192 protein-coding genes, 1 tRNA gene and 3 pseudogenes are annotated in these 164,350 nt (G+C 60.0%); 134 read left to right on the forward strand and 62 right to left on the reverse strand.

Annotation, left to right across the window (positions count from 1 at the left end):
- Nucleotides 1-437 precede the first annotated feature (437 nt).
- From CKW13_RS24500 to CKW13_RS19505, 8 genes are all read right to left on the reverse strand, one after another.
- A complete protein-coding gene (locus CKW13_RS24500) occupies nt 438-575 on the reverse strand; it encodes a hypothetical protein (protein ID WP_176465147.1) in 138 nt (45 codons plus the stop codon).
- On the reverse strand, nt 572-763 hold the full coding sequence (locus tag CKW13_RS19480) for a hypothetical protein (RefSeq protein WP_095110380.1): 192 nt from the start codon (nt 761-763) through the stop codon (nt 572-574). Before CKW13_RS19480 ends, CKW13_RS24500 begins: the two co-directional genes overlap by 4 nt.
- On the reverse strand, nt 760-1,179 hold the full coding sequence (locus CKW13_RS19485) for a hypothetical protein (RefSeq protein ID WP_095110382.1): 420 nt from the start codon (nt 1,177-1,179) through the stop codon (nt 760-762). The genes CKW13_RS19480 and CKW13_RS19485 overlap by 4 nt, the downstream gene beginning before the upstream one ends.
- A complete protein-coding gene (locus CKW13_RS24275) occupies nt 1,176-1,454 on the reverse strand; it encodes a hypothetical protein (RefSeq protein WP_141233999.1) in 279 nt (92 codons plus the stop codon). The genes CKW13_RS19485 and CKW13_RS24275 overlap by 4 nt, the downstream gene beginning before the upstream one ends.
- Before the next feature lie 21 nt (nt 1,455-1,475).
- Nucleotides 1,476-1,811, reverse strand: coding sequence for a hypothetical protein (locus CKW13_RS19490; protein WP_256576630.1), 336 nt, complete (start codon nt 1,809-1,811; stop codon nt 1,476-1,478).
- Nucleotides 1,812-2,008: 197 nt separating this feature from the next.
- Nucleotides 2,009-2,668 carry a DUF1566 domain-containing protein gene (locus CKW13_RS19495; protein WP_256576631.1) on the reverse strand — a complete coding sequence of 220 codons (660 nt, stop codon included), beginning with the start codon at nt 2,666-2,668 and terminating at the stop codon, nt 2,009-2,011.
- Nucleotides 2,669-2,683: 15 nt separating this feature from the next.
- A complete protein-coding gene (locus CKW13_RS19500) occupies nt 2,684-2,938 on the reverse strand; it encodes a hypothetical protein (RefSeq protein ID WP_095110385.1) in 255 nt (84 codons plus the stop codon).
- A 443-nt stretch (nt 2,939-3,381) separates the two neighbouring features.
- On the reverse strand, nt 3,382-4,038 hold the full coding sequence (locus tag CKW13_RS19505) for a LexA family transcriptional regulator (RefSeq protein WP_095110387.1): 657 nt from the start codon (nt 4,036-4,038) through the stop codon (nt 3,382-3,384).
- 98 nt (nt 4,039-4,136) lie between these two features.
- Between CKW13_RS19505 and CKW13_RS19510 the strand changes: the two genes are divergently transcribed.
- The 43 genes from CKW13_RS19510 to CKW13_RS19720 all read left to right on the forward strand — a co-directional run bounded on the left by CKW13_RS19510 (nt 4,137) and on the right by CKW13_RS19720 (nt 43,010).
- Nucleotides 4,137-4,340 carry a helix-turn-helix domain-containing protein gene (locus tag CKW13_RS19510; protein WP_095110389.1) on the forward strand — a complete coding sequence of 68 codons (204 nt, stop codon included), beginning with the start codon at nt 4,137-4,139 and terminating at the stop codon, nt 4,338-4,340.
- Between the two features lie 29 nt (nt 4,341-4,369).
- Entirely contained in the window at nt 4,370-4,564 is a 195-nt protein-coding gene (locus CKW13_RS19515; RefSeq protein ID WP_095110390.1) for a hypothetical protein, read from the forward strand.
- 38 nt (nt 4,565-4,602) lie between these two features.
- Entirely contained in the window at nt 4,603-4,800 is a 198-nt protein-coding gene (locus tag CKW13_RS19520) for a hypothetical protein (protein ID WP_095110392.1), read from the forward strand.
- A gap of 73 nt (nt 4,801-4,873) precedes the next feature.
- Entirely contained in the window at nt 4,874-5,731 is an 858-nt protein-coding gene (locus CKW13_RS19525; RefSeq protein WP_095110394.1) for a replication protein, read from the forward strand.
- Nucleotides 5,721-6,527 (forward strand): ATP-binding protein, encoded by an 807-nt coding sequence (locus CKW13_RS19530; RefSeq protein WP_095110396.1) that lies wholly within the window; start codon nt 5,721-5,723, stop codon nt 6,525-6,527. Before CKW13_RS19525 ends, CKW13_RS19530 begins: the two co-directional genes overlap by 11 nt.
- 1 nt (nt 6,528) lies before the next feature.
- The gene (locus CKW13_RS19535; RefSeq protein WP_095110398.1) at nt 6,529-6,801 is read left to right on the forward strand and encodes a hypothetical protein; all 273 of its coding nucleotides are present in this window, start codon (nt 6,529-6,531) and stop codon (nt 6,799-6,801) included.
- Complete coding sequence (locus CKW13_RS19540; protein ID WP_095110401.1) at nt 6,798-7,220, forward strand: phage protein NinX family protein; 423 nt, start codon at nt 6,798-6,800, stop codon at nt 7,218-7,220. Before CKW13_RS19535 ends, CKW13_RS19540 begins: the two co-directional genes overlap by 4 nt.
- Nucleotides 7,217-7,837, forward strand: coding sequence for a hypothetical protein (locus CKW13_RS19545; protein WP_095110403.1), 621 nt, complete (start codon nt 7,217-7,219; stop codon nt 7,835-7,837). Before CKW13_RS19540 ends, CKW13_RS19545 begins: the two co-directional genes overlap by 4 nt.
- Nucleotides 7,834-8,055, forward strand: coding sequence for a hypothetical protein (locus CKW13_RS19550; protein ID WP_095110405.1), 222 nt, complete (start codon nt 7,834-7,836; stop codon nt 8,053-8,055). The genes CKW13_RS19545 and CKW13_RS19550 overlap by 4 nt, the downstream gene beginning before the upstream one ends.
- A complete protein-coding gene (locus CKW13_RS19555) occupies nt 8,052-8,468 on the forward strand; it encodes a recombination protein NinB (protein ID WP_095110409.1) in 417 nt (138 codons plus the stop codon). The genes CKW13_RS19550 and CKW13_RS19555 overlap by 4 nt, the downstream gene beginning before the upstream one ends.
- Nucleotides 8,468-8,746 carry a hypothetical protein gene (locus tag CKW13_RS19560; protein WP_095110413.1) on the forward strand — a complete coding sequence of 93 codons (279 nt, stop codon included), beginning with the start codon at nt 8,468-8,470 and terminating at the stop codon, nt 8,744-8,746. Before CKW13_RS19555 ends, CKW13_RS19560 begins: the two co-directional genes overlap by 1 nt.
- Nucleotides 8,737-9,339 (forward strand): recombination protein NinG, encoded by a 603-nt coding sequence (locus tag CKW13_RS19565; RefSeq protein ID WP_095110417.1) that lies wholly within the window; start codon nt 8,737-8,739, stop codon nt 9,337-9,339. Before CKW13_RS19560 ends, CKW13_RS19565 begins: the two co-directional genes overlap by 10 nt.
- 58 nt (nt 9,340-9,397) lie before the next feature.
- Complete coding sequence (locus tag CKW13_RS19570; RefSeq protein ID WP_095110421.1) at nt 9,398-9,760, forward strand: antiterminator Q family protein; 363 nt, start codon at nt 9,398-9,400, stop codon at nt 9,758-9,760.
- Between the two features lie 181 nt (nt 9,761-9,941).
- The gene (locus CKW13_RS19575) at nt 9,942-10,214 is read left to right on the forward strand and encodes a holin (protein WP_095110423.1); all 273 of its coding nucleotides are present in this window, start codon (nt 9,942-9,944) and stop codon (nt 10,212-10,214) included.
- On the forward strand, nt 10,211-10,726 hold the full coding sequence (locus tag CKW13_RS19580; RefSeq protein ID WP_095110425.1) for a glycoside hydrolase family protein: 516 nt from the start codon (nt 10,211-10,213) through the stop codon (nt 10,724-10,726). Before CKW13_RS19575 ends, CKW13_RS19580 begins: the two co-directional genes overlap by 4 nt.
- A 26-nt stretch (nt 10,727-10,752) precedes the next feature.
- A complete protein-coding gene (locus tag CKW13_RS19585; RefSeq protein ID WP_095110426.1) occupies nt 10,753-11,154 on the forward strand; it encodes a Gp49 family protein in 402 nt (133 codons plus the stop codon).
- Nucleotides 11,151-11,507: a hypothetical protein gene (locus CKW13_RS19590; protein WP_095110427.1), complete on the forward strand. Its 357-nt coding sequence runs from the start codon at nt 11,151-11,153 to the stop codon at nt 11,505-11,507. Before CKW13_RS19585 ends, CKW13_RS19590 begins: the two co-directional genes overlap by 4 nt.
- Before the next feature lie 11 nt (nt 11,508-11,518).
- Nucleotides 11,519-11,986: a lysis system i-spanin subunit Rz gene (locus tag CKW13_RS19595; protein WP_095110428.1), complete on the forward strand. Its 468-nt coding sequence runs from the start codon at nt 11,519-11,521 to the stop codon at nt 11,984-11,986.
- A 3-nt stretch (nt 11,987-11,989) separates the two neighbouring features.
- Nucleotides 11,990-12,529 carry a terminase small subunit gene (locus tag CKW13_RS19600; RefSeq protein WP_095110429.1) on the forward strand — a complete coding sequence of 180 codons (540 nt, stop codon included), beginning with the start codon at nt 11,990-11,992 and terminating at the stop codon, nt 12,527-12,529.
- Nucleotides 12,501-14,012: a terminase gene (locus tag CKW13_RS19605; RefSeq protein ID WP_095110430.1), complete on the forward strand. Its 1,512-nt coding sequence runs from the start codon at nt 12,501-12,503 to the stop codon at nt 14,010-14,012. Before CKW13_RS19600 ends, CKW13_RS19605 begins: the two co-directional genes overlap by 29 nt.
- A gap of 1 nt (nt 14,013) precedes the next feature.
- Entirely contained in the window at nt 14,014-14,283 is a 270-nt protein-coding gene (locus CKW13_RS19610) for a hypothetical protein (protein WP_095110431.1), read from the forward strand.
- Nucleotide 14,284: 1 nt separating this feature from the next.
- Nucleotides 14,285-15,979, forward strand: a complete 1,695-nt coding sequence (locus tag CKW13_RS19615; RefSeq protein WP_176465148.1) for a portal protein — start codon at nt 14,285-14,287, stop codon at nt 15,977-15,979.
- Entirely contained in the window at nt 15,979-16,275 is a 297-nt protein-coding gene (locus CKW13_RS19620; RefSeq protein WP_095110433.1) for a hypothetical protein, read from the forward strand. Before CKW13_RS19615 ends, CKW13_RS19620 begins: the two co-directional genes overlap by 1 nt.
- The gene (locus CKW13_RS19625) at nt 16,272-16,988 is read left to right on the forward strand and encodes a peptidase (protein WP_095110434.1); all 717 of its coding nucleotides are present in this window, start codon (nt 16,272-16,274) and stop codon (nt 16,986-16,988) included. Before CKW13_RS19620 ends, CKW13_RS19625 begins: the two co-directional genes overlap by 4 nt.
- 21 nt (nt 16,989-17,009) lie before the next feature.
- Nucleotides 17,010-18,002, forward strand: a complete 993-nt coding sequence (locus CKW13_RS19630) for a major capsid protein (protein ID WP_095110435.1) — start codon at nt 17,010-17,012, stop codon at nt 18,000-18,002.
- A gap of 35 nt (nt 18,003-18,037) precedes the next feature.
- On the forward strand, nt 18,038-18,478 hold the full coding sequence (locus CKW13_RS19635; RefSeq protein ID WP_095110436.1) for a Bbp16 family capsid cement protein: 441 nt from the start codon (nt 18,038-18,040) through the stop codon (nt 18,476-18,478).
- Between the two features lie 10 nt (nt 18,479-18,488).
- The gene (locus tag CKW13_RS19640) at nt 18,489-18,866 is read left to right on the forward strand and encodes a hypothetical protein (protein ID WP_095110437.1); all 378 of its coding nucleotides are present in this window, start codon (nt 18,489-18,491) and stop codon (nt 18,864-18,866) included.
- Nucleotides 18,867-18,924: 58 nt separating this feature from the next.
- Nucleotides 18,925-19,524: a hypothetical protein gene (locus tag CKW13_RS19645; protein WP_095110438.1), complete on the forward strand. Its 600-nt coding sequence runs from the start codon at nt 18,925-18,927 to the stop codon at nt 19,522-19,524.
- The gene (locus CKW13_RS19650; protein WP_095110439.1) at nt 19,521-21,863 is read left to right on the forward strand and encodes a hypothetical protein; all 2,343 of its coding nucleotides are present in this window, start codon (nt 19,521-19,523) and stop codon (nt 21,861-21,863) included. The genes CKW13_RS19645 and CKW13_RS19650 overlap by 4 nt, the downstream gene beginning before the upstream one ends.
- Nucleotides 21,853-22,317 carry a phage protein Gp13 family protein gene (locus CKW13_RS19655; RefSeq protein ID WP_095110440.1) on the forward strand — a complete coding sequence of 155 codons (465 nt, stop codon included), beginning with the start codon at nt 21,853-21,855 and terminating at the stop codon, nt 22,315-22,317. Before CKW13_RS19650 ends, CKW13_RS19655 begins: the two co-directional genes overlap by 11 nt.
- Nucleotides 22,318-22,319: 2 nt before the next feature.
- A complete protein-coding gene (locus CKW13_RS19660) occupies nt 22,320-22,880 on the forward strand; it encodes a hypothetical protein (protein ID WP_176465149.1) in 561 nt (186 codons plus the stop codon).
- A 10-nt stretch (nt 22,881-22,890) separates the two neighbouring features.
- Nucleotides 22,891-24,984, forward strand: coding sequence for a hypothetical protein (locus CKW13_RS19665; protein ID WP_256576632.1), 2,094 nt, complete (start codon nt 22,891-22,893; stop codon nt 24,982-24,984).
- Nucleotides 24,981-26,744 (forward strand): hypothetical protein, encoded by a 1,764-nt coding sequence (locus CKW13_RS24505; protein WP_256576633.1) that lies wholly within the window; start codon nt 24,981-24,983, stop codon nt 26,742-26,744. The genes CKW13_RS19665 and CKW13_RS24505 overlap by 4 nt, the downstream gene beginning before the upstream one ends.
- Entirely contained in the window at nt 26,741-29,290 is a 2,550-nt protein-coding gene (locus CKW13_RS19675) for a hypothetical protein (RefSeq protein WP_095110441.1), read from the forward strand. Before CKW13_RS24505 ends, CKW13_RS19675 begins: the two co-directional genes overlap by 4 nt.
- Before the next feature lie 69 nt (nt 29,291-29,359).
- Entirely contained in the window at nt 29,360-31,381 is a 2,022-nt protein-coding gene (locus CKW13_RS19680) for a GDSL-type esterase/lipase family protein (protein ID WP_095110442.1), read from the forward strand.
- 103 nt (nt 31,382-31,484) lie between these two features.
- Nucleotides 31,485-32,699, forward strand: a complete 1,215-nt coding sequence (locus tag CKW13_RS19685; protein ID WP_095110443.1) for a GDSL-type esterase/lipase family protein — start codon at nt 31,485-31,487, stop codon at nt 32,697-32,699.
- Nucleotides 32,700-33,300: 601 nt separating this feature from the next.
- On the forward strand, nt 33,301-34,611 hold the full coding sequence (gene tig, locus CKW13_RS19690) for a trigger factor (protein ID WP_095110444.1): 1,311 nt from the start codon (nt 33,301-33,303) through the stop codon (nt 34,609-34,611).
- Nucleotides 34,612-34,702: 91 nt separating this feature from the next.
- Nucleotides 34,703-35,344, forward strand: coding sequence for an ATP-dependent Clp endopeptidase proteolytic subunit ClpP (gene clpP / locus CKW13_RS19695; protein WP_095110445.1), 642 nt, complete (start codon nt 34,703-34,705; stop codon nt 35,342-35,344).
- A gap of 106 nt (nt 35,345-35,450) precedes the next feature.
- Nucleotides 35,451-36,734, forward strand: a complete 1,284-nt coding sequence (clpX, locus tag CKW13_RS19700; protein WP_095110446.1) for an ATP-dependent Clp protease ATP-binding subunit ClpX — start codon at nt 35,451-35,453, stop codon at nt 36,732-36,734.
- A 161-nt stretch (nt 36,735-36,895) separates the two neighbouring features.
- The gene (gene lon, locus CKW13_RS19705; protein WP_095110447.1) at nt 36,896-39,292 is read left to right on the forward strand and encodes an endopeptidase La; all 2,397 of its coding nucleotides are present in this window, start codon (nt 36,896-36,898) and stop codon (nt 39,290-39,292) included.
- Between the two features lie 148 nt (nt 39,293-39,440).
- A complete protein-coding gene (locus CKW13_RS19710; RefSeq protein WP_095110448.1) occupies nt 39,441-39,713 on the forward strand; it encodes an HU family DNA-binding protein in 273 nt (90 codons plus the stop codon).
- A 229-nt stretch (nt 39,714-39,942) separates the two neighbouring features.
- Nucleotides 39,943-41,802, forward strand: coding sequence for a SurA N-terminal domain-containing protein (locus tag CKW13_RS19715; protein WP_095110449.1), 1,860 nt, complete (start codon nt 39,943-39,945; stop codon nt 41,800-41,802).
- A gap of 314 nt (nt 41,803-42,116) precedes the next feature.
- Nucleotides 42,117-43,010 (forward strand): DUF2242 domain-containing protein, encoded by an 894-nt coding sequence (locus CKW13_RS19720; protein WP_095110450.1) that lies wholly within the window; start codon nt 42,117-42,119, stop codon nt 43,008-43,010.
- 286 nt (nt 43,011-43,296) lie between these two features.
- Here CKW13_RS19720 and CKW13_RS19725 read toward each other — a convergent pair whose 3' ends face one another.
- Both CKW13_RS19725 and CKW13_RS19730 read right to left on the reverse strand, forming a co-directional pair.
- A complete protein-coding gene (locus CKW13_RS19725; RefSeq protein WP_095110451.1) occupies nt 43,297-44,352 on the reverse strand; it encodes an AraC family transcriptional regulator in 1,056 nt (351 codons plus the stop codon).
- Between the two features lie 3 nt (nt 44,353-44,355).
- The gene (locus CKW13_RS19730; RefSeq protein WP_095110452.1) at nt 44,356-45,384 is read right to left on the reverse strand and encodes a carbon-nitrogen hydrolase family protein; all 1,029 of its coding nucleotides are present in this window, start codon (nt 45,382-45,384) and stop codon (nt 44,356-44,358) included.
- Nucleotides 45,385-45,592: 208 nt separating this feature from the next.
- On the opposite strand from CKW13_RS19730, the gene CKW13_RS19735 reads away from it, so the two are divergent.
- Complete coding sequence (locus CKW13_RS19735; RefSeq protein ID WP_095110453.1) at nt 45,593-47,632, forward strand: NADPH-dependent 2,4-dienoyl-CoA reductase; 2,040 nt, start codon at nt 45,593-45,595, stop codon at nt 47,630-47,632.
- Nucleotides 47,633-47,715: 83 nt separating this feature from the next.
- A complete protein-coding gene (locus CKW13_RS19740; RefSeq protein ID WP_095110577.1) occupies nt 47,716-48,648 on the forward strand; it encodes a 1-aminocyclopropane-1-carboxylate deaminase/D-cysteine desulfhydrase in 933 nt (310 codons plus the stop codon).
- Between the two features lie 301 nt (nt 48,649-48,949).
- Here CKW13_RS19740 and CKW13_RS19745 read toward each other — a convergent pair whose 3' ends face one another.
- A complete protein-coding gene (locus tag CKW13_RS19745; protein WP_095110454.1) occupies nt 48,950-49,498 on the reverse strand; it encodes a cytochrome b in 549 nt (182 codons plus the stop codon).
- A 322-nt stretch (nt 49,499-49,820) separates the two neighbouring features.
- Here CKW13_RS19745 and CKW13_RS19750 point away from each other — a divergent pair, with 322 nt between their 5' ends.
- On the forward strand, nt 49,821-50,261 hold the full coding sequence (locus CKW13_RS19750; RefSeq protein WP_095110455.1) for a hypothetical protein: 441 nt from the start codon (nt 49,821-49,823) through the stop codon (nt 50,259-50,261).
- A 75-nt stretch (nt 50,262-50,336) separates the two neighbouring features.
- Here CKW13_RS19750 and phnX read toward each other — a convergent pair whose 3' ends face one another.
- Both phnX and CKW13_RS19760 read right to left on the reverse strand, forming a co-directional pair.
- Entirely contained in the window at nt 50,337-51,164 is an 828-nt protein-coding gene (gene phnX / locus CKW13_RS19755; RefSeq protein ID WP_095110456.1) for a phosphonoacetaldehyde hydrolase, read from the reverse strand.
- Between the two features lie 80 nt (nt 51,165-51,244).
- The gene (locus tag CKW13_RS19760) at nt 51,245-52,354 is read right to left on the reverse strand and encodes a 2-aminoethylphosphonate--pyruvate transaminase (RefSeq protein WP_095110457.1); all 1,110 of its coding nucleotides are present in this window, start codon (nt 52,352-52,354) and stop codon (nt 51,245-51,247) included.
- A 111-nt stretch (nt 52,355-52,465) separates the two neighbouring features.
- Here CKW13_RS19760 and CKW13_RS19765 point away from each other — a divergent pair, with 111 nt between their 5' ends.
- Complete coding sequence (locus CKW13_RS19765) at nt 52,466-53,323, forward strand: LysR substrate-binding domain-containing protein (protein WP_095110458.1); 858 nt, start codon at nt 52,466-52,468, stop codon at nt 53,321-53,323.
- A 31-nt stretch (nt 53,324-53,354) separates the two neighbouring features.
- On the opposite strand, the gene CKW13_RS19770 is transcribed toward CKW13_RS19765, so the two are convergent.
- A complete protein-coding gene (locus CKW13_RS19770; RefSeq protein ID WP_095110459.1) occupies nt 53,355-54,230 on the reverse strand; it encodes a LysR substrate-binding domain-containing protein in 876 nt (291 codons plus the stop codon).
- Between the two features lie 287 nt (nt 54,231-54,517).
- Between CKW13_RS19770 and CKW13_RS19775 the strand changes: the two genes are divergently transcribed.
- Together CKW13_RS19775 and CKW13_RS19780 are read left to right on the forward strand one after the other, a co-directional pair.
- Entirely contained in the window at nt 54,518-55,843 is a 1,326-nt protein-coding gene (locus tag CKW13_RS19775) for an MFS transporter (protein WP_095110460.1), read from the forward strand.
- 44 nt (nt 55,844-55,887) lie between these two features.
- Complete coding sequence (locus tag CKW13_RS19780) at nt 55,888-57,279, forward strand: FAD-dependent oxidoreductase (RefSeq protein ID WP_095110461.1); 1,392 nt, start codon at nt 55,888-55,890, stop codon at nt 57,277-57,279.
- Between the two features lie 7 nt (nt 57,280-57,286).
- Here CKW13_RS19780 and tssI read toward each other — a convergent pair whose 3' ends face one another.
- Nucleotides 57,287-59,260: a type VI secretion system tip protein TssI/VgrG gene (tssI, locus tag CKW13_RS19785; RefSeq protein WP_095110462.1), complete on the reverse strand. Its 1,974-nt coding sequence runs from the start codon at nt 59,258-59,260 to the stop codon at nt 57,287-57,289.
- 220 nt (nt 59,261-59,480) lie between these two features.
- On the opposite strand from tssI, the gene CKW13_RS19790 reads away from it, so the two are divergent.
- A complete protein-coding gene (locus CKW13_RS19790; RefSeq protein WP_095110463.1) occupies nt 59,481-60,185 on the forward strand; it encodes a YebC/PmpR family DNA-binding transcriptional regulator in 705 nt (234 codons plus the stop codon).
- Here CKW13_RS19790 and CKW13_RS19795 read toward each other — a convergent pair.
- From CKW13_RS19795 to CKW13_RS19815, 5 genes are all read right to left on the reverse strand, one after another.
- Nucleotides 60,182-61,513, reverse strand: coding sequence for a leucine-rich repeat-containing protein kinase family protein (locus CKW13_RS19795; RefSeq protein ID WP_095110464.1), 1,332 nt, complete (start codon nt 61,511-61,513; stop codon nt 60,182-60,184). The genes CKW13_RS19790 and CKW13_RS19795 overlap by 4 nt on opposite strands.
- A gap of 72 nt (nt 61,514-61,585) precedes the next feature.
- Nucleotides 61,586-62,995 (reverse strand): ATP-binding protein, encoded by a 1,410-nt coding sequence (locus CKW13_RS19800; protein WP_095110465.1) that lies wholly within the window; start codon nt 62,993-62,995, stop codon nt 61,586-61,588.
- Nucleotides 62,992-64,800: a DAHL domain-containing protein gene (locus tag CKW13_RS19805; RefSeq protein ID WP_095110466.1), complete on the reverse strand. Its 1,809-nt coding sequence runs from the start codon at nt 64,798-64,800 to the stop codon at nt 62,992-62,994. Before CKW13_RS19805 ends, CKW13_RS19800 begins: the two co-directional genes overlap by 4 nt.
- Nucleotides 64,797-65,750 (reverse strand): cytochrome-c peroxidase, encoded by a 954-nt coding sequence (locus CKW13_RS19810; RefSeq protein ID WP_095110467.1) that lies wholly within the window; start codon nt 65,748-65,750, stop codon nt 64,797-64,799. Before CKW13_RS19810 ends, CKW13_RS19805 begins: the two co-directional genes overlap by 4 nt.
- Before the next feature lie 26 nt (nt 65,751-65,776).
- Complete coding sequence (locus CKW13_RS19815) at nt 65,777-67,654, reverse strand: bifunctional diguanylate cyclase/phosphodiesterase (protein ID WP_095110468.1); 1,878 nt, start codon at nt 67,652-67,654, stop codon at nt 65,777-65,779.
- Nucleotides 67,655-67,867: 213 nt separating this feature from the next.
- Between CKW13_RS19815 and CKW13_RS19820 the strand changes: the two genes are divergently transcribed.
- On the forward strand, nt 67,868-69,232 hold the full coding sequence (locus CKW13_RS19820) for an HD domain-containing phosphohydrolase (RefSeq protein ID WP_095110469.1): 1,365 nt from the start codon (nt 67,868-67,870) through the stop codon (nt 69,230-69,232).
- Here CKW13_RS19820 and CKW13_RS19825 read toward each other — a convergent pair.
- Nucleotides 69,224-69,841, reverse strand: coding sequence for a LysE family translocator (locus CKW13_RS19825; protein ID WP_095110470.1), 618 nt, complete (start codon nt 69,839-69,841; stop codon nt 69,224-69,226). The genes CKW13_RS19820 and CKW13_RS19825 overlap by 9 nt on opposite strands.
- A gap of 175 nt (nt 69,842-70,016) precedes the next feature.
- Between CKW13_RS19825 and CKW13_RS19830 the strand changes: the two genes are divergently transcribed.
- Nucleotides 70,017-70,469, forward strand: a complete 453-nt coding sequence (locus CKW13_RS19830; protein ID WP_095110471.1) for an Lrp/AsnC family transcriptional regulator — start codon at nt 70,017-70,019, stop codon at nt 70,467-70,469.
- A gap of 629 nt (nt 70,470-71,098) precedes the next feature.
- Here CKW13_RS19830 and CKW13_RS19835 read toward each other — a convergent pair.
- Nucleotides 71,099-72,688 carry a RimK family protein gene (locus tag CKW13_RS19835; RefSeq protein ID WP_095110472.1) on the reverse strand — a complete coding sequence of 530 codons (1,590 nt, stop codon included), beginning with the start codon at nt 72,686-72,688 and terminating at the stop codon, nt 71,099-71,101.
- A 91-nt stretch (nt 72,689-72,779) separates the two neighbouring features.
- Here CKW13_RS19835 and CKW13_RS19840 point away from each other — a divergent pair.
- From CKW13_RS19840 to CKW13_RS25040, 12 genes and pseudogenes are all read left to right on the forward strand, one after another.
- Nucleotides 72,780-73,226: pseudogene (locus CKW13_RS19840) on the forward strand (GNAT family N-acetyltransferase); the annotation flags it as partial.
- Between the two features lie 142 nt (nt 73,227-73,368).
- Nucleotides 73,369-73,467 carry a K(+)-transporting ATPase subunit F gene (kdpF, locus tag CKW13_RS19845; protein WP_095110474.1) on the forward strand — a complete coding sequence of 33 codons (99 nt, stop codon included), beginning with the start codon at nt 73,369-73,371 and terminating at the stop codon, nt 73,465-73,467.
- 158 nt (nt 73,468-73,625) lie between these two features.
- Nucleotides 73,626-75,329 (forward strand): potassium-transporting ATPase subunit KdpA, encoded by a 1,704-nt coding sequence (kdpA, locus tag CKW13_RS19850; protein ID WP_095110475.1) that lies wholly within the window; start codon nt 73,626-73,628, stop codon nt 75,327-75,329.
- Nucleotides 75,330-75,343: 14 nt separating this feature from the next.
- Entirely contained in the window at nt 75,344-75,988 is a 645-nt protein-coding gene (kdpC, locus tag CKW13_RS19855) for a potassium-transporting ATPase subunit KdpC (RefSeq protein WP_095110476.1), read from the forward strand.
- A gap of 11 nt (nt 75,989-75,999) precedes the next feature.
- Complete coding sequence (kdpB, locus tag CKW13_RS19860) at nt 76,000-78,066, forward strand: potassium-transporting ATPase subunit KdpB (RefSeq protein WP_095110477.1); 2,067 nt, start codon at nt 76,000-76,002, stop codon at nt 78,064-78,066.
- Nucleotides 78,067-78,121: 55 nt separating this feature from the next.
- Nucleotides 78,122-80,812, forward strand: a complete 2,691-nt coding sequence (locus tag CKW13_RS19865; RefSeq protein WP_095110478.1) for a sensor histidine kinase KdpD — start codon at nt 78,122-78,124, stop codon at nt 80,810-80,812.
- Nucleotides 80,809-81,501, forward strand: a complete 693-nt coding sequence (locus CKW13_RS19870; protein ID WP_095110479.1) for a response regulator — start codon at nt 80,809-80,811, stop codon at nt 81,499-81,501. Before CKW13_RS19865 ends, CKW13_RS19870 begins: the two co-directional genes overlap by 4 nt.
- A 137-nt stretch (nt 81,502-81,638) precedes the next feature.
- Complete coding sequence (locus CKW13_RS24510) at nt 81,639-81,791, forward strand: hypothetical protein (protein WP_176465145.1); 153 nt, start codon at nt 81,639-81,641, stop codon at nt 81,789-81,791.
- A gap of 67 nt (nt 81,792-81,858) precedes the next feature.
- Nucleotides 81,859-82,152: a hypothetical protein gene (locus CKW13_RS19880; protein WP_095110481.1), complete on the forward strand. Its 294-nt coding sequence runs from the start codon at nt 81,859-81,861 to the stop codon at nt 82,150-82,152.
- A gap of 73 nt (nt 82,153-82,225) precedes the next feature.
- On the forward strand, nt 82,226-82,921 hold the full coding sequence (locus tag CKW13_RS19885) for a tRNA (adenine(22)-N(1))-methyltransferase TrmK (RefSeq protein ID WP_256576637.1): 696 nt from the start codon (nt 82,226-82,228) through the stop codon (nt 82,919-82,921).
- 173 nt (nt 82,922-83,094) lie between these two features.
- A pseudogene (locus tag CKW13_RS25035) lies at nt 83,095-83,850 on the forward strand (MCP four helix bundle domain-containing protein); the annotation flags it as partial.
- 132 nt (nt 83,851-83,982) lie between these two features.
- Entirely contained in the window at nt 83,983-84,708 is a 726-nt protein-coding gene (locus CKW13_RS25040) for a methyl-accepting chemotaxis protein (RefSeq protein WP_371856248.1), read from the forward strand.
- On the opposite strand, the gene CKW13_RS19895 is transcribed toward CKW13_RS25040, so the two are convergent.
- The gene (locus CKW13_RS19895) at nt 84,709-85,179 is read right to left on the reverse strand and encodes a helix-turn-helix domain-containing protein (RefSeq protein ID WP_095110483.1); all 471 of its coding nucleotides are present in this window, start codon (nt 85,177-85,179) and stop codon (nt 84,709-84,711) included.
- Nucleotides 85,180-85,312: 133 nt separating this feature from the next.
- On the opposite strand from CKW13_RS19895, the gene CKW13_RS19900 reads away from it, so the two are divergent.
- Nucleotides 85,313-86,551: an MFS transporter gene (locus CKW13_RS19900; protein WP_095110484.1), complete on the forward strand. Its 1,239-nt coding sequence runs from the start codon at nt 85,313-85,315 to the stop codon at nt 86,549-86,551.
- Here CKW13_RS19900 and CKW13_RS19905 read toward each other — a convergent pair.
- Complete coding sequence (locus CKW13_RS19905; protein WP_095110485.1) at nt 86,518-86,763, reverse strand: hypothetical protein; 246 nt, start codon at nt 86,761-86,763, stop codon at nt 86,518-86,520. The two genes, CKW13_RS19900 and CKW13_RS19905, sit on opposite strands and share 34 nt — an antisense overlap.
- 57 nt (nt 86,764-86,820) lie before the next feature.
- Here CKW13_RS19905 and CKW13_RS19910 point away from each other — a divergent pair, with 57 nt between their 5' ends.
- The 3 genes from CKW13_RS19910 (at nt 86,821) to CKW13_RS19920 (ending at nt 88,281) form a co-directional block, all read left to right on the forward strand.
- A complete protein-coding gene (locus tag CKW13_RS19910) occupies nt 86,821-87,300 on the forward strand; it encodes a VOC family protein (protein WP_095110486.1) in 480 nt (159 codons plus the stop codon).
- A 78-nt stretch (nt 87,301-87,378) separates the two neighbouring features.
- The gene (locus CKW13_RS19915) at nt 87,379-87,540 is read left to right on the forward strand and encodes a DUF2986 domain-containing protein (protein ID WP_095110579.1); all 162 of its coding nucleotides are present in this window, start codon (nt 87,379-87,381) and stop codon (nt 87,538-87,540) included.
- Nucleotides 87,541-87,762: 222 nt separating this feature from the next.
- A complete protein-coding gene (locus CKW13_RS19920) occupies nt 87,763-88,281 on the forward strand; it encodes a cysteine hydrolase family protein (RefSeq protein ID WP_095110487.1) in 519 nt (172 codons plus the stop codon).
- A 131-nt stretch (nt 88,282-88,412) separates the two neighbouring features.
- On the opposite strand, the gene CKW13_RS19925 is transcribed toward CKW13_RS19920, so the two are convergent.
- From CKW13_RS19925 to CKW13_RS19935, 3 genes and pseudogenes are all read right to left on the reverse strand, one after another.
- On the reverse strand, nt 88,413-88,997 hold the full coding sequence (locus CKW13_RS19925; RefSeq protein WP_095110488.1) for a hypothetical protein: 585 nt from the start codon (nt 88,995-88,997) through the stop codon (nt 88,413-88,415).
- Between the two features lie 207 nt (nt 88,998-89,204).
- Nucleotides 89,205-89,385, reverse strand: a pseudogene (locus CKW13_RS24820) (cytochrome c); the annotation flags it as partial.
- 40 nt (nt 89,386-89,425) lie between these two features.
- Entirely contained in the window at nt 89,426-90,193 is a 768-nt protein-coding gene (locus tag CKW13_RS19935) for a TSUP family transporter (protein ID WP_095110489.1), read from the reverse strand.
- 286 nt (nt 90,194-90,479) lie between these two features.
- Between CKW13_RS19935 and CKW13_RS19940 the strand changes: the two genes are divergently transcribed.
- From CKW13_RS19940 to CKW13_RS19975, 8 genes are all read left to right on the forward strand, one after another.
- Nucleotides 90,480-91,349 carry a LysR family transcriptional regulator gene (locus CKW13_RS19940; RefSeq protein ID WP_095110490.1) on the forward strand — a complete coding sequence of 290 codons (870 nt, stop codon included), beginning with the start codon at nt 90,480-90,482 and terminating at the stop codon, nt 91,347-91,349.
- A gap of 224 nt (nt 91,350-91,573) precedes the next feature.
- Nucleotides 91,574-92,116, forward strand: coding sequence for a sigma-70 family RNA polymerase sigma factor (locus CKW13_RS19945; protein ID WP_095110491.1), 543 nt, complete (start codon nt 91,574-91,576; stop codon nt 92,114-92,116).
- Entirely contained in the window at nt 92,109-93,077 is a 969-nt protein-coding gene (locus tag CKW13_RS19950; protein WP_095110492.1) for a FecR domain-containing protein, read from the forward strand. Before CKW13_RS19945 ends, CKW13_RS19950 begins: the two co-directional genes overlap by 8 nt.
- A 79-nt stretch (nt 93,078-93,156) precedes the next feature.
- Nucleotides 93,157-95,586: a TonB-dependent receptor gene (locus CKW13_RS19955; protein WP_256576638.1), complete on the forward strand. Its 2,430-nt coding sequence runs from the start codon at nt 93,157-93,159 to the stop codon at nt 95,584-95,586.
- 55 nt (nt 95,587-95,641) lie between these two features.
- Nucleotides 95,642-96,052 (forward strand): SgcJ/EcaC family oxidoreductase, encoded by a 411-nt coding sequence (locus tag CKW13_RS19960; RefSeq protein ID WP_095110494.1) that lies wholly within the window; start codon nt 95,642-95,644, stop codon nt 96,050-96,052.
- A gap of 656 nt (nt 96,053-96,708) precedes the next feature.
- Nucleotides 96,709-98,913 (forward strand): OsmC domain/YcaO domain-containing protein, encoded by a 2,205-nt coding sequence (locus tag CKW13_RS19965; RefSeq protein ID WP_095110495.1) that lies wholly within the window; start codon nt 96,709-96,711, stop codon nt 98,911-98,913.
- Nucleotides 98,914-99,092: 179 nt separating this feature from the next.
- Complete coding sequence (locus CKW13_RS19970) at nt 99,093-100,106, forward strand: GlxA family transcriptional regulator (RefSeq protein ID WP_176465150.1); 1,014 nt, start codon at nt 99,093-99,095, stop codon at nt 100,104-100,106.
- Between the two features lie 65 nt (nt 100,107-100,171).
- Complete coding sequence (locus CKW13_RS19975; RefSeq protein ID WP_095110497.1) at nt 100,172-100,651, forward strand: DnaT-like ssDNA-binding protein; 480 nt, start codon at nt 100,172-100,174, stop codon at nt 100,649-100,651.
- On the opposite strand, the gene CKW13_RS19980 is transcribed toward CKW13_RS19975, so the two are convergent.
- Both CKW13_RS19980 and csrA read right to left on the reverse strand, forming a co-directional pair.
- Nucleotides 100,620-101,297 (reverse strand): lipopolysaccharide kinase InaA family protein, encoded by a 678-nt coding sequence (locus tag CKW13_RS19980; protein WP_218192065.1) that lies wholly within the window; start codon nt 101,295-101,297, stop codon nt 100,620-100,622. The two genes, CKW13_RS19975 and CKW13_RS19980, sit on opposite strands and share 32 nt — an antisense overlap.
- Before the next feature lie 518 nt (nt 101,298-101,815).
- Nucleotides 101,816-102,010 carry a carbon storage regulator CsrA gene (csrA, locus tag CKW13_RS19985; protein WP_007920550.1) on the reverse strand — a complete coding sequence of 65 codons (195 nt, stop codon included), beginning with the start codon at nt 102,008-102,010 and terminating at the stop codon, nt 101,816-101,818.
- 250 nt (nt 102,011-102,260) lie between these two features.
- Between csrA and CKW13_RS19990 the strand changes: the two genes are divergently transcribed.
- Nucleotides 102,261-102,620 (forward strand): SPOR domain-containing protein, encoded by a 360-nt coding sequence (locus CKW13_RS19990; protein ID WP_095110499.1) that lies wholly within the window; start codon nt 102,261-102,263, stop codon nt 102,618-102,620.
- A gap of 6 nt (nt 102,621-102,626) precedes the next feature.
- Here CKW13_RS19990 and CKW13_RS19995 read toward each other — a convergent pair whose 3' ends face one another.
- The 3 genes from CKW13_RS19995 to CKW13_RS20005 all read right to left on the reverse strand — a co-directional run bounded on the left by CKW13_RS19995 (nt 102,627) and on the right by CKW13_RS20005 (nt 104,863).
- Nucleotides 102,627-103,316 (reverse strand): endonuclease, encoded by a 690-nt coding sequence (locus tag CKW13_RS19995; RefSeq protein ID WP_095110500.1) that lies wholly within the window; start codon nt 103,314-103,316, stop codon nt 102,627-102,629.
- Between the two features lie 4 nt (nt 103,317-103,320).
- Nucleotides 103,321-103,596 carry a DUF1654 domain-containing protein gene (locus CKW13_RS20000; RefSeq protein WP_095110501.1) on the reverse strand — a complete coding sequence of 92 codons (276 nt, stop codon included), beginning with the start codon at nt 103,594-103,596 and terminating at the stop codon, nt 103,321-103,323.
- A gap of 178 nt (nt 103,597-103,774) precedes the next feature.
- Nucleotides 103,775-104,863, reverse strand: a complete 1,089-nt coding sequence (locus CKW13_RS20005; protein WP_095110502.1) for an asparaginase — start codon at nt 104,861-104,863, stop codon at nt 103,775-103,777.
- Nucleotides 104,864-105,196: 333 nt separating this feature from the next.
- On the opposite strand from CKW13_RS20005, the gene CKW13_RS20010 reads away from it, so the two are divergent.
- On the forward strand, nt 105,197-105,502 hold the full coding sequence (locus tag CKW13_RS20010) for a hypothetical protein (protein WP_095110503.1): 306 nt from the start codon (nt 105,197-105,199) through the stop codon (nt 105,500-105,502).
- Between the two features lie 162 nt (nt 105,503-105,664).
- Nucleotides 105,665-105,976 (forward strand): I78 family peptidase inhibitor, encoded by a 312-nt coding sequence (locus CKW13_RS20015; RefSeq protein WP_095110504.1) that lies wholly within the window; start codon nt 105,665-105,667, stop codon nt 105,974-105,976.
- Between the two features lie 70 nt (nt 105,977-106,046).
- Here CKW13_RS20015 and CKW13_RS20020 read toward each other — a convergent pair whose 3' ends face one another.
- Together CKW13_RS20020 and CKW13_RS20025 are read right to left on the reverse strand one after the other, a co-directional pair.
- Complete coding sequence (locus CKW13_RS20020) at nt 106,047-106,259, reverse strand: cold-shock protein (protein ID WP_003179963.1); 213 nt, start codon at nt 106,257-106,259, stop codon at nt 106,047-106,049.
- 291 nt (nt 106,260-106,550) lie between these two features.
- Entirely contained in the window at nt 106,551-106,853 is a 303-nt protein-coding gene (locus CKW13_RS20025; RefSeq protein ID WP_095110505.1) for a hypothetical protein, read from the reverse strand.
- A gap of 387 nt (nt 106,854-107,240) precedes the next feature.
- Here CKW13_RS20025 and thrS point away from each other — a divergent pair, with 387 nt between their 5' ends.
- The 9 genes from thrS (at nt 107,241) to CKW13_RS20070 (ending at nt 114,696) form a co-directional block, all read left to right on the forward strand.
- Nucleotides 107,241-109,163 (forward strand): threonine--tRNA ligase, encoded by a 1,923-nt coding sequence (gene thrS / locus CKW13_RS20030; RefSeq protein ID WP_095110506.1) that lies wholly within the window; start codon nt 107,241-107,243, stop codon nt 109,161-109,163.
- Complete coding sequence (infC, locus tag CKW13_RS20035) at nt 109,163-109,714, forward strand: translation initiation factor IF-3 (protein ID WP_176465155.1); 552 nt, start codon at nt 109,163-109,165, stop codon at nt 109,712-109,714. Before thrS ends, infC begins: the two co-directional genes overlap by 1 nt.
- Nucleotides 109,715-109,774: 60 nt before the next feature.
- Nucleotides 109,775-109,969 (forward strand): 50S ribosomal protein L35, encoded by a 195-nt coding sequence (gene rpmI / locus CKW13_RS20040; RefSeq protein ID WP_002553160.1) that lies wholly within the window; start codon nt 109,775-109,777, stop codon nt 109,967-109,969.
- A gap of 30 nt (nt 109,970-109,999) precedes the next feature.
- Nucleotides 110,000-110,356 (forward strand): 50S ribosomal protein L20, encoded by a 357-nt coding sequence (gene rplT / locus CKW13_RS20045; RefSeq protein ID WP_002553161.1) that lies wholly within the window; start codon nt 110,000-110,002, stop codon nt 110,354-110,356.
- Between the two features lie 108 nt (nt 110,357-110,464).
- The gene (gene pheS / locus CKW13_RS20050; protein WP_095110508.1) at nt 110,465-111,481 is read left to right on the forward strand and encodes a phenylalanine--tRNA ligase subunit alpha; all 1,017 of its coding nucleotides are present in this window, start codon (nt 110,465-110,467) and stop codon (nt 111,479-111,481) included.
- 26 nt (nt 111,482-111,507) lie between these two features.
- Complete coding sequence (gene pheT / locus CKW13_RS20055; protein WP_095110509.1) at nt 111,508-113,886, forward strand: phenylalanine--tRNA ligase subunit beta; 2,379 nt, start codon at nt 111,508-111,510, stop codon at nt 113,884-113,886.
- A gap of 3 nt (nt 113,887-113,889) precedes the next feature.
- Complete coding sequence (ihfA, locus tag CKW13_RS20060; protein ID WP_002553164.1) at nt 113,890-114,192, forward strand: integration host factor subunit alpha; 303 nt, start codon at nt 113,890-113,892, stop codon at nt 114,190-114,192.
- A complete protein-coding gene (locus tag CKW13_RS20065; RefSeq protein WP_095110510.1) occupies nt 114,173-114,529 on the forward strand; it encodes a MerR family transcriptional regulator in 357 nt (118 codons plus the stop codon). Before ihfA ends, CKW13_RS20065 begins: the two co-directional genes overlap by 20 nt.
- A 90-nt stretch (nt 114,530-114,619) precedes the next feature.
- A tRNA-Pro gene (locus CKW13_RS20070) sits at nt 114,620-114,696 on the forward strand.
- 82 nt (nt 114,697-114,778) lie between these two features.
- On the opposite strand, the gene CKW13_RS20075 is transcribed toward CKW13_RS20070, so the two are convergent.
- Complete coding sequence (locus CKW13_RS20075; protein ID WP_095110511.1) at nt 114,779-115,963, reverse strand: tyrosine-type recombinase/integrase; 1,185 nt, start codon at nt 115,961-115,963, stop codon at nt 114,779-114,781.
- Between the two features lie 363 nt (nt 115,964-116,326).
- The gene (locus tag CKW13_RS20080) at nt 116,327-116,821 is read right to left on the reverse strand and encodes a hypothetical protein (protein ID WP_095110512.1); all 495 of its coding nucleotides are present in this window, start codon (nt 116,819-116,821) and stop codon (nt 116,327-116,329) included.
- Between the two features lie 130 nt (nt 116,822-116,951).
- Between CKW13_RS20080 and CKW13_RS20085 the strand changes: the two genes are divergently transcribed.
- A complete protein-coding gene (locus CKW13_RS20085) occupies nt 116,952-117,194 on the forward strand; it encodes a hypothetical protein (protein WP_095110513.1) in 243 nt (80 codons plus the stop codon).
- A 35-nt stretch (nt 117,195-117,229) separates the two neighbouring features.
- Here CKW13_RS20085 and CKW13_RS20090 read toward each other — a convergent pair whose 3' ends face one another.
- From CKW13_RS20090 to CKW13_RS20100, 3 genes are all read right to left on the reverse strand, one after another.
- Nucleotides 117,230-117,553, reverse strand: a complete 324-nt coding sequence (locus CKW13_RS20090; protein WP_095110514.1) for a hypothetical protein — start codon at nt 117,551-117,553, stop codon at nt 117,230-117,232.
- Entirely contained in the window at nt 117,546-117,743 is a 198-nt protein-coding gene (locus CKW13_RS20095) for a hypothetical protein (RefSeq protein ID WP_095110515.1), read from the reverse strand. The genes CKW13_RS20090 and CKW13_RS20095 overlap by 8 nt, the downstream gene beginning before the upstream one ends.
- A gap of 297 nt (nt 117,744-118,040) precedes the next feature.
- Nucleotides 118,041-118,355: a hypothetical protein gene (locus CKW13_RS20100; RefSeq protein WP_095110516.1), complete on the reverse strand. Its 315-nt coding sequence runs from the start codon at nt 118,353-118,355 to the stop codon at nt 118,041-118,043.
- Nucleotides 118,356-118,639: 284 nt separating this feature from the next.
- Here CKW13_RS20100 and CKW13_RS20105 point away from each other — a divergent pair, with 284 nt between their 5' ends.
- A complete protein-coding gene (locus CKW13_RS20105; protein WP_095110517.1) occupies nt 118,640-119,293 on the forward strand; it encodes a hypothetical protein in 654 nt (217 codons plus the stop codon).
- A 39-nt stretch (nt 119,294-119,332) separates the two neighbouring features.
- Here the strand turns inward: CKW13_RS20105 and CKW13_RS20110 are convergent, their stop codons facing one another.
- Nucleotides 119,333-119,722, reverse strand: coding sequence for a hypothetical protein (locus CKW13_RS20110; protein WP_095110518.1), 390 nt, complete (start codon nt 119,720-119,722; stop codon nt 119,333-119,335).
- A 96-nt stretch (nt 119,723-119,818) separates the two neighbouring features.
- Between CKW13_RS20110 and CKW13_RS20115 the strand changes: the two genes are divergently transcribed.
- Together CKW13_RS20115 and CKW13_RS20120 are read left to right on the forward strand one after the other, a co-directional pair.
- Nucleotides 119,819-120,040, forward strand: coding sequence for a hypothetical protein (locus CKW13_RS20115; RefSeq protein ID WP_095110519.1), 222 nt, complete (start codon nt 119,819-119,821; stop codon nt 120,038-120,040).
- Nucleotides 120,041-120,121: 81 nt separating this feature from the next.
- Nucleotides 120,122-120,412, forward strand: coding sequence for a hypothetical protein (locus tag CKW13_RS20120; RefSeq protein WP_095110520.1), 291 nt, complete (start codon nt 120,122-120,124; stop codon nt 120,410-120,412).
- A gap of 52 nt (nt 120,413-120,464) precedes the next feature.
- Here the strand turns inward: CKW13_RS20120 and yejK are convergent, their stop codons facing one another.
- Entirely contained in the window at nt 120,465-121,472 is a 1,008-nt protein-coding gene (gene yejK, locus CKW13_RS20125; RefSeq protein ID WP_095110521.1) for a nucleoid-associated protein YejK, read from the reverse strand.
- 108 nt (nt 121,473-121,580) lie between these two features.
- On the opposite strand from yejK, the gene CKW13_RS20130 reads away from it, so the two are divergent.
- Entirely contained in the window at nt 121,581-121,775 is a 195-nt protein-coding gene (locus CKW13_RS20130) for a hypothetical protein (RefSeq protein WP_095110522.1), read from the forward strand.
- Here CKW13_RS20130 and CKW13_RS20135 read toward each other — a convergent pair.
- The 13 genes from CKW13_RS20135 to CKW13_RS20190 form a co-directional block, all read right to left on the reverse strand.
- Nucleotides 121,772-122,356, reverse strand: coding sequence for a hypothetical protein (locus CKW13_RS20135; protein ID WP_095110523.1), 585 nt, complete (start codon nt 122,354-122,356; stop codon nt 121,772-121,774). The genes CKW13_RS20130 and CKW13_RS20135 overlap by 4 nt on opposite strands.
- Nucleotides 122,357-122,413: 57 nt before the next feature.
- Nucleotides 122,414-122,725 (reverse strand): hypothetical protein, encoded by a 312-nt coding sequence (locus tag CKW13_RS20140; RefSeq protein ID WP_095110524.1) that lies wholly within the window; start codon nt 122,723-122,725, stop codon nt 122,414-122,416.
- 69 nt (nt 122,726-122,794) lie between these two features.
- Nucleotides 122,795-123,265 (reverse strand): hypothetical protein, encoded by a 471-nt coding sequence (locus CKW13_RS20145; RefSeq protein WP_012724016.1) that lies wholly within the window; start codon nt 123,263-123,265, stop codon nt 122,795-122,797.
- On the reverse strand, nt 123,262-123,504 hold the full coding sequence (locus tag CKW13_RS20150; RefSeq protein ID WP_095110525.1) for a hypothetical protein: 243 nt from the start codon (nt 123,502-123,504) through the stop codon (nt 123,262-123,264). Before CKW13_RS20150 ends, CKW13_RS20145 begins: the two co-directional genes overlap by 4 nt.
- Entirely contained in the window at nt 123,501-125,129 is a 1,629-nt protein-coding gene (locus CKW13_RS20155) for a YqaJ viral recombinase family protein (RefSeq protein WP_095110526.1), read from the reverse strand. The genes CKW13_RS20150 and CKW13_RS20155 overlap by 4 nt, the downstream gene beginning before the upstream one ends.
- Nucleotides 125,126-125,932 carry a phage recombination protein Bet gene (bet, locus tag CKW13_RS20160; protein WP_095110527.1) on the reverse strand — a complete coding sequence of 269 codons (807 nt, stop codon included), beginning with the start codon at nt 125,930-125,932 and terminating at the stop codon, nt 125,126-125,128. Before bet ends, CKW13_RS20155 begins: the two co-directional genes overlap by 4 nt.
- Nucleotides 125,933-126,100: 168 nt before the next feature.
- The gene (locus CKW13_RS24515) at nt 126,101-126,271 is read right to left on the reverse strand and encodes a hypothetical protein (protein ID WP_176465151.1); all 171 of its coding nucleotides are present in this window, start codon (nt 126,269-126,271) and stop codon (nt 126,101-126,103) included.
- Nucleotides 126,268-126,459 carry a hypothetical protein gene (locus CKW13_RS20165; protein ID WP_095110528.1) on the reverse strand — a complete coding sequence of 64 codons (192 nt, stop codon included), beginning with the start codon at nt 126,457-126,459 and terminating at the stop codon, nt 126,268-126,270. The genes CKW13_RS24515 and CKW13_RS20165 overlap by 4 nt, the downstream gene beginning before the upstream one ends.
- Nucleotides 126,456-126,875: a hypothetical protein gene (locus tag CKW13_RS20170; protein ID WP_095110529.1), complete on the reverse strand. Its 420-nt coding sequence runs from the start codon at nt 126,873-126,875 to the stop codon at nt 126,456-126,458. The genes CKW13_RS20165 and CKW13_RS20170 overlap by 4 nt, the downstream gene beginning before the upstream one ends.
- Nucleotides 126,876-126,896: 21 nt before the next feature.
- Nucleotides 126,897-127,151: a hypothetical protein gene (locus CKW13_RS20175; protein ID WP_095110530.1), complete on the reverse strand. Its 255-nt coding sequence runs from the start codon at nt 127,149-127,151 to the stop codon at nt 126,897-126,899.
- A gap of 21 nt (nt 127,152-127,172) precedes the next feature.
- Nucleotides 127,173-127,418, reverse strand: a complete 246-nt coding sequence (locus CKW13_RS20180) for a hypothetical protein (protein ID WP_095110531.1) — start codon at nt 127,416-127,418, stop codon at nt 127,173-127,175.
- A gap of 21 nt (nt 127,419-127,439) precedes the next feature.
- Complete coding sequence (locus CKW13_RS20185) at nt 127,440-127,709, reverse strand: hypothetical protein (RefSeq protein WP_141234000.1); 270 nt, start codon at nt 127,707-127,709, stop codon at nt 127,440-127,442.
- Between the two features lie 201 nt (nt 127,710-127,910).
- Nucleotides 127,911-128,570: a DUF1566 domain-containing protein gene (locus tag CKW13_RS20190; RefSeq protein ID WP_256576640.1), complete on the reverse strand. Its 660-nt coding sequence runs from the start codon at nt 128,568-128,570 to the stop codon at nt 127,911-127,913.
- A 247-nt stretch (nt 128,571-128,817) separates the two neighbouring features.
- Between CKW13_RS20190 and CKW13_RS20195 the strand changes: the two genes are divergently transcribed.
- A complete protein-coding gene (locus CKW13_RS20195; protein ID WP_095110534.1) occupies nt 128,818-129,117 on the forward strand; it encodes a hypothetical protein in 300 nt (99 codons plus the stop codon).
- A gap of 344 nt (nt 129,118-129,461) precedes the next feature.
- Here CKW13_RS20195 and CKW13_RS20200 read toward each other — a convergent pair whose 3' ends face one another.
- The 5 genes from CKW13_RS20200 to CKW13_RS20220 all read right to left on the reverse strand — a co-directional run bounded on the left by CKW13_RS20200 (nt 129,462) and on the right by CKW13_RS20220 (nt 132,437).
- On the reverse strand, nt 129,462-129,713 hold the full coding sequence (locus CKW13_RS20200) for a DUF1654 domain-containing protein (protein ID WP_095110535.1): 252 nt from the start codon (nt 129,711-129,713) through the stop codon (nt 129,462-129,464).
- A 164-nt stretch (nt 129,714-129,877) separates the two neighbouring features.
- Nucleotides 129,878-130,459: a hypothetical protein gene (locus tag CKW13_RS24830; protein WP_256576641.1), complete on the reverse strand. Its 582-nt coding sequence runs from the start codon at nt 130,457-130,459 to the stop codon at nt 129,878-129,880.
- Between the two features lie 124 nt (nt 130,460-130,583).
- On the reverse strand, nt 130,584-131,480 hold the full coding sequence (locus tag CKW13_RS20210; protein WP_095110536.1) for a hypothetical protein: 897 nt from the start codon (nt 131,478-131,480) through the stop codon (nt 130,584-130,586).
- A gap of 52 nt (nt 131,481-131,532) precedes the next feature.
- Nucleotides 131,533-131,754: a hypothetical protein gene (locus CKW13_RS20215; RefSeq protein WP_095110537.1), complete on the reverse strand. Its 222-nt coding sequence runs from the start codon at nt 131,752-131,754 to the stop codon at nt 131,533-131,535.
- Between the two features lie 17 nt (nt 131,755-131,771).
- Entirely contained in the window at nt 131,772-132,437 is a 666-nt protein-coding gene (locus CKW13_RS20220; RefSeq protein WP_095110538.1) for a LexA family transcriptional regulator, read from the reverse strand.
- Between the two features lie 82 nt (nt 132,438-132,519).
- On the opposite strand from CKW13_RS20220, the gene CKW13_RS20225 reads away from it, so the two are divergent.
- Both CKW13_RS20225 and CKW13_RS20230 read left to right on the forward strand, forming a co-directional pair.
- The gene (locus CKW13_RS20225; protein WP_095110539.1) at nt 132,520-132,732 is read left to right on the forward strand and encodes a Cro/CI family transcriptional regulator; all 213 of its coding nucleotides are present in this window, start codon (nt 132,520-132,522) and stop codon (nt 132,730-132,732) included.
- Between the two features lie 64 nt (nt 132,733-132,796).
- A complete protein-coding gene (locus tag CKW13_RS20230; RefSeq protein WP_095110540.1) occupies nt 132,797-133,264 on the forward strand; it encodes a YmfL family putative regulatory protein in 468 nt (155 codons plus the stop codon).
- A 186-nt stretch (nt 133,265-133,450) separates the two neighbouring features.
- Here the strand turns inward: CKW13_RS20230 and CKW13_RS20235 are convergent, their stop codons facing one another.
- Nucleotides 133,451-133,957, reverse strand: a complete 507-nt coding sequence (locus CKW13_RS20235) for a hypothetical protein (RefSeq protein WP_095110541.1) — start codon at nt 133,955-133,957, stop codon at nt 133,451-133,453.
- Nucleotides 133,958-134,121: 164 nt separating this feature from the next.
- On the opposite strand from CKW13_RS20235, the gene CKW13_RS20240 reads away from it, so the two are divergent.
- From CKW13_RS20240 to CKW13_RS20395, 33 genes are all read left to right on the forward strand, one after another.
- Nucleotides 134,122-134,973, forward strand: a complete 852-nt coding sequence (locus tag CKW13_RS20240) for a BRO family protein (RefSeq protein ID WP_095110580.1) — start codon at nt 134,122-134,124, stop codon at nt 134,971-134,973.
- Nucleotide 134,974: 1 nt separating this feature from the next.
- Nucleotides 134,975-135,955, forward strand: coding sequence for a phage replication protein (locus CKW13_RS20245; protein ID WP_095110542.1), 981 nt, complete (start codon nt 134,975-134,977; stop codon nt 135,953-135,955).
- Complete coding sequence (locus CKW13_RS20250) at nt 135,930-136,715, forward strand: hypothetical protein (protein ID WP_095110543.1); 786 nt, start codon at nt 135,930-135,932, stop codon at nt 136,713-136,715. The genes CKW13_RS20245 and CKW13_RS20250 overlap by 26 nt, the downstream gene beginning before the upstream one ends.
- The gene (locus CKW13_RS20255; protein ID WP_095110544.1) at nt 136,712-137,404 is read left to right on the forward strand and encodes a hypothetical protein; all 693 of its coding nucleotides are present in this window, start codon (nt 136,712-136,714) and stop codon (nt 137,402-137,404) included. The genes CKW13_RS20250 and CKW13_RS20255 overlap by 4 nt, the downstream gene beginning before the upstream one ends.
- Nucleotides 137,401-137,565 (forward strand): hypothetical protein, encoded by a 165-nt coding sequence (locus CKW13_RS24520; RefSeq protein WP_176465152.1) that lies wholly within the window; start codon nt 137,401-137,403, stop codon nt 137,563-137,565. Before CKW13_RS20255 ends, CKW13_RS24520 begins: the two co-directional genes overlap by 4 nt.
- Entirely contained in the window at nt 137,562-138,029 is a 468-nt protein-coding gene (locus CKW13_RS20260) for a recombination protein NinB (RefSeq protein WP_095110545.1), read from the forward strand. The genes CKW13_RS24520 and CKW13_RS20260 overlap by 4 nt, the downstream gene beginning before the upstream one ends.
- Nucleotides 138,026-138,304 carry a hypothetical protein gene (locus CKW13_RS20265; protein ID WP_095110413.1) on the forward strand — a complete coding sequence of 93 codons (279 nt, stop codon included), beginning with the start codon at nt 138,026-138,028 and terminating at the stop codon, nt 138,302-138,304. The genes CKW13_RS20260 and CKW13_RS20265 overlap by 4 nt, the downstream gene beginning before the upstream one ends.
- On the forward strand, nt 138,295-138,882 hold the full coding sequence (locus tag CKW13_RS20270) for a recombination protein NinG (protein ID WP_095110546.1): 588 nt from the start codon (nt 138,295-138,297) through the stop codon (nt 138,880-138,882). The genes CKW13_RS20265 and CKW13_RS20270 overlap by 10 nt, the downstream gene beginning before the upstream one ends.
- Nucleotides 138,879-139,424, forward strand: a complete 546-nt coding sequence (locus tag CKW13_RS20275; protein ID WP_095110547.1) for a hypothetical protein — start codon at nt 138,879-138,881, stop codon at nt 139,422-139,424. The genes CKW13_RS20270 and CKW13_RS20275 overlap by 4 nt, the downstream gene beginning before the upstream one ends.
- A 205-nt stretch (nt 139,425-139,629) precedes the next feature.
- Nucleotides 139,630-139,827 (forward strand): hypothetical protein, encoded by a 198-nt coding sequence (locus CKW13_RS20280; protein WP_095110548.1) that lies wholly within the window; start codon nt 139,630-139,632, stop codon nt 139,825-139,827.
- 364 nt (nt 139,828-140,191) lie between these two features.
- Nucleotides 140,192-140,524 (forward strand): phage holin, lambda family, encoded by a 333-nt coding sequence (locus CKW13_RS20285; protein ID WP_095110549.1) that lies wholly within the window; start codon nt 140,192-140,194, stop codon nt 140,522-140,524.
- 49 nt (nt 140,525-140,573) lie between these two features.
- Nucleotides 140,574-140,765, forward strand: a complete 192-nt coding sequence (locus tag CKW13_RS20290) for a hypothetical protein (protein ID WP_095110550.1) — start codon at nt 140,574-140,576, stop codon at nt 140,763-140,765.
- Complete coding sequence (locus CKW13_RS20295) at nt 140,762-141,067, forward strand: hypothetical protein (RefSeq protein WP_095110551.1); 306 nt, start codon at nt 140,762-140,764, stop codon at nt 141,065-141,067. The genes CKW13_RS20290 and CKW13_RS20295 overlap by 4 nt, the downstream gene beginning before the upstream one ends.
- 13 nt (nt 141,068-141,080) lie before the next feature.
- Entirely contained in the window at nt 141,081-141,689 is a 609-nt protein-coding gene (locus CKW13_RS20300; RefSeq protein WP_095110552.1) for a hypothetical protein, read from the forward strand.
- A 2-nt stretch (nt 141,690-141,691) separates the two neighbouring features.
- A complete protein-coding gene (locus CKW13_RS20305; protein ID WP_095110553.1) occupies nt 141,692-143,179 on the forward strand; it encodes a terminase in 1,488 nt (495 codons plus the stop codon).
- Nucleotides 143,179-144,639: a DUF4055 domain-containing protein gene (locus tag CKW13_RS20310; protein ID WP_095110554.1), complete on the forward strand. Its 1,461-nt coding sequence runs from the start codon at nt 143,179-143,181 to the stop codon at nt 144,637-144,639. The genes CKW13_RS20305 and CKW13_RS20310 overlap by 1 nt, the downstream gene beginning before the upstream one ends.
- The gene (locus tag CKW13_RS20315) at nt 144,614-145,702 is read left to right on the forward strand and encodes a minor capsid protein (protein ID WP_095110555.1); all 1,089 of its coding nucleotides are present in this window, start codon (nt 144,614-144,616) and stop codon (nt 145,700-145,702) included. Before CKW13_RS20310 ends, CKW13_RS20315 begins: the two co-directional genes overlap by 26 nt.
- Before the next feature lie 13 nt (nt 145,703-145,715).
- Nucleotides 145,716-146,147 (forward strand): hypothetical protein, encoded by a 432-nt coding sequence (locus CKW13_RS20320; RefSeq protein WP_095110556.1) that lies wholly within the window; start codon nt 145,716-145,718, stop codon nt 146,145-146,147.
- Between the two features lie 87 nt (nt 146,148-146,234).
- Nucleotides 146,235-146,945 (forward strand): hypothetical protein, encoded by a 711-nt coding sequence (locus tag CKW13_RS20325; RefSeq protein ID WP_095110581.1) that lies wholly within the window; start codon nt 146,235-146,237, stop codon nt 146,943-146,945.
- An 11-nt stretch (nt 146,946-146,956) separates the two neighbouring features.
- On the forward strand, nt 146,957-147,925 hold the full coding sequence (locus CKW13_RS20330) for a major capsid protein (RefSeq protein WP_095110557.1): 969 nt from the start codon (nt 146,957-146,959) through the stop codon (nt 147,923-147,925).
- Between the two features lie 49 nt (nt 147,926-147,974).
- Nucleotides 147,975-148,550, forward strand: coding sequence for a hypothetical protein (locus tag CKW13_RS20335; RefSeq protein ID WP_095110558.1), 576 nt, complete (start codon nt 147,975-147,977; stop codon nt 148,548-148,550).
- Between the two features lie 58 nt (nt 148,551-148,608).
- Nucleotides 148,609-149,112, forward strand: coding sequence for a DnaT-like ssDNA-binding protein (locus tag CKW13_RS20340; protein WP_095110559.1), 504 nt, complete (start codon nt 148,609-148,611; stop codon nt 149,110-149,112).
- 17 nt (nt 149,113-149,129) lie between these two features.
- Complete coding sequence (locus tag CKW13_RS20345; RefSeq protein WP_095110560.1) at nt 149,130-149,501, forward strand: hypothetical protein; 372 nt, start codon at nt 149,130-149,132, stop codon at nt 149,499-149,501.
- Entirely contained in the window at nt 149,498-150,154 is a 657-nt protein-coding gene (locus CKW13_RS20350; RefSeq protein ID WP_095110561.1) for a hypothetical protein, read from the forward strand. The genes CKW13_RS20345 and CKW13_RS20350 overlap by 4 nt, the downstream gene beginning before the upstream one ends.
- A complete protein-coding gene (locus CKW13_RS20355) occupies nt 150,151-150,345 on the forward strand; it encodes a hypothetical protein (protein ID WP_095110562.1) in 195 nt (64 codons plus the stop codon). The genes CKW13_RS20350 and CKW13_RS20355 overlap by 4 nt, the downstream gene beginning before the upstream one ends.
- Entirely contained in the window at nt 150,345-150,761 is a 417-nt protein-coding gene (locus CKW13_RS20360) for a phage tail terminator-like protein (protein WP_095110563.1), read from the forward strand. The genes CKW13_RS20355 and CKW13_RS20360 overlap by 1 nt, the downstream gene beginning before the upstream one ends.
- 73 nt (nt 150,762-150,834) lie before the next feature.
- Nucleotides 150,835-151,491, forward strand: coding sequence for a phage tail protein (locus CKW13_RS20365; RefSeq protein WP_095110564.1), 657 nt, complete (start codon nt 150,835-150,837; stop codon nt 151,489-151,491).
- Between the two features lie 3 nt (nt 151,492-151,494).
- Complete coding sequence (locus CKW13_RS20370) at nt 151,495-151,875, forward strand: phage tail assembly chaperone (RefSeq protein ID WP_042572017.1); 381 nt, start codon at nt 151,495-151,497, stop codon at nt 151,873-151,875.
- A gap of 17 nt (nt 151,876-151,892) precedes the next feature.
- Nucleotides 151,893-152,195 carry a DUF1799 domain-containing protein gene (locus tag CKW13_RS20375; RefSeq protein ID WP_095110565.1) on the forward strand — a complete coding sequence of 101 codons (303 nt, stop codon included), beginning with the start codon at nt 151,893-151,895 and terminating at the stop codon, nt 152,193-152,195.
- A gap of 27 nt (nt 152,196-152,222) precedes the next feature.
- Nucleotides 152,223-155,258, forward strand: coding sequence for a phage tail tape measure protein (locus tag CKW13_RS20380; RefSeq protein ID WP_095110566.1), 3,036 nt, complete (start codon nt 152,223-152,225; stop codon nt 155,256-155,258).
- A 3-nt stretch (nt 155,259-155,261) separates the two neighbouring features.
- Nucleotides 155,262-155,600 (forward strand): phage tail protein, encoded by a 339-nt coding sequence (locus CKW13_RS20385; RefSeq protein ID WP_095110567.1) that lies wholly within the window; start codon nt 155,262-155,264, stop codon nt 155,598-155,600.
- A gap of 13 nt (nt 155,601-155,613) precedes the next feature.
- Complete coding sequence (locus tag CKW13_RS20390) at nt 155,614-156,366, forward strand: phage minor tail protein L (RefSeq protein ID WP_095110568.1); 753 nt, start codon at nt 155,614-155,616, stop codon at nt 156,364-156,366.
- A gap of 763 nt (nt 156,367-157,129) precedes the next feature.
- Nucleotides 157,130-157,903, forward strand: coding sequence for a C40 family peptidase (locus CKW13_RS20395; RefSeq protein WP_095110569.1), 774 nt, complete (start codon nt 157,130-157,132; stop codon nt 157,901-157,903).
- On the opposite strand, the gene CKW13_RS20400 is transcribed toward CKW13_RS20395, so the two are convergent.
- Complete coding sequence (locus CKW13_RS20400; RefSeq protein ID WP_095110570.1) at nt 157,879-158,478, reverse strand: hypothetical protein; 600 nt, start codon at nt 158,476-158,478, stop codon at nt 157,879-157,881. The genes CKW13_RS20395 and CKW13_RS20400 overlap by 25 nt on opposite strands.
- Nucleotides 158,479-158,630: 152 nt before the next feature.
- Between CKW13_RS20400 and CKW13_RS20405 the strand changes: the two genes are divergently transcribed.
- The 4 genes from CKW13_RS20405 (at nt 158,631) to CKW13_RS20415 (ending at nt 160,357) form a co-directional block, all read left to right on the forward strand.
- Complete coding sequence (locus tag CKW13_RS20405) at nt 158,631-158,876, forward strand: hypothetical protein (protein WP_176465146.1); 246 nt, start codon at nt 158,631-158,633, stop codon at nt 158,874-158,876.
- A 94-nt stretch (nt 158,877-158,970) separates the two neighbouring features.
- Nucleotides 158,971-159,303 (forward strand): hypothetical protein, encoded by a 333-nt coding sequence (locus CKW13_RS24280; protein ID WP_141234001.1) that lies wholly within the window; start codon nt 158,971-158,973, stop codon nt 159,301-159,303.
- A complete protein-coding gene (locus tag CKW13_RS20410; protein ID WP_218192066.1) occupies nt 159,300-159,680 on the forward strand; it encodes a hypothetical protein in 381 nt (126 codons plus the stop codon). The genes CKW13_RS24280 and CKW13_RS20410 overlap by 4 nt, the downstream gene beginning before the upstream one ends.
- Before the next feature lie 47 nt (nt 159,681-159,727).
- Nucleotides 159,728-160,357, forward strand: a complete 630-nt coding sequence (locus CKW13_RS20415; protein ID WP_095110571.1) for a tail assembly protein — start codon at nt 159,728-159,730, stop codon at nt 160,355-160,357.
- Nucleotides 160,358-160,468: 111 nt separating this feature from the next.
- Here CKW13_RS20415 and CKW13_RS20420 read toward each other — a convergent pair whose 3' ends face one another.
- Nucleotides 160,469-161,113 (reverse strand): hypothetical protein, encoded by a 645-nt coding sequence (locus tag CKW13_RS20420; protein ID WP_095110572.1) that lies wholly within the window; start codon nt 161,111-161,113, stop codon nt 160,469-160,471.
- A 153-nt stretch (nt 161,114-161,266) separates the two neighbouring features.
- On the opposite strand from CKW13_RS20420, the gene CKW13_RS20425 reads away from it, so the two are divergent.
- Nucleotides 161,267-164,350: host specificity protein J (locus CKW13_RS20425; RefSeq protein ID WP_095110573.1), on the forward strand; the 3,084-nt coding region annotated here is incomplete at its 3' end.

Raw genomic sequence — 164,350 nt, forward strand, 5'->3', positions numbered from 1 at the left:
TCGGTCGTGCTGACCTTGTCCCAGATCTGCATGTTCGCGGACATGGCTGCTCTCCGCGCCACCGGAAAGGGGCGCTGTAAATTAGTTATTGGGTAACGTGACCGGCGTAGGCGCTTGCGAGCATCCATGCGGTACACAGGAGTAGGACGATGGCAGAGCCTCGCCAGATGTAGAGGCGCTTGGCTCGTTGGTAGGAGGTCATCCGATAACCTCGCTATAGAATGACTTGCCTGGTGGCAGCTCATCGTTATCCATGACTGCGCACTCATGATCGCGAAGCCCGTCAAATTCAGGCATTCTCCAGGCAAGAACACCTATCCATTCGCCCATATCGCCTGGGTAGTTGTTGATGCCTACCTGCTTCGCGCGGCTTCTGGTCTCCGCAAACACCATTTGACATCCATATGCAGGCTCTCCGTCATGAACCATCCAGCACTTCATATGCTCACCTTGCAAGTCCAGCGGCCCGCACACTTGCAAGGCTGCTCGATCCATTTCACGTCAACCAGAAACAAGAAACCCTGAATTCTCAGGGCCTCGGTAATTCCTTTAAAAGATCCGGCGATGATGGTCATGCATCCTCCTTGCGCTTCTGGCTGATCTTCAGCAGCTTGGCGCTGTAGTAGTGGAACTCTTCGGCGTTGATGTTGCTGGCGGTGAAGTGGCGGACGATCAGGCCTTCAGCGAGTGTTTCGTTGAGAGGCGGCGAGTCAGGATGCTCTAGGGCTTCCAGGGCCTGGCCGATGGCTATGTGAGGGCTCACAGTTCGTTGTCCTCTGCTTGAGCGATCATGGCGTCAGCGACCAAGGGTCGAAGTAGGCCCTCTGCGATTTCGCCACGCTTGCCCAGGGGGTGATCGCTGGGGCCGAGCAGCTCTGCGACGGCATTCTGGTCCGGCTTGCCCTGTGACAGCAGAAGCCAGCCCAGCGCGGGCGATTGCACCTGACAGCCAGCCAGCCGGCCGTTCACATGCTCATCCACGGCCAGGGCCAAGTCGGCTACGGTCACGCCTTGCGGCTTGCGCATCCGGCGCTGGAACGTTACGTCGCAGCCAAATCGGATCAATTGCTCGGCAGAGTTGAACAGCCATTCCGCCCGGGCGAGTTCCTGCGGGCTTTCGCTGACTGGAGGCGGCAGACGGTTATCGAATTCACTTTGTGCAAGCGCTGTTGCGTTCATGCTGCCTCCGGCCAATGGCGTTCGATGCTCTCTTTTGCGTAGATGGAAAGCCGCTCGTAGCCGTTCACACCACCGCAGCCTGGCATCGTTCCTTCCAGCTCGACGCACGCGCGGATGTCGCAGCGCCGCGAGCAGACCCAGCCGCCGTAGTGGCATTGGTAGACTTCACCTTTCGGCTCAGGGTGATAGGCGAGGCCGCCTTTCCAAGATGGCGAGCCCCGCAGCTTCAGCCCGCAACCACGGCAGACTGCTTGGGTATCGGTACAGTGGTGCATGGCGACCTCCAGTGTTTGGGGTTAGGCGGAACGGGCGGCTAGCATGGCGTCGGCAATTTTGTAAGCGGCCTTCGCGGTGTCGTGTTCGCCCCCTTCAAGTCCGAACAAGCAGGGAGCGCCTGCTGTTGAGATCATTCCCTGCAGGGCCTTGACCGCGAAATAGTCTCGAACCGTCATCCCGAAACAGGTGTCGTGACCGCCGTATTCATTGGCGCCAACGGGGAAGGCAGGCTCTTTTCCGGCATCCACGGCATGGCACTCAAAGCAGATCCCGCCGGATTGCTCCGACTCTTCAATCAGGCTGCTGCATTTCAGGCATGACCCGAAGCGCTCTGGATCTGGGGGCTGAAAGTTCATGTCTCTCTCCATTTTTTGGTTCACCTGCATTCGTCAGCACTCATTCCTCCCGCTGGTTGCCGATGGGCGCAGGGTGAGTGCTGACGAATAAAGACGGGAGAAGGGTGCAGGCGCCGAGCGCTACCTCGGGTGCTTCTGGTCTGGCCACAGATACCCGTAGCCCCAGGAATCGCCTGCGAAGAAAAGCAATAAATGAATTAGCGAATGAATCTGCGGACGGGGCGGACGTGGAGCTCGTTGCTCTTGACGTTGATGAGCTGAATGCCATCATCGAAGTACATGCTGAATGCGTAGTGGGCGGAGCGCTGCGTGCTGCTCAGGTGCCACTCCTTCTGAAACAGCTCCGGCACGTTCGCCATACACAGGGCCAGCTCGTTGATGGCTGGCAGGTAGAAGTCGCTGTGACCTTCGATGGCAAGCCCGTCACACCAAGCTGCTGCCGGGTGAGTTTGGGCAGAGCCTTCAACCAGGTGCAGGGTGTTGGCCAGGCCATCGAAGCGGCTTGCGGCTTCTGGCTCATCGACCTCGTAGCCGCCGTATGCCAGCTTCTTGCCCTTGACCGACTCATGGGTTGGGACAATCAGCCAGTAGTCAGGCCGGCCTTTCTCGCCGCGCATCAGGCCGGCATTTACGCCGCCTTGGCCGGGCCAGAATTCGCCGATGGCTGGAACATCGCTTGTGGCTGCAACAGGCTTCACGCCAATCGCCAGGGTTGCGAGCCTCAGCACAACAGCTTCGTCAGGGCTGCTGATCGTCACGCTGGGGCTGGTGTAGGTGGTCAGTTGATTTACTTGCATGGTGTGTTCCTTGTCGGGGATGTTCGGTTGTTTTCCCAATGCACCCGTCACCAGGTGCATCAGTGAAAAGGTCCGTCATGCTGCGAACAGCTCTTGCTGATGCGGCTGAGGCGTACAGCGCTGGATTCCGGCCCGTATGGCTGACTCCAGCAGTTCGGCGTCTTGCTCAAGCCCAGGGAAGGCTCCGGCGAATTCGCTCACCGCACCGCGAAGTGCTGTCGCTTCACGCTGCAGCTTTGGGAGCACGATGCTGCGCATGTTGCCGACGGTGCGCAGGTCAAGGCTGCATTCCCGGCAAAGCCTGATGTAGTCGAGCATGTACTTCGGCATTTCACTTCCTCCGCTGGATTTCCAATGCCGCCTCATAGAAGCGGCATCGAGGAAATCTGTGAGCCGTGAGCAGCTACTGGCTGCACTCACTTGCTTGAATCCGATGTTTCACTGACCGCGATGTAGTCCATGCAATGGCATCCCATCCGTCAGCTCTCTTTGATCTAGGGCCATCTACGCTGCTGGCCACGGGGTGAGGCATCCCCTGTACCGAACTTAAGGTGTTCGGCTCGCTACCTTGAAGCTGAGGCCGGTGGTGATCCGGCAAGTGGTGAAACCAAAGAGCGGCGGGCGGAGGCCCTTCGCAGTCCCTGGTAAGTCGCTGCGATGGGTGAACTATACGAATCCTCATAATTCCAGTCAATACGTTTATGCATAATATTTTTCGTGGGCGTGAAAAAGCCCGACAGGTGCCGGGCTTCTTGAGTGCTTCTATTACTCAGCTATAGAACGGATCGAGGCCACTTGGCATCAACTACGCGCCCTACAATCGACCAGGTGTCATCCATCTCCACCGTAGGGAAAGAGTAATTCAACGGCTTGAGGTAGGCGCGACCTGAGTCCCAGATGAATTGCTTGAACGTCGCCTCGTTGGTGTCGATCAGCTTGGCGACCACGTACTGACCACTCTCTACGTCGCTGCCAGGCGCCACCAGGATTATCATTCCCTCGCTAAAGCTCATGCCATTTGACGAGGTCATTGATGGGCCGCGCACCTTTAACCAAAAACCATTTGGGCCAGCCCAGGCGTCGGAAGGGTGCACATCCTCGAAGTCGCCGACGTTGAACAAGTCCATTGCTTCACACGCCACCCCTGCTTGCACCCAACTGATCTCCGGATATTCGTAGTAGCGGGTAGGCCCGATAGTAGCCTCGACATTAGAGTCAAATGCGTCGTCTCCATTCCCGTACATAAGCCATTCTGGTGAAACCCTGAGGGCCTTGGCCAGCTTGGCAATAGTTGGCATTCGAGGGCTCGCACTCTCTCCAGACAGAATCCGGTTAATAGTTGGCTGAGGAACTCCTGACTTCTTACCGAGCTGGGTTTCATTCAGGTTGGCATCGGCCATTTTTGCGCGTAGGCGCCCAGCGATATCCATTACTCACCAAATATACGAAAGCGGATATGAGAATTCTATTGCACCGAGCCATGCGAATTCGTATGATTTGTCATGCAGAACCTCATAGGATTCCCGTCATGACAGTTCAAGAGATGTTGAACCGCCTTTTCCAGCTCGGGCTGTCGCAGACAGAAGTAGCTGAACGCTGCGGCACCACGCAGGCAACTATCTCCCGCGCAGCCAGCGGGACCATGGTCGGCTACAGCACCGGAAAGGCCATCGAATGCCTGCTGAGTGCTCGCGAAGAAGCCGCCAGTAAAGCCGAAATTCAAGCCGCTTAACCCTCTCGACCAACCAAGGAGCCTCACCAATGGCAGACGAACCCCGCTTAAACCACAAGCATGTGAACCAGACCAAGGTTCTTCTCGATGACGAATACGAGCAGTGGCTTCAATGCGCCGCCCGAATCCATCGAACTCCCAAGGCCGTTTTGGCTAGAGAGATTTTGAAGTCCTGGCTCATTGAATCTGTTGATGATTTTAAGCGCGACAGCCACGTGGCCTGAAGCGATTCCGTAGGGACCGCGTAGGGACTGGAGGGCGTATGCCAGATGAAAGAAACGGCATGAACCTGGAGTCGCTGCTGGATTGTGATGAGCTGGAGCAGTTGAAAGAGGAGGCGTCCCGCAGAGGGATAACCCCTGAGCAACTGGCCAAGCAGGCAATACAGCACCAGATCACACAGCGAACCAGGCCAAGAGCCATGAGCGGAACGATTCAAGCGTTTCGCAGGAAAGACTGAGCCACCAAATTCCAGGCACAAAAAAGCCACCGGACAGGGTGGCTGATTCGTTGAAGCTGTTAGCGAGGCAACTATGACAAACATCGTTCACATTGACAAGTCCAGGGGGTTCACCCGGATGGACAACGCCCTAATGGAGTCCTTGGCTACGGTTGATCTGCCTGCGCGCGACCTGCGCGTTCTCATGGCCATTGCGCGCCAGACGATTGGCTACCAACTGGACACTAAGCGCCTCACAGCCGACGAGATCGGCAAGCTTACAAACATGCGCCGCGACGTCACCTCCAAATCGATCAGCCACTTGCTTGAACGTCGAATAATCTATCGGGTTGGTGGAAGTCGTGGAGATATCGGCATTTCACCTATCTCTGAGTGGCTTTTTTACGAAGAAAATCTATCACGTCTCACTGAGACCAAAACGTCTCACTCAGCACAAATCGTCTCACTGAGATCCGATGCGAGTGAGACCAAATCGGCAACTTCCCTTCTTTATACAAAGAAAGAACCCCTATTAACTCTTTCTTCGAAAGAGATTAATCCGCCCCAACCAAAAATCGAAAAACCGAAGCCTGATCGTAAGGCTTCGTTCGGCATGGCCCAGTTGCTGGCCGACAATCCGCACAACGTCCCCGCGCAACTTCTTGCCGACTGGCTGACTCAGCGCAAGGCGAAGCGCGCCGCCGTGACCGCCACCGTCTGGTCGACCGTGAACGCTGAGCTGGTCAAGTGCGCGGACGCCGGAATCACGGCATCCGACGCAATCACCGAGGCTCTCACCTCCGGCTGGCAGGGTTTCAAGGCGTCTTGGATTATCAAGCGTTTGGCTGAAGCCGCTCCTGCACCAGCGCCACAATCGCGTCACAGCGGCTTTGCTGACCGTGACTACACCGATGGCCTGATCGTGCGTGAGGATGGGTCCTATGGGTTCTGACAAGATCGTTTCGATGCCCACGGCAACCCCGGCGCCGCAGCAGACAACCGGCGTGTGCGACGACCACGGCCAGTTCCCGCAGCAGGTGAACCTGATCTTCGGTCGGGAGTTCAAGACTGGTTGCCCGGAGTGCAGCCGAATCCGCCGCGAGGAAGAAGCCGCCCGCGCCGAAGCCCAGGAAGCCCTGGCCCTGCGCATGCGGATGGCTGAGAAGCTTGGCGCGGCGCTGATCCCCAAGCGTTTCGCGGGCAAGACCTTCGCCGAATACATCGCCGACACCGCCGAGCAGCAGAAGGCGCTGAAGACCTGCGTGCGGTACGCCGCCGAGTTCAAGAAGATCGCCGCTGCTGGCCGCTGCCTGCTGCTGCTGGGCAAGCCCGGCACCGGCAAGACGCATCTGTCCGTTGCGATTGCCAACGAGATCATGGCCAAGTCCAGCGCGACCGCTGTGTACCGCACGATTGGTTCTGTGCTCCAGGCCATCCGCGCCACCTACGACCACACCAGCGACCAGAGCGAAAGCCAGATCTTGTCGAGCCTTATCAGCCCCTCACTGCTGATCCTCGACGAAATCGGCGTGAGCAAGGAGAAGCCTAGCGACTTCGAGCTGACGACCCTGTTCGCCATCATCAACGGCCGCTACGAAGAGCTGCGACCCACCGTCATCGTTTCCAACCTCGACGCGAAGGCCCTGGCTACTGCAATCGGGGAGCGTTGCGCAGACAGGCTTCGGGAGGGCGGGGTGATCGTCATTCCGTTCGAGTGGGAATCGCAGCGCGGCAAGGAGGGGTTTTGACATGGCAGTTACCAGCATTCGATACAGCACCGCACAGGCCAAGCCAAAACCGCAGGCCGGGGACGAGCGCTTCCTGAAGGGGCGTAGCGTCACTCAAATCCGCCAGCAGCAGTACAGCAAGATGTACCGCGCCTACATGGTCTGCAACGGCCGGCCGGTCTGGGAATGGGTCGACAAGGGCAGCGAGCGAGATCGCACGTCTGAGGCCTGGAGTGAGGCGCGCAAGTTGGAGCGCATGGCAGTGATCGCAGAAGCAGGGGAGAAGCGGGCATGACCGAATTTATAGAAGTTAAGACGCAAGACCTGTCTGGCGCCGCACTGAATTGGGCGACTTTCTGTGCTGTGTACCCAGGCATGCGGCCGGCGATCAAGGTTACCGAGAGCGAAACGCGCTTGCTGTTCAAGGGTGCAGCAAAGCCGGTGACGCTTCCTCGCACGATCCGCCTGACCTACTCCGGGGCGTATGGATTTGAGTTCGATTGGTATCCGTCCAGCGATTGGGATTGCGGCGGCGCGCTGCTGGATAAATTTGAAATTGAAATCCTTCGTGCTGGGAGTGTCGTTCACGCAAAGCGTTACGGCATGACGAATGCTGCTGGTGACGGGGAAACAATCCTCATCGCCGCCTGTCGCGCCATCGTCGCCTCGGTCCTTGGCGAAATCGCAAGCGTGCCAAAGGAGCTGCTGTCATGACCAACAACACCGAACTGAAACGGCTGGCCGAGGCTTGCGGCAATTTGAACTGGCGCGCCATCCAAGAGAATTGGTGCGAGTGGGCGATCCGCGACGACCACGCCTACATCGCCACGATGCGTACTAAGAGCGCCAAGCATCCAGGGCCGTGCAGCGAGCGAGAAGCCAAGGCTAAGTTTCTCTGCGCGATGACGCCCGCCACGGTTCTGGCCCTGATCGCCGAGAACGAGCGGCTGAACGCAGAAAACAAGCAGTTGATCCTGCTGGAGTGCTACGGAGGTACGGCCCAAGCAGCGATAAATCTTCTCGCCGGGCGCGACGAGCTCAAAGCCGAGAACGAGCGCCAGGCGGCGCAATACAAGGAATGGCAGGCAAGCCACCACGCCAACTACTGCAAGGTCGCCGAAGAGCGCGACGAACTCCGCGCTGAAAACGCCGGCCTCAAGACCGACTACGAAGCCTACGAGCGGGTGAATGCTGAGCTGAAGGCTGAGGTGGAGGGGCTGCGCAAGGCATTGGCTGACATTCTGGACCTCTATGACACCGACGAAGGCTGCCGGAACCTGCCGCAGTACATCGTGGGTCGCGCTGCCCTGGGCCAGGGAGAGCAGTCATGAATGAGATTGCTCAATTGATCGGCTACGGCGTGATGGTTTGCTCGGCCGTTGGCGTCCTGGCCCTGACTCTGTTCGTCCTGTCCTATGTCTGCGTAACGATCGTGAACAAGTGGATCAAGACAATGATGCGAGCCTACGACCTGGGCACCTTGCGCAAGACCATGCGTCAGCTTGAGGCGGAAGGGAAGGTAAGCAAGAAGACGGGGGTTAAGCCATGACCAGCCTCCAGATCCGCAACGAATCCGACCGCAACAAGGCGATGGGTTATATCGCTGGCCTGGACCTGGCCAAGCCCAAGAAGCTGGCCATCACCGAAGTTGACCGCAGTGGGGAGCAGAACAAGGCCCTGCACGCGGCGCTGGCCGATATCGCGGCCCAGGTCGAGCACGCCGGGAAGAAGTGGGATGTCCTCATCTGGAAGCGCCTGCTGACCGCCGCCTGGCTGCGTGAGTCTGGCGACCAGCCGCAGATGATCCCAGCGGTAGACGGCAACGGCTTCGACGTCATCTACGAGCGCACCAGCAAGCTCACAGTGAAGCAGTGCGGCGAGTTGATCGAGTGGGTGCATGCGTTTGGTGCTGAACACCAGGTGCGCTGGACGCAGAAAGATCATTGGGGAGGGCGCTACTGATGAGCCATAACTTCAAGCCGGGCGACCTGGCGCTGGTTATCAATCACACCTTCCCACCAGTGATCGGCACATGCGTCGAACTGATAAGTCGTCATCTGGTGAGTCCGGTGGATCGCAAGGATCCAATGGACCCAGGCGTTTATGAGCAGGATGGCGGCGACCCGGTATGGGTAGTGAGCGAAGACAAGGCCATCGTTTGGGAAAAGTGGCTCATGCCCCTTCGTGGCGACTTCACCCCAGAGCAGCAGAAAGCCAAGGAGGCAGAGCCATGCGCGTAGCCATCGAGAAGAAGGCGCCAAAGCCCAAGACCTGCCGCAACCCAGCATGCAGGGGCTCATTCGTCCCGCAGCGGCTGGGGCAGGCGGTGTGCAGCCCTAAGTGTGCGCTGGCCACCGTAGAGGTGCAGAAGGCCAGGGAGAAAAAAACGCTGGCCCAGGCCGGGCGCCGGGATATCAAGGCGCGCAAAGAGGCCCTCAAAAGTCGCAGCGACCACATGCGCGAAGCCCAGCAGGCGTTCAACGAGTACATCCGCACCCGGGACCAGGCCGCCGGCCACCTATGCATATCCAGCGGCAAGCCATTGGACTGGAGCGGTAACGCGGTAGATGCAGGTCATTACCGCAGCGTCGGTTCCGCGCCGCACCTGCGCTTCGATGAGCGTAACTGCCATGCCCAGAGCAAGCATGACAACCGGTTCCTATCTGGCAACGCCGTGGACTACCGGATCGGCCTCATCGCGCGCATCGGCCAGGAGGCTGTCGACGCCCTGGAATCCGACCAGAGCGTTCGCAAGTACACCGTGGATGAGATCAAGGCCATCAAGGCCAGCTATCGGGAAAAGACCAGAGAACTGAAGAGGACTGCTGCATGAGCCGCATAACGCCGGGCCTGGCTGTCTGCGCGAAACTACGCAGCAAGAGGGTTTCTTGATGAATTACGACGCTGAAGAGCTCTTAACGCAGTGGGGCCGCTGGGTGTGGCAGGGCACTGGGATTCCCGGGTATGGCATTTCGCCCCTCTATGCCATCATGCGCGACAACGTTGAGCAACCTACGAGCAATCTCCCTGCGGCGATAACCGATGATGAGGCGCTGATGGTGGATCGGGCTATTGCGTCTCTGTGGCAGCGTTATCCAAGGACGGCAGACTGCTTGCGCGTTTACTACTGCACTGGAATGACAATGCAGGGCGTAGGGAATCTTTTTGACCTTCCAAGGCTCAAGGTTCGCGAGCTGCTGATAGCGGGTAGAACTTACATCGAGGCGTGCCTGGATATGAGGATGGCTGCTTAATTCATTGACGTGTTAACACACTAGTGGCACATTAGCGCCATATTGCGGTTTTACCGCTTCAGATAAGCCCGGCCATTGAGTCGGGCTTTTTTGTACCTGAAATTCAACCCTGAGCCTCGCCACTGTGCGGGGCTTTTTACATCTGGAGGCCCCTATGGCAGCCCCAGGCAGGAGTAGGAACATGGCCAACCCGACGCCCGAGAGCATCGTAGAGGTGGTTGGTGCGTCAGTGGCCAATAAGGGCATGGCGGTCGGCGCCGTAACTGGCGCTGTTGGCTGGCTGTCCCAGGTCAATTGGATCGGTATTGCTGGCGTGGTTGTGGCGGTGGTTGGCTTGCTTGTCAGCACCTACTTCCAGATCCGCCGCGACCGCCGGGAGGCGGCCGAGAGTGCCGCACGCACTGCCGAGAGCGCAGCCCGTGTCAAGGCCTTGCTGGAAAAGTGCGAGATATGAGCGCCCAGTTACGCCAGCGCATCGCGGTCAGCCTGCTGAGCCTGAGCGCCGCCGGCTTCGCCACCTGGCAGGCGAGCGAGGGTTACACGCCTGCCGCTGTCATCCCCACCAAGGGCGACGTGCCAACCATTGGCCACGGCTCAACCCGCTACGAAGACGGCTCGCCAGTCCGTATGGGCGACACCATCACCCCGGCCCGGGCCGAAGTTCTGGCCCGCAACCTCAACAGCCAGACTGAAAAGCAGTTCGCCGCGTCGCTGCCTGGGGTTGGCCTGCACCAGGCCGAGTTCGATATCTACATGGATTTCGTCGGCCAGTACGGCATGGGCACCTGGCGCAAGGGGTCGCCCCGCAAGAGCCTGTTGGCCGGCAACTACGCCCAGGCCTGCCACGACCTACTCAAGTACCGCTATGCCGCCGGCTTCGACTGCTCGACACCGGGCAACACGCGGTGCTGGGGCGTCTGGACGCGGCAGCTTGAGCGCCACGCCAAGTGCATGGCCGCGCAATGAATCACCCACCCCGAGAGGTTTTCGCCGTGAACGACCAAGCAATCGAACAGGAAATCCAGGCCAAAGGCCTGACCGCACCGCGCATCAGTCTTGGTGAGTTGCGCGCCAACGTCGCCGCCGAATGGTATTTCACCGCCCGCGAAGGTGTGGAGGGCGCGATTGTTCGCAGCACGCTTTCCGATGTTGGCGGTGAATCGATGACTTCCACGTTCGGCAAGGACCACCTGAACACGCTGACCTTCTGCGTCCTGGTACTGCGCAACGGCTTCACCGTCACCGGCGAGTCGGCCTGTGCCAGCCCTGAGAACTTCGACGCGGAGATTGGTCGCAAGATCGCCCGCGAGAACGCAGAGCAGAAGGTCTGGCCGCTGATGGGCTACGCACTCAAACAGCAACTGCACGAAGCCACGCAGGAGCATCAGCAATGACACGGCACTACGTCGGCACCAAGATCGTTATGGCTTGGGCCCAGGCTCACGCTGATGGCAGCGAAGGCTACACGGTGAAGTACAGCGACGGCTACACCAGCTGGTGCCCGAAAGCTCAGTTCGAAGAAGCCAACGTCGCTATCGGCCACGTCGGTCACCTGCCGCTGCACCAGCAGCGCGTGATTGCCGAGCGTGAGCAACTGGCCGACCGCATCCAGAAGCTGGAAGCGTTCCTGCACACCGATCTGTACGCCGGCCTGCCTGAGGACGAGCAACAACTGCTCAAGATGCAGGCCGATGCGATGGTGCTGTACCTCGGCATCATCAACACCCGAACTTCTAAGTTCGCCTGAGGAATCCCGCCATGGTCCGTTACCTAATTGCCGCACTCGCTGCATGCCTGGTGCTGATCTATGGCGGCTGGAGCTACATCCAAGGACAGGCCAAGGACATGGCCATTGCGACGGATCGCATTAACACCCTTGAGCGTGCGGCCGAATCGCGGCGCAACACCCAGCGCCTGCTGGCTCAGCTCGACACCCAACACACCCAGGATCTGATCGATGCGCAAGCAGTTAACAAGCAGCTTCGTGCTGATGTCGCTTCTGGCGCTCGCCGGCTGTCAGTCGCAGCCCGCTGCCCCGTTGTGCGAGCCGCCACCAGCGCCGCCGGCCTGGATGATGCACAAGCGCGAGCCGAACTTGACCCAGCGACTGCTGGACGAATTCTCGCCATCCCCAGCGACGGTGACGAAGCCATCCGCGCCTTGAGCGGCTTACAGGATTACGTCACACGCATTTGCCTGGGTGGCGCCATCAAACAGGGGCAATGACTTATGGCCCTGACAGCCAAGCAACAGCGGTTTGTCGTCGAGTACCTGATTGATCTGAATGCAACTCAGGCCTCTATCAGGGCCGGGTATAGCAAGAGGACGGCCGGGCAGATCGGTGATGAGAACCTGAAAAAACCTCAAATAGCCCAGGCCATCAAGGAAGCGATGGATTCTCGCAATCAGCGGACGCAGATCAATGCTGACTACGTGCTGAATCGACTGGTTGAGATTGACCAGCTCGACGTGCTGGACATTCTCCGCGACGACATGAGTTTCAAGCCTCTATCAGAGTGGCCCAAGGGCTGGCGCCAGTACCTCGTTGGCTTCGATATCGCCGAGATGTTCGAGGGCTCTGGCGAAGATCGGTCAATGGTCGGCCTGATGAAAAAGATCAAATGGCCGGACAAGGTCAAGAACCTTGAGTTGCTTGGCAAGCACGTCAACGTGAACGCCTTCCGTGACCAGGTGGTGGTCGACGTCACCCACACACTTTCCCAGCGGATGGCAAAAGCCAGTGAGCGAGCCAGTAAGAATCGACCTTGAGCAGCAACTGGTCGAGGACATTCTGTCGTTTGCGCACGACCCGTTGGGCTACGTCTGGTACGCCTTCCCGTGGGGCGAGCCGGGCACTGAGCTGGCGAACAAGACCGGGCCCCGCGATTGGCAGATCGAAGTCCTCGACTCGATAGGCAAGAAGCTCCGAGGCGGCGCCAAAGACCTGGGCGAGGTCATCCACGAAGCGGTGGCCAGCGGCCACGGCATCGGCAAGTCGGCACTAGTGTCCTGGATCATCAAGTGGTCAGTGGACACCGGCATTGATACCCGCGGCGTGGTAACCGCGAACACCGAAACACAGCTACGAACCAAAACCTGGCCCGAGGTTGCGAAATGGAACCGGCTTTCCATCACCGCCCACTGGTTCAGGCTGACCGCCACCGCGCTTATCAGCACCGACCCCGACCACGAAAAGAACTGGCGTATAGACGCCGTGCCTTGGTCGGAGAGCAACACCGAGGCATTCGCCGGCCTGCACAACGAAGGGCGGCGCCTGCTGCTGATCTTCGACGAGGCGTCAGCCATTGCCGACCTGGTGTGGGAAGTGGCCGAAGGAGCGCTCACCGACGAGAACACTGAAATCATATGGGCAGCCTTCGGCAACCCGACCAAGACCACCGGCCGGTTCCGCGAGTGCTTCACCCGCTACAAGCACCGCTGGAGCCATCGGCAGGTTGATAGCCGCACCGTCGAAGGCACCAACAAGACGCAGATCGCCAAGTGGCAGGCGGACTACGGCGAAGACAGCGACTTTTTCCGCATCCGTGTTCGCGGCATGTTCCCGAGGGCTTCTGAATTGCAACTGATCCCCACTGACTGGGTGGCCGAGGCCATGCGGCGCGAAGCCGTTTACGGCATGGACGACGCCCTGGTATGCGGCATCGACATTGCACGGGGCGGTATCGACAACAACGTCATTCGCTTCCGTCGCGGCCTGGATGCGCGGTCGATCCCGCCTATCCGCATCCCAGGCAGTGAAACCCGCGACACCACCCTGTTCATCGCCCGGGTTTGCACCGCCGTGGCAGACCACCGGCCGGATGCCGTTTTTGTTGACTCGACCGGCGTCGGCGGCCCTGTTGCCGACCAACTGCGCAGGCTGATGCCTGGGGTGGTGATTATCGACGTCAACTTCGCCAGCGCAGCACCAGACCGGCACTACGCCAACATGCGCACCTACATGTGGTGGCAGATGCGCGAAGCCATTCGGGCCGGACTGGCCATCGAGAAGAGCGCCGAGCTTGAGGCTGAGCTGACCTCGCCCGAGTACACCCACAACAGCAGCGACCAAATCGCCCTGGAGAAAAAGGACGCGATCAAAAAGCGCCTGGGCATTTCTCCGGACGACGGCGATTCGCTGGCGCTCACCTTCACCATGCCGGTGATGAAAAGCCAGTACAGCAACTACGCCGGCAGCGCTGGCGAATTCAATGGCCTCCAATCCGACTACGACCCATACGGGGGGAACTGAAATGTGCGGCAAATCAATCAAGAAGATCGCGAACGTGGCGACCCTCGGCCTGTCCGGTGCTCTGCTGGGCAACGACAGCGCAGTGGCGCCCACCGCCGCCGCGGCCGTAGCGGCCGCTCCCACCACCAGCAGCGACTCGGTGCAGGCCTCGGTAGATGCCGAGCGTAAGCGTCGTCTTGCCGCTGCTGGCCAAGGCGGCACCATTTTGACCGGCGCGTCGGGCTTGCTGGGCGGTGCCAACACCAGCCAGAAAACCCTGCTGGGGGTGTGACTTGGCCGACTCTCTGCGCGAACGCCTGGAAAAGCGCCGCACCCGCCTGAAAGGCGAGCGCGACAGCAACTGGCTCCCTGAGTGGCAAGAGTTGGGCGACTTCATCAGCCCACGCTCGGGCCGCTGGAACAACACCGACACCAACAGCGGAAAGCGCCGGGACAAGAAAATCATAAACCCGCGGGCCTCGTTTGCAGCTCGCACTCTGGGCGCGGGCATGCACACTGGCATGACCAACCCCGCCGCGCCCTGGGTCAAGTTCGGCACGCCTGACCCGGCCATGATGGATTACGCGCCGGTCAAGGCCTGGCTGTTTTCGGTCGAAAAGGCCATGCGCGAGGTAATGGCGCGGTCGAACCTCTACAGCGTGCTGCCCAACCGCTACACCGAAGAAGGCGTGTTTGGCACGGCCCCCATGGTGGTGCTGCCGGACGATGACGATCTGCTGCGTTGTTACCCTCTGGCCGTGGGCAGCTACATGCTGGCCAACAACAGCCGCAACCAGGTAGACACGCTGTTCCGCGACTTCAAGATGACAGCGCGGCAGATGGAGCAGCAATTCGGCAAGGAGGCCATGAGCCCCACGGCGCAAACCCTTCTCACGAACAACCCTGAGGCCTGGGTCGATATCTGCCACGCCATCGAGCCGAACGAGGGGCGCGACACCAGCAAGGCCGACAACGAGAACATGCCGTTCCACTCCGTGTACTGGGAAATGAGCGGCGACAAGGACAAGATCCTGCGCAGGTCTGGGTTCAAGACTTTTCCCGTCATGGCGCCGCGCTGGGACGTCCTGGCCGAAGACGTCTATGGCACTGGCCCTGGCTCTATGTGTATTGGCTCCACCAAGGCGGTGCAGCTCATGGAGCGCCGCAAGGCCGAAATGATAGAGAAGGGCGTGCGTCCACCAATGGGCGCCCCGGCCAGCCTCAAGAATCAGCGTGCATCAATCCTGCCGGGCAGCATCACCTACCTGAACGACATGCAGCTTGGGGCCAAGTTTGAACCCCTCTACAACGTCAACCCTGCGTGGATCGGCCAGTTGCGCGGCGAAATCCAGGCCGACAGCGACATCATAGACACCGCGTTCTTCGTTGACCTGTTCCTGATGGTCAGCCAGATGGACAGCGTGCGCACGGCCTACGAAATCGCCACTCGCAAGGAGGAAAAGCTGCTCATGCTGGGGCCGGTGCTGGAGCGCCAGACCGATGATTTGCTTGATCCTCTGGTCGATATGCACTTCAACCAGATGCTGGAACAGTCGATCCCGCGCTGGACTGGCCTGTTGCCGGGCGCGCCGCTGATCCCGCCGCCGCCGAAGGAGCTGGTCGGCCTGGATCTGCGCATCGAGTTCACCAGCATCCTGGCCCAGGCCCAGAAGGCCATTGGCGTTTCCAGCATCGAGCGCGCCATCGGCTTCGCCGGCCAGGTGGCCACCACCACGCAGAACCCGGCTGCCCTGGACATGCTCGATTCCGATGAATGCATGCGCCAATACTTCGAGCTGATCGGCACCCCGCCAACCATGGTTCGGGCAGACGACGCCGTTGCCGAGATCCGTGAGCAGCGCGCCAAGGCTGAACAGCAGGCGCAGATGCAGCAGCAACTGGGCAGTGTCATCGAGGGCGTCAAGACCCTCAGTCAGGCCGACACCGGCGGCGATAACGCCCTCACTCAGCTTGCCGGGGCAGTGTAATGACCGATCAGCAGAAACCCACCGAGCAGGAATTGCAGGACATCGCTGACTTCAAGTGGCTGATGGGGGATCACCGTGGGCGCCGCTTCATGTGGCGAACCATGGGAAGGCTCAGGCTGTTTGAGCCATCGATAGGGCTCACGGATTCCATCACCAACTTCAACGAAGGCCAGCGCAATGCTGGCCTTCTTCTTTTAAGCCAGGTCAATGACCTGACTCCAGCGATGTACGCGGTCATGGCGGCGGAGAACGCGCCACAGCCGATTGATGAGCAACCCCAGGAGACTGATGAATGAGCGCTTTGATGATGAAACTGCTTGGCCGCGTGCTGATGAATGAGGCGGGCGATGGTGGCGAAGGCTCGGCGCCAGCCCCCGCCGCTGCGCCAACCCCGGCAGCGGCTCCAGATGCAACCGTGCTGACCCCGGCTGCTGCCGCACCAACACCGGCCGCCGCCGAAACCAAAACCCCTGAACAGATCCAGCAGGAAGCGGACGCAGCGAAATCCAAGACCGACGCCGAAGCCAAGAGCGCTGGCGCGCCCGAGGCCTACACCGACTTCACCCTGGCGGATGGCGTGGAGATGGATGCCGGCACCTTGGACTCGTTCAAGGGCCTGGCTAAGGAGTTGAACATCTCCCAGGAATCAGCCCAGAAGCTGATCGACCTGCAAAGCGCTCTGGCCACCAAGCAGGTCGAGGACATGCAGGCCGCCGTGGTCAAGCAGTCCCAGGACTGGGCAGCCGAGGTCAAGAGCGACCCCGAGCTCGGCGGCGCGAACTACGACAAGAGCGTAGCCAGCGCCGTCAAGGTCATCCAGGCCTTCGGCGACCCGCAGCTTTCCGAGCTGCTAAATGCGTCCGGCCTGGGCAATCACCCGGCGCTGTTCAAGTTCTGCCACCGCATCAGCGGGGCTATCTCGGAGGACAAGTTCGTCCTGCCGGGTAGCCAGACCGGAGCCGAGCGCAAATCGAACGAAGAAGTGTTCTACGGCAATAGCAAGTCTTAACCCCCTACGGAGTAACAACGCATGGCTACCATTGCAAATACCGCCGTCACTTTGGCGGACTGGGCGAAGCGTCAAGATCCAGACAGCAAGCAGGCTCGCATCGTCGAAATGCTGGATCAGACGAATGAAATCCTCACCGACATGCTCTGGCTGGAAGGCAACTTGCCTACTGGTCACCGCACTACGGCGCGCACCGGCCTACCAACGGGCACCTGGCGCGCGCTCAACGGTGGTATCGCCACTGGCAAGTCCACCACGGCACAGATCGACGAAACCTGCGCAATGTTGGAAAACCTCGGCGTGGTCGACGTGGCTCTGGCTGAGCTGAACGGCAACACTGCAGCTTTCCGTCTTTCGGAAAACTCGGCGTTCATTGAAGGCATGAACCAAGACATGGCCGCCGGCCTGTTCTACAACAACGATGCGCTTGCGCCAGCTCAGTTCCTGGGTATGGCTCCGCGCTACAGCGACAGCACCGCCAAGAACGGCAAGAACATCATCAAGATGGGCGGTTCCGGCGCTGATAACACCTCGATCTGGCTCATAGTCTGGGGCGATCAGTGCGTTCACGGTATCTATCCGAAGGGCTCCAAGGCCGGCATCGAGCACAACGATATGGGCATTGAACTTGTGGATGATGGCACCGGAAAGAAATTCCGCGCTTATCGCGATCACTACAAATGGGTTCCTGGTATCTCCCTGCGCGACTGGCGCTACGCGGTTCGCATTTGCAACATCGATGTTTCCGACTTGATCGCGGACACCGATGGCACCAGCGTGAAAATCATCGAAGCGATGATTCGTGCAGTGCACCGCATCCCGAACCTGAAAATGGGTCGAGCCGCGTTCTACATGAACCGCACCATTGCCGAGTGCCTCGACATTCAGGCGATGAACAAGAAAAACGTCCAGCTCAAGATCCAGGAGTATGACGGCGAGTTCATCACCAGCCTGCGCGGCGTTCCTTTTCGCACCGTCGACGCCCTGCTCAACACCGAAGCGCCAGTGGTTTAAGGCTGCTGACCCTCTCGCTCATTGGAGATCGAAACATGATTACCGACAGACTGAACACGTTCAGCAACGCCCAGGTTGTCACCGCCACCGCGGCGTCGACGGACGTCCTTGATCTTGGGCCACTGACCCACGGCAATACCCGTCGCGATATCGGCGCTGGCGAGCCGATCTACCTTGTGGTGGCTGCTCTCACTGCTGCCGCCGCTGCTGGCGCTGCAACCACCAACATCCAGTTGCAGACCAGCGACAACAACAGCACCTGGGTGACGTTGTTTGATTCCGGTCCCCTGGCCCTGGCCGACCTTCCTGCCGGCGCTCGCCCGGTACAAGTGGCTGTTCCTCGCGGTGTGCGTCGCTACCTGCGCGTGAACTACCTCATTGGTACGGGCCCGCTGACTGCCGGCAGCTTCTGGGCTGGCTTGGTCAAAGATGTACAGGACAACACCAAGTACGCCAGCGGATTCACGCTCGGTTAAGGGGTAGAGCATGCAAGTTACAGCGAAAGATCGCGGTTTTTACGACAATGGCATCAAGGATGTTGGGGACACGTTCATTCTCAGCGAGAAAGAACACTTCAGCGAAAACTGGATGGTGTCTGGCGCCATTGCCCCAGCCAAGGACGTTCAGACCTTCACTGGCTACGTTGCGGTTCGCGGCGCCGCCGGCAAGTTCGTCGTCAAGGACGCGGCAGGGCAGATGGTCGGCACCTTCACTGGTAACAAGGCCGAGGCAGAAGCGGAAGCTGTTCGCCTGAATGCTGGCGGCGCAATCACGCCAACCCAGGGCACCACTCAGCAGGACGCTGACAGCACCGGCGGCACGGTCAATGACTCAGGCAACAACAACGGACTGCCAGACGCCTGACCAACAGCAACTCCCTCAAGGGCCCTTCGGGGCCCTTTCTCATTTCTGAGGTCCCCGAATGTCGAGCGATATCGAAATCTGCAACATCGCGCTTTCGCGGGTTGCCCACACCAGCCCGATTGTCTCGTTCAGCGAGCGCAGTAAGGAGGCCGAGCTATGCAAGGTTCTCTACGCGCCCATGCGTGAGCTGGTGCTGAAAGGCTTCCCGTGGCCGTTTGCTGAATCGACCGTCACCCTTGCCGACATTGGGAGCCCCGCGCCGGGCTGGGCGTTCCGCTACCGCTATCCGGCTGAATGCCTGGCGGTGCGCGAGATCATCCTGCCGGGCTGGCGCCGAGCGCCCACCGCCGACATGCAGATCCCTTTCAAGGTCGGCTATGACGCCGGCGGCCGGGTGATTCACACGGATCAGCCAGAGGCTGCTGTGCGCTTCACGTTCCGCGTCGAGGACTCGACGTTCTTCGATGCGCTGTTTGCTGATGCCCTGGCGTGGCGCCTGGGCCAGGAGCTGGCCTTGCCGCTATCGTCCAAGCCAGACCTACAGCAGTTCTGCAAGCAGGGCTACGCCGAGGCACTGACCGTGGCCCAGGGCGCAGCCTTTGAGGAGTCGCGGGACGATCCAGAGCCCGAATCAGAATTCGTGACGGTGCGCTCATGAGCGGCGTGCTGCAACCGACCTTCGCCGCTGGCGAACTGTCGCCCTCCGCCAGTGCCCGTACCGACATCGCCCGCTATTACACGGGACTGAAGACGTGCCGCAACTTCATGGTCATGCCCTACGGCGGCGTACGTAACCGCCCCGGCACCAAGTTTGTGTGCGAGGTGGAGAACTCCAACAAGCTGACGCGCCTGATCCCGTTCCAGTTCAATGACCAGCAAACCTACATCTTGCAGTTTGGCGACCTGCAAACCCGGTTCATCAAGGATGGCGGACAGATCCTGTTCAGCGCCCCGCCCTACGAGGGGCTGCCGGTTCAGGTGGCCTTGCCGTACACCCAGTACGACCTGAAACAGATCAACTACACCCAGTCGGCGGACGTGATGACGCTGGCGCACCCGGGGTACAAGCCCCGCGAGCTGGGGCGGTTTGCCCACGACAACTGGGTTACTGCCGAAATCAGCCTGGCCCCGCGCATCCCGCCGCCAGCATCGGCCACCGCCACCCCCGTGACTGGTACCGGGGCCAAGCAGGTCTGGCGTTACCAGATCACGGCGGTAATGGATGACGGCAACAGCCTGGACGAGTCCTTGCCTGTCACGTCGAATACCGTGGAGGTCTTTGCAGACACCGCGGCGGCGACGATCACGTGGCCAGCGGTGGTTGGCGCCACTTACTACATCGTCTACAAGGACAACGCCGGGGCCGGGATCTACGGCTTTATCGGGCGCGCCACCGAACTGAGCTTCACCGACCGAAACATTGTCGCCACCAAGACCGACACGCCGCCAAACGGAAATGACCCGTTCGTGGGCGTGGGCAACTACCCGGGCTGCGTGGGCTATTACCAGCAGCGCCTGGTGTTCGCTGGTAGCGATCTGAACCCCCAAACGGTCTGGATGAGCAAGACCGGCCTGTTTAAAAACTTCGGGTTTTCGGTGCCGAACAAGGACGACGACTCGATCACCTTCACCATCGCCAGCCGCGAAGTGAACCGGATGCGTCACTTGCTGGGCCTGCGCAAGCTGCTGGGCCTTACCAATGGCGGGGAATGGACATTCACAGGCTCCGATACCGGGCTTACCGCCAAAACCATTCAGGCCAGCCAGGAGGGCTATGACGGTTCCGCGCTGATTCCGCCCGTGGTGGTGGGCAACAGCGCCGTATACGTCCAGGCCCGGGGCAGTCGGGTGTCGTCGTTTGGCTACTCGCTTGAATCTGACGGCTTTGCGGCGGATGACCTGACAATTTTCAGCGCACACCTGTTCCGTGGGCATGAGCTGACCAGCGTGGCATATCAGAAAATCCCTGACTCGATTGTCTGGTATGTGCGCGATGACGGCGTATTGCTTGGTATGACCTATCTGCCAGAGCAGCAGCTTGTGGGCTGGCACCGCCACGACACGGACGGGTTCGTTGAATCCATTGCCTGCATCCCAGAGGGCCAGGAGGACGCGCTCTATATGGTGGTGCGCCGCTACATCAACGGCGTGCAAAAGCGCTACGTCGAACGCATGGCCACGCGCCAAGTGCGGGCTATTGAGGATGCTTTCTTTGTGGATTGCGGCCTGAGCTATGACGGGAGAAACGCCGACCCAAGTAAAACCCTGCGCCTGACCGGCGGGACAAACTGGCTGTTCCCAGAGGTTGTGACCATCACTGCCGAGGGGCATGCGCCGTTTGTGCCCGAGAGCGTGGGCGCCGAGTATTCGATAACCCGTACTATCACCGACGCGAACGGCGACACCGCCACGGATATTGTCCGGCTCCAGGTGGTTCAGTATTTCAATGCAGGCTCCGTGACAGCCAAGCTGCTGGTCGTGTGTCCGGCAACATTGCGCAACACGCCTGTTTCTACCTGGGCCCGCCAGGCCAGAACAATCAGCGGCCTGGGCCACCTGGAAGGGAAAACGGTTTCCATCCTTGCCGATGGCAGCGTGCATCCGCAACTGGTCGTCCAGGGCGGCACCATCGTGTTGCAGGAAGCCGCGGGCGTTGCGCACGTTGGCCTGCCGTACAACTCCGACATGGAGACCCTCGATCTGGAGTTGAAAAACGCCAACGAAACCGTGCTCGACAAGAAGATTGCCGTCACATCGCTGACTGTCATGGTCGAGGAGTCGCGCGGGGTCATGGCCGGGAAGGACAAGAATAGCCTCTATAAGGAGAAAACCTCCCGCAACGCCTACGAGCCACCACTTGAGTCGATAACCGGCCAGGTCGAAATCTCCATATCGAACAACTGGCAGGGCAAGGGTCGAGTGTTCATTCGCCAGTCCGACCCTCTGCCGCTGACCGTGCTGGCCGTCATCCCAGAGGTGACCATCGGTGGCCGCTGAAGTGTTGCCGGTATCGGTTGAGGATGTGCCGGCCATCCTGCTGATCGTGCGTCAGGCCGATGTCGACGAAATCACCGAGGCCCTTGGCATCCCCATGGAGCGGGCGCTGATTGATGCGGTCACCGGCAGCCTGAACGCCCGCAAGATCGTGGTCGACGGCGAGGTCGTGGCCGTCTTCGGTGACGCTATTCACAGCATCTTGGGATCGGTCGGCGTGCCCTGGCTTATCTCCACAATTCATGTGGAAAAACACGCAAGGGCCTTCCTTAAGGTCTGCAAGCCGGAGGTGCAGGGCATGTTGACCCGTCACCGCCACCTCATGAACTACGTCGATGCGCGCAACACCTCCGCCATTCGCTGGCTCAAGTGGCTTGGCTTCGACTTCGGCGAGGCCGCCCCTTATGGCGCTCGCCGCTTCCTTTTTTATCAATTCACCCTGAATCGTGGGAACTGACTATGTGCGGAGCTTTTGCACTACCGGCGGCCATTGCGCTGTCCGTGGGCAGCGGGCTGATGGGGGCGTCCAGCGCCATCGACGGGGGCAATTACCAGTCCGGCCTGCTGAAACAGAACGCGGCGTTCAAGAACCAGGCCGCTGACGAAGCGATCTTGGCCGGCAACACCGATGCCGACTGGCAGCGCGTGCGCGCCGGGCAGGCCGTGGGCGAGCAGCGCACCTCGCTGGCTGCCAACGGCATCGACGTGAACAGCGGCAGCGCGGGCCAGTTGCAGGATGACACCGCCATGATCGGCGAGCTGGACGCCCTGACCATCCAGAACAACGCCGCGCGCGAGGCCTACGGCTACCGCACCCAGGCGAATCAGGACATTGCCAACGCCAAGCAGGTCAAGAAGAACGCCAAGAGCCAGGCCATCGGCTCGATTCTGGGTGGCGCGGGCAGCGCGTTCGGCATGGCGGCCGCCGGCGGGATGTTCGGCAGTGGCGGCGGCGCAGGCACAAAGGCGGCAATGAGTGGCGGAACGACTCGCCTCAACTACAACCAGGCTATGACCTAAGGGGTATGTGATGCCACGGGTTCCAGTATTTGAAGGGCCGCAGGTTCGCCAGCAGCCGCGCGGACCGGTTCAGCTCGGCGGCGTAGCGCCAGACTCATCGCCTATTGCGCAGGGTTTGCAGGGCTTCACGCGCGGCGCCGAGGTCTTGGCCAGCCAGGAGCGGGAGCGCGCCGACACCGCGCTGCTCATGGAAGCCGACACCCAGCTGACCAAATGGCAACAGAAGACGATGTACGACGAGGGCGGCGTCTACACGCGCAAAGGCAAGAACGCGCTCGACGTCACCAACCAGACCCTGGAGCAGTTCGAGAAGGCCCAGGAGGAAATCGCCAGCACGCTGACCAACGACCAGCAGCGCGCCCGCTACGCCCAGATCGTCGCCAGCCGGCGCAACTCAATCTCCGGCGACCTGAACCGCTACGAGTACGGCGAGCGCCAGAACTACTATGGCCAAGTGGAAAAGGGCCAGCTCGAAACGTCTATGCAGGGCGCGGCCCTGGACTACCAAGACCCAGCCAAAGTCCAGCAGCACCGGGCGAAGATTGACGCTGTGCTGGCAAGTCGCGCCCAGCGCTTGGGGTTGTCGCCCGAGGCGGCGCAGGCTGAACGGCTGGAAACCAACAGCGGCATGTCCTCGGCCGTAATCCAGCGAATGCTGGTCGATTCGCCCCAGAAGGCCAAAGGATATTTCGAGTCCTACAAGGACACGATGACGGCGGAAGATCAGATCCGGGCGAGCAGCGGAATTGACCAGGGGTTTCGCCGTATTGAGGCGGAGGCCCGCCAGCGCCAAGCCGAGGCCCGTCAGATGCAGGCCATTCAGCGCATGGAGCTGGGTAGTCGGGTGCAGGACGCCAGCGCGGCTTACTCGCAGGGCTTGGAATTCGAGAATCCGCCATCGCGGGCTGACTTTGCCGCAGCCTACGGCCCGGAACAGGGCGCCAAACAGTACGACTCCTTCGCCAAGATTCAGGCCGTGGCCCCAGCCATACGCGAGTTTGCTACTGCTGACCCGCAGGAGCGCCAGCAGATACTAAGCAAATTCCAGCCCGCGCAGGATGGCGTGGCAGGTGAGGGCTTCAAGCAGGACTCCCAGCTTTACCAGCACTTGACCAGCGTTGGCGCGGGCCTGCTCAAGCAGCAGCAGACCGACCCAGCCGCCTACGTGGCCAAGTACAGCCCAGCCGTGCAGCGCGCCTTTGCAACCGCGCAGGAGCAGGGCACGCCGGAGGCATATCAGGCCTACGCGATTGCCACGGCTGCCGAACAGCAGCGCCTGGGCGTTCCGCAAGTCAAGCTGTTGCCGGACGCGGCAGCCGATCAGATGGCCGCCAACTTCAACCAACAGATCAATGGCGGCGAGAGCGCTGCCGCGATGATTGAGCAGCAACAGGCGCTGTGGGGGAAGGACTTCCCAGCCGTGCTGCAACAGGTTGGCAAGAAGCTTCCCGCCGAGGCCCAGGTGATCGCCACTGGCCTGCCCAAGGATATTGCCGAGCGCATGGCGTCAGTGGCTCCGCTCAAGGATGGCGACCTGAATCTGGCGCTGCAAAAGGGCCAGAAGGACGAAATCAGCCAGTCGGTTCAGCAGGCCATGCAGCCGTTTGCGGAGTCGTTGCAGGGTCAGGCTGGCGGCATAAACACCTATAACACCATGTACAGGGCGGCCTTGCGCACTGCGACCTCCTACGTCATCCAGGGCGACGGGGTTGGCGATGCCGTGGAGCGCGTAGTAAACGGCATGGTCAATGACAAGTACGATTTCTTCGGAACCTACCGCGTGCCGAAAACCCTCGATACGGGCGCGGTCAGCCGCGGCGCGGATCTGGCCATGCGGTCGATCACCCCCGCAGAACTGATGGTGCTACCAGGGCTGGCGGGCGTAGCCGAAGAGCAGAGCGGCGCGCAGTTGCAGGAAGCCCTGCGCAGTGCTGGCCAGTGGGTTCCGACCAACGACGAAAGCGGCCTATCGCTGACCCTCAACGGCTACCAGGTTCGTGGAAAGGATGGGAGACCCATCGTTCGCACCTGGGAGCAGCTCCAGCAGCAGGGGCTGCGCGAGCCTGACAAGTACCGTGTAGCGCCGACGATGGTGTTCCCATGACTATTTTTGCAGGTGATGCGCCGGTTCTTGATCGGCGCACGATGCTGGATATTCCGGCCGGGTCTGGAGAAGTGTTTGATGCGGCTTTCGATAGCGCGTTCTCCACCAACCCCACCACCTCCCTTGTGCGTACCGAGGCGCTAGCAGAGCAGGAGCAGGGTCGCGCGGTGGTGATGGGGCCGGAATCCTATATGGCGCCGAACGCTGGCCGCCTTGAGCCTGAAACCCCGGTGCTTGACGCCCAGTCCGCACGGGATCGTGTTGCGGGCATGGGGCTGGAGATCAAAATTCCTGACCAGGGCATTCGCGAGGGCGCACTGGAAATTCTGATCCAGCGGCACCGCGAGCAGGCCGCCCGCCAGCAGGTAATGGCCCGCGCCGGAGGCGGTGGTATGGGAACGCAGCTTGCTGCCGGCCTTGCCGCTTCACTGTTGGACCCACTCAACATCGCTTCGGCGTTTGTGCCGGTGGTGGGCGAGGCTCGCTACGCCGCCATGCTAGGGCGTGCGTCGTCTCCGCTGGGGCGTGCCGCTGTGCGTGCAGGTGTTGGCGCTACTGAGGGTGCCGTGGGCGCAGCCATCATTGAGCCGCTGCCGCTGCTGGCTGCGAGGCAGGACCAGACCGAATACGGCCTATCCGACTCCCTGTCCAACATTGCTCTTGGCGGGATTCTCGGTGGCGGCCTGCACACCGTGGGTGGCGCGGTGTCTGATGCGCTTCGCCGGCGGATGGCTGCCGAAACTCCGCAGCCCATCGACACTGTGCTCAATGCCGCAGATCGCCCAGGTCCGCAGGCCGTGCGGGCCGCCGACTTTGAGCGGGCTTTTGAGCAAGACCCGGACATAGCCCTGCGCGCATCCTTAGCCCGCCAGCTCGAGGCTGACGGCGAAACGCTCTACCGCAACGCTCAGCGCCAGGCTATCGACGAGATACGCCCAACGCTGACCGGTGAGCGCGTGGGCAATGTGGCCGATCTGCACGCCGAGCGCTTGTCGCTGACCCAGCAGGCCATGAATCTGGACGTAAAATTTAAGGATCTGGCCAGGCAGTACCAGATCCAGCGCATGAGTCGCAAGCAGGCCGAGCGTGCTGCCCGCGAAACGATTGCGGCCCAGAAAGAGCAAATCGGCACTCGCCAGGCAGAAATAAACACTGCGCTGGAGCGCAACCGGGCGGGCGAATTCGACCGCCGCGACTTGGGGTTGATTGAGCGCGGCGAGGTGCCAGAGCGTTTGCGCCCGCAGATAGAGGCTCGCGCCAAGCAAATCATGCAGGGTGATCAGCAACGGCCGCTGGGCTCCGCCATCCGTACCGCGCGTGAAACTGCTCAAGATGCCGACTGGACCGTGCGCGACAGCGCCTTACGCACCGCCGTAGCCCAGGCCGTCAGCGGCCGGGATGTTGACGTGCAGGCATTGTTCGATCTGGAGGCACCAGGCAAGGCCGCTGGCGCCTTGGAATACGTCAAGCGCCCACTGGCGCGGCGGGTTGATCCAGAGGGTCAGGCCGAGAGCCTGCGCGCGGACAGCATGCCCAAGGCTCAGCCACAAGATGACTTCGAAGCCACCCGCCAGCAATTCGAAGAGGACGAAGCCCTGGTCAAGGAAATGCTGGATCAGCTTCCTGAGAAGGACAGGGCCGATGTTCTGGCCGCCAGCCGTGACGAAGCCGGCGCCGCCCAAGCCCAGGCCGACCGCGCCGAACAATACTCGAAGGCATACCGCGCCGCCGCCGTATGCGACATAAGGAACGGACAATGACGCCTTGCATTGATGCTGTACGGGCTGCCGCTGGCAATCTGGAAGACAGAGAAATTGCCGAGATCTTTGAACTGTTGCGGGGGAGAGCTAAGGAGCTGATGGCCAGGGAGGGCGCCTTGGGCATGGAGCAGGCCACGTTACGTGCGGCTGATGAACTGGGCAAGCAAGCCCAGCACGCGGCACTGATCGAGAAGCGAAACGCCTTGCTCAACCTGCGCCGGCGGGGAGAGATTGTTTCCTTTGTGCGCGGCAGCTTTGCCGATCGGCCAGACCTGGGCATTGAATCGCTGCTGGTGGGTACCAACCTGGCGCGCCAGGGCTCGCGCATGTCGGTCGCCGCCGAGCAGAAGGCGCTGGGCGATGCCTATATCAGTGGGTTCATCCATGACTTGGAGCGCCAGGACCTGGTGGCAATCCTGGCAAAAGGTGATTCAGATGTCGATATCGCCGATGCGCTCTGGAAGATCGGGACCAAGCAGGACACCTCAAAGCTCAACGACCAGGTGGTGAGCATCGCCCGCACCATCCAGAAGTACCAAGAAGCGGCGCGCATCGATGCGAACCGCGCCGGTGCCAACATCGGCAACCTACCTGGGTACATTGCCCGCCAAAGCCACGACGGCGAGAAGATCGGTTCTGCAGGCCTTGATAAGTGGCTTGAGGAAATTCAACCTCGGCTTGACCCGCGCACCTTCGACGATGTGACCAACCCAGCCCAGTTCCTACGTGGTGTGTACGACGGACTGGTTTCTGGCGATCACCTCAAGGCGCCGGGTGATAAACCTTCAAACGGCTTTAAGGGCCCGGCCAACATCGCCAAGAAGGTCAGCCAGGAAAGGGTTTTGCACTTCAAGGACGGCGTGGCCTGGCACGAGTACAACACGATGTTCGGCACCGGCAACTTGCGGGAGTCGGTGTTGCGTGGACTGGACATGGCCGGGCAGAACACCGCGATCATGCGGCGCCTGGGCACCAACCCTGAGGCCAACCTCAGCATGGCCATGGACATTCTGGCCGAGGACGTGCGCAAGTCTGGCGACCCAAAAGCCCTGACCAACTTCAATACCGCGCGCGGCACTATGATTGCCAACCGCTTCGCCGAGGTCAGCGGTGCAACACGCATACCTGGCAGCGCCTGGGGAGCAAGGGTTTCCGCCAACGTGCGGGCCTGGCAGTCACTGTCAAAGCTGGGCGGAGCCTTGCTGTCGAGCTTTACGGACCTTCCTGTTGCCGCCAGTGAAATGCGGTACCAGGGCAAGAGCTTCCTGGGGGCTTTGGGGGAAATGACCGCCGGCCTGGCCAAGGGGCGCGGAAGCCTGGAGCAACGTGAAATCCTGTCGAGCTTCGGGGTGTATGGGGATGCGATGCGAGGAGAAATCATGCGGCGCTTTTCGGCCGATGACTCTGTGGGCGGGAAGATGTCGCGTGGAATGTCGCTGTTCTTCAAGCTGAACGGCCTGTCCTGGTGGACTGACGCCAACAAGGCAAGCGCAGGGCTGATGATGGCCCACAACCTGGCGCAGAACAAAGGCAGAGCCTGGGGCGCGATGGATGAGGGCCTGCGCCGCACGCTGGGCCTGTACGACCTCGACGCGGGCAAGTGGGATCTGTTGCGCGGGATGGATACCCGCATGGCTGACGGCCGGGACTACATGACCACCGATGGTATCCCAGGCATTCCTGATGAGCGCATCAGCACTTACCTCACTGAGCAGGGTCGCAAAGTGTCGGGTTCGGCCATCCGCGAAACCCGCGAAGGCCTGAGCCGCAGTCTGCGCGCTTACGTGAACGACCGGGTCAGCTATGCAGTGCTTGAACCTGATGCCCGTACTCGATCGATCATGAACCGAGGCACCAGGCCGGGCACGATCATGGGCGAGCTCAACCGCTTCATGACTCAATTCAAGAGCTTCCCCGCCGCCTACATGCAGAAGACGCTGGGCCGGGAGTTGTACGGCCGGGGGTACGCACCCACGCCGCTGGGCGAGGGGTATCGGGGTAGCAAAGATTTGATCGCCGCATTGCGCAATGGCAACGGCGAGCGCCTGGCCATGGCCCAGTTGCTGCTGTGGACCACCGCTTTCGGGTATCTGTCCATGACGGCAAAGGATGCGGTCAAGGGCCGACAGCCACGGCCGGCAGATGACCCCAAGACTTGGATTGCAGCCATGACCCAAGGCGGCGGGTTCGGGATCATGGGCGACTTCATGTTCGGTGAGGTCAGTCGCTTCGGCAATAAACCGCTGGAAACCCTTGCAGGCCCAACGCTGGGCACAGCCGCCAACGCGCTGGACCTGTGGGCCAAGATCCGTTCGGGCGACGACGCCGCGTCCTCCGCGCTGCGCCTGGCCCAGAACAACACACCGTTCCTCAACCTGTTCTACACGCGCATTGCTATGGACCACCTGTTCCTATGGTCGGTGCAAGAGGCCATGAACCCCGGATCACTGCGCCGCACGGAACAGCGCATTCAAAAAGAGAACGGCCAGCAGTTCCTAGTCAGGCCATCGCAAACCTATCTCGACCCACTGGGCATCGCCCGATAACCCAGCCCCAGCCCACTTGAGCCCGCCTTGCGCGGGCTTTTTTTCGTCCATAGAAAAGGAGTCACAACAGTGACCGTCAACACAGTAAATAGCACTGCGGAGTTTGTGACGAACGGGGTCAGCACTGTTTTTCCGTTCTTCTTCAAGTTCTTGGAAGATAGTGATTTGGTTGTCACCTATGTTGACCCACTTGGCGCAGTGACGACTCTTTCCCTAGGCACCAACTTCTCGGTTTCAGGCGCGGGCAGCGAGACTGGAGGCAGCATCACTACCACTGCCGCGCTCGCCGGCCCAGGGCAATTAATCGTTTCTCGGGAAATGGACCCGTTCCAGCTCGCGTCTCTGAGAAACCAGGGCAAGTTCCTCGCCGAAACCCATGAAAACGTCTTCGACAAGCTGACCATGCTGATTCAGCAGGCGCTTTCGGTCACGCGCCGCGCACTGATGCGCCCATTTGGACGAAACTACTACGACGCTGAAAACCGCCTAATTAAGAACTTGGCCGCGCCCGTCGACTTTCAAGACGCGGCAACCAAGCGATTCGTTCAGGAGTTGATCGCAGGGGTTATTTCGTCTGGCCAGGGCGCAATTAACAACGCAGTAAACGTGTTGTATGCAGCAACTGGCGGGCTGTCTGTTAGAAGCGTGAAAGATAGACTTGACGATATTCCTGTCCCGCTAAGTTATGGCGCTGCGGGTAACGGCGTGACGAATGACACTGACGCTTTTGGAGTATTTGAGGGGCTATTTACTGGGCGCACTGTTGATCTGGGTGGGCGCACTTACGTTGTAACCTCTCGCCCCACCAAAAACGCCTACATCAACGGCAAGTTCAAGGTTCTCAACGCAACTTTTTCTTCGGATCTTTACAACGGTTTTCTTACTGGGGTTCCGAAGTTCACGCCATACGGCAACCAGCTTCGCAACCTCAAGGAAGCCCTTGGCAACCCATTGGTGCAGGTGGTGGGCATTGTTGCCGTGGGCGACTCCATCACCTGGGGTCGCACGTTACCTGACAACTCGTCCGTGTCCCCGCAAACCCAGCTCCTGACGACAGCCCGCGACAACGCTAGCAGTCCGAGTTTCTGGAATAACTTCCGGCGCTACATCGGCGAACGCTACATGAGCGGAGTGACGCCAAACATTTACAACTGGGCCGCAAGTCCGTCCGGGCAGAGTGTTGTGGAATACACGCGGCCAATAACAATTTATCCAAAGGACGGTCAGTTTTCCCTTGCCGTCACCGGGACGAGTCAGTCCGTGATTTCGGCAGCGCGCCCAACCAGCCCTACGGGCTTTATGTATACCTTGGCAGACGGTAACCCTGGCGGCTCCAGCTATCAGTCGATAAACTTCAACTACACAGGCGATCAGTTCACCATTATTCTTCGCGCCACAAATACCGGAGATTTCAATAATTACGACCTCATTGTCGACGGTGTCAATAGAGGAACTTTCACCACGCAAGACGGCGTAGATGGAATTGTTTCGGGGGACAACAATCGTCGCCTTCATACGTTCCCATACGTCAGAAACAAAGTGGTGACAATCCGTACCAACTCCACCGGCCTGACCGGCATTCGCCGCCTATACATTGAGGGGCTAGAAATTCCAAAGTTCGTGCAGATGATTAACCAGGGCGTTATCGGGCAGACCGCTCGCACCTACGATCTCTACAACCTTTCGGGCAGCTACTCGAACCCAACCGCAGTTCCTGCTGGTGCGCAGTTCATTTTCTGCCAGTTCGGCACCAACGATCGGGGAGACACAAGCGTGCCGCCTGGAGCTGGTGAGTTCGAGCGCTCCATGCAGGCCATCGTCAACCGGCTTACGCCGCTGGGCGATGTGATCCTGATGTGTGCCGGGCCGCTTTCGCCGTCCATTGAGCCGCCAACCCCTGTATCAATGACCATGCAGGACGTGCGCGGCGTTATCAATCGGGTGGCCAGGGTCAATAACCTGGCCTTTATCGATAACCTGGCGGCCTTCGATGCTGTTGATCCTGCTGTAGTTCTGGATGGTACGACGCATCCGAACGCGCTAGGGCACGCCATCATGTCACGCAACATCATCAATTCATTTGAGTCGTAACCTGAAAATTCTGTAGGGAGTGACTCGCCAGGGATGGGCGAGCCTTCGCGGCGCTCCTTGGTTATAATGGCGCTTTGTTGCCAAGCCACGGATGGACTGAACAATGTCGATGGGCGCGCCAAGGTTCACAGCTTATGGCGGACAACTTCAAAGCCTTAGGGCTGCGCTAAACAACCCCCTGGTTCAATTTGTTGGAATCGTTGGTATTGGTGATTCCATCATGTGGGGGCGAACCCTCCCAGGAAACGCATCGGCGCAACCCCGATCCAAGCTTTTGGATACGGCGCGCGATAACGCCTCCACGCCAAGCCTCTGGAATCTCCTTCGCAGCCATGTCGGCGCCAAATACATGGGCGGCGGGGCATTGAGGCTCAGCAACTGGGAAGCATCGCCCTCTGGCGAGTCCATCGCTACCTACATAAAGCCGGCAATCATCTTCCCTGAGGGGGAGGGCTTCACTCTGTCAGCCTCAGGCGCTCACCAGACTGTGAAATCTGTTGATCGACCAGCAAGCCCTACCGGGCGCGCTCACATTCTGTCGGATGGCGGTCAGGATGAGTCGTCACATCAGTCCATAAGCTTCAGGTTTACCGGAAGCGAATTCACCTTGCTATTCAGGTCGCATGGCGCTGGGGACTTCAACAACTATGATCTCATCGTAGACGGAACGAGCGTTGGTACGTTCACTACGCGACCCGGTACCGATGGTTTCTTTATCGGCAGCAACCGAAGGCGGCATACCTTCGGCCATGTTCGGGACAAGGTTGTCGAAATTCGCACGAATTCCACTGGGCTGCCTGGCACGCGGCGCCTGCATGTTGAGGGTATTGAGGTGCCCAAGACCGTGCGTTTCACCAACCAGGGCGTTATCGGGCAGATGGCCCACACCTACAACTCCTACAACCTGTCGGGGAAGTTCTCCAAGCCGGCGGCTATTGAACAGCAGGATCAGTTCTTTTTTGTTCAGTTCGGGACAAATGACCGCAACGACAAGTCCGCGACTCATGCCGGAACCAAGTTCGAGCAGTCTCTACAGGCCATCGTCGACCATCTGCAACCGATGGGGGATGTGGTGTTGATGTGTGCCGGGCCGGTGCGTGACAGGGCGGAGCCAGAACCATCGCCAGCCATGACCATGCAGGACGTGCGCAGCGTAATAGACGGGGTGGCAAAGGCGAACAGCCTCGACTTCATCGACAACCTGTCGCCCTTCGAGTCGGTAGAAACGGATTTGGTGATTGACGGGCACGCCCACCCAAACGAGGAAGGGCACAGAATCATGTCCCGCAACATCATTGGGGCGCTTGAGGCGTCGTAGCTCCAGACAAACAAAAAGCAAGCATTCTCAACATCTTGGCGTTAGAATTGCCGCCGGTTTTGACTGAGTCGAACTGGTCCAGCGACAACGGATTAGTACAGCTATTAGTACATTGAATTGGCGCCCTTGATTTTCGGGCCAAGCAGAGTAGGGGTTTCGAGCTTTAATTCGACTCCCTTCATCCGCACCAAACAAGTAGCTATTGGCTAACAAAAAGCGGCGCAGCACCTGAAAAGGGCTGCGCCGTTTTCGTTTCAGGGCATGGTAGTTCTGGAGTGCGTGTTTTGGTGAAAAAGGGTTCTTGGCGTTCATCATTGTGTTTCTTGATGCTGCACGGGTGTTCGTCGGTCTCCTTGTTGGGTCGATAGTCGGGTTCTGGCGTGTGTTCTTCTATATATAGAAGGGTTGCTTCAGGGATTTGGCGCGATTTGCTGTATTTGCTCTCGGGATAGGTCTACTGGCTTATGTCTATCCATAAATGGTCTGCTGTTTTTTACCCTTTTTCAGTAGGGTGACTTCTTGAGTTCGACCCTCTAGAATGCATGCCCTTGATTCTGGGGTCGGAAACGGCCGGCTAACGTCTGTGCAACGAGGAATATCCATGCAAGTTTCTGTTGAAAATACTTCTGCTCTTGAGCGCCGCATGAGCATCACCGTGCCAGCTGAGCGCATTGAGACCCAGGTCAACAAGCGTCTGCAGCAGACCGCCCAAAAGGCCAAGATTGCAGGTTTCCGCCCTGGCAAGGTGCCAATGAGCGTGATTCGTCAGCGTTATGAAGCTGATGCTCGCCAGGAAGCGGTCGGTGACGTGATCCAAGCTTCCTTTTATGAAGCCGTGGTTGAGCAAAAGCTGAACCCGGCTGGCGCGCCTTCCGTAGAGCCAAAGGTTCTGGAGAAGGGCAAGGATCTGGAATACGTTGCTACTTTTGAAGTGTTCCCAGAGTTCACTGTTGCCGGTTTCGATTCGATTGCTGTTGAGCGCCTGAGTGCTGACGTGACCGATGCGGACTTGGACAAGATGCTGGAAATCCTGCGCAAGCAAAATGTGCGCTTTGAGCTGGCTGATCGTGCTGCGCAGAACGAAGATCAATTGAACATCGATTTCGTCGGTAAGGTTGACGGCGAAGTGTTCGCTGGCGGTTCCGCTAAGGGCACTCAACTGGTATTGGGTTCCGGTCGCATGATCCCTGGCTTTGAAGATGGTTTGGTTGGCGCCAAGGCCGGTGAAGAGCGTGTATTGAGCCTCACTTTCCCGGCCGACTATCAGAACCTTGACCTGGCTGGTAAAACTGCTGAGTTCACCGTTACCGTGAACACCGTGTCTGAGCCGAAATTACCTGAGTTGACCGAGGAATTCTTCGCCCAGTTCGGTATCAAGGAAGCAGGTATCGACGGTTTCCGCACCGAAGTTCGTAAGAATATGGAGCGTGAATTGCGTCAGGCGATCAAGTCCAAGGTCAAGAATCAGGTAATGGATGGTCTGCTGGCCACCAACCCGATCGAAGTGCCGAAGGCATTGCTCGACAACGAAGTCAATCGCCTGCGCGTACAGGCCGTTCAGCAGTTCGGTGGCAACATCAAGCCCGACCAATTGCCGGCTGAGCTGTTTGAAGAGCAAGCCAAGCGCCGCGTCGTGCTGGGCCTGATCGTGGCTGAAGTGGTCAAGCAATTCGACCTCAAACCGGACGAAGATCGCGTTCGCGAGCTGATCCAGGAAATGGCTTCTGCTTATCAGGAGCCAGAGCAAGTCGTGTCTTGGTACTACAAGAACGATCAGCAAATGAACGAAGTCCGTTCGGTTGTGCTGGAAGAACAAGTTGTGGATACTGTTCTGCAGAAGGCTAGCGTGACCGACAAATCGGTCTCTTACGAAGAAGCGGTCAAGCCGGCAGAAGCAGCACAAGCCGACTGATATCTGATTCGTTTGAAAATACACACATAAGCCAGCCTCGCGCTGGCTTATGTGTATTCAAGACATGACTATTTGGGAGTGACTGCAGGACATGTCCCGCAATTCTTATTATCAGCAGAGTTCTGACATCCAGGCCGCAGGCGGCCTGGTCCCGATGGTAGTCGAGCAGTCCGCCCGTGGCGAACGCGCCTATGACATCTATTCGCGCCTCCTCAAGGAGCGCGTGATCTTCCTGATTGGCCCCGTAGAAGACTACATGGCCAATCTGGTTGTGGCGCAACTGCTGTTCCTTGAAGCGGAAAACCCGGACAAGGACATCCATCTCTACATCAACTCGCCAGGTGGTTCCGTAACGGCAGGGATGTCGATCTACGACACCATGCAGTTCATCAAGCCTGACGTTTCCACCATGTGTATTGGCCAGGCCTGTAGCATGGGTGCATTCCTGCTCGCTGGTGGCGCAGCGGGCAAACGCCACTGCCTGCCTAACTCGCGGATGATGATTCACCAGCCGCTGGGTGGTTTCCAGGGGCAGGCGTCGGACATCGACATCCATGCCAAGGAAATCCTGTCCATTCGTCACCGTCTCAATACTTTGCTGGCTCATCACACCGGTCAAAGCCTCGAAACCATCGAGCGCGACACCGAGCGTGACAACTTCATGAGTGCAGAGCGAGCGGCTGAATATGGCCTGATCGACTCGGTGCATGCAAAGCGCAATATGCCCGCCTAAGTAGCCTGGATGCGGGTGGTTGGTTTAACTGACCACCTGCGGACTTGAAAAAGCCCGCAATAGCCTTCATCTTGTGTTGCAAGCCTATCGGATTTGGATCGATCGAATGACTGACACCCGCAACGGCGAGGACAACGGCAAACTGCTTTATTGCTCCTTCTGTGGCAAAAGCCAGCATGAAGTGCGCAAATTGATTGCCGGCCCCTCGGTCTTTATCTGCGACGAGTGCGTCGACCTGTGCAACGACATCATCCGTGAGGAGGTGCAGGAAGCACAGGCCGAAAGCAGCGCGCATAAATTGCCTTCGCCTAAAGAAATTAGCGGCATCCTTGACCAGTATGTGATTGGTCAAGAGCGTGCAAAAAAGGTTCTGGCCGTAGCGGTGTACAACCACTACAAGCGTTTGAACCAGCGTGACAAGAAAAATGACGACGTCGAACTCGGCAAAAGCAATATCTTGCTGATCGGCCCGACAGGTTCAGGCAAGACCCTGCTGGCCGAAACATTGGCCCGCCTGCTGAATGTGCCGTTCACCATCGCTGACGCAACCACGCTCACCGAAGCCGGTTACGTGGGGGAGGATGTCGAAAACATCATTCAGAAGCTGCTGCAGAAGTGTGATTACGACGTAGAGAAAGCCCAGATGGGTATTGTCTATATCGATGAAATCGACAAGATTTCCCGCAAATCTGACAATCCGTCCATCACCCGGGATGTTTCCGGTGAAGGCGTGCAGCAGGCACTGTTGAAACTGATCGAAGGTACTGTCGCCTCCGTTCCGCCTCAAGGTGGTCGTAAGCATCCTCAACAGGAATTTCTGCAGGTCGACACGCGCAACATCCTGTTTATCTGTGGCGGTGCATTCTCGGGGCTGGAAAAGGTTATTCAGAACCGTTCCACTCGCGGCGGCATCGGCTTCGGCGCAGAGGTTCGCAGCAAGGAAGAGGGCAAAAAAGTCGGCGAATCCCTGCGTGAAGTTGAGCCTGACGATTTGGTCAAGTTCGGCTTGATTCCGGAGTTCGTAGGTCGGTTGCCGGTTCTGGCAACCCTGGACGAACTGGACGAGGCTGCGTTGATGCAGATCCTCACCGAGCCCAAGAATGCCTTGACCAAGCAGTATGCCAAGCTGTTTGAGATGGAAGGCGTTGATCTTGAGTTCCGTGCCGATGCCCTCAAGTCGGTCGCCAAACGCGCCCTTGAGCGTAAGACTGGTGCTCGCGGCCTGCGCTCCATCCTTGAAGGTGTACTGCTCGACACTATGTATGAAATCCCCTCGCAGTCTGAGGTGAGCAAAGTAGTGATCGACGAAAGCGTCATAGAAGGCAAGTCCAAGCCACTGTATATCTACGAAAACAGTGAGCCGACCGCCAAGGCAGCGCCAGACGCCTAAGCGTCACCCTGCTGGAATAAAGAAGGGGCCTTCGGGCCCCTTTGCTTTTACTGTCTTTAAGTGACGCCTTGGAGCTTGTTTTTTTTCAGGGCTGCCCCCATCTTGGCTTCAAGCTTACATCCATCTGTTTACGGCCTTATGGCCGCCGTAGAGGCGAAATCATGAAGACAACCATCGAATTGCCTCTCCTGCCATTGCGTGATGTTGTGGTCTATCCGCACATGGTTATCCCGCTGTTCGTGGGGCGTGAGAAATCTATCGAAGCCCTCGAGGCCGCGATGACGGGCGACAAGCAGATTCTCCTGCTCGCCCAGCGAAATCCCGCTGATGATGATCCTGATGAAGACGCTCTCTATCGTGTAGGCACCGTTGCAACGGTCCTGCAGTTGCTCAAACTGCCCGATGGCACCGTGAAGGTGTTGGTAGAAGGAGAGCAGCGTGGCACCGTGGAGCGCTTCAGTGAAGTTGATGGGCATTGCCGTGCTCAAGTCGCGCTGATTGAAGAGGCGGACGCTCCCGAGCGTGAGTCGGAAGTCTTCGTGCGCAGCCTGCTGTCGCAATTTGAGCAGTACGTACAGTTGGGTAAGAAAGTGCCTGCCGAGGTACTGTCTTCGCTCAACAGCATCGATGAGCCCGGTCGCCTGGTGGATACCATGGCGGCGCATATGGCGCTCAAGATCGAACAGAAGCAGGAAATACTCGAGATTATCGACCTGTCTGCTCGGGTCGAGCATGTATTGGCGTTGTTGGACGCCGAAATTGATCTGCTACAGGTTGAAAAGCGCATTCGTGGGCGCGTGAAGAAGCAGATGGAGCGCAGTCAGCGCGAGTACTACCTGAATGAGCAAATGAAGGCCATTCAGAAAGAATTGGGTGACGGTGACGAAGGTCACAATGAAATTGAAGAGCTGAAAAAGCGTATCGATGCTGCCGGGTTGCCGAAAGATGCAATGACCAAGGCTATGGCTGAGCTGAACAAGCTCAAACAAATGTCGCCGATGTCGGCTGAGGCAACAGTCGTACGTACCTATATCGACTGGTTGGTTCAAGTTCCTTGGAAGGCCCAGAGCAAGGTGCGCCTGGACTTGGCACGTGCCGAAGACATTCTCGACGCTGACCACTATGGCCTTGAAGAGGTCAAGGAACGGATTCTTGAGTACCTCGCCGTACAAAAACGAGTGAAGAAGATCCGCGGCCCTGTGCTGTGCTTGGTCGGCCCTCCTGGTGTAGGTAAAACCTCTTTGGCTGAGTCGATTGCCCACGCAACAAACCGTAAATTCGTACGCATGGCCCTTGGCGGTGTGCGAGACGAGGCAGAAATTCGTGGTCATCGACGGACATACATCGGTTCGATGCCGGGAAGATTGATTCAAAAAATGACGAAAGTGGCAGTGCGCAACCCGCTGTTCTTGCTCGACGAAATCGACAAGATGGGCAACGACATGCGTGGCGATCCGGCCTCGGCATTGCTCGAGGTGCTTGATCCTGAGCAGAACCACAATTTCAACGACCACTACCTTGAAGTCGATTACGACCTCTCCGATGTGATGTTCCTGTGCACGGCGAACTCCATGAACATTCCGGCAGCCTTGCTTGACCGGATGGAAGTCATCCGTCTGCCGGGTTACACGGAGGATGAGAAGATCAACATCGCAGTCAAATACCTCTCACCCAAGCAGATTCAGGCCAATGGCTTGAAAAAGGGCGAGCTGGAATTTGACGCGGAGGCGATTCGCGACATTATCCGCTACTACACACGCGAGGCCGGTGTGCGTGGGTTGGAGCGCCAGATTGCCAAGGTGTGTCGTAAGGCGGTCAAGGAACATGCGTTGGAAAAGCGCTTCTCGGTGAAAGTCACTGCTGACTTGCTTGAGCATTTCCTCGGTGTGCGCAAATTCCGTTATGGCCTTGCTGAGCAGCAGGACCAGATCGGCCAGGTGACAGGCCTTGCCTGGACTCAGGTGGGCGGCGAACTGTTGACTATCGAAGCGGCCGTAGTGCCTGGTAAAGGTCAGCTCATCAAGACCGGTTCGCTGGGCGATGTGATGGTCGAGTCGATCACCGCAGCCCTGACGGTCGTACGCAGTCGTGCGAAAAGTCTGGGTATTCCCCTGGACTTCCACGAGAAGCGTGATACTCACATCCACATGCCGGAAGGGGCCACCCCCAAGGATGGGCCGAGCGCCGGTGTGGGTATGTGCACGGCCTTGGTGTCGGCGCTGACCGGGATTCCTGTACGTGCGGATGTAGCCATGACCGGTGAAATCACTTTGCGTGGCCAGGTGCTCGCTATTGGAGGTCTGAAAGAAAAACTGTTGGCGGCTCATCGCGGTGGAATCAAAACCGTGATAATCCCGGAAGAGAACGTTCGTGATCTGAAGGAAATTCCTGACAACATCAAGCAAGATCTTCAGATTAAACCGGTTAAATGGATTGACGAAGTCCTGCAAATTGCGCTGCAATACGCGCCGGAGCCCTTGCCGGATGTGGCTCCCGAGATAGTTGCAAAGGATGAAAAGCGCGAGTCTGACTCTAAGGAAAGAATTAGCACGCATTAGTACGTATTAGCCTGGGGGGCTTCCTTGACAGCTTTTTAGAGCCCTTGTTATAAAGCGGCTCTTAGGTGCCTGTAGGCCACTCAGCACTCGTTTTTGCTTTTACCAAAAAACTTAGAATCATACTCAATAGATATAAGGGGACTTACGAGTGAACAAGTCGGAATTGATCGAAAAAATCTCTGAAAAAGCTCAAATCTCGAAAGCTACTGCTGGCGTTGTGCTGGACGCAGTGATCGAATCCGTTACTGGCGCACTCACGGCCGGCGACTCTGTTGTACTGGTTGGTTTCGGTACTTTCTCCGTGACTGATCGTCCAGCTCGCATTGGTCGTAACCCACAGACCGGTAAGACACTGGAAATCGCAGCCGCTAAAAAGCCAGGCTTCAAAGCCGGTAAAGCGCTGAAAGAAGCTGTCAACTAAGCCTCCTTCAGGTTTTTTACCTATCCGGGTCGGGGTCATTCCTGACTTGGCAGCGGAGCGGCAGTCCAGTGAGTCAAACGACTTGCTGTGACGCCGGGAGCGCGGATTCGGCTCCCTCTGCTCCGCCAGTTACGAGAAGGCGCATCCTCGGATGCGCCTTTCTTCTATCCGGATTCTACCCACGCTCCACGGTTGTCTAATTTGAAGTACAACCGTTTCTGGGGGACGCATGCTGCAGAATATCAGGGACAATTCACAAGGCTGGATTGCCAAAACCATTATCGGGATCATCGTTGTATTGATGGCATTCACCGGTATCGAGGCCATTTTCCAGGCAACGACCAACAGCCAGGACGCCGCCAAGGTCAATGGTGACGAAATCAGTCAGAACGAGCTGAGCCAGGCGGTCGACATGCAACGTCGGCAACTGATGCAGCAACTGGGCAAGGATTTCGATGCGTCCTTGCTCGACGAACAGATGCTGCGTGAAAGCGCGCTCAAAGGGCTGATCGACCGCAAGCTGTTGCTGCAAGGCGCAGACAAGTCGAAGTTCGCCATCTCCGAGCCGGCGCTGGATCAGGTGATCCTGACCATGCCGGAGTTCCAGGTCGATGGTGCATTCAACGCCGAGCGTTTTGACCAGGTGATTCGTCAGTTGGGCTATAGCCGCCTGCAATTCCGCCAGATGTTGGCCCAGGAAGTGCTGATCGGTCAGGTTCGTGCTGGCTTGGCCGGCAGTGCCTTCGTCACCGACGCCCAGGTACTGGCGTTTGCCCGTCTGGAAAAACAGACCCGTGACTTCGCTTCGTTGAACGTCAAGGCGGACCCGGATGCGGTCAAGTTGACCGACGAAGAGGTCAAGGCCTACTACGACGAGCACGCCAAGGAGTTCATGACGCCGGACCAGGTGGTCATCGATTACCTGGAGTTGAAGAAAGCTTCGTTCTTCGACCAGGTCACTGTCAGCGACGAACAGTTGCAAGCCCAATATCAGAAAGAAACCGCAAACCTGGCTGAACAACGCCGTGCCGCGCACATTCTGATTGAGGTCAACGACAAGCTGAACGAAGCGCAGGCCAAGGCCAAGCTTGAAGAAGTTCAGCAGCGCCTGGCCAAGGGTGAAAGCTTCGAGGCCCTGGCCAAGGAGTTCTCCCAGGACCCAGGTTCTGCCACCAACGGTGGTGACCTCGGTTACGCCGCTCCAGGCGTCTATGACCCCGCGTTTGAGACGGCGCTGTATGCCCTGGGCAAAGATCAGGTTTCAGCCCCGGTGCGCACCGATTTTGGCTGGCATCTCATCAAACTGCTGGGTGTAGAAGCGCCTGAAGTGCCGAGCTTCGCCAGCCTGAAAGACAAGCTGACCCGTGAACTCAAAGCCCAACAGGTCGAGCAGCGTTTCGTCGAGGCGACCAAGCAATTGGAAGACTCCTCCTTTGAAGCGTCTGACCTAGCCCAGCCTGCGCAAGAGCTCAAGCTGACCGTGCACACCTCCGCGCCGTTTGGTCGCGAAGGGGGCGATGGGGTGGCTGCCAGCCGTACCGTGGTGCAGGCGGCGTTCAGTCCGGAAGTGTTGGATGAAGGTGCTAACAGTACCGCCATCGAACTGGACCCGGAAACGGTCGTAGTCGTGCGGGTCAAGGAGCACCGCAAGCCTGAGCAATTGCCGCTCGACGCCGTGTCCGCGAGCATCCGCGCACAGTTGGCCAAAGAGCACGCCAGCGCTGCGGCCAAGACTAAGGCTGAGGAGTTGATCGCCAGCCTGCGTGATGGCAAGACGCCGTTGAACGGTCAGGACTGGAAAGTCGTGCAAGCGGCGACCCGCAGCCAGGAAGGGATCGACCCTACTGTGTTGCAGGCGCTGTTCCGCATGCCTAAGCCTGTATCCAAGGACAAGCCGAACTTCAGCAGCGTCACGCTGGCGGACGGCAGCCTGGTGATCGTGCGCCTGGACGGCGTGAACGAAGCGGCCGCCCCGAGCGAGGACGAGAAGGCACAGATTCGTCGCTTCCTGGCTTCGCGGATTGGTCAGCAGGACTTCACGGCTTACCGCAAGCAATTGGAAAATGAAGCAGACATCAAGAAGTTCTGATGCCTGACTGAGTGTTCGCGCTGTAAAAAAGACCCCGGCCGCAATGCCGGGGTCTTTTTTTGTGCCGTACTCAGCGAACGCTTGGGAAGCCGTGGGCCCGGGCGTCCACGGCGCTTTTCGCGAGCACGGCGTGCCGCAGCGCCCCGATGACCTGGCGGACCACGCCTGCGTTGCGGGTATTTATCGATCATCTGTGTGCGCGACTTTTTCCGGCCATCCTCGGGGCGTAAGCTGGGCGTCGCGCTTAAAGGAAGCGCCCCTGTGTATCGATCTGTTGCACAATACGCCCCGAACCGTTTTGCTCAGGATGCTCAATGTTTAATTCATTCCACAGGCGTGCCTTGCTCCTGGCGCTGGTGATGGCAGGCGTAGCCGGTTGCTCGTCGAAGAAAACCGCCATTTACGAACATGAAAACTTCGCCCAGTCCGGCACCTTTTCGCGCAACTACCCGGTCAGCGACACCGCCAGTTGCGAGGCCGCGCGCCGTGCGCTGCTCAGCCAGGGTTACATCATCACCAGCAGCGACCCCAAACTCATCAGCGGGCACAAAAGCTTTCAACAGACCGGCGACACTCACATGGAGATCAGCTTCAGCGTGGTCTGCGCCGAAGACGGCAGCGCCGGGCACCATGCCACGATGTTCGCCAATGCCCTGCAGGACCGTTATGCGCTGAAGAAGATCAACAACTCCGCCAGCCTGGGCGTTGGGGTGTTGGGTTCGGTGTCGATGCCGATCGGCTCCACCGATGATTCGATGGTCAAGGTCGCCAGCGAGACGGTGTCCTCGCCCAAGTTCTACGAGCGCTTCTTCGCTTTGGTGGAAGTCTTCCTACCCGCTCAGGTGAAGGAAGCTGCCCATATCCCGGAAAAACCCCAGGCCGACCTCGGTATGCCAGAAGCCGCGACTGCAGAGCCTGCACCGCTTGAACCGCCGACGCCCGCGCCGGCCGTGGAGCCTGCGCCCGTGGCCCCGGTGGAGCCCGCCCCGGTAGAGCCTGCATCGCTACCGCAGGAAGCCGCGCCGGCGGCCTCGCAACCGCTGGCGCCACCGGTCGAAGCGGCGCCGATTGCTCCGGCCGCGGCCCCTGAACCGGCCCCTGAGCCAACCCCGCAATCGGCGCCAGACAGCATCACCCCCCCGGTGCAGGACAGCAGCCTGCCGCCGCCCACAGAACCGATCCCGGCATTGCCGGGCAGCGGGCAGTAACCTCGGGTCGCCACGGGCTTGGGCGGGGTCGGATCGACTTAGCAGCGGCTGATGGCCGGCCCCGGTAAATCGCCAACAGCCTGTTGCGTTTAAGAGCTACAGGCGCGATTCATTTTTCCTTCACATCCTCGCCCTATGCTCAAACCCAGACTCAGCGAACCCAGAGGTTTGGACAATGGACGACTATCAGGAAGAACTGCTCGAATTCCAGGCGTTTGAACACGACCCGAGCGAGGACGCTACGGAGCTTTGAGCCGCAAGCGGCAAGCAGGTGCGGCACTTGCAGCTAGCCGCTTGCAGCTCCCCCTCCTATCCGTTGCGCCCGGCGAAATTCCCCCGGCGTCTGGCTGTTCCACCGTTTGAACGCGCGTTGGAAGGCTTCGGCCGAGGCGAAGCCGAGCAGGTAGGCGATTTCGCCGAACGCCAGTTCGGTGTCGCGGATGTAGGTCATGGCCAGGTCGCGGCGGGTGTCGTTGAGGATGGCGCGAAATTGCGTGCCTTCTTCGGCGAGTTTGCGGCGCAGGGTCCAGGTCGGCAGTTTCAGGCGGGCTGCCACTTCTTCCAGGTCGGGTTCCCGACCGCCACTGAGCAATGGCCCCAGCAGGGCGATGATGCGTTCGCGCAGGCTGCGGGTGCGGGTCAGTTGTTCCAGTTCCCGTTCGCATAATTGCAGCAAGTGCCGCCAGGTACTGGGGCAGTGCACCGGGTTGCGTAGAGCCAGGCTAGCCTGGCCCAGGCGCAGCTGGTTGTGCTCGGCGGCAAAATACAGCGGGCAATTGCCGAGCACGGCATAGGCCTGGCGGTAGGGCGGCTCAGTGAATTCGATGTCGATGCGTTCGGCCAGCAGGGTTTGCCCGGCGACGCGGGACAACTGCTGCAACCAACTGGTGATGATCGAATCCACCACGAAGCGGTTGTAGGCGTTGTAGGGGCTGATGGAGTAAAAGCGCAGCCACGCGCCTCGGGCATCTTCATGGAAGCTCGATTGGCCGCGGTAGTTGGTGCCGTACAACGCTTCAAAGCGAATCAGGCAGCGGGCCGCCTCGCGCACGGTGGGCGCCTGGGCGGCGGTGACGCCGGCCAGCCCCAGTTGCTCCAGGCGACTGAGCCGGCCCATGCGCAGGCCCAGGGCCGCATCGTCGGTCAATTGAATGGCAGCGTGGCCCAGGCGCATGTAGCGCGGGATCGACAGCCGCGCCCCCGCTTGCCCGAGCCTGGCGCTGTCCAAACCGTATTGATCGAGCAGCGGTTGCGGGTTCAGGCCATGGCTGGCCACGGCGTCGGCCAGGCTTTGGACGAAGCCCACCGACAAGTCCCCGAGGCGCATCGGCTGGGGTTTCATGGCTTACAACCAGAGGTTGAGCAGGCGCGCCACGGGGGCGCTTGGCGCTGTGAAGGCCTGGGCGCCCTGGCGGATCACGCTGATTCCGCCCAGGCGTTGTTCCCAGAACTGGCCGTGGCTGAACACGCTGATGCTCGCGGTGCCCTGTTGGCCGAGCAGGGGCGCCAGTTGCGCCGGGGCCAGCCCGGCGCCTTGCCACGGGGCCAGCCCTGTGAAGGCCACCGGCGCGGCCACCAGTTTCACGCCTTGGGCATCGAGTTGGCGGTAGTTCTGCAGTTCGGTGCTGGCGTTACCCAGCAACAGGCCCAAGGGCCCGGCGGGGGTGGGGAAGACCTGCAACGGCTGCGCCTCGGCGCCGGGCCGGGCCTGGCGTTGGGGCTGGCCGATGGGGAGGCCGTCGCGGCCGAATACCAGCGCGCTGTTGTAGAGCGCGCCGCTGCCAACGACCAGTACGCCGTTGCGCACGCTGGGCTCGGGCAGTACCACGGAGCCGGCCACCAGGGTTACGCCGAATTCCCGGGCCAAGCCGCCGAACAGTTGTTGATAGTCCGCCGCCACACCCGCGGCCTTCATGCGCAGGTAGCTGTCTTGCAGCCTGCCGGGGCCTTGGGCGCCGACAAAGGCGCGGGCGAACGCCACTGGGTTGCTCGCTGCCAGCCAATTCAGCGCCTGGGCCTGGTTGGCGGCTTGGTACAGCTCGTCTTTCTCACCGCCCAGTAGCAGCCAGGTGCCGATGTGCTCGGGCAGCACGACGATGGTTTTTTCATTGAGCAGGTGCTGTTCGCGGGCCTGCTGCAAGTAGGCGCCGAGCTTGCGCTGCAGACGTTGCGGGTTCTGGTAGTCGGTGGCGAACAGCAACGGTTCGATGCCTAGCAGGTTGCCGCGCTCGCCTGGGGTGCCCTGGTTCACTGCGACCATGCTACGCAGGTCCGACAGGTAGTGGCCCGCCGGGCGCTTGGTGGTCCACAGGCCATAGGTGGTGAGGGCGGCGGCCAGGGCCGCGATGAAGATCAAGCAAAGCAATTTGCGCATGGAGAAGCAGTCGGCGGCCGTGGGCGAGTGGGCCTCTAGGTTAGGACTGCCGGGCGCGATTGCCAAGGGGCGCTGCGCATTTGGATCAATAAGTTGTCAGTTACGGTCATTGAGTGGCCCGGTGCCTGCTCTTAGGCTGGCGAGCATGCCTGACGCACGCCGCAAGAGCCTGCGCAGTTTCCCGTGATTGCTTGTTGTGGAGCTTCCAATGACCGCCGCTCATTACCCGCACCTGTTGGCCCCGCTGGACCTGGGTTTTACCACGTTGCGCAACCGCACCCTGATGGGGTCGATGCACACCGGCCTGGAAGAAAAACCCGGTGGCTTCGAGCGCATGGCCGCGTACTTTGCCGAGCGCGCCCGCGGCGGTGTGGGCTTGATGGTCACCGGCGGCATTGGCCCCAACGATGAAGGCGGGGTGTATTCCGGCGCCGCCAAGCTGACCACCGAGGCCGAGGCCTTGCAGCACCAGATCGTCACCCGCGCCGTGCATGAGGCGGGCGGCAAGATCTGCATGCAGATCCTCCACGCCGGGCGTTATGCCTATAGCCCCAAGCAAGTTGCGCCCAGTGCGATCCAGGCGCCGATCAACCCGTTCAAGCCCAAGGAGCTGGACGAGGCAGGCATCGAGAAGCAGATCAGCGACTTCGTCACCTGCTCGGTGCTGGCCCAGGTCGCCGAGTACGACGGCGTCGAGATCATGGGCTCGGAGGGGTATTTCATTAACCAATTCCTCGCCGCCCACACCAACCATCGCACCGACCGCTGGGGTGGTTCCTACGAAAACCGTATGCGTTTGCCGGTGGAAATCGTGCGCCGCGTGCGTGAGGCGGTAGGGCCGAACTTCATCATCATTTTCCGTCTGTCCATGCTTGACCTGGTGGAAGGTGGCAGCACCTGGGCAGAAATCGTGCAACTGGCCAAGGCCATCGAGCAGGCCGGCGCGACCATCATCAATACCGGCATCGGCTGGCACGAAGCGCGCATCCCCACCATTGCCACCAAGGTGCCGCGTGCCGCATTCAGCAAAGTCACCGCCAAGTTGCGCGGCGAAGTGGCGATCCCGCTGATTACCACCAACCGCATCAACACCCCGGAAGTGGCCGAGCAGATCCTGGCCGAGGGCGACGCCGACATGGTGTCCATGGCGCGCCCATTCCTCGCCGACCCGGACTTCGTCAACAAGGCCGCCGCCGGCCGGGGCGACGAGATCAACACCTGCATCGGCTGCAACCAGGCGTGCCTGGACCACACCTTCGGCGGCAAATTGACCACCTGCCTGGTCAACCCCCGCGCCTGCCACGAAACCGAGCTCAACTACCTGGCGGTGCAGCAGGTGAAGAAAATCGCTGTGGTCGGCGCCGGCCCCGCAGGCCTGGCCGCGGCCACCGTGGCCGCCGAGCGCGGGCACCAGGTGACCCTGTTCGATTCGGCCAGCGAAATCGGCGGCCAGTTCAACGTCGCCAAGCGCGTGCCGGGCAAGGAAGAGTTCTTCGAAACCCTGCGCTATTTCAAGCGCAAGCTGCAGACCACCCACGTCGAGCTGTGCCTGAACACCCGGGTGGACGTTGCCCAACTGGTAGCCGGCGGCTATGACGAAATTATCCTGGCCACCGGCATCGCCCCGCGCCTGCCGGCCATTCCCGGGGTGGAACATGCCAAGGTACTGAGTTACCTGGACGTCATCCTGGAACGCAAACCGGTGGGCAAGCGCGTGGCGGTGATCGGCGCTGGCGGCATTGGTTTTGACGTGTCCGAGTTCCTCGTGCATGAGGGCGTGGCTACCAGCCAGGATCGCGAAGCGTTCTGGCGCGAATGGGGCATCGATACGGCCCTTGAGGCCCGTGGCGGCGTGGCGGGCATCAAGGCCCAACCCCATGCCCCGGCACGCGAGGTGTTCTTGCTGCAACGCAAAAAATCCAAGGTCGGCGACGGCTTGGGCAAGACCACCGGTTGGATCCACCGCACGGGCCTGAAGAACAAGCAGGTGCAAATGCTCAACAGCGTCGAGTACCTGAAGATCGACGATGAGGGCCTGCATATCCGCATCGGCGAAACCGGCGAACCCCAACTGCTGGCGGTGGACAACATCGTTATCTGCGCCGGCCAGGACCCACTGCGCGAGCTGCATGAAGGCCTGCTGGCCGCCGGGCAGAGCGTGCACCTGATCGGTGGCGCTGACGTGGCCGCCGAACTGGACGCCAAACGGGCCATCAACCAAGGCTCGCGCCTCGCCGCCGAGCTCTGACCCCCCTGTAGCAAGTGGGCTCGCCCGCTTGCTACAGGCGTATTCAAGTAGAATGCCGGGTCTTTCCCATGGGTCCGGCCTTTATGTTTTCTCCTCCCGCCGACTGGCATCCCTGCGCTCCCCTGCAAGCCCTGCGCCTGGAATGGCTCGCGGCCGCCGGGGTCGAGGTGGCCGTATTGCGCCTGGATTGCATCGACGCGCTTATCAGCGGCAATAAGTGGTTCAAGCTCAGCGAGCACCTGGCCGCCGCCGACCAAGTGAACGCGGCAGGGGTCATCAGCCTGGGCGGTGCTCATTCCAACCACCTGCATGCCTTGGCGGCGGCGGGCCAACGCTTTGGTTTCGCCACCGCGGGCCTGCTGCGCGGCCATGCCCAGGACACCCCCACTGTGCTCGACCTCAAGGCCTGGGGCATGCACCTGCATTGGCTGGGTTATGGCGGTTACCGGGCGCGCCACGATGCGGATTTCTGGCAACCGTGGCAGGCCCGCTACCCGGGGTTCTACCCCGTGCCGGAGGGCGGCGGTGGGTTGGCCGGCGCCCGCGGCTGCCGGGTGTTGCGCCAACAGGTGAGCCAGCAATTGGCCGCCCTGGGCTGGGGTGATTTTGATGGCTGGTGGCTGGCCTGTGGCACCGGCACCACGTTGGCGGGCCTGGTGCTGGCCGAGCAGGGCGCACGCACCGTGCACGGCGCGCTGGCGGTGCCGGCGGGCCATGGCGTGGCGCAGCAAGTGGCGGCGATCCTGCGCGCCGCCGGCGCCCATGACCACGGCTATGCCCTGATCGACGCCAGCCGTGGTGGTTTTGCCCGGGTCGATGAGGCCCTGCTGGCCTTTATCGACGCCGCCGAACAGGCCAGCGGCCTACTGCTGGAGCCGCTTTACACCGGCAAGGCGTTGCTGGCGTTGCAGCAAGCGGTGGCGGCGGGGCGCTTTGCGCGCGGCACGCGGTTGGTGTTTGTGCACACCGGCGGCTTGCAGGGGCGCCGGGGCATCGCCATGGCGACCGGTGGGTAGCTGCACGTGCGGGGGCGGGGTGAGCGGCTCGGGCGTTTGTGTTTGTTCAACTGCCGTCATGAGGGGCACGGCGCTTTGCGTAGATTTTATTGTCGATATCGCTGCGTGGCGCTGGGCAACTTTTAGTTGTGCAAGTTACACCGGTAATGCCCGTTCTTATTCATTGCGCCGGCGCGGCCACAGCCTTGTAAGTTCATGGCCGCTGATTTAATAGAGTGGACTAATAGATTTAAGACAAGGTGATAAAGAGGATGCCCGCCAACCCACTGTTCAAGTCGCTGGCGGACAAAGCGTGCACTTTTCAGCCGCGCTTTGGCGCCATGCGCCGTAGGGTGTTATCCCCCAGCACATAGTGGTGATACAACCCCGCCACCGCGTGCAAGCCGATCAGCCAATAACCGATGGTTCCGCCCAGCACGTGCCAGCCTTCGATCTGCTCGGCCAGGTCCTTGTTTTCGTCTATCAGCAGCGGCAACTCGATGCCGTAGAACAGCACGTGGTGGCCCGCTGCACTGGTGACGAGCCAACCCATGATCGGCATGGCGATCATGAACACGTAGAGTGCGCAGTGCATCAGGCTCGCCAGCAGGCTTTGCCATTTGGGCGGCGGTGGCAGGATCCGTGGCGTGGCGCTCAGGGCGCGGCCCAGCAGGCGTAGCCACACCAGCACGAACACCGTCAGGCCCAGCATGAAGTGGGCTTCTTTTATCAGGGTGCGGCCTTCGGTGCCCTTGGGGAACAGGCCGCGCAGTTCGATGGTGGCGAACACCACAGCCAGCAGTACCAGCATCAGCCAGTGCAACGTAATCGAGAGCGTGCTGTAACGCGAACTCGGGTTGATGAAATTCATGGGCTTTCCTCGTTTATCAGGTCTGAAGCCTCCGTTCTTGTTTGACGGAGTGGCGCTACTGTAATCCCGTTTGCCCGGCAAAACCTGAGTGAGGTCAGGTTTTTCGAGAAAAAACTGAAACCCTGCCTGTTTGTTAGTTAAGTCTGAAGTTGAATGGTAAGTATTCCGTATGTGGCTGTGTAATGTCGCCCGAGGCTGTAAGTGGGTTCTGTTTTTTTTGTTGTCTGTGCCGGCGTGTTGAACTGGCGGGCAGCGTTATTAATAGTGGGTGCGCATCCGTAGGGTGCGAAGTGATAAACACAATATTAATTAAGGAATGAATATGGATCAGTGCTTGGACGCAATGGTGCGCGGTGAAGTGAAAACCTATACCTGGGGAACCCTGGGCGCCGACGGTTCAAAACAGTACAACAATGGGGCCATTCAGTATGCCGACGGCACCCTGGAGTTTTGTGGGTTGACCTTCTACCCCGACGGCGTGGTGATCGATGCCGAGGGGCAGCAGGTCGGTTTGGTGGAATCCGCGTGCGAGGTGTTAACCGAGACCACGGTGGTCGACGAGTTACCGGCCCCGGTCGAGCCTGCCGTCGAGACGCCAACCCCGCCACCCCAGCTGGAAGAGGCCCGCGAGTCACTGCCGGACCCCATCGAGCCCGTGCTCGAAGAGCCCCTGCCAAACCCCGTGCCGGGGCTTGAGGAACAACCACCCGCGCCCGACAGCGATGTCGAACTGACCCAGCCCGACGGTGCTCCGGGCCGCTAACGGCCACTGGCCTGCGCTGAAATGCACAATGGCGCAGCAGGCGAAAACCTGCTGCGCCATGGGTGTCGCGGTCGGTCAGTGGCCCTGGGGCATTTCACCGCGCGCCAGGCGCTGGTTGATGTCGGCGATCACCTGGGGCAGGTCGGTGATGGTGTCGATCATGTAGTGCGGGCGTGAACCCTTGAACAGGGCCTGGATGCGCTTGCGCTCGCTGTCCAGGGTGGCACTGTCCAGGGCCCGGTAGCCCTCGTAGGTCAGGCCCAGGGCGTTGCCCGAGCAGGTCAGCGCCACCGTCCACATGCCGGCGCTGCGGCCTTCGAGGATGCCCGGCACGGTGTCGTCGATTTTCACGCATGCCGCTACGTCGCTGATGCCCAGGGCGATCACGTTGGCCAGGGCCTGGGCCGGCCATGGGCGGCCGTTGGGCACTTCGTCGGTGGCGACCACGTGGTCGGCGACATAGCCATTGCTGGCCGCCAGCTCCACCACTTTATCCATCACCTGCTTGGGGTAGCCGGAGCAGGAACCGATCTTGATCCCTTGCCCGCGCAGGGCCGCGATGGTGTCCAGGGCGCCGGGGATCAACGCCGAATGCTCGGCGATTTTCTCGATCTGCAATGGCATGAAGCGCTGGTAGATGGCTGTGACGTCGTCGTCGGTGGGCGTGCGGCCGAACACCTGACGGTAGCGCTCGGCCACCTGGGGCTGGTTGCAGAGGGTGCGGATGTGGTCCCACTTGCCCATGCCCATCGGGCCGCGGGCTTCTTCGATGGAAACCTGCACGTCGAACTCGGCGAAGGCCTCGACAAAAATCTGCGTCGGCGCAAAAGAGCCGAAATCGACCACGGTGCCGGCCCAGTCGAGGATGGCGGCTTGCAGTTGGCTTGGTTGGCTGTAGTTCATGGTGGGCGGTGTCCTGAGGAAATGGGTTAGGGCTTTTGTGGGATTCGGCGGGTGTTGAAGCAGGCCTTTATGGGAGCGGGTCAGCAGTCGAGCACTTCCATCTCCCGCAAAACCTGGGCGATGGCCGCGACCGCGGCGCGCATTTCGCCTTCGTTGACGTGGCCGATGCAGCCCACGCGGAAGGTCTCGACCTGGGTCAACTTGCCCGGGTAGAGGATGAAACCCTTGGCCTTGACCCGTTCGTAGAACGCCTTGAACTGGTAGCGCGGGCTGTCGGGCGCGTGGAAGGTGATGATGATCGGCGCCTGGATCGCGCTGGGCAGGAAGCTGCGCAGGCCCAGGGCGGCCATGTCATCGAGCAGCACCTGGCAGTTGGCCGCGTAGCGCTGGTGGCGTACCGCCAGGCCCCCTTCTTCCTGGTACTGCAACAAGGCTTCGTGCAGGGCCGCGACCACATGGGTCGGCGGGGTGAAGCGCCACTGGCCGGTCTTGGCCATGTAGGCGTGCTGGTCGTACAGGTCCATGGCCAGGGAGTGGCAGTTACCGGCCGACTCGGCCAGCGCGGTTTTGCGGGCGAAGACAAACCCCATGCCCGGCACGCCTTCCAGGCATTTGCCGCTGGCGGCGATCAGCGCGTCGAACGGCACCTGGCGAGCGTCGATAGGCAGGGCGCCGAAGGAGCTCATGGCATCGATAATCAGGCGTTTACCGTGGCGGGCCACCACTTGGGCAATCTCCTGCAACGGGTTGAGGATGCCGGTGCTGGTTTCGCAGTGGATCAGCGCCACGTGGGTCAGGCCCGGGTCGGCCAGCAGCAGGCGCTCGACATCGGCGGCGGTGGTGGGCTGGTCTTCGGCGGTTTCAAAGGTGCTGAACGGGCGCCCCAGCACTTCGCAGATCTTCGCCAGGCGCTTGCCGTAGGCGCCGTTTATCAGCACCAGCACCTTGCCATCGCGGGGCACCAAGGTGCCGATGGCCGCTTCCACCGAGAAGGTGCCGCTGCCTTGCAGGGGAACGCAGTGATGGCTGTCGGCGCCGTGGAGGATAGCCAGCAGTTGTTCGCAGACGCTGGCGGTCAGTTGGTTGAAGCGCTCATCCCACGAACCCCAATCGACCATCATCGCCTGGCGGGTGCGGGCCGAGGTGGTCAGTGGGCCCGGGGTAAGCAGGATGGGTTCGGCAATACTCATTCTCGTGTCCTCGCAGTTCGTGGGATGACGCTACGGGACATAAATTGCAGTTTGCCCTACCATCAATCAAATTGTTTGTTGTTATGCCAGTCATAAGTGAGGCCGATAGGTATGAACTTGTTCCAGCTCCGTGCGTTCGATGCCGTGGCCCGCGAAGGCAGTTTCACCCGGGCGGCGGCGCGGTTGTTCATCAGCCAACCGGCGGTGACCGGGCACATCAAAGCGCTGGAGGAGCACTACCAGATCACCCTGCTGCGCCGCACCGCGCGGCGGGTGGAACTGACGGAGGAGGGCACCAAGTTGGCGGCCATCACCCGCGCCATGTTCGGCCTGGCCGAAGAAGCCCAGGCGATGCTGGAGGCCAACCGGCAGTTGCTCACCGGGCGCCTGGAGGTGGCGGCGGACGGCCCGCACATGGTCATGCCCATGCTCGCCAGCCTGCGCGCGCGCTACCCGGGGATCACCGTCAACCTGCGCCTGGGCAACGCCCAGGAAACCCTGGCGGCGTTGTTGTCGGAACACGCCGACGTGGCGGTGCTCACCGAGGTCGAACCGCGCAAGGGCCTGCACCTGCAAGCCCTGAGCGAGTCGCGCATCTGCGCCCTGGTGCCCCAGGGCCATCCGTGGCAGGCGTTGCCCGACGGCATCGACATTGCCCTGCTGGACCAGGTCATCATGGTGCTGCGCGAGCCCAGCTCCATCACCCGCCGCACCTTCGACGCGGCCTGCGCCCAGGCCCGGGTCAGCCCACGGGTGTTGCTGGAACTGGACAGCCGCGAGGCCGTCACCGAAGCGGTGGCGGCGCAACTGGGCGTGGGGGTGGTGTCATCGGTGGAAGTCAGCCACGACCCCCGGGTGGCGGCGGTGCCGATCAACGGCGCAGGGCTGCTCAACCGGCACATGATCGGCTGCATGGAGCGGCGCCGGGACCTGCGCCTGATCCAGGCCTTCCTGGCGTTGGCGGTGTAGCGGCCTCGGGCCTGTGGCAGCCTTCAAGCCACTATTGCCCCAGGCTCTCACGCACCATGTCGAGAAAGGTCGCCACCACCCGCCGCGAGCTTTGTTCGCGCAGGCACACCAGGGTTTCGGTCAGGCGCCGGGTGCAGTCGGTGATGGGCAGGGCGCACACCCGTGCATCGGCGCCGAACTCGGCGGCTGACACCACGCCCACGCCAATCCCCACCACCACCGCCTCGCGGGCGGCTTCGCGGCCTTCGACCTGGATCGCCGGGCGGATGCGGTAACCGGCGCGGCTCATTTCTTCTTCCAGGGTCTGGCGGGTCACCGAGCCGGTTTCGCGCAGCACCAGGGGCGTGTCGTCCAGGTCCGCCAGGCAGATGGATTCACGGCTGGCCCAGGGGTGGCTGCGGGCCACGAACGCCACCATCGGGTCGTTGCGCAAGGCCAGCGACAGCAGCCGTTCGTCACTCACTTCGCGCCCCAGCAAGGCCAGATCGGCCTGGTAGCTGAACAGCCGTGCCAGGGATTCGTCGGTGTTGCCCGTCTCGATTTTCACGCTGATGCCCGGGTAGCGCTCGCAGAACCGGGCGATTTGCGGCAGCACATGCACCGGCGCGTCCACGGCCAGGACCAGGCTGCCGGTTTGCAGGGCGCGCGAGTCTTGCAGCAGTTCCTGGGCCTCGGCCTCGATCACGAACAGGCGCTGGGTGATGCCCAGCAGGCGTTCGCCCAAGTCGGTGAGGTGCACCGAGCGCTTGTTGCGGTGGAACAACAGCACACCAAAGCGCTCTTCGAGTTTGCGCACCTGGTCGGAAATCGCCGGTTGGGTGAGGAATAGCTTCGCGGCGGCGCGGGTGAAGCTGCCATGCACGGCGACCGCATGGAACGCCTTGAGCTGGGCGTGGGAGACCGACATGGGAATACCTCTTACAAGCTGAACTTATATTTGAAATACGATAAATCGATTTCACTTATTAGTCTGTACTTGTTTCTATCCCTCTCAGCCCCGGTGCCTGTGGTGGTTTCACAGCGCCGGTGGCCATGGGCCTGTGCGTGCAATCGATCCCGACTACAGGGAACAACAGACTCATCTGACCGGTATCGCCCCCGTCACAAGGGCCGTATCGCGGTGCTCAACAATAAAAAACACAGGCGTTTTTCTAAAAATTCTGCCAGCACACTCACCCCGAGGTCAGACTCACCATGAACCAGCACATCGGCACCATCAAGCGTTGGCGCGTGCAGATTTTCGCCATCACCTGGTTGGCCTACGCGGCCTTCTATTTCACCCGTAAAGCTTTTTCCGTGGCCAAACTGGGCATCGGCGAAGACCCCAGTTTTCACCTCGACAAAATGATGATGGCCAACCTCGACGCCATCTACCTGGCGGCCTATGCCGTGGGCCAGTTCACCTGGGGCATCCTCGCCGACCGCTTCGGCCCGCGGGTGGTGGTGCTGGGCGGGTTGTTGATTTCCGCCGTGGCGGCCCTGGTGATGGGCAGTTTCGCCACCTTGCCGATTTTCGCCACCTGCATGCTGATCCAGGGCCTGGCGCAGTCGACAGGTTGGTCGGGGCTGTGCAAGAACCTGGGCAGTTTTTTCCCCGCCCAGCAGCGCGGCCGGGTGTTGGGGCTGTGGAGTTCCTGCTACGCCTTCGGCGGTTTGGTGGCTTCGCCCTTCGCCGGGTGGTGGGCCTACACCCTGGTGGGCACTTGGCACGCGGCGTTTATTTCCAGCGCGGCGGTGGTGGCCGTGGTGGCGGTGCTGTTTTTCATCTTCCAGCGCAACACCCCCCAAGACGTCGGCCTGCCAGCGGTGGAACCGGCACCGGAACAAACCGCCGAAGAGGCCCTGGCCGAAAGCCGCCTCAGCGTGCTGGCGCCGCTGCGCGAGATCCTGCGTAACCGCACGGTGCTGACGCTGGGCCTGGCGTACTTCCTGCTCAAACCGGCGCGCTACGCCATTTTGCTGTGGGGCCCGGTGATCGTGTTCGAGCAGATGCCCCAGGTGGGCAAGGTCGGCGCGGCGATCATCCCCACCGCATTCGAGCTGGCGGGCCTGTTGGGGCCGATCATGATTGGCCTGGCCTCGGACAAGCTCTTTGGTGCGCGGCGCATGCCGGCCTGTGTCCTCAGCCTGTTGGCGTTGACGGTGTCCCTGGCGTTGTTCATGGGCGCGCTGCACACCGGCAGCGTGCTGCTGGTGGTGGCCCTGCTGTTCGTCATGGGCCTGACCCTGTACGGGCCGGACTCGATGATTAGCGGCGCGGCCGCCATCGATTTCGGCACCGCCAAGGCCGGCGCCACGGCGGCGGGGTTCGTCAATGGCTGCGGCTCGGTGGGGGCGATCCTGGGCGGCTTGCTGCCGGGCTACTTCGATACGGTCACGGTATTCGTGGTATTTGCCGGTTGCGCGTTGTTTTCCGCCCTGGTGCTGGTGCCCCACTGGAACAGCCGCCCGGCGGGCCTGCGCCCCTACTGCGCGTTCGTGCCCAACCGAGCCCTGGCGATCAAACCCTTGCGTAGTTGAATGCCCTTTCTTTTATAAGCCCCTTGAACTGGAGATACCCCCCGATGAGACCGTTTTGGCTGGAACAGGCCCTCAATGCCGAGGGCGGCGAACCCTGCGCGCCCCTGCACGGCGAGACCCGTGCCGATGTGTGCATTGTCGGTGGCGGCTACACCGGGTTGTGGACGGCGGTGATGCTCAAGGAGCAGAACCCGCAGCTGGATGTGGTGCTGATCGAGGCCGATATCTGCGGCGCCGGCGCCAGTGGCCGCAACGGCGGGTGTGCGCTGTCCTGGTCGGCCAAGTTCTTCACCCTGGAGCGCTTGTTCGGCATTGAGGAAGCGGTGCGCCTGGTGCGTGCTTCGGAGCAGAGCATCCATGCCATCGGCGCGTTCTGCGAAAAGTACGCGGTGGATGCCCAGTACCGCCTCGACGGCACGCTCTACACCGCCACCAACCGCGCCCAGTGCGGCGCCACCGACGGGGTGATCGCGGCGCTGGAGCGCAACGGCATCAACTCCTTCAGCAAGCGGCCGTTGGCGGATGTGCAACGTATGGCGGGCTCGGCCCAACACCAGGAGGGTTGGTTCTCGCCGGCCGCCGCCAGCGTGCAACCGGCCCTGCTGGTGCGCGGGTTGCGCCGGGTGGCGCTGCAACTGGGGGTGCGCTTGTTTGAGAACACCGCGATGGTGGGGCTGGAGGAGGGCCGCCCGGCGCTGATCCAGACCCCGGACGGCGCCGTGCGCGCCGACCGTGTGGTGCTGGCGATGAACGCCTGGATGGCTCGCGCGTTCCCGCAGTTCGAGCGCAGCGTGGCGATTGTCTCCAGCGACATGGTTATCACCGAGCCGCGCCCGGACCTGCTCCAGGAGATCGGCCTGACCAGCGGTGTGACAGTGCTCGATTCGCGGATTTTCGTGCACTACTACCGCAACACCCCGGACGGCCGGATCATGCTCGGCAAGGGCGGCAACACCTTCGCCTATGGCGGGCGGATGCTGCCGGTGTTCGACCAGCCGTCGCCCTACGCGGACCTGTTGCGCAAGAGTCTGGGGCAGTTTTTTCCGGCGTTCGCCCAAGTGCCGGTGGCGGCGACCTGGAACGGCCCCTCAGACCGCTCGGTCACTGGCCTGCCGTTCTTCGGGCGCATGGGCAGCGGTGGCAATGTGTTTTATGGCTTCGGTTATTCCGGCAGCGGCGTCGGCCCGTGCCACATGGGCGGGCAGATCCTCGCTTCGCTGGTGCTGGGGCTGGACAACCCCTGGACCCGTTCACCCCTGGTGGACGGGCCGTTGGGGTATTTCCCGCCGGAGCCGATTCGCTATTTGGGCTCGCTGTTGGTGCGCAACGCGATCCGGCGCAAAGAGCGTGCCGAAGACCACGGCCACCGGCCACGGCACCTGGACGTGCGCCTGGCGCGGTTCGCGGCGGCGGCCGGTAAGGCCGACAAAGGCTAAGGCCGCGTCAGGGCTCACCCATCAGCCATTGCAGCAACAGCGGCGCCTCGGCCAGGGCAGCGGGGGCGGCCTGGGCCTTGGCGCAGCGGTGCAAGGCCTGGCGCTGTGGCTGGCTCCAGTGCTGCTGGAAGTATTCGGCCAGGGCTACGCAATGCCCCGGGTACAGCAGGCTCAGTTGCCGAGGCGTGCGAGCGAACTCGCGGGCCAACAGGCGTTTTTGCTGCGGGTTCAGGTCCAGGGCGCCGCTGGCCAGGCTCTGGCCTTGCAGCACAATCGCGTCGCGGCCCAGGCCGGCCGGCTCCTGCAGGTCGGCGCGGGGCATGCGCACGATGTACCACGAGGTGTTGGCCAGGCGCCGCGCGGCCAGCGGTGGGGCGGCGAACAGGCAGATTTCGCCATCCCACAACGCGTCGGGCTCGGCCGCAGGAGGCAGGGTGGGCCGGGGTGTGGCGGCCAGGGCCACGCCGTCGGGATCGAGGCGGATATGCTGGCCATTCACCGTCAGGGTCAGGTGCTCGCTGCCCTGGACCCGCAGCGACTGGCCCGCCTTGAGGTAGATCTGCCGGGTTTTTTCCGCCAGTTGCTGGCCGTTGAGGTACAGGCCCTTGCGTTGGGCCTCGAACGGCGCGCCCGCCAACTGGAACACCACCGGGTAGTCCGGGTCGCCGTTGACAAAACGCACCAGCACTTCGCACCCGGCGGTGGGTAACGGCCCGTAGCCGGCGGCTTCCTGGCGCACGAGGGGCAACCACAGGCAATGCTGCGGGACCCGCTCGGGGGTCTCGCCCCAGGCCAGGTGCACGGGGATGCGACCCTGGGCGTCCTGTTCGGCCAGTTGCCCGCGGGCGCCGGGCACGTAGCCGCGCTGGTAACCGTTGACCAGCGGTTTGGGATGGCGCAGCGCGGGCCGGTAAGCGGTGGCCCAGGGGATAGCCTTGAACTGATTGCCGTAAGGTTCGCTGGCCCATTGATGGCCTGGCATCAGCGCGGTGCCGCCCAGCCGCTCGGTGGCCACCCACCAGGGCTGGCGGCTGGCCGGGGTGGTGAAACCGGGTTGCCGGCCCTGGTGGTGAACCTCGGTGAGCAGCCACTGGTCGTTGAACCGCGACACCGGGTGGTCCTCGACCTGCATCAGCGCCCCGCTGCGCAGGTGCGCCTCGCTGCTTTGGCCCACCAGGCATGGCGGCTGGCTGCGCAGGCGTTCCAGGGCGCGGCGGCTGGTTTGCTGGCGATGGGCTTCGGTGGGCGAGGGGCGCTCCCAGTGGCGGGCGGGCGGGTCGTGGGGCTGATTGGCGGCACCGGCCGGCGTTGCGCTGGGCGTGTTCGGCCCGCATGGGTTGGGCCTGGGCTGGGCCGGTTGGGCCTGGGCCAGCCAGGCGAGCGCCGGGGCGGCGGGCTCCCGTGGCGGGCACGACAGCGGCGTCGATAGCGGCACAAAGGCTTCGCTGTCGTCGGCAAACACCAGCACATGGCGCTCTTGCTGGTGCTCGAAGTGGTAGTGGATGCCTTCCTCCTCGCACAAACGTTGTAGGAAATACAGGTCGCTCTCGTCGTACTGGATACAGAACGCGCGCTTGGGGTACTGGCCGTGGGGCAGTTCGAAGCGGTAGCTGTCGGCCGGCAAGCGGTGTTCCTGGAGCAACTGCAAGAGCATGCCGGGCACGCTGACATCGTGGAGCACCCGCCGACAGGTACGCTGCGCCAGGGTCGCCAGATGAGGCGCCAGGCTCAGGTTGCAGTGCCGGCCACAAGGGTGGGCGCGGGTGATGACGCCATGGATGCCGCTGCCGTCCCCCAGGCGCAGGAACGCAGGCTGTTGCAGCCAGTCATCGAGGGCGCCGGGCGTACCAGGCGCGGCCAGTTCGATGTCGAAGCAATAGGGTTCGTTCAAGGCTTCGCGACCGGTGAAATGCGCGACGGGCAGGCACAGCGAACGGCCGGCGATCGTCAGAGTGAAGGGGCTTGTGAGGTCGTCGTGCATGGTCTGCCAGCTCTTGCCTTTAAGGGACGGGGGACAGAGGTTACGAAACGACGGGGCGCAATGGGGCGTCAAAGCGATTTTTCGGAAACCCCCTACGCAATGGGGTGGACAAGTCGCCCGCCACCTCGACTTTTTGGTCGATTGCCGACTTTAGGCCGTATAAACTTGCCGCCATCGTCGGCCAACAGATGTCACGACGCACAGAACGAGAGAGTGAGTAATGGGCGCACAGTGGAAGGTTAAACACAAAGAAGCGGCAGCCAACGCCAAGGGCAAGATCTTCGGCAAGTTGGTCAAGGAAATCACCATCGCCGCGCGCAACGGCGCGGACGTGACCACCAACGCACACCTGCGCCTGGTGGTGGAGCAGGCGAAAAAAGCCTCGATGCCCCGCGAAACCCTGGAACGCGCCATCAAGAAAGGGTCTGGCCAATTGGGCGAGACCGTGCAGTACCACCGCGTCACCTACGAAGGTTTTGCCCCGCACCAAGTGCCGCTGATCGTCGAGTGCGTGACCGACAACATCAACCGCACCGTCGCCGAAATCCGCGTCGCCTTCCGCAAGGGCCAACTCGGCGCTTCGGGCTCGGTGGCCTGGGATTTCAACCACGTCGGCATGATCGAAGCCGCCCCCGACAGCCCCGACGCCGACCCGGAAATGGCCGCCATTGAAGCCGGCGCCCAGGATTTCGAGCCGGGTGAAGAGGGCGCCACCCTGTTTTTGACCGAGCCCAGCGACCTGGACGCGGTGCAAAAAGCCCTGCCCGAATTCGGTTTCACCGTACTGTCGGCCAAGTTGGGCTACCAGCCGAAGAACCCGGTCAGCGGCCTGAGCGAGGCGCAAATGGCCGAAGTCGAAGCCTTCCTCGAAGGCCTGGACAACCACGACGACGTGCAGGACATGTTCGTCGGCCTGGCCGGCTAAGCGCTTGCGGGGGGCTGAAGCTTCAGCTCCCCCAATTCCCGCTCTATTGCGCTGAAGCCCGGCCGGCCCATGACCTGGGGCTGGCAGCAGCGCTCTTGCAGGCTTTGCAGCTGCTCCCGGTCCTGGGCACCGAGCCCGCCATCGATACGCTCCAACAATTCCCCCAGCAAAATTCCGAAGGCCCGCACCTCGATGCGTTGCAGCGCGCCCGCCACAGGGCTGTGGGCCGGGTCGTAGCCCGCCGCTGCGCCAAAATCCCCCAGCAGGCAATGGCCTTGGGGGTTGAACAGGATGTTGTGGCCATACAGGTCGCCATGGTTCAAGCCCTGGCCGTGCAGGTGGGCGGCCACCGAGGCGATGCCCAGGGCGATAGTGAGCGCGACCTCGGCACTCAGGCGCCAGCCTTGCGGGTAGACGTCGCGGGTGCAGGAGGCCAGGCTCGGCAACCCGGCCAGGTTGCGGTAGTGCGGGCCGATCAGTTCCATCACCAGGGCCGCGCGGCCTTCGGGGTGGTCGCTGACCTGGCCGTGCACGCCGATCAGGTTGGGGTGCAGGGCGGCGCGGATGCAGGCGTGCATTTCATGCAGCGGCGAGCCATCGCTGGTCATGCTGCCCTTGTACAGCTTCACCGCCACGTCTTGCGGCGCCTGCCCCGGCGCTTGCCACGTCGCTTGATGAATCACGCCGCTGGCGCCTTCGCCCAAGGGCTGTTGCAGGTGCAACTGCGCCCAGGCGATGGCTGGCGCCGGGGCGGCGTGTGTAAGGTCCGCCTCCAGCGGATTGCCGGCATAGGCCAGCCACGCCAGTTTCGGCAACGCCAGCAGCCAGTGCGGCAGTTCGCTCAATTGGTTGGCGGCGACGCGGATCAACTCAAGCTGCGGGGCGTTGGCCAGGCTCGCCGGTAACTGGCGTAGGCGATTGCCCGAAAGCATCAGTTTTTGCAGGTGCGGGCGTTCGCCCAGGGCCTGGGGCAGGTGTTCGATGCGGTTGTCGGTGAGGATCAGCCAGCGCAACCGGGGCGGCAACGCCTGGGCGCTGACCCGTTCGATCCGGCAGGCCTTGAAGCCCACCATGCTCAACTGCGCGCAGCGGCCCAGGCTTTCGGGCAGTTCGGTAAAGGCGTTGTCCGAGCAGAACAGCACCTGCAAGCGGTGCAGGCGATGCAGGTCGTCGGGCAGGCTGCGCAACTGGTTGGCGCTGAGGTTGAGCACTTCCAAAGAGTCCGCCAGGTCGAAGATCTCCCGGGGGAACTCGGTCAGGCCGGCGCTCAGGTCCAGGCGCCGGATGCCGCGAAGTTGGCCGGCGCGCAGTTGTGCAAGGGTATCCATGGAAGGGTTCGCAGCTCATTGGAAAAAAGGGCGCCATCATAGCGCCCTGCGCTGGGGCCCGCACGGCGCGGTTCAGGAGGTTGCCGGCGCGGTTTGGCGGATCGGCAGTTCGACGCGGAACGTGGTGCCCTTGCCGACTTCACTGTGCACCGTGATCTCACCGCGATGCTTCTTGATGATCCCGTACGACAGGGACAACCCCAGCCCCGTGCCCTGGCCCACCGGTTTGGTGGTGAAGAAGGGGTCGAAGATTTTCGCCAGGTGCTGGGGCGCGATCCCTGCGCCATTGTCGGCCACTTGCAGCCACACCGTGTCGCCCTGCACGCCGTTGCTCAGGGTGATGGTGCCCCGTTCGCTGCCCATGGCCTGGGCGGCGTTGACGATCAGGTTCATCACCACCTGGTTGATTTGCGAGGGCAGGCACTCGACCTCGGGCAACGGCACGTACTGCTTGACCACATCGGCCTTGTACTTGATCTCGGCGGCGACGATGTTGAGGGTGGAATCCATGCCCTGTTGCAGGTCCGCCCACTGCCAATGCTGGGTTGAGTCCACGCGGGAGAAGTCCTTGAGGTCCTTGACGATCTGGCTGACCCGGCCGATGCCGTCCTTCGATTCCTTGATGAGCTGGGGAATGTCTTGCAGCAAAAAGTCCAGCTCCAGGCTTGCGCGTAACTGTTCCAGGCCCAGGCGCGGCTCACCGGGGGCGAGGGCGGCCTCGGCCTGGCGGTAGGCCTCGAGCATCTGCTGCATTTGGCCGAAGTACGTCCCCAAGGTGCTGAGGTTGGAGGAAATGAAGCCCACCGGGTTGTTGATTTCGTGGGCGACGCCGGCGGCCAACTGGCCAAGGGAGGCGAGTTTTTCCGATTGCACCAATTGGCTTTCCAGCAGCATGCGTTCGTCCATCTCGTGTTGCAGGGCCTCGCTGGCCTGCTGGAACGCCTGGGTGCGTTGCGCCACCAGGGCTTCGAGCTGGCTCATTTGCAGTTGGGCGCGGCGGGTCATTTCCCACTTGGTGGTCAGGGTATTGGCCATTTGCTGGACTTCGATGTTGTCGAAGGGCTTTTTCAGGATCAGCAAGCGGTCGTGGCCGTTGAGGCGGTCGAGCAACTCGTCCCAGGAATAGTCCGAATACGCGGTGCACACCACCACTTGCAGCAAGGGGTCGTGCTTCCACAACTCTTCAATGGTTTGCGCGCCATCCCAGCCATCGGGCATGCGCATGTCGACGAACGCCAGGGCATAGGGCCGCGCCTGGGCGGCAGCGTCGAGCAACTTGCCCAGGCCTTCCTGGCCGCCATAGGCACACTCGAGTTCATAGACCGTGGCCGGGGCTTTCGGCGCACTGCCGAACAGGGCGCTTTCCAGGTCGTCGAGGTCGGTGCTGGCGCTGGGGCCGGGGGTGAGGATCTTGCGAAAGTCATCGTGGATGGTCGGGGTGTCGTCGATCAGCAGAATGCGTCGGTTGATGGCAGTGTTCATGCGTTACCTTGGGCCACGATCAGAGGAATTTGTAGGGTAAACAGCGCGCCCCGCCCCGGCCCGTCGCTGTGGGCGCTCAAGTGGCCGTTCATTTCCACGGCGGCCAGGGCGCAGCTGTGCAGGCCAAAGCCGTGGCCATCCTTACGGGTGGTGAAACCATGGACAAAGATGCGCGTCATGTTTTGCGCCGAGATGCCTTCGCCCTGGTCGCGCACGCTGATGTTGAGGTTGTCGCCGTCGATGACGGCGCTCAGGGTCAGGGTGCGTTCGCGGTCGGTGACGTTGGCCATGGCGTGCTTGGCGTTGCCGATCAGGTTTATCAGGATCAACAGCAGGCGATGCTTGTCGCCCATGATCCGCGGCACATCGGAAAATTCCTTGAGTACCGTGACGTGGTGTCGGGTGAGGGCACCGGCGTGCATGCGTAGGGCATCATCGAGCAGTTCGCTGATGGACAGCGCTTGCAGCAGGCTGCTGGTGCCGGCGTAGGACTGCTGGGTGGCGACGATGTCCTTGATGTGGTCCACGCTTTTGCTCAGTTGCCCCAGTTCCGCGCTCATGCCTTGCTGCTCCTGGGCGATGGCCAACACCAATTGGTTGAGGTAGCCGGGCAGCAACATGCCTTTCTCGTCCTCGGTGAGAAAACGGCCCAGGTCGCCTGGGTGTTCATTCATCAGTTGCATGGCCTTGCCCAGGCCCTGGGCCTTGCTGTGGCGCAACTGACGGCTGACCAGGTCGGCGGAGATGTTCACGCTATTGAGCACGTTACCCACGTTATGCAGCACGTTGGTCGCGATTTCCGCCATGCCGGCCTGGCGCGCGGTATCCAGCAGTTCGGTCTGGGTGTCCTTGAGCTCTCGGGTGCGTTCTTCGACCCGGCGTTCGAGTTCGTCGTTGGCGGCCAGCAAGGCGCGGTTCATCTGGTTGATCTGGGCAAAGCTGCGCATCAGGCGCACGGCCAGCCAAATCAGCAGCAGCACCAGCAGGGCGGAAAACACCACCAGGTAGAAGTGGTATTTCTGGTCGCTCGCCTCGGCGAGCTGCTGGTCGCGGTTGAGCAGGTTGGTGAGGTCATCCAGGCGTTCGGACACGGGGAAGCTTTCGATTTCGTCGAGCAAGGCATTGACCAGGGGCTGCTCGCGCAGGATCAGGGAGATGTGGTTGCTGAGAATATCGATGGGCTCGTGGAACTCCGCCGGCAGGCGCTCCTTGTTCACTTGCAGTTTGTTCAGGCCCACCAGGATGTCGGCGGCGTGGTCGGCGGAGGTGACCTGGGCGAATTCCAGGCTGCTGAGTAGCAGGTCGTAGGTGTCGTTGGCGATGTTCTGCACTTGCAGTTTGTCGGTGTCGGCAACCCGCCCCAGTTGCGCCTGGATGTCGTCTTCGGCGGTGGGCAGGAAGGCCAGGGAGTTGCGCAGCACCGCGTTGTGGGACTTGAACTGTTCCACCACCCGGGTTTTTTCCTTGAGCGCATCGAGATAGGCCTGCTGGCTGGCCTGCCACAGCGGCGACTGGTCGCGGCTGCGCTGGGATTCCAGCACCTCGAACTGCTGCCACAGCCGCGTCATTTCGTTCAGGGGTGATACCAGCGGGTCGTAGTTGTGGCTGATGGCAACCCGAGCCTTGAGGACCTCGTTTTCCCACTGCGCGTTCTGCTGCTTGAGCTGGCGGATCAGGTCGCGGGACTCGGTGTAGGTGGCGGTCAGGTCGGAGCGCGAGTTGAGGTACAAAAACAGCAGGATCGAGGCCAGCACGGCCGCAACCCCCGCCAGCAGAAGCAAGCTCAGGCGCCGGGAGACTTTCATAGGGGCTTGCCCTGCCACTCACCGGTCAGGGTCTTGAGGAATTTCACGATCAGGGCTTTGTCCTCTTCGCTGGGGATGCGCCCCAATTGGTAGGTGAACATCACGGTCACGGCGCCTTCGAGGGTCGCCTGCGAGCCATCATGGAAGTAGGGCGCGGTGACGGCGACGTTGCGCAGGCTGGGCACCTTGAACACGTGGCGGTCTTCTTCGGCGCCGGTGACATTGAAGCGCCCCAGGTCCGCCGGGGTGGGGTTGCCCCGGGCGGCGAAGTAGTCCCCCAGTACGCCGAACTTCTGGAACATGTTGCCGCCGATGTTCACCCCTTGGTGGCAAGCGATGCAGCCGTAGTCCTGGAAGCGCTGGTAGCCGTACTTTTCCTCGGTGCTGAGGATCGCGGTGTTGCCCGCCAGGTACTGGTCGAAACGCGAGTTGAGGCTTAGCAGGGTGCGTTCATACTCGGCCAGGGCGCCCTGGATATTGGCCTGGGTCACGCCGCTCGGGTAGGCGTCGGTGAAAGCGGTAGCGTAGTGGTTGTCGGCAGCGATGCGTTGCACCACGGTGGCCCAGTCGCTGCCCATTTCCGTGGGGCTGTGCACCACGATGTGGGCCTGTTCTTCCAGGGTTTCCACGCGCCCGTCCCAAAACTGGCGAAAGTTCAGGCTGGCGTTGAACACGCTGGGGGTATTGACCGCCACCGGTCGGCCGTCAAAGCCCAGGGACAAAGGCTTGTCGTCGGCGCCGCCACGGTCCAGGCGATGGCAACTGGCGCACGACAGGCTGTTGTTCACCGACAGGCGCGGGTCGTGGAACAACTGGCGGCCCAGTTCCACCCGCTTGCTGTCCATCACCGGCGGTGCGGGCAGGGGCTTGAGCGGGCCTTCCAGGGGCGCGGCTTGGGCGCCTGCGACAAACAGCAGGGCGGCGCTCAGGGGCAGGGCGAGTGGGGGCATGGGGTGAATCCTTACCCGGGGCGGCGTCATAGTGGGGGTGTTTGCAGGTGCGGGGAGTCGGCCAGGTAACGGGCGAACTCCTCGGCGGCCACGGCTTTGCTGAAGTAATAGCCCTGGCCTTCTTCGCAGTGGTGGCGCTTGAGGAAGGCCAGTTGCTCGGCGGTTTCCACCCCTTCGGCAATGATGCTCAGGTTCAGGCTCCTACCCAGGTCGATGATGCTGCTCACCAGTTTGGCGTCGTTGCTGTCGGTGCTCAGGTCGCGCACGAACGACTGGTCGATCTTGAGCACGTCCACCGGAAATTTTTGCAGGTAGCTCAAGCTGGAATAACCGGTGCCGAAGTCATCGATGGCCAGGCGCACCCCCAGTTGCTTGATCGCTTGCAGCGTGGCGACGGTGGCCTCGACGTTCTGCATCAGCACGCTTTCGGTGATTTCCAGCTCCAGCAGCGTCGGGGCCAGGCCGGTTTCACTCAGGGTGCGGCTCAGGCGTTGGACGAAATCGCGCTGGCGAAAGTCGATGGCCGAGACGTTCACCGCCATGCAAATCGGCGCCAGGCCCTGGCGTTGCCAAGCACGTGCTTGCTGGCAGGCGCGGTTGAGCACCCATTGGCTGAGGGCAACGATCAGGCCGCAATCCTCGGCCAGGGGAATGAATTGGCCGGGGTAAACCAAACCGTGATCGGGGCGGTGCCAGCGCACCAGAGCCTCGGCGCCCACCACCTGGCCCGTGTTCAGGTCCAGTTTGGGCTGGTAGTGCAGGACGAATTCATCGCGTTGCAAGGCCAGGCGCAGGCCGGTTTCCAGAGTTTGTTGCTGGTGGGCGCGCAGGTTCATGTCTTCGATGAAAAAACTGAAGTCGTTGGGGCCGCAGTCCTTGATGTTGCGCATGGCGGTTTCGGCGTTTTTGATGAGCGTCATCGCGTCGAAGCCGTCCTCGGGGTACAGGCTGATGCCCAGGCTCGCGGTGACCGTTAGGTCATGCCCGGCCACCGAGTGGGGCGTGTTGACGGCCGCCAGCAGTTTTTCGGCGATGCGCCGGGTTTGCTGCGGGTGCTGAATGTCGCCCAGGATCACCACGAATTCGTCGGAGCCGTAGCGGAACACCGAATCGCTGTCACGCACCGTGGCCACCAGGCACTGGGCCACGTGCTTGAGCATCTGGTCGCCGGCCGGGTGGCCCAAGCCGTTGTTGATGCGCTTGAAGCGGTCCAGGCCCAGGAACATCACCGCCAACGTGCAGTCGTGGCGCCGCGACTGGGACAGGCTCTGGGTCAGGCGATCGCCCAGCAAGGTGCTGTTAGGTAACCCGGTGAGCACGTCGTAGTACAACAGGCGCGACACGCTGAGCAACTCCTGGACGCGCTCTTCGATGGTCCGCTCCAGGTCGCGCATCTTGCTCGCCGCGTCCTGGGCCAATTGCCATTTGCAGGTCAGGGCGCTGGCCATCTGGCGGATCTCGATGGCGTCGAAGGGCTTTTTCAGAATCAGCAAGCGGTCGCCCAGGTCCAGGCGTTCGGCCATGTCTTCCCAGGAGTAATCGGAGTAGGCCGTGCACAGGGCGATTTGCAGCTTGGGCGCGATGCGCCACAGCTGCTCGATGGTTTCCAGGCCATCCCAGCCGGGTGGCATGCGCATGTCGATAAAGGCCACGGCGTAAGGCGCGTCGCGGTCCTGGGCGGCTTGCACCATGGCCAGGGCTTCTTGGCCCTGGTACGCCGAGTCGAGGATAAATCGCTCTTGCACGGCGCTGGCGGGGCTGCCGAACAGGGCCATTTCGGCACTGTGCAAGTCGCTATTGGCGAGGGCGGTGGGGACGAGGATCTTGCGAAAATCCTCATGGATGCCCTCGGTATCGTCGACGATCAGGATCCGTCGGTTAAGGGGGCCAGCTAAAGCCATCATGGCCAGACTCCTATCCAACGTGGGGCCCTTGGATCGACGCTCATCTGGCTTCCCTTCCTGGCTGTGACACATGTCGTCCATTTGCGCCCTGAGCATAGTCAGACGCTGCGGGAAGTGCTACTTAATTGATATCAATTTGCTGCCAAGCTGCGGCAAGTCATCTAGGCTGTCGCGCATCCGCGCTACGGTGGCCGTCTGGAAAGGGGGAGAACCATGGAAGAACAGCTCAACGACGGGCTCGAGCGCAAGTCCACCGTGCTGTTGGTGGACGACGAGGAATCGATTCTCAATAGCCTGCGCCGCCTGCTGCGCAGCCAGCCCTACGAGATCCTGCTGGCCGACAGCGGGGAAAAGGCCCTGGAGATCCTCGCGCAGCGGCCGGTGGACGTGGTCATGAGCGATGCACGCATGCCGGGCATGGATGGCGCCACCTTGCTGGCGCACGTCCATCAGCGTTATCCCTCGACCCTGCGCATCCTGCTCACCGGTTATGCCGACATGACGTTGATCGCCAAGGCCATCAACGAAGGACAGATCCACCGCTACCTCAGCAAACCGTGGAACGACGACGAAATGCTGGTGACCCTGCGCCAGGCCCTGGCCCACCACCACTCCGAAGACGAGCGCCAACGCCTGCAAGCCTTGGCCCGCGAGCAGAACGAGCAACTGCGCAGCCTCAACGCCACCCTGGAAAAACGCGTGGCGGCGCGCACCGCCGAGTTGCAGCAAACCGCCGACATGCTCGACCTGGCCTATGAAGAGCTCAAGCGCAGCTATGTGACCGGCACCGAGGTGTTTTCCTTGCTGGCCAACCTGCGCCTGCCCAAGGCCAAGCAGACCAACCGGCAGATCATCGAATTGATCCGCGTGTACTGCAAAACCCACGGCCTGAGCGAAACCGACAGCCGCGACATGACCATGGCCGCCGCGCTCTACAACATCGGCAAACTGAGCTGGACCGACGGCATGATGACCGCCCCGGCCGACCTGCTGCGCCACACCGAACGTGACCTGTACCGCGCCTACCCCAAGCAGAGCGAGTCGCTGCTGATGACCCTGGAGCCGATGAAAGACGCGGCGCGCATCATCCTCCACCACCAGGAACGCTGGGACGGCAGCGGCTTTCCCGATCACTTGCGCGGCGAAGCCATCCCCCTGGGCGCGCGCTGGCTGAAACTGGCGGTGGACTTCATCGAGTTGCAGCGCGGCTTGATCCTGGAGCGGCAAATGAACAGCGCCGAGGCCTTGCTGTTCATCCGCAAATACGCAGGAAGGCTGTACGACCCGGACCTGGTGGAAGACTTCGTCAAGGTGTGCGCCGATTTCCTCAGCGACGTCAGCCTGTCCGATCCCACGGTGGTGGTGCTCGGCACCCGCGAACTGGCCGCGGGCATGGTCCTGGTACGTAACCTCAACGCCGACAACGGCATGCTTCTGCTCAACGCCGGCAAGGTACTGAGCACCGCGTTGGTGGATAAACTCATCGCCTTCGAGGCCATGGAAGCGGGTAAGTACAGCGTGTTTGTGCGGGTGCCCGAGCCTGCGCCTGGGCACGAGCAAGCCGCCGGCCTAGCCTAGGATTTGCTGCGCCAGCAGCACCAAGGCAATGACCATCATGGCCGCGCCGGACACCTGGCTCACCCGCTTCGCGGCGACGGGGCGGGCGCCGAGCACGGCCTGGGCGCCGAAGCCCACCAGCAGGTAAACCAGTGCGCAACTGAGGATATGCACCAGGCCCAAGGCCATCATTTGCACGGGCACCGGCCAGGGTGCCGTGGCGTCGGCGAACTGGGGCAACAGGGCCAAAAACAGCAGGAACACCTTCGGGTTCAACCCGCTCACGCAAAACCCCTTGAATGCCCAGCGTTGGCCTGAGCGCGTGGCCTGGCCGTCATCGGCGTGAGGCACCGACGGGTGGGCGAGCAGGTTGATACCCAACCAGAGCAGGTAGCCTGCCCCGGCCACCGTCAGCGCCGTCAGCACCCGTGGGTGATTGGCCACCACAGTGCCGACCCCCGCAGCCACCACCAGGGTGGCCACCACATGCCCGGCCAACAGCCCGCCCACGGCCGGCATGACCACGCGGCCCTTCAAGCCCGCCGAGATCGCGTAGGCCCAATCGGCCCCCGGCGTAATGATGAACAACACCGATACGGCCCAGAAGGCCGCCAACACACTGAGGGTCATGGCGTTACCCACCCTCGCTGATCCGCCGCTGTCGGCATATTCTCGCTCCCACCCGATGAGCCGCCCCGGGCTGGCCGGGGCGGTGATTAAAGGTGGAAGAAGAATAATGAAAGAGGCGTAGAATTTACTTTCAAAGTGAATCGCTATAGCTAAAAAAAAGGGGAGATTATTCTCAATGGATCGCACAGACCGAAAAATTCTTGCTGAGCTGCAAAAGGACGGTCGCCTTTCCGTTACCGAACTGGCCGAGCGGGTCGGCCTGAGCCTGTCGCCGTGCCACCGCCGCGTGCGGGCCTTGGAAGAGGCCGGCGTGCTGCTGGGCTACCGCGCCCAACTGGACCCGGCCGCCCTGGGCCTGAATTTTTCCGCCATGGTTTTTGTGACCCTGCGTGAAGGCGACCGGCCCGCAGTGGAAGCGTTCGAGACAGCCCTGCTGGACATCGCGCAGATCATCACCGCCCAGCGTTTGTTCGGCGAACCGGATTACTTGCTGCAGGTGGTTGCCCAGGACCTGCCGGCCTTCCAACGGCTTTACGATGAGCGCCTGTCGACCTTGCCCAACGTGCAGCGGCTGACTTCCACATTGGTGATGAAGCAGGTGGTGCAGGATCGGCCATTGCCGTTGTGAGGTGGGGGGCCGGGCCCGGCCCGGCCCTAATCCCTGTGGGAGCGGGCCTTGCCCGCGATGAGGCCGGGGCAGGCGATGCACTTCTGGCAGTTGGAATGCCGCCATCGCGAGCAGGCTCGCTCCCACAGAGAAAACATGAAAATCCCACCCACACCACCGTTCAACTGTGGGAGCGGGCCTTGCCCGCGATGAGGCCGGGGCAGGCGATGCACTTCTGGCAGTTGGAATGCCGCCATCGCGAGCAGGCTCGCTCCCACAGAGGAAAAATGGAAATCCTACCCACACCACCGTTCAACTGTGGGAGCGGGCCTTGCCCGCGATGAGGCCGGTGCAGGCGATGCACTTCTGGCAGCTGGAATGCCGCCATCGCGAGCAGGCTCGCTCCCACAGAGAAAACATGAAAATCCCACCCACACCACCGTTCAACTGTGGGGGCGGGCTCTGCCCGCGATGAGGCCGGGGCAGGCGATGCACTTCTGGCAGTTGGAATGCCGCCATCGTGAGCAGGCTCCCACAGAGGAAAAATGGAAATCCCACCCGCATCACCGTTCACTGTGGGAGCGGGCCTTGCCCGCGATGGCGATTTCAAGACCGCCATCGCGGGCAAGCCAGGTCCCACAGGGCCGCCCTCACCCCCAAGCCTGTCCCCGGCGCTTGAGTTCAAGGCGGCGGACAAACTCCTCCAGCACCAGGGCATACAGGTCATCCTGCAAGTAGGCGTCTTCGATGCCGGCATCCATGTTCGGGTTGTCGTTGACTTCAATCACCACTACTTGGTCCCCCGACTGTTTGAGGTCCACGCCGTAGAGGCCATCGCCGATCAGGTTCGCGGTTTTCACCGCCAGTTCCACCACCGCCCGTGGCGCTTCGTGGACCGGTAGGGTGCGGCACTCGCCGTTGATGTCCTGGGCCCGGGCCTTGTGGTTGTAGATCTGCCAGTGGCCTTTGGACATGAAGTATTGGCAGGCGAAGATCGGTTTGCGGTTGAGCACGCCGATGCGCCAGTCGTATTCGGTGTAGAAAAACTCCTGGGCCAGCAGCAGCACGGAGTGCTCGAACAACTGGGCGGTGGCCTGGAGCAAGGCTTGCTGGTTTTCGACTTTGATGACCCCCCGGGAAAAACAGCCATCGGGGATTTTCAGCACCAGGGGAAAGCCCAAGCGCTCGGCCACCCGGGCGAAGTCCTGCGGTCGTTCCTTGTACAGGATTTCGGTGGCCGGCATGCCTAGGCGATGGCTTTGCAGCAGGTCGGCCAGGTACACCTTGTTGGTACAGCGCAGGATCGAGGTGGGGTCGTCCATGACCACCAGGCCTTCGCTTTCGGCTTTTTTGGCGAAGCGGTAGGTGTGGTTATCGACGCTGGTGGTTTCGCGGATCAGCAGGGCGTCGTATTCGGCGAGGCGCGCGTAGTCCTTTTTTTCGATCAGTTGTACGTCGATGCCCAGGCCCCGGCCGACGCGGATGAAGTTCTCCAGGGCCTTGGCATTGGAGGGCGGCATCGCTTCTTGCGGGTCGTGCAAGATCGCCAGGTCATAACGGGCCACGCGGCGCGAACGGGGCAGGCGCCAGATCTTGCGGCTGAAGTTGTCCAGCGCCTGGGCGAATTGATCTTCCTGGTCTTCGCGTAACTTGTGCAGCGTGCCCGGTTTTATACCTTCTATATGCCAACTGGTGGTTTTACGGAACTCAACTAACAGCACCGGGCAGGGAAAGGCTTCAAATAACTGACGGGCCAACTCCTGCATGGGTTCAAGATTGGTTTTGCCGAAGTAGAGGGTCAGGGTAAAGCCTTCGGTATTGCTGTAAAGATGATTGCTCAAGGCTTTTTCCAGGGCCTTGTCCAAGTCATCCAGCGCCAGGCCGTAGAGGGACTTGCGGGTCAGTTCGCTGATGGTGCGCACCGAAGGGATGACCCGGTGGCCGCGGGCTTCAGCCAGCAGTGAGCAGTAATAGCCGTAGCCCAGGTACTTGTAATTGCGGCACAGGTTGATGACCTGGGTGCGTTTTGCACCATCCCCCTCCTGGGGGTTTTCCAGGTACTGCTGGGCCGTCATCAGGTCTTCGCTGGGGAAGTATGAGGTCCAGTCTTCTTTGCGCTCGACAATAATTACCAGTTGGCTGCTACTGCGATTGACCTCGGTTAAATAACGAGGCTTGGATATTGTCGTGAGCTGTTTTTGCTCGGATACTGCGCGCCACTCACCTTGTACCGCTGACATAGAAAGAGTCCGTTTGAGAACAGGTTCTTGCCTATAAAGCATGAACTTTCGAGCAAGTCCCGTTTCGTTACGCAACTTTTACGAGTGTGCTATGAACCTAAACTTTCGCCTTGCAACCCTGGGTGATCTGCCAGGGTTGCTGGCCCTGGAACAGCAGTGTTTTACCCATGACCGCCTCAGCGCCCGCAGCTTGCGCTGGATGCTCAGCCGTGCCCACGCCAGCCTGATGCTGGTGCAGGCGGGGGAGGCGTTGCTGGGTTATGGCTTGGTGCTGTTTCGCCACGGCAGTGATGTGGCGCGCCTGTACTCCCTGGCCGTCGCCCCCCAGGGCCGGGGCCTGGGGTTGGGCCGGCAACTGCTCGAACGGGCCGAGGCCTGTGCCCGCGCCCAGGGTTGCGCCTGGCTACGCCTGGAAGTGCGCCCCGACAACCCGGCGGCCCTGGGCCTGTATGCGGGCCAGGGTTACCGGCGTTTTGCCCGGGTGGAGGATTACTACGAGGATCACAGCCCGGCGTTGCGCCTGCAAAAGCGCCTTTTGTAGCGCCACGCCGGCCATCTTGATGCCGTCTTAATACGCCTCACCGCATTCAATGTCCGACCTTGATACCCCTTCACCTAACCTCCCTGGCGCACCGGGGGCCGGGTTTGCCGGCCCCTCCTGTCTGATAAGGGGAGCGATCTTGTTAACACTGCAATTTATCTACGTCGCCAGCGGCGTATGCGCCGTCTCGTTGTTCGCCTACCTGGGCTACGCCCTGATTCGTGCAGAAAAGTTCTGATGGCCCGTCCACAGGCTATTTCATCCGCCCTGCGGGGCTTTCCCGAGCAAGGAAACCGGCAATGTACGACTTGATTTTCGTGGGGTTGACCCTGGTGTTTTTTGGCGCGACGGCCCTGGGCATCGGCGCCTTGGGCAAGATTTGAACGGAGCATCGACATGTTGAGCAATCTGCTGGAATTTGCGGTGATGCTCGGTCTTATGACCGTGCTGGCCGTGTTGATGGGCAAATGGCTGACCCGGGTGTTCACCGGGCCGGGCCATGCCTTGCTGGAACGCGGCACTTACCGTTTGCTGGGGATCGACCCGCGCGAAACCATGGGCTGGGCCCGTTACGCCAGCGCACTGCTGCTGGCCAACGCGGCGATGATGCTGCTCGGCTACCTGGTGTTGCGCCTGCAGGGCAGCATGCCCCTCAACCCGCTGGAACTGGCGGCGCAAACCCCGGACCTGGCGTTCAACACCGCCGCGTCCTTTATCACCAACACCAACTGGCAGGCGTACTCGGGCGAAACCAGCCTGTCGAACTTCAGCCAGATGGCGGTGATTACCTTCCTGATGTTCGTGGGCGCTACCTCCGGGGTGGTCGCCGCGGCAGGTTTCATTCGCGGTTTGAGCCGTTCCAATTCGGCGGATATCGGCAACTTCTGGGTGGACTTCACCCGCATCCTCTACCGCGTGATGTTGCCGGCGTGCTTTGCCATGGCGTTGGTGTATGTCTGGCAGGGCATGCCGCAGACCCTGGCGTCCCAGGCGCTGGCCACCACCCTTGAAGGCGCGCAGCAGCAACTGATTGTCGGGGCCGTGGCCAGTTTCGAGTCGATCAAGCACATCGGCACCAACGGCGGCGGCTTTTTCAGCATGAACGCCGCGCACCCGTTCGAGAACCCGACGCCGCTGACCAACGCGCTGCACATCCTGAGCATGCTGCTGATCCCGTCGGCCCTGACCTACACCTTCGGCAGCATGCTGCTGCGCCGCCGCCAGGGCTGGGTGTTCTTCGGCACCTTCCTGGTGATGTTCATCGGCTTCTTGAGCGTGGTGTACAGCGCCGAGCAAAGCGGTAACCCGCTGCTGACCCAGGCCGGCGCCGACCAGGTGCTGTCTGCCGGCCAGAGCGGCGGCAACATGGAAGGCAAGGAACTGCGCTTCGGCATCGCCGACACCGCGCTGTTCGTCACCACCACCACCGGCGCCACCACCGGCTCGGTGAATGCGATGCACGACTCCCTGACCCCCATGGGCGGCTTCGTGCCCCTGGCGCAGATGATGCTCAACTGCGTGTTCGGCGGCGACGGCGTGGGCTTTATCAACTTGATCCAGTACGCGCTGCTGACGGTGTTCCTGGTGGGCATGATGATCGGCCGCAGCCCCGAGTTCCTGGGCAAGAAGATCGAGGCCCGGGAAATCAAACTGGTGATGCTCTCGGTGCTCGCGCACCCCATCAGCATCCTCGGTTTCACCGCCATCGCCGCGCTGTGGCCCGACACCCTCAAAAGCCTCAACAACATTGGCCCCCACGGGTTCAGCGAGGTGCTGTACGCCTACACCTCGGGCACGGCCAACAACGGTTCGGCGTTCGCCGGGCTCAATGCCAACACACCGTTCTTTAACACCACCATTGGCCTGGCCATGTTGATCGGGCGCTTCTTTACCATGCTGCCGATGCTGGCGGTGGCCGGTTCCCTGGCGATGAAGAAAAACATCCCGGCCGGTGCCGGCACCATTCCTACGGCGACGCCGCTGTTCATGTTTTTGGTGGTGTTCGTGGTGTTGGTGGTCGGTGGCCTGACTTTCCTGCCGGCGCTCGCGCTGGGGCCGCTGGTGGAGCAACTGCAATTGCTGTCCGGCCAGACGTACTAATAAGGGGCTGTGTGATGACGACTCAAACTGCAATCAAGACCCAACCGCTGGTCAAGGGGCTGTTGCGCCCGGTGCTGGTGTCGGCGGGGTTTTTCCTGCTGCTGACGGGCCTGGGCTATCCGCTGGCGACCACCCTGGTGGCCAACGTGATGTTCCCTTATCAGGCCCAGGGCAGCCTGATCGAACGTGATGGCCTGGTAATCGGCTCCGCCGTGATCGGCCAGCACTTCTCGCGCCCCGAATACTTCCAAGGGCGCCCCAGCATGACCGCCGACAAGCCCTATAACGCTGGCTCCAGTGGCGCCAGCAACCTGGGCCCGACCAGCCAGAAACTCATCGACCAGGTGGCTCAGCGCGCCCAGGACTACCGCCAACTCAACGGCCTGGCGCCGGATGCCTTGGTGCCGGTGGATGCGGTGACAGCCTCGGCCTCGGGCCTGGACCCGCACATCTCCGTGGCCAACGCCCAGCTCCAGGTGGCGCGGGTGGCACGCCTGCGCAAGGTGCCTGAAGCCGAGCTGATGAAGCAGGTTCAGGCCCATACCGAGCAGCGCACCCTGGGCCTTTTGGGCGAGCCTCGGGTCAATGTGCTGCAACTCAACCTCGCGCTCGATGCACAGGCTCCCGTGCATCAGCAACCTCTCGCGGCCAGTGAGTAAGAGACACAACCATGCGTAGCAAAAAACCGTTGTTCGATCGCACCATTGTGCTGACTGCCTGCCTGGATGCCTTCAAGAAACTGGCACCCCAGGCGCAGTGGAAAAACCCGGTGATGTTCGTGGTCTACCTGGGCAGCATTTTCACCACCCTGTTGTGGTTGCAATCCTTGGGCGGCGCTGGCGAAGCCCCCAGTGGCTTTATCCTGAGCATCACCCTGTGGCTGTGGTTCACCGTGTTGTTCGCCAACTTCGCCGAGGCCCTGGCCGAAGGCCGTAGCCGCGCCCAGGCCGCCAGCCTGCGCAGCATGAAGCGCCAGACCCTGGCCAAGGTGCTCAAGCAGCCCAAGTACGGCAGTGCCTGGGCGCCGAGCGAGGCCAGCCTGTTGCGCAAGGACGTCGTGGTGCTGATCGAGGCCGGCGACCTGGTGCCCCTGGACGGGGTGGTGATCGAAGGTGTGGCCTCGGTGGACGAGAGCGCCATCACCGGCGAGTCGGCACCGGTGATCCGCGAGGCGGGTGGGGACTTTTCCTCGGTCACCGGCGGCACCCGGGTGCTGTCCGACTGGCTGGTGGTGCGTATCAGCGTTAACCCCGGCGAGTCGTTCCTGGACCGGATGATCTCCATGGTCGAGTCGGCCAAACGGCAGAAAACCCCCAACGAAGTGGCCCTGACCATTTTGCTGGTGGGCCTGACGTTCCTGTTCCTGCTGGTGATCGTGACCCTGAGCCCGTACTCGATCTTTGCCGTGGCCATGAGCGGCAGCGGCAGCGTGGTCAGCGCCACGGTGCTGGTGGCGTTGTTGGTCTGCCTGATTCCCACCACCATCGGTGGCCTGTTGTCAGCCATTGGGGTAGCGGGCATGAGCCGGATGATGTCGGCCAATGTCATCGCCACCTCCGGCCGCGCCGTAGAGGCGGCCGGCGACGTGGACGTGCTGTTGCTGGACAAGACCGGCACCATCACCCTCGGTAACCGCCAGGCCTGTGCATTCTTGCCCGCGCCCGGTATCAATGAAGCGGACCTGGCCGATGCGGCGCAGTTCGCCTCCCTGGCCGACGAAACCCCGGAAGGGCGCAGCATCGTGGTGCTGGCCAAGCAGAAGTTCGACCTGCGCGCCCGGGACTTGCAGGCGTTGCAGGCCAGCTTCGTGCACTTCACCGCGCAAACCCGCATGAGTGGTGTTGACCTGCCCAGTGGCCGGCAATTGCGCAAAGGCGCGGCCGATGCCATTCGCGCCCATATCGAGGCCCTGGGCGGCAGCTTCCCCCAGGCATTGCAGGCCAAGGTCGATGAAGTGGCACGCCGTGGCAGTACGCCGCTGGTGGTGTCCGACGGGGCCCAGGTGCTGGGGGTGGTCGAGCTCAAGGACATCGTCAAGGGCGGGATGAAGGAGCGCTTCGCCGAGTTGCGGCGCATGGGCATCAAAACCGTGATGATTACCGGCGACAACCGCCTCACCGCCGCCGCCATCGCGGTGGAGGCGGGGGTGGATGACTTCCTCGCCGAGGCGCGCCCCGAGGACAAGCTGCAATTGATCCGCGACTACCAGGCCCAGGGCAAGCTCGTGGCCATGACGGGTGATGGCACCAACGACGCCCCGGCGCTGGCCCAGGCCGATGTGGCGGTGGCGATGAACAGCGGCACCCAGGCTGCCAAGGAAGCGGGCAACATGGTCGACCTGGACAGCAACCCGACCAAGTTGATCGAGGTGGTGGAAGTGGGCAAACAGATGCTCATGACCCGCGGCGCGCTGACTACCTTCAGCGTGGCCAACGATGTGGCCAAGTATTTTGCTATCGTACCGGCCGCTTTCGTCGCCACTTACCCGCAACTGGGGGCGTTGAACGTGATGCAGCTGACCAGCCCGAACTCGGCGATCCTCAGCGCGGTGATCTTCAATGCGCTGATTATCGTGTTCCTCATCCCGCTGGCGCTCAAGGGCGTGGCTTACCGGGCCATAGGCGCGGCGGCGCTGCTCAATCGCAACCTGCTGATCTATGGGTTGGGCGGGGTACTGGTGCCCTTTGCGGGGATCAAACTTATCGACATGCTATTGACCGGCCTCGGCCTGGTCTGAAAGGACTGACTGCACGGCGCCGCGAAGGCGCCGTTGCCGTTTCACAAGGATTGCCATGGCTGTCATCGACACCCTTACTGTTTCCCCGGATGGGCGCCCCGACCCGGACGCCCTGCTGGAAAAACTGCAACAACAAGAGCATGCCGCCCGCCAGGGCAAGCTGCGCATCTACTTTGGCTCCAACGCCGGGGTGGGCAAGACCTGCGCCATGCTCAGCGCCGCCCGCCAGGAGCAGCGCCAGGGCCGCGATGTGGTCGCCGGCGTGGTAGAAACCCACGGCCGGCGCGACACCGCCGAGCGCCTCGAAGGCCTGGAGGTGTTGCCGCGCAGCAGCATGCTGCACCGCGACTGCGCCCTGAGCGAGTTCGACCTGGATGCCGCCCTGGCGCGCCACCCCGACGTGTTGCTGGTGGATGAATTGGCCCACAGCAACGTGCCCGGTTCACGCCACCCCAAGCGTTGGCAGGATGTGGAAGAACTGCTGCGCGCCGGCATTGACGTGTGGACCACCCTCAACGTCCAGCACCTGGAAAGCCTCAACGACATCGTCAGCGGCATCATCGGCATACGCGTGCGCGAGACGGTGCCCGACCACGTGTTCGACAACGCCCATGAAGTGCTGGTGATCGACCTGCCGCCCGACGACCTGCTGCGCCGGCTCAAGGATGGCAAGGTGTACCTGGCGCCCCAGGCCGAGCGTGCCTCGCGCAACTTCTTTCGCAAGGGCAACCTGCTGGCGCTGCGCGAGCTGACCCTGCGCCGCACCGCCGACCGGGTCGATGCGCAAATGCGCGACTACCGCCGCGAACGCTCGATCATCACCCTGTGGCCGGCCCGCGAACGCCTGCTGGTGGGCGTGGCGGGGCACCCCTCGGACGAGCGCCTGGTGCGCGAAGCGGCGCGTTTGGCGCAAAAACTGGAGGCGGACTGGATTGTCGTCCACGTCAGCGGCCCGCAACGCCGGGGCGCGGCGGCGAACCGCTACGCCAGCGCCATGAAAACCCTGGCCCTGGCCGCCGAATTCGGCGCCGACACCACCACCCTCAGCGCCCTGGATGTGGCCGAGGCACTGGTGACCTGCGCCCGTGAGCACAACGCCAACCGCTTGGTGCTGGGGCACTGCCCGCGCAAGGTCTGGCAGTTCTGGCATCAGTCGGTCAGCGACCGCATCAGCCGCCGCCACCCGCAGATTGACCAGATTGTCATCGCCCATGGCCCGTTGCCGCGGGCGGCGGCGCCAGAGGTCAAGGTCGAGGGCGCATTGGCCCCCAGCCGCGCCCCGGCCTACCTGTGGGCCAGCCTGGCGTGCTTTGCCGCCACAGCGGTGGCCGCGCTGCTGTTGCAAGTGTTCGACCCGGCCAACGTGGTCATGCTGTTTTTGCTCACCGTGGTACTGGTGGCCCTGCGCTGGGGGCGCGGCCCCGGCGTGTGGGCGGCGATGCTGGCGGTGCTGTGCTTCGACTTCTTTTTCGTGCAGCCGCGCTTGTCATTCACCGTCAACGACACCCAATACTTTTTCACCTTCGCCCTGATGCTGGGCATCGCCCTGATTACCGGGCAACTCACCGCGCGCCTGCGGTTCGAGGCCCGCAGCGCGGCGGCGCGCGAGCGCCGGGCCACCTCCCTGGCACGGTTGGCGCGCGACCTCTCGGCGGCATTGACGGTGGAGCAGATCAGCGAAGTGGCCCTGCGCACCTTCAGCGGCGTGTTCGAGGCGCGGGTCGGCCTGGCCCTGCCGGATCTGGACGACCGCGTGCATGGCGTCGGCGGCGCTTTTGCGGTGGATGAAAGCATTGCCCAATGGGCCTATGACCATGGCCAACCGGCCGGCCAGGGCACCGACACCCTGGCCGCCGCCCAGGGCTGCTACTGGCCGCTGAAGGCGCCGATGCGGGTGCGTGGGGTGTTGGTGCTGGCGCTGGCCGAACCCGAACGCCTGAGCGACCCCCAGGAACGGCGCCTGCTGGAAGCCTGCATGAGCCAATTGGCCATCGCCCTGGAACGGGTGCACTACGTCGAAGTGGCGCAAAGCACCCTGGTGCAGATGGAGGGCGAACGCATGCGCAACACCTTGCTTGCCGCCATTTCCCACGACTTACGCACGCCGCTGACCACCATCATGGGCGCGGCGGATGCGGCCGCCCCCCATGCCCCGCCCGGGCCGCTGCGCGATTTGCTCGGCGGTATCCACGAGCAGGCCAGCTCCATGCAGCGCCTGATCGAAAACCTGCTGGACATGGCGCGCATGCAGGAGGGCGGGGTGCGTTTGAACCGCCAGTGGCATTCACTGGAAGAAATCGTCGGCAGCGCCCTGCGCCAACTGCGCGAGCCCCTGGCCCGGCATGAGGTACGCACGGCCATGGCCCCGCAGTTGCCGCTGGTGGAGGTCGACGCCTTGCTGATCGAGCGGGTGCTGGTCAACCTGCTGGACAACGCCGCCAAGTACACTCCCGCCGGCAGCCTGATCGAAGTCCAGGCACGGGCCGCAGGCGACAGCCTGATTTTGCAGGTCAGCGACAACGGGCCGGGTTGCCCCGAGGGCAGTTCCCTGAACACCCTGTTCGAGCCGTTCACCCGCGGGCGCCAGGAATCGCCTGTGGCGGGCATTGGCCTGGGGCTGGCCCTGAGCCGGCGCATCGTCGAAGCCCATGGCGGCCATATCGAGGCTGTGCCCCACACCGGCACGGGCATCCGTTTCATCATCACCTTACCGGCGGGGCAGCCGCCGACCATGGAAACCCTATGACCAGTGCTCGCATCCTTATCGTTGAAGACGAGGCCAATATCCGCCGCTTTGTCGGCATTGCCCTGCAGGACGAAGGTTTTCAGGTATTCGAGGCCGACAGCGTCAAGCGCGCGCTGATCCACGCCGCCAGCCGCCAACCGGACCTGGTGATCGTTGACCTGGGCTTGCCCGACGGCGACGGCAAGCACTTGATAACCGAACTGCGCGGCTGGCTGGCGGTGCCGATTCTGGTGCTGTCGGCGCGTGACCGCGAGGAAGAGAAAGTCGCGGCGCTGGATGCGGGCGCCGATGATTACCTGGTCAAACCCTTTGGCGTGCCGGAACTGTTGGCCCGCATCCGCGCGCAACTGCGCCGCCATGTGCTGACCGGCAACGTGGCCGCCACCAGCCAAGTGACCTTCGGCAGCATCGCGGTGGACCTGGCCACCCACGAAGTGCGCCGCGACGGCGCGCTGGTGCACCTGACACCCATTGAATACCGCTTGCTGTGCGCGCTGATCCGCGGCCAGAGCCGGGTCATGACCCATCGCCAGTTATTGCTGGAAGTGTGGGGGCTCGATTATGTGGAGCGGTTTCATTATTTGCGGGTACACATGGCGCACTTGCGACAAAAACTGGAAGTGGATGCCGCACAGCCGCAGCACTTTATTACCGAGTTGCAAGTGGGTTATCGGTTGGTGGGCCTTTAATCCGCCATTCGCCAATGGGCTCGTACACTGCCTGTAGAGAACTAATTATTGCCCGTAAAGAAACCGTATAGTCGCTTGTATATAAAGATGGGCGACTTATGATGGCGTTGTCTAAGTGTCTAAGCCTGAGGTTTATTATGAGTAACGAAGATCTTGGATGGTTGATTATGTCCATGATTGGCGTGTTTGGCCTGGCCTCGCTTGTGTTCGAGTACCTGGGCAAACAGCATGGCGTAAAGCGCGCAAAGCCGGGTGCAAAGCCCGCCAGGCCGCAAGGCGTGAAAAAGTAAGTTTCGCTGGTTTAAAAATCTTAGTTTCAGTGAACGCAACGTTAAGTTGGGTTGAGGGACTCTCATCATGGCCCGTTATTATCGCAAGCCCGGCTCGGCCAAAGTAGTAGAAATAGGCACGGATCAAGTGTTGGCGGTGGTGTTTTTTGGGCCTATTTACTTGTATTACGCAGAACTCTGGCCGCACTTGGCACTCTGGATAGTTGCCTATGGCATCGGCCTGTTGGCTGGGCCGCCGTGGTTGCTGTTACCGGTGGTTGGCCTGCCGTTGGTCTACGCCTTTCGTATTCAAAACATCGTGACCCAGGACTACCTGAAAAAAGGTTGGGTGCCGGTGCAAGCGGCGCAGCTTGCCCAATAGCCCCTGGCCCGACAGAATCGCGCCCCGGCCCCGCCAGCGGTGTGGGGCGGTTGGGCTGAAAAGGGGAACGCCGTTGAACGAACAGACCTTGTCTATGCGCCTTGAGCGCGTCGCGGCCCACGTGCCGGCCGGTGCGCGGCTGGCCGATATCGGCTCGGACCACGCCTATCTGCCGGTGGCGTTGATGGCCCGGGGCGCCATCGCGGCGGCGGTGGCGGGCGAGGTGGCATTGACGCCGTTCACCGCCGCCCAGCGCACCGTGCACGAAAGCGGCTTTGCGCAGCGCATCAGCGTGCGCCGGGCCGATGGCCTGGGGGCGATCATGGCGCACGACGACATCAGCGCCATCAGCCTGTGCGGCATGGGCGGCGAAACCATCCGCGACATCCTCGAGGCGGGCAAGGCGCATTTGAGCGGCCGGGAGCGGCTGATCCTGCAACCCAACGGCGGCGAGCCGCCACTGCGCCAATGGCTGATGGACAACGGCTACCGCATCGTCGGCGAAGAGGTGCTGCGGGAGAACCGCTTCGACTACGAAATCATCGTCGCCGAACGCGGTGCCCCGGTGGCCTACAGCGCCCAGCAGTTGTACTTCGGCCCGCTGCAACTGCAAGCCCGCAGCCCGGCGTTTTTGCTCAAGTGGCAACGCCTGCTGCGCCAGAAACAACGGGTGTTGAGCCATTTGGCCCGGGCCCGGCAAGCGCTGCCCGAGGCGAAGGTACGGGACATCGCGCGCCAGGCGCGGTGGATCGCCGAGGTGCTGGCCTGAGGCGGGAGCCGGGGGGGCTTGGGGCGGTTGCCTACAGCAAACTTTCTGATTGCCTGGCCTTCAAGCGGCGAAAACCTACAAATAGTCTTCAATGACCGGTGACTGCGGCCGATAAGCCTGATATCGCCGCACGCAGCAGCCCGCGTCGCTCCCTCACCGCAGAAGGCCCAAGGATGACTATAAAACTCCGTCTGTTGCTGCTGATCGGCACCAGTGTGCTCACCGTCCTCATCGTTGGCCTGGTCAATTACCTGGGCAATGAACGCATGCAGGTCGCGATGCTCGACAGCGAAACCAGCATGACCGCCCTGAGCAATCACCTGGAAGCCGACATGATGCACGACGCCCTGCGCGCCGACGTGCTGGCGGCGATGCTGGTGGGGCTTAACAAAAGCGTCAGCAGCCGCGATGAAGTGCTCACGGCGCTGAATGAACACGCGGCGAATTTTCGCAAGGCCCTGGGGGACAACCTGGAACTGCCCCTCAACGACACCCTCGAAGCGGCCCTGACCCACCTCAAGCCCAGCCTCGACGCCTACATCGCTTCGGGCGAGCGGATGGTCGCCCTGGCCCTGGACGACCCGCAGGCGGCCCAACAGCAACTGGGCGGCTTCAGCACGGCGTTTACCGAGCTGGAAGGGCAGATGGCCAGCTTGAGCGAACTGATCGAGAGCAACTCCAAGGCCAGTGGCGAGCGCACCCGTGCGGCGGTGCACAGTGCCAACCTGACCCTGGCCGTGGTGCTGGCGCTGTGCTTGCTGCTGGTGGTGGCCCAGGGGGTTTGGGTGACCAAAAGCATCATGGCCCCGCTTCAGGTGGCGCGGCGGATTGCCGACAGCATCGCCCACGGCAACCTCAGCGAACCGATCCCGGAACCGGCCAACCGCGATGAAGCGAGCATGCTCATCCGCAGCCTGGCGGTGATGCAGCGTGACCTGCGCGGCATGATCGAGGTGGTGCGCAGCAATGCCCAGGGCGTTTCGGGCATGACCCAGCAGTTGAGCAGCGGTTGCCATGAGGTGGCGGCCAGCAGCCAGCAGCAAAGCGCGGCGGCGGGGACCATGTCGGCCGCCACCAGCCAAATGACCGCCAGCATCGAAGAAATCACCCGCCACGCCCAACATGCGCTGCAGATGGCCAACCAGGCCGAAGCCCTGGCCAAGAACGGCGGACGGGTGATCCATCAAGTGGTCAGCGACATGGACGGCATCGCCCGTTCGGCCCAGGAATCGGCCCAGGTGATCCGCACCCTGGACAAGGAGTCCGAGGGAATTTTCAGCATCATCCAAGTCATCAAGGGCATCGCCGACCAGACCAACCTGCTGGCGCTCAACGCCGCCATCGAAGCCGCCCGGGCCGGTGAGCAGGGCCGCGGTTTTGCCGTGGTGGCCGACGAAGTGCGTAGCCTGGCGGGGCGCACCAGTGCCTCGACCCAGGAAATCGCCGCCATGGTGGCGCGTATCCAAACGAGCACCCGCGAAGCGGTGACCAGCATGGAAGCGGGCGTGGCCCAGGTGGACAAGGGCATGGCGGTGACGGCGGATGTGGAGCGGGCGATCCGCGAGATCCTCGAAGCCACCCTGAGCACCACCCAACTGGTCAACGACATCAGCCGCACCATTGGCGAGCAGGGCCTGGCCAGCAACGAAATCGCCCATCAGGTGGAGATGATCGCCGACATGTCCGCCGGTAATACCCGGGTCATCGGCCAAACGGCCGGCACCACCGACGAACTCTCGGCACTGGCCGGCCAGCTCGCGCAATCGGTGGACCGCTTTCGCCTGTGATTACTCAGCGGCCGGTGCCTGGCCGTCGACCCAGCGTTGCCGGTGGCAATCGGCCGGGCCCAGGGCGCGGCCGCTGGCGGATTGCACCACGAGGGGCCGCAGCGCTTGCCCGGTGGCGTTGTCCAGCAACACCGAGCGGGTTTCCCCAGGGGTAAACAGAAAACGCTCGCCCCACTGGCGCAGGCACACGATCAGCGGGAACGCCTCGCGGCCCTTGGCCGTGAGCACGTACTCCTTGTAGGCGCTGCCGTCGGACGCGGGGCGCACCTGCAACAGGCCCACCTCCACCAGGTTTTTAAGCCGTGCGGCGAGGATGTTCTTGGCCACGCCGAGGCTTTTCTGGAACTCGCTGAAGCGGCGAATATCGTCGAATGCGTCGCGAATAATCAGCAGTGACCAACGATCTCCCAGCACTTCCAGGGTTCGGGCCACCGGGCATTCGCGAGTGGGCTGGGGGGCTTCTAGGGTCATGGTGTTTACCTTGTGCAGAGCATTGCCGCAGTGGGCAGGGCTTTCGAGGATGTGGTTGCGATTTGAAACCTGATGGGTTAACAATGCCAATCTAGTTGCCAATTGAAACCAGCTTAGCCCCGCGGAAGTGCAGATGAAAGCCCATGTTGATTCAGAGCCCCAATGCGTTGCCCTTCACACGCCGCTGGCACGGCCCGCCCAGGGCCTGTCGCCGGCCCTGACTTGGCTGTTCTCGGTGACCTGCGCCCTGGCGGTGGCCAATGTCTACTTCGCCCAGCCCCTGCTCGACAGCATCGCCCAAAGCCTGGGCGTGGCCGCGGCCACTGTTGGCATGGTGGTGACCGCGACCCAGGTGGGCTATGGGCTGGGGCTGCTGTTTATCGTGCCGCTGGGGGACCTGCTCAACCGCAAACGGCTGGTGCTGACCCTGGTGCTGCTGTCGGCACTGGCACTGGCGGCGGCCGGCGCGGCGCAGCAATGGCTGGCATTGCTGGCGGCGATGATGGTGGTGGGGTTGCTGGCGGTGGTGGTGCAGATTCTCGTGGCCTACACCGCCGCCCTGGCGAGCCCCGCGCAACGGGGCGAGGCGGTGGGCACGGTGACCAGTGGCATCGTCCTGGGCATTTTGCTGGCGCGCTTCACCTCGGGGCTGGTCGCTGACCTGGCGGGGTGGCGTGCGGTGTATTTCGTATCGTCGGCCTTGATGCTGGTGATCGCGGCGGTGCTGTGGAAAGTGGCCCCGGCCACTGTGGCCGGAAAGGGCACGCAGACTTACCGGGCGCTGCTGGGCTCGCTGTTCCAACTGCTGCGCAGCGACCGGTTGCTGCGGGCGCGGGGGCTGTTGGCCTTGCTGGTGTTCGCCGCGTTTTCGGTGCTGTGGACCACCATGGTGCTGCCGCTCAGTGCTGCGCCTTGGTCGTTGTCCCACACGGCCATTGGCCTGTTCGGCCTGGCGGGCGTGGCCGGTGCGCTCGCCGCGCGGCGCGCCGGGCGCTGGGCCGACCAAGGCCTGGGGCAACGGGTGACGGGCATCTCCTTGGGGCTGTTGCTGCTGGCCTGGCTGCCGATCGCCTTTACCGAAACTTCGCTGCTCGCCCTGGTGTGCGGGGTTATCCTCCTCGATTTCGCGGTGCAAGCCGTGCATGTCACCAGCCAGAGCCTGATTTTCGCCGCCCGGCCCGACGCCCAGAGCCGCATGGTCGGCGCCTACATGGGCTTCTATTCCCTGGGCAGCGCCCTGGGCGCCGTGGCCGGGACCCAGGTCTATGGGCGCTGGGGCTGGGGCGCCGTTAGCGCGTTGGGTGCCGGCATCAGTGGCGTGGCGCTGTTGATGTGGCTCTACGGGCGCTGGCGCAACGCTTGTTGCAACTGATGCACCGCGCTCGCTTCCACGGCGCTTTCATCGGCCCCCGCCGCAAAGGTGGCGCAACACGCGGTAGCACCGGCGTCTGCACCGCGATACACCGCCACCACACTGCCCGGCCAGCAGCCGATCCAGCCACAGCGCCGCGTGGCGAGCACCAAACCGTCGCGCACCAGGGGCAGGGCGGTGGCGGCCTGATGAAGGGCGGCACCATCGCCCATGGGCGCAGTGGCCAGCGACTAGAATCCACAGGGCAACCCCAATCGAGGAAACCCGACATGACCGCCAAAAACACCCTCTGCCTATGGTTCGATGGCGCCGCGCTGGAAGCCGCGACCTTCTACGCCCAGACCTTCCCCGACAGCGCCGTCAACGCAGTCCACCACGCGCCCGGTGACTACCCGGCGGGCAAGCAGGGCGATGTGCTGACGGTGGCGTTCACCGTAATGGGCATACCCTGCCTGGGCCTGAACGGTGGCCCGGCGTTCAAACAGACCGAGGCGTTTTCGTTTCAAGTGGCCACCGATGACCAGGCCGAAACCGATCGCCTGTGGCACGCCATCGTCGCCAACGACGGCCAGGAAAGCGCCTGCGGCTGGTGCAAGGACAAGTGGGGCGTGTCCTGGCAAATCACCCCGCGCCAGTTGACGGCAGCCATCAGCCACCCGGACCCGGCGGTGGCCAAGCGTGCGTTCGAGGCGATGATGGAGATGGGCAAGATTGATATCGCCAGGATCGAGGCGGCGGTGAAGGAGTAGGTTGCAGGGGGGCATAAGCCTGATGGCTCAATGCTCCAAACTGATACCATCACGCCATCGACCCGCCGAGCAGAAAAGATGAACCGTCGTAAAAAGATCAAGCAACTGCTACAGGCCCATGCCAAAAAGGCCAGCGCCAAGTTGGCACCGCAGAACAAGCCTAAATACATCAGCAAAGCCGACCGCCTGAAAATGGCCACCGAGGCGGGTGATGATCCCATCATGCCTTCTGAGAGCTGATGGCCCAATGCCAATAAGCGCTTGCTCGCTCAGGGCAGCGCGGCTACTGTCAATGCCATGAATCAATCGCCCGCTCTCTTGACCACGACCACCACGACCGCCAAAGGCGAGTCGTGAGAGGTGCCGTGAGCCAATAACCCACACACTTCAAAGGCCCGCCAGTGATGGAAAGGGCCTTTTTTCTGCCCTTGCGTCGCTGGCCAAAACGCAAGGAAAAGCACCATGTACGCACTGTTGATTCTCGATATGCAGGTGGGTTTGTTTCATGGCCCGGAAAAACCCTGGGCCGGCGAAGCGCTGCTAGACACCCTCAATACGCTGTTAAACAGCGCCCGGAACGCCGGCGCGCCGATTTTTCTCGCCCGCCATGTGGGCCCGCCCGGCTCACCGATCGAACCGGGAAGCCCATTGACGCAACTGGTCCCGCAGCTGCTGCTACAGGGCGACGAAGTGGTTTTCGAGAAAACCCGGCCCAACGCCTTCGTCAACACGGCCCTGGCCGATCATCTGCGCGCCTGTGGCGTGGAAGGTGTGGTGGTCTCGGGAATGAAAACCCAGTATTGCGTCGACAGCACCTGCCGCGCCGCCCGGGATATGGGGTTCGAGGCGGTGCTGATCGCCGATGGCCATACCTGCTCAGACACCCCGGCGCTGAAGGCCGACGCAATAATCGCTCACCACAACACAACGCTGGCGGGAGCATTCTGCCGCGTCCTACGGGCTGAGGATTGGCATTTCTAAGGGCGGGCGGATCGGCCCACAGGAGGGCCGATCTGTCTGTTTTGGGGGCAGGGGGGCATCACATCAACGCTTCGCCGCTGTCCTGGCACAACAGGTCGGCCACCGCCCGGTTCGCTTTGGCACTTGGACCTTTAAGAACTCTCAAGGCTGACTTTTAGGCCTGCCCGTTCGGCCAGTTCAATAATGTGCGCTACTCGATCGGCGTCACCAATAAACCCGTTGTAATTCTCACCTCCGTCGTCCAAGTGAAAATAACGCTTACCACACTGCGCCAACCATCGATCAAAGTTGTCGAGTACCTCGGGTATCGATGTAGCCTCTTTGGGCACATAAACGTAGGGCTCTGTCAGGCCCTGGGCGCGAACCAGATACGGCGCCTGATACTCAAACACGTCATGACTTCTCCAATCCATGCTCATTAGAACGAGGTGTTCAAGTTTTTGCCCTTTTGAGTCATTCAGCAGTCCCTCGGTGAGGGCGCCGGACGGGTCGTCACCCATTGCGAACCTGCGCATGACACGCCGCACAAGCCTGGCGCCTTCTTTTTCCGGAACGACAGCGACCAGCGCCTGGGTAAAGGCCTCGAGGGCTTTTTTCTGTGTGGGGTCAGTTTGCTCAGGCCGTAGCTCTTTCATGATTGCCGAGGCGCTGAGGTTGGTTTCTTCAGGTGGCGGCATGGTAAAACGCCCACCAAACAACCGATCTAATAAACCCATACCACTCCCTGGAACACCGTGAAGTTACAACTGAAATAGTGGCTGCCGATCGAGGCTTACCGCTGTCGAATTAACTGGCACGCCGTGAAGTTTGTCGACCTGTTGCGGGTTTGCATCTACCTGTGATCGACACTTGCCTGCCATGAAAGGTTCCGGCACGGGGAAAATCAGTGGGGACGGCATGGCTCAAGGGCAAGGGGCAAAGATTCATCGGTATTTAAAAAGCACCCCACTCATGTATTGATTTAAATCGCGCAGGTCCTGAACGCTCCAAGCGTGTGGCGATAGTTTGGCTCCATTCTCTTGCAAGGTTTCAGGGGGGCGAATCTCCATTGGGGCGAAGTATGATCGACGAGGCAATAACGCCTGTGTAGTCATGTAATCGTTCCATAGGCTGCCCTTTACGGTAAAAGATAGGTTGTGGTTTTTTATAAAAATATAGAAATGCCCATTCGGCCTATCAAAAACACGAGCAAAATCAAAAAGAACACTCGGATAAAGCCACTTCCATAGCGCAGCGCCAAAAACGTGCCTGTGAGGGAGCCCGCAATATTGCAAATCCCGACCACTCCCCCGATTGTCCATAACACATTGCCCGAGGGGATGAAAAATATAAGCGCCGCAATGAACGTACCTAAGTTGACCAGTTTTGCCGAAGCGGACGCATTTAAAAAGTCGAAGCCGAAGGCTTTTACGAAAACGAAAAGCAGAAGGCTTCCACTCCCTGGCCCAAATACACCATCATAAAATCCGATGAGCCCCCCAAAACAAGTCCCTAATAGGATTTCCTTTCTTTGGTAGTTCTGCTTTAAATGAACACGGCCTAGATCCTTCTTGGCAAATGTATAGGTCGCCATGGCTATCAAAATAATGAATACTACATACTCCATGAATTTTTTAGGTACCAGCGAAACAGAAACTGCGCCAAGAAATGCAAATGCAAACGCTGAGATCATCATTGGAACCATAAGCTTCCAGATGATCTTTATTCTTTTTACATAGGTGAGTATGGATGATAGGTTGCCCGCCAGTACCGCCAGCTTATTGGTTCCAAAAACAGTGGCCAGGCTGTACTGGGGCAGGGCATGCAAAAGTGCTGGTACCTGTACCAGGCCTCCACCGCCAACCGCAGCGTCAATCAGGCCACCACAGAATGCAAAAAAACCTAACGCAACCAAGGCGTATTCAACGTGCATATCAATCATCCAGCCAGTACTTGTAATCATGACAAGGTGATCTGACGACATTTTACTCGGAGACTATGCCGCCACTCGCATTATTGAGCCTCCTGAGTAATTGAGTGGTCAATAACGTCGAACGGTTTTGCAATGATGTCGAACTCATGATTTCGCCTTTATCATCCTTTGGGCGCTGGTTGAAATTTCCTGCGCGAATCGGACTCGATCAAATTAGTTGGTTGATATGGTAATCACAAGTGATTTATAGTGAGCCGATCATTCATTTTAAATGAGCGGTTGGCTAATGGAGCTCTCGCAATTAACCATGTTCAAAACAGTTGCCGAGCAAGGCAGTATCGTTCGAGCGTCTGAGCTATTGCATTGTGTTCCTTCAAATATAACAAATAGGATAAAGCTCCTCGAAAGTGAGTTAGGAGTATCGCTTTTTATAAGAAAAGGTAGAGGGCTGATTATTAGCCCGTCAGGTGTGTTGTTTCTGACCTATACAAACAAAATTCTATCGTTGTGCCAAGAAGCTCGCAGGGCGCTGGAACCCAGTTCGATGCCATCGGGGATATTGAGTATTGGTGCGATAGAATCTTGCGCGACAGGACGGCTGCCTAAGCTGTTATCTAAGTTTCACCAGAATTATCCTTCAGTTCAAATGCAATTCAGCACCGGGCCATGGCCTCAACTCTTAAGTGATGTAGTGGCCCATAAATTAGATTGTGCAGTTATTGCTGCCGACAATGAACATCCTGACATCAGCCGTTTGGAGATTTACAAAGAGGAGCTTGTGTTGATTGCTTCTCCTGATATGGGTGATATAAAAAAACCTCAAGACCTGAGTGGGAGAAATATTTTTATGTGGCCTGAGGGATGCCCTTATCGGAAATCTCTTGAAGGCTGGCTTGACGAGCATCGTGTTGCGACGGTTATAACAAGTATCGCCAGCTATGGAACTATTCTTGGTTGCGTAAGTTCGGGTGCGGGGGTTTCACTTGTGCCCAAAGGTTTTTTTGAACAGTTCAAGAGTGTTGGGGGCATATGTGGACATACGTTCGATGACTTGGCGCCCATACAAAACTATTTTGTATGGAATAAGCATGCAGGTCTTCATCGTGCGAAAGACAAGTTTGCTGAGTTGTTGGAGGATGAGTTCAAAGATATTTGATTAAGCGTTGAGGGTTCTATAAGGCGGGTGCCACTTAACGCAACCCCCGTGCGGTTGAGCCGGACGGCGAGCGTGAACCCGGGCGGCTCATGCACGTTGTTGGAGCGGGCTGCCCCCGGCACCGTAGGTCCAGCCTATGTTCGGGCCGCCGCCCCTTTGCTTGCACGCGGCCGAGTTTATGCTGATACAATGCGATAAATTCTCATTCACACTTGTCGTATCTCGTGCAGCCCACATCATCGGTAAACCCTCACCCGCATCATGCTCTCGATCAGCTTTACAGCCACCACCACGGCTGGCTGCAGGGCTGGCTGCGCAAGCGCCTGGGCAATGCCGCCGATGCGGCGGACCTGGCTCAGGATACGTTCCTGCGCTTGCTCAGCAATGCGCCTGGCGAGCGCCTGGACTTGAAAGCGCCGCGCGCCTATTTGGCGACCATCGCCAATCGCCTGTCTATTAACCTCTACCGCCGCCGCTCCCTGGAGCAGGCCTATCTCGCTGCGCTGGCGCAAACACCGGAAGGCCTGGCGCCATCGCTGGAATATCAGGCGCTGGTACTCGAAGCCCTCGACGAGATCGACCAAGTACTTGCCTTATTGCCGACCAAAACCCGGCAGGCGTTCCTGATGGCGCAGTTGGAGGGGTACACGCAGGAAGAGATCGCCAGCCGCCTCAACCTCAGCGTGCGTTCGGTACAGCGCTACCTTGCGCTGGCGTTTGAAGAGTGCATCGTGTTCGCTAGCCAGAGCGCGCAGCAGAATGAGTAATACGCCCATCGACCGGCGCATTGCCCGCGAAGCGGCTGTTTGGTTCGTGCGCTTGCAGAACAGCAGCGCTTGCGCCGCCGACCATGCCGCCGGCGCCGAGTGGCGGGCGCAGCACGCCGATCATGAGCGGGCCTGGCAACTGGCCGAGCGCTTCAGTGACCGCACCCAACAGCTTGCCGGTGGTGCCGGCCGGGCGGCTCTGGAACGCCCGCGCAGCCTGGAGCGGCGACAGGTGCTCAAGACCCTCGCGTTGCTGATCGCCGCTGCCCCGCTTGGTTTCGCAGCGCACCAGGGTTTGCCGTGGCGTGAGTGGCAGGCGGACGAGCGCACCGCCACGGGGGAGCAGCGCACCCTGTATCTGCCGGATGGCGGACAGATTCGCCTGAACACCGGCAGCGCCGTCGATATTGCCTACGACGACAACGTTCGTCGCTTGCGCCTGATTGCCGGCGAGATGCTTGTCGAGGTGCCGCGCGAGCATGCCAGGCGCCCGTTCATCGTCGATACCGCACAAGCGCAAGTTACCCTGCTCGGCAGCCGTTTTTTGGTGCGTCAGTATCCACAGCGCACCTACCTTGCCGCGCTGCAGGGCGCTGTCGAGGTGCGCCCGCGGCTATCACGGGGTGATGAGGGCCTGGTGCGTCTAGCCCCCGGCCGGCAAACCCATGTCAGCGCCCAGGCTGCGCAGCCTTCAATGGCACTGGCGCAGGGCCGTCTCGACTGGCTCAACAACGTGCTGCGCGCAGAAAAAATGCGCCTCGATGACTTCGTCAGCGAGCTGGATCGCTATCGCCCAGGCCTGCTGCGTTGCGATCCAGCAGTGGCTGGGCTGCTGATCTCGGGTGCTTTCCAGTTGCGCGACACCGATCAAATACTCCGCGCCCTGAGCCAGGCTCTGCCGGTGGACGTGCACTATCGCTCGCCCTATTGGGTCACCATCACGGCGCGCGCAAAGGCGTAAAGAGAATCATTGTCGTGTTTTCTTGATGCTGCGTGTCCCTCCCGTAACCACATTATTTTCACTGGGCGGGGACGAACACATGGCAACGACGCAGGGCATGCAACCACTGGCGCGAGCGGTTCACGCTGCCGCACTGGGTCTTATCATCGCGGGTGGCAGCCTGACTCCAGCCTCGGTGCAGGCCGCAGAGCAAGGCGCGCAACACAGCCGCGCCTATCAGGTGCCTGCCGGCAACCTGAGCAGGGCTCTCTCCGAGTTCGCAAGCCAGGCAGGAATCACCCTGGCCATCGAACCGGGCCTGGTGGAAGGTTTGCGCAGCCCTGGCCTGAATGCCGCCACCAGCGTCGAAGGCGGCCTGCAGCAACTGCTGCAGGGGAGCGGTCTGCAAGCGTCACCGCAGGGTAACGGCCTGTACCTGCTGGCACCGCAAGTCGTTGGCACAGGCCTGGAGCTGGGCGCGACCAGCATTACTGGCCAGCGCATGGCGGCGACTACCGAGAACAGCGGCTCGTACACCACCGGGGCGATGCAAACGGCCACCAAGCTGCCCTTGAGTTTGCGCGAAACACCGCAGTCGGTGAGCGTCGTCACGCGCAAACGCATGGACGACAAAGCCATGACCAGCATCAGCGATGTCGCCAAAAGCGCACCGGGCATTTTCCTCAACAATTCCGGTGGTGTAGGGCGGCCTAGTTTCAGCGCGCGCGGTTTTGACATCGATAACATCATGTATGACGGTTTCCCCACCAGTTTCCTGACCTACCTGCCCAGCGGAGAAGCCAACCTGGCCATGTATGACCGGGTGGAGATCGTCCGCGGGGCCACCGGGCTGGCCCAGGGGGCCGGTAACCCCGCCGGTGCCATCAACCTGGTGCGCAAGCGCCCGACGCACACATTCCAGGGCACGCTCACCGGCAGCGCCGGTAGTTGGGACGATTACACCGGCACGCTGGATGTCGGCGGCCCGCTCAATGAAAACGGCACCCTGCGCGCCCGTACCGTGGTTTCGCGGCAGGACGCCAAAAGCTTTCGTGACTCGGTGCAAAGCGATCACGATCTGTTCTACGGCGTGGTCGACGCCGACCTGAGTGAAAGCACCACCCTGACGCTTGGGGCCTATCGGCAGAAGAACCATACCAACTACATCTGGGGCGGGTTGCCCATGGCCCGTGGCGGCGGCCATCTCGGACTGCCACGCGACACCTTCCTGGGGCATGACTGGGAATACTCGGACGATCAGACCACCGGCTATTTCGCCACCCTGGAGCAAGGCTTCGCCAACGACTGGACGCTGCGCCTGGCAGCCATGCAGTCGAAGACCGACACTGATGTACTGGCCTCTTCGGTATGGGAATACGACCGCCACTATTTATGGACGGAAGCCATGGAGCAGAAGGAGACCGGCTACGATCTGGCGCTCAGCGGCCCCTTCCAGTTGCTCGGCCAAGCACATGACCTGACTATCGGCGTAAGCAAGCGCAAGCTGGATTATCGTTCCGGCAAGGCCTGGAGCGATTTCATCGACACTGGCAGCAATCCCTTCGACTGGGACCCAGGCGCTCATCCCAAACCCGATTACGTCACGGGCAGTGATGGCCTTCCCGAGACCACTACCCAGGACAGTGTCTATGCCAGCACCCGCCTGCGCCTGAGCGAACCCCTGTCGTTGATTCTCGGTGGTCGTGTTGACTGGTACGAATTCGACGACAGCGCCAACAGTGAGGGCAACTTCAAGGTCACTCGCAACCTGACCCGCTATGCCGGCCTCGTCTATGACCTGGACACCAACCACTCGGTCTATGTCAGCTACACCGATATCTTCAAGCCGCAGAGCAGCAAAGGCCTGGACAGGAAAGTGATCGACCCTGTCGTGGGCGAGAACTACGAAATGGGTATCAAGGGCGAATACTTTGGTGGCGCCCTGAACACCAACATGGCGGTCTTCCAGATCGACCAGAAGAACCGTGCCCAAGAGTTGCCTGAATCCAAAGGTTGCGGTTCAGGCGCTGCCAGTGCCTGCTACGAAGCGGCCGGACTGGTCCGCAGCCGCGGCATCGATCTGGAAATCCAGGGCGCCCTGACCGACAACTGGCAACTGGCCGCCGGTTACACCTACACCCAGACCCAATACGTCAGCGACGCCAACGCAGCCCGAGAAGGCGAAGATTTCGACCGCAAGAAACCGCGTCAAATGTTCAAGCTGGCCACGATCTACACCTTGCCTGGTGAGTTGCAGCGCTGGCGCGTGGGGGGTGATGTCTACCAGCAAAGCCGCATCCGCACCTCGGGGGGCACTGGCACCAGCGCATGGAAAAACCAGCAGGGCTCGTACACGGTGGCCGGTTTGGTTGCAGGCTACAAGGCGAGCGAGCAATTGGATCTGCAGGTCAACGTCAATAACCTGTTTGATCGTACTTACTACAGCAGCGTCGCCAATGGAGCCTATAACCCGTATGACATCTACGGCGATCCACGCAATTTGAAACTGACTGCCCGTTACAGCTTCTAAGCAGCTGTTCATCGTCAAGGATCATTCACTCTGAGGCTTAATCAGGAGAACAGAAATGGACGCACTCACCCGAACACTCAGAGAAACAATCGCGGCCGCTGACCGGGCCATTACGGCGGAAAACTTCGACGAATTGATGAAGTTTTATGCCGATGACGCAAGTCTCGTCGTCAAGCCAGGTTTGACCGTCACCGGGAAAGACAGCATCCGCCGAGCTTTTGTCGCCATTGCGCAGCACTTCAATCACAGCATCGTTGTTACTCAGGGAAAGATGCAGGTCATACCCGGCGGTGATGTGGCGCTTGTCATCATGGAAACCCGGCTACAGGCCACGGATAAGGCGGGTGCAGAAAGCCAGAGCATGCGCCGGGCCACCTACGTATTTCGACAGGTCTCGGAAAAGTGGTTATGTGTAGTGGACAATTCCTATGGGACGACGTTGCTGGATGAGGTTGTTGAACCGTAGGCATTTAAACAGGAGGGTGTCCACTCTATAGGTGGGCGCCCTTGCTCGCAGGTGAGAGGTGGCAGTTTACTGATCCGCCAGGTGTGCCCAGGCGCACGCTGAACCCAGGCTCTGTACGAGAGGCAGTGTCGCGAACGCCGCATGGCACAGGCCAAGAATCCCAGGGCGGTGGATTTTACCGGGCTCCCAGTGCATCGAAAGCAACGACGCGGCATTTTAAAAGCTCCCGAAAATTGGCATTTTCGTTGGTCGCGGGATATTGGGTCAGGCCTGGCCGGTTTTCAGCGCCCCACCGCCACTTTCGGCAGGACGCCGGGGGAGAGGGGGACCGCTGATGAAAGATACAACGCTAAGTTACTGATTCTTATAGGGCCTTAGGCCTGCGTTAAACAGGCTGACAGAGTGTGCATTTTCCTTTACTATTAACGGCTTACGTGCGCCTTAAAGAACACCCTGGCAGGGTGGGGTCGTTGGTTCGAATCCAATCGCACCTGCCAAACACAATCCGCTCTACGGGGCGGTCTAGAAGGGCTCATCGAAAGGTGGGCCCTTTTTCGTTGTCTGCGATTTTCAAGGCTTTTGCAAAGTCCTCGTTCTTTGCGGTGTATTGCTTGCTTAATCGTCACGCCACTCACTCGTCACTCTGGTAATCACCCATGGAAATCAAGGTCAACTTTCTCGACAACCTTCGGCTTGAAGCAAAGTTCGATGACTTTACGGTGGTGGCCGACCAGCCTATTCGCTACAAGGGTGACGGTTCGGCGCCGGGGCCGTTCGATTACTTCCTGGCGTCTTCGGCTCTGTGCGCGGCATATTTTGTGAAGTTGTACTGCCAGACTCGCAATATTCCCACCGACAACATTCGCTTGTCGCAGAACAACATCGTGGACCCGGAAAACCGCTACAACCAGATTTTCAAGATTCAGGTCGAGTTGCCGGCGGATATATCCGCCAAGGACCGCCAGGGTATCTTGCGTTCCATCGACCGTTGCACGGTGAAGAAAGTCGTGCAGACCGGGCCTGAGTTTGTCATTGAAGAAGTAGAGAGCCTCGACGCCGACGCCCAGGCGTTGCTGATGCCCCATGCCTTGTCAGACAACGGCACCTACATCGTAGGCAAAGACCTGCCGCTGGAGCAGACCATCGCCAATATGTCGGGGATTCTGGCCGGCCTGGGCATGAAGATTGAAATCGCTTCGTGGCGCAATATCGTGCCCAACGTGTGGTCGCTGCACATCCGCGATGCGCATTCGCCCATGTGCTTTACCAACGGCAAGGGCGCGACCAAGGAGGGTGCCTTGGCGTCGGCGTTGGGCGAGTTCATCGAGCGGCTCAACTGCAATTTCTTCTACAACGATCAGTTCTGGGGCGAAGAGATCGCCCATGCCGAGTTTGTGCATTACCCGGACGAGCGCTGGTTCCAGCCTGGCCGCAAAGATACGTTGCCAGCGGAAATTCTCGACGAGCACTGTCGCAAAATTTACAACCCCGATGGCGAGTTGCGCGGCTCGCACCTGTACGACACCAACTCGGGCAATATCGAGCGCGGCATTTGCTCGCTGCCGTTTGTGCGCCAGTCTGATGGCGAAGTGGTGTATTTCCCCTCCAACCTGATCGAAAACCTGTTCCTCAGCAACGGCATGAGTGCGGGTAATACGCTGGCCGAGGCGCAGGTGCAGTGCCTGTCGGAGATCTTCGAGCGCGCGGTGAAACGCGAAATCCTGGAGGGTGAATTGGCCCTGCCGGATGTGCCCCGGGAGGTGCTGGCCAAGTACCCCGGGATTCTCGCCGGCATCCAGGGCCTGGAGGCCCAGGGCTTCCCGGTGTTGGTGAAGGATGCGTCCCTGGGCGGCGAGTTCCCGGTGATGTGCGTGACCTTGATGAACCCGCGCACGGGCGGTGTGTTTGCCTCATTCGGTGCGCACCCGAGCCTGGAAGTGGCGCTGGAGCGTAGCCTCACCGAGTTGCTCCAGGGCCGCAGTTTCGAAGGCCTCAATGACCTGCCGCAGCCGACCTTTGAAAGCCAGGCGCTGATGGAGCCGAACAACTTTGTCGAGCACTTCATCGATTCCAGCGGTGTGGTGTCGTGGCGCTTCTTCAGCGCCAAGGCGGATTTCGAGTTCGTCGAGTGGGACTTCACCAGCCAGGGCGAAAACGCCAACGCCGACGAAGCCGCGACCCTGTTTGGCATTCTCGAAGGCCTGGGCAAGCAAGTGTATATGGCGGTGTACGAGCATATCGGCGCCAAGGCCTGCCGCATCCTGGTGCCGGACTATTCGGAAATCTACCCGGTTGACGATTTGATCTGGGACAACACCAACAAGGCGCTGTTTTTCCGCGAAGACATCTTGAACCTGCACAGCCTGGACGATGACGCTCTCAAGGCATTGGTCGAGCGCCTGGCGCAAAGCGAACTGGATGATTACACCGACATCACCACGTTGATCGGCATCGAGTTTGACGACAACACGGCGTGGGGCCAGTTGACCATCCTGGAGCTGAAACTGCTGATTTACCTGGCTTTGCAGCAGTATGAGGAGGCCAAGGAGTTGGTGGAGATGTTCCTGCAGTACAACGACAACACGGTCGAGCGCGGGCTGTTTTACCAAGCCGTGAATGTGGTGCTGGAAGTGCAGATGGACGACGAGATGGACCTGGATGATTACGAGGTCAATTTGCGCCGGATGTTCGGCGACGCGCGGGTGGACGCAGTGATCGGCTCGGTGCAAGGCAGTGTGCGTTTCTACGGCTTGACGCCGACCAGCATGAAGCTCGAAGGCCTGGACAGGCACCTGCGGCTGATCGACAGCTATAAAAAGCTGCATTCGGCGCGGGCCACTGGGGCGGTGGTGTCTCGCTAGGCGAGTGGTGGGGCGACTTCCGCCAGTTAAACCACCGAGCCCGTATAAGTCTTCGCTTAATTGATCGGCAATCGGTAGGGCAGGCCTTCGCCTAGCCCGCGCGGTGCTTTAGTGATCGCCAGCAGCAACCGCCGCGGGTTTAATCAGTGCTTCATTCATAGGGGCAAGTGAGGTGCACGTTGGTACAGCGACGTCAGTTCAGCGGGGCGATGAAGGGTAAGAACCTGCGCTACTTGCACGAGCATGAATGCCAGCCTGGGCAGGCCGCGCGGGCGGGGTTCCTGTTGCTGGAGCATTTTTCGTTGCCGGCGTTCACTCAGGTCTTGGACACCATCGTCACCGCCAACCTGCTGCGCCCTGAGTTGTTCACCACTAAGACCTTCGGCCTTGGCCCGGGCGAGGTGGTCAGCGACCTGGGCCTGGTGATCCGCCCGGACGCCTGCCTGGATATGGCCCAGATCGCCACGTTGGATTTGCTGGTGGTCTGCGGCGGCTACCGCACTGAGCTCAAGGCCGATGACGCGCTGATTGGCCTGTTGCAACGGGCCGGTGAGCAGGGCGTGATGCTGGCAGGCATCTGGAACGGTGCGTGGTTTTTGGGGCGGGCGGGTTTGTTGGACGGCTATCGCTGCGCGATTCACCCGGAGCATCGGCCTGCGTTGGAAGAGATTGCGCGGTTGACCCAGGTCACCAGTGAGGCCTTTGTGGTGGACCGCGACCGCTTCACCGCGTCGAGCCCCACGGGGTCGTTCTATATGGCGCTGGAGTGGGTCCGCACCCTGTATGACAAGGGGTTGACCGATGGCATCGAAGACATCCTGGCGTTCGAGGCCTCCCGCTATCGGCGCATCAAGCCGGCGCTCAAGGTGTCGGTGAGCGGGCCGCTGCGTGAGGTGGTCCACCTGATGGATGCCAATCTGGAAGAACCGTTAGAGCTGGAGGCGCTGTGCCTGTACGCGGGCCGCTCGCGGCGCCAGATCGAGCGGCTGTTCAAGGAGCAACTGGGGGCAACGCCGCAGCGCTATTACATGGATTTGCGCATTACCGAGGCGCGGCGCTTGCTCCAGCACACCACGCTGACGATGGTCGAGGTGTCGGTGGCTTGCGGGTTTGTCTCGCCCAGCCACTTCAGCAAGTGCTACAGCGCGTACTTTGGCTATCGCCCGTCGAAGGAGGTGCGGCTGGTCAGGTAAGTGGGGGTTTAGTCTTTTAAATCCATGGGCGTTACACTCGGCCCTCTTCCTGGCTGGGGCCGACCATGCTGATTATTGTTGAAGACGGGACGGGGCGAGCGGACGCCAACAGCTTCGTGTCGTTGCAACGGCTGGTGTTTTATCGCGATTTCTACGGTTTTCTCATTCCGGCGACCGAGAACGAGCAAAAAGCGCTGTTGCTACGGGCCGCGCAGGACATCAACGCACGGCAGTGGAAGGGCACCCAGACCCACGAAGCCCAAGCCATGGCCTGGCCGCGTCGCGGCTGTGTGGTGGGTGGGCAATTGCTGGCCGCCAACACGGTGCCCTTGGAAATCGAATGGGGGCAGTTGCGCCTGGTCGTGGAGTTGTATGCCGCCGAGCATGGCATGGGCGTGCCGGACCCGGCATTCAGTGTCGATGAGGGCGCGCCGCTGCTGCGCCCCGACCCCGGCGCGATGATGCGCCCAGCGCCTTATGCGCCGAGCCGTGCGCAGTTTGCCGATTACCTGGTCAGGCGCGGGCTGACGGTTGTGCAGGGGTAATGTCCAGTTCGCCTTCAAGGAAGATCCTGCGCCGCGTCTTGTGGCTGAGGGCCATGTGCTTGCAGGCACGGTAAATGGGCTCGAAGGCGGCTGCGTCAACCTCCGGGCGTTGTTGCAGGAAACCGGCGACCAGCGCGTCGTAGCTCGCTTCGTCGATAAACTGGCTCAGTTCCTTGCGGTACAGAAAGCCCAGTTGTAGCCCCAGGGTCTGTGCATTGAAGCGCGAGGGGTAGGTGAAGACATTCTCCATGTCGATCACCCGCATGGCACCCTCTGCGGCCTCGGGGACCATGATGTTCGCCACCCACAGATCCAGGTGAATCAGGTTGCGGCTGTGCATGTCCATGAGCAGGTTCATGCAACCTGAGATGAACTCGGCCGTGCGCTGCGGATGTTTGCGCAGCCATTGCAGGCCATTGACGTGTCCGTCGAGGTATTCGGTCAGCAGCACGAATTCACGCACGATGCCGAACCTGGGTTTGACCATGCCAAAACCCACGACCTGGGCGGTCTTCATGCCACGCTGGGCGGCAATCAGGGTGTTCATCAATTCTTCCAGCGGCCAATCGAATCGCCCTGAACGCTTAGGGCGCCCCAGAGTGACGCGCAGGCGTTTGGGCAGCGTCTTGACTCGCTGTACCTTCATGAACACTTTGTTGTGATCGTCGCCCACGGGTTGGCTGACACGTTTGGGGCGGTCTTGGAAATGGGGCTCGATCAACTTGGTGATAGCGTCGAGTAACGACCTGTTGGGTAGGTGCGAGAAACTCAAGGACGCCTTAGCGACACGGTGGCAAAGAGGAAATGCAGCTCTGGCGGCTTTAAGCGACGGCACTGGGCATCCTGCCTTTTTGTTGTGAATCGCGGCATATTGCCATCGGGTGGATCCAATTTCTAGAGCTATCTGTCAGTTTTTTCTGTGTCGTAAGTAAGAGGTCAGGCCCGTGTCCATTGAGGTTCGCAGCTTTCAACGTCTTGCTTGGCTGTCTGTTTCGCGACTGCGGTTTTTACTGCCCTCAAGCACGTGCTATCGCCATGGTGCAGCAGGCAGATGGGAAGCAGGGCGGGTTGCTTTCGGTGGGGCGGTGTGGGGGAAGAGGAAGGCTTGCAGGTATTTCGCCAGCCATTGCAGAGGACAAAGGGCTGGCGATGACTCGTTCGGGCTCAGGGGGTTTCGCGTTTGTCTGGTGCGGTCAAACCGGCCTGGATGCGTTGGTAGATTTCTTCACGATGCACGGCGACGTCTTTCGGAGCGTTGATGCCGATCCGGACCTGTTGGCCGCTGACGCCCAGGATGGTGATCGTAATGTCATCACCGATATTTATGCTTTCACCGACTTTGCGAGTGAGTATCAGCATGATCTTCTCCTTGATTGCTTGGTAGGGCACCTGATTCAGATAATGCAGATGTCGGTAGTATGGATGGATAACGGCGCAGTGCCACTGTTTGAGTGCCTCTTTCTGACGCGTAGGCGCGGTATAAATTCCCGAGGCGTAACTATACAGAGGCGATAAACATCATTCCTGTTGTTTTGCGTCTGTTTTGCGGCGTTCATTGGCGAGCATGGGTGATAAAATCGCCGCTTTTGCCAGGTAGAAGGAGTGGGGTGTGCGCAAATTGGCGTTGGTAGTGGGTGTATTGGCCTTGGCGGGCTGCGGGCAGGGCAACGACCATCCAGGCTCCAGCAAGCCCGCGACGCCTGCTCAGATAGCTGCGGCGGCCCCGCAATGGGATCTTCAAGTCCAGGGCCAAACCCCGCAAGCGGTGAGCGATGTGGCGGCCTGGCTGATCGAGCACGGCTTCAGCACTTACATCGCTAACGACGGTGGCAAGACGCGAATCCTGGTCGGCCCCTTCGCTACCAAGGCCGAGGCCGAGGCCAAGCAGGCTTTGCTGGTAGAGAAGCTGGCCACCGCTAAAAAGCGCAGCATTGAATCCTTTGTGGTCGAGCACGTTCCAGCCTCCTGAGGCTCGTCAGCCGCAGGCTTTCATATCCACCGGCCCGACAAATTCATTGCCACGCCCCATGACGCAGGCCACGGTTTGGTTGCGTTGGCGTTCCCAACTCTGCACCGGGTAGGTCTTGTTCCAGGCTTCATAAAGTTGGCGGTCCTGCTTGGACAGACGCAAACCGTACTGCTTGCTCATATAAAAGTAGGTGCGGGCGATCATGCCGCGGATCGAGGGCCGTGGCATGACTTTCTTGGCCTTGAAGTCCACTTGGGTCAGGCATGAGCCGTACTGGCCACTCTGCACCGGCAACCAGCCGAAGCTGAAATTGCTGCGATCACCATTCACCTCACCGATGCTGGGGACCAGGTTGTGCAGGTCCGCCTCTGCTTTTTGGTAGGAGGGGTCATGGCGCGTGCAGTTCTTGCGCCCGCCGCTTTGCCAGCATTGGCGTTGATGGCCGATCTGCCAGGCCGGGACGATGTGTTCCCATTCGATGCGCGCGGCGCGGTTAGCGTTTTTGCGCGGCACGTACCCGCATGCTGCAAGGTTGACGCGATTGCCGGTGTACTTGCAGCCGCAATAGAACTCGGTGGATTGAGGGGCGTAGAGCTTCCACGCAACCTTCTTCGCTTCACTGAATGTGCGCGGAGCCTGGGCATGGGCGGTGAAAGTGGCGAGGAGGCAAAGCAAGGCGAACAGGCGGGCAATCATTGACTCAATCTTCCTTCGGCACAGTCCAGAAAACATGCACGCCACCGTCATCGCGGTGAGCGAGGGTGACGTTGTCGTTTTCGTCGATCTCGTCGAGCAGCTGTTCCCACAACTCCATGGGCTCATCGGCAAGGCGAAAGATCAGGGCAGTCTTGGCCCTCTGTGCGGCAGGGGCATTGATGATGGCTTGGATACGCAGGCCCAAGCGCTCGTAGGCGCTGGGTGCGGGAGTCTCTGGAGTTTTCGCCACGGGATGATCCTTATTAAGCTGTACGCACATACAGTATTTAACTGTAGGATTTTTCGCAACTGCTTAAAATTCAAGAAGATCCTGTGACAGCGCTTTTTAACGCTTGCTGCATATGAGGAATTTTTTTTGTGTGGCGAGGGGGAGTGCAGGACTGCCCGCCAAGGCAGGCGGGCAGAGAGCCCGGCCTGGAGGGGCCGGGGCAGGCGTATCAGTATTCCCAGAACATCCGTTGCAACTCTTTGCTATCGGACGTCTTGGTCAGTGCCACCATCGCCAGGATGCGGGCCTTTTGTGGGTTCAGGTCATGGGCGACCACCCAGTCGTACTTGTCGTCAGGCTGTTCGGCGTTGCGCAGTACGAAACCGCCAGCGTTTACGTGGGAAGAACGAATGATCTGCACGCCATCCTTGCGCAGCGCTTGCAGGGTAGGCACCACGCGGGAAGAGACCGAGCCGTTGCCGGTGCCGGCATGGATGATCGCCTTGGCGCCGGACTGGGCCAGAGCCTTGTAGGCTGTATCGTTGACGTTGCCGTAGGAATAGGCGATTTCAACGTCAGGCAGGCTCTTGATGGTCTTGATGTCGAACTCGGAATCCATGGTGTGGCGCTTGGCGGGCAAGCGGAACCAGTAGGATTTGCCTTCCACGACCATACCCATCGGGCCCCAGGCGCTTTTGAACGCTTCGGTCTTGATGTTAATCATCTTGCTGACATCGCGGCCCGACTGGATCTCGTCGTTCATGGTGACCAACACGCCCTTGCCGCGGGCCTCTTTGCTGCCGGCAACGGCGACGGCGTTATACAGGTTGAGCATGCCATCGGCCGACATGGCGGTGCCAGGGCGCATCGACCCTACGACAACGATGGGCTTGTCGGTTTTTTCCACGAGGTTGAGGAAGTACGCGGTTTCTTCCAGGGTGTCGGTGCCGTGGGTGATGACAATCCCATCGACGTCCTTGCTGTCGGCCAGTTCGGCAACGCGGCGGCCCAGTTGCAGCAGGTTTTCATTGGTGATGCTTTCGGAAGCGATCTGCATGACCTGTTCGCCACGCACGTTGGCCAGTTGGCTCAGCTGCGGCACGGCGGCGATCAGTTGCTCGATGCCGACCTTAGCCGCTTGGTAGGTCGCGCTGTTGGCGGCACTGGCGCCGGCGCCGGCAATGGTGCCGCCGGTGGCGAGAACGACCACGTTAGCCAATTTTTGCTGGGTTTCGACTTCTTTGGCTTGCAGTGCCGTCGGGAGTAGCAGGAGCAGGGCCAAGGCGCCCGGAATAAAGGTGTTGAAGGCAGGTTTCATTGTTTTTCTCTCTTGTAGTGATGACGGTGCGATTCAGTTCACCTAGAAACGCCCCCAGGCAGGTCTGAATGCGCCGGGGTGATAGAGAAAAGCAGGATCTGTACCAAGATACGTTTATTTGGAATGCTGTGTAATTGCTTGATTATGTTTGTCTTTTATTATTTTTTGTTTATGAAGTGTCCGGATTTCCGACGGTGGATATTTTTTCCGTTCGGTTGACCGAAAGTGCCGATAAACAAACAGGAGAAGTCGGGCTCTTGGCGAGTAACGGCTTAGGCAGGAGGGCGCGGCTGTGGGACACTCGTTTTTTGATAATCGCTCAAGGAGCACCCCGTGCAGATCGATTTGAACTCTCCGGATGGCTTGACCCTCGAGAACGTGCGCCGGTTGCTGGCCTCGGCCAGTGACAATGTGCATACCCAACTGCGGGTCACCAAGGGCGGTATCGCCTATTTGTCTTCCGGCGTGGTCGGGGGTACGGATATTGAAGGCCTGTTGTTTCGCCTGGAGACGTGGGCGGCTGGTTCGGGTTATGTGGGAAATGTGGCGGCCAGCGATGAAGTCTGGGTGATGCAGGTTTTCAATGCCTTGAAGCAGAACTGGCCCCATCCGCCGTTTGATTACATCGATGTCTACTGATGACAATCACATCCGGTCACGATTGAATCGGGAAAGCGTCGCGAGTCCTCAGGCAGACTTGCCTGCTTCCTGTGGTGAAGGCAGGGGAGTGGCGTACTTTTGAACCCCGCAGCCTGAATAGCTGTCGCATCAACTCTGTTTATTTTTGAAAAGGAGGTTTTCATGCCTTGCAAGCTCGTGTCATTCGCAACCTTGTCAGCTGTGCTTGCTCTGAGCGGTTGCAGTACTGCCGAGTCGGTCAGCGAGCCAGCAACCGACGAGATGGCCCACGCTCGCTGCGAGTCCAAAGCCGCCGATTTCGTCATCGGCAAGAAGGCCACACCTGAGCTGCTGGAGCAGGCCCGCAAGCGCTCGGGCGCACACAATGCACGGGTTCTGCGCCCCGACGATGTCATGACCCTTGAGTACCGTTCGGATCGTTTGAACCTGAACACCGATGACAACCTGGTGATTACCCGCGTCAATTGCGGCTGAGAGCGTCGGTTTTTTCAAACGCATAAAAAACCCCGTCACATGGACGGGGTTTTTTTAGCTCGCTGAAAACTTACTCAGGGCGAACTTGTGCAGCTTGCATACCCTTTTGGCCTTTCTCAGCCACGAAGGAAACGGTTTGGCCTTCTTTCAGGCTTTTGAAACCGTCGCTTTCGATAGCTTTGAAGTGTACGAACAGGTCGTCACCGCCACCTTGAGGAGTGATGAAGCCGAAGCCTTTTTCATCGTTGAACCATTTAACGGTGCCGGTTTGGCGATTAGACATGGTGTATCTCCAAGAAACATATATTTTCAGTAGTGCTGTGCTGCTCAGGCCAACTGGGCACACCGGGGTATCATAGTCGAAATGTTGGACTTGAAACCCCCCTTGCCGGTTTGTTTGCCAGTCAGTGGCGTTATCTTTGTTGGCATGAAACGCTGAAAGTCCCGGTTTAAAAGGCTTTGCGCGCAAAACTCGAGCTGTAAAAAAAGCTGTAAAACCTGCATAAAATGTACGAAAGGGCGTTTTTATGAGCTTTTTTGTCGACTTTTACTGTGCGTATTTCTCTCTTCTGGATTACTTCTTGGCCTTGTTATCGGCCTTGCAGGCGGTGATTTTCTTCAGGGCCTTCTCTTTCAGTGCATCGCTGGCTTTGTTGTCCATCAATGCTTGGATATCGCTGGCAGGGTACGACTTGATCGCATCGGCCCCGCAAGCACAGTGGGCTTTTGCGGCGGCGACACCAATCTGTGGGGCAGCGGTCTGCGTGCATTGCGCCATGTATTTTTCACGCTCGCCTTTTGGCCAGTCGGCGTGCGCGCTCAGCGGCAGCATAAGGATGAAGGGGGTGATGAAGGCAAAGATACGGTTCAGATGCATGTTGGGATGCTCCTTGTGATCTGTGGGGCTGTTTACTCGGACTCCCGACATCTGAGGTGTCAAGCGCCGTTCAGTTCAGCACTTTTGCACAAAAACCGACGGTTTACTTGCGCGCGCCAGGGCGCGGGCGACCGTTCATCTGTGCTAGCATCCTGCCCTCAGGTTTTCGCCCTCCTCAGGTTTTTTCCATCCTGGCGGCTGAAGAGGCCTGAATCACCCTTTTTGATTTGAACTCCAGTCACTCTGATTCGGTTTTCCGGTTGGCCGCAAGGCTCCTGCCGCTGTAAGGCAGGCGTTCAGCAATGAATGGCCTGAATCGGCTCTTGTACTGGCTCATCCCAACCCACGTGACCTTTGGTAGGGGTCACCACTAGGAGAGGAGGCGCCATGCCAACTATTACTCTTCCCGACGGCAGTCAACGTTCTTTCGATCATCCTGTTTCCGTAGCCGAGGTCGCCGCGTCCATTGGCGCCGGCTTGGCCAAGGCCACAGTGGCCGGCAAGGTCAACGGTAAACTGGTCGACGCCTGCGACATCATCGACAGCGACGTTTCCCTGCAAATCATCACGCCCAAGGATGAAGAGGGGCTGGAGATCATTCGCCACTCTTGCGCCCACTTGATCGGCCACGCAGTCAAGCAACTGTATCCGAGCGCCAAAATGGTGATCGGTCCGGTCATCGACGAAGGCTTCTATTACGACATCGCCTACGAACGTCCTTTTACGCCTGAGGACCTGTCGGCAATCGAGCAGCGTATGCATCAGCTGATCGAAAAAGATTATGACGTCATCAAAAAGGTCACCCCTCGTGCCGAGGTGATCGACGTCTTCACAACGCGTGGCGAGGACTACAAGTTGCGCCTGGTTGAGGACATGCCGGACGAGCAGGCCATGGGCCTTTACTATCACGAAGAATATGTCGACATGTGCCGTGGTCCGCACGTGCCGAACACACGCTTCCTGAAATCGTTCAAATTGACCAAGCTGTCTGGCGCCTACTGGCGCGGCGATGCCAAGAATGAGCAGTTGCAGCGCATCTATGGCACCGCGTGGGCAGATAAGAAGCAATTGGCCGCTTACATCCAACGCATCGAAGAAGCCGAAAAACGCGACCACCGTAAGTTGGGCAAGCGCCTGGGCCTGTTCCATACCCAAGAAGAGGCTCCGGGTATGGTGTTCTGGCACCCGAACGGCTGGACGTTGTATCAAGTGCTTGAGCAGTACATGCGCAAAGTACAGCGAGAAAACGGCTATTTAGAGATCAAGACTCCGCAGGTTGTCGACCGTAGCCTGTGGGAAAAATCCGGGCATTGGGCAAACTACGCCGAAAATATGTTCACCACCGAGTCGGAAAGCCGCGACTACGCGATCAAGCCGATGAACTGCCCGTGCCACGTTCAGGTATTTAACCAGGGTCTGAAAAGCTACCGCGAACTGCCGATGCGCCTGGCCGAATTCGGTGCCTGCCACCGTAACGAACCCTCTGGTGCGCTGCACGGCATCATGCGGGTGCGTGCCTTTACTCAGGATGATGCCCACATCTTCTGCACTGAAGAGCAGATGCAAGCGGAATCCGCAGCTTTCATCAAGCTGACCATGGATGTCTATGCTGACTTCGGTTTTAAAGACATCGAAATGAAGTTGTCTACCCGTCCTGAAAAGCGTGTGGGTTCCGATGAGTTGTGGGATCGTGCGGAAACTGCATTGGCTGCGGCCCTTGATAGCGCTGGCTTGCCTTACGATTTGCAGCCGGGTGAAGGTGCCTTCTACGGTCCGAAGATTGAATTCTCGCTCAAAGATTGCCTCGGCCGCGTCTGGCAATGTGGTACCTTGCAGCTCGATTTCAACCTGCCGATTCGTCTGGGGGCCGAATACGTTTCCGAAGACAACAGTCGCAAGCACCCAGTGATGCTGCATCGGGCGATCCTTGGTTCTTTCGAGCGTTTCGTCGGAATCCTGATCGAACACTACGAGGGCGCGTTCCCTGCGTGGCTGGCTCCGACCCAGGCAGTGATTATGAATATCACTGATAAACAGGCAGAATTTGCTGCCGAAGTGGAAAAAACTCTCAACCAAAGCGGATTTCGTGCCAAGTCCGACTTGAGAAATGAAAAGATCGGCTTTAAAATCCGCGAGCATACTTTGCTCAAGGTTCCCTATCTCTTGGTTATCGGAGATCGGGAAGTCGAGATGCAGACTGTCGCTGTGCGTACTCGTGAAGGTGCTGACCTGGGCTCGATGCCCGTCGCCCAGTTCGCCGAGTTCCTCGCTCAAGCGGTTTCCCGGCGTGGTCGCCCAGATTCGGAGTAATTACTATTAAGCGTGAAATGAGACAAGATAAACGAGCTGCACCGAAAGCCCCGATCAACGAGAATATCTCGGCACGCGAGGTTCGGTTAATTGGGGCTGAGGGCGAGCAACTCGGCATTGTCCCGATTGAAGAAGCGCTTCTTAAGGCTGAAGAGGCCAAGCTGGATCTGGTGGAAATTTCCGCCGATGCAGTACCCCCTGTTTGCAAGCTGATGGACTACGGCAAGTCGATCTTCGAAAAGAAGAAGCAGATTGCTGCTGCAAAGAAAAACCAGAAGCAGATTCAAGTAAAAGAAATCAAGTTTCGTCCAGGGACGGAGGAAGGGGATTACCAGGTAAAACTGCGCAACCTGGTACGTTTCCTGAGTGATGGGGACAGGGCCAAGGTATCCTTGCGATTCCGCGGCCGTGAGATGGCCCACCAGGAGCTGGGGATGGAACTCCTCAAGCGGGTTGAAGCTGACCTGCTCGAGTACGGTTCGGTCGAACAGCATCCTAAGATGGAAGGACGCCAGCTGATTATGGTCATCGCCCCGAAAAAGAAGAAGTAATCAACAGGGCACGGCAGGCCTTCTGATTATGTTTATCAACTGAATGCGGAGTATCCGAACATGCCAAAGATGAAGACTAAAAGTGGTGCTGCTAAGCGGTTTCTGAAAACTGCTAACGGTATCAAGCACAAGCACGCTTTCAAGAGCCACATCCTGACCAAAATGTCGACCAAGCGTAAGCGTCAACTGCGCGGTAGCAGCTTGCTGCATCCGTCTGACGTGGCAAAAGTCGAGCGCATGCTGCGCCTTCGTTAATTTTTGGATCAAGAATAGAGGAAGTAACTCATGGCTCGTGTAAAGCGTGGCGTCATTGCCCGTAAGCGTCACAAAAAAATTCTGAAACTTGCTAAAGGCTACTACGGCGCGCGCTCCCGCGTATTCCGTGTTGCCAAGCAAGCGGTAATCAAGGCAGGCCAATACGCCTACCGTGACCGTCGTCAGAAAAAACGTCAGTTCCGCGCTCTGTGGATCGCTCGTATCAACGCTGGTGCTCGTGTTAACGGTCTGTCCTACAGCCGGTTCATCGCTGGCCTGAAAAAAGCGTCCATTGAGATCGACCGTAAGGTTCTGGCTGATCTGGCAGTGAACGAAAAAGCGGCGTTTGCTGCGATTGTCGAGAAAGCTAAAGCCACCTTGGCTTAAGTACCCCCGGCAGTCATCCCGCCTCACCTTTGTGAGGCGGGGTGTAAACGTCATAAATAGGGGAAGAGCCTTCAAGCTCTTCCCCTATTTTGTATCTGGAGTCTGTACATGGAAAACCTGGATGCGCTGGTCGCTCAAGCTCTTGAGGCTGTGCAAGGCGCGGAAGATATCAATGCCCTGGAGCAAATCCGGGTTCACTACCTTGGCAAAAAGGGCGAGTTGACTCAGGTGATGAAGACCCTGGGCAACCTGCCGGCAGAAGAGCGCCCGCAGGTCGGCGCGCTGATTAACGTTGCCAAGGAGCGTGTAACAGAGGTTCTCAATGCGCGTAAGGCGTTGTTCGAGGAGGCCGATCTAGCGGCCAAGCTCGCCGCTGAATCCATTGATGTAACCCTGCCTGGTCGTGGCCAGACCTCAGGTGGTCTGCATCCGGTGACCCGGACTCTGGAGCGTATCGAGCAGTTCTTCACCCGCATCGGCTACGGTATCGCCGAAGGCCCTGAGGTCGAAGACGACTACCACAACTTCGAGGCGCTTAACATCCCAGGCCATCACCCGGCTCGGTCGATGCACGACACCTTCTATTTCAATGCGAACATGCTGCTGCGCACTCATACCTCGCCGGTACAGGTCCGCACCATGGAAGCCAATAAGCCGCCGATTCGTATTGTCTGCCCGGGCCGTGTGTATCGCAGTGACTCCGATATCACCCACTCGCCGATGTTCCACCAGGTCGAGGGCTTGTTGGTTGATCGCGATATCAACTTCGCTGACCTCAAAGGCACGATCGAAGAGTTTCTTCGGGTGTTCTTCGAGAAAGAGTTGGCGGTGCGTTTCCGCCCCTCCTACTTCCCGTTCACGGAGCCATCGGCCGAAGTCGATATGGAATGCGTGATGTGCAGCGGTAAAGGCTGCCGTGTCTGTAAGCAGACCGGTTGGCTGGAAGTGATGGGCTGCGGCATGGTTCACCCTAACGTGCTAAGCATGTCGGGGATCGACCCGGAAGAGTTCTCGGGTTTTGCCTTCGGCATGGGCGTTGAGCGCCTGGCGATGCTGCGTTACGGCGTGAACGACTTGCGTCTGTTCTTCGACAACGACTTGCGGTTCCTCGCGCAATTTCGCTAGTCGTAACGAACCTTTAGGAGAGCAGGATGAAATTCAGTGAACAATGGCTGCGTGGCTGGGTAAGCCCGCAGGTGAGTCGCGACGAGCTGGTTGCTCGTTTGTCGATGGCCGGTCTTGAGGTCGATAGCGTGACGCTAGCCGCCGGCGAATTCAGTGGCGTCGTAGTAGGCGAGGTGCTCAGTACCGAGCAGCACCCGGACGCGGACAAGCTGCGTGTTTGCCAGGTCAGCAATGGTGCCGAAACTTTCCAGATCGTTTGTGGTGCGCCCAATGTGCGCCCAGGTTTGAAGATCCCATTTGCCATGATTGGGGCCGAATTACCCGGCGATTTCAAGATCAAGAAAGCCAAGCTGCGCGGTGTTGAGTCCAACGGCATGCTGTGCTCCCAAGCCGAGCTGCAAATTGGTGAAGGCAATGATGGCTTGATGGAGCTTCCGGCTGACGCGCCGGTGGGCCAGGATATTCGTCAATACCTGGGCCTGGACGATGCCAGTATTGAAGTCGACCTGACACCGAATCGTGGTGATTGCTTGTCCCTAGCGGGTTTGGCTCGGGAAGTCGGTGCGCTCTATGCCGTCGAAGTTCGCCGCCCAGCAGTGCCGAGTGTTCCTGCAGTGCACGACGAAGTGCGCTCCATCGAGGTGTTGGCGCCCACAGCGTGTCCACGTTATCTAGGGCGTGTGATTCGTAATGTAGATCTGTCCAAGCCTACGCCGCTATGGATGGTCGAGCGCTTGCGTCGGGGCGATGTTCGTAGCATCGATGCCGCTGTCGATATCACCAACTATGTGATGTTGGAGCTAGGGCAGCCTTTGCACGCCTTCGATCTTGCCGAAATCAACGGTGGCGTTCGTGTGCGAATGGCTGAAGAGGGTGAGAAGCTGGTCTTGCTCGATGGCCAGGAAGTGAGTCTGCGCAGCGACACGCTGGTCATTGCTGACCACGCACGGGCATTGGCTATTGCCGGAATCATGGGTGGTGAGCACAGTGGGGTGTCTTGCGCTACACGGGACGTATTCCTAGAAAGTGCGTTCTTTGACCAGATCGCGGTGGCTGGCAAGGCGCGTTCTTATGGTCTGCATACAGATGCTTCGCATCGCTATGAGCGTGGTGTGGATTGGAAACTGGCCCGCGAAGCGATGGAGCGCGCCACTGGCTTGCTTCTGGAAATCGTCGGCGGCGAAGCGGGGCCGATCATCGAGGCGGTCAGCGACCAGTACTTGCCGTCCATTGCGCCGATTACATTGCGTGCCCAGCGCATCACCCAAATGCTAGGGATGGAAATGGACTCCGCGCAAGTCGAGCGTCTGCTTGGGGCTTTGGGCCTGGGCATCACGGCGGAGGGAGAAGGGCAGTGGCGGGTCGAAGTGCCGAGTCATCGTTTTGACATTAGCCTCGAAGTCGATCTGATCGAAGAACTGGCCCGTCTGTATGGCTATAACCGTTTGCCTGTGCGCTATCCGCAGGCTCGTCTGGCGCCACAGGCCAAAGCCGAGGCGCGTAGCGATCTACCAGAACTGCGGCGGCTGTTGGTAGCTCGTGGCTATCAAGAGGCGATTACCTACAGTTTCATCGACCCAAAACAGTTTGAGTTGTTCAACCCGGGCGTCGAGCCACTTCTGTTGGCCAACCCAATCTCCAATGACATGGCAGCCATGCGCTCTTCACTTTGGCCGGGTCTAGTCAAGGCGCTTGAGCACAACCTCAATCGTCAGCAGGATCGCGTTCGCTTGTTTGAGAGCGGCCTACGTTTCGTCGGGCAGTTGGAAGGTCTGAAGCAAGAGCCAATGCTATCGGGTGTTGTTTGCGGTAGCCGCTTGCCTGAGGGTTGGGCACAAGGTCGCGATACCGTGGACTTTTTCGACGTCAAGGCTGACGTAGAGGCGGTACTGGGCTTTGGTGGGGCGTTGGATGCTTTCAGCTTCGTGCCGGGTAAGCACCCGGCATTGCATCCCGGTCAAACTGCGCGTATTGAGCGTGACGGTCGCGAAGTAGGCTATGTGGGTGCGATTCATCCTGAATTATCCAAAACACTTGGCCTGGACCGTCCGGTTTTCGTTTTTGAGTTGGTGTTGGCTGAGGTAGCGCAGGGGAAAATGCCCAAGTTCTGCGAACTCTCGCGCTTTCCGGAAGTGCGCCGTGACCTGGCTTTGCTGGCCGATCAGGAGGTTGCAGCCAGTGCCGTGCTGGATGTGATTCGTGAGAACGCAGGCGAGTGGCTGACAGAGCTCAGGCTGTTTGACGTGTATCAGGGTAAAGGCATTGATCCGCATAGAAAAAGCCTTGCGGTTGGCTTGACCTGGCAGCATCCATCGCGCACTCTTAACGACGATGAGGTGAACAGCACGACACAGAACATCCTCACCTCGCTCGAACAAAGGTTGAACGCCACGTTAAGGAAGTGACGTATGGGGGCTCTGACGAAAGCTGAAATGGCGGAACGTCTGTATGAAGAGCTGGGCCTGAATAAACGAGAGGCCAAGGAATTGGTCGAACTCTTCTTTGAAGAGATCAGGCACGCTCTTGAAGACAACGAACAGGTAAAGTTGTCCGGTTTCGGTAACTTCGACCTTCGGGATAAACGCCAGCGGCCTGGCCGCAATCCGAAAACGGGCGAAGAAATCCCGATCACGGCTCGCCGTGTAGTCACCTTTCGTCCAGGGCAGAAGTTGAAGGCCCGAGTTGAGGCTTATGCTGGAACCAAGTCATAACGACGAGCTCCCCGTCATACCCGGCAAACGCTACTTCACCATTGGTGAAGTCAGCGAGCTATGTGCGGTAAAACCGCATGTGCTGCGTTACTGGGAGCAAGAGTTTCCTCAGCTCAACCCGGTCAAGCGTCGCGGAAATCGTCGGTATTATCAGCGCCAGGATGTACTGATGATCCGACAGATCCGCGCGTTGCTGTACGATCAAGGATTCACTATCGGCGGGGCGCGGTTGCGCTTATCCGGTGATGAAGCCAAAGATGACACCACGCAGTACAAACAGTTGATCCGGCAGATGATCTCCGAGTTGGAAGATGTGCTGGTGGTTCTGAGAAAATAATTCAGGCTTTTAAAATACTTCCATATTTCAAAAGCTTGCGGTATATTCGTCATCACTTCCTTAAGAAGTGAAACAAGTAACACGCCTAGTCGGGGCGTAGCGCAGTCCGGTAGCGCACTAGCATGGGGTGCTAGGGGTCGAGTGTTCGAATCACTCCGTCCCGACCATATTTTTCAATGACTTAGCCGCTTTTTAGCGGCTTTGCTGTTTCTGCAATAGTGACTTTCCGAGTGACCCTGGCCTTTTTCTTCACGCTTCCCTCCTTTTCAGAATCGTCAGCGCTGGTGCGCGCGAGTCGGTTGCTGATACCTTGTTTGCCGCCGCAATTAGCTGATCCAGTTCCGCCGCCGAGTAGTGGCTGGTAATGCTTCCGTTCTTGTGGCCGAGCAGCGCTTTCCGATCCTCCTCCGTCACGCCAGCAGCACGTAGCCTTCTCCCAAAGGTGTGCTTCAAGTCGTGAATGCGGATTCTGGCAAAGCCGTCATGTGCCGGCCGCAAGAACTTCTCCTGCCACTTCTTTGCCGCCCGAATCCGCGCCTTCTTCCAGGCCGAGTCGTTCATGCGGTGAACTGTCGTTTCATTCCCCTCACCATCTGGCTTGCCAAACGGGAACACGTAGAGCGCATGCTTGCCGCGCTGCTTCTCGATTACTGACTTAGCAACGTCATTCATCACGACCAAGCGCTCATCCCGGTTCTTCACGCCAGCCCTTGCGCTCCTTCCCCCAAATCCCGCTGGTATCAGGAACACGCTCGTTCCCAGCTCCGGTACCGCAATCTCCCAATTCCACTGAAGCTTGCAAACCTCCTGCTCCCGGCAGCCCGTATTGACCTTGAACATCGCCATGGTCTGAAGGTGCGCCGGGAGTTCGGTGAACAGGATCGACTGCTCTTCCCATGAAAGCGGGTAGGGCTTTCGGCTGTTCGTCTTCTCGTCCAGCAGGGAAATCATCGGCACCACATCCAGCAGCGGCCGTCGCTCCTCGTCTCGCCATTTGCGTGCACAGAGGTTCAGCACACGGATGACCCGCTGAAGCGCGATGTTCACTGTCCGGTTCGTAACTGGCTTCCCTGCCGCTGGATTCAACTTCGACTGGATGTATGGCGCGAGTGCATCATCATCGATGTGGGTCAGCGGCATATCCCCAATGAACGGGTCGAGCTGCTCCATATAGGTGGCCGAGATGTGGATTGAAGCCTGATCCTTCACTTCCAGCAGGAAGCGAGTTGCCGCCTCCCGCCACGTCCTGACCCGCCGGACGCCGTACACCTTCTGCTGGCGCAACTGCTCCAGCTTGTGAATCAGGTACTGCTCTGCTTCGGCGCGGTTACAAGTGCCAGTACTCTCTTGAATTCGTTCTCCTCTGTACTTTTTGTCGATCTTCCAGATGCCGTTCGGCATTTGCTGGAGGCCGGTGATTGCTTTTTGGGCCATGGCGTTGCTCCTGTGGCCCGCGCATGGCGCTCGCTGCGGGGCTGATTGTTGTCCTGATTGGCCTGCTTTTCAATTGCCATGCGCTCAATGTAGGCGTCTGCCCACTGGTCCAGCTCATGACGGTCGAAGGCAACGCCCTGTTTTCCAATGGGGAATTCGCGAACGTAGGGGCGGACGGTTTCGTCGAAAACTGCTCGACACATGCCGAGGTAGGTAGGTGCGTTTTTTGCCCGGATGAAGCGCGGCGCGGTCTCTAGGACAGGCGCCAGCTTTGTGTTGGCCATAGGAATGCCTCGCCACGCCGTCGCCGGGTGGATTGATTGGTTTGGGGTGTCCTTGCCGCGCCGGGCGGCAGAAGGTGGGTTAGCGGGTGGCTTTGGCGATTGCGGCGTCTGCAACCTTCATCGCTGCCTGGGCGTCATTCACATAGGCAGGATCGAAACCACCGCACAGATGGATAGTTGCCTGGCAGGCGCGCAGGTTCTCTCGGGTGAGTTTCAGCACCGCGACCAACTCTTCGCCCAGCGCACGCTCCTCCCGGCCGATATCCCAGAAGCGCTGCCCCCAGTGATCCGCCGGCGGCGGGTTGACGTTCTGGGCGCCCATCGCCAGGGCGCCGACAATCGCGTCGCACAAATCGCGCTTGTAGGTGTTGTCGCCGTCGATGCTCAGGCCGCGCCGGCGCAGGGCGCTGATTACTTCGTTTCTATCCAGGCCCTGATCCTCAAGGATGATGTCCCGCTCAGGCTCGCCGGGTGTGACAATGACCAGGGCCAGCTTGGCGCCCGGCAGGCAGTACCCGCTGAGTTTTACCAGGGCATCGTTGGCTGTTTCGTGGAATCGCTGAACTGCTGACATAGGAATACCTCACCCGCCGCTCACCGGCAGGCACATAGGGGAATGGAGTAATGGCGTTTTGCCTAGATATCTGTGTCGCTTGGATGGGTGTAAAACGGGTATTCAATCCACCCGGTCGCCAGGAGGGCGCATGCCACACCAACTAGATATCCCGATTGCGCACGCCTACCGGGGCCACACAATGTTTCTCAAGTTCGTCTGGCGGCGCCCGAACGACGACGCACCGATTGCCGCGAAGATCATCGAGCCCGCGCAAATTGACGGGCTGGGCGAGGTCGCGGCTGAGCTGACCGGGCCTTGGCCCGACTACCCAGCAGCAATTGATGAGGCAACGGCTGCTGCTGAGCGTTGGGTCGACAGCCAATTGCCTTGAGGCCGCTCACCGGCAGGCATGTAGGGGGATTGGGGTTAGGGAAGCGTGCTGCCAATTTGTGCTGCTACGACGGTTATTGCTTGGCGGAGCGCGCCACCTCGATCTGCGTCGTCGGTCCAGCCGATGTTCTCGCCGAAGCCGCGCCGCTCGACCATCACGTATTGCAGGTTGGTGAACCAGAGGATGCTGAGCTGAAGCTCTACCGCTACGCGCAAGGCCTGGACGTCATCACTGAGTGGGTGCCATTGCTCACGTCCGGATTCTGGATCGTCGTAATAGAAGGCATCGCTTCCACGCCGATACTCCAGCTCGAAACCCATGGCCTTGGCAGACAGCCGTAATAGCTCATGGTCAGTCACTCCAGCAGCTCAGTTCTTCGGCGATTTCCTCGGCGGGCTCGCCGATTTCATTGAGGCGCCCGTCGTATTCGTAGTTGTCGTAGATCACGGCGGCGGTTTCCCAGTAGAAGGCTAGGTCTTTCGGTTTCCACCACCCCATCAGGCTGCGCATGTGCAGAGCGGCGCGGAGAATCCAGTACATTTTTTTCATGCGAGTTCGTCCTTGCCGCTATAGCGGCTGGCTTTTAAGGGGGGAGGCGTTTATTTGAAAACGATCCTGGACGAGATAGAGAGTTGTGCTAGAAATGACATGTCGGACATGAATTTCAGGTGTTTGTTGTTGAAATGCTCAGCCGGCTGGCGCTCTATCAAGTCATTAGAGCGCGCCCTTCAAGCTGTGGGCAGTGATTCAGTGGACCGAAGTAGTTAGCTGCGAGTTAAACAACTCCCTTCCTCTGGGCTAGTAACTCCACGCCTTGGTCCACTGGTCACATCTTCGCCCAGTTGCTCATACAGCCTCCCTCCCTACCAGATCATGGTCATTCATAGCGGCTGGTGTTTCGTGGCCAGGGCATCCACCGCCAGAGAAATCGAATCCTTCACAGTGCGGCCCGAACGGCAAAACTTCCTTGCCCAGGGCGAGCGCTTCGAGCAGGTGGTCTGTGGACTCTTCGGCGGTGCACTTGGTGCCGTCGGCGCGTTTGAACATCCCACTCAATTGGCGCTTGCTGAACTCCCGCAGTGCGCCCCGCACGCTCAAGTGAATGTGGAAGGTGCGGCCGTTCGGGCCAAATGGATCTGTCGGTTTGTTTTCTGTAGGCATGGGTAGTCCTTGCCGGGCCATGCCCGGGCGGTGGATAAGTAGTAATTCAAGCGTTTTATTGCTGGTGCAGGAGTCGTGAAGGAATGATCTGGCTATCAACAACGCCGGAGCGCTATCGCATGAAACGAATGACCGAATGGATAAAATTTTTCTCCGCTGTGATTCGCCTGGTCTAATTTATCATGCGGACTGGATGGATTTGATATCGAAAACGCTTTCGTAAGCGATGGGCACGAAGACCATCTCGCCGGTATATTGTGATTTGAATTTATGAGGTGATAGAGATGTCGATTTGTTTGGCGATTACCGATGCGGATTGGTCGCTCACTAAAGATGTATTCGCTGTGGTCGGGACGCTGGTTAGCGCCGCTGGCGTTGGACTGGCTTTTTATATTGGTCTCGCGGGTCTCGCAACTTGGAGAAAACAGCTCAGAGGCACGGCAAATCATAAGCTGGCCAGAAAGGCCCTGATCGAACTTTATAGATTTCGCGAGGCAATAGAGCGTGCTCGCTCTCCAGTAATGTTGAGCGCTGAGCTCGATCTAAGTCCTGATGATGACGTTGATTTATCTTTCCGAGAGGAAAGCTATTTGCGTAAGTACGGCGGTTTCCAAAAGCGGTTTGATGCGGTTTTCGCCGCTCGAGCGCCTATTGAGGCAACTTTGCTTGAAAGCGAAGCTCTATGGGATAAGGAGCTGCATGCGCTCTTCAAGCCAATATTCAAACTACAGCATGACTTCAAAGTTTACGTTGAGTTCTGGTTTATGGCCTCGGATCCACGCGAAGATGATGATTATAAGAAGGCTCATTGGGACGCCATTAAAGACAAACCCAAATTGATTTATGACAACATGAGCGAAGAAGGTGACGAGTTTCGACAGAGCTTCAATCGCTGCGTTGTAGCCATCGAACAATATTTAAAGCCCAAACTCGCATGACTTTAAGACCCTTCAACTTCGGCGCGTTCGGTAAAGGGGTCAGGCGGCTTGGCTTTCCTGTTTGGGCGGCCATTCCGCAAACCCAACCTTTGGCGCCTTCGTCTTCGGGTTGATGATCGGCTTGCCCTTGGCGTCCACCAGCACCGCCTTGGCCCTGATCTGCATGTCGCGGCATCTCAGCGTCTTGCGGGCCAGCTCAATGAACTGTTCGGCGTACTGCGGGGCTTCGAAGAGCGGTGAGAGCTGGCGAACCGTACCTCCCCCCATAATCTTCTCGGTACGCTTGGTGACCAGTTCCAGCCATTCGGCTTCGGGGATCGGCTCGACGCCGCCAGGCGCCTTGGCGTTCTTCCGGGTGCCAGCCGTCTTCTTGCGGGCCTCTGTCTTGGCGACATCGAGGGTCATTCCAAACACTGCAAAGGTGCTCATGGGTTATCTCCAAGCGTGCGCCTGCTTCGCCGGCTGGCGTGATTTTGATTTGTGGGCTATTGGTATTTGCATAGCTCAACCTGGCAGGAGGCCAAAATGAGACTGCAAAGCGATATAGATGCACTCGCAGCAATCGAGGAGGACGCTTTAATGATGCTCAAGTGGATTGGTCTTCCAGACGACAAGCAGAAACTGGAGATAGTCATTTGCTTGCGGCAGATCATTGATCTTGCGAGTTACAGGAAAAAGGCTGATGAGTTTGCAGCGAGTTCAGCAGGGTATCTGCGGGGCGATCCGGCTGGTTTTTCCCGGATTTAATCTGCCTTGGCGGCTGGCTTGACTCTTCAATTCCGGTTACTTCTATTATCTAGGCACGTTTGATACTGATGGAGCATTTCAATGAAGCGATTACTGGTTGGGACTTTGGTTGTCTTGGCTGCGGGGACTGCGAATGCTGGCATTCCGCTGGTCAATGCAACCTGCCCTGGAAATATTGAGGTACACGCCGATGAGGGCGGCCCTATCTACATCAACGGTAAAGAGGCCAAGCTGAAGAAATTCAGCGAGACTTATTTCGAGGCGAAGGGTAGTAACGTCACGATCTCGTTGATGGTGAATCCCGATGGTTCTCCGAGTGTTTCTTACACCGGTAAGGGCAAGGCTAATGGTGTTTGCCAGGTCAAACAGTAGTTGCCATGAATATGATGGCTTACCTTTGACCCATGCGAGTATTCAGGCAGTGTCAGGCTGTCGCGCGCTTGAGTTGTTCAGTGAGTTGCGTTGGCAGGCCACGCAGTGTCAGCGTGCCGCCTTCCTCGTCGAACTCGATCTTGTCGCCCAACAGGTGCGCTTCGAAGCTGATCGACATTCCCTCGGCCCGGCCGGTGAAGCGCCGGAATTTGTTGAGGGTCTTCTTGTCAGGCGGCAGGGCCTCTGAAATCCCGTAGTCCTTGGCCTTGATGAAGTCGTAGAAGCTGCGCGGCTGGTCTTCGTCGATCAGTCCCGACAGCTCGTCGAGGGTGATTGGCTCGCCAAGTTTGGCCTGGGCCATTGAGTAGCTGACCAGGGTGTTCGTCTTCTCCCGTGCCGATTCCTCGCCCAGGTCCTCGCTTTCAACAAAGTCGCTGAACGCCTTGAGCAAGGTCCGGGTTTCGCTTGGGCCGTCAATTCCTTCCTGGCAGCCGATGAAGTCGCGGAAGTACTCGTTGATCCTGCGACCCTGCTTGCCCTTGAGGTACGAGATGTACTGCTTCGACTGCGGGTTGCTCTGCCACTCGCTGATGTTGATTCGCGCGGCCAGGCGGATGTGGTCGAGGTCCAGTCGCTTCACCATCATCAGGTGCAGATCTTCGGTCATGGTCACCGCTTCGGTTTCCTGCACTAGGGCGATTACCAGGTATTCGGTCAGGCCTTGTTGGTAGTGGCAGAAGAGTGCGTGCCCGCCGGTGGTCAGGTTCGACTCCTCCATCAGCCGGGTCAGGTGTTCGACTGCGGCGGTGGTGAACTTTAGGAAGTCGCCGACGCCGGCCAGGTATTTGCCTAGCCATCCGCTGAGCGGGTGAGCGCCTGATTCGTGATGGAAGAAGCCCCAGGCCTTGCCGGTGGTGGCGTTGTAGCTTTCGTTGAACTGCTGCATCAGATCGTAGCGGGCCTGGCTTTCAACCTGCTCAGCGTCAGCCAGATGCAGAACTGCTGGGCTGCCGTCCGGCTTCTTGTCGATCTTGTGGATTGCGCTATGGCGTACAGGCATTTCGTTTACCTCGGGCAGGCGCCGCCCTCCGGTGAGTCGGTGGTGGCAATTTGGTTTGGGTTGGGGTATTACGGGTGACCGGCATGGAGCCGGATCAAGGAGAGCGAGATGAGCGAGAAGCCTTCAGACATAGAAGTGGCGAAGCTGATCGGCATAACCGAGAACGAGGTCGCCACGTATCGTGTCAACTCCGACCTGAGGCCTGACGGTCGATGGCTTATCTATTTCGGATACCAGATGCCTGTAGCTTTGCGCAAAGGCCTGACTGGGAGCTTCACCTTCTTAATGCCTGAGATGGGCTAAGCGCAATACTTTATGGCGGCTCCAGCGGCCTGGCGCTGTCCCAGCACTTGCTGGCGGGCAGCTTCAAACTCGCTGCCCAGGATCTCGGCTGCGCCCTCGATGTTCTCGTTTCCATCCTCAAGCCTGAGGCCGAGGTTCAGATACACGACTCCATCCAGCTCGAAGAACACTCCACCGCACATCCATAACGCGCCTGGGTTCAGGCCAATAGCCTGCCATGCGTCATCCATGTCGATGCTTTCGGGGCAATACTCCTTCCATTTGCCTGACAACCGTTCGTGCTCCGCCACCTGCGCGACGCGAGCCTCCTTTGGCGTTCCCTTCGCAAGCTTGGCGCTGGAGCGGAGCGCGCGGTAGCCATACTGGTCAGGGCGGCACCAGTGCACATCCAGATCACGGCTTGCACTGAGTTTCACGCCACCAACGTAGCTGCGGCTGCCTGAACGCATTGGTGAAGTCTCGCCGCCGAACACCTGGCCCAGCTTGGCACGCTGTGTATTCCAGGCTGCACGCTTGGCAGCCCAGGCGATGACCGCGTCAACCACGGGGGGGGCTGTGGTCTTGTACATGTAGTTGCTCATGGATTATCTCCAGTCAGACGCCGCCCTCCGGTTACCGGATGCAGCGAGTAGGGTGGGTTATTCGTCGTGGGAGATGCGAAGGGCTTCGCGGTTATAGGCGAGAAGCAATTTTGCCGACACGTTTTCGGGTATCACGTATTCGTGTCGCGGCGGGGAGAGGAACTGCGCCGACCCTGCTGGGCCCAGGCCGTGCAGGTGGTGAATCATCAGCGTCATGGCCTCGCCCTGTTCCTCGATGCCGTGCCAGGCCATCAGGTCAGCCAAGGCCTGGCGAGTGCCGGCCATGGTGTGGAGTCGCAACTCTTCCTCGCCGCGAGTCTTTCGCCTCGCCGCAGTCTTTGCCGATCGTTCTTTCTGCGCGGCAGCCATGGCCTACCTCTTCTATTCCGCTGGCCGGCAGTGCGAGCCATGTTTGACGTTTGCGTTGCTGGGTTCGGGCTATGCGGCGCATGAATCGACCTTCACCTGGTGCCAGGCGCCGACCGCTTCGAAGATCCGCGCTGCGTGCGCCTCGTCCAGTGACATCGCTTCGGGGATGGCGATCCAGCCAGAAGCCACCATCTGGCTTTGATTGGCCTCGTCTCGCAGCTTCTTGTAGCAATGCTCGATCACGTCTTCCAGGTGGTCGGAGAGGTAGACGCCGTCGGGCGCTACCTCCACCGACTTGCTGTAGCGGTCGCCGCGGGCGTCGATACAAAGCGCGCTGAGGTAGATCGTCCAGCGGTGGGGGATGCCGCATACGGCCTGGCCAATCTTCCCCGGGGCAATGTTCTTGAGCGACTTGTAATTGATCATGCCCTGGCGGCCGCTGGGATCGATGTTGACCACCGCGACATGGTTGGAAGCCAGCAGCGAGCGGCACGACCGGGCAATGCGGGCTTGCAGGTTATGCGGCTTGCGCTTGCTCATAATGCCTCCGCCAGTTTGCGAAGCGCCTTGCGCTCGGCCCGGGTGATGGGCGGCTTGCGGCGCTTGAGGATGGTTGTCGGGTCGATGAATTCCGATCGCTTCGCCGGGTCTGGATTGATTGCCGGACTATCGCCAATGGTGAGTTTTCCGCCAGCGGCAAGGTGCCGTTGTACCTGACTGGAAAGCTCCAGCGCTTTTTCGCGCCGGAACTCGATGTCTGATTTGAGATTGCTGATCATGCTGCCGCCTTGGCGAGTGTCACCCCGGCCATGCTGAAGGTTGATCCCTGCTCTGCGACCATCGCGTCGAGCGCTTCCCAGTTGACCAAAAGGACGGTGATCGGCGCCTGACCGTATGCGACGGCTTTCACCAGGGCCTCGAAGTCCGTCACGCTGGCCTGCAGCGCTACCTGCTCGACCGCATGGCTCGTTACTGACTTTGTGGCCTGGGCTACGGGGGCCGCCGTCTGGACAGGAGCGGTGCGGACGGGCTCTGATGTCGAAATTTTCTCCGCGACCGGATCTGGCTTGATGGCTGCCAGGCGCTGGGCCTCTTGTTCGTCGGCGATTCGCTTCGCGTCGGCCTTATCCTGTTCCGCCTTCTGGTGTTCCGAGATACGGAATTTTATCAGCGTCACCAGGTCATCATTGGCCTTGGTCACCAGTTGCTGCACGTCGTTGAACAGGAAGGCGTAATCAACGGCGGGCTCCGCCAGGCTGGTCAGGTTCAAGCGAATACTGTCCGCTGCCTGACTTGCATCGATCTTAGCCCGGGCCAGCTCGGTATCTACTGCGTCCTGGAGGCTGGCGATGGTGCGCTTGTTCTTCATGGCACCGGCGAAGTCCGAAACGACATAAGGCAGCGTGACCTTGCCAAGGGTCTTGTTGATTGCGGCGATGTGATCCGCCAGGGCGAGCTCGGCTTTTTGCTTGATGTTGGTCTTCACCAGCAGCTCTTGAGCCTTCACCAGCTTGTCGACCTTCAGGCGAGTCTCGCGAGCATGGGCGCCGATGCGATCCAGCGACGAAAACAGCTCGTCGATGCTTTGGGTCTGCGACAGGGCTTGCTTCTTGGCGACCGCGACAGCCTCTTCAACATCACCGCACCACTTGACCGCCTTCTTGGCGTCAGCGAAGTCCTGGTCGGTGGAGAGTGTGGTTTTAACCGAGTCGATAACGGCCAGGGCCGAATCTTCAAACACTTTTAGGTTGCTGGCGGTGACCATGCCGGTCAGTTCTATGCGCAGCGCAGGCAGCTCGTCCGGTGCCTTGCCGATTACGATTGAAGGCGCGTCGGCCATTTCGAAGTTGGCCAGGTCTGCCTCGAACTGTTTCCAGCCCTCAATCAACTGGGCCGCGCGCCCGGCGACGGGCCGGTATTCCATGTACACGAAGTTCTCCGCGGTGCCGTCCGAGCAAACAAAGATCACTCGTTCAGCGCCGCTTACCAGCAGTTGCTGCTCAAGCTGCCAGTAGTAGTGCGGAGCCAGGTCGCCGGCTTTCACCTGGGCCACGACTGACTCATTCCACAGTTTGTGCTCGAACAGTGTCTCGCCGAGCATCGTCGCGCCATCCATGGAGGCAAGCAGGTTGCCTTTAGTGCCAACGATCGGATACAGCTCTTCGCCGATCAACACCTCAGTCAGAGGGCGGGCCAGAGCTTCAGTGGCGTGGCCCTTATCGAAGATAAACTGCTGAGATGGCGTGACGTTCTGCGTGATGCCGGTCTTTTTGGCTGCCAGAAGATCGGTCCGGGTTTGGTACTTCGAAGCGCCCATCATTGCCGCCGCTTCGGATGCGGTGAAGTGCTTGCCGCGCAGCGCATGCCACTCGGCGGAGCCTTGAGCTACGTTGTGAATTTTCATGCTGAATCTCCATCGAGGGCTTTGAGGTTGGTGATTTTTTCAATCTGCGCCGGGCTCAGCGTGTACTTGCTGCTGATGGTCGCAATGAGGTGTTCAGGATTGGTTCGGTTCGAGTCGATAAGTGGCTGCCACTTCACGATGTTCTCGGTCAGCAGTTCGTCGGAGTAGGCGGGCAGCGCTTCCGGTTCAGGCTGGGCTTGCTGTCGTGGGCTGACATCGCGCGCCGGCTCCTCGAACGCCTTGCCTTCCATTTCGTCGGCCGTTGGCGCTGATCCGACTTCAGGAAAAGCTTTGCGCAGGGCCTGGGCCTCGGCGCATTTTGCGAGCTGGGCAAATGCTCGACGCTTCCACATGGCGTTGGGCGCCGCGGTGTCCTTGCTCGATGTCGCGTAGTTTTCAAGCCAGCGCTCATTGGCCGTGTATTCGGCAACCAGGCCGTTGCTCATCTGCCGCTTGACGGTCACGCGGCACCATTCGGGATACGTGACTTCTACGCCGCTCAGCTTCGCCGTTACTGAAGGACCATATTCAGGCTCGCTGATTCCGGCGTACTGGCCGGTGCGTGCCGCTTGAATGCGGTATAGGCCGATGCCAGGCATCACCGTGTCCTGCATCTTTTTTGTCTTCGAGTTCCAGATCGGGACGATGTGCACCGGCTTCAGCATTGGGTCCAGGTGCGCGGCCTGGCAGTAAGCCAACACCATCACTACAGAGTTCTTTTCGGCGCCGGGGTAGAGGCTGCTGCTCAGCACTTCGACGAGCGCGGCCTCCGACATCGCAGGCATGTTGTCGTCCTGCTTCATTACTGCGGACATGGGGATTCCTTGCCGCGATGCTCGCAGCGATTGAAGGTGTTGGTTATTGGGTAACGTGACCGGCGTAGGCGCTTGCGAGCATCCAGGCGGTACACAGGAGTAGGACGATGGCAGAGCCTCGCCAGATGTAGAGGCGCTTGGCTCGCTGGTAGGCGCTCATGGCCGAACCCTAACCGCGATCCGGCCGCCCTTGATCGCCGCGGCAAGCTTTGGCGGCAGTGCCGATACCGGTAGGTCGCGCGGCAGGCCGGCACCAAGAATGGCAAGGCTGCGTTCGATCTCAGCAATCTGCTCGTCGATCAGTGATTTAACCGGTGCGGTGGTCATGCAGCCTCCTTGCGCTTCTGGCTGATCTTCAGCAGCTTGGCGCTGTAGTAGTGGAACTCTTCGGCGTTGATGTTGCTGGCGGTGAAGTGGCGGACGATCAGGCCTTCAGCGAGTGTTTCGCTGAGAGGCGGCGAGTCAGGATGCTCTAGGGCTTCCAGGGCCTGGCCGATGGCAACGTGAGGGCTCACAGTTCGTTGTCCTCTGCTTGAGCGATCAGGGCGTCAGCGACCAAGGGTCGAAGTAGGCCCTCTGCGATTTCGCCAAGCTTGCCCAGGGAGTGATCGCTGGGGCCGAGCAGTTCTGCGACGGCATTCTGGTCTGGCTTGCCCTGTGACAGCAGAAGCCAGCCCAGCGCGGGCGATTGCACCTGACAGCCAGCCAGCCGGCCGTTCACATGCTCATCCACGGCCAGGGCCAAGTCGGCTACGGTCACGCCTTGCGGCTTGCGCATCCGGCGCTGGAACGTTACGTCGCAGCCAAACCTGACCAATTGTTCTGCGGCGTTGTAAAGCCACTCACTCCGCGCAATCTCTTGCGGCGTTTCGCTCACCGGAGGCGGCAGTAGTTCGTCATGCTCGTACTGGGTCTTGCGTAGTGCCGACATGGTCGCCTCCAGGGCGATGGGTTAATCGTCCGACTTGCTGCAGTCGTGATCTTCATTGCTGAACTGATGGGCATTGGTGAACTCGCCACCTTCATGCCCGTCGGATCGGCGCCGTTTCCGCTCCTGATACGCCGCGTGCTGGCCGGTGCGATGCTCTTGCCTACTGGCTTTGCAGGATTTCGAGCAGTAGCGAGCCCATCCGCGTTTCCGGTCTGCCGTGCGGGCAATGAAAGGTTGTTTGCAGCGAAGGCAGGCGTATTCGGCCGTGGCAGCCATGGCGACCTCCAGTGTTTGGGGTTAGGCGGAACGGGCGGCTAGCATGGCGTCGGCAACGGCGTAGGCGTCTTTTGCGGCGCCCAGGCCCAGCGAACATTCGTCAGCCTTGTTCCCAGTGATGATTGCCTGCACGGCCTTGGCCGCGAAGTAGTCGCGCAGGCTCATGCCGGACAGATCACGTTTCGTTTCAGTGGTCGTCGCCGGATTGAAAATCTGGTGGTCGTAATCCGCGACCGGGAAGGCAGGGCCTCCGTCTTGTTCGCTCATGACTATCTCCATTCGGCGGGGTTACAGGGCGTGGCTGGACATGCTTGCAATGGCTTCATCGATCAGCGCCGATTTGGCTTCTTCGCCATCGAGGAACCGAATGCAATCAGGCATTACCGTGCCGATGGAGCCGTCCGAATACTCAACCAGTGCAACGGTGTAGTTGCCTGGGCCCGACTCGAACTCTTCGTATTCACCTGCCCATTGGTGGAAGCGGCCTTCTCGAAGATCCTTGAGGCCGGTTTTCTTGTTGCCCTCCCAGATTGGGGCCATGGTCATAACTGGTCGCATCGCTGATTCCTCAGTGGATTTGGTTCACCTGTATTCGTCAACACTCATTCCTCCCGCTGGTTGCCGATGGGCGCAGGGTGAGTGCTGACGAATAAAGACGGGAGAAGGGTGCAGGCGCCGAGCGCTACCTCGGGTGCTTCTGGTCTGGCCACGGATACCCGTAGCCCCAGGAATCGCCTGCGAAGAAAAGCAATAAATGAATTAGCGAATGAATCTGCGGACGGGGCGGACGTGGAGCTCGTTGTCCTTGGCGTAGTAGTACTGATAGCCATCATCGAAGTCCACGATGAATGCGTAGTAGGCGGAGCGCTGCGAGCTGCTCAGATGCCACTCCTTCTGAAACAGCTCCGGCACGTTCGCCATGCAAAGGGCCAGCTCGTTGATAGCTGGCAGGTAGAAGTCGCCGTGACCTTCGATGGCAAGCCCGTCACACCAAGCTGCTGCCGGGTGAGTTTGGGCAGAGCCTTCAACCAGGTGCAGGGTGTTGGCCAGGCCATCGAAGCGGCTTGCGGCTTCTGGCTCATCGACCTCGTAGCCGCCGTATGCCAGCTTCTTGCCCTTGACCGACTCATGGGTTGGGACAATCAGCCAGTAGTCAGGCTGGCCTTTCTCGCCGCGCATCAGGCCGGCATTTACGCCGCCTTGGCCGGGCCAGAATTCGCCGATGGCTGGAACATCGCTTGTGGCTGCAACAGGCTTCACGCCAATCGCCAGGGTTGCGAGCCTCAGCACAACAGCTTCGTCAGGGCTGCTGATCGTCACGCTGGGACTGGTGTAGGTGGTCAGTTGATTTGCTTGCATGGGGTATTCCTTGTCGGGGATGTTCGGTTGTTTTCCCAATGCACCCGTCGCCAGGTGCATCAGTGAAAATGTCCGTTGCGAGCTCAAATCAACCGGGCTTTTTTTGTTTTTTGAAGGAAGGTACGAAGCAGGATCGGCTTTGCTTTTGCTGGACAGAAGCCAAGCCCCGCGCTCTGTTTGAGTATCGATAAAGTTTCATCAAGTGCCGCCAATTGCGTTCCGACCAGCCGGTATTGAAAACTTTTCGATCTTCGAATTGATCTGCCTCTTCGATAATTTGAGTCAAGTACGACATAGTGATGGCCTTATGGTTGATGTACCGCGCTTGTTGCGCCGAGAGCAGGGATTTTTGATGACTAAAAAAAGCAAAAAGAAAGTCAAAAAACGCGCACCTAGCAGCAGGCAGCGCATAGCCAAACTAGAAAAAAGAGTTGCCGAGATAAATGCATTAATGCCTAGCGGAACTACACGGCAGCAGGGGATGTACGCCAGAGAACTTCGTGAGCTGCTGGAGCAGATTCGTATTGAAAAGGTTCATGTTCTGTCGCAATACAGCCAGGTTGGCGTGTTCAAGCTTTCTGGCAGTTACGGCAGCGGTAAGAGATAAAAAGAAACCCAGGCTCGCTACTGGCGACAGCATGGGGTCAAAGCTTTGATGTTCATCTGATCGCGGCTCAGCCCATCAGATAACTGTGCTTGGTGCTTTACGCTGCACACCCGGGTCAGTTGCCAACCCTCTGAACCGTTGAGGCCGGTTCATCGCTGCCTTTGAATCTGGGCCGGTGGTGATCCGGCAAGTGGTGAAACCAAAGAGCGGCGGGCGGAGGCCCTTCGCAGTGGCTGTGTGTCGCTGCGATGAGTCAAATATAAGTCAGCTTATTTTATGCGTCAATAAGCATGCTTATAATATTTTCTGCGGACGATAAAAAGCCCGCTCAGTGGCGGGCTCATTTATGCGTCGAAGTATTCGCGCCAGCCGATCCTGACGGTTCCTCCCTCCAGGGCCTCGACCCGGACACCAGCGGTTTCACCAATCTCATCCAGCAGTCGCTTCCAATCCTCAGGGCTTTCGTGGTCCAACCTACGCACCGTCACCGTCTGCACCTTTTGAGCGCCTGGGGAGGCAATCAGCGCCTGAAGTCGGCGGCCAGCTTCCTCGTAGGAAGAGGGCGGTTTCGATGTGGTGAACGCTGGATGCGGCATGTGGTATTCCTTACCAATACTGTATGCACATACAGTATTGGTAAGGCGATATATTAGCAATAGGGCAGCACGAAGATTCATGCATAAATGCATATTATTGAGCTATAGATTCAGGGAGCCATGAAAAAGCCCGCGCGTGGCGGGCTCTGTTGGCTAGGATGGGGTTAGTCGGTAATCGGATGGTACTTGCCGCTCACCGAGTCCCTATAGATGATTTCGCTGAATAGTCTGGGGCCGTCGCGCATCGTGACCAGGGCCTGCCTGGCTTCTTCCTTAGTTTCAAATGGGCCGGCGCCCACGGCCAGGCCGATCATTGAAACAACCGGAAGTCCGGTTCTGGCAATGGCTTCAATGGTGCGTTGCTGTTCTTCTTCGTCACGGCAGGCAGTTGATGCAACCCACCCATTTTTAAGGCGCGGAGCGGTGACCGGATCAACATCGGCGCCGCAGTGCTTGCACTTGACCGCAGCACTCTTGATGCTCTCGGCGCACATAGGGCAGGGGCGCGTGTCTTTTTCTGCCTGAGCGTGAACGGAAGCGGGGGAGCTTTTGCCGCCCAGAAGAACCATGAGCAGGCCAGCGAGTGAGATCATGCCGCCAACAATGGTGTGAATCTGTCGGTCGGCCATCAGGCCCATGTTGTTGACTCGGCCGCCAGCACCAGTTGCCACGGAAACATCCATGCTCAGCGCGAAGACCAGCCAGCATATGCCGACGATCAGCGCTAACGTCCCAAATCCTTTCATTGGATCCCTCCCGAAATTGAGTCCGCACTTTACCATTCGTGGCGTACAGTCACCATTGGCGGGCTACGGATTCAGATCGGGAAGGGCAGATACAAGAAGCCCGGCGCTGGGCCGGGCTTTGTGATCAGGAAAGGGATTCGCTTATGAAAAGTCGATGGAGTTCGCCATCCTTAAACACAGGCTTGGCACGAACTTTTAGCCCTGCATGATCGTTAAGGGCTTTTGAGTAAGCGTTATTGGGGATTGAAAGCTCTACGTCAACCACTTGTCCGGCGACATGGATAGACTGATCTTTCAACTGAACTCGGCAGAGACCTGTCTTCACATTAAGGCCGAAAATACGCTCAATCTGGAATTCGGCAGCGGCGCCAACTTCCATATCTGCATCGGAGCGTATCGCCATCGCCTCAGCCTCTGAAATTAGAATCTCATCATCCGTTCCTGCGAACTGGGTCATGCTGTGGCAGCTTTTCCCTACCGGCGCCAGCGCCGCCCGATAAGATGGCTTGGCGGCAGCAACCAACTGAGGTAGCGTTTCGATAAGCTTCTCTTGCAATCTCACAACATCTGCATGAGCAGTGGTCAGGCCGTTCGCGAGAAGGGTATTGAGATCGGCGGAATCTTTCGCCTGCTGCTTAATAACCTCAATCAATTCTTTCACGCAGCCTCCCCCGGTAAGCGAATCTTTTACGAACCCCATGACCTTGGAGATGAGCCAGTCTAGAGCATCCTTGTAAACGTCAGCAAACATTTGATATTCGTTTGCGACATGCGCCAAGGCAAGGAATGCCTCAAACGAGCCTTCCTTATTGGGTCGCGCATAGCAGGTGAGGGGTATTTGCTTGCGCGGCGGGGCGACTTCAAGGGTTAGGCAATAATGCCCAATCAGGGTGTATAGGCGAGTCGACCCGGCCAGGGATCTCGAAAACTGCGAAGCGTCTATGTAATGCTGATCGGCCTGCTTTCCTTGATAGGAAATTGGCATTTCTGCCGCAACGCGGATTTGGTTGATTGAATCCATTCATGCCTCTTCAGGTCAGACAGCTCGATTATCGTTGCTCAGCCTTTTGATCTCATGACCAGCCCACCTTCACCTCATCCGCATAACCCGCCAGCTTGTCCTCGGCATCCTGAAAGCTCAGCGCGATCTTCATCAGATCGTTGGCGCCTTGCTCATCCCCTGCCGCCAGAAGGCGCTTGGCAAAGACAAACAGATCAACTCCCGACCACTTGAGCAGGGCCGCAGCCTCTTTCAGGTCGCGGCGCAGCTGCTGGTTGGGTTTGGTTAGGCCCATTACGGCCTCCACGCTCATTAGTGAAATTTTTGGGTGGCTTGCACGACGACGCCGACGATTCGGCAGTTCTCATCAAATACTTCAGTTCGGTAGGCGGGGTTCAAGGGCTTCAGATAGAGCCTGCCACCATCGCTGACCAGCTTCTTAAAGGTCGCCTCATTGCTGTCTGGCAGCTTAGCCACGACCAGCTTGCCAGGCGTTGCTTCTACTTCGGTATCCACCAGGATCAGCGATCCTTGGGCGATGCTTGTTCCGACGGGAGACGTCATTGAGTCTCCTTTTACCTCAAGCCAAAACGCCGGTCCTTTCGAGTTGTACTCGGAAAGTTCGTAACGGTCGGAAATGCCAACAGGATAGGGCTCGACTGCTTCAGCCCAGGAGCCAGCAGACACCCAACTGATGACCGGATAGCGAAAACTTTGCGAGGGCTGCGACGCCATTGAGACGTTGGGCTCTTCTTTCGAGGCCATGGCCATGGGGCCGATGTTGTCAGATAGCCATATGGCGCTCACGCCGCATGCGTGGGCGATTTTTGGAAGATGCGCGCTTTGAAGGTTCTTCCCCGTCTCCAACTGGGAGATCAGTGGCTGTTCGACACCGGAGACTGACGCCAGTTTTGCCTGGGTCAGCTTGGCGTGCTTTCGCGCTTCTTTTAGACGTTCTGCAAGTGTGCTCATGCACATGAATTTATAAGTTCCCTTATTGACTTGCAAATAAGCGTGCTTCTACTTAGGATATAAGCAGGCTTATTAGGAGGGTTCTCATATGACCCCTATCGAAAGGCTCGTCGACTTCTTCGGCGGGCAAACAAAAACCGCTTTGGCGCTCGATGTTTCGCAGGCCGCAGTTTCGTACTGGGTTGCCGGCATTCACCCGATGCGCGCCGAAAAAGCCTTCAAGGCTGAAGAGTTGACTGGCGGAAGGATCACTGCTCGCGAGTTGTGCATCCCCCAGAAGGGCGCCCAATCCGCCGCCTGACATTCCTGTCCGCCGTTCCATTGAAGCCATTTTGATCGCAACCGACCCAAGGAAAAACTAGGACATGAAAACCCCAGTGCTAGAGACCCGCCGCGAGGTGATGAAGGAAGTTACCAAGGGCTATCCGGGTGGTCAGGACTGCGCTGCAGCAAAGCTCGGCATCAAGCCCAAGCGCCTGGAAAACCAGATTTATGAGACTGCTGGCTGCCTTCCTTTGAGTGACTCGGAAATCTATGCGCTTGAGCAGGTTAGTGGAACCGAGCATCTGCCGGACTACATCTGCGCGATGTACGGCGGTGTGTTCGTGAAGATCCCGGAAGCGGGGGAGCTGGACAACGTCGATCTGTACCAACGCTCGTTGGCGGCATCTGCACAGCGTGGCGCCCTGGATCAGATGGTGGCGTCTGCCCTGGAAGACGGGGAGATCGATGCGAGCGAAGCCAAAAAGATCCGCGCCCTGCACGCCAAGTACATGTCGGCCAGCCTTGAGGCAGTCGGGGCGGTAATTGAGTTGCACAAGGCGCGTGTGTAATGCGGCTGATCCAGGGTCAGGTCGTACAGATCGCAATCGCGGGCCGGTGCAGCCCTGAAAGCACGGAAATCATTCCTTCGATTGCCGGGCTGACTCTGCCTGAGTTCTGGCTTGAGTTGTGGGGGCAGGTTGGTAGCAAACGCTCGAAAATCGGCTACGCAAAGTTCGAGCTGGCTACCACAAACGTCACTGAAGGATTTGCTGAAGGTACGTACCAATTAGCACAGCTGCTGCCGGCAGACGCCCAACCCCCTCATCCAATAATTTCAATGTCAGGTGTTTTATGGCCTCGGCAGAGAGTCCTTTCAAGCCTTGCACAAGGCGAGCCTTCTCTTCTGGCGGCGTATCACTCTCAAGGATGTTCCTTTCTAGGAGATCGCGGAGGGTGTCCTCATGAATCTTGATCGTCACCACACCAAGGACTGCGCTAAGTCCTCCGTCATCGGCGAGGAAGTCCATGCCCGACTTCGTGCACTGAATGCCATTGTTGGTGGGAAGGGCGAACCCGTCGCCCGTGAGCTCAATACATTTTTTGATGAGCCCGTGCTCTGCCAGGTAGCAGAGGTTCGCGTCGACTCTCTCCTTTGTCTCCGCCGCGCCAAGATCGAAGTACAGGCCATGCGGGGCAGGGAATGGGTACGCCTCAGCTGCCGCCTCAAGAATCCGCTTCTGAAGCGCTCTATCCAATTTCATCTGTCCGGCCTCCTAGGCCTTCTTGTGGGGAAGCAGAAAGCTACCACGGATGCGCCGGACACCCAATTTACCCGCAACACCAAATCGCAGGCACAAAAAAGCCAGGTTCGCGGCCTGGCTCTTTGTGCAGCACTTACAACTAAGTTCTGGAGCGAATAATGCCCATGTCTACCCAAACTGTCAATTCGCCACCTTTCGCGCCACGTTTTTCGCAATCTGAAAACGTGGCGCGGATTAAGCCCGTGACTCCTTTCGACTTCCACGGCTTCCCTGTCCGCGTAATTGACGACGGCCACGGTGAGCCCTGCTTCATCGCCAAGGACATCGCCGAAGCCCTCGGCTACTCCAACACGTCGAAGGCGATCAATGCTCACTGCAAAGCGGTCAGTACCTGCCATACCGAAATGGGAGGTCAGGTCCGCGCAGTGCAAATAATCCCGGAGCGCGACCTCTACCGCCTGGTGATGAAGTCCAAGCTCCCGGCTGCTGAGCAGTTCGAGGAGTGGGTGGTCGGGCAGGTGCTGCCGAGCATCCGCAAGACCGGCACCTTTTCTGCCCAAGGCCCAAACAACTCCAAGATCGTCGGCGAGCTGGCAATCCTTGAGTGCTTCGATCGCCTGCTCAAGCCTGCGCCCTCCAGCAAAATGATGATGCTTGCCCAGATCGCCGCCAACAACGGTCTGGACGCCAAGTTCCTCCCGGGCTACGCCGTGGACGCCGCTTCTGATGCTGCTGGCGGCTCTTCCATGCCTACCAAGGCCGTCACTGCTCTCATCAAGGAAAACAATATCAGCAGCACGGCGCCTGGCTTCAATCGCGCACTGGCTGCCTATGGCTTCCTCAAGGTTATGCAGCGCAAGAACTCCAAGGGCCTGTCTGTTGATTTCTGGTCTGTGACTGAAAAGGGCCTCCAGTACGGCAAGAACCTCACCAGCCCTCAATGCCCCCGCGAGACGCAGCCTCACTGGTACGTGGATCGCTTCCTTGAATTGGCCGCTTTGGTCGGGAAGGCCTGACATGCAATACACCGTCACGATTAACCAGGTGAAGGCGCTGGAGTGGGGGCTGAATTCTCAGCAGGCCCTGCTGTTCGCCTTCGTCTATGGCTGCCCGAGCTGGACAAAGCCAATCAAGACCGATGGCGGGATCTTCTTCGCACTGAGCAAGGCCAAGATCATTGAGGAGCTGCCGCTGCTCACTGATAAGCCGGACACCGCTTATCGCATGCTGAAGGCTCTGGAAGAGGCTGGTTTGATTGAGCTTTCCAGCACTTCAAACATCACGCTTTTCCGCCTCACAGAGAAGGCCGTCGAGTGGAACCAGAAGCTCGACGGGTCGGAAAAATATCCGACCCCACCAAAAAACAAAGGTCGGAAAAATATCCGATCTACCTCGGATAAATCTCCGAGCAAGGTCGGAAAAAAATCCGATCAAGGGTCGGAAAAATCTCCGACAAATCAGGATACCAATAATCAGGGTACCAATCAGGATACCAGTCACAGCTTGCCGGAAGGCTCGGACAAGCCGACCCAACCCGGCGTGCTTGTGCTGGTTGTGGATCAACCCGAAGCACCCCGCGTCGAAATACCCGTCGACATGCCAGGGCCGAAAGACCAGGCCTGCAAAACGTTCAAGGCCTGGGCGAACTACGCCATGGCTTACCGCAAGCGGTACCAGTGCTGGCCGGTATGGAACGCTGCAGCCGGTGGAATCCTTGGCAAGCTGGTTGATCGCCTGGGAGTCGACGTTGCCCACAGCGTTGCCGCGTACTACCTCACGATCAACGACGCCCGCATCGTCAATGACTGCCACAGCTTGAACAACCTGATCGCCAAGGCGGAGGCCTACCACACCCAGTGGGCTACCGGCCGTCAGATGAATTCGCGAACTGCCCGCCAGATCGAAGACACCCAAGCCAACTTCAACGCCGGCCAAGAGGCCAGCCGCAGCATTCTGGAAGGGGGTGAGAGCAATGCTTTCCTACGCCGAAACCGCTGAACTGAGCATGGCCATTTGTGCCACTGCTGAAACCCTTGGGCAGGTGCTGAGCGCACCGGCTGCCAAGCTGATGGCCGAGGATCTGGCGGAACACGACATGGGCGTCATCGCCAATGCGCTCTGGTCCTGCCGTCGTGAACTGACTGGAAAACTGACACTTGCCGCGATTCTTCAGCGCGTCCAAGCCGCTGACGGCCGCCCCGGCAGGGACGAAGCCTGGGCCATCGCCATGACCACCAACGACGAATACGAAACCGTGGTGCTGACCGATGAAATTCAGCTGGCCCTTGCTGCTGCCAAACCTGTGCTCGATGCCGGAGACAAGATCGGTGCCCGCATGGCCTTCATCAGCGCCTACGAGCGGTTTGTCGGCCAATCCCGAGAGGATGCCAAGCCTGTGAACTGGCACGTCTCTGTGGGCTTTGATGCGAGCCGCAGAGTTCAGGCGGTTACCAAGGCCGTCGAGCTGAAGCGTATTCCTCGGGAGCACGCTCAGAAGTATCTCGCCGATCTCAGCGTTGTGCCGCTTACCGAAGACGGACGTGCAATCGCTGGCCTGCTGACAGGAACGGTTACCCAGCCAACCCCAGTCCTGCGCGAAAAGCTTCAGCTGGTGAAGTCCTCAATGCTGGAAATGCGCAAAGCCAGCGCTGAGCGAAAGCTCGAACTACGGATTGAAGCGGCCAATGAATTGGCGAATCGCCGGGCGCTGCTGATCCGGCAGGCCCAGGAACTGGAAGAGAAGAGGGCGGCGCAATGACCGATTACAGCGAACTGAAGCGGCTGGCCGAGGCCTGCATCGCTGCCGGCGAATACCTGCCGGGTGAAGCATGGGAAGAGGACCGTAGCTATTGCCAAGCAGAAGTGGCGTTTCTTGAATTCGTGCCCGTGGCAACACCTGCCGCAGTCCAGGCGCTGATCGCCGAGAGCGAGCGCCTGAAGACATTGCGGAGCGCAACCGAACGTGATCTTGCGCAAGAGCTTGAGGTTTGGCGGAGCGGCCCGTCCTGCTGGAGTTGCGGCGATACCGGTGACGTGCATGACATCGTCGGCGAATGGCGTGGCCAATGCGACTGCAATGCAGCCAAGTTGATTGATGTTGCCAGTGAGCGCGACCAGCTCAAGGCCGAGAACGAGCGCCAGGCGGCGCAATACAAGGAATGGCAGGCAAGCCACCACGCCAACTACTGCAAGGTCGCCGAAGAGCGCGACGAACTCCGTGCTGAAAACGCCGGCCTCAAGACCGGCTACGAAGCCTACGAGCAGGTGAATGCTGAGCTGAAGGCTGAGGTGGAGGGGCTGCGCAAGTTGGGCCCGAGCAAAGAAATCATCTGGTGCGCCTGCGGTGATGGCTATCCAGTTAACAGCCACGGCGCAGGGTTCATGGATGCCAACAACGGCGTTTGCGCGAATTGCGACGCCGCCCTGGGCCAGGGAGAGCAGTCATGAGCCGCAGCCAAGTAGCAATTTTGGTCTGCTCGCTCTATGCGGTGATCGGAATTCTTGTAGGGGGCAGTATGCGCCCGTTTCTCGCCCTCGCTGTATTCACCTGCGGGCCGCTTGCTCTGCATTACCTGACCAATCCGGAAGCCAGGGGGGATCAGCCATGACCAACATCACCCACAAGCCTCGCCACTTCTGGTCAGCCGGTCCTGCGCGAGTTCGTGAGGTCTTGCGGCTCGCCTACCTGTTCGCTACCGAGCTGTCCGCCGCCGGCGCCGTCGAGATCATCGTCCGCCCGGTGAAGTCCCGCCGCACCCTGGAGCAGAACGCCAAGCTGTGGGCGATGTTGGGCGACATCTCCCGCCAGGTCGAATGGCCGGTCAATGGTGTCATGCAGAAGCTCGACAGCGAGGACTGGAAGGCCCTCATGACCGCGGCAGCCCGCCATGAGATCCGCATGGCCCAGGGCATCAATGGCGGTGTGGTGATGCTCGGGGAAAGCACCAAGCGCATGACCGTGGCTGAATTGGGCGACGTGATCGAATGTATGTACGTCTTCGGCGCCGAAAAGGGCGTCAGCTGGAGCGAGCTGAAAGGGCAGATGCCAGAGCAATGGGAGGCGGCAGCATGAGCCATAACTTCAAGCCGGGCGACCTGGCGCTGGTTATCAATCACACCTTCCCACCAGTGATCGGCACATGCGTCGAACTGATAAGTCGTCATCTGGTGAGTCCGGTGGATCGCAAGGATCCAATGGACCCAGGCGTTTATGAGCAGGATGGCGGCGACCCGGTATGGGTAGTGAGCGAAGACAAGGCCATCGTTTGGGAAAAGTGGCTCATGCCCCTTCGTGGCGACTTCACCCCAGAGCAGCAGAAAGCCAAGGAGGCAGAGCCATGCGCGTAGCCATCGAGAAGAAGGCGCCAAAGCCCAAGACCTGCCGCAACCCAGCATGCAGGGGCTCATTCGTCCCTCAGCGCCTCGGTCAAGCGGTGTGCAGCCCTAAGTGTGGACTTGCCATCAAGGACGTTAACCAGGAGAGGGCGCGCAAGTCGCTGGATCAGGTTGGCCGCGCCGAGATCCGTGTGCGCAAGGAGAAGCTGAAGAGCAGGGCGGATCATGCGCGCGACACGCAGCAAGCATTCAACGAATGGGTGCGCCTACGAGACGCCGATCTGCCTTGCGTGAGCTGCGGTCGCCACCACGACGGCCAATATCACGCGGGGCATTACAGGACGGTCGCAGCCAACCCGGAGATCCGATTCGAGCCTTTGAATGTTCACAAACAATGCGCCCCCTGCAATAACCACAAGTCGGGCGACATTGTGAATTACCGCATTGAGCTGGTGAAGCGGATCGGCACCGAGGCCGTGGAGTGGCTTGAAGGCCCTCATGAGGCCAAGAAGTACACCGTCGAAGAGCTGAAGGCGATGACCGCCGACTACCGGGCAAAAACAAGAGAGCTGAAGGGGAGAGCGGCATGACTTATCGCAACGTGGTATCCGCAGTTGTCCGGGCGCTCGCCGCCGAAACCATCAACTCCGCCGGCGGCTGCGACTTTGAGCCAAAGGTGCAGTGCGCCAAGCAGAAGGGGGAGATCGTTGGCAAGGAAGCGGCGTTGCTTCAAGACTGCTGGGTGTTCGGGCGCCTGCACAAAGCGCTCACCCCGGCGCACTGGCGTGCCTTGGTTGCGAAGTACTCCACGCACCAGGAGCGTAAGCACGGTGCCATTCTGGAGCTGCTGAGTTCGGTGAAGACTCCGGCGCCGAAACGATTCCGTGAGTGCGCCGTGCTGACCTGGGCTATTCCGCAAGTGGCGGGGGCCGGGGGCAAGCGTTCTGCCGCGGTCCTGCCAGCAGCCTGGTATGACATCACGAACTGGGACAATGACGGCAAGCCGGAGTCGACCCGGTACCGGTGGCGCTCGTCGATTCGCAAGGCACTGGATGACCAGGTGAACGAGGCGCTGACCGCTGCCCAGGAGCTGCTCGATGCAGAGGGGCTCATCGAAAGTTGCGCTGCGTAGCAGTTAGCCATTGCAATGAGTGAGAAAGTGAGAGAATATTTGCCCATCCTGTCGATCTTGCGCGTTAGGGATTGACACTAGAAAGCCTCGCCAATGTGCGGGGCTTTTTGCTTTGCGCCGTTCGTCCAGTGTTTGGCACTCGCTGCGACCTGCCGACTCCCATGTTTAAGCGCGGATATTCCGAGCGTTTGAACGGAGAGCCAGCATGGATATTGATAAGAGAGCCCCAGGCAACATTTCTCAGCAGGAAGTGACCCGCGGTACAGATAATGAAACAGGGCACGATTCGAAGCGTGATGAGGATGAAATCCCTCTGCCGCCGGATGACGAAGCTCCTCTTGAAGAAGAGATGTCGGATGTCGATGCAGCTGATTCTGTAGCAAGTGAGCACCCCGACAACTGATGCAAGTTCGCTTAAATGAGCCCGGCCACTGCGCCGGGTTTTTTATTGCTTCAATTTCACCTGTAGCCAGGACAGCCCTCGGGAAGGCCTGGACGCTGATAAGCCGGAAAGTACAGCGCTTCAAGAAAACACCGGCAGCCCGCGTACCCTGTCCCATCACCATGCTTACAGGGTGGCGCGAGACTGGAACAGCGAGATCGATGCATTGGGGCGTCGACGCTGGGAAGGTCTCTGGCAGACAGCTCGGAAAGACGAGCGCACCTATTCAGGGCCTCTGCATTCGCAGGGGCCTTTCTGTTTTGGGCAATGCCCAGGCCTACGCAGGCCATTTTTATTCCTAACTCCCTGACGGGGAGGAACCGAGATGCCAAACATGCCAGACAAACCAGACACTTGGGCGATAGCGCTTGCATGGTTGAGCCAGCATTCGCCAATCCTCTATGCGGCTGGTCTTTCCTGCGCCATGGCTGTCTTGCGTATCACCTACGGCGGCGGTACACGGCGCCAGATGATCGTGGAGGGTGCTATCTGTGGCGGTCTGGCCCTGACGATCATCAGCGGGCTTGAGTTTTTCCATTTGCCCCAGAGCATGGCCACCTTCGTAGGTGGCTGGGTTGGCTTTCTGGGCGTGGAGAAGATCCGCTCTATTGCTGATCGTGTGACGGACTTCAAGCTGCCCAGTCGCAAAGCCGAGTAATCCGCGCCACGTTTTCGAATGCGCCAAATCGTGGCGCGAGGTTTTGCAGATGAGCAACGTCACCCGCCTACGGCATGTGCTTCCCATGGGGAAGGACATCAACGCTGCGGTAAGCGCTCTCGATAAGGCCATTGCCGATGCAGTGGACGTCGCCAAGGCTGCCGGATTGCCTCAAGGCCTGATCGTTGGACTGCTCCACGGCCATGCCCACGCACAGACTCATCAGATGGTGATCGAATGACCGTCAAGGTTCTGGAGTTCAAGCGCCCCGGCGATCCTCACTCGTCCGGTGAAGCCATCTGCGCCCACTGCAAGCATGAATGGGTGGCTGTAGCGCCTGCTGGCCAGCGGAATCTTGAGTGCCCGGCCTGTAGTTCGCACCGAGGCGTATTCAAGTGGCCCTATGGTCCGTCCGAAGGCGATGAGGGCTACCAGTGCAATTGCGGCTCCGAAGACTTCTTCATCATGCGCCGGGGCAAGCAGGCCAATGGCGCGGTGTACTGCCGTGGTTGCGGCACAGAGGCCACTGGCTGGTTCCAATAATCAAGGATTCCCCATGACAACCAAGCAACCCGACTGGGAGGCAATCGAACGCGCCTACCGGGCCGGTCTGCTTTCCATACGAGAGATCGCCTCTACTCAAGGCATAACCCACGGCGCTATAAACAAGCGCGCCAAGCGGGATGGATGGGAGCGAAACCTCAAGGCAAAGATACAGGCGAAGGCTGATTCGCTGGTATCCAAACGCACGGTATCCACTCTGGTATCCACCAAACAGGCGGATACCGAAAGAGAGATTATCGAGGTCAACGCGGAGGTCATTGCGAATATCCGCATGGCCCACCGTGGCGACATCTCACGCGGTCGGCGACTGACCAATAAGCTTCTGGATGAGCTGGAAGGGCTGACTGACAACCGGCAGTTATTTGAAGAGCTCGGCGAGCTGATGCGCTCGGAGGACGACAACGGCCAGGACAAGCGCAACGACCTGTACCAGCGGATCATTGATCTGCCAGGCCGATCCAAGACGATGAAGGAAATGGCGGAGACGCTGAAGACCCTGATCTCGCTGGAACGCCAGGCCTACGACCTCGACACCAAATCTGGCGGCAATGACGCCGACGAGCTATCCAAGCTGATGGACGATCTATCGAAGGACGCCTGACCATGAAGCCCGAGCACATGAAGCTGCTGCGGGATAAGTTCTGGCGCCTGAACAACCTCTACTTCATCACGGACAAGCAGGGCAAGAAGGTCCGCTTCCGGATGACGGACGAGCAGATCGAATACTTCGAGGGGATGCACACCCGGAACATCATCCTGAAGGCCCGGCAACTTGGCTTCACCACCGAATGCTGCATCATCCAACTGGACGCGGCGCTGTTCGAGTCGGCCAAGTGTGCGCTGATCGCTCACACCCTGAACGACGCCAAGCGCCTGTTCCGGGAGAAGGTGAAGTACGCCTACGACAACCTGCCTGCTGAGATTCGCGCTGCCAACCCTGCGAGTAATGACGCCGCCGGCGAGCTGGTCTTCAGCAAGGGTGGTTCGCTCTACGTCAGCACCTCGTTTCGGGGCGGCACGCTGCGTTACCTGCACGTATCCGAATTCGGAAAGATCTGCGCCAAGTTTCCGCACAAGGCGCGGGAGATCGTCACCGGCGCCTTCGAGGCTGTCGCCACCGATTGCTTCGTCACGATTGAGTCGACCGCGGAGGGCAGGGCGGGCTACTTCTTCGATTACTCGCAGAGCGCGGAGCGCCAACAACTGGCCGGCGTGCCCCTGGGCTTGCTGGACTGGAAGTTTTTCTTCTTCTCTTGGTGGAAGAACAAGGCCTATTGGCTTGACCCGACTGACGTCGTCATCCCGCAGCGCCTGACCGACTATTTCAACGACCTGTTCGCCAAGCACGGAATCGACACAAACCCAGGCCAGCGCGCCTGGTACGCGGCGAAGGAGAAGACGCTCGGCGACGACATGAAGCGGGAATACCCGTCCATCCCTGTCGAAGCCTTCCAGCAGTCGGTCGAGGGAGCTTACTACGCCCAGCAGTTGACGAAGCTCTACGCGCAGCAGCGCATCGGCGTGATCCCGAACAACAGCCACCTACCGGTAATGACCTTCTGGGACATCGGCGTCGGCGACTCAACTGCCATTTGGTTCGTGCGCCAGGTCGGCGAAGAGTTTCACGTCATCGATTACTACGAGAACAGCGGCGAAGGCCTGCGGCACTACATGAAGGTGCTCAAGGACAAGGGCTACACCTACTCCGAACACTGGGGGCCGCACGACATCGATAACAGGGAGTTCGGCAGCGACGCCAAAACCCGTCGGGAGCTGGCCCGCGAGGGCTACGACATCGACGGCCAGAAATACAGCATGACTTTCCAGGTCGTGCCGAAGCTCGGCGTCAACGATGGTATCGAGCAGGTGCGGGAGATCCTGCCCAAGTGTGCTTTCGATGACTCGAAGTGCGAGCAGGGGGTCTCCTGCCTTGAGAACTACCGCAAGGAGTGGGACGACAAGCGCGGCTGCTGGAAAGACAAGCCGCTGCACGACTGGACCTCTCACGGCTCCGACGGATTCCGGTACTTCGCTGTCGCCAAGAGCGCTAGGAAACCGGTCAAATCAATCAAAATGGGATTCGCACGCTAATGGCAGACGTCACATACACCCGCCCGGAGTACGACGCGGCACAGTCCCGTTGGCGGCTGGTGCGCGACGTGTGCAAGGGCTCCGAGACGGTCAAGGGGCGCGGCGATGTTTACTTGCCCAGGCCCAACAAGCACGACACCAGCCCTGAGAACCTTGAACGGTACAAGTCGTACAAGCAGCGGGCCGTGTACTACAACGCTACCGGGCGCACGAAGCACAGTCTGGTGGGGGCCGTGTTCCGCACCTGGCCAACGCTGACTGTCCCCGGCGCACTAGATTACGTCGCCACGGACATCGACGGGCAGGGCGTGAGCGTTTATCAGCAGTCGCAATCGGTCATCGGGCACCTGCTCGAGGTTGGTCGGCACGGTTTGCTGGTTGACTATGCCGCGGTGCAGGCCGGTACCGTGAGCAAGGCGGACGAACAGGCGGGTCGCGCTCGTGCAAGCGTTGCGAGCTACCCAGCCGAGTCGATCAGGAACTGGAAGACCCGTAAGGTCGGCGGTCAGCACTTGCTGAGCCTGGTTGTGCTGCAAGAATCCGTAGATGTCGACACCGATGACGGCTTCGGCAGCGAAAAGGTTACCCAGTACCGGGTGCTACGCCTGGACGAGACCGGCGTGTACACCCAGGAGGTGTGGGAAGAGGGAACAAGCCAGACGGCTATGATTATCCCGCCATTCACCCCCCTGAATGGCGCGGGCCAGCCTTGGCGGATCATCCCGTTCCACTTCCTTGGTAGCGAAAACAACGACACCAGCATCGACGACGCGCCGCTGTATGACATGGCGGTGCTGAACATCGGTCACTACTGCAACAGTGCGGACTATGAGGACTCTGTCTGGTTCTCTGGTCAGCCGCAGTTCTGGATCTCCGGACTGGACGAAGCCTGGCGCGATCACCTTGAGGCAAATGGCATTTATGTCGGCTCCAGGGCGCCGCTGACGCTCCCGGCCAATGGATCGTGCGGGTTTGCTCAGCCCGAGCCGAACACGCTTGTGAAGGAGGCCATGGACGCCAAGAAACAGGACATGGTGTCCCTCGGCGCCCGCCTGATCGAACGTGGTAGCGCGGTGAAGACCGCAACCCAGGCCGACAACGACAGTGCAGCCGAACACAGCGTGCTTTCCCTGGTGGTGAGCAACGTCAGCGAAGCGTACAGCCAGTGCCTGGTTTGGATGGCTGAGTTCGTGAACGCGCCCGGCGATGTGGTCTATAAGCTCAATCAAGACTTCAGCCAGATTACGCTGGACGCAACGATCCTTGCTGCGCTGTTCAATGCGGTGCAGGGCGGCAAGCTGCCTGAAGGCGACTTCTGGCAGTACCTGCGTGATCGCGGCGTGATTAACCCAGAGAAGACGGACGACGACATCCGGGGCGAACTGGAGGCGCAAAGCACTGGGCCTGACCTGGATGACGACGAGGTAATTCCGAATGGCGGCAAACCAAGCAATCCTTGACGCCACTATCCGGCACGCCGTCTTCCTGGAGCAGCTGAAGTCGGGTGAGGTGGCAAAGTTCGCGCCGTTTCTCAAGGAGATCGACCGCTCGATTCGTGAGCGACTGACCCGGGCAGACCTGACGGATTACACCGTCGCGCGGCTGGAGCGGCTGCTGAGCGAGGTTGATAGCCTGCTGCTGGGCATCTTCGACCGGTACAGCGAGAAGCTGAACCTCGACCTGGTGGATATCGCCAACTACGAGGCCGAGTTTGAAGCGACCAGTTTGACCCGGGCGGCACCGGTAGGCGTCACCTTCGACGCGGCGGTGCCAGGTGCGGCGGCAATCAGGGCGGCAATCCTCACCAATCCGCTCAGCGTGCGCGGTGCCGACGGCGGAAAACTGCTCAAGTCGTTCATTGATGGCTTCACCACAATTGAGCGGCAACGCCTCACAGGCGCGATCAGGCAGGGCTTCTTCGAAGGCCAGACGAACTTCCAGATCATCAAGAATATTCGCGGTACCAAGGCGCTCCAGTACAACGACGGCATCCTGGCCACCACCAACCGCAACGCCGGCGCCATCGTGCGGACGGCGGTGCAGCACGTAGCCACCCAGGCGCGCATGGAGACGCTGAAGGAGAACGCCGACGTCGTGCAGTCCGTGGAGTGGGTCAGCACCCTGGATTCGAAAACCACCAGCCAGTGCCGGACGCTCGATAAGCGCCGGTTCAAGCTGACTGAAGGGCCGAGGCCGCCGATCCACATCAACTGCCGCTCAACGGTGGTGGCTGTGACGCGCTTCAGCGCCTTATTCGCCAAGGACGCCACGCGGGCATCCATCGGCGACGGTGGTGCCAAGCAGGTGAGGGCAGACCTCAGCTACTACGACTGGCTCAAGCAGCAGCCAGCAGCGTTCCAAGACAAGGCCATCGGCCCGGTCCGCGCCAAACTTTTCCGCGAAGGCGGCCTAAGTATCGAGCGATTCTCCGAGCTGCAGCTTGATCGCAACTTTTCACCTCTGACCCTTGTGCAGATGAAGGCGCTTGAGCCTTTGGCGTTCGAGAGGGCGGGCATCAAATAACCTGGAGACACCCATGACCAAGCACTTCATCGGCACCAAAATTGTTTTGGCGCTGGCAATGACCCGGCTCGCGTACAACGAATACCGTGGATGGCAGCTACCAGACGACGAGAACGGCGCCGATGACGGCTACCTGGTCGAGTACACCGACGGTGGCGCTCCAAATCATCAAGACCACGCCGGGTACATCAGTTGGTCGCCCAAGGCTCAGTTTGACGCCGGCTACGTTGAGGTTGGCGATGTTGGGCATCTGCCTCCGCATCAACAGCGCGTGATTGCCGAGCGCGAGCAATTGGCCGACCGCATCCAGAAGCTGGAAGCGTTCCTGCACACCGATCTGTGCGCCAGCCTGCCTGATGATGAGCAACAACTGCTCAAGATGCAGGCCGATGCAATGGTGCTGTACCTCGGCATCATCAACACCCGAGCTTCTAAGTTCGCCTGATCGTAACTCAATTCCAAATGCCGGCCATGAGCCGGCTTTTTCATGTCTGCGGGCAGGGCCTGCAAATCGTCTCTGGGAGACAAGCAAATGGGTTTGAAATATCAGCTGGACACTCTTGACGGTCTCGATGACTCCGTTAAATCGCTCTACACCGAGAAGGAAGGCAAGTTTGTCCTCGGTATCGAAGGCCTGCCGCAACCAGAAGACGTATCTGGCCTGAAATCCAAGGTCCAAGAGTTGCTGGACGAGAAGAAGGCCGCCGATAAGGCGCGTAAGGATGCCGAAGACCAGGCCCGCCTGGAGCGTGAAGAAAACGCTCGTAAGTCCGGCAACGTCGAGGAGCTCGAAAAGTCCTGGTCTGAAAAGTACAACCGCCGCGAAGCTGAGCTGAACGGCATGCTGGAACAGGAGCGTGGAACGCTGAGTACTCAGATCCGGGATCTGACCGTCGGCCGTACCGCTACTGATATCGCGTCCGCTCTGGCAATCCCAGGCAGCGCCAAAGCCCTGTTGCCGCACATCGAGCGCCGTCTGAGCGTCGAGCAGCGGGACGGGAAGCCTGTTGTGGTCGTCCTCGACCAGCAGGGCAAGCTCTCGGCGGCATCGCTGGATGAGCTGAAAGCAGAATTCGCAAACGACACGGCCTTCGCGCCGTTGATCGCGGGCAGTAAGGCGTCCGGCGGCGGGGCTGCTGGTGCTGGAGGTGGCGGCGGGGCCGCAAAAGGAAAAATCGGCGGCACCAAAGAGGAACGACAGGCCGCGATCGCGAGCCGGTTCCCGGATCTCCCTCTCAAGTAAGGAAATAACCCATGTCTCTGTCTCAAATGCAGGTCTTCAACGACTTCGTCATGCCTGCCACCCTGGAAACGCTCGATCAGATGACCGATGCGTTCAACCAAGCCAGCAATGGCGCCATCGTCCTGTCGCCGAATGGCTTCACCGGTGACTACCTGCAGGAGTCGTTCTTCCAGAACCTGGCTTCCGCCCAGCGCCGTGTTGATCGTTACGCGCCTAACTCCGCAGTCAGCGCAACCGACCTGACCGAGCTGAAGAATACCTCGGTGAAGATAGCCGGTGGCTTCGGCCCGGTTCGTTACGAGCCTTCGCAGATGACTTGGTTGCAGCGCCCAACCGCGCAAGGCATCGAGGTTGCCAGCCGTGCGTTCGCCGAGATTCTGCTGAAGGATCAACTGAACACCGCCATCGCAGCCCTGGTAGCTGCGATCACCGCTCAAGCGGCGGCTGTGAACGATGTGTCGGCAACCGCTGGCATCACCCAGGCTGGCCTGAACAACGCTCACGCGAAGTTCGGTGACGCGAGCCAGAACCTGGTAGCCCAAGTGATGCGCGGTAGCACCTGGCACAAGCTGATCGGCCAGGCCATCGCCAACTCCACCAACCTGTTCGTCGCGGGCAACGTTCGCGTCGTAGACATCCTGGGCAAAGTGTCCGTGGTAACCGATGCTCCTGCACTGTTGCAGGCCGGCACCCCGGACAAGGAAATCATCCTCGGCCTGTCCACCGGTTCGGCGCTGGTCCACGACAACCGCGACATCATCTCGAACGTGTCCACCGACAACGGCAAGACCCGCATCGAGACCACTATTCAGGTGGATTACACCTTCGGCCTGGGCCTGAAGGGTTACACCTGGGATACCGCCGCCGGCGGGGCATCGCCAACCGACGCCGAGCTGGGTACCGGTACCAACTGGGACAAAACCGCCGCCAGCATCAAGCACACCGCCGGTGTGGCTCTGATCGGCGATGCCTCCAAGTAACCCCAGCAGCTGAGTCGGGCCCAGTGCCCGGCTTGGCGAGGAAACGATCATGAGCAACAAGAACATCTGGTATCTGCCTGGCCCTTTCCACCAGTACCAGGAGGATGTGAAGGCGCTCGCCAAGGCGAATGGCTTGCGCATCATCGACGCGAGCGCTACCGAAAGTCGTGAAGATGCTGCCGACGAAGTGCCCGACGTGACTATCAAGGAACTGCCTACCGTGCTGCTGATCGGCGGCGGTAATTCCAGTGTCGATATCGACGCCTTCCGCGCCGAGCTTGAGTCTGTCGGCCTGATCGTCGAGTCATTCGCTGATCAGACGCTGGTGCGCCCCGAAGGCGATCTTGGCCCGATCGCTGATCGCCTGTTTCAGGTGTTCGAAGCGGTAAATGCCGGTGTGGAAAGCCTCATCCGCGAGCGTGACGGTGAAGCTGAAAAAGTCAGGGCTCTGCAACTGCAGGTGGACGACCTTCTCCAGCAGGCAGCCAAAGCTCGCCTGGACGACTCGGACGGGAAGGAAATCGCCGAACTGAAGGCTAAGCTCGACGAAGCGAAGGTGCCATACCGGGCCAACGCCTCGAAAGAATCCTTGGAAAAGCTCGTCGCTGATCTGCCCAAGGCGTGATAATGCTGGCTGCCGGTGATCCGGTGGCCGATCTCAAACCATTCCAGCGAGTTGACGCATGACACTCATCATCGAGGACGGCACCGGCAAGCCTGACGCCGAAAGCTACGCGAGTGCCGAGGACTTGGCCCTGTATGCCGTTAAATTCGGTACGGTCATTCCCGCGGGTATTCCTGAGCAGGAAGCATTGCTTCGCCGGGCCGCCTTGGCGATGGATGGCAAAACCTGGAAAGGCCGCAAGATGAGCAGCGAGCAAGCCCTGTCCTGGCCGCGCCGGGGTGTTGAACTGGACTGCCAGATCAAGCCAGACAACTACCTGCCGGCGCGGATCCAGTACGGCCAGATGGCCTTGGCCGCCGAGATCCATCAGGACGACATCGACCCAATCGACAAGCGCAAAGGTGCTGTAACGCTGGAGCGTGTCGAAGGCGCGGTAACACGCGAGTACGCCACGATTTCCAACACCAGCGGTCGACTGTTGCCGGCGGCTCCGGATCGCCCGAGCGCAACCCAGTTTGCCGACTACCTACAAAAGCGCGGGCTGTTCGCCGTACGCGCATAGACACAACGGAGACCACCATGGCCACCTTCTACGACGAAATGGCCGTGATGGCTCTGGAGATGATCACAGAGTTCGGCCAGCCCGTGACCATCAGTAAGACGGAGCCCGGAGAGTACGACCCTGAGACGGGCGGCGAAGCACCGGGTGCTACTGTCGAGCAAACCGCCCCAGGCATCCTGCTCGACTTCACCGGCCTTGAATTCCAAAACAACAGCCTCATCCGGCAGGGCGACAAGAAGCTCAAGATCGCCGCGCAAGGATTGGCTTGGGTACCGGGTCTGCTCGACAAAGTCGTAGCCCAAGGCCGCACCTGGTCAATCGTCCCGCCGCTGAAAGAGGTCAACCCGGCCGGCACGCCCATCTTGTATGAGCTGCAGGTGCGGTCGTGAGCCGCGCGGGTGCCGGGCAGTCCGGCAGTTTCGCACTGAGCCTGGCCGAGTTCGCCGCCCAGGCGAGTGAAGCAATTGACGCGAGCCTGCGCGAGATCATCATCGAGATCGGCAGCAGCATTATTCGCATGTCACCGGTGGGCAACCCTGAGATATGGGCTGCCAACGTTGCTCATCGAGAGGCCAACTCCCGCGCTGCCGATGACTACGACTTCAAAGTCGCCGTCCGCAACACGCTCATCAACCTGAACGAGTCGAATTTCACGAAGGCCGGCAATCTCAAGCGAGGCGTGAAATACGCCAAGCCTCTGACGAAGACCGAGCGCGACCAGAATTTCAACGTGAATGGCCTGGTCGCCGGTCAGGACTATGTCGGCGGGCGCTTTCGGGCGAACTGGAATTTCTCCATCGGCTCTGTCGACAACAGCTTCCGCATTCACCCGGACCCAACAGGGGCGGAGGCGACCGCAAGGCTTGTCGCGGGTGCCATTGAGTTCAAGGCCGGGCAAACGGCTTTCATCGTCAACAACTTGCCCTACGCAATCCCGCTGGAGTTCGGCCATTCCACTCAGGCCCCCGGCGGCATGGTTCGGGTCACCGTGGCTCGCTTCCAGCAGATCGTGCTGGAGGCCATAAGGAATAACCAGGTATGAAGTTTGAAGACGTACCGGTTCGGCCGGTGATGCGCTACACGCTTTGTGAATGCGGCGGAAGGCTGGTGCAAGTCGAAAGCGCCCCTGTGCTGCTGTCGTTTCCTGCGCAGTACCTGCACCAGTGTGGAGTTTGCGCTCGACGGCAAAGTTTGCGGGGCGTATCGCCTGCGCTTGTGTACGAGGTGGCCTGATGTCGCACGCAATCATCGCCTCGATCTACGAAGCCAAGCTCATCGCTTGGAACGCTGCCAGGTCGGACAAGCTCAAGATCGTTTTCGAGAACACGGCCTATGCGCCAGCTGAAGGCGAGACCTACCTGCGAGCCTTCACCATCCCGGGCGACACCGCGAGCAACACGCTCAGTGGCGACCACAGGCTGTTCACCGGGGTGTTCCAGGTCAGCATCATCGCGCCGGCCGGTACCGGCAAGGCCAAGACGAACCCGCTTGTCGCTGACCTGACCGGTTTGTTCCCGCTGTATGCCAGGGACACGAAGGGCGCGGTCACCGTGGCGACCATGTCGCCAGTTGACCCAGGGCCCGGCATCACAGGCGATTCAACTTATACCGTTCCTGTCTCGTTCTTGTACCGAGCCGACACCAACTGATCCCGCCCATTGGGCAAACCCAGAGACCCGCCATTGAGCGGGTTTTTTCACATCTGCAAAGAGGAAATACCCCATGGGCTACAAACTCCCGAATGGCGGCACCTTCCAGCACGCCGCAACCTACGCGACCGCACTGGCGTTCACTGCTATCAGCAACGCCGCCGAGGCCGTTGCCACTGTTGTCGGCAGCACCATCGCTGCCGGCGATATTGTTCTGTTGACGTCTGGCTGGAGCAAGCTGGATAGCAAGGTGGTGCGCGTGAAGGCAGCCACGGCCACGGCGATTACCCTAGAAGGCATCGACACTACCGACACGCAGGTCTATCCGGTCGCTGGCGGCGCAGGCACGATGCGCAAGGTGCTGACCTGGGTGCAGATCCCGCAAATCTCCGACGTGGCCTTCTCCGGTGGCGAACAGAACTACCTGGATGTGGTGTTCCTCGAGGATGACCAGGGCAAGCAGATCCCCACCGACAAATCGGCAGCAAGTATGGTGCTCACCATCGCCGACGATCCGGCCCAGGCGTTCAACGGGGTGCTACTGAAGGCGGACGCCGGCAAGCAGATCGAAGCGGCGCGCCTGAACCTGCCCGGTAACGACACCCTGCTGTACGGCACCTACACGTCGTTCTCCAAGCAGCCAGCGGTGTCCCGCAACAACCTGCTGACCCGTACCGTCAGCTTGGCGTTGCAGGCTGAGCCGACCCGCTACCTGACTGCGGTGGTGTAACCCATGGCTAAGATCCGTATTGCGCAAAAGGCTACGTTCAATGCGCCCGTGCTGATCCCGATCGTCGGCAGCGAACCCGAGAAGGTCGAGTTCACTTTCAAGTACCGGGATCGCACCGAGCTTGCCGCTCTGTTCGATGAATGGAACGAGGCGCGGAACAAGGCGCGGGCCGCGCTGGGCGACAAGCCTTCTTGGTCGGAAGTGGTTGCCGTGGACACCGAGCAGCAAACCCAGCAGATCAAGGACCTGGTAGTCGGCTGGGGCTTCGATGACGAATACAGCGACGACAACATCGTCGCATTCGTGAAGTCCTGCCAGGGTGCCGCCGAGGCGGTCGTTAAGGCCTACGAAGGCGCATACAGCCAGGCCCGCCTGGGAAACTAACTGACGCCGCCCGCGCTATGTACTCGCCGAGCGTGCCCGACACGATTATCGGCATGTTCGGCCTTGCCCCTGGCGATCTGGTTGAAGAAGTGGAGGTCTGGCCCTGCAATTGGCCTGCCTTCCTCCTATTCAACCGAATGTCCACCCAGTGGCGAGCAGGCGCCGGCGGCGCGATCGGTCTCGACTACAGCTGCATCCGCGACGTGGCCGGCTTCCTTGGCATCAAGAAAAAGAAACTCGCTGAAATATTCCCGGACGTTCAGGTGCTGGAAGGCGAAGCCCTGCGCGTTATGGCGGAGGAAAGGGAAAACAGCCCGTAACCACGGGCACTTATTCAAGGTGAGTCGATGAACATTGCAGAACTCGGCGTCAAGATCGACTCGGCCGATGCAATCCAGGCAAAAACCAACCTGGATGATATGGCGAAGGCCGGCGGCCGGGCCGAGCAGTCCGCCGTTTCGCTGATGAACGAAATGCAGGCGCTGGAGAAGTCGCTGTCGAAAGGTGCGACCACCACTCAGGAGCTGACAAAGCAGCGCGAGGCCCTGACCAAACTCACGAAGACCGGGGCTTATGGCGAGGCTGAGTTTGCCAAGATCACCGCCCAGCTCGACAAGCAGCAGGTAGCGCTGGCCAAATCGACCCTGGACGAACAAAAGGCCTTGAACAGCCTGCTGGGCGCCATCGACCCGGCGCGCGCCGCCGTGGCAAAGCTCGACACCCAGGTTGAGCAGTTGGGCAAGCACCTCGACGCTGGGCGCATTAGCCAGGAGCAGTACAACTCGGCCCTGGGCAAGATCGACAAGGACTACGCGAAGCTCGAAAAGACCGCCACTGGTTTCGACAAATTGCGCCTCGGCACCCGCCAGGCGCAGGAAAACGTCACGCAACTGGGCAACGCGCTGTCCTCTGGTGACTGGGGGAGCGGCGTTCGTGCGGTTCTCCAGCTAGGCGCGGGGGCTGGCGCATCGGCTGCCGGCCTTCTGGCCATGCTGGCGCCTATTGCCCTGGCGACAGGCGCCGTCGCCGCTCTCGGGGTCGCCTACTACAAGGGCAGTGAAGAACAGGATAAGTACAACGAATCACTGATCCTCACCGGCAACTACGCCGGCGTCAGTGCCGGGCAGCTTGGCGATATGGCTCGCCAGGTGAGCGCTACCGTGGGCACCACTGGGCAGGCCGCCGAAGTCCTGGCCCTGCTGGCTGGCAACGGCAAGATCGCCGGCGAGAGTTTTACCGGCATCACCCAGGCTGCCGTGTCGATGCAGGAGGCGACTGGCAAGGCAGTGGGCGAGACGGTTGCTGAGTTTTCCAAGCTGGCAGACGACCCGGTCAAGGCGTCTGCTGCGCTGAATGCGCAGTATCACTACCTGACCGCCTCGGTCTACTCGCAGATCGCCGCGTTGGAAGAGCAGGGCGACCATGCGGGCGCCGTGAAGCTTGCGACCGAATCCTATGCCGACGCGATAAACGAGCGCACGCCGAAGATTCTGGAAAATCTGAGTTTCTGGGAGAGGGGTTACAACGCAGTAGCCCGCGCCGCCGACAATCTCAAGAACATCGGCAGGCCGGATATCAGCTCGGACATTGAGCAGGCGCGGCGAAATTTGGCCGGCGCCCAGTCAGGCGATATCGGCGCATTCCAAAACCAGAAGGAGATGATTGAGCTCTACACCGATCAGCTCAGTATGCTTGAGGATCAGCGTGACGCTGAAGCCGATATCGCCAAGTGGGAGGGGGAGCGGAAAAAATCCCAGCAGGCCGCCATCACAGCGATGGAAAAGGTTGATGCTCTCACCAAATCCTCCTGGACCAACGAGCAGAAGCGCACGGATGCCCTGAAGGAGTACAAGAAACAGCTCGACGATATCCGCAAGGAGAACCCGAACGACTCCCGGCTCAATCAGGCGGCGATCGACAAAAATATCTCCAACATCAATGCCAAGTTCAAAGATTCGAAAGCGGCCAGCAATCAAACCGACCTGACCGGTTTTAATGATGCCAAGAACAACCTGTCGGCAATCCTTGGAGAGTACAAAAACGCCCAGAAGGAACTGGACGCTGCGCAGAAAGCCGGCCTGATCTCCCAGGAAGACTACGCCCTGAAGCGCGAAGCTTTGATCGGGAACGAGCGCGATGAGGTGACGGCGGCCTACGAGGCCGAGATTGCTGCGCTTGAGGCCGTCAAGGCCAAGTCCAGCACTTCGGCTGCGCAGCGTATCCAGATCGATCAAAAGATCGCAGACGCCCGCACGGGCATGGTCAAGGCGCAGAAGGATGCGGACAGCCAGCTTGAGGTATTGGCCGTCAACGAAACCGGGCGTCTTGCCAAGCAGGAGCGGGCAATCACCTCCTATGTGCAGGCGCTGGGTCAGCAGCAGCGAGCTTTGGAGTTGGCCGGCCAGCGCGCAGTTCTGGGTGTTGGCCAGGGCGATCGCCAGAACGCGCTCAACGGCGAGCTGAACAGCCAGCAAGACCGCTTTGCCCAGCAGTCGCTGGAGCTGGAAAACCAGCGCTCCGATCCTTCGCGCAATATGTCGGATGAGGAGTTCCGCCGTAAATCCAAGGCCCTGGCCGATGCGAACACGGCGGCAACCGACCAGATCCGCCAGAACTACGCGGATGTAGAGGCTGCCCAAGGCGATTGGACCAAGGGCGCGACCTCGGCCTGGGCCAACTATCTGGATTCGGCGCAGAACGTGGCCGGCCAGACCAAGGCCTTGTTCGGCAACGCGTTCAGCTCTATGGAAGATGCGGTCGTCAACTTCGCCATGACAGGCAAGCTGTCGTTTGCGGACTTCACCAAGTCGATTCTGGCGGATATGGCAAGGATCGCCACGCGCCAGGCGGCGTCGGGGCTGCTCAGCTCCCTTGTGGGGGTAGGGATATCTGCGGTCGGCTCGTACTTCGGTAGCGGGCCGACCTCGGCGGGTTCTACCGCAGCAGGGTATAGCCCCGACACCATCAACACCTGGGCCGCCACTCAGGCCAACGGCGGCGCCTGGAGTTCAGGCGTGCAGATGTTTGCCGATGGTGGGGCGTTCACCAACTCCATCGTCAGCAAGCCCACGGCGTTCGGCATGGCCGGCGGCAAGAGAGGGATCATGGGCGAGGCGGGGGAAGAGGCGATCATGCCTCTGGCTCGAACGTCCAGCGGCAAGCTTGGGGTCGTCGCTGTGGGTGGCGGTGGCGGGACATCGATCAGCCTCAGCATGCCGATCATGCTCATGACCGATGAGGAATCAGGGCGGCCGGAGGGCGCGGAGCTCGACACCGAGGCCTTCCAACGCAACATGCAGGAGCGCATGCGCAGCGTTGCGAAGGAAGAAATCGTCAAGTCCTGGCGCCAGGGCGGTATCAGTAACCGAAGCGCGAAGGGATGACCAATGGCACTCGAAACATTCAAATGGAAGATAGAGAAGGGCGCGGAGGGCGATGTTACCCAGCGCGTCCGTACCCAGCAGTTCGGCGATGGCTACGGCCAGTCGGTGTCGGATGGCATCAATAACGAACAGCAGTCGTGGCCGATCAGCCATACGGGCAGTGCTGCCAGGATCAAGGAGATCATCGACTTCCTTCGTCGGCATAAAGGCGCGAAGGCGTTTCTCTGGACGCCGCCCCTGGGCCAGCTTGGCCTTTACAAGTGCAACGGCTTCAAGCCGATCCACCGGGGTGGCTCCGCTTACAGCCTGACCGCCACCTTCGAGCAAACCTTTCACCCTTAAAAGGGCAATCCTGATGGCATTAATCGCGGACATCCAGAAGCTGGAGCCCGGCGGGGAAGTGCGGCTGTTTGAAATTGATGGCAGCGAGTACGGCGCCGACATTCTGCGCTTCCACGGGCATGCGATCCCGCACACCCCGGCAGAGCTGGCGCTTTACGCAAACTCACCCGATGAGCTGCCGGCCAAGCCGATCTGGTGGCAGGGCAACGAGTACGCGGCTTGGCCGGTGCAGGTCGAAGGCATCGGGTCGGACAGCGACGGTACGGCCGCACGGCCGGTGTTCAGCGCGGGCAACGTCAACGGGCGCGTTACAGCGCTCTGCCTAGCCTTCGAGGACTTGGTGAAGTTCAAGCTGACAATTCGCGAAACCCTGGCCCAGTACCTGGATGCCGCGAACTTCCCCGAAGGCAACCCCACCGCAGACCCTACGCAGGAGGCGCTGGACATCTGGTACATCGACCAGAAGACCGGCGAAGACGGCGAGGTGGTGCAGTGGGATCTGTCATCCCCGGGCGAGATCGACGACCACGGGTTGCCCGGTCGCCAGATGACGACCATGTGCCACTGGGCCATGACCAATGGATACCGTGGGCCTGACTGCGGCTACACCGGCGCGGCCATGTTCGATGACGAGGACAGCCCCACGGATGACCCTGCCAAGGACCAATGCAAGGGATGCCTGTCCTCATGCAAGCTCAGATTTGGCGAAAATGAAGAGCTAAATTTCGGTGGATTTCCGGCTGTGAATTTGATCAGCAGGAGCTGATACAATGCGGTGTGCAGCTAGGGTCGCCCCCGAAAAGCCAATACCTAACTGGCCTGCTGCGCTCCTCATGTTAGGTTTCATACTGTAGGGGTGTGAAATGCCAAAGCTTATTGATTTGACGGGCGAGCGGTTTGGCCGGCTTACCGTGGTCACGAAATCTACAGATAAATCTCAATTTAAGAGTACGTCGGCAAGATGGTATTGCCTGTGCGATTGCGGCAACGAGAAAGCATATGCGGCTCAGGCGCTCCGCAAAGGCGTGACACAATCATGCGGATGTCTCGATGCCGAAGTAAAGAAAAAGCACGGTATGTATGGCACTCCAACGTATCGCTCTTGGAATAGCATGATCGCTCGCTGTACAAATCCCGAAGCACCGAACTTTGCCAACTATGGCGGCTCTGGGATCTTGGTTAATGAGCGGTGGAGAGACTTTGCCAATTTTTTCGAAGACATGGGGCTAAGGCCAGAGGGCACCACTCTCGACAGGAAAGATTCGGGTGGAAACTATGAGCCCGGCAACTGTCGATGGGCCACGGACAAGCAACAGCAAAGAAATAAAAGCAGCAATCACATGCTGACAGCTAACGGGGAAACTCGGTGCATATCGGAGTGGGCAGAGCTTACCGGGATCAAAAAAGTAACTATACGAGCCAGGGTCCGGAAGGGTTGGACTCACACTGCCGCGGTAAATACGCCGCCAGAGCCAAGGCGAAGCAGAACCGCCGAATGAAAAGGAGCCCACAGAAATGTGGGTTTTTTTATGCGCAAACATTTGTTAAAAGCCATTCAAATTCATGCAGAGGAGTGTTATCCCGCCGAGTCGTGCGGTCTGCTCCTCTCCATTGGGCGCAAGCAGAAGTATTTCCCCTGCCGGAACATCGCCACGGAGCCGAACGAAGAGTTCCGGCTCGACCCGGAGGACTACGCCGCGGCGGAAGACCTGGGCGAGGTGATTGGCATTGTCCACTCACACCCAGACGCCACCAGCCGGCCTTCACCGCGCGACCTGGCCATGTGCGAGGCCACAGCCTTGCCCTGGCATATCCTGAGTTGGCCCGAAGGCGATCTACGGACCATCACGCCCGCCGGCGACACGCCGCTGCTCAATCGCCCATTCGTCCACGGTGCTTGGGATTGCTGGCAGGTTTGCGCTGACTGGTACAAGCGCGAGTGGGGGATTGAGTTCGAGGCGTTCACGCGCGAAGACGGCTGGTGGGAGCGGGCAGACGGCCCGAGCCTGTACGAGCAGGCTTATGAGGCTGCCGGGTTCGTGCGGGTGGATCAGCCGCAGCGGGGCGACATGATCGTCATGGCTGTTGGCCGGACGGCTCACCCGAACCACGCCGGGATCTACCTCGGCACAGGTGCGGGGTTACCGGGCGAAGAGTCAGGTGCATTCGGCCCTGGGCCTTTCATGCTGCACCACATGTACGGCCGGCCGAGCGAGATCATCGTCTTCGGTGGGCCATGGATGGACCGAACACGCCTGATTCTCAGGCACAAAGCTGCTCAGTCCAGTTCGCCCAGTGAATAGGTAGAAAATCCGCTCTTGGTTAGATGGGTGACTTGCACCGATCCGCCTATGTAAACGCGGTCTTTGACCTTCTCGTCCTCTTGTCTTGCCTGGGCGCGCATTATTTCTGGGGCGGAGTGCGGGAAAGCGTTCCAGTCTATGCCAGTTCGGTCAACCAGTTTCGGCTTGTGCCCCAGACCGTATTTCAACCTTTCGGATCTAAAATCCGACTCTGATCGATAGGCAAATCCATGAATTACTCCAGCATCGTCGGAGAGCCCGAAGTGATAGACAGTTGCCGTCTGCTGATGGAGGGCGGGGAACTGAGCATTCAGTTCTCCCCAGAGGGATTGAAGGGCCTCGGTCGCATGAGCATCGACCGCATCTACATTGAGGGAAGCACCTTGATAATTCACAAGGCCGATCCAGCGGTTGAAAAGCAGGGCGGAGCCTGTCGCTGCAATGATCATGCGCATGTGTGGGATGGCAAAGGTCTTACTGGTGAAGCCTGGGGGCGTGTCGACGGAATAATGTAAAAGCGTATCTGTGGCCACAATCGCTTCGTTTTCGTCCGTGTAGAACAACAGCGATGACATATGCCCTCCTGGCCGGATTTCGAGAGTGGGGAGGCTACTACCGCTTCCAGAACAGCCGTTACTGACATTCCATCCACGCTGGATGCTTGGACAGGACTGAGCGGGAAGTGATGTCAAATTGACCTCACTCAACCGCGACTGTAGATTCCTCTGTGGAAGAGCAGCTCGCCCTCTGCGGGCGAGCAAGAGAAAACCACTCACTGAAGGGAATCAAGTTGGCTAAATTTATGTGGGGCGTCACCATCTTTATGTCATTGATTGGTGCAATTGTGGGCTTCGGTGGAATGTACGCGGCAACTAGTGCGCCGCAAGAAGCCGCTGCAGCTGCAATGGGCTTGACTTGCGCAGTGATTCCGTACTGCATTGCTCGGGCATTCACTGAGCTGCGCTCGCTGTAAAGTTGGAAGCAAACTTATAAAGCCCGGCCCCGCGCTGGGCTTTTTGCATCCCTCCCTCAGTGCTACAGTCCCGCCAAACCAAAGAGGGAACGACATGCGAATTTTGGTAGTAGGTACGGCACTACTGGCGTTTGCGGCGTATTCAGGAATAGCGCTTGCTGCAAAACCATCGGATGAAACGCTAAGTTACTGCACTTCCGTTTCAGAAATGGCCGCCTCGATCATGAAAAATCGGCAAAATGAAGTTTCAATGGCCAAAATGATGAAAGCCACTGCTGGAGACCCTTCCGTCGACGCGCTTGGAGCGGAAGTCATCAAGGATGCCTACAGCACTTCGGCGTTCCGCACGGAGGAAAACCAAAAAAGGGCGGTAAGCGAATTTGAAAATAAATGGTTTTCTATATGCCTGAAGGCGAAAGACAAATGAAAGCATTGAATTTTTCGCGAAGATTGACTCGGGTCGCCATGATTTGCATATCAATGGCGATGCTGGCGGGGTGCGCATCCATGAGCGAGAAGCGCGCAGATGGCCCATCTAGTAGCTTTGCCAGCAAGAAGAGCGTCAGTCAGGTATCTGAATGTGTGCTCTTCGCTTGGCAGGATCAATCGTTGGCAGGTTCTCATATTGATGCGTCTCTCCAGCCGCTCCGTGATGGTGGGAAGACGGTAGTCAGTGCCGGACAAGTTGAATTTGCAGATTTCAAGCCCGCCAATGGCGGAACAAAGGTTGATATTTACTTTCAGTCAGGCCTGATGGATTGGCGAAAGAACAGAAGAATTGAGGCAGTGAAAGGCTGCCTTTGACACGATAGCCGCCTCGCAGGGCGGCTTTTTTATGCCCGGAGAAAGCTATGTCTGCACATGCAATTGAGTACACCTCCAAGACCAGAATCTTCTTGGGAGGATCGCTTGGCAGAAAGTTTGGGCGTGAGCACAGCTTTCAGCTCGACACGGGGAGCGTGCGAGAGATGGTAAAGGCCATCGATGTCAACCACCCAGGGTTTGCCAATGAACTGGCAAGCGCGAAGATGCAGGGGCTTGAGTTTGCCGTTTTCCGCAACAGGAGGAATGTTGGGGAGGATGAACTTGACTTGGCAGGGAGCCGAGAAATTAGGCTAATCCCGGTAATCTGCGGCAGCAAGCGCGGCGGGATATTGCAGACTGTTTTGGGGGTGGCGCTCATCGTCGCAGCCTCTATAGCAAGCGGAGGAGTGGGGGCCGCTTTCGCGGCTGGGTCTGGCGGGTGGGGCATCACTGCCGCAGTTGGTGCGTCCATGGCTATCGGCGGCGTTATCCAAATGCTCAGCCCTCAGGCCAAAGGCCTCAAGACCAGCGCAGCCCCTGAGAACACCCCCGGCTACGCCTTTGGCAGCGCCAAGAACACCACCGCATCCGGCAACCCTGTCCCGTTGTGCATTGGCCGGCGGCGCTGGGGTGGCGCGATTATCAGTGCTGGGATTTATGCGGAGGATCAGATGTGAGCATGTTGGTCAACGAGCCTAATGAGCCAATGGTCCAAGCTGCGCTGGAGCACCTGGATTACCTGCGGGCTTCATGTCGGATCAATTTGAATTATTACATCGATGAGAGAGTTATCGCTGATCTGTACCGGATGATGGAGGCTGTTCGGGTGCGAAGTGCTCAGCCTCAAAATTAGCGATAAAGCTTTGATTTCTTTCAAGGGCGTCCTGAGCCGCTTGGTCTAGATAACCGCTATCAAATTCATACCGACCCACACCCCAGTCAGTGCCGCCCAATGAGCGACGATTGATAGGGCGCATACAGATTGCAGCGTTGGCAAGCAATATGCCAGCCCTAGCGATCTCCCAGGCGATCAGCTCAAGGTCCTTCTGTGTGTAATTGCGGCTTTCAGGAGGTTGTCCTGGTTTAGCTTTCAGCGAGTTTGTAGCTAGCCCGTCCTCACCCTTGGTAACTGCCCACTGCCAGTGGGCGACAGCGTTTCTCTTCGGAATTGATTTGGTAAAGTCAGTGAGTCCCTGCAGGAGAGAGTGGTGCAAGGTGGCCGGACGGATTCGGTGAATTTCAGATTTGATTACGGTAATCATTTTTTCTGCATTCAGATTGGCCTTTGATACAAGCAAATACATCTGGTCTTGGTCGAGCGACATGACTGCACGAAAAATATCGTGAATGGAGCGCTCGCATTCTGAGTAGTTGACCATGACCTGGCCTATTTCTCTAAGTAGTTCCGGCTGCGGCCCAATTTGGTACTTCATGCGACGCTCCAAGTCATTGCGCCCATGTAACTGAGCATCCTAAAAAACGGAACGCTACTACTTCAGTATCAGTTGGTGCCACTGGGGTTTCATCCACGCTGTACAGATACCCACACCGCCCGAGAGGCGGTTTTTTATTGCCTGGAGGAAAGCATGGGCGCAGCACGCAAGATCGACATCCACGGCGAGAAAGGCGGATCGGAGAAGCCCAAGACGCCAACCGAGGCCCCTGACAGCCTGCGCTCCATCGCTGTCGCCAAGATGCTGATCGCGGTGGGCGAAGGGGAGTTTGATGAGCGAATTCCGACGGCGCGGGATATCTACCTCGACAACACGCCCTTGCAAGACCCTCAGGGCAACATGAACTTCCCGAACGTCAAGTTCGAGTGGCGCACCGGCTCTGTGGATCAGCGCTATATCCAGGGCATTCCTTCAGTCGAGAATGAAACCACCATCAGCACTGAGCTGCGCAGTGGCACGCCGTGGGTTCGGGCGATCAGCAACACCGACCTGTCGGCGGTGCGCCTGCGCTTCGCCTGGCCCGCGCTTCAGTCCGTAGACAGCAAGGGCAACATCAAGGGTTACCGGATTGAGTACAAGGTTGAGCTGGCAACCGATGGTGGCGCCTATCAGCAGGTGCTGAGCGATGCGGTAGACGGCAAGACCACCAGCACCTACGAGCGCACCCGCCGCATTGATCTGCCGGCCGCGTCCAGTGGCTGGCTGATCCGCGTCACCCGCATCACGCCAAACCAGAACAACAACAAAATCGCCGACACCATGCAGGTTGCCGGCTTCACCGAGGTGATTGACGCCAAGCTGCGCTACCCGAACACCGCATTGCTCTACATCGAATTCTCGGCGGAGCAGTTCCGCAACATCCCGGCGGTCACCGTCGACTGCCGCGGGCGTAAGTGGCAGGTTCCCAGCAACTACGATCCAGAGAGCAGGACCTACAGCGGGATTTGGGACGGGACTTTTAAGCAGGCCTGGACGGACAATCCGGCTTGGGTCACCTACGGCATCACGGTCAACGACCGCTTTGGCCTTGGCCGCCGGATCAAGCCCTGGCAAGTCGATAAATGGGAGCTGTACCGGATTTCCCAGTATTGCGACCAGATGGTCCCGGACGGCAAGGGCGGCATGGAGCCGCGATTCATCTGCAACTTGAACCTCCAGGGCAAGGCTGATGCCTGGTCGCTGCTGCGCGACATCTCGTCGATTTACCGGGGCATGACCTATTGGGCCCAGGGCCAGGTGTTTACACTGGCCGATATGCCGCGGGCGACGGACTTCGACTTTGCCTACACCCGGGCCAACGTCATCGATGGCAAGTTCAGCTACAACAGCGCCTCCGAGCGCACACGCTACAGCCGCGCCCTCATCAGCTACGACAACCCGGGTAACAACTACGATACCGACGTCACGTCCGTGACCGACCCGAAGCTACAGCGGCGCTATGGCGACAACCCACTGGAGCTGAGTGCAATTGGTTGTACCCGCGAGTCTGAAGCCCAGCGCCGCGGCAAGTGGGCGCTGCTGACGAACTCCAAAGATCGGGCCATTTCCTTCAAGGTCGGCCTGGACGGGCGCATCCCGCTGCCTGGCTACGTGATCCCGGTGGCGGATGAGTTGCTGGCGGGCCGGGCGGTGGGCGGGCGCATTTCAGCGGTAGCGGGGCGGGTTATTACCCTGGACCGTGACACACAGGCCAAGGCCGGTGATCGCCTGATTCTCAACCTGCCTAATGGCAAGTGCGAGGGCCGCACCGTGCAACTGGTCAGCGGCCGCGCTGTGACCGTGACGACCGCTTACTCCATGGCGCCAGAGCCGCAGCTTGTTTGGGCGCTGGATGCTCCAGACCTGGCCATTCCACTTTACCGGGTCACCAGTGTTTCGCGGCCCGATCCAGGTGTGTTTGAAATCACGGCGATTCAGTACGACCCGAGCAAGTTCGCTCACATTGACACCGGCGCGCGGCTTGAAGAACGCCCGATCAGCGTGATTCCCATCAGCGTTGTCCCGGCCCCGGCCAGCGTAACGCTAACGTCGAACTCTGCCGTGGATCAGGGTTTGGCCGTGACCACCATGACCATTGCCTGGCCTTCGGTGGCGGGTGCCGTGGGCTATGACGTGGAATGGCGTAAGGACAATGGCAACTGGGTCAAACTGCCCCGTACCGGCGCCTTGGGCGTGGACGTGGTCGGCATCTACGCGGGGGCTTATCTGGCCCGGGCGCGCGCCGTCAGCGCTTTCGAGATTTCGTCAGTCTGGAAGGATTCGCTGCTGACCCAGCTCAACGGCAAGGTGGGCCTGCCGCCGGCGGTGTCCTACTTGACCACCACCAGCCTCCTGTTCGGCATCGGCCAAAAGTGGGGCTTCCCTGCGGGTGCCGAGGACACCCAACGCACGGAGATCTGGTACGGGCCAACGCCAAGCCTTTCGGCGGCAACCAAGCTGGCCGACCTGTCCTACCCACAAAGCGAGCACTCGATGCAGAGCTTGCAGGCGGGCGCGCAGTTCTTCTTCTGGGCGCGGTTGGTGGATCGCACCGGCAACATCGGGCCGTTCTACCCGACTGGGGCCGGGGTGATGGGGCAGGCGAGTTCTGAGGCGGGGCCGATTCTGGACCTGCTGGCGGGCAAGATCACCGAAGCGGAGCTGGGCGAGCACTTGATCGGCGAGATCGAGAAAATCCCCGGGCTGCAAACCCAGATCGATGCGCTGGACGAGAGCTACGACCCAACCAAGACCTACGTGAAGAACGCCATCGTGCGCCAGGGCCAGTTGCTGTACCAGGCCAAGGGGCCGGTTCCGATCAACAAGCCACCACCGAACGCCACGTACTGGCTGGACGTGGGGCAGTCGGTCGAATCCGCCAACGGCTTGGCCCAGCAAGTGGCCACGAACACCACGGACATCGCCACGGTCGATGGCAAGGTCACGGCGCAATCGTCATCGTTCAATGCTCTAAGGGCTTCGTGGCGGGATAGAAATGATGGCGACGCGGCAATGGATGACGCGCTCAATGGCTGGGAAAGCGCGGCGGCAATTGCCAGGGAAGAGCTGGCCCGGGCATCTGAAAATGAAGCGCTCGCCCAGCGCACCATCACGCTGGACGCCAAGGTAGGCGACAACGCGGCGAACCTGACCACGCTGGAGAAGGTGGTGGCCACCAATGAGCTGGCGATGTCGCAAAGCCTTGTCCAGCTCTCGGCCGAAGTGGGCGACAACAAG

Source organism: Pseudomonas sp. Irchel 3E20 (assembly GCF_900187645.1).
Taxonomy (GTDB): Bacteria; Pseudomonadota; Gammaproteobacteria; order Pseudomonadales; family Pseudomonadaceae; genus Aquipseudomonas.

Excerpts from the sequence above, each read along its gene's own strand:
- CKW13_RS24500 (WP_176465147.1), bottom strand. The coding sequence starts at position 575 with ATGACCATCATCGCCGGATCTTTTAAAGGAATTACCGAGGCCCTGAGA.
- CKW13_RS19485 (WP_095110382.1), bottom strand. The coding sequence starts at position 1,179 with ATGAACGCAACAGCGCTTGCACAAAGTGAATTCGATAACCGTCTGCCG.
- CKW13_RS24275 (WP_141233999.1), bottom strand. The coding sequence starts at position 1,454 with ATGCACCACTGTACCGATACCCAAGCAGTCTGCCGTGGTTGCGGGCTG.
- CKW13_RS19490 (WP_256576630.1), bottom strand. The coding sequence starts at position 1,811 with ATGAACTTTCAGCCCCCAGATCCAGAGCGCTTCGGGTCATGCCTGAAA.
- CKW13_RS19495 (WP_256576631.1), bottom strand. The coding sequence starts at position 2,668 with ATGCACCTGGTGACGGGTGCATTGGGAAAACAACCGAACATCCCCGAC.
- CKW13_RS19500 (WP_095110385.1), bottom strand. The coding sequence starts at position 2,938 with ATGCCGAAGTACATGCTCGACTACATCAGGCTTTGCCGGGAATGCAGC.
- CKW13_RS19505 (WP_095110387.1), bottom strand. The coding sequence starts at position 4,038 with ATGGATATCGCTGGGCGCCTACGCGCAAAAATGGCCGATGCCAACCTG.
- CKW13_RS19510 (WP_095110389.1), top strand. The coding sequence starts at position 4,137 with ATGACAGTTCAAGAGATGTTGAACCGCCTTTTCCAGCTCGGGCTGTCG.
- CKW13_RS19515 (WP_095110390.1), top strand. The coding sequence starts at position 4,370 with ATGGCAGACGAACCCCGCTTAAACCACAAGCATGTGAACCAGACCAAG.
- CKW13_RS19520 (WP_095110392.1), top strand. The coding sequence starts at position 4,603 with ATGCCAGATGAAAGAAACGGCATGAACCTGGAGTCGCTGCTGGATTGT.
- CKW13_RS19525 (WP_095110394.1), top strand. The coding sequence starts at position 4,874 with ATGACAAACATCGTTCACATTGACAAGTCCAGGGGGTTCACCCGGATG.
- CKW13_RS19530 (WP_095110396.1), top strand. The coding sequence starts at position 5,721 with ATGGGTTCTGACAAGATCGTTTCGATGCCCACGGCAACCCCGGCGCCG.
- CKW13_RS19535 (WP_095110398.1), top strand. The coding sequence starts at position 6,529 with ATGGCAGTTACCAGCATTCGATACAGCACCGCACAGGCCAAGCCAAAA.
- CKW13_RS19540 (WP_095110401.1), top strand. The coding sequence starts at position 6,798 with ATGACCGAATTTATAGAAGTTAAGACGCAAGACCTGTCTGGCGCCGCA.
- CKW13_RS19545 (WP_095110403.1), top strand. The coding sequence starts at position 7,217 with ATGACCAACAACACCGAACTGAAACGGCTGGCCGAGGCTTGCGGCAAT.
- CKW13_RS19550 (WP_095110405.1), top strand. The coding sequence starts at position 7,834 with ATGAATGAGATTGCTCAATTGATCGGCTACGGCGTGATGGTTTGCTCG.
- CKW13_RS19555 (WP_095110409.1), top strand. The coding sequence starts at position 8,052 with ATGACCAGCCTCCAGATCCGCAACGAATCCGACCGCAACAAGGCGATG.
- CKW13_RS19560 (WP_095110413.1), top strand. The coding sequence starts at position 8,468 with ATGAGCCATAACTTCAAGCCGGGCGACCTGGCGCTGGTTATCAATCAC.
- CKW13_RS19565 (WP_095110417.1), top strand. The coding sequence starts at position 8,737 with ATGCGCGTAGCCATCGAGAAGAAGGCGCCAAAGCCCAAGACCTGCCGC.
- CKW13_RS19570 (WP_095110421.1), top strand. The coding sequence starts at position 9,398 with ATGAATTACGACGCTGAAGAGCTCTTAACGCAGTGGGGCCGCTGGGTG.
- CKW13_RS19575 (WP_095110423.1), top strand. The coding sequence starts at position 9,942 with ATGGCCAACCCGACGCCCGAGAGCATCGTAGAGGTGGTTGGTGCGTCA.
- CKW13_RS19580 (WP_095110425.1), top strand. The coding sequence starts at position 10,211 with ATGAGCGCCCAGTTACGCCAGCGCATCGCGGTCAGCCTGCTGAGCCTG.
- CKW13_RS19590 (WP_095110427.1), top strand. The coding sequence starts at position 11,151 with ATGACACGGCACTACGTCGGCACCAAGATCGTTATGGCTTGGGCCCAG.
- CKW13_RS19595 (WP_095110428.1), top strand. The coding sequence starts at position 11,519 with ATGGTCCGTTACCTAATTGCCGCACTCGCTGCATGCCTGGTGCTGATC.
- CKW13_RS19600 (WP_095110429.1), top strand. The coding sequence starts at position 11,990 with ATGGCCCTGACAGCCAAGCAACAGCGGTTTGTCGTCGAGTACCTGATT.
- CKW13_RS19610 (WP_095110431.1), top strand. The coding sequence starts at position 14,014 with ATGTGCGGCAAATCAATCAAGAAGATCGCGAACGTGGCGACCCTCGGC.
- CKW13_RS19620 (WP_095110433.1), top strand. The coding sequence starts at position 15,979 with ATGACCGATCAGCAGAAACCCACCGAGCAGGAATTGCAGGACATCGCT.
- CKW13_RS19625 (WP_095110434.1), top strand. The coding sequence starts at position 16,272 with ATGAGCGCTTTGATGATGAAACTGCTTGGCCGCGTGCTGATGAATGAG.
- CKW13_RS19630 (WP_095110435.1), top strand. The coding sequence starts at position 17,010 with ATGGCTACCATTGCAAATACCGCCGTCACTTTGGCGGACTGGGCGAAG.
- CKW13_RS19635 (WP_095110436.1), top strand. The coding sequence starts at position 18,038 with ATGATTACCGACAGACTGAACACGTTCAGCAACGCCCAGGTTGTCACC.
- CKW13_RS19640 (WP_095110437.1), top strand. The coding sequence starts at position 18,489 with ATGCAAGTTACAGCGAAAGATCGCGGTTTTTACGACAATGGCATCAAG.
- CKW13_RS19645 (WP_095110438.1), top strand. The coding sequence starts at position 18,925 with ATGTCGAGCGATATCGAAATCTGCAACATCGCGCTTTCGCGGGTTGCC.
- CKW13_RS19650 (WP_095110439.1), top strand. The coding sequence starts at position 19,521 with ATGAGCGGCGTGCTGCAACCGACCTTCGCCGCTGGCGAACTGTCGCCC.
- CKW13_RS19660 (WP_176465149.1), top strand. The coding sequence starts at position 22,320 with ATGTGCGGAGCTTTTGCACTACCGGCGGCCATTGCGCTGTCCGTGGGC.
- CKW13_RS19665 (WP_256576632.1), top strand. The coding sequence starts at position 22,891 with ATGCCACGGGTTCCAGTATTTGAAGGGCCGCAGGTTCGCCAGCAGCCG.
- CKW13_RS24505 (WP_256576633.1), top strand. The coding sequence starts at position 24,981 with ATGACTATTTTTGCAGGTGATGCGCCGGTTCTTGATCGGCGCACGATG.
- CKW13_RS19675 (WP_095110441.1), top strand. The coding sequence starts at position 26,741 with ATGACGCCTTGCATTGATGCTGTACGGGCTGCCGCTGGCAATCTGGAA.
- CKW13_RS19685 (WP_095110443.1), top strand. The coding sequence starts at position 31,485 with ATGTCGATGGGCGCGCCAAGGTTCACAGCTTATGGCGGACAACTTCAA.
- tig (WP_095110444.1), top strand. The coding sequence starts at position 33,301 with ATGCAAGTTTCTGTTGAAAATACTTCTGCTCTTGAGCGCCGCATGAGC.
- clpP (WP_095110445.1), top strand. The coding sequence starts at position 34,703 with ATGTCCCGCAATTCTTATTATCAGCAGAGTTCTGACATCCAGGCCGCA.
- clpX (WP_095110446.1), top strand. The coding sequence starts at position 35,451 with ATGACTGACACCCGCAACGGCGAGGACAACGGCAAACTGCTTTATTGC.
- lon (WP_095110447.1), top strand. The coding sequence starts at position 36,896 with ATGAAGACAACCATCGAATTGCCTCTCCTGCCATTGCGTGATGTTGTG.
- CKW13_RS19715 (WP_095110449.1), top strand. The coding sequence starts at position 39,943 with ATGCTGCAGAATATCAGGGACAATTCACAAGGCTGGATTGCCAAAACC.
- CKW13_RS19720 (WP_095110450.1), top strand. The coding sequence starts at position 42,117 with ATGTTTAATTCATTCCACAGGCGTGCCTTGCTCCTGGCGCTGGTGATG.
- CKW13_RS19725 (WP_095110451.1), bottom strand. The coding sequence starts at position 44,352 with ATGAAACCCCAGCCGATGCGCCTCGGGGACTTGTCGGTGGGCTTCGTC.
- CKW13_RS19730 (WP_095110452.1), bottom strand. The coding sequence starts at position 45,384 with ATGCGCAAATTGCTTTGCTTGATCTTCATCGCGGCCCTGGCCGCCGCC.
- CKW13_RS19735 (WP_095110453.1), top strand. The coding sequence starts at position 45,593 with ATGACCGCCGCTCATTACCCGCACCTGTTGGCCCCGCTGGACCTGGGT.
- CKW13_RS19740 (WP_095110577.1), top strand. The coding sequence starts at position 47,716 with ATGTTTTCTCCTCCCGCCGACTGGCATCCCTGCGCTCCCCTGCAAGCC.
- CKW13_RS19745 (WP_095110454.1), bottom strand. The coding sequence starts at position 49,498 with ATGAATTTCATCAACCCGAGTTCGCGTTACAGCACGCTCTCGATTACG.
- CKW13_RS19750 (WP_095110455.1), top strand. The coding sequence starts at position 49,821 with ATGGATCAGTGCTTGGACGCAATGGTGCGCGGTGAAGTGAAAACCTAT.
- phnX (WP_095110456.1), bottom strand. The coding sequence starts at position 51,164 with ATGAACTACAGCCAACCAAGCCAACTGCAAGCCGCCATCCTCGACTGG.
- CKW13_RS19760 (WP_095110457.1), bottom strand. The coding sequence starts at position 52,354 with ATGAGTATTGCCGAACCCATCCTGCTTACCCCGGGCCCACTGACCACC.
- CKW13_RS19765 (WP_095110458.1), top strand. The coding sequence starts at position 52,466 with ATGAACTTGTTCCAGCTCCGTGCGTTCGATGCCGTGGCCCGCGAAGGC.
- CKW13_RS19770 (WP_095110459.1), bottom strand. The coding sequence starts at position 54,230 with ATGTCGGTCTCCCACGCCCAGCTCAAGGCGTTCCATGCGGTCGCCGTG.
- CKW13_RS19775 (WP_095110460.1), top strand. The coding sequence starts at position 54,518 with ATGAACCAGCACATCGGCACCATCAAGCGTTGGCGCGTGCAGATTTTC.
- CKW13_RS19780 (WP_095110461.1), top strand. The coding sequence starts at position 55,888 with ATGAGACCGTTTTGGCTGGAACAGGCCCTCAATGCCGAGGGCGGCGAA.
- tssI (WP_095110462.1), bottom strand. The coding sequence starts at position 59,260 with ATGCACGACGACCTCACAAGCCCCTTCACTCTGACGATCGCCGGCCGT.
- CKW13_RS19790 (WP_095110463.1), top strand. The coding sequence starts at position 59,481 with ATGGGCGCACAGTGGAAGGTTAAACACAAAGAAGCGGCAGCCAACGCC.
- CKW13_RS19795 (WP_095110464.1), bottom strand. The coding sequence starts at position 61,513 with ATGGATACCCTTGCACAACTGCGCGCCGGCCAACTTCGCGGCATCCGG.
- CKW13_RS19800 (WP_095110465.1), bottom strand. The coding sequence starts at position 62,995 with ATGAACACTGCCATCAACCGACGCATTCTGCTGATCGACGACACCCCG.
- CKW13_RS19805 (WP_095110466.1), bottom strand. The coding sequence starts at position 64,800 with ATGAAAGTCTCCCGGCGCCTGAGCTTGCTTCTGCTGGCGGGGGTTGCG.
- CKW13_RS19810 (WP_095110467.1), bottom strand. The coding sequence starts at position 65,750 with ATGCCCCCACTCGCCCTGCCCCTGAGCGCCGCCCTGCTGTTTGTCGCA.
- CKW13_RS19815 (WP_095110468.1), bottom strand. The coding sequence starts at position 67,654 with ATGATGGCTTTAGCTGGCCCCCTTAACCGACGGATCCTGATCGTCGAC.
- CKW13_RS19820 (WP_095110469.1), top strand. The coding sequence starts at position 67,868 with ATGGAAGAACAGCTCAACGACGGGCTCGAGCGCAAGTCCACCGTGCTG.
- CKW13_RS19825 (WP_095110470.1), bottom strand. The coding sequence starts at position 69,841 with ATGACCCTCAGTGTGTTGGCGGCCTTCTGGGCCGTATCGGTGTTGTTC.
- CKW13_RS19830 (WP_095110471.1), top strand. The coding sequence starts at position 70,017 with ATGGATCGCACAGACCGAAAAATTCTTGCTGAGCTGCAAAAGGACGGT.
- CKW13_RS19835 (WP_095110472.1), bottom strand. The coding sequence starts at position 72,688 with ATGTCAGCGGTACAAGGTGAGTGGCGCGCAGTATCCGAGCAAAAACAG.
- kdpA (WP_095110475.1), top strand. The coding sequence starts at position 73,626 with ATGTTGAGCAATCTGCTGGAATTTGCGGTGATGCTCGGTCTTATGACC.
- kdpC (WP_095110476.1), top strand. The coding sequence starts at position 75,344 with ATGACGACTCAAACTGCAATCAAGACCCAACCGCTGGTCAAGGGGCTG.
- kdpB (WP_095110477.1), top strand. The coding sequence starts at position 76,000 with ATGCGTAGCAAAAAACCGTTGTTCGATCGCACCATTGTGCTGACTGCC.
- CKW13_RS19865 (WP_095110478.1), top strand. The coding sequence starts at position 78,122 with ATGGCTGTCATCGACACCCTTACTGTTTCCCCGGATGGGCGCCCCGAC.
- CKW13_RS19870 (WP_095110479.1), top strand. The coding sequence starts at position 80,809 with ATGACCAGTGCTCGCATCCTTATCGTTGAAGACGAGGCCAATATCCGC.
- CKW13_RS24510 (WP_176465145.1), top strand. The coding sequence starts at position 81,639 with ATGAGTAACGAAGATCTTGGATGGTTGATTATGTCCATGATTGGCGTG.
- CKW13_RS19880 (WP_095110481.1), top strand. The coding sequence starts at position 81,859 with ATGGCCCGTTATTATCGCAAGCCCGGCTCGGCCAAAGTAGTAGAAATA.
- CKW13_RS25040 (WP_371856248.1), top strand. The coding sequence starts at position 83,983 with ATGTCGGCCGCCACCAGCCAAATGACCGCCAGCATCGAAGAAATCACC.
- CKW13_RS19895 (WP_095110483.1), bottom strand. The coding sequence starts at position 85,179 with ATGACCCTAGAAGCCCCCCAGCCCACTCGCGAATGCCCGGTGGCCCGA.
- CKW13_RS19900 (WP_095110484.1), top strand. The coding sequence starts at position 85,313 with ATGAAAGCCCATGTTGATTCAGAGCCCCAATGCGTTGCCCTTCACACG.
- CKW13_RS19905 (WP_095110485.1), bottom strand. The coding sequence starts at position 86,763 with ATGGGCGATGGTGCCGCCCTTCATCAGGCCGCCACCGCCCTGCCCCTG.
- CKW13_RS19910 (WP_095110486.1), top strand. The coding sequence starts at position 86,821 with ATGACCGCCAAAAACACCCTCTGCCTATGGTTCGATGGCGCCGCGCTG.
- CKW13_RS19915 (WP_095110579.1), top strand. The coding sequence starts at position 87,379 with ATGAACCGTCGTAAAAAGATCAAGCAACTGCTACAGGCCCATGCCAAA.
- CKW13_RS19920 (WP_095110487.1), top strand. The coding sequence starts at position 87,763 with ATGTACGCACTGTTGATTCTCGATATGCAGGTGGGTTTGTTTCATGGC.
- CKW13_RS19925 (WP_095110488.1), bottom strand. The coding sequence starts at position 88,997 with ATGGGTTTATTAGATCGGTTGTTTGGTGGGCGTTTTACCATGCCGCCA.
- CKW13_RS19935 (WP_095110489.1), bottom strand. The coding sequence starts at position 90,193 with ATGCACGTTGAATACGCCTTGGTTGCGTTAGGTTTTTTTGCATTCTGT.
- CKW13_RS19940 (WP_095110490.1), top strand. The coding sequence starts at position 90,480 with ATGGAGCTCTCGCAATTAACCATGTTCAAAACAGTTGCCGAGCAAGGC.
- CKW13_RS19950 (WP_095110492.1), top strand. The coding sequence starts at position 92,109 with ATGAGTAATACGCCCATCGACCGGCGCATTGCCCGCGAAGCGGCTGTT.
- CKW13_RS19955 (WP_256576638.1), top strand. The coding sequence starts at position 93,157 with ATGGCAACGACGCAGGGCATGCAACCACTGGCGCGAGCGGTTCACGCT.
- CKW13_RS19960 (WP_095110494.1), top strand. The coding sequence starts at position 95,642 with ATGGACGCACTCACCCGAACACTCAGAGAAACAATCGCGGCCGCTGAC.
- CKW13_RS19965 (WP_095110495.1), top strand. The coding sequence starts at position 96,709 with ATGGAAATCAAGGTCAACTTTCTCGACAACCTTCGGCTTGAAGCAAAG.
- CKW13_RS19975 (WP_095110497.1), top strand. The coding sequence starts at position 100,172 with ATGCTGATTATTGTTGAAGACGGGACGGGGCGAGCGGACGCCAACAGC.
- CKW13_RS19980 (WP_218192065.1), bottom strand. The coding sequence starts at position 101,297 with ATGAAGGTACAGCGAGTCAAGACGCTGCCCAAACGCCTGCGCGTCACT.
- csrA (WP_007920550.1), bottom strand. The coding sequence starts at position 102,010 with ATGCTGATACTCACTCGCAAAGTCGGTGAAAGCATAAATATCGGTGAT.
- CKW13_RS19995 (WP_095110500.1), bottom strand. The coding sequence starts at position 103,316 with ATGATTGCCCGCCTGTTCGCCTTGCTTTGCCTCCTCGCCACTTTCACC.
- CKW13_RS20000 (WP_095110501.1), bottom strand. The coding sequence starts at position 103,596 with ATGTGCGTACAGCTTAATAAGGATCATCCCGTGGCGAAAACTCCAGAG.
- CKW13_RS20005 (WP_095110502.1), bottom strand. The coding sequence starts at position 104,863 with ATGAAACCTGCCTTCAACACCTTTATTCCGGGCGCCTTGGCCCTGCTC.
- CKW13_RS20015 (WP_095110504.1), top strand. The coding sequence starts at position 105,665 with ATGCCTTGCAAGCTCGTGTCATTCGCAACCTTGTCAGCTGTGCTTGCT.
- CKW13_RS20020 (WP_003179963.1), bottom strand. The coding sequence starts at position 106,259 with ATGTCTAATCGCCAAACCGGCACCGTTAAATGGTTCAACGATGAAAAA.
- CKW13_RS20025 (WP_095110505.1), bottom strand. The coding sequence starts at position 106,853 with ATGCATCTGAACCGTATCTTTGCCTTCATCACCCCCTTCATCCTTATG.
- thrS (WP_095110506.1), top strand. The coding sequence starts at position 107,241 with ATGCCAACTATTACTCTTCCCGACGGCAGTCAACGTTCTTTCGATCAT.
- rpmI (WP_002553160.1), top strand. The coding sequence starts at position 109,775 with ATGCCAAAGATGAAGACTAAAAGTGGTGCTGCTAAGCGGTTTCTGAAA.
- rplT (WP_002553161.1), top strand. The coding sequence starts at position 110,000 with ATGGCTCGTGTAAAGCGTGGCGTCATTGCCCGTAAGCGTCACAAAAAA.
- pheS (WP_095110508.1), top strand. The coding sequence starts at position 110,465 with ATGGAAAACCTGGATGCGCTGGTCGCTCAAGCTCTTGAGGCTGTGCAA.
- pheT (WP_095110509.1), top strand. The coding sequence starts at position 111,508 with ATGAAATTCAGTGAACAATGGCTGCGTGGCTGGGTAAGCCCGCAGGTG.
- ihfA (WP_002553164.1), top strand. The coding sequence starts at position 113,890 with ATGGGGGCTCTGACGAAAGCTGAAATGGCGGAACGTCTGTATGAAGAG.
- CKW13_RS20065 (WP_095110510.1), top strand. The coding sequence starts at position 114,173 with ATGCTGGAACCAAGTCATAACGACGAGCTCCCCGTCATACCCGGCAAA.
- CKW13_RS20075 (WP_095110511.1), bottom strand. The coding sequence starts at position 115,963 with ATGGCCCAAAAAGCAATCACCGGCCTCCAGCAAATGCCGAACGGCATC.
- CKW13_RS20080 (WP_095110512.1), bottom strand. The coding sequence starts at position 116,821 with ATGTCAGCAGTTCAGCGATTCCACGAAACAGCCAACGATGCCCTGGTA.
- CKW13_RS20085 (WP_095110513.1), top strand. The coding sequence starts at position 116,952 with ATGCCACACCAACTAGATATCCCGATTGCGCACGCCTACCGGGGCCAC.
- CKW13_RS20095 (WP_095110515.1), bottom strand. The coding sequence starts at position 117,743 with ATGAAAAAAATGTACTGGATTCTCCGCGCCGCTCTGCACATGCGCAGC.
- CKW13_RS20100 (WP_095110516.1), bottom strand. The coding sequence starts at position 118,355 with ATGCCTACAGAAAACAAACCGACAGATCCATTTGGCCCGAACGGCCGC.
- CKW13_RS20105 (WP_095110517.1), top strand. The coding sequence starts at position 118,640 with ATGTCGATTTGTTTGGCGATTACCGATGCGGATTGGTCGCTCACTAAA.
- CKW13_RS20110 (WP_095110518.1), bottom strand. The coding sequence starts at position 119,722 with ATGAGCACCTTTGCAGTGTTTGGAATGACCCTCGATGTCGCCAAGACA.
- CKW13_RS20115 (WP_095110519.1), top strand. The coding sequence starts at position 119,819 with ATGAGACTGCAAAGCGATATAGATGCACTCGCAGCAATCGAGGAGGAC.
- CKW13_RS20120 (WP_095110520.1), top strand. The coding sequence starts at position 120,122 with ATGAAGCGATTACTGGTTGGGACTTTGGTTGTCTTGGCTGCGGGGACT.
- yejK (WP_095110521.1), bottom strand. The coding sequence starts at position 121,472 with ATGCCTGTACGCCATAGCGCAATCCACAAGATCGACAAGAAGCCGGAC.
- CKW13_RS20130 (WP_095110522.1), top strand. The coding sequence starts at position 121,581 with ATGAGCGAGAAGCCTTCAGACATAGAAGTGGCGAAGCTGATCGGCATA.
- CKW13_RS20135 (WP_095110523.1), bottom strand. The coding sequence starts at position 122,356 with ATGAGCAACTACATGTACAAGACCACAGCCCCCCCCGTGGTTGACGCG.
- CKW13_RS20140 (WP_095110524.1), bottom strand. The coding sequence starts at position 122,725 with ATGGCTGCCGCGCAGAAAGAACGATCGGCAAAGACTGCGGCGAGGCGA.
- CKW13_RS20145 (WP_012724016.1), bottom strand. The coding sequence starts at position 123,265 with ATGAGCAAGCGCAAGCCGCATAACCTGCAAGCCCGCATTGCCCGGTCG.
- CKW13_RS20150 (WP_095110525.1), bottom strand. The coding sequence starts at position 123,504 with ATGATCAGCAATCTCAAATCAGACATCGAGTTCCGGCGCGAAAAAGCG.
- CKW13_RS20155 (WP_095110526.1), bottom strand. The coding sequence starts at position 125,129 with ATGAAAATTCACAACGTAGCTCAAGGCTCCGCCGAGTGGCATGCGCTG.
- bet (WP_095110527.1), bottom strand. The coding sequence starts at position 125,932 with ATGAAGCAGGACGACAACATGCCTGCGATGTCGGAGGCCGCGCTCGTC.
- CKW13_RS24515 (WP_176465151.1), bottom strand. The coding sequence starts at position 126,271 with ATGACCACCGCACCGGTTAAATCACTGATCGACGAGCAGATTGCTGAG.
- CKW13_RS20170 (WP_095110529.1), bottom strand. The coding sequence starts at position 126,875 with ATGTCGGCACTACGCAAGACCCAGTACGAGCATGACGAACTACTGCCG.
- CKW13_RS20175 (WP_095110530.1), bottom strand. The coding sequence starts at position 127,151 with ATGGCTGCCACGGCCGAATACGCCTGCCTTCGCTGCAAACAACCTTTC.
- CKW13_RS20180 (WP_095110531.1), bottom strand. The coding sequence starts at position 127,418 with ATGAGCGAACAAGACGGAGGCCCTGCCTTCCCGGTCGCGGATTACGAC.
- CKW13_RS20185 (WP_141234000.1), bottom strand. The coding sequence starts at position 127,709 with ATGCGACCAGTTATGACCATGGCCCCAATCTGGGAGGGCAACAAGAAA.
- CKW13_RS20190 (WP_256576640.1), bottom strand. The coding sequence starts at position 128,570 with ATGCACCTGGCGACGGGTGCATTGGGAAAACAACCGAACATCCCCGAC.
- CKW13_RS20195 (WP_095110534.1), top strand. The coding sequence starts at position 128,818 with ATGGTTGATGTACCGCGCTTGTTGCGCCGAGAGCAGGGATTTTTGATG.
- CKW13_RS20200 (WP_095110535.1), bottom strand. The coding sequence starts at position 129,713 with ATGCCGCATCCAGCGTTCACCACATCGAAACCGCCCTCTTCCTACGAG.
- CKW13_RS24830 (WP_256576641.1), bottom strand. The coding sequence starts at position 130,459 with ATGAAAGGATTTGGGACGTTAGCGCTGATCGTCGGCATATGCTGGCTG.
- CKW13_RS20210 (WP_095110536.1), bottom strand. The coding sequence starts at position 131,480 with ATGGATTCAATCAACCAAATCCGCGTTGCGGCAGAAATGCCAATTTCC.
- CKW13_RS20215 (WP_095110537.1), bottom strand. The coding sequence starts at position 131,754 with ATGGGCCTAACCAAACCCAACCAGCAGCTGCGCCGCGACCTGAAAGAG.
- CKW13_RS20220 (WP_095110538.1), bottom strand. The coding sequence starts at position 132,437 with ATGTGCATGAGCACACTTGCAGAACGTCTAAAAGAAGCGCGAAAGCAC.
- CKW13_RS20225 (WP_095110539.1), top strand. The coding sequence starts at position 132,520 with ATGACCCCTATCGAAAGGCTCGTCGACTTCTTCGGCGGGCAAACAAAA.
- CKW13_RS20230 (WP_095110540.1), top strand. The coding sequence starts at position 132,797 with ATGAAAACCCCAGTGCTAGAGACCCGCCGCGAGGTGATGAAGGAAGTT.
- CKW13_RS20235 (WP_095110541.1), bottom strand. The coding sequence starts at position 133,957 with ATGAAATTGGATAGAGCGCTTCAGAAGCGGATTCTTGAGGCGGCAGCT.
- CKW13_RS20240 (WP_095110580.1), top strand. The coding sequence starts at position 134,122 with ATGTCTACCCAAACTGTCAATTCGCCACCTTTCGCGCCACGTTTTTCG.
- CKW13_RS20245 (WP_095110542.1), top strand. The coding sequence starts at position 134,975 with ATGCAATACACCGTCACGATTAACCAGGTGAAGGCGCTGGAGTGGGGG.
- CKW13_RS20250 (WP_095110543.1), top strand. The coding sequence starts at position 135,930 with ATGCTTTCCTACGCCGAAACCGCTGAACTGAGCATGGCCATTTGTGCC.
- CKW13_RS20255 (WP_095110544.1), top strand. The coding sequence starts at position 136,712 with ATGACCGATTACAGCGAACTGAAGCGGCTGGCCGAGGCCTGCATCGCT.
- CKW13_RS24520 (WP_176465152.1), top strand. The coding sequence starts at position 137,401 with ATGAGCCGCAGCCAAGTAGCAATTTTGGTCTGCTCGCTCTATGCGGTG.
- CKW13_RS20260 (WP_095110545.1), top strand. The coding sequence starts at position 137,562 with ATGACCAACATCACCCACAAGCCTCGCCACTTCTGGTCAGCCGGTCCT.
- CKW13_RS20265 (WP_095110413.1), top strand. The coding sequence starts at position 138,026 with ATGAGCCATAACTTCAAGCCGGGCGACCTGGCGCTGGTTATCAATCAC.
- CKW13_RS20270 (WP_095110546.1), top strand. The coding sequence starts at position 138,295 with ATGCGCGTAGCCATCGAGAAGAAGGCGCCAAAGCCCAAGACCTGCCGC.
- CKW13_RS20275 (WP_095110547.1), top strand. The coding sequence starts at position 138,879 with ATGACTTATCGCAACGTGGTATCCGCAGTTGTCCGGGCGCTCGCCGCC.
- CKW13_RS20280 (WP_095110548.1), top strand. The coding sequence starts at position 139,630 with ATGGATATTGATAAGAGAGCCCCAGGCAACATTTCTCAGCAGGAAGTG.
- CKW13_RS20285 (WP_095110549.1), top strand. The coding sequence starts at position 140,192 with ATGCCAAACATGCCAGACAAACCAGACACTTGGGCGATAGCGCTTGCA.
- CKW13_RS20290 (WP_095110550.1), top strand. The coding sequence starts at position 140,574 with ATGAGCAACGTCACCCGCCTACGGCATGTGCTTCCCATGGGGAAGGAC.
- CKW13_RS20295 (WP_095110551.1), top strand. The coding sequence starts at position 140,762 with ATGACCGTCAAGGTTCTGGAGTTCAAGCGCCCCGGCGATCCTCACTCG.
- CKW13_RS20300 (WP_095110552.1), top strand. The coding sequence starts at position 141,081 with ATGACAACCAAGCAACCCGACTGGGAGGCAATCGAACGCGCCTACCGG.
- CKW13_RS20305 (WP_095110553.1), top strand. The coding sequence starts at position 141,692 with ATGAAGCCCGAGCACATGAAGCTGCTGCGGGATAAGTTCTGGCGCCTG.
- CKW13_RS20310 (WP_095110554.1), top strand. The coding sequence starts at position 143,179 with ATGGCAGACGTCACATACACCCGCCCGGAGTACGACGCGGCACAGTCC.
- CKW13_RS20315 (WP_095110555.1), top strand. The coding sequence starts at position 144,614 with ATGGCGGCAAACCAAGCAATCCTTGACGCCACTATCCGGCACGCCGTC.
- CKW13_RS20320 (WP_095110556.1), top strand. The coding sequence starts at position 145,716 with ATGACCAAGCACTTCATCGGCACCAAAATTGTTTTGGCGCTGGCAATG.
- CKW13_RS20325 (WP_095110581.1), top strand. The coding sequence starts at position 146,235 with ATGGGTTTGAAATATCAGCTGGACACTCTTGACGGTCTCGATGACTCC.
- CKW13_RS20330 (WP_095110557.1), top strand. The coding sequence starts at position 146,957 with ATGTCTCTGTCTCAAATGCAGGTCTTCAACGACTTCGTCATGCCTGCC.
- CKW13_RS20335 (WP_095110558.1), top strand. The coding sequence starts at position 147,975 with ATGAGCAACAAGAACATCTGGTATCTGCCTGGCCCTTTCCACCAGTAC.
- CKW13_RS20340 (WP_095110559.1), top strand. The coding sequence starts at position 148,609 with ATGACACTCATCATCGAGGACGGCACCGGCAAGCCTGACGCCGAAAGC.
- CKW13_RS20345 (WP_095110560.1), top strand. The coding sequence starts at position 149,130 with ATGGCCACCTTCTACGACGAAATGGCCGTGATGGCTCTGGAGATGATC.
- CKW13_RS20355 (WP_095110562.1), top strand. The coding sequence starts at position 150,151 with ATGAAGTTTGAAGACGTACCGGTTCGGCCGGTGATGCGCTACACGCTT.
- CKW13_RS20360 (WP_095110563.1), top strand. The coding sequence starts at position 150,345 with ATGTCGCACGCAATCATCGCCTCGATCTACGAAGCCAAGCTCATCGCT.
- CKW13_RS20365 (WP_095110564.1), top strand. The coding sequence starts at position 150,835 with ATGGGCTACAAACTCCCGAATGGCGGCACCTTCCAGCACGCCGCAACC.
- CKW13_RS20370 (WP_042572017.1), top strand. The coding sequence starts at position 151,495 with ATGGCTAAGATCCGTATTGCGCAAAAGGCTACGTTCAATGCGCCCGTG.
- CKW13_RS20375 (WP_095110565.1), top strand. The coding sequence starts at position 151,893 with ATGTACTCGCCGAGCGTGCCCGACACGATTATCGGCATGTTCGGCCTT.
- CKW13_RS20380 (WP_095110566.1), top strand. The coding sequence starts at position 152,223 with ATGAACATTGCAGAACTCGGCGTCAAGATCGACTCGGCCGATGCAATC.
- CKW13_RS20385 (WP_095110567.1), top strand. The coding sequence starts at position 155,262 with ATGGCACTCGAAACATTCAAATGGAAGATAGAGAAGGGCGCGGAGGGC.
- CKW13_RS20390 (WP_095110568.1), top strand. The coding sequence starts at position 155,614 with ATGGCATTAATCGCGGACATCCAGAAGCTGGAGCCCGGCGGGGAAGTG.
- CKW13_RS20395 (WP_095110569.1), top strand. The coding sequence starts at position 157,130 with ATGCGCAAACATTTGTTAAAAGCCATTCAAATTCATGCAGAGGAGTGT.
- CKW13_RS20400 (WP_095110570.1), bottom strand. The coding sequence starts at position 158,478 with ATGTCATCGCTGTTGTTCTACACGGACGAAAACGAAGCGATTGTGGCC.
- CKW13_RS24280 (WP_141234001.1), top strand. The coding sequence starts at position 158,971 with ATGCGAATTTTGGTAGTAGGTACGGCACTACTGGCGTTTGCGGCGTAT.
- CKW13_RS20410 (WP_218192066.1), top strand. The coding sequence starts at position 159,300 with ATGAAAGCATTGAATTTTTCGCGAAGATTGACTCGGGTCGCCATGATT.
- CKW13_RS20415 (WP_095110571.1), top strand. The coding sequence starts at position 159,728 with ATGTCTGCACATGCAATTGAGTACACCTCCAAGACCAGAATCTTCTTG.
- CKW13_RS20420 (WP_095110572.1), bottom strand. The coding sequence starts at position 161,113 with ATGAAGTACCAAATTGGGCCGCAGCCGGAACTACTTAGAGAAATAGGC.